Source organism: Paenibacillus sp. UNC451MF (assembly GCF_000686845.1).
GTDB lineage: Bacteria > Bacillota > Bacilli > Paenibacillales > NBRC-103111 > Paenibacillus_S.
The window spans coordinates 27261-257946 of record NZ_KK366024.1 but is presented as its reverse complement, the minus strand read 5'-3'; the positions used below and the strand labels follow the sequence as shown (position 1 = coordinate 257946).

Sequence of the window (230686 nt, the reverse complement as noted above, 5' to 3'; positions counted from 1 at the left end):
GCCTCGCGATGATACACTAAAATGTTCGGTGCTGTCTTTCTCAACCCATTTTCCTCCTCTGTCCATCTTCTCAAGCCTCATGTGCAATGGGCGCCCTTCAAAGTCTATCATACGAGCCATTTATTATAAACCGGTTCCATCCGACTCTGCATAATTCTTTACTTGCACATACCTGAACAACAACCCAATTAACAAATTATTCTAAGGAATGCTTCAAAATCCAGTAACAGGGTAATTATTCCCAGGCGGATATATAAAAGCCCCTTACTAGTACATACAACCAATGATAAGGAGTGGTAACGATGAAATTGCTCAAAACCAGATTATCTGTTCTCGTAGTAGGAACTTCTTTAATGCTTCCCGCGGTGGTAGGTGCAGCACCGGTTGAGGACGCAGCTAACTCATCATCTACAGCTCCTGAAACAATGATTATTTCTTCTACAGTTCAAACCAATGTGAACGGCACTTATGTCCCCGGCATATATGTAACCACTAATGATTCCATGGTAGCATTTATACCAGGCGGAGTCGGTTTGGTAGTCGTTAATAAAGGAACAGCCCTACCTAATGGCGCTTATTACGTCGATTAAGTATCGCTTTCACGGAACCCTTTGGCAGCTTAATAAAGACTAAAAATCCCGTTTGGCATATAGGCCATGCGGGATTTTTGGTTTATTATGTAAAGGAGGTACTTCCCCCCTTAGGATTTTGGAACTACTTTTATCATAGACAGGATACCAATCGTTATATATAATGGTTAATGTTGTTAAATTCTATGTTAAAGTGGTGTATTTCAATGAGAAAGAAAATGTTAATGGCCCTTATGTTCATCCTCACGATGATCTTGCTAAACGGCTGTATCAAAGGAGATTTCCATGTTACATTAAACAAAGATTCATCGGCAGATCTTGACTATAAATTGGGTATGAGCTCTCAATTAATTGCTCTAATGAGTATGGATACCAAAAACAAGACCGATTTGATCGGGGAAATGAAAAAGAACTTTGAATCAGAAGGGTTCACTGTCACTCAATATAAAGATGGGGATTATCAGGGTGTTCAAGCAAAAAAACACGTTGCCGATGCTAAAGATATTAAAAACGTAGGTGTTATTCAAAAAGATTTTGCAAACGAAAATAAAATGAATATTTCAACCGATAAAGGGTTGCTTTTCAATACAAACCATTTGGTAGGTAACTTTGATCTTAGCACTATGCAAGCGGACCCATCCGATCCTACTGGCTTCCAAAAAATGATGGTAAGTCAGATTGATCTAAAGTTTACACTGACACTGCCGGACAAAGCGGAAATGCAAAATGCATCAAGGGTATTAGATGACGGTAAAACCTATCAGTGGGACTTGTTCGCAGGTAAAAACAATGATATTAAAGTCGATATTAAAACACTCAACATTTTGAACTTGTCGTTGATGGTCGGATTCGTAATCCTAATACTTATCGTTATAATAGTGATTTGGATTTCAAAAAGTAAGAAACAACGTGCCCTCAATGAACCACAGGCAATCGAAATGCCGACCGATATGTAACAACGCGAAAAACATTAGCTGTTCAGGGCTAATGTTTTTTGGTCTTTTCTAGCATTTACTTGTGTACTTCAATTCATGCACCGTTTCAAAACTTAAATAAACAGATTTACCTTTGCTTCTGCAGCATCCCCTAAATAAGCGGCAACACCTGCATATTCAATGTCATCCATCAGCTCTTCCTTTTGCAGCCCTAACAAGTCCATTGTCATAGTACAAGCAACTAATTTAACGCCTTGCTCCTGGGCCAATTCAATTAATTGTGGAAGGGTTAACGCATTATGCTTTTTCATCACATGCTTGATCATTTGAGGACCCATGCCTCCAAAATTCATTCTGGATAGTCCCAGCTTGTCGGCACCTCGAGGCATCATCTTCGCAAACATCCCTTCGAGAAAACCTTTTTTCACTTTTAACGGCTCATCTTTACGAAGTGCGTTCAATCCCCAGAAAGTGAAGAATATCGTCACATCATGATCATAAGCGGCCGCCCCATTTGCAATGATGAAAGCAGCGATCGCTTTATCAAGATCCCCGCTGAACAGTACAATCGTAGTCTTCTCTTTATTTTCTCCCATAATGACGTCCTCTCTAACTTCTTAAATTCCTATCGGCTGTTTCGAACAGTAAGAAGGCTTTCCTTCGTTTAAAGCGCTCAAATGAGAAAATCCGGACTTTTTCAAAATTCTTGCTGCTTTCTTACTGCGGTATTTCGAGTCGGAAACTAAAATAATCTGCGCTTCCTTCTTCAGCTCTTTCTTCTTTACGTAAGGGAGCCGTCCTAATGAAATATGGACAGCACCTTCCAGATGACCTGCATAGTAATCAACAGAGTCTCTGGTATCCAGCAGAATGACTGGATCTTCCGAGTTCTTCATAAACTCACATAATGTATGGCTATCCATATATTTCAAACCTTTTACAGGTCTAAACCACATATAATAAATAAACAATAAAACAATAAGCACCAACCATTTCATCACTGATGACCTCCTTCAATATACCCCCAGTAGTATTATTGAATAATAGTATACCTTTGTAGGGTATAGGTTCAATGAATGATGTCTGGAAAAAAAGCTACCAGCTAAAATTGATTAACCTTCACCCTTTCTTCACTAGAAAAACAAATACTCCATTCTCTTCCTTCGCTTCAATCAGCTCATGCTTGGACAACCTAACCCATGCCTGAAAATCCTGCATTGACCCTTTGTCGGTCGTATGGAGTTCCATAATTTGACCAGACTCCAGAGAATCGATACCTTTTTTAGCTTTAACAATAGGCATAGGACATGCTAAGCCTTTCGCATCAATAACCAAGTTTGCCATTTTAATTCCTCCTTTTTTTATTTGCCGTATTCAACTTTCCCTGTCCAATCCGACATTCCGCCTTTCATATTAACCACGTTATATCCAAATGAAGATAAGTATTCGCAAGCCATCCGGCTTCTATTGCCACTGCGGCAGACAACAACCGTTTCTTGGCTTGATTTCAGTTCATTTAGTGCTCTGGCTATTTGCCCAAGCGGAATATGTGTTGCCCCTGGTATATGACCTGATTCCCATTCATCAGATTCACGTACATCCAGAACAAATACTGGCTCATTGTTTTGGATTTTAATCATTACTTCCTGCGGAAGTTGTTCTTTAAAAATCACTTATGACCCTCCTCGATTACCCTATAGGGTATGTTGATAATCAAAAAAAATGGACAATCCAAATGCATTTTAACAACTTGATTTACACATACCCGTATAGGTATGAAATAACTATACTTAATCTTTTTTATCACGTCAACACTATTTGTGAAAAACAAAACGACCGCTTCGGATTATACCGAGATACGGCCGTTTTTTGTATTACAGTTCTATAATAAGTTCTGCATGCTTATCAATCTGGAACAACAAAATAATTTTTGCCATAGAGATTGATGACATCTTCATTTTTAATTTTCTTTCCGTTACGGTGTGCAAGAAATTGAATGAATTCGATGGCTGCCCTCTGATCTCGTTCCGTCAAACCGTCTAACAAGTGAAACAATTTTTCTTTGCTGTCCATAACCAAATCCTCCTCTCAAATGTACGGTGCTGAGACGGAAAGACTTTTTTGCTTTTTGGTAGCACGAAAAACACAAGGCTAGACCTTGTGCTTTTATAAGCAAATCTATCCTTCCCACGGTCGCCTACGAGGTTAGCTGTCGGATTCGGGCGGTGAGAATACGCCCTACACAATGCAGCTCCCAGCTACATCATGATTCACCCCATGTTACTTGGTTCCCCCGTTTTTCTCAAAGAAAACTCAGCGCTATAAACATATTGAATTGTATCTTATATTATACCTTTTTTTGATGAATTTTGTAAAGTCTAATTTTGACTGTTGGTTAAAAAATATGCATTACAAGGGTCGAATTCAAAACCACGAACCTTAGCGAAAACTAGCGTATCTCTTAGGGATCCATCTGTTCCACGATCATCACAATGAAAGGTACCCTGCAGAGTAAAACCTGCCCTTTCGGCTACTACCGGGTTCGATAATGGCAGATCCCATTATTTGTCATTTGACTACCAATAGCAATTTTCGGCAACAAGTACTTCACTTAGAAATTTGCCTGTTAAAGATTCTTGTACTTTAGCCACTTCTTCGGGTGTTCCGCTAGCAACAACTGCTCCCCCATTTTTTCCGCCATCCGGTCCCATATCGATAATATGATCTGCTACTTTAATCATATCTAGATGATGCTCAATAACGACAACGGTATGTCCAGCATCAACCAACTGTTGAATGCAGTCGATCAATTTTTGAATATCCTGCAAATGCAAACCTGTTGTAGGTTCGTCCAAAATATACAAGTTGTGTGCACCGCGTTTTATTTTACTTAACTCTGTTGCAAGCTTGATCCTCTGAGCCTCTCCACCTGATAGAGTTGTAGCCGATTGACCAACCCGCAAATAACCGAGTCCCAACTGATTCAATACGCTTAACTTGTGAAGGATATAAGGCTGCTCGGAGAAAAAGTCCACCGCCTCCTCAATGCTCATCTCCAGCACTTGAGCAATGTTATGGTCTTTGATCCGCACATCCAGCACTTCCTCATTGAATCTAGCTCCTTTACATACCGGACAAACCGATTCAACATCGGGCATAAATTGCAATGGAGTCGTGACAATCCCCTCACCTTGACAATGCTCGCATCGCCCGCCATTTTTCTGATTGAAGCTAAAATCGTTCTTGCTGAGCTCCTTGCCTGCTATCCTTGCAGCTTCAGCAAACAATTCCCGAATTCGGTCGAAAAAACCTACATAAGTCGCTGCATTAGAACGAGAACTACGTCCAATTGGAGATTGATCGATATTAATAATGCCTGTCAAATGCTCATGACCTTCCACCGAGTCGTGTTCACCAGGAACAATGCGTGCATCATGGAATACAGAGTAGAGCTGCTTGTACATAACCTCATTAATAAGCGTACTTTTCCCTGATCCGGAAACTCCCGTAATGCACACCATAAGTCCTAGCGGGATATCTACATTCACACTACGCAAGTTATTAGCTCTTGCTCCTTTTATGGAAAGCGTTAGGCCTGACGCCTGACGTCGCTTGGAGGGTACTTCGATTTTTCTTGCCCCGGACAAGAACGAGCCTGTAATAGATTCCGAATGCATCCGCAGTTGCTCCGCCGTACCTTGTGCAATAATGCAGCCGCCATGAGTACCTGGACCGGGTCCGACCTCGATAATATGGTCAGCACTGCAAATCGTATCGATGTCATGCTCAACTACAATAATCGTATTGCCCGTGTCGCGCAGTTTTTTCAATGTATCGACTATCCGTATACTATCTCTAGCATGCAGCCCGATACTCGGCTCATCCAGAACGTAGAGCATTCCCATAAGTCCAGAGCTTATTTGAGTAGATAGACGAATTCTTTGAGCTTCACCGCCTGAAATGGTATCCGAACGGCGACCCAAGCTTAAATAGTCAAGGCCTATATCAAGAAGCAGTGTAAGCCTGGATTGAATTTCACCTGTAATTTGTTTCCCAACCTGAGCCTTCTCCACCGGAAACGATAGTCCAGCTAAAAATTGCTGAAGATCCTTTAGCGAGTGACTGCATAGTTCATGAATATCTCCAGTACCCACCTTAACGCAAAACCGCTGCGGCTTCAATTTTCTTCCTTCGCAGTCAGGACATATATGTTCAACCATAACACGCTTATAAAACTCTTCTTCGGACGTATTGGTCGCTTTACGTTTTAAGTACATTTTATACCAGCGATTTACCATATTGACGAGTCCGCCGTAACCCATTAATTTGCCTGCATGGCGAGCTTGGGTCTTGGATGCGTCCTCAGGCGCAATGAAAGGAAACTTTTGTCCCTTGGTTCCATAAAACAAAATATTAATGATTGATTCAGGCAGCTCTTTCAGAGGAGTATCCAAGCTGAAACCGTAGTGCTTTGCCAGGCTGTACAGGATGGACCATCGCCATGTATTGCCGTTCGTTCCAAGCAGCTTAGAGTCCAGCGCTCCCTTAGCTATACTTTTTTCCTCATTTTTGATTAGAAATCGCGCTTCCGTCCTCATAAACGTTCCAATACCGCCACATGTTCTGCATGCACTATCAGGATCGTTAAAAGAAAAGTAAGATGGATGCAGCTCCCCCAAAGTAAGATGATGCTCCGGACAAGCAAACCCTCTGTAAAATACATCTCGATCGATTTTCTCCCTCTCGGGCTGCTCTATGATTTCGAATCGAATAAACCCTTCACCTACCAGCTTTAAGCTGTTTTCAATCGTTTTAGTCAATACCTTGAACGTATCCTTCTTAACTACAAATTTATCAATGATGACTTCCATTTGATATTCCAACTCATCATCGAGCTCGAGCATATCCCCCAAGCTAAAAGTAGCGCCATCGATTTTAACTGAACGAAATCCTTTGGTCCGTATTTCATCAAACAACGTTTCAAAGTCTTCACCATATATTTTGTAAATCGGTGCAAGCACCTCAACCTCCGTACCCTCCGGGAGAGATTGAATATGATCCATCATTTGATTCGGTGTGCGTATCGGGACGGGATGATCGCAGAACGGACAGCTTGCTTCCCCGACAGATGCAAAAAGTAATCTTAAAAAGTCATAAATATCTGTCATCGTTCCAACTGTTGATCTTGGATTAACGATTCCTTTTTTCTGCTCAATCGCGATGACTGGAGATAAGCCAAATACAAAATCGACGTCCGGCTTCTTCAATTGATTCATTCGGCTCTTGGCGAAGGTGGATAAGGACTCAAGAAAGCGCCGCTGCCCCTCTCCGTAGATGACCTCAAACGCAAGCGAGGATTTACCCGAACCACTCACGCCGGTAATTACCGTTAGCTTATCCCGCGGTATATTTACATCGATATTTTGCAAGTTGTTTTGCCTTGCGCCTCTGACTTCTATGAATTGCCTCAACTGATCTCACATCTCCCATCCTAAATCATCTGGATTCTCATATAAGTAAGCAGGCTCAGACAGCTCTATTCGGCTCTTCGGAGTCGCTTTTGTCTCACTCTCCATTTTCACAAGAAGCTCCTGCTCCACCAACCAGTCACAAGCCGTTGTAATGGAACCGTTATCAATTTGCACAATAACTCCAAGCTTATCAACAATATCCGTTACGGTACGAACGTCGCCTTCTTCCTTTAAATACGCAAGGATCGGTTGAAACAATCGGTCTCCCCGTTCACTCAAATACGTATTGATCTGCTGAAGGACGGTATGGACCATCTGCTCATTAACTTCATTATGCACCATTTGAACGTAAACCAAATCAAAAAAATCGGTGTTGAACGTCATGGCCTGTTGAACTGATTCCCGCATAGGGACTTCACCGTTCAGAACTACTTCAATCTGTGCAAGTATATCCACTAGCTTCATAATCCATAGTGCGCTGTATGTGGTGTCCTGCTTAACATATTGCCATTTCTCAGCCTTAGCCAGTATACCTAGCCCGTGACACCCTAGTCTCATTAGCTGCATCTGGCGATCACGCTCACCGACCGTCCGTATTTGATCAAAATATGGCGTGATGGAACTATCCTTGGTAAACAAAAGCGTACTTCGTATGAGCATAGAATGGCTGATAGAGCTTTGCAAAGAACGTTCAATCCAACGCTTAAAATCATTGCGAGTTTGAATGCTTGTATTAATCGGCACATCATTTTCAACAAAACACATGTAACTTTTATTCAGCTTTTGCTCGTGAACGATCAGTTTTAAATCTATATCGGACTTCTCCCAGACTTGATCGTAGGATAAGCTACCCATGAGTATTGCCGCTATAACTTGATCGTCTTGCTTGATTTTGTCAACAAAGGTTTGCAGTGCCTCTCTGAATACAATTGTCAATAGTTCTCTTTGCTTTGCAAGCTCCATAACCATCCTCCGAAAATATAGATTACTAGCTATATATTAGTTCCATATTTATCCACATTTTCCTCATTATACAGCACATATGTTCGACATGTAAATAGCCATTGCTAAACAAAAAAGACAGCTATGCCGCGACACGTGCAGCTTATCTATCTTTTCTCACATACGATATTCAACTGTACGATATCAGTATTTCGTTTGGAGTAAATAAAGCATTAATGCCTTTTGAATGTGCATCCTATTTTCCGCTTGTTGATAAATAACCGACTTCTCGGATTCTATGAGATCTTTTGCTATCTCAAAACCAGGATGAATGGGCATATCGTGCATGATATAAGGAGAATATTCTCCCAGATTGCTCTTGTTCAGTTGATATGGAAGCATGACTTGCATTCTTTTCTGTTTCTCCTCTTGATAATCAGGGTCATGAAAAAATTCCATGTCGATCCAGGTATCGGTATATACGTAGTCCGTTATTGAAAGAGCTTTGGCAAGATCCTCTTTCCATTCAATATACTTGCTTAGTCGAGCTTCTGTCATAAGCTCTTCTTCCCACGATGCTTCATTAATGACAGGCGTAACCACCTGAAGCTTGATTCCCAGCGTCATGCACCCAATAATTAAAGAGTTCGCAACATTATTGTGTATGCCCACATAGGTGAGTGTTACTCCATCAAAAGAGCCCGAGATTTCATATATGGTCATTAAATCGGCTAATGCTTGGCAAGGATGATACTTTTCACAGCAGCCGTTAATGATAGGTACTTGTGAGTAGGTCGCCAACTCGACGATATCTTCATGCTTTTTCAGTCGTGCCATGAGGAGATCACAATTTCTTGATGCATAGCGAACTTCATATTGAATCGGTGATAAAACAAAATTACTCGACTCCCAATCCATTACAACGGCGTATCCACCCATTTGATTAATCCCCGATTGGAAGGACAGATTGGTTCTCGTAGATGTTTTCTGAAATAGCATCAGCAAACCATTTCGTTTACAAGCTTCATAATAGCGTTCTGGATTTCGCTTTATGTCCACTCCCTTTTGAATTAAGGCTACAAGCTCATTCCTGTCCAGTTCTTTTAAAGATAGCAAATGCTTCAATTAAACCACCTCTTGAATGTATATTTATAATATTTATTGCATAATTATTCATTTTATAACTATACATCACAGCTGTCAATTCGTTAAAAAACAAAAAAAGAGCGTGTGTCTCACACCGCCCTTCAAGCTGTCATGCCACTATAGTTCAATATTCCAATATACAATCCGTTCCCGACGCCATGTATAGGTTAGATGAAGCGACTGATGATCCGTTACAATAGCAGGATACGAATATTCCCCGGGCTCATCCTCCAAGACTTTTAGCAGCTTCCAAGTTTGTCCCCCATCAATGGAATGTTGAATCACTAAAGGTGTTCGGGCCGCCCAGTTGCCTTCGATAGGATTCATAACCAAATATAGCGTTCCCTGTGACTTGACAAGGTCGATCCCGCTATTATTATTCGGAAGAGAGGTTGAATAGGCCTCCGACCATGTTAAACCGCGATCGTTAGAATCGCTTCGATATACGGCACCTTCAGTGCTTCGAAGCAGCATGTGAACGATTCCATCCTGGCCTTCCCATAAGGTAGGCTGAATAATCCCTTTCCCCTTAATACGGCTGCGATCCAAGGGAACCATGCTGCTTTTAATCCATGTCCGTCCTTGATCATCTGAAAAGTCGACGAATGCGTCCCATGCCGTTCGCGTCTCGATAGAAGCAGGAGCAATCCACCTTCCATCACTAAGTATAATCGGTTTGCTTCGAACTGGTCCTCGGCCTCCAATGTCACCAGGTATAAGCTCTACCGGTGTGCTCCAGGTGTAACCACCGTCATCCGAATGAATCACACGCGTGTACCAATCAGGAATTTCATGACCTACTTTATAGTATAAATAAATACGTCCACTGGCCGGATCTTGAAAAAGCACGGGATTCCAATGAGCCAATTCCTCTTCATCAGCCACCTTTATTGGAGCACACCACTCTCCAATGTCCTCCCGGCGTGAGAGCCAAATGGCCACATCCGGATTTTTCTCTTTGGTACCTCCAAACCAAGAAGCTAATACATTTCCATTGGGCAGTACGATTAGGGTTGATGCATGGCATTCCTTAAAAGGACGTGAATCCGTAAACACAAATTGTTTTATCGTCTTCATTTCAGCAAGATCACCTCTTGTTCTTTATTATAGAACATCGTTCACCGTATATCTTATATTGTATCTTACTCCTTTTACCTGTACAATCATTTTTCATTTTCCTTATGATTTCTTCCTATTTTTTTCTAACTATTTGAAGTGTGGTAAGAAATGACAATTGCAAGGAGATGGTGATACACAGAACTATAATGAGTCCTTGATCACCAACCGGATTCAACAATGCAGATATAACATACATACATAGTACAGTGATTAATACGATGAATAGAAAAAAACCGGCTAATCGAACTTTATTTTCGTTTGCCGCCCTCTGCCTTGACATCCTTATTCTCCTTTCAATTTAAGGTGCGGGAAGATTTGAAATCCAAATCGAGTCCCGCATTTAACCGGTTATTCAAATTAAAAATAAGTCCCCGTTAAAGGTTCATTGTCAGAAAATAAGTCCGGGTTCACCTTCAGCATATGAGATAGTATCTTATTCAACTTCACCGTATCGCAAATTCGAACCACAGCGTCACCAAAGGTTCCTAACTTCACCGCTCCCTGCTCCTTCAATACCTCTTCCACCTTCCAAAAGTGCAGAGACCAAGACAAACCGCAGTGTCTTCTGGAAGGAACGCGCAGCTCTGTCCCATCAACAAGTACAGTATATAATTCTTCGTGTCCATCCGTTAGCCTTCCAGGTATATCCACCCATTCTTCTATTCCATGAATGAAGGTATTTCTGCGTAAATCTACGCCCACTAGAATAATGGTCGCTTGTCGGTCCAGCAGCTTTCCCCAGGCAGATTCCCTGTGGCAGGGTGTATCCCATCGTTCATCCCCTTGTACTAAGGACTTCGCATCACTTCCATAAGCGGCAACGGAATGAGTGGGATGATAAGAGCGATGAACACCTTGGCGTTTGCGAAACAATTCCGGTAAAATACCTACACATGAAGGCGATGATTCCACGTAAAATTTCGGATTACTAGAGTTAATGTATGACCAAGTGTGTGTCGGCAGTACCAACAATCCCTCCTCCATGTAATTGGTAAGAGCATCCAGCACAGTGTCCGCACCGTTTTCAACATGCCCTATACTTTTCATAGATGAGTGCATAAGCAAGGTCCCTTTGGGATCAATGCCCATCCGTTTAAGATCGTTCGTTAGGCTGTCAATTGTATGCATTTCTTCAAGTCTCCTCCCCACTCTGAGAAAAAAGCCAACAGCTTTTACTGCTGTCAGCTCTTTATATTAGAATTCATCATTTTCTTTTAAAACTTTTTCGTAGTAGCTCCAGGGGCTCCTTGGTTTCGGAATCTCCCCGATGATAATGCTCCAACAGCTTATCCAATCTGGCTACCTGATGGCCATAATCGTACATTGCCGCAGCCACGACCGAGAGGCGCAAGATTCCAGTTGGCTGGTCTTGATAGCGTTCTATAAGCAAGCTCATAAACTTTTCATTCTCCGCTTCCATATCGTAGCCTTCCGAGCTGTCAGCTTTAAGCTTGTCGTCAAACTTCAGCAGCACATGCTCGTGAAACTTAATTAATTTCTCCAAATGCCCATCGAACAGAGCATCGGTCTCAGGCCCCCGATTCGCTTGAAAAAAATGTTCATCAACCGTATCCAGCACCTCAAGCCCTTTGGATAACGCACGCAGCATCTGCTTATAAATAACCAAATGACGAATCATGCTAAATTTACCGCGTTTGAGCTTCTTCACTTCTTCTTCCATGAGCTTATACTTGCCCGCAAGAAGCTGTAAGGAGTTCGATAGCTCCCCTTTTTCTTCCCGGAACACTGTCTCTTTGATTTCGTCGGAAATGACCGTACGAAGAAGAAGCGACATTTTGCTAAAAACAGTGTGGATTTGAGCTTCAAATTGCTCCTTGGGCTTAGGTGGAAAAAAGAGGACGTTAATAATAAATGCACATCCAATTCCAATTAAGCTCAGTAAAAAACGATTGACTGCAAAGGCCCACTCACCTGATGCCTCCATAACCGCCACAACGGTCACTAGCGTAAGCCCAATCGTTTCTTCCATTCCCATCCTTAAACAAACAATGATTACAAGAATACACACAATCCCAATCGCAATTACATTATTGGAAAAGAACGTTCCTGCAAGCAAAGCCAGTGCTGCCCCCAGCACATTCGTTTGAAGCTGATCCAAAAAATACCGCCAGGACCGATAGATCGAAGGCTGCATTGCGAAAATAGCAGCTACTGCCGCAATAACGGGAGGAGTAAAGTTTAACAAAGCACTAATATATAATGCCAATGTCACTGCAATTCCTGTCTTCCATACGCGTGCTCCGAAAACCACATAGCCTCTCCTTCCTTATTGTAGTATCCATATTATCTTACACGCCCGCGGCATAGGATGCAAAGGCATTAAGACATAAAATATTTTTTCGAGAAAAATCTATACATTAAAGCATTTTGTGTTACTATTTGTTATTGTAGTGGCACGAATTATAACGATCAAAAATATAAATATAAAATTACAGGAGGAGCCAAGGTGTTAAATCATATCTTGAGCAATAAAAAGGATTGGGGCGGCTATTTCTTCGTAGTCATAGCGCTTCATGTGTTAGGTATTATCGGATTAATCACAGCAGCCCGCGGCGATGCAAGCTTTTGGAGTCTTGGGTTGTTAGCTTATACGTTTGGATTGAGACATGCATTTGACGTCGATCATATAGCTGCCATCGACAACACAGTCCGTAAATTGATCCAGCAAAAAAGAAATCCTTTGGGTGTAGGCTTCTATTTTTCCCTCGGTCACTCGTCCGTTGTATTCCTGATGGTGCTGACCATAGCGTTGTCAATGAAATGGATTCAAGAGGCAATGCCGCAAATGCAGGAGATTGGCGGATTGATAGGTACTACGGTGTCTGGAGCTTTTCTCGTATTGATTGGTATTATTAATCTTGTTATTTTAATCCAGTTATTTCAAGTTTTTCGAAAAATACGCCAAGGTCGGTTCTTGGACGAGCAGCTTGAGGAAATACTTGATTCCCGAGGATTCTTTTCCCGGTTATTGAAGCCTATGTTCCGTTTCATCAGTCGCGGCTGGCATGTGTATCCGTTAGGTTTTTTGTTCGGACTTGGCTTCGATACGGCAACAGAGATAGGTTTATTAGCCATTTCGGCTACCGCGGCCAAAACATCCGTCCCCGTCTTCGGAATTATTTCTCTACCTCTGCTCTTCGCTGCAGGCATGAGCTTAATGGATACAGCTGACGGAATGTTCATGACCAAAGCTTACCGTTGGGCATTCACGACACCACTTAGAAAACTGTACTATAATGTGACGGTCACTACGGTCTCTGTCATAGCAGCATTAATCATCGGAATGGTTGAGCTAGTCCAGGTGTTGACGGATAAACTGAACCTGCAAGCTCCTATTTTCGTATGGATTAATGAACTGGACTTTGGGGATCTCGGTTATTTACTTGTTGCCTTGTTCATCCTGGCCTGGCTCATTTCGGTAACGGTATGGAAAGTTATGAAGGTCGAGCATCGGTATAAAGCTACATAAGCTTATCTGAGAACTAATATTATGCAGCACTGCTAAAATAAAAGGACGATCTCCTCGACTATCCGGGAAAGATCGTCTTTCTTCTTATTAGATGGTCGGTTTGAAATTCTGCTGCTAAATAAAATGAAGCAGGATCGAATTATCCCGCTTCTCGTGCTTTATTTGATCAAAAAAAGAAGAGATATAATTTCAGTAGGCATATCGACAATGATAAATCCGGTACCATTTTGGATGAACATCTACTTGTAAACAGCAGAATCATTCCGAAATCGGATCCCCGCCGCCACGATAATACCTCCTAAGACAGCTATGGGGACCCACACAATAGCAAGCGGGTACGAAACTTCAGCCAGCGTTCCGATAATAGCACCCAAGCAGTAAATAACCACGGCTAATAACCTGAGCAATGAATCACGACTAAGCGTGTTCTTCGTCTCTCTTCTGATCAGCAGCCTTAGCTGATGAATACCGTCTTCAATAACATTGGCCAAATTATTCGTTAAAACCGTAGTAGAGATCCCCGCAATACCTAATCGTCTAGCTGCTGTTGTTTGCATGCCCATAGCCAAACTTAAAAGGGCAATAAGAAAGTAGACCATAGTCTCTGATCCTTTAAACCAGCTGGAGCTGACCGCAAAAATAATGAGAATAACCGCTTCAATGGTAAGAGCTATCGTTACGGAGGCTGGCCAAACCGAAGGCAGTTTATCTCTGTTAACAATAAGGGCAGCTATTGCTGTACCCGCTACAAAGCCTAATAAAGCCGTAATCGAACGCAGCACAGCAAGTCCTTCCACATGACCTATGGCTAAGCCCATCAGAACAATATTACCCGTCATATTCGCTGTAAAAACATGTCCTAGACTAATATAGCCCACGACGTCTACGATTCCGGATGACATACAAAGCAATAATATGATGATATGACGATACGTTGGGATGGACACATCAATACAACTCCTTATAACCATGATGTTTATTGATTACCTAAAGAATAACACATAACCCTAATACTTTAAAAAATCAAACGTCCACAAGCGGTACTTTCAATTTATGATGATTATACTCAAAGAGGTATTGACCGCTTATTGTGTCCCTTTTAACACAAATTCCTCTCAGCATCATCTCCAATGCCACTTGATGATCTGAGAGATCCAGCAACACTTCATATTGGGTATCAGGCTGTGGCTGTTCATCCCGTTTATCAAGTATATTTCCAATAACCTCAGCACCTTCAGTACACAGTTCCAAATTAAAATCACGACCCCGAACTGAAAAATAGACGGCGTAAAACTCTAACGGATAATACAATTTATAATAAGCATATCTTATTGCGGAGATGACATAGGTTACAGCATGCGCTTTCGGAAACAAATACTTCATTTTTTGACAAGACTCAATGAACCAGGAAGGGACATTGACTTCTAACTCCTTCACCCATTCCCCACTGATCCCAAGGCCTTTTCGTACATTGTCCGAAACAAGAAAAGCCATGTCGTGTCCAACGCCCCAATTGATTAGGTTGAACATAACATCGTCCCTGCAAGCTATAACCGATTGAAGGGAATGCTCTCCAGATTTCAGCAGATCTTGTGCATTAGCCTCCCAAGTACCATTCCCATGTGAAAGTCCTGATATCTGTAATAAATCAGAATATGATTTCGGCTGAGTCTCTTCTAGCATAGCTCTCACAAAAGGAACCTGCATCTCTGGAATACCATAAGTCCCAACACAGGTTCGTAATTGCTCCGGACTTACACCTAGTGCCTGAGTAGAGCGAAACAAACTAAGTACATTAGCATCTTGCATTGGGATTGTAGTGGGTTCCACTCCCGTAAGTTGACCAAGCAAGCGGAGAAAAGTTGGATCTATATGTTCGAATACATCAAGTTTAAAAACATACTTTTCCAGCTCCTTGTAATTGGAAAGGGACTTTCCAAAACCATCCATGTTATCGTCAAAAGGTGCAAATGTAATTTGTTCAAGCTTTATACCCTTTGGCAGGATAAAGAATCCTCCCCTATGTTGATTACCGACACGAACTACCTGATCGTAGCCATAATGCTCACTCAAATAGTCATATACCTTGGATGAACATTCTGTCGCTACACACAAATCTATATTTGGAGTGATATCATATTGAAGCCCCATAAACATCTCACAAGGAATATGATGACCGTCCCCTTGCATAATCTCACTACAGTTAGGACATACCTTATCTGGCAGATCAATACCACAGCCCTTACTCTCTTGTATCCATTCACTATATTTGCAATGATTGCATCGATAATGAGGGAATAAGGGATTCATTTCTGTTATACCAAGACAATAAGCGATGAAAGTTGAACCAACAGACCCCCGTGTTGAGACTAAGTAACCCTCTAACTTCAATTGTTTAACCACTTGATGAGTAATCAGGTATGGAGAAACCATGCCATGGTTAATAATACCCTCCAATTCAAGCTCCAACCGTTTCTTAACGATATCAGGCAGTGTTTCCCCGTATAAATTTTGAGCAGCGGTGTAACACAGTGAACGAATTAGATATTCCTCGTTCTCTAGTTTTGGATATAGTCGATGTTTTGATAGCACTTCATGGTTTATATTATCCTTCACCTTAATCCCTCCATAGGTATGATTCATATTCACACAATCATATTGTGTTGAATATCAACTCAACATTTATGCAATAAAAATTATAAATCCATCGTCATCTGCTCGTAATGGTTCCCCTCTTTGGATCCTATGCATCGAATGCGTCCATCCTGATCAATACTTAACAGATTTGTTTGTGTCAGACGGACAGTAAGAGCAGTGATCGAAACACGCAGACAATCTGCTAATTTATAAAGGTGAGACAGCTGGATGAGGCCTATTCTTCTTAACTGCATAATGGCCCGCTCCAGAATGGGACGCGGCATCAACAGGCATCCTGCGAAAAGATCCGCCTGCACTTCTACCTTGGGTTTATGCGCAAAGCTGCGGCAATAGAAAGGTCGCATCACCTCTGCCGATGGACTCTTTTCCTTGACACATTGTAAGCGCAGCCAATATGGCGATTGCAAGGAATGGAGTACCCAATGACCTAACTCGTGAGCTAGAGTGAAATGATAGGTTCCGAGCTTTTCCTCAAATAAATTGCGCTGTGTTTCATTTAGTATTATTTGTTTCTCTGTTGGAAAAATGGCCGCCATGACCATGCCTTGATCATCCAAATGATCAATCGGTTCCCAGCTAATATTTAAATCAAAGTGAAATTCAATGATCTCTTCAATTGGGACGGGACGAATTATTTTATCATGAGGATTGAATCCATAATCCAATAAGATTTGCTCCGTCAAGCCTTCCATTTGCTCTAATGAAATAAACCTTGTGGAATTCAGCTTTCCTCTCCTCCTTCCTCTTCTCCAATAATGCCTTTAATTTTCCTCCATTGTTCTGGAGAAAGCTCGGATGCTTTTCTAAGAAACACAGGTACATCCTTATTTTCTGTAATCACCTTTTGAAAGCTTGTAGGTACTTTTTTTGCCGATAATATAAGCTCCTCTGATTCAACATGCAAGATCTGTGCCATCTTGATGATTTTGTCTTCTGCAGGCGGGTCCATCGTTCCGCTCTCAATCTTGCTGATATAAGTAAAATCGATGCCGACCCTCTCGGCAAGCTGCCTTTGAGTTATTTTATTTTGTTTACGGAGCTGTCTTAAACGTTCGCCGAATTCACTCATGCTGATGTAACCCCTTTTTTATTACCAGTATTACCCATGTTGAGTTAATTGTCAACAAAATCGTTTCATAACACCACAGCCGTAATTATCCATACAAATGACGAAGAGCATCTCTTTGAAAGCAGATGCTCTAGTCTCTCACCTTAATGCGCTTGGCCATATAACAAGAGACTCGCGGTCTTTTTCGGCTCCCAGCGTGTACAGTACTTCTGCGACCTCCGTTTGTAAAACAGGAAGCCCGTTCCACTTTTCTATAATTAATTTTCGAGTTTTAGGCAGCCTCAAATAACCTTCGGCAGCTGACCGGATTAAATGATACAGCTCATCGTCTGATACCTTTTCCATGGGGCACATGCGTTTACCGTTGTTTTCAATCCACAGCAGCCAACGGCCTCCTTGTATGACGAGATCATTCCCTTTTTTTCGGGTGAAGCTCATCCCTTCCTTCTCAGGCCAATGGACAGTAAGTCCAAAAGGATTAGCTGGATCCGTTGAAGGTAGTACGATAGGACTAGTATCTCCTGCCCATTCACGGCTGCGAAGACTCTCAATCTGATCCTTGCCTGCAAATTGCAATGTATGAATATTTTCAACCCATAGTCCGCGAGTCAGCATCCCCCAGGTTTCAAGCTGTTTCAGAGCAGCATAGACATCGCTCCACTCCCATGGGAGATGAAGATCTGCAATGTCCTTGGTCAACAATCCGTACCCATTCAACAAATGCTTAATCCATGCCAGAACACATATCTGTTGGTCACAGCCTTCTTCGTCTTTTAGCGAACTTACGGGATACCATCTGCCTAGACCTGATTGAAAGCCTTTGCCTTTGGCCGTCTTGGAGGTCGTGCCACCATTTAATCGTAAGGGAGCAAACTGATCGTTTGAAACCAATCCTTTCCAGGATAAATTTAGCAATTCAACCGTCAATTCGGATGGGATATGCCCGGTTTCACGGCTAAGAGCCGTGAGGAAGCTTGCTCCTTTGCGCTGCAGAAGTTGGAGAAGTTCTTTTTCAAAGTTCAAGTCAATCTTCTCTTCCTTTTCAAGCATCGGATAATAAAGTTCTTTGGATTCAGCTAGGAAAAACGCAATGCGCCCTTCCTTTTCACCGTCTTGCTTTTGTCCTAACCATATGACTTCACCGGAAGAGCAGAGCCGGTCGAGCATTTCTTTCTTATAATCATTTAGCCGAAGCGGTAAGATAGACGACTCCCATTGAGATAATGGAAAATACAATCCTTGGAGCTTTTCTATGACCTGCCTCAAGCCCACTTCCCCGTTCAGCCGAGTGTGAGGGAGTACGTGTTGAAGAGACATCATCTTGATGCAATAGTTTATAGCATGGATAGATTCTGTGGCCTTCCTAAGTTCAACAGCTTGTTGACGGTTATGCCGTGCATCTAATTGGCGGTTCAGCAAAACTCGGTCAGTAGCTGCCTGATCTGTTTGCGACAACTCAATACGATTTTCTGATTCCCATGAGTGAACAAGTTCATTAATTCGCTGCTCTTTCAACCCGTATCGCGCCTGTATTTCTTGAGATGTTATCCTTATTCTTTGATTCACATAACGAGTTGCAATAAACCTGTCAGCAAGCCAATCCTTTCCCAATTGAGAATAAGTATCTGCTTCATCAGCGCAAATCCAATATAACTGTGAAGATGTACTGTCCAATTGTATTTGTACTATCTTTTTTTCCTGGTATAACCTATGTAGCAGGTCTTCCAGCCTATCCTTATCCAGCCAATCCAATAGTTCAGTTTCCGTCATTTCCCCACGATGCTTTAACAGGCTAAGCAGTTCACCCGACTCATACAATCTAGGTTTTTCTTCATCCTTATTATTCTCGGTGTGCCTCTTATCATCATGTTCCGACATATTCATAGACTCTGCCATGTGACTCGAAGCATTGGAGAACCATTGCCCTGCCAGTGCACGGTCCATACCAGCCAAGTTTGCCTGTAAATCTCTACTTATCGCATCGGATTCGTAAATTTGTGTATTGAGAGCATCCGATAAGAATAATGCTGTAAACGGGGATGGGAATGCCGACTGTCTCTCAATGACTTCCACCTGTCCCGACTCGATTTGCTCTAACACTTCGCGAACATGACCCACATCCAAATCCTCATGCAAACATATTCGAATCGCTTCTTCTATGAAAGGAAACGTCTCTGCATAGGGCAGCGATTCCCGAAGAAGCTCCTCACTACGCAGTCTTTTTTGCCATGAGGGCATCCGGTTAAAGCTTCGTGACAACAGTAAGGAAGTCTCAGCAAGCCTGCGGAAAGCTATGCCAAATTGCGGCGAGGCTGGTATCGCCTGCTGCAGCAGAGTTTCCAAACGATTCGAGGTGACCTCACGGATTAACGGAAGCAGTCTAAGCGCTTCTCCGCTGCCCCCATCCGATATAACGAACTCGATACCATTATCTTTTGCACTCGCATATATCCTATAAGGAATGCTGCGCTCAGCATGGGCTTGAATTGCCAATTGCCAGGTGCGATTAAATTTGCGCCCAAACCAGCTATGAATGATAAGCCGATGCTGCTTGTACTCATCCTGAAATTGTTCGATCACAATTCTACGATGCGTCGGAAGTACGGATACTGCTTTTTGCGAATGCAGCAGCATAAGAAGCTCTTCAGCGGCCGATGCGTCCAAATAATAACTGTCCATCAGCCAATCTAACGTCTGAAGCTTATTTTCTCTGTCTATACGAATGTCAAGCTGCTCCAGAAAATGTCCGATTTCTGCAGAAAAAGCAATGGATCTTCCTTGCCCTTCACCACGCCAGAAAGGAATCTCACTTAGTTTGTTTCCCGTCTCTTCAACCACATAGACTCGGTCGTTCCGAATAGATTGTATTCTCCATGAGCTTGTTCCTAGCTGAAATACATCTCCGACTCGGCTTTCAAAAATATACTGCTCGTCTAACTCTCCCAAATGAATGCGACTCTCGGCATGATGGACGGGGTAATCGCTACCTTGTGGTATGGTACCGGCCCCCATGATCGCTGACATTGCGGTGGAGCTTCGGCGGGTCAATCGATTGCTCTCCCGATCCCAATCGATAAGAGGACGAACAAAAGGATAAAATCCGGACAGAACTTGAAGTATGGACCGGAACCGTTCCTTAGTAAACCCGTGATAGCCATAGCTGCGTTGGAATATATGATATAGTCGTTCGAGTTCCCATTCATCTGCTGCTACCATGGCTGCGATCTGCTGGCATAGTACATCCAGCGCATAGCGTGGAATATGGATATCTTCAATCTGCCGATTCACAATACTTTGGGCAAGCACCGCGCACTCAGGGAGCTGTCCACGAGTACGTGCAAGGATAATACCTCGACTTTCGTCACCGACGGAGTGGCCAGCACGACCTATCCGCTGGATTCCTGCAGCGGCGCTCTTGGGTGAATCAATCTGCAGAACCAGATCTATATGACCTACATCAATCCCTAGCTCCAATGAGGAGGTTGCAACAAGACAGCGAAGCTCCCCCTCCTTCAATGCTCGTTCCACTTCGAGCCGTTGTTCTTTGGAGATGCTGCCATGGTGCGAGCGCGCCATTTCGTAGCCCATATGATCATTTAATCTTAGGGTAAGCCTTTCACATAATCTTCGATTATTGACAAAAATAAGCGCTGATCGGCTATCTTCGATGAGTTTGACAATGTGCTCTATCAAAGGCTTCCATATGGTCTCCTGCTTATCTTTAGTGATCATTGTTTTGTGAGGCAGGGTAACGCGAAGCGTGAATTTCTTATCCATTCGGCTTTCGATAATTTCTACCGGCCTTAGGTTGTAGGATTCTCCTGTTTCAGCACTGACCATGGAAGCATCCTCTTGGGCCGTTTCCATGATCTTCTTTTCCCCTGTCGGTGTAGACAATTCCCAGCCGCCTAGAAATCTCGCAACAAGCTCAATCGGCTTCTGTGTAGCAGAGACACCTATTCGCTGTGGCGATTGACCGATCCACTCTGTTAATCTTTCAAGTGTAACGGATAAGTGCAGTCCTCTTCTATCTCCTGCCAAATCATGAATTTCATCCACAATGCACCACTGAACGCCCTTGAGCATCATCCTCCCCTTGGGAGAAGTGAGCAGCAAGTACAACGATTCCGGTGTAGTCACAAGTACATCCGGCGGGTTACGAACCATTGCGGCTCTCGAGCTTTGTGTAGTATCTCCCGTTCGGACACCAACAGACAGACCTTTCCAGCTCCAGTTCTGCTCTTCTGCTTTTTCCTTAAGCTGTGCGATATAGCCTATAACATGGTGGTGGATATCATTGTTGAGCGCCTTCAACGGCGTGATATATAGAAGCCTCACCTGCCGAATAGAAGCAGCATCGGTGTTCCCCTCTTTTTCTTGAAGAATATGGCTTACGCAGGGTAGCAGTGCTGCCAATGTCTTGCCTGAACCGGTCGGTGCCGCAATTAAGGTGTGCATCCCCGATTGGATCGCCTTCCATGAACGAATCTGCACATCGGTAGGACTTCCGTATTGCTCATCAAACCATTGTGTAACAAGCGGATGAAAGCCCCCCTCTTGCATTTGGCTTTCCATAGCAAAAAACTCCTTTTCTACAAATCCATTAATTATCGATTATTATACCAAAAAAAGGAATGTATGCCTAAACGCAAACTGCAAAACAAAAAGGATACAGGAGTTACTCCCGCATCCCTTATTTATTTACATTATTGGCTCGGGACAAGCTTTCCCTGCTGAAGCTCATACATTTGCCTGTATTTGCCCCCAAGATTCATTAAAGCATGGTGATCTCCCCGTTCTACGATTTCGCCACGATCAAGTACTAGGATCAAATCCGCATTCTTCACTGTAGATAACCGGTGGGCGATAACAAAAGTGGTTCTTCCTTGCTTCACCACATCGAGCGCTTGCTGAATTACTGTTTCCGTTTCCGTATCGATATTGGATGTTGCCTCATCAAGAATTAGAATAGCCGGATCAAAGGCCAATGCCCGTGCAAAGGAGATCAGCTGCCTCTGTCCCGCAGAAAGCGTGCTGCCTTTTTCAATTACCGGTTCATCTATCCCTTGAGGCAGCTGCTCCAGAAGAGATTCTGCTCCGACATCAGTTAAAACCTTATGAATCCGCTCTCGTGTAATGGAGGGATCATTTAAGGATACGTTCGTAGCGATGGTCCCTGAAAAGAGGAACGGATCCTGAAGCACAATGCCCATATGCTGTCGCATCGTTTGCCGCGGCATCTGCCGGGTCTCTTTACCATCAATCGTAATACTTCCCGCTTCAGGATCGTAAAATCGGAACAGCAGATTCAATATCGAGCTTTTTCCCGATCCGGTGTGGCCAACAAGCGCAACAGTCTGGCCTGGCTTTGCTTCAAAGGTAATTCCTTTCAGTACCGGTTCCCCGTTCTTATAGGAAAACCATACTTGATCGAATCGAACATGACCCTGATAACGCTTCTCCTTCTGTTCGGAGACATCTTCCCCTTCCTCATCGACCAGTGCAAAGACTCGTTCGGCTGACACGAGCGCTCGCTCCAAATTCGGCAGTTGATTCACGATGTTTACCATTGGCTGAAACAGCCGATTTAAATAATCGACGAAGGCGTAAAGTACACCCAATGTTACAGCTCCTGATGCCCCATTTAATGAAGCACCACCAAAATACCAAATCAGAGCAACAAGCGCCACATTTCGGATAACAGCCACTAGATTGTACCCCGTCCAGGAGTTTAGGCTCAGCAGCTTGTTCTGCACATGAAACAGCTTATTATTGACTTCCTCAAAATTAGCTTCGACCCGCTTCTCCTTACGAAAAGCTTTAATAATTGTCATTCCTTGAATAGATTCATTAATAATACCGTTGATTTCGCTGACAGTAGAACGAATAATCCGATTAAACTTTTTTGCCATTCTTCCGTACACTATAATCCAAACTATGAGTGCGGGAACGACGAACAGACAGATCGCTGCTAACCGTACATCCAGAATAAACAGCGCGATATAGATGCCGAGCATATGAATAAAGCCTGTCGTAAAATTCGCCAGCACATTCACGTACAAATCTCGTATCGATTCAGTATCATTCGTAACTCTGGATACGACCTTGCCAGCTGGTAAATTATCAAAATAACGGATTGGCAGTCGATTTAGTTGCGCAAACACATCCGTTCTCATCCGACGAATAATCCGGTTAGCCGAACTCTGAAGAAAATAACGCTGCCCATAAGTAAAAATAGCCGATATGAGTGTCAAGCCCATATAGTACCAGCAAAGCTTCAGCATGCCTGCCATCTCTGGACGAAAGAAACTGTAGAGCTGCTGCCGATCGAGCTGCTCCCCTGAGTAACTCTTGCTCTCAGATCCTTTGGTAATTTGAATCGTGTTATCCGTTACTTTACGTTCGCCATCGAAGGCTATCGGCTCCGCAATGAAATAATATTCACGATCAATTTGGAGCACTCTCACTTCATTACCGCGCGTTTCGCCTTGTTCAAAGTGATCGTCTCGTTTATACTGCTTCCCTTCAAAGGAGACAGCATAATCATTTTTGTTTTGAGTCTCAAACCAAGGCTTTTCGATGCCTGAAATGTGAAGATCGATGATCCTTTTGGCGATCAATGGTCCAGCCAAATCCGTTCCTACGGCAACACTAAGCATGAGCAAAGCAAGCACCAGCTGCAGCTTAAATTGGACTGCGTAATGGATCAGTCGCTTGACGGTTTTGGTCTTGGTTCCCGAGCCTAGTTCTCGGTCAATATCATAATCTAACGTTTCGTTCGCATCGCTCATCCGATTTCCTCATCTCCTTCCACACGCTGCGCTTCCATCTGTTGGCGGTCATATTGTTCTTTATACCATCCGCCCTTACTGAGCAGCTCCTCATGCCTTCCCTGTTCGACTATACGTCCGTTATCCATAACAAGAATCAGATTGGCATGCTGCACAGCTGATAGACGATGAGTGGCTATAATAGTTGTTTTGCCCGATCTTTCTTTATGAATATTGCCAATAATCTCTGCTTCGGTACGGGCATCGACAGCAGACATTGCATCATCGAGGATCAAAATTTGCGGATCTGCAATGAGCGCCCGGGCCATTGATACACGCTGCTTTTGCCCGCCAGAGAGCGCAACACCCTTCTCACCGACGAGAGTGTCCATTCCCTCAGGAAGAAAATTCAAATCCTTGGAAAAAGCCGAGACAGCCATCGCGGACTTAAGCTCTTGTTCTGTAGCATGCTCATTACCAAAGTACATATTGGCGCGAATAGTTTGAGAGAACAGGAAAGATTCCTGGGGCACATAGCCTAACCATGATTTCAAGCGATCCATCCCAATACGTTCGAGAGGAACACCGGCAACAAACACATTGCCATCCCCCGTCGGATATTCTCTCAGCAGCTGTCTTATTAAAGTGGATTTACCGCTTCCCGTACGTCCTACAATACCTAAGGTTTCTCCTGACTTAAGCGTAAACGATACGTCACTTAAATTATCGAACGAAGAAGATGGATAACGGAATGTCACGTTACGAAACTCGATGCTTCCAGGATGCTCTGGCATGACAGGATTAGTCGGTTCAGGCACATCCTCAGCATAATTCAAAGTCTCAGTAACCCGATCCAATGATGCATTCCCTCGCTGCATGATGTTTATTAATTCCCCTATGGCAAACATCGGCCAAATCATCATACCCAAGTAAACATTGAAGGCGACAAGAGACCCTATCGTCAGTTCATTGTGAAATACAAGATAGGCTCCATAGCCGATGCCGATCATATAGCTGATACCTACCAGGATTTTAATAGTAGGCTCGAACAGGGAGTCAACACGAACCACAGCCAGGTTTTTCTCCAGTACATCCTGCGTAACATCAGCAAACTGCTTTTCAACCGCACGTTCCTGTGTGTAAGCCCGGATGACACGAATGCCAGATATCGTCTCCAGAACCCCTTCATTCATATCCCCGAACGCGTCCTGTGCAGCCATATATCTTTTATGAATCCAACCGCCGTAGAAGCTGACCAGAATTGCCATTATCGGCAGCGGGATCACCGCAGCAAGCGTCAGTTTCCAGGAAACAAACACCGTCATCGTAACAAGCAGAGTAGCCATCCACAGAGTAGAATCCAGTAAAGTCAAAATCCCAAACCCAGCTGTTTGAGCTAATGCTTGAAGGTCATTTGTGGCTCGGGCCATTAAATCACCCGTACGATTGTTCTCGTAAAAAGACGGAGTCATTTTGAGAAAATGCCGCATTAACCGGCCCCTCATGAGCTTCTCAACTACAAATGCTCCTCCGAATAGCTTATAGCCCCAGATATACGAAATAATATACGCCGCAACTGTGATAACTGCGAGCCAAAGCAGCGTAGTAACAATATATTCCCAAGTCATATGCCCAAGGCCAATGGCATCGATGGAACGCCCTACCAGCATCGGAGGGAATATTTCCAAGATTCCTGCAACAATCAGCAGTACGACGGCAATGGAATACCTTCTCCATTCTTGTCGAAAAAACCATCCCAATTTAGTCATTATCGATAACATGGGTTCTTTCTCTCCTCTCCATACCAACACCCCATTTTTATGCCCCAAACCAAATAAATAAGCACACTACCCGTGGGCAATGTGCTTTTTGAAGCCGAAGCAAGCGCACGCACCAAGGAAGAATGGCCTGCGCTAAATATAGCTAGAGCAAACGCGGTATTACCCGCACTCTTCTTTATTTTCCAGAATCTAGAGAGGCCTCATGGTTCAATATGCAATTATTAACCGTAGCCATTGGGAACGGGTTTCGAAATGCAATGATCAACATCTTCATGCCTCTCCTTTTAAATATGGGATTATTAGGGTACATAAGAACGTTAGCACGCCACCATATTAGCTGTCAACGCAAGCTTAGTTGATAAATTGGTTATAATCAATTTTTCTTTTCCGTATCGTTACTGATTCCATATTACTTAGCAAGCAGGCAGCAGCTTTTTTATAGACTTCTTGAAGTAATTGTCATCATAGCCTCACTTGAAAGATTAATCTTCATTAAAACATCAAGTATAGAAAAATGAAAAAGCTGCCGATAAACTCGACAGCCCCAATCATGCTTATTCTAACTCCGTCTCACTCGTTATTCCTTCATGAATAGCTTGTTCTCGAAGTACCAGGTAAAGCTCAGCTTGCGTTGCATTCACATAAGGCATAACGAACAATACACCAATGAACAGAGCGATCGTACCTAATAAATACCAGCCAAGAAAAGAAAGATCCAAGACGAATATTCTCCACTTATGTCCTTGCGTCATCCGATTGCTAAGCTCTACAGCCCGTTTAGTCCCGAGGTGAGGATTATCTGCCAATAAGTAAGGAACCATGCTGTATGCATACGACTTCACGATACCCGGAATGATGAGGAGTAAATACCACAAGAAATTAAGAAACCAGCGCCATAGCATCGCCTTTACGATAACTACGTAATTACCTTTTGAAAATCCAAATCCCATGTAATTCAAATTCACTTCATTCCGAGCCGATTGAGCAAAGTACTTTCTAATTCCCACCTCTAAAGGATTGCTTACGAAGATTCGAAAAGCTAGGGTAGCCAAAAATACAATAACAGCAATAATAATGGCACCAATTAGAACAGCAAGGAAGATGCCATTTAATTCCCCATCGAAATTATAGTTAAATCCTTTATTGATTCCAGGGAATGATGTCGAAAATTCCTGATGGTTTCCTCCTCCACGTCCGCCAAAATCAGAGTTAAAAGAGCAGCTCGGTATCCCGCCAGTTACAATGCCAAGCAGCAGGCTGGCGAGAAACGCTTTCCAATAGGAGGTTCTTAACACATCCTTCGCTCTATCTTTCAGTTGTTTGCGAGTCCACATCTCTGCAGTCTCCTCCCTTTTCTATATATTTACTATATATCGGAATGTATCGTGCTGATCTTTATGTTCAATCCGGTTAACAGTCGATCTTTTCCAAACATTCCCGGTTTCAGCTAGCCGATAACCATCTTATGATCGGGCAGGAAGGAGTAGAACATCAAGCAAACAACCCGCATTCATAGGAGGAACTATTTTCTTAAATCCATTCGTAATAGCGATCCTCCTGATTTCCGCGAATTAATAGTGAATTTTCACATGAATCAATGAACCTACAAACGATAGGATAAATTTGCGGTTTTTTGGTCATGGAATACTCAAATCGTTGACCTGAGGCTCCATGATGCTTAATCAACAGCTCGCATAAAGTACGGGCGCTCGAAACTCCCTCTTGTAGTAACGATAAAATAGCCATTTGCTGCTCCGATGATAATTGATCGTTCAGGATTGTACTTGAAGTAACGCCTGATTGAGAAATGTTCACGGGGCTCTCCATTGCAAACAAATCTAACTGAATAAGATCGTTGCCATCGGTAACCGTGTCTGAAGTTGTAGAATCCGCTAAGCTCGGAGGCTGCACAAACCTGGATTTGGATACGATTCGTTCATTTGCCAGCCTACGAATACGAACGACTTGACGATCAAGTAACGGCAGCCCCAATTCAAGATGCTTTTGAATATCGTTAGGCAGTGTAAGCTCCCTCAAATCAGGCAGCCGCTGCATCTCCATAGACCAGCCCTTCTCTATCTTGGATAAGATTTCATCCAGTTCAAAATCAATAGCATCAAAGCCCTTTAATATTTCTGCAACAATTTTGGCATCAATACCAGTGTGAAGCTGTAAATGATCGATCCCGAACTTTTTAATGACACCGTCTTCCTTATTTTGAACAATGTGTTGATATCTCAAGGCTCTTCCGCATTCGCACTTCAGCTCCGAGGATACGTGGCCAGCATCAATATAATTTATGTAAACCCAGGAGGTTAGAAGGTGTTCTATATCTTCAAAGGTGGCTCCTTCTGGAATAAAATAACCTTTCCCTCGAGACATCACATTGGCAAATACCGTTCGCCGGCCTCTGATCATATCTTCATTCAAATATTGTCGTTGTTGATCATTAAGACGAGCCAACAGCGCATCTCTTTCTTCACTTGTATATATTTTCACAAAGTCACATCCCTACTTTTAGCAATTCGATCGCGGATTCTCAAGCAGTCTCTTCTTATTTAACTATAATAACCTCAATAACCGTTCCTTGTGAATGTGCAGTTTTCTACTTAGGGAGCTTACTTCAAAATAATTTAATAACTTTGCCGCACAATTCAAAAATCTGATGTATAATCAGGCTTAAGACGCAACTTAGACCAACTCTGTGACCAAATGCATTTCTCGTAGGGTGGTGGGATTTAGTGAAGAAAAGAGCCATGTTTTTGGGAAGCGAAATAAGAATTAAAGATGTTTACAACGATTCTATTCAACAGGAGCTTAGCACACTGGCTGATCTGTACCCGATAGTCGTCAATAAGGATAATGTGGAAGAACATGCTGCGTCTTTGAGAACCATCGAAGTCGCTTTTTCTAGTTGGGGGATGCCGACATTCAATCGAGAAGAAATTCAGAAGTATTTCCCTAATTTGAAAGCGCTATTTTATGCAGCGGGAAGCGTTCAGAACTTTGCAAGACCCTTTCTCCATCAGGACATCACAATAGTAAGCGCGTGGGCTGCCAATGCTGTTCCGGTAGCGGAGTACACAGCTGCTCAAATCGTGCTTGCGAACAAAGGCTTTTTCCAAAGCGCTCTTCGCTGTAAAACGCACAGACGGGATGCATCGAGATATGCGAAATCCTTTCCTGGAAATTTTAATGCCAGGGTCGGTATTCTAGGTGCTGGTATGATCGGCAGAAAGGTTATTGAGCTCCTTAAGCCCTATCAGTTGGAGATTGACGTCTTTGATCCTTTCTTATCGGATGCTGCTGCTCAAAAGCTTAACGTACACAAGAAAGAGTTAAAAGAAATTTTCACCCATTGTCATACGATATCTAATCATTTGGCTAATCTCCCTGCTACCGTGGGCATTTTGAATAAAGAGCATTTTGAACTCATGCTTCCTTACGCAACCTTCATTAATACCGCAAGAGGGCTGCAAGTTGTCGAGGAGGACTTGATCCGCGCTCTTCGTACAGTACCCACTAGAACGGCAGTACTGGACGTTACATATCCTGAGCCTGCACAGCCTGAGAGTGAGCTGTTAACGCTTGACAATGTTATATTGACGCCACATATTGCTGGAAGCAACCCTTCCGAGGTCACTCGTATGGCCGAATATGTTCTAGACGAATTCAGACGCTATTTACAACAAGAAGAGCTTCATTATCAAGTTTCACTGAAAATGCTCGAGACGATGGCATAAATAAATATTAACTTATCCAAACAAAGAGAAAGGCCCTAACATGCCACAAAAAATATGGCAAGCAGGGCCTTTCTTAGTTCCCTTACTTCACGCGCTGTTTTACGATTTTCTCAATAATCAATTTGTGACCGACCACGGCGCCGATCCGAATAAGGCCGGTTGTTCTTCCGGAAATGATGTGGCGATGTCCATCGGCAACATTCGTGAATATTCTAAATCGGTGAAAATGGTTCGGGCCGATACCGATGTTAAGACCCGTTTGCCCCGAATAGGAATGACGATGCCCATCCGCTGTAGTAGTAATACCACGGAAATTATGACGGTGTCTTCCGTCCTCAGGAATGAATAAATCGGTCAAATTACCAAAAGCATGTCTGTGTCCTTCCACCAGCGAAGTCAAGCCTTCCATTCGATGCCTAAATTGCACAGGACCGCCGTTTCCTTGTGTGGTTCTCGCCATACTTATCATCAACCTTTCGATTAGAGATGATTTAAGGTATGAGCGTTATTTCTAAGTGGCTTGGACAAGAGCCAATTTCACCGTTTTTTCAGTTCAACACATCATGCCAATGTCTCCCAACGAGCCCACATCTCTCGAGGATTAACTTCATATATTTCGTTTTCTCTGTACAAAAATTGATGCATAATAAATTCCCTGCGTATGGTAGCAAAATCATCATGATAGGCTTTAATGAACTCATTAATTTCTTTTTCTGAATAGTGACGTCCCTGCTCCAACTGCTGCACCATATGCTCCAAAACAATAAGTTTTTTCTTTAATTGTGCTGGAACATGCTTCAGTTTTCCATCTGAAGTCATAAAATTTTTGATTACCGATTCAGCCATACGTTTGTTTGTATCATCCAAACGTTCCGTTCCCCCCGATCCATTTTTCTGCTTATAAATAAAATCATATGTTGCCATGGCATTACTCTTAATAAAATAATGATTCAGTGAAAAGAAAATCATATTCTTCTCTCTTCGTTCATTAATTAAGCTTGCTTCACGGAGCTTTGCGGCATGGTGAGTAATCGTTGCCGTTGACAAAAAGCATTTTTCAGCGAGGACCTGCCCGTTTAACTCGCCCTCGGCAAGCATGAGCAGCATTTTCAAGCGTGTCGGATCTGCTAAAGCTTTGTGGTAATTCACCAGCTTATCTAATTGCATGGCACTTCTTCACACCTTTATAATTTGATATTATTCTAATTAGATGTTTGTTTAATTACAAATTAAACCATTTTACACATTTTGTCAATTGGATTTCAGCAATATAGGTTCATCATTCAAATATAACAGCTACAAAAAAAAGCTCATTCCTACTTCTACTACAAGTTGGAATAAACTTTTTAAATCGTGCGAGTTTATATCATATCCATCCAATATTCATTATTTTTTAGTATATTCCACTTTTCTTCGCCCCCCCCTAAACCCGATGCAAACTCCGATAAATAGAAGGTGCCATGCCTGTTTTCTTGGTAAAGACTCGACTTAAATAAAAACCGTTCTCGTACCCGCACTGTGCGGCGATTTCATCCAATTTCAGAGTCGAGCCCTCGAGTAAATGCCTTGCCCTTGTAAGGCGAATTTCGTTCAAAGCCTCGGAAGGCGTCTCACCAAATGCTTTACGGAATCTACGGGTCAGCTGCACGGGGGTGAGATCTAGCTGCTCAGCCAGTTCTTGCATAGAAAAGCTTTCGTAGGCCCGCTCGCTTAATCTTTTTTTTGCTTCATCCATAAGGGCATCTCTATGTCCAATATTTGTTACCTGCTCACCCTGTTCAAGCATAACCAACCTCAACATGTCATTTAACATATGCTGCTTATGCAGCGTACTGCCTTCATCCCATCCAGTGAATCGTCTTAGATACTGGTAGTCGGACAATAACCTGTCCTTATCGTTCACTGAGAGCTTACCACTCCAAGGTGGTTCATCCGATGCAAACGGCTCTTTTAGCCACACGAATTGAAGAAAATGAAACGTCAGTGGCTCCAGCGTTTGCCTTTGAAAGGCTATATGAGGGGGACATAGAACCAAATCGCCAAACTCTGCTGAACCCCTCTCTTCTCCAATGTTGTAGCTAAACTGGCCTGCCTCGACGGCAAATAGGGTCCAGCAGGGATAAGTGTCGGACAAGAGCATAAATTGTTTCTTACGAAGCCAGTAAACATGTGAAAGAAGCTTCAATTCCATAGTGCTGTACACACCCCTGATATTACTGAAATAAAGTATATGTCTATTGTAACTATATGTATGTTAAAAGGGAATGGAGTATTTTAAAATGAAATTATAGATATTCACTATTACACAAAGGTGAGGTGTCAACGGTTCTATGAGATATGAATCTATCGTTTCAGACGTCACAGTCATCGGCGGCGGATTGGCAGGTGTTTGTGCAGCGGTTGCTGCCGCTCGCTTGGGGCAAACGGTTTCCCTGGTCCAAAACCGTCCCGTTCTGGGCGGAAATTCAAGCAGTGAGGTACGGGTCTGGGTATGTGGAGCAACCTCTCACGGCGTTCACCGCTATGCCCGTGAAACGGGTATTATGGGAGAGCTATTTGTTGAGAACCAATACCGGAACATCGATGGGAATCCCTATATTTGGGATTTAATCATTCTTGAAAAGGTAAAAGCCGAAAGCAATATTACACTGTTCCTCAATACCGATGTACACGAAGTGGAAGCCGTCGGCGACGAGGATAATCGCTCGATCACCTCGGTTACCGGGTGGATGATGGGATCGGAACGGCGTATTCACTTTGAGAGCAAAGTGTACCTCGACTGTACTGGAGACGGCCTCGTAGGATTCCTTGCAGGCGCCAAGTTCCGTATTGGGCGTGAAGCTCAAGAAGAGTTTAATGAAGAATGGGCACCTCTTGTACCCGACGATATTACACTTGGCAGTACGCTGCTGTTCTATACAAAGGATGCTGGACGCCCTGTGAAATATATAGCACCCAGCTTTGCCAAAGACATTACACAGACCTCAATCCCTATGAAGCGTGTCATTCGCAGCGGGGATAACGGCTGTGCCTATTGGTGGATTGAATGGGGCGGAGAGCTTGACACCGTACATGATAACGAGCGTATCCGTGATGAACTGTCTTCGGTTATCTATGGCATCTGGGACTATATCAAAAATTCAGGCAAGTTCGACGCTGACAATTTAACCCTGGAATGGATTGGCTCCCTGCCTGGTAAAAGGGAATATCGCCGTTTTGTCGGCGATTATGTACTGAATCAGAACGATGTTATCGCACAGGAAGCATTCGAGGACCGCGTCGCATTCGGTGGCTGGTCGATAGATCTGCATCCACCCCAAGGTATGTATGCGACGGCCAAAGGATCCAAGCATATGCATATAGACGGAAGCTATCACATTCCGTTTCGCTCCCTTTACTCCGCTAATGTGAGCAATATGCTCATGGCGGGTCGCAATATCAGTGCCTCGCATGTCGCATTTGGCACGACGCGTGTGATGGCAACTTGCGCTGTCATCGGTGAAGCTGCTGGTACCGGAGCAGCATTGTGCGTAATGAACAACGTAACTCCTCGCGTCTTGCATGCTAATTACTTGGGCGAGCTGCAGCAAACCTTGCTGCGCCAGGATGCCGCAGTCCTTGGACTGAAGAACAACGATACTAAGGACGCTGCGCTGCGGGCTGAAGTAAGCGCCTCCAGCACTCTTACTCAGCTTGAGTTAAAGCAATCCGTTGGGACGTTGCCCTTAGAAACCGATCTAGGTTTCATCGTGCCAGTCGATCCAATTATTGACGGCGTTGAGCTGCTTATCGATACGGAACATCCTACCGAATTAATCGTTGAGCTATGGAGCACGGGCAAACCCCAAAATTATGTTCCTCATTCTCTTGTGGCGACTGCTAAAGCTGCTGTTGCCCCAGGCGAGAAACAGTGGGTCCGTGCCGATCTGTTCTGGAAGCCGGAGAGCGCACAGAATGCGTTCATCGTAGTCAAACGGAATGCTAATGCTTCCGTTCATTTATCGGATCGTCCAATAACAGGTGTGCTTGCCTTTCGGCATGCAATGGACGAACAAAGCTCCAAAGACTACGGAGAGATGCATCACCATCAGCCAGTCGTCGAATGGAGCGGCCATACTTTCGTCAGGAAACCGCTGTGCTTTACGCTCTGCGCATCTTCCGAAGCCTTTTCTGCTAGCCGAGCAATTGACGGCTATACCCGTCCATACGGTGGACCCCATATGTGGTCGTCACAGCCGATGGAGCAAGGAAGACCCGAATGGCTGGAGCTTAGCTGGCAGGAGCCTGTTGAGATCGGCACTGTTCATATCACTTTTAACGATGATATCAATGAAGATTTAATTAACCTGCACCATCACCGCACACCGTTTGAAGTCATTCCTGAGCTGGTCAAGGACTATGAAATACAAGCATGGGTGCGTGGTGAATGGACCACGTTAGCCGAAGAGCATAACAACCATACGCGAAAAAGAATTCATAAGCTCTCCTCCCCTATTGTAACAGGTAAGCTGCGGATTGTTATGACAGCCACTAACGGCAGCACAAGGGCTGAAATAGTAGAGGTCCGTTGCTACGAGTAAAAGCATGATAATTACAAAAAGCGTCCGCGTTTAAAATAGAACATTTTCTAGTTCTTTTCTTGCATCGAACAAGGATCAATTAGGATAGAAGGACGCCCGGCAAATTCCGGGTAACTTAGCAACAACGCAAAGAAGGCCCTGCTTAAGGACCTTCTTTTTTAATTGAATTCAGTTATCTTATGCCAATCTTTCATTTTATCTAATTTAACATATTTTGTTATTTTTAGTTAAATTCCCTTTTGTATATCCATGCAAAAAAAAGCAGACCGCAATCGGTCTGCCGTTACCGAGTTCAACTTTTACTTACAGCTTGTTAGTTTTTTGAGCTTCGTGTTCGTTTTCTATATAGGATACTTTGGAAGACTCACCCATCCGCCAGTACACGATTAAGCTCACGAGTATGCAAGCCGCGACATAATAGTAATAAAGCGATTCAGTTCCGATGGACTTAAACCATAGGGCGATGAACTCTGCTGTTCCACCGAATATTGCGACGGTGAGTCCATACGGGAAGCCTACTCCCAAAGCACGGATTTCCGTTGGGAACAGCTCCGCTTTTACAATGGCATTGATGGATGTGTAGCCCGTGACTATGATGAGTCCGATCAACATCAGGACGAATGCTCCGATGGGGTTCTGTGTATGCTCCATGATCATAAACAGCGGTATGGTTAACAGCGTTCCAAAAATTCCGAAGCATAGCAGTAAAGGACGTCGCCCGATTCGGTCAGACAAAGAACCTGCAAGCGGTTGGAGTATAACAAATACTAGCAGTGCAATAAAGTTAATCCAGCTAACTACCTCTTTATTAATCCCTACCGTATTAACCATAAATTTTTGCAAATAGGTGGTGTACGTATAGAAAGCAACCGTTCCCCCGAGCGTCAGTCCGACAACGGTCATTACAGCTTTGGGATGCTTCATCAGAGCACGTATCGTACCGGCTTTCTTGCGGCTCTCAGAATCCATTTTGGAGAATTGCTCCGATTCGTCCATCGTGCGGCGCAGCCATAGTACGGCTAATGCTCCAAATGCTCCGATTACGAAGGGAATTCTCCAGCCCCAAGCTTTCATCTCGGGCTCGTCAAGCATTTGTTGTAGAATAATTTGCACACCCAACGCTATCAGTTGTCCTGCAATTAGTGTGACATACTGAAAGCTCGAATAAAATCCGCGTTTGCCACTGCTCGCCATCTCGGATAAGTACGTTGCCGAGGTACCATACTCCCCTCCGAGAGAAAGTCCTTGGAGTAGACGTGCCAGAACAAGGATTATGGGCGCCATAATACCAATTGTGCTGTAACTAGGAGTGAATGCAATAATCAAGGAACCACCTGCCATGATAGAGATGGATAGCGTCAACGCTGCGCGCCGGCCATAACGATCCGCATAGCGACCCAACACGAGGCTGCCAATAGGGCGCATCAAAAACCCGACAGCAAATATTGCAGCTGTATTCAACAGTTGGCTTGTCGCATTTCCCTTCGGGAAGAACTCTGCTGAGAAATAAACAGCGAACGCAGCATAGACGTACCAATCATACCATTCGATGAGATTTCCTACCGAGCCTTTGAAGATGTTAGCCGTAATTTTACGTGTCATTGCACGCTCATCAGATTGATTCATTCATGCATCCTCCCGAATTCGATCATACAGGAATTCCTTCCCTTGCCTCTTATTACCCTGTTATATTTTGTATTAACACGTTAAATTATCCTTCTTATTACCAACGGATAAATAAGAAGATTACAAAAAAGAGCATACGGAGCCTGTATGCCTTTATAGAGTTGTTCCTTATTAACTCACCAAATATCGTTAAATCACAATCCCTCTAATGAAATAGTGCTCAAATGACGTTCTAATTGATCTTTATCCCAAGTTTCAAAGTCAAGTAGTTGTTCGTAGTAATTACCCTCCAGCCCTAATAATCGTCCAAATGCTGGTTCCGTTTTGAAGCCTTGCTTCTTTAGTGTTTTTATCCATTCTTTAGCCTTGTCCCCCAAAATAGTTAAAACCTCATTTTCAATTAACATGTGTCGGTAACCATATTGCTGGATCGTCGGAAAAGGTATCAACCGATAGCCGGCAGTCTCTTGCGCAACCATCTCATTTGTCCTCGATGATTGATTTCATCCTCAAACACATGGAACCACATAAAATAATGATTGGCGGGTTTGCCTCCCCAAAATGGGCTTTCTTCGTACAACCAATCATCATCACGCTGTTTAAACTCTTCCAGTGTCGTTTGCCTCATTTGGTTCAATTCGTCAATATAATAGTCTAACGGATGCCCATGAATTTCTTTACGTCCTAAATCCCCAAGCTCGTAGGCAGGTTTCCATTTTTTCGTTTCCTCTGCATTAGGCTTCCTTTTATGGAATGTGTCTAGCTGATATCCTAGTTCGACAGCCGCTAGATGCAACAACAGCGCTCCAATCGTGTTGCTATTTGAATCATGTACATAATCTAATTGTTCCATACTTAGGCCTTTGACGGTGTTCAAGGTGGTGAGCCTAGCATAATTCATCATCGATACTATTCTAGCAATTTGTGGAGTAAACCCATCTATATCGGTTATCAAATATATTTTTTCATAATCCATGCTGTAACCTCCTTTTAGAATAAAGTCTTAATCTAGCTATATCTGAACCAGTCAAACCATACCATAATATACCATATTTTATCAACGAGAAAAGACTACTCCTCTGCTCCTATACGATCAGATTATATGACCCGCTCCCTAACTATCTAACAAAAAAAGAACTGTGCTAATGAGCACAGTTCTGTGAGAAACCCGAGTCTACCGGAGTTTTCACTCCAAATCCTCTACATACTTTTAATCAATAAATCAATCACCTGCATATTCCGGTGCGTTTCCTCCAGCCCAATCAACGGTTGACGATTATTCAGAATTGCATCGGCAAAATCAGATACCTCTAATGTGTAACGGTCCGATTCTTGAGTCTGTACTTGACGGATACCCTCCGTTGTTATAACTCGAATAGAGCCCTCTGTTCCAAGGAACGTATCCGGTACTTCAATTCGTCCTTTTGTACCGACAATCTCAGAGTTCATTTGATTGAATGCATTAAATCCACAGCTAATGCTGGCAATAGCTCCGTTAGAATACTTTAATAGTGCTGAGAACATCACATCGACTCCATTTTCCTTAACACACTCTGAAACGCACGATTCAGGAACCTGGTTCATAATCATCCCTACAAAATTTACCGGGTAGGAACCGACATCATATAAGGAACCGCCGCCGAGCTCTGGCTGAACTTTGATAGTATTAGGCCGGTCCAGTAGGAAACGGAAGGTGGATTGAATATAGCGAACCTCTCCGATTTCTCCGCTCTCCACAATAGCTTTGACTTTCTTCGTTCTATCCGTGTATCTATACATGAAAGCTTCCATAAGTAAAACGCCGTTCTTTTCTGCAATACGGATCATCTCTTCACACTCAGATGCATTTAGAGCGATAGGCTTCTCACACAATACGTGCTTGCCTTTCTCCATAGCTTTTATTGCCCATTCCTTATGCAGTGAATTTGGTAGCGGAACGTACACCGCTTGGATTTCAGGATCATCCAACAACTCATCATATTGCGAGTACAAATGAGGACATTGGAAAAGCTCCCTGCATTCCTGTTGTTTTTCTTGGCTCCCGGTAGCTACGGCATATAGTGTACTATTGTCCGATTTTATAATAGCTGGTATAACGGAGTTTTTGGCAATACGGGCATAACCTAGCACACCCCATTTGATTGTTTGCATGGTTCAGTAACCTCCTGTTTATAGGGTCGAGCTCAAAGGTATCGAAATGAGGAACTCAGTAAAACTCTCCTCGCTTTTTAATTGAATCGAACCTTTATATCGGATCAACAGCTGTTTCACGATATGAAGACCTAAGCCGGAATTTTTACCGGTTACTTTCGAGGAGTAGCCCGATTCAAAGATTTGACCGCGAATTTCAAGCGGAATGACATGACCTGTATTGCGTACTAAAAAATGAAGCTGGTTGTTAACGATTGTCCCTCTCACGGTAACAGTACGGTTCCCAGCTTCCAAATCCAATGTAGCGTCAAAAGCATTATCAATTAAATTGCTTAGCATCTTCACAACATCGGTTGACTTGATCGGACTCGTCTTTAACAGCTCCATATGTTCAAAATCGTATTCAAACTGGATGTGCAAGGATTCAGCTTGAGCGTACTTGGCCTGGATTAGCGCGATAAGCGCAGGATCCTTAAGATTGACCAGCTCGTTAACTACCCTAATTTCACCGACCAAGGTATTCGTGTACTTTTTCAATTCATCATAGTTCTTGAGTGCCAGAAATCCATGAATGGTTTGTATATGATTGATAAAATCATGCCGCTGCTCCCGCACCGATTGAAATAAAGTTTCAATGTTCCCTACATATGCTTCTTGAACATCTTGAAGGGCACGCTCCTTATTTCTTTTGAAAATCCATAGGATAGTACCCATAATGGCCAATACCAGTAAAGTACAAACACTCATAAACCATATTATTTGCATTAGGTGTCGATGAAGAATGTTATTAATTTCCGTATAGTCGGAAGTAATAGCTATCAAAGGTGGCGAGCTGAAAGCATTGTACTTTAAATAAGAATTATGTATTGGGGTGAAGCTTTTCATCACGGATTTCCCGTTAGATTCGGTAACATAATAAATGGTTGTATCCTTAGTCAAAGCCAATTGTGCGTACTGCTTCTCATGAGGATCCCGATAATCATAAGACCCAAAATATATTTCCCTCGCGGAGAACCAGTTACTTGGTGTTGGAAAATTTTCAGGCAGCGTATGTTCAAGGAGCTTATCCGTATTCAAAACCGATACTTCCAATGCTGTGTGAGGATTATCCTTCATTAATCGACGAATCGTATCTTCGATCCCTATGGCCTGCTGATATTTACGAAAGTTAGTATCATGGACAAACGGATTAATAATATAGTTCGTAGTACCGTCGTAGTAATATCCCCACTTATTAATATCGGTTTGACTTGTCGTAGCGGTATCTCTCGGGCCGCTCCAATAGTTAGCAAGCGATTGTCCTATACCCACATCAACAGGCTGTCGAGCAAACAGTTGCTTGAACGCTGTAAAATAATGATCCCAACCTTTAGAGCTTACATTGAGATCTTTGGGATCTGATGATTTTGTCCCGACGATATCATCTTCGGTTTGAGTAAAAAGAGTAATCTCATCGACACCAATACTCTTTTTCAACTCGACTAAGTCCTGATTATCGATATTATTAATATCCGGGTTAATGCTCTTCTTGATAGCTATAGCAGCCATCCGAAGATTTTCACCGATCATGTCCTCCACAAACTGCTCACCTGCAGCGGTTTGTTCCATATTGGTTTTAATACTGTTATATAAGATTGCCATTTTTTCTTTTTGATTATCTTCTAGCAACGTTTTATAGTGCTGATAATAGGAAGTGTTAAGTAATATCAAGATGATAATGAACACTAAGGATGTTTTTAAAGGAATATTTTTATAAAATCTCATTTTCGTTGGACCACCCCGCTCAAACTCAACCTTTATTATAGCAAGAAAACAATACAAATGTAAGATTTTGTCGAATTAAATCTTTTTTGAGGCTGAACAGCCGAATCCCCCTGCTTTTGACTGACCGGACATCCATTATGATTATAAATCTGACCTTGAACTAACCTACATAGAGGTAAATGACACAAGCACTTTCTCCAAAGCGATAATACACTATCGTATTCTAGGAGAAATAGGTGATGAATTTGGCTACATTTGCTGAAGCTTACGCCATGAAGGAGCGAATGGCACCGTCCATCTTGAAGCACTCCAAAGTTCAAGGTATTGGTGTAGGCTATCACGATCCCCAGCGTCCAAAAAAGGGAGCCGCCGTCATTATTTATGCCGATGCGTTATCTGCAGTGGCTCTTGGGATCGCTTCAACCGTTTCCATAAGTGTTAAAGGCAAGTCGGTAAACGTTCCGATACGTGTGGTAAAGACAGGGAAAATTCGTTCCCACGCTAACTATCGGGGGCGTATTCGTCCGGTGCCTGCTGGCTATAGTATCGGTACGTCAGCAGGATCAGGCACAGTAGGCTTGATCGCCACCAATTTCCCAGGTGCAAATCAACGCTACATCTTCAGTAATACTCACGTTCTAACCAACCCGCTGAATACTAATGTGCGTGCTGAAACATTGCAACCGGGAGGAGCTGATAATGGACGTCCTCGTGTGGACCGGGTCGGATTTCTATCACGTTACGCTTTATTAAGGCGCAATGCTACTAATTTTATTGATGCCGCTTTATCGTTACCTGTCCGTAACAGTATATTAAATCCTCGTTATGCTACCGTCGGCGTTGTTCCAGGTCATGTAACATCCTATAGAGTTGGGGATCGATTCAAGAAGGTGGGTCGCACCACAGGATTGCGATTCGGAAGAGTAGATTCGGTTAATACTGACGTTCAAGTCGATTATGGTGGTAATCTGGGAGTGATCACGTTCCGCAATCAATCCGTTATCATCGGCACCAGTCCAGTATCTTTACCTGGGGATTCAGGCTCAGTATGGCTTAGACGAGACAATAATTTTGCTTCCGCCGTGAATTATGCAGGTACTGCAGATGGGTTAACCTCCATAGCCTTTCCAGTGGATTGGTTTATGAGAAGATTCAGGACACGCGTAGCTCGTCCAAGCGGAGCAGGAATAGTAAGAAACGTAAATACCAACGGGAATCCAGCTTTTGCCCGTCGATTGACGGCAAGAGAGCTTGCTTCTATCAGAGTCATTCAGGTAAGGAGCAGCAGTACCATAACCAAACGATAGTTTTACTAAGTAAAAAACCCGGTACTTTTCAAGTACCGGGTTACATTTACGTTTTTATATCGTGTTTGAGTGAAACTTAGCGAGTTTTGGTGATCAGGTACGGAGTAACGAATCTATTAACGTTCGTAGGGTTCTCAATGATCAAAATCCAAACCGTATCTGTGGAAGGAAAGCTGTCTGTTGGCCAAGCAGAAGCGAAGCCAGTAATGGTCCAGCCGGCATTAATGACTACTCTTCCAGTACCTGCAGTGAAACGAATTGTCAGAAAGCTGTTTGCAGGAATGAGTCGAGCGCCAAATACCGTACGGCGGAAACCATTGCCAAGGTTTTGAGTAGCACGGGCATTATTAGGATTAAGAACGATTTTTCTACCAACTGCTTTCTTACTAATCGTTGCTTTCACTTGTTTCTTCATTTTGTTACCTCCTTTATATTGATACCTCATTCTATGCGGTCGCTAGTTTCAGAGATTGGACGAACTTGCTAGTCTCTTTCATCAAATGAGATTCTGATATATTTAGGTGAATTCATTGTTATAAAAACTAAAAAGATCTGCACCCCTCCTCAGTTTAGGGGCAGATCTTCATAGGTAAGCTTGTTTAGGTAGTTTGTTTTCGGGAATAGCAATGAGTAATTTAGAAAAGTATGCTCGTAAAAAGGCTGCCGCCTAAGCAGCAACCTCTTATTAATTGCATTATTTCCTATCCACTAAAATAATCCCTTAACCCATTCACTATCGCTTCTGCTGCTTTAATTTGATAGCTATCGCTTCTTACTAGCGCTTCATCCTTGGCATTGGATAAAAAACCGAGCTCAACGAGAACGGAAGGTCTCGCATTTTCTCTAAGCACATGATAATTGCCATACGAAATTCCATTGCTCTTCAGTCCCAACGAGCGATTCAGCTGGGATTCGATTTTTCTGGCTAACGGCATGTCCTTGGAATTCGAATAAAAAAAAGTTAATGTCCCGCTATTCGCTTTCGGTGACGAATTGTAGTGGATGCTGACAAAGGCGTCTGCCCGCTTCTGTTCACTTATCGCAACCCTCGCTGACAGATTCGGATTCTCTTTATCACTAGATCTCGTTAGTGTTACTTGTGCGCCTGCCTGCCGAAGTTGATTCACTAAATATTGGGACGTCGATAAATTCAGAGTTTTTTCATTAGAGCCGTACTTCTTCCCTTGAGTTCCGGTATCACTACCGCCATGCCCAGGGTCTACGACAATTACTTTTCCTTTTAATCCTTTAGATGTTGAGGATGTGCTCACAGAGTCGTTGTTTTGTGCCCCTACATATTTCCCAAGCACCCAGCCTGTTTCTCCTTTAGTCGTTCGAACCTGGACCCAGTCTTCCTTACTATCCAGTACTGCAAGCGATGCACCTGAGGACAGGATGCTTACGATGTCATGTTGAGTTCCCGGGCCTTTGCGCATATGCAGCGAATCTGCTAAAACCGTAGAACTTCGAGTAACCGTCGTTTCTTTATTATTCGAGCTTGTTAGTACTGGCTTGTCCGACTTTTCCGCAGTGAGCATTTGCAAATATTGACCTGCTACCCAACCCGTCGTGCTTCCGGCTTTGATTTTGATCCATCCGTATTTCTGCTCCGAAGTGACCACAACCGTATTCTGCTTCAAAGATCCGACAATGGATGATTGAACCTCCGGCTTACTGCGAACGTTGAGAGAAGAAGCCACTACGATAGCGTTTGGACTTATTGCGGCTTCGACGTTCATAGATGGAAAGCTTGTGATTCCAATAATAAGAATAGAAACGATGGCTTTCTTGAATGGCTGTAGTTTCATTGGAAATACCTCATTCATTAGATTGCTTGTCGCTTTATGTACTAATATATCAGGTAAATATGCCCATTAATAGAGTACTTTTTCTTAATTTGTCGAGTGTCCGCAAAAAAAATTTGAAATAGAACCGTTCAGACAGTATTGTAGTACATACAGATTAACTCGAGATGATCAGGCAGAAAGGAGCATAACAAAATAATGGCATGGATTTATGTAGTATTAGGGGGATTAATGGATGTAGGTTGGGCAACGGGACTAAAATATACACATAGTTTTACAGAACTGATTCCATCAGTGTTAACCATACTATGTATTGTAGTTAGCTTCTATTTGTTCACCAAATCAGTTTCCCAGCTTCCTATTGGGACAGCGTATGCGGTTTTCACCGGAATTGGAGCGGCTGGTACGGTTATCGTGGGAATGCTGTTTTTGGGTGAGCCGCGAGACGGGTTGAGAATATTTTTTATCATTGTGCTTCTAGCGGGGCTTTTGGGACTCAAGATGAGTGTATCGGAGACGGATAAACCTAAGAGCGAACATGAAAGGAATTGATTGAATGTCTTGGATATACTTGCTCTTAGCTGGCGTCATGGAAATTATCGGCGTCATATTGATAAAAAAATCAGAAGGCTTCCGCAGATTGTACTGGACTTTAGCCTGTATCCCTTCTATGGGGTTAAGCTTATATTTCTTGTCCAAGGCATTAGTACATATCCCTATTGGAACTGCATACAGCATCTGGACAGGAATCGGGGCAGCCGGAGCAGCACTAGTCGGTATATGGCTTTATCAAGAATCAAGAGCGCCTAAACGTCTCTTTTTTATCGGATTAGTCATTGTCGGAGTGATCGGATTAAAGCTTACAGGGGCTTAATTGGAGTCGTAATTTTAGGAAAAGAGCAGCTTAGGCTGTTTCTTTTCATTACCTTTTTTAAAATAAGGCTATATGTATAGCATTCATATTGTTCTTTTCTCTATGAAATCTCAATTTCATTCATCCATATATTCACTGAGGCATTTCTCAATGAAATCTTTGTATATAGGTAATTCTTGCAGCAGCCAAAATTTCCCCAAGTTAGACGATTTATAGTGAGCATTTGGATTATTGGCAAGTTGAATCGCCCAACTAAGAACTCCCTCTGCATTATCGTAACCTAAAAAGTAAACTGGCTCTATTGCTTTCTTTAACAATGGCTCAATTAGGTTGGGTTTGTATTTAGCAATTGACGAAAGAAAAGAAAAGTATCCTTCTGCGGCAGTAATGCAATTATAACTAGGAAGCCAACCAATAAAATTATCCACAATAGCATCATCAACCAAAGAAGAATCACCTTCTTCAATTCCTCGTTGAATAAGTTCCATTTCTCTATATGTTGTCATGGAATACTCTCCTAATAAAACTTCGATTTCATCTAGTCTCTTTTCTTATTCTCTTTAAAGACCATGAGCTTGCTATCAGAATCTCAATCCATTGAATCAAACATTGAATGAAGCTCATCAGTTGTCATATCTGGAAGTGATTTCTCAAGTTCTTGGCGATAGAAGTCTTCATAATTTCTAATAGTATGAAATCCAAAACTGCCTTAATGAGAATTTAATAGTTATAAACGGGACTATCATAGCTATCATTAATGTAGGAAGACCTGCTACAATCATCTTAATAAGATTATCACTTGAGAGAATTCCGAATATAAACACTATTATTAATCTCCCAACAAAAGTACATTTTATTTGTAATAATCAATCCATTTCCCTGAGTATATTGAAAAATGATCAATTACTAAATCTTCCTTATCTTTGAAATCTAATTCTGTAAAACCTCTAATCTCTTTCATTGTTTCACTATGATCTATTTTTCTTTTCAGAAGGCCGTTTTCAAACCGTAACTCGATAACATATTGAAAATGATGTGTCCAATCATAACCATTAAATAAATAGCCCTGACCTACTAACTCATCACATAGAATAATTCCTCCTGAATACTCTATAGGTAAGTCCACCTCATTATACTCCCAGAAAACTCCATTATTATTCTTTCCAGAAACACCGTTCAAGTTAGGAGGATTGTTAACCGAGCAGCCCAAATTAACAAAGAAAGACTTGAGAAGTAGTTGTTGGTCATCAACTTCATACAAACAATAGAAACCTCTGTGACTAGCTGTAAAACTATCAATTGGATGAAAACCAAATCTTTCAGGAATAAACGGCCACTCATTCTCAATTGCTGCGAGTTCATAGTGATTTTTCTTGATATATTTATTATCATTATTCTCGAAGTTATATCTAAAATAATCGGGTATCTGGTCAGTCATAAATTACCTCATTCTTTAAATGTATCTTTGACCTACCTCTTCAGGATGGCATATGAAGTCTCCCAGTAAATGAAATATATGTTCTAATGAAATGGTTGTTTCATTACTTTATTTCCTTAAGGTTCTTTCATAATCTTCAAAACGTATTTTTCTAATCTGCTTCCTGTCAGAAGTGCGAACAATAATTCCTTCAGACTTCCCACTCGCATCGATTCCTACTTTTGTACTCTCAAACTGCTTTAAAAAGGAAAATGTATTCTCTAGAGAAGTTGGAAAATCCGAAGCTTTGATCGTCTCTAAGAGTGGAGCAAATTCTAATTCCATTTTGTCAATAAATTTCTTTTTCTCAGTTTCATCATAAAAAGGTTGATTACCATGGTCTCGCCACTCGGCAATTTTCTCTTGTGGTAACTCAAGGAGCCTGACCAACTCATCCTGATCTAAAGAGAACACATCAAATACACGATAACCTTGAGTCTTACTATCCGTATAGTTCTTAGCAGCTTTTGTCTTCCCCCCATAAGATTCTTGATAAATTACTGTTAACGCCCAATCTTCTTTGGAAATGATGTCAGCAATTATTCTTTCAGCTAGTGGCTTAAGGAACTCTGCAATGTTACCGTAAGGATTTCCAATCCTATCCCCCTTTGCATACAGTAATTCTTCTCTGGAACCAATTAGATAATCGATTTCATTGTGATTATTTTTAAAGAATATAATTCTTGAATTTTCACCATCTACTTTTTCGTAAACAAAAACTTCGGAATCAGAAAATCCTTTTGACTCGGATAATTCATTAGTTAAGCGACCTTTTTCACCTAATTCATGATAAGTAAGGATACTTGGATATTTCGTTAGTGAATTAATTTTCTTCAAGTCCATCAGTTTTTCATCTCCCATTAAAATTATCTTTTTTATGCATTTATAAAATTTTTATTCATGAATACTAAAATCATAATTTTCAATTTTGAGTAACTTTTTCGAATCTGTATCTCTCTCATAGGCACATGGTATGGTATCACTAAGAAACTCTAAAATTGAATCATCTATATTTAGCATCTTTCCTACTGAAATGAATTGAAAATTATTAGAATCAGAATTAAAATCATCTTGTTCATGTCCACTGAAGAAGACCCATCCTAAGTCGCTCTCATTATCTGGTTCAAATCTCAACATGAAGTTGAACTCATTCCTTAATAATACGTCATTACTCACTGTTACCTTATTATCAAAGTAATAGGCCATCTCTTTTGAATATGGTTCATCTAATTGGGTGTTGCAAATATGTATGGATTTAAAAGTAATGCTGTCTCCATGCTGTAAAGATTTAAGATAAAAAGGCTGATTCGCTAACTTGCCGCGGAAGTCTAATTCAGTTCGTTCAATAATTTCTACCCACATTCTTTCTCCTTCATAACCATTTTCTAAGGGCACATCAGACAGAAAAATTAACTTAACCAAATCCCCTGCTTTAAGTTGTTCTATAATGTGCTCACTTGGAAGATAAAAAGTGTAGGGTGCTTCTCTATGAAGTTCAATCACATTATCAAGTTTCCATGTCATAATAGATCATTCTCTCCTCTATATATAAACTTCAGCAACATATTTATCTGGTAGTCTCTTTCTCATATAATCCCAGAACGATTCTTCATCAAAGTCCTCTGATCTGTTGACTAGTAACTCTGGCAGATTGTGAAATACATCAGCGATATTGTTTATCTCAGCCATGTTCCTATTCCTCATGAGTTTGACATTGGCTTTATTTCTTTCGTTTAAATACACAGATGACTTCCTTTGAAGAGCCTTGGTGCTGGCTAGTATCGAAACAAGAAATTAATTCCCATCCTTGTGCACCCATTGTGTTAAGTTCTCCATCAAATTCATTTAAATCCAATTTGCCGCCTGTGAAGAAACCTTTTGTAAAGAACTTAATAGTTTTATATTCCCACTGTTCCATTTAGTCATCATCCCTTCTTCCATATCACAAAACTGATTTTTTATTATCTCTTGAATATCTTATTAGTAAATAATTTTGAACAATAAAAAATAGCTGATGCTACTAAACCAAGTTTTAGCACAAATTCTTGAGAGAGAATCCTTAAACATCTCTCTCGATTGTTTATCAATCTTTACAAAATAATGATACGATATGATTCAAGTTCTCCTCCTTCACTTACATCAATTCTATATTTTACCACACACCAAAAGAGTTGGCATTTGATCGAAACTAATAGTATCATTTAAACTAGTAGATAATCTTTTTACTATTCTTATTGGAGGAATCACCTTATATGAAAAAGAGCTTAACCTTGATTACCACTGCTGCTGTGGCTCTCACTATGCTATCTTCGACGGCAATGGCAAATACAACGAAAACCACTTCCGATTATAAAGATCTAACTAACGTGGAAGCAGGACTCAAAACAAAATTAGATACACTACTGGCCAAAGGTATTTTTGAAGGCGTCTCGGAGGACAGCTTCGGCATTTCCCAAAACATGACCAGAGCTCAATTCGCAAAAGTAGCCTCTCTTGTGTTCGGATTAAAAGTAGATGCAACCATTCAAACCTCCAGCTTCACAGATGTTCATTCAGATGATCCCGCTAATGGCTGGGCTATCCCTTATATCGAAGCCGCTAAGAAGGCAGGACTCATCGATGGAATGACAGATACAACCTTCGCTCCTGGTGAGAATGTGACGGTTGGGCAATTGGATACCGTTTTCCTCAAAGGCTTGGGCAAAACCGTCAATACAACAGGTACTCCATGGTTCGCAGATGCAGTAAATCAAGCCAAAGATGCTAATATCCATCCGGCAGATAAAGCCGGGGATGCTGTTGCAACTCGTGCAGACCTTGTTGTAGGTGCCTATGGCTCACTCCCTACTTCACCATCAGTAGAGAATAAGCAAGTTTCCATAGCTTCTGTTCAAGCATCAGGAGATCAAGTGGTTAAAGTCACACTCGACAAAGCAGTAGATACCTCGAAAGCGACTTTAACTCTTAGTAAAGAGGGATCTGTTATTTCAACAAACACCACATGGTCAACAGATAACAATTCTGCTACATTGACATTAACGGGTGATGTAAAAATGACGAACGGTAGTTATACCGTCACGCTGGGCGGTCTGGACAGCTCCTCCGTTAAGACAGCAACGGGTACCTTTACCGCAGGTACTTCTTCGACAACAAGTAATTACACTTACTTTACTCCCGAATCCTATGAATTAACTAGTGTCATAGATAGTGGATTGACGAATTCAGCAACAGGAACTAACGGTTCTGCTACGAAGGCCGATGCAGAAGACCCTACTTTGAGCAAGTTCGCTAAAGAAGTGGAAATTACCGTGACCAATTCCTCTGGTGAGGAAGTATCAACACCTGGGCTTATTCAAACTATAACTTCATCCAATCCGAACGTTGTCAAAGTTGCGGTGTCATCCGATCACAAGGGATATATTCTTGGAGACAAAGTCGGAACAGCTACGATATCTGTAACTTATACGACGATTAGCGGAGATGTTAAGCAAATATCCATTCCTGTGAACGTCAAGAATGAAGCTTTTACTGCACAATCAGTAGAAGCTCGAGATACTTCAATTACTGCCTACGCAACTGTTACGAACGGAGTTTATAGCAGTCAATTCAACGCATTTGAGGAAATGGATTTGAAGGTTACCGATAACTATGGAACGGAATATGAACAGAACGAAATTGCTAAATACAATTTTGCATTGAATACTTACTTCATCACTGAAGATATTTCCGGAGATCCAGCGAACGGACCTGTAGGCACTGTAGCAATCGATAAGTCCGGTAACGTACAAATCACAGGCAACGTAACCAAATTCACATTAATATTCTCCTCATTCAACGACAAACGCGCTTATGCAGATGTAACCGTACGGAAGCAATAACGAATTGTTAACAACACTAAAGCCCTTGGCTATAAGCCAGGGCTTTTTTTCACATTATTCAAGATGTGCTTGTGTACTTGCTTAATCAGGCACCTTGCTTTACTGTCATTGGATGATCATCAGGAATTTCAAAGCTATTTTGATTTTTAATTAGATCAGAAGAGCAATCGATATAGAGGGGATAGACGGGCACTTTATCCTGATTTACTGCCGCTATAGGCGGCTTGCTCTCTTTTTTCGTGAACAACTCGAGAATTTCCTTATTTTTTCTCACGATATCGATACATAGAATCAACATAATGCCTATTAATCCAGCAGCTACAGCATACACTCCATACAGCTCCGGCATCCCCATCAGTCCTCCTATGAATCTATTTGCTCTTATTCTATCAGCAATCTATTAAAAATACGCTCGAATCCCGTTGTCACTAAATGACTATTATTGTTGCGGTATGGAATGATCCATATGAAAAAGCGACAGCAGTTCCAAATGTTCATTTTCCAGATTGATCCTACCTCGCGGATCTCTCTCGATTACACAAAGAACTGTCTTTAATATTGCCCCATAGCGCGCAAGCTCCCTTGCGCTTTGAATGATTTGCCCTCCCGTCGTGACGATGTCTTCAATAATACAGACCTGTTTCCCTGATATGTCTGCACCCTCGGCTAGTTTGCAGGTTCCATAAGCCTTCGCTTGTTTTCTTACGAATACAGCCGGAATACCTGTTGCTAGTGATAAAGCCGTCGCTATGGGAATAGCGCCCATTTCTATCCCTGCAATGATCTCGGTGTTGCTCGGCACCAGATGCTTAAGATTTTGAGCGATTTCAGACAATAGCCGCGGATCAGATTCGAATTGAAACTTGTCGAAATAATGGTTGGATACTTGACCTGATCTTAACTTGAAACTGCCAGTTAATTGCGCTGCATGGTAAATCGCTTTTTCCAATTCCAGCTTGTTCATTTGATATGAGCCTCCTCATCATTTGTCTTACACTATCAGCCATCATATCGAGAACAAGATCATATGAATATATACAAAAAGACAAAATAAAAAACCGACTTTCGTCGGTTTGGCTATTGCCTCTCAGCCTCCAGCATGAAGTGTATTTTCAGTCCGAGATGGAGCAGCAAACGCTGTTCGGCATTATGAACGCTGTATCCTGTTACTTGTTCGATTTTGTTAAGCCGGTATTTTATTGTATTAATGTGCACGAAGAGATTTTTCGCCGTATCAGTTGTAGATGCATCATTTTCAAAAAAATGCTTCAGTGTGGTCAATAATTCCGCTTCATGAACGGTATCATAAGTTTTAAGCTTGCCTATCGTTTCTGAATGAAAGGCTGCAAGCTCCGCTTGATCCTGTACTGAATTCAACACCCGATAAACACCCAGGTCTTCAAAATGTACAGAGCTGAGGTTCGTCCAAGGTGTTCCCAACTTCAAAGCCTTAACCGCTTCTGAATAGCCTTTATGTATACCTTCAAGCCCTTTATAAAAACGTCCAATCCCTACTTGGATCAAGTCATCGTCAACTTCTTTACTTAACTCATGGCGGATTTTATCCATTTTATTTCTTATTGCCTCTTTATCGGGGTCCGTCGCGTAAGGGAACTCGAAATTATTTACATCGGTCCTGGGTAGAAGCACAACCACCAGCTCTTTGACGTAAGTCACAATCGCATCCGAAGTATCGAAGCAGAACAAGGAATTCAGCTTTAGCAATAATCTGCCTTTACGTTCGGAAGCCCCTTCTTCAGTCGGTATATGAAAGCAGACCACCTGATAGCTTTTTGAAAAATCCCAACCGAACATTTTACCTTTCTCCAGCACTTCAGAGAGATCCAATCGTTTGCTTAAAAGCAGTTCCGTCAAAAAATGATTTTTGTATGTTTGCTCTAGATCCAACTTGGTTTTCTCTTTAAGAAATTCCATTGCAATTAACATCATGGTCCGATCCATGACTTGAAAATCCTGCTCCCTGAACTCCCTTGACGTCTGCCAGCAAGTGACATCTCCCCATAGCTCATCATTTAAAAGCAAAGGAGAAATGATGCAAGGTGTCCACGTATCATTCAGCATACGCATCATTCTAATAGGCCGCTTGGCGACTTTTAATTCATTGTGTTGCACGCGTGAAAGAGGTGTGACTGACATTCCTTTGAACCACTCAAACGCAGATATCTCGGACCCCACTGTAATGAGATTACCCGTCATTTGTTCTACTGCCTCAATTAGGGCTGCAATCCCTTTACCTCCCAGAGCTAGTTCTTTTATCCATTGGAAGAAAGCTTCCAGCTGCTCGCTTCCAGTGTCAGATCTCTTTAGGATAAGCGTCATCAGTGGTGTCATAATATCCAAATAAGCAGTTTCACTTGGTATCTCAATAATCGGAAAACCCAGTCGATTGCCTGCCTCGATAATAGTTAGAGGGATTTCGGACATGTAGGTTTGAGTTTTAATAGCCAGAGCCGTACTCCCTGCCGCAGCTAATTGTGGAACCAGCATGCGAATTGCTTCTTCATCGTCCTTAATAGAATACAGACTGGTCAGAAGCAGTACTTTCCCATTCAGCCATTGAATGACGTCAGGCACTTCCATGACCGTAATGGACTCGATCGTACGGACAAGTCCGCTCTCTCCAGCGACTACTTTACAAGAAGCAAGGCCGCCGAATTGTAATGCTTCGCTTACCGTAACTCCCACTCCAATTCCCCTCATTTTCCCATAGGTTCTCGTTCATTTACTCCCTGTGCAGGAAAAAACACAAGACAAAGCCGCCACGGCAGCTTCATCCTGTGTTTATATGGAATCTCCGTCACATGATCATTGCCTTAGAGCAGCGTATCGTCTATACCGTTAAGCCAAGCTCGGATATCACCAATGATTGGAGCAATGCAGCCCTCCTCGAACGGTGAGCGTAGCCCGGCAAGTTTCACCAGTTGAGTGAACGACTCACTGCCGCCGGCGCGGCACAGCTTCAAGTAGCTGGCCCATGCGGATTCACGGTCATCATTTGCATGCTTCCAATACTGCAAGGAGCAGATCTGTGCAAGCGTATAGTCAATATAGTAGAATGGGCTTTTGAAAATATGCTGCTGCTGATGCCAGAATCCTCCCCGCTCCAAAAACGGCATGTCATCGTATACTCGGCTTGGCACATACTTGCGTTCAATCTCACGCCAAGCTTGCTTTCTTTCTGCTGGGGTCATTCCCGGATTCTCGTAAATGACATGTTGAAACTCATCTACTGCAACTCCATACGGAATGAACGTTATCGCACTTCCCAAGTGGGAGAACTTGTATTTGTCCGTATCCTCCTTGAAGAAGGAATCTACCCAAGGCCAAGCCAGGAACTCCATACTCATCGAGTGAATCTCGCAGGCGTCAAGTGTCGGATGCAAATATTCGGGAACCGCTAAATCTCGGCTCATGTAAGCTTGGAAAGCATGCCCCGCTTCATGTGTCAGTACATCGACATCATGCGAGGTTCCATTAAAGTTGGAAAATATGAAAGGCGCTTTATGCGTCCCGATGTATGTACAGTACCCGCCGACACGCTTACCCGGCTTGCTCTCCAAATCCATCAATCCATTATCCAGCATGAATCTGAAAAATTCATCCGTTTCAGGAGACATTTCAGAGTACATGACTTTTGCTTGCTGTACGATCCATTCTGGATCACCTTTCGGCTTCGGGTTTCCGGTCAAGTACGATAATCCATCATAGTAGCGAAGAGAATCAAGACCAAGACGGATACGCCTGCGCTCGCTCAGCTCCGAAGCTGCCGGAACGATATGCTCCAGTACTTGCTTGCGGAACTCGGCTACTTGCTCAGGACCGTAATCTGTCCGATTCATGCGAGCATAGCCTAATTCGATAAAATTTCGGTAACCCAGCTTCTGTGCTATTTTTGTACGAAGACGCACCAGATGATCATATATATTATCGATTTCCGTTTCATTCGCCTCGAAGAACGAATACCGCGCATCTGTAGCTCTTTTTCGAGTATCTCGATCCGTTGACTGCATGAACGGTGCTAGCTGAGACAGCGTACGCTCCTGTCCGTCAAACTCTATCTTGGCGGAAGCAACCAATTTAACGTATTCACTTGACTTTTTGTTCTCTTCCTTCAGATCTTCTACGATGCTCGGGTTGAACGTTTTTTGAGACAGCTCCGCTGTAGAGAACAGCTGTCTTCCCCATTTAGCTTCCAGCTGAGGGCGGAACTTTGAAGCAGCTAACGATTTGTAGTAATCCGTAATTAAGCCTTGATAGACAGGCGACTGCTCATCTATGTAATCCTGCTCCCCTTTATAAAAAGGGTCCATCGTATTGATGGAATGCCTTATTCTGGCAATTGTAAGCATGGAAGAAACCTCTCTGCGAGCCGCATTGATAGCATCCATAGTCGCATCCTGCTCTTCAAACGATGCAGCAGCATTAAATTCTGCAATCAAATCGGTGAATTGACGGCGAAATTGCTCCATATCCGGGCGTTCGTAGATATAATCTTGAAATTTCATCCTTCGACCTTCCTTCTATTGGTATCGTTATTCCCATCTGGCTTCGAGCTTCATTGGCTCTTCAGGACCATTCGGAAGCCGCAAAAGCTCAACTTGAACGAGATTCTCATCGAATCTGCACGTCACCCTATCTATAAAAGGAGTCGTAACATATCTCCATTCCATTTCAAAGGTATCCGTAGAAAGCCACCTTCCGCTTGCAGCAACATGGGCAGCCGGTCGAGTAATGTTCGTCCTGCCTTCAATCCAATAGTTGATTCCGCAGCGGACTTGATCCTCTCCCTTTTGATTCCAATACGTTGCAACACATTCATTTTCTGCAAACTCAAACATGGCTGTCTTAAAATTCAATTCGTTAGGTTCAAATACAAATCGTTTGCCCGATACTTCGGCCGTCAACGTGACTGGGACTGCCGAGCTCAAAGGCTTGTAAGCAAGAGACCTGCTCATTTGCTGCAGTGATTCGTATGCTTCATCATTAAGAGATGTCGGCTGATTCGAAAAGCCAGGCAGCAAGTGAGTCCATACCAGATCAAGAACAGGCTGAAGCTTCTTCACACCAGAGGTCATCGCAATAACGACATCCTGTTCCGGTATCACGATGCAAAATTGCCCAAAGGCGCCATCTCCCCTATAAGCCCCATGACGACACATCCAAAATTGAAAACCGTACCCTTGCTTCCAATCGCTTTCTTCGTCCACTCCATTTTGTACTTGTAAGGATGTAGCCTCCTCAACCCACACTTCCGACAGCAGCCTAGTCCCGTTCCACACTCCTTTTTGCAAATACAATTGGCCGAAGAGTGCTATGTGCTCCACTGTAATGCTTAGCCCCCAGCCTCCGGTATTGATGCCTTTAGGGCAAGCTTCCCATGTTGCACCTTCAATTCCCAACGGCTGCAACAGCCTTGGCTGCAAGTAATCCAAGAGTCTTTGTCCTGTTACTTTCTGTACTATAGCAGACAGCATGTAGCTCGCACCGCTGTTATATACAAAGTGCGTACCCGGCTCATATACGATCGGGATGTTCAAGAAGGCTTGAACCCAGTCCTTATCGGGAGAATCCCATAGGAGCTTCATCGTATCATGCTCGTGTCCTGTGGACATAGACAATAAATGCCTTACTCGCAGTTTGTTTAAATGCCCGCTCACTTGAAGCTTTTTATCCGGGAAAAAGCTGATAACCGTATCATCTAACGTTAAATACCCTTCCGCAACAGCTAAGCCGATTGCCGTTGATGTAAAGCTCTTACTCAGTGAGAACATCATATGCTTATGCTCAGCTTTATATGGAGCCCAGCTTGCTTCAGCAGCCACTTGACCATGACGCAGCAGCATGAAGCTATGAAGCCCCATTTGAGTGGAATCAGCAGCTTCCAAGAAATCCATCACCGCAGATGGAGAGACTCCAACGGATTCCGGCCTGCTTCTAGGTAAAACATACGCTTGAGACATAGAAATGATTCACTCCTTTGAATCGGATAATGTACTAATTCGAAGCCTATAAGGGAATTCCTTCCTCCTAATCGAAAGGAAAGTTCTTAGATCATAAGGAGATTTTTCAGAGACTTGTCTAGTCAGGAGTTTTGAATTTGTCAGAAAAAGCATGATGTGTATTAAATTTTTCTACATTTGCTAACATGTTCCCACCCTTCCACTGGCACCACAATCTGTCCTTTCAGCACATCGCTTGGATTCTCTGATAAAAGGGTAAGATTTGAGTAATATTACCGGAACTCTTGTCATAAAGTATTTTAGAAGAAAGTCAACATACGACAAAACTTCCTTTTTTACATCGTATAATTAATGTTTCACTTATTGTAAAATATTCCAGAACACTTACTTACGAACTGAAGGGATGATTTGCTATTATTATTTTTGAAAAAATTAATTTTATCGAGTCTCAATGTATCAATCCACAAGATGCGGTCATTATTCGTTTGCTAATGGAAGGCATAGGCACCCACGAAATCGTGTACTTAAAGAAAGACTCTTTGGATGCGGCTAACCGACTGCTGGTCGTTAAGGATTCATATGGATTGAAGAGACAAGTCCCTGTCACTAAAAGATGTGTCGAGCTTTTCCAAAATGCGCTGCAGCAAACCAAATACATTCTTAATAACGGCTACAACCCCAACAAGCAGCTTTCTGTGAATTTACGGGACAGTGATTTTCTTATTAAAGTAAGCATGCAGGATTTTATCGCCAATCAAAGTATGATTACGGATATGGATTCTGTCGTACTACGTACGATTTACATGAGACTGCGCCGTCTGGCTGAATTCTTCTCTACACCGGAGCTTACTCACTTAACAGCTGTGAAACTTGAACATAAGGAAAGAGCATATGCATAATGAGAAAGAGGCTGCTTAAGCCTCTTTTTTCATGCTTTTAACTGTTCAAATTTCTATGAAATTGTATTAAACTAGAAGGGCTCCTGCTGTGTATTAGAGAGGGTGACTGCCGAAATGGAGAACAGAAAAGACTTAATCTATCATTACATCTCGGATTTGCAAATCCATTTATTAAACGGTGGATTTACCCACTGCAAGCCTTCTTGGGGATACGAGAATTTAAAACCGGAATACAACAAAATGTACTACATATGTGATGGCGAGGGCTGGATTCGTATCCAGGATCAAGATGTGTTCCCCGTACCGGGGCAATTCGTATTTATCCCAGCCGGGATTCAACACTCCTTCTCCACGGTTAGCTCCAACACCTATACGAAATATTGGTGTCATTTTACTTCTAACGTCATGTTCTCTCCTTTGTTTCATTATTATGGGCTGCCATATGTTGTTGACACTTCTGAATCAGATGGGATAGTGCAAGCCTTCCAACGAATGGACCAGACCCTACACTGGACAGCACCCGCTTTGTCACTGAGAGTGAAGTCCGCTATTTACGAGATCATATCCTGCTTTATTGATCGCAGTGTTCGTAACGAAATGGAAACGGTTGCACCTGCCTCCGTCTTGAAGCTTCAACGGGTAACGGAATATATCGATCTCCACTTGGACAAGGATATCAAGATTGAGCAGCTGGCGGAAATCATGCATTTCAATACGAATTATTTGTATCATTTTATAAAAACGCATTTAGGAATTACCCCGATGCAGTATATTTATAAAAGAAGGCTTGATAAAGCCAAAGACTTGCTTACAAGCACAGACGACACACTAGCCGATATTGCCGCAATGACAGGCTTCAGCGATGTGTATCACTTCTCCAAATCGTTCAAAAAAAATATGGGCATCTCTCCGAGAGCTTACCGCAATGCCCGATGGAACTAAAAAAAGCCGGGTCATCCGAACCCGGCTTTTGCTCATCCATTAGGCCACAGCTCTTGTCGGTAAGCTGTATCCCAAAATAAATATTCAAAACGCGTGGTGGTAGCAAAGATCTCCTCCAGCCGTGCCAATTCCCTATCCGGTTTACCTTCAGCCAGTTGATCGAATAAATCAATGCACCACTTGGCAAGTGCGCCGAACTCCTCCGAGCTATACATACGAATCCATTCTCCATAATACTCATGATCTGTAGCTCCCGGAATTTGGGCTAACTCCTTACCAATGTCCCAATAGCTCCACATGCAAGGAAGCAGTGCAGCCACGAGCTCAGCCAAAGATCCGTTTTGTGCGGCATGCAGCATGTAATGTGTGTAAGCTAGCGTAATCGGGGACGGTTCCGCTTGCTCCAGCTCCTCCTCGGATATGCCAAATCGGGCAGCGTAGGCCCGGTGTAAAGACATTTCTTCTTGCATCGTTGAATTCAAAAGTGTCGCAAATGTACCCATCGTTTGCAAATCTGTCGCTTTCACAGCACCTAATGCGAACAGCTTCGCATAATCAATTAAGTAAATGTAATCTTGGACCATATAGAACCGGAATTTGTCCAGCTCCAATGTCCCATTGCCCATTTCTTTAACAAATGGATGAGTATGATTGCTTCTCCAAATGGGCTGCAGCTTTTCTAATAAATACTCCGAAAATTTCATCGATAATCCTCCACTTATCTTATTTATGTGTGTGAGTCCACTCATATATAAATGTGAGCATAACTTTCGTAAAATGAACCAATTGCTCAATAGATACCTGCTCATTCACCGCATGAGCATTTCTTAAATCCCCAGGACCATAGATAGCAGCCGGTATACCTGCATCCCCGAACCAACCTCCGTCTGTTACCGTAGGTGACACATCTACGATAGCATGCTGTCGGACAATACTCTCGTGCGCAGAGCTTAATAACCGAACGGCCTCATGAGTCGGATCAACCTCAAGTGAAGGAAATATTTCTCCTCGATCCTCAATCATGGAGGAGCCTCCCCATTCAAACTGAGGGGGATTTTCCCTCAGCCAGGGATCCGCCTGAGCTACCCGATTGAGATGCTCCTCGATTTCCTGGGCTACTCCTTCATAGGTTTCATCCGGATAAAAGTGTACTGTAATCCACAATCGGCACTCATCGGCAATAAAGGCCGCATGTCGACCTCCTTCGATGACGGCAGGGTTGATTGTATTGGTCCCTGGGGCATAGCCTGGGTAGCTTTTCGTTACTGCCCAATGCCTTTCCAGCTCCTGAAGCCCTTGAATGAGCTTCATCATTTTCTCAATCGCACTGGCTCCGAGGAGCCCACCACCCGCATGGATCATGTTCTTTCTGGTAGCATCATGGAACGTTTGCTTGCTCTTGACGGTAATCCAACCGGTTATTACTCCGCCTTGTCCTTGAATATGCAAATCGCTTGTATCAACAACTACAGCAAAGTCAGCGCTATAGCCTCTATTACAGCATTGCAGGGTGCCTGCTTCCCCTACCTCTTCTCCTATGACCGATTGAAACAGCAAATCACCCGGCAGAAGAATGCCTGCTTCGTCAAGCAGCTGAATGGCAAAGAGCGCCCCCGCTAATCCGCCTTTCATATCTGAAGCTCCCCGCCCTACGAGAACTCCGTCTTTAACGAATGGCTCAAACGGATCATTCTCCCAGGCTTCTCCAGCATTTACTTCTGCCACATCTATATGACCGTTAATAATCAGACTTTTGTATTCTCCGGAGGCTTGTCCTTTCCTGACTCCAACTACGTTAGGATCACCCGGGTATACGTCCCACTGATCTATTGCAAAGCCGCGGCTCTCAAGGAAGGAAGCTATGTACTGCTGGGCTTCCGCCGTATTTCTAGCAGGTGGTGCCGGGGTTTTGAAACGTATCAATCGCTCTGCCAATTGAATTAATTCGTCTTGTCTTTCCTCTACCTGTCTAATCAATGTTTCTAACGGCTGACTCATCCGATCCCTCCTACTCGTCATTTACGCAAAAAAACCACTCTGTTGGACAAAGTGGGTTAACGTGCGAGCATAATAAATGCGCTGCAGTACGGCCACTTCCCTTCGCTAGCATTACCTAGATCAGGTATAAGGGTTAAGGCTTCCCGCCTTTCTCAGCAACTTTTTGCACCCCTAGTGAATCCATATTCAATTCTTATTCATAGTAACATAGTCACGGAAGGTTTCTCAATGGCTCAGGATTGCCATATGCAATCCTCCGGTTTTTTATCGAATAGCCATTGCTTAAATAGCGTCGTACGCAGCTGGTGCGTATCCGTTCGTTCCAAATATTGAATTCGACAGCACAGCTTTGGTTGGATCCATTGAGTTCGCTTATCACTTTCGGTATACAGGTCTTTGGCCAACACCTTAAACAACGCTTTATCTTCCGGGCTAAATCCAAATTCCACTACGCCTACCGGCTTGTTTTTCACTGTTCGAAATTGCAAACCAATAACAAGCGCGAACGGATTTGTCCTAAAACCAAGAATAACGGTATCGATAATCTTGAAATGCTTGATCTTGAACCAATCACGGCTCTGCGTATTCGGTATATAGATCGAGTCCTTATGCTTGGCGACGATACCTTCCATATTTCTGTCACGAGTCAGCTGAAATAGTGCATTACCTCGCTCAGGTACATACATAGTAGACATAATCATTTGCGAAGGTATGATCAGCTGTTCCAGAAGCTTCTTGCGTTCCATTAATGGTTCTCGGATATGCTCTCGGTCCGTTAGTAATACATCGAACACAACGAAGGTTACAGGATGTGTGACTCTTGCTTGGCTTATTCTCATCGAACTGCTCAATCGGCCTCGGTAGCTAAAATCGTCAAACACAGGTCTTCCATCTCGCATGACGATGCCTTCACAATCCAAAATTGCTGTATGAGCTTTAATGCAGGAAACAACTTGCTCGAGCTCAGGAAACTTATTCGTTATCTTATTTCCCTGCCTCGTATAGGCCTCGATACGTTCTCCTTGTTTATGAATAAGAATACGCCAACCGTCCCATTTGGGCTCAAATAGAAACCGTTCGTCGTCAAACGGCTCATTCCTTATACTGACTATCATGGGTTGAACCGTTGTAAATACTTGCAACTTCGATCACCTCATACACTCATTCTAACCAAAGCAGCACAAATCGTAACTTTCATGCAGTTTAATGATTTCTTGGCTTATTCCTTTTGTAGCTTTACAATAGGAGTAGCTCTGGGTTTGGAATGAGGTGGGAATGGTATGAACACGATGAACTTCGGTAAACATCTTAAACAAAGATGGAGTAAACTAATTTATTCCGGTCTGCGCTTATGGGATGACCTATCGTTTCGACAGGGCACTGTTATCGCATCACGCTACCAAATACAATCCAAGCTCGGCATGGGCAGCTATGGCGTCGCTTATTTATGCTTGGATATTGCCGCAAACCGTCTTTGTGTTTTGAAGAGGATGAGTCCGCTGCGTGGCGGGCATCCACGTGCCCAACGAATATTTGATCAAGAGACCACTGCACTGGAACAACTGGATCATCCAGGCATACCCGCACTGTATGAGCGATTTCGTATTGGAAGACATCTCTGCTTTACAATGGAGTATTTTGAAGGAATAAGCTTGGATGAACTGTTGTTTCATGAGAACCGCGCCTATACAGAAAAACAGTCACTGCTTATCATTAGGAAACTGCTCCATGTGATTGAACATCTGCATTCCCAAGGAATCATTCACCGGGATATCCGAACGGCTAATGTGATCGTTGACCAAGAGCACATACGTCTTATTGATTTGGGTTTGGCAAGGAAACTGAATGAAGAAGTCTACGATTCGTCTGATCCGTATGATGTGGAAGAGGATGATCCAATGGAGAAAAAGCTGCGCAGACGGGTTCATGTAACGAGTGACTTTTATGCTATCGGACACCTGCTTCTTTTTTTGTTATACAGTACTTATAGCTCAAAGGATGAAAAGCAGGATAGTCAGGAACTTGGCTGGGAACAGGAATTATTCATTCATCCACACACCAAAAAGCTGCTCCGCCAATTGCTGATGGCAGAACAGCCCATAGAACATATTCCGGATATTATTGAACTGATCGACCAAATTACTCCACACCTTGAGTAACTTTATTAGCTGCTGTAGGAGCTAGAAGATCGTTTTTTCTTATAGTGGGTGTGACCGTACTGGTTATGGTTGTCATGTGAACGTCTCTTCTGATAATTATTGTAATCATCACTGCTATGACGCGGGCGGTACTGTGAACCACTGTGTTTATTAAGAAGCTTGCTTAATAGTTTACGCAACATGGCCATTACCTCCTTTGGCAATTAATACGAACTTTCTCTTATTTCGTTCCATAAAATTTAGCTATTCATGCAAAAAACGCCCCCCTCTCGCCGTCTTTCTTTTGAAAGATGGCATTTGAAGTACGTTCAGTTTTCTTCCATTATACAAGGTTTGCAAATTTCTTCTCTCAATAACAAACCTCCCTGTCTAATGAGGCAAGGAGGTTGTTAAACAGTTATTTATTTTTTCTCTAACGCTTCGATTTCCTTATTAGCCTCTTCTTCCGCCTTTCGCAAAGCTGAATTTATATCTAGACCGTTCAAATGCTCGGCAAAGGCATTTTTTATTTTACCGCGAACAAGATCATCATATTTATTGGTTTTATGCGGCGTTTTTGTCGTGCTTTTGAAAATACTTTGCACATTTTTTGATTTCAGCACCGGGTACTCTTCCCCGAATTGTTTGAGAAGTTTTTCATCCTTCAAAGAAGGCAGCGCCCTTCCGAGCTTTACAAAATTGCTTTGTATTTCTTCGGAAGCGGTTAAATATTGGATTACCTTAAATGCCTCATCCTGATATTTACTTGTTTTCGATAATGCGAACACTTGGGCATCCACCTCTGCTGTTTTCCCAGGCGTTTCTTTAAAGCTCGGGAACGCAACTACGTCCCAATTGAAGCCCAGTTCAGCATCCGATTTGGCGGCCACCTGTAATCTCGTGCCAAAGTAAGGCATCATTGCAATGTTTTTATCTTTGAAAAATTGATCCACGGCTTTATACATATTTTTGGCATCTTTTGGCTCATTACCTGGAATCGTATTAAATTCTTTGGCTACTTCAAATACTTTCTTCCATTCGTCCGTCACCACTTTAGCTTTTCCTGTCTGCTCATCAATAAAAGGGACTGACAATCCGAGCCCGAACGTATCTATCGTATCCGCGGGCTGCATGCCATTGTATGTCACGCCATCCTGTACCCTGCTAAGCTTTGCCGCCAGCACCTTAGCCTCGTCCCAAGTCATTTGATCGGACGGATAAGGAACGGAGAACCGGTCAAATAAATCTTTATTGTACAGCATTGCATAAAAATTTACATAAAATGGTACAGCATATAGTTCACCTTTTGTTCCATAGCTTGTAATGGCGCTGATGGCATCTTGACGGTACTGAGAAATATCCAGCTTATGTTTTTTGGCTAGCTCACGCAAATCGACCGGCACATCCAGCTCTTGAAAATTAATCAGCTGCCTTAAACCGGTCATGATGATATCGGGCATCGCCCCTGCGGTAACAAGCTCCTTTGGACTTGTCCCTTTACCGTTCGGGACATATTCTAACGTTATGTAAGGAAATTTCGCTTTGAGAGGAGCTGCAACATATTTTTCAAAATCATCCTGAGTCAATGCCCCTGCATAGGCGTAGGCCTGCAGCATAATGGGTTCATGGTTTGTGCTTTCGTTGGCACCTTGTGCTTCCTCTTGAACTTTGGCGCCGCCGCATCCGCTAATTAATAATAGAACAGCTGTAAGTGTTGTCACAATCGATTTTCTAAACATGTATTTACCCCCAATAGAAAATGATAAAGACTTTGACATGCTATGAGCCACGGATTATGCGACGAGCTCTTTTGACGAAATTTCCTTGGTCCACAAGCTTTTTTCACATTGAATCCTGGTATAATCTGTCGCCCCGTCGATCAATGCTCTCTCAGGATATGCTACATTTCTGTATGACCAAATGCCTTGAACCGCAGCGTGGCCGCGCTATCCCCAGGGATTTCGTAAACGAAGCGTTCAGTATCGATTTGGATCTCGAGCGATTTGTAATCTGATGTACGATTCGAGGCAATCAGTATAATGGTTCCATCCGGATTACGGAAGGCTGCCGTTTCCAATTGATCCTCGTACGTATTCGAATCGATGCGTACCGCACCCGGTTCAACAAACTTGCTGATGTGACCAAGCGTATAATAATCCAGGTTGTATTCAACTTCTCCAGTCTCACGGTTTATACGGAGTAAGCCTCTACAAGTGCTTTTCCTTAATACAGTAGGACCATTCTTCTCGTCCAATGCAATATTCCACCATACTATGGATTTGGAGCCGTTTCTGGAGCACCGAATGACGTGCTTCATCTGATCCGAGAACGCTGCCCGCGTAGGAGGTATCCATTCGCCTCCTGAAGCTTCCGTGAACCAAATACCTTTATCCGGAAATTGCTGTTGTATGACTGACATAGTCTCATGCTTACCGCCATAACAGTGCCATGCCGAACCTGCAATATATTTATTGATCTCTGTGTTTCCAAGCACCTTTTGAGAATAATCAATAACATCCCAATTGTGGTCATAGCACATGATAAGCGCGAAAATATGATTGTGTCTAAATGCTGGACCCAAATGCTTGATAAATTCGATTTGCTCTTCTGCCGTCATGAGCATTCCAGGGTATTGCGCTGGCTCGTATCCAGGTTCATTCTGTGGTGTAACTGCATATATCGTGATACCTTCGCGTTCGTAGGCATGAATAAAACGGACAAAATACTCAGCATAAACACCATAGCATTCAGGCTTCAATCGACCGCCGATCATTTGACCAGAGGTTTTCATCCAACCAGGTGGACTCCATGGAGAGGCCATAATTTTGATATCGCTCGATATATGCAATGCCTCTTGAAGCAGGGGAATAATATGCCGTTGATCATGCTCTATCGAAAATTGTTCCAGTGCGAAATCTGTCTCATTGTCAGGCAGATCATTATAGCTGTAGATCTCATCGTTAAAATCACAAGCCCCCATTGGCTGGCGTATAAAAGTCATGCCAATACCCTCGTTGCGGTCGAACAGCTTCTTCATTACCTCGGATCGTGTCGACTCGTTCAATCGTTCATGTATAAGCCAAGCGGATGCATCAGTAAAAGAGGCACCGAAGCCGTCCATTTCTTGATACACTTTCGCTGCGTTTACACTTATTTGATACCTATCGTCCCGCGCATCTTCAGCATGTTTCCAATGAAGCACTTGATCATTCTCTAGCCTTTTGGTTAAATCGTGCGTTGTTACCCAAGCTTCCGCTTTAAGCATTTAGCCTAACCTTCTTTCGTCAGAGTTTGAAATCGATTTCATTAAATCTAAAAAATGACGACTCACTTCATCCTAATCCTCATCAACCCGCAAATACCTCTGGTAAATAAATAGCAATGGCTTTAACAACTCAAACTAGATTAAGAGATCAATAACAATAATGAAATCGATTTCATTATTTCGTAAAAAATATATCTAATCTTACCCCCTGCCTTTCTATTTATTTTTAATAAAATCCAACATACAGTAAGTGATTTTCTTCTTTTATATGATAATCAAGATGCTGAATTGAGTATAATATGCAATGAAATCGTTTGCAATAAATTTTTTTATAAATTTTATTTCGTTTTTCCATTCATTTTCCCCTACAGATTATTCTTTTTTGCTTAATCAATATGTTTCAATCTAGTTCTTCAAATAATTCTCTAATAACTGAGGTGAATACTGCTTGGCCCCTGGTGAATCACGTACTATTTTCCACAGTTCAGCAGCCACTTTCATTCGATCTTCTTTAATTAGATTCGATTGAGGGTCTTTATTGAAATCTTTGACAAAACGATTCCACTGATACGTCTTTTCTTCAGGATCCTCACTAGCTCTACCTTTCTTCCCCTCATGAATCAAGATTAGATCCGCAACGGTCATCTCCATATCTCCTTGACGCTCAGCCTCTCTTAGAGCCGCAGCCATATCTTTGGTAAAAGAGAACTTCGGCAGCTTATAATATTGTGCGAAGAATTCTCGAGCTTTGGCATTAAATTTAAACCCATCCGGGATCAGTTTGGTTTGTAAAGAAATTTCGGTTCCTTGTTGTTTCTTTCTAATGGTTGTGCTTGTTTTCCGCTCGTCCTCGATGGTTTCTCCATTCAAAAGCTTCTTAATCCGGCGTTCTAATTCAGCCTTCGTTCCGGAGGATGAAATAAGGTTCATTCGGCAAATATCAACTAAATCCGTTTTGTACCAATAATGATTTTCAAATTCCTGTACAGAAAGTTTCAATGAAAACTCCGGTCGTTTTATACTCATTTGCGTTCCTCACTTTTTCCATATTTGACTTCAAGACGTAACAATTATTTCTCTAACATGACCGAAGCGATAGTTCTGCTTCTTAAGCTTTTGACACTATCGAACGTAATGTCAACCAGTCCGATTTCTACTATTTGAGTTTGTAAAGGGCTAACGCGACTTAAGCTGTGCTGCAGAGCCTCGATGACCTTCTCTTGCGGGAACTGCATACAACTTTGTTTCCTCCAGTTCATATTTTAGTTATCAAAAAAACCGCCACGGAGGCGGTCTTTAGACCTCTACCTTGTTCCATACCAAGGAACATCCGGTGGGTCTTGAATAAATCCAAGCATATTATCCCAAGGATCATAAAATTTTAGAAAATACCCATTGGGATCTTCTTTAGGTAACGAGAACTTAAAGATTCTAGCTCCAGCTTCCTCGTTATACATTACCATTTTTATACAGGTGTGTCGATAGAATCAATGCTATTTTCCGTTGATGTTACTTTTTGCTTAACGTATTAAGGTCAATGAAAGGAGTTGCCCCGCCCGTTACACTCGGCAGATGACCATCCCATTTCTCAAGTGCCTTCTCCTGTACTTCAATCTGCTTAAACTGTACTAAGTCCGGCGTGATCTCCTGCTTTTTCAATTTCAAGGATTCGGCTTCGGCTTGAGCCTGAGCTATCTTTTGCTTGGCTTCAATTTCGATCCGTTTCAGGTCGTTTTCTGCTTTTAACGCTTGCTGCTGAGCAACCTGCTTGGCTTCAATTGATTGGTTGAAAGCATCGGAGAATTTGAAGTTAACAATGTTGATATCATTTACGATTAAATCGTACTTGGCTAATCTCTTCGTGAGATGGTCACTTATTTCTCCAGCTACAACATCACGTTTGGCAATTAAATCCTCAGCAGGATATTTGGCCGTTACCTCTTTGACGATCTCTTGGATCGCCGGGGAGATAATCACTGTATCGAAGGCTCCTCCGATATTGTTCATCAAATTAAAAGCAGCCGATTTGTTTACCGAATAATTCACTGCAACATGCGTTGAAACCGGCTGCAGGTCCTTGGACGATGCTGAAGTATCCGTTTCCGCCTTGGTTACCTGGGTGTTCACTTGAATGATCGTTTGTACAAAAGGCAGCTTTAAATGAATACCCGGCCCCAATATTTCATCATTTAGCTTGCCGAAAGTTTTATACAATCCAACATGACCGTACTGTACGGAAGCAAAGCTGTTTAGCCCGGCAATAATGATGAGCAGCGCAATGAACAGCGACGAAACGATGAAACCTGCGTTATTTTTCTTCGGGCTCTTGGACAATTCTGCATTCATTCCATCAACCTCCAGTTTTGGTATGTCATACTATTCAATACGTACTTACACAGGTTATGTTTCATCTGTTTAAGCCGAGAACTGAATTTCGATTAATCACTCCGCCATCGTACCCCACTGCTGATACAGCAGTTCCCGCTCCGATTCTAAAATCATTTTTTCACTATGCAACACGAACAGCCTGCTCGAATCCTGTTCTACCAGCATGGCTTCATCCAGCAACGCGATTTTCCGCTCCATCACTGCAATGTCAGCTTCAAGCTTAGCCAGCTTCTTTTCACGACTTGATATGTCATTGGATACGAGTGTCTTCCTTTCTGACTCAATGGTCTTATCTCTTGCCGGATTTTTGTGAATGTTCTCTGCCTGCTTACTTCTAAGCGTTTGGTTTAACTCCTCACGCTTTATCCTTGCCTCATCATAACGTCCTGCATACTGAGTCAGCTTCCCATGCTCTAGCCAATAAGTCACGTCAAACAATTTATTCAAAAAGTACCTATCGTGCGACACACAAACGATCGTTCCCGAGAATTCCTTCAAGGTATCCTCTAGTGCTTCCCGTGAATCAATATCCAAATGATTCGTCGGCTCATCGAGTAAAAGAACATTAATATCCTGCATCATTAGCTGCGCTAATCGAAGCCTCATTCGTTCACCGCCGCTCAAGCTTTTCAACTTACGAAACACGGACGCTCCATAAAATAAAAACTTGGCGAGCTGGTGCCTCGCTTCTCCTTCTTCCACCATCGCGGTTTGACGATAAGCATCCAAAACCGTTATTTCTTCGTCATCAAACCCGTCCTGCTGTGCCAAATAGCCGACTTTTAAGCTGCTGCCTATTTTTACACTCCCGCTATCCGGCTTAAGACTTGATGTTATTATTTTTAGCAAAGTCGACTTACCGCTTCCGTTCTCTCCAACTATAGCCGCACAGTCCTTAAAACGCACCAGCATATTCACATTATCGAACAGTATCCTCGACTCGCCATTTCTATGAAATGACTTCCCTACATGCTCCAGCTGCACCACATCATTGCCGCTTCGCTCTCCCGCCTCAAATGTCAGCCCCATTTTCTTACGCTCAAGAATCGGCCGGTTCAACTTATCCATACGATCCAATGCTTTCTGCATAGCAGCAGCACGCTTGAACATCTTGGGATTGTCGGCTTGCGCCGCCCAGACCCGCAAACGTTTGATAGCTTCTTCCATCTTCTTGATTTTTTTCTGCTGTTCCTGATACGTTGCGAACTCCAACAGCAGATTCCGTTCTTTCTCTTCAACAAAAGTGGAGTAGTTCCCATGATACACATCGATCACTCCGCCTTCCATATCAAACACCTTAGTTACAACACGATCCAAAAAATAACGATCATGCGAAACAACCAAGACGCCGCCCTTGTAATCCTGCAGATACGATTCTAACCATTCGACCGCATTCAAATCCAAATGATTCGTCGGTTCGTCCAAGAGCAGCAAATCCGGCTTTAGCAGCAAAATATGAGCTAAGCAGACTTTGGTCCGCTCGCCGCCGCTCAAATGGCCGAACTTATTATCCAGCAACTGAGAAATACCCAACCCGTTTACCACCTTGAACATATTCGAATCCATTTCATATCCGCCGAGAGCTGCAAAAGCATCCTGCAGAACGCCATATTCTTGTAGAATCTTTTCTAAGATAAGGGAATCTGTCATTAATGCTTCAAGCTCCGACATTCGTTTCTGTATCTTACGTAGGGATTCGAATGCTTCCTGGAGAACTTCCCTTACGGAAATCTCCTGCTCATAATGTGGAATTTGATCCAGTAACGCCGTTTGACTCCCCTTTTTATAATGAACGGCTCCAGAATCCGGTGTCTCTATTCCTGCCAACAGCTTCAGCAGCGTCGTTTTGCCGCAGCCGTTCGGGCCAACCATACCAATTCGGTCTCCCTCTTGAATTTCCAGTGACATATTTTTAAAGATGGGTGCACCACCCCAAGCTTTACTCATTTTATCCATCGCACATAACAACATGTTCATCACACTCTCATTCGGTTTATTGGGGTAAGACAGCACGAAAAAGCCACAGATAAAAGGCAACCTTTTACCCGTGGCTTCCAATGCGCCATATGAGTCCAACCGTAAAGGCAATTCTGCCGAAATACGACTAGAGCTTCAGGGTCAAAACGTTGCAGTTACCATAAAAGGACAGACCTCTCCCGTTCACAACTGAACGAAATACGATCGTAGTCAGATGCACCCAATATAAGGACCATTTGCTACGCGCGGTAACTTGCAACATTTTGACACCCCCTTTACCGAATCGAATAATTAACTTTATTTACTATATCATATGGTATAAATTGTTGCAATGTTATAGGCTTTACTAGTTACTCCATTATTGTTATAAAATATGATTTTCTGTGTGATATCAAACAGAATCATTTGGTTTTTTTTGTTATTATGGAGTTTAGGCAAGCAATGATATCGAGTCTGTATGTGGGCACTTGGATTCGATGGAGCGAGTAGTGCAACCCGGCCACCTTTCTGCGGAAAGGTGGTCTTTCTTTTTTTGAAATGACAATTATAAATCTGGTCAGGAGGTACTACAGATGAAGCAACCTGTGGATTGCAATCGTATTATTCTTCAATTGAGTATCCCAAAAATTCGTTATGAGATGTGGAAAGCCAACAATACGATCTTCCATATATACTCAATTCCCGAGAAAAGCGCCCCGCTTGCCAAACCAGTGGGATGATATTCGATCAAATGCCCCATTAGTACCTGAATGACGTTCGTCCAAGCATTCCAAGTTGGATTCACATATCTTGATTTTGGAATTAAGTATTACCCGTTCTAAAACGAATTACTGAGAGGAGAATTCGACAATGGGTGGATTTGTAGGCGGAGTTGGCTTCGGCTGCGGTGTTGGTGGAGGCCTTTTTACAAGTACAGGCGTTATCTTGGTTCTGTTCATCCTTCTTGTTATTGTTGGCCGTTCTTTTATCTAACGTAAAGTAAGCATAGTAAAGCCAATTCCTGATATGGCGGGGGTTGGTTTTATTATTTTAATGACCATAACTTCTTGTTAACGAACCGTCCACCCTTCAATAAAAAGGGACGCCATATGACGTCCCTCCTAGATTACTGAGCTATTTTCTTATAAAGACAGCTTATAAATGGCCACGGTATCAGCTCGGTTTAACTTTTTGAAATAGCCGTAATCTCCATAGATCATCGCTTTATCCGCCATCTCTTCTATAGACGAAGCGTCAATGTCATAGTCCTTCAACCGGCTAGGCGCTCCGATGGAGTTCCAGAAAGCTCGCAGTGCCTCAATGCCTTCCTCAGCCACTTGCCGATCTGATTTGCCCTCTGAGCTTACACCGAACACATTAACCGCAAACTGTTTAAAACGTTCAACACCCGCATCCAGATTATATTTCATCCAATTCGGGAACAGGATAGCCAAACCGCCGCCATGTGGAATATCATGAACCGCAGAAACGGCATGCTCCAGATTATGCGTTGCCCAGTCGCCGCGTATTCCCATACTGAGCACCCCGTTCAGAGCCATCGTACCGGAGTAAAGTATAGTCGAGCGGTGTTCAAAGCTTTGCAAATCTTGCAGTAGTTTTGGAGCAGTGTCGATCACCGTTCTCAGAATCGTTTCGCAGAAGCCATCCTGAACCGGTGTATTCGGAACATGGTGAAAGTAGGATTCCAGTACATGTGACATGATATCAACCATACCATATACCGTCTGATCGGCTGGCAAGGACAAAGTGTGCTCCGGATCGAGAATAGAAAACTTAGGGAAAGAGAATGGACTTCCCCATCCCAGCTTTTCTTTCGTCTCCCAATTTGTGATGACCGAGCCTGCATTCATCTCGGAACCGGTCGCCGCAATAGTCAATACGGTACCAAGAGGAAGAGCTCCCGTCGCCGCTGCTTTACGGGTAATAATATCCCATACGTCGCCTTCATATTTAGCCCCTACCGCTATGGCTTTGGAGCAATCAATAACACTTCCACCGCCAACAGCCAATATCAGATCGATATTTTCATTGCGGCAGATCTCCACGCCTCTATGCACTGTAGTAAGCCGCGGGTTAGGCTCAACACCGCTTAACTCTGTAACTTGAGCGCCGATGCCATTCAATATGCCTATAACCTTGTCATATAAACCGTTGCGCTTGATACTGCCACCGCCGTAAACAAGCAAAACGCGTTTGCCGTAGGTTTGTACCTCAGCTGCTAATTGCTCTAATTGCCCTTTTCCAAAAATAAGCTTAGTCGGATTTTGAAATGTAAATGAATTCATGCTGCATTAAACCTCCTGTACAATGACTAGTATTCTTTTAAACAACAGGGAACCATCCTGGAGTATTTATAATAGCATTCCACAACGGATCAGGGATCATGAGACGCTCCTGCGCATCCTTTTCAACAGTTACATTTATTTCGGATTCATTCCCTTCTTCTACTTTCTTCACCCAATCCGGATCCATGATAAGCTCTCTTCCCAGTGCAATTAGCGGAATACCTGTTTCAAAAGCTTTTAGAGCTTCCTCTGGACTATGAATGGCTCCAACCCCAATTACCGGGACCCTATCCGCTGCTTTCTCTTTGATCAATTCAATCCGAGGGCGATCAAGCTCATCTCCGGTCCTTGGTTTGGACCAGAAATCCATTAAGGAAACATGGATATAATCCAGCTCTTTTGTTGAAAGAGCTTCTACCAGCTCAAGTGTGTCCGCCATAGTAATCCCAGGCGTCTCTGCTTCCTCCGGTGAGAATCTGTAACCGATTAGGAAAGCATCTCTGGCATGCTCAGCTACTACTCGTTTCACTTCATCGACAATAGCAAGGGGAAACGTCATACGTTTTACCAGATTGCCTCCCCACTGATCGTCTCGAGTGTTGGAATGCGGAGAAAAGAACTGCTGAATCAGGTAGCCATTGGCTCCGTGGATTTCAACCCCATCGTAGCCTGCTTCAATAGCTCTTCTTGTGGCATCACCAAAATCTTTGATAATGGAAGTAATCTCTTCATTGGACAATGCGCGCGGCGTTAAGGAAGGATTATTAGGACTTGGAACGCTCCCTGCGCTTACGACTTCTCCTCCCGGCACTAATTCAGGAGGACATTCGCGTCCGCCATGAAAGATTTGCAGAACAGCCTTAGAGCCTTTTGCCTTTATTGCTGCAGCCAGTCTTTGCAAGCTCGGAATCATTTCATCACGATCCGCGCCGAATTCACCATGGAATCCTTTGCCGTTCGGTGTTACATAGGCACATGCCGTGACAACCAAGCCTACTTGGCCGGAGCGGCGCCCATAGTATTGGACCTCTTCGTCCGAAACTGAACCGTCAGGTTTAGAGGACCAGTTCGTCATTGGAGCCATCACAATACGGTTGCTCAGATGCACCCCACTGCGGAATGAATAAGACTGTAATAATGGTTTATAGTTTGGATTCATCATGTGAGCCTCCTGAAATTTCATCATACTTATAACTGTAATAGTTTTTATAACAGTAATAAATATGATAACAGATCTACATTCACAATACAATGTTTCCCTTGATCGGCGTAAATAAATCTGAAATAAAAAAAAGCCCTTGCATGTCAAGAGCTTTAAACTTTCCTGCTTCACTTGTTTGTCAAATAAGTAAATTTTGTCTGCCATTCTTCGCCGTCCATTTGACGTATGTAATTGGACTATTCTAAATAAGACGATACCTCTATTAAGTTGCCGTCAGGATCGCGAAAATAGACGGACTCTATTGCTCCTATAGCCCCAGTACGTCTTACTGGGCCTTCCTCTATAGGTACGTTACAGTGATCAAGATGCAGAATCACTTCGTTGAGCGACATCCCCGTAATAAAGCACAAATCAGCAGACCCCGGCACTGGATATGAAGCTTTAGGCTCAAATTCCAGTCCCTGCTGATGCAGATTTATTTTTTGACGTCCGAATTGCAGTGCCTTCCTACCGCTTCCGAAGGTGACGACCTCCATCCCCATAACCTGTTGATAGAAATCACATGCTGCATCGATACTTCGAACCGTTAGCACCAAATGATCCAAACGATCGATTTGCATTCATTTCACTCCCACTATATACTCTTAAATCTTCAGACTCATCATTTCCATTTAGTTAATGCCTTTGCTTTTCCTTCTTCTTTCCAATTCTAACCGAAGAGCAGACTCGACCGACTCAGCTAAAATATCAAATTTCTGAGCAACTGTATACTTAAGAGTCTCGCCGCAATATGAGCATTTTTGCTTTTGAAGCTCAGTGTTTCTTTTGCAATTAGGGCATTGCGTCATTAATGTGGACCCCCTTTACATTGATCTTAAGCGTGATACTTACCTACCGGTGCATCAAGAACCCATTCTAATATATCAATTTTGGCACGTATCTCATTCAGCTCTTCAAGGTTCTTTTCTGGATCCAGCCTCTGTACCATTTGTTCTAATTGAATAACCATGCGTTTGATTTGATCTTCTGATCTCACTTAAGCCACCCCATAGCTGATATTTTTTATTTATGGCTCTTATTTTAAGATACCAAATATCTCATTTATTTAATATTGTAACCACATGCTCATCCCAAATCCATTCTATTTCGTAACTAAATCTAATATAGCAACCTTATATCCTCAAGCCAAACTTTAAAAAGAAAAAATGTAAGCCATTTCATCAATCTTCCCAATGATTCGTCCAATTCTATTTTCTGGTACTTTTTTCATGTTTGACTCAAGATTCCAAGTATGGTATCTTCGTCTAATAAGGCATTCCCTCTTGATAAGAGAGCGGAATGCCTTGCTGCTTCCAGAGGTTTTTTACATTAAATGTATAAATCGCCTCTGCTGCATAATAACGATGATAAAGGGTGATAAGCGATGATTCAAGTTAAAGAATTTATTGATTCGGACAGCAGCTACGCTGAAAGAAAAGCAAATGAGTTTCTCTCAACCCTCAAAGAAGAACAGTTCGTCAGCATTAGCTACGGAACGATGATTAAGAGCAAACCTGACAAAAGCGCAGTTCAAAGAAGCACGATCTTAGTAGTTTACAGAACGAGCAGTACGGGAGATTAGTTAAAATGGTTTCCGACACCCAAAAGCGTGGTACAGAAAAGGATTCAGACCGTTACTTCAGGCTTTTTCTCTTATGGCTATCCTTATTATCTGCAACCGCATTAGTCATCATTATCCTTTTATACTTGTTCTTATAAAAAAAGGAGGCGGCCCCAAGCCGCCCCAACCTCATATTAACCCGTGGTCAACAGATGTTCCTTGTATAAATGAATTCATTAGAGCGCATAGCTATAGAGTACTTCGATCTATATCTTATTGCTTCTATAGGAGGGCTCTATGCACGGACATCTTACTTTGTTTCTTTCACGCTTCGGTTACGTTGGAATCTTTCTAGCACTAGCTTTTGGCGTCATTGGGTTACCCATTCCTGATGAATTACTATTAACCTATGTTGGCTATAACGTAGCACAAGGAACGATGAAGCTTTCATGGGCTATCCTTAGTGCTTTATCCGGCTCGATAACCGGGATTTCAATTAGTTATATCATTGGCTCCAAGTTAGGTTACCCCGTGATTAAGCGATTTGCGATGAAGCTGCGCATCAATATTGATCATATTGAAAAAACAAGAAAAATGTTTGTGAAATATGGAAGCATTTTGCTCATCGTAGGCTATTTTATACCTGGTGTCAGACACTTTATTGCTATCGCAGCAGGACTTTCCCATATGAGCTATAAAAAGTTCGCCTTGTTTTCCTATACTGGCGCTCTGCTCTGGACATCAGTATTTATTATGACAGGCAACGGTTTGGGAGCCAAATGGTATATTGTTATTCGCTATTTTCATTTGTATAAAGCTTTTCTGCCCCCGATTATTAGCTTGCTGCTTATCCTAACTCTGCTTTTTCTTTACTTTCGGAAGTCGAACGACTGAACAGCGGGATTAATAAGCTCGCTCCGACAAGAAACAGAATACCTGATGCAATAAATACTGTTAATAAGGAAAGCGCATCCTTCAAAAGTCCTGAGAATGACATCCCGACAACCATCATTCCCATAAACAATGGCATAAGTACTCCCCCTACTCTCCCAACATATCCCTCTTCCGAATTTTTTAATATCATGGTATTGATTCCGATATGGATGGCCGGATAGAAGAAGCCGGTCAATACCTGAATAATTACCGTCAATACCGTATTCGTTGAGAGGCCGATTCCGATGGTTCCAATTGAACTAATCAGTAAACCCGTTACAAGTATAGCGTGAGGCTTCAGCTTTTTCGATAACCCCATAACCATACCTCCGCCTACAAGCATAGCCGCCCCGTTCGCCATCAGCAGCCACTGCAGAAATGTTTTATCCTGACCCAGATTTTCTATCGTTATGAACAGCGTTAACGGTTGAATCATTCCGCTCGCAAGACCCATAACTGTAAAAGTCGTTCCAAGCGTTCTCAATACCCGATTTCCCCCTACATAGCGAAGACCGTCCTTCATGTCCTCAATAAAGCTCGCAGTCTCTGACTTTTCAGATTTAGCGGGATCACGAGGAAGCAGCATTAGAATAAGTGCAGATCCAAGAAACATAACCCCCATAACAGAGATAGAGACCTCAATACCGTACCGCTGATAAACGAATGTGCCAATGATCGGACCAATCACCATAAAAACGGCCATCAACGACTGAAACATAGCCATAACACCTTGAAGTTGCTCTGCTGGGACATGCTGCTTAAACAGCTTCATCGCTGATGGTTGTGAGAATTGCGACAAGATCGCGGAAACCAGCGTCGCAAAAAATAGTGCGTGCCATGATCCGTAAATCAGAACCAGCAGCACAGCTAAAATGGAAACCGCAGACAGCAGATCACAGGCAATCATCGTTCGCTTGGGCTGCCAACGATCCGCGAACGTCCCTCCGATTACTGCAAAAATAAATATGGGTGCAAACTCCGCTACAGAAATAAGTGAAACATACAACGGATCGTTGTTTGTCATATCCGTTACATACAACAATATCGCGAAATTCCGTATCCAGATGCCTAATTGCAAAAACACTCTGGATAATATGATCGTTCTAACATATCGATTGTTTAACAATAGAAAAACACCCTTCCTCACGCTTTCAGTTAACTAAACATTATTTTATTTCGTTTGGATATCCATAGACATTATATGTTTAAGTTTGATTATTTTCAACTGTTTTTTTAAATTACAAACCATATTGTTTAGTTTTAAGCAAACATAAACATTAAACGTTTGTTTTTCTACACGAATCATTCGTTATCCCTCTCAACCCTTTTTCTGATTTTTACATAATGGACCACTACGTAAAGCAAACTATAGAGAATCAAAACTTTGTGTTCATATTACCGTTCAGGAGGGAAATCATTGTGAGAGAGGTTTTTGAGAAAGCGGTATCGTTAGGTCTTGGATTTGCTGCAGCCAGCAAAGAGCAAGCAGAGAAATTCGTAGATGAAATGGTCAAAAAAGGAGAAGTGACGAAAGCGGAGTCCCAACAGTATGTGGACGAGCTGGTCCGTAAAGGACAGGAAACACAAAGCACACTTGAAGAAAAAATGCGTGGCAGCTTGCACCAAATGCTGCATGAGATGAAATTAACAACCAAAGACGATTACGTCCGACTTACACAGCGTATCGGCGAGCTTGAACGACGGGTGACAGAGCTCGAAGCTCAAGCGGCTGGAACATCCCAGCCCCTTCCTCCATCGAATCCATGAGCTTTGGAAGAAAGATCAGACATTTACAGCGCTACCGAGACATTGCCAAAGCCTTTACCCGTAACGGCTTCGGATTTCTCATCAAAGAATTGGGATTGCCCGATCTGCTTACCGGTACTCACATCAGTCGGAAGGAACGCCAGGAAGCTCGTTCGCGAACAATCGGTGAACGAATTCGACGTTTCCTCGAGGAGCTGGGACCTACTTTTGTCAAAATAGGACAAATCGCCAGTACCAGACCGGACCTGTTACCGGCCGACATCATCAATGAGCTTATCAAAATGCAGGACCAAGTCCCTCCTATCCCTATGGAACAAGTCCTTCAAGTGATCGAAAATGAGCTGGGCGAGCCGTTCGATAAACTTTTTGCTCGGTTCCAAGAAGCACCCATGGCTGCCGCGTCTATCGGACAAGTTCATCTCGCCCGTCTGCATAGCGGTGAACAAGTTGCAATTAAAATACAACGCCCCTATATTCGTAAAGTGATAGAAACGGATTTGGAGATTCTGGAGAACCTAGCTAGACTTGCTGAGCATCGCCTTTCCTGGGCTGCTAAATATCAAGTGAGTGATATGGTTTATGAATTAGCGCAGTCACTCCGTGCTGAGCTTGATTATACGAACGAAGGAAGAAACGCAGAGCGGATGGCGAAGCCATTTCTACGCGACCCTAATGTTCGGTTTCCTGTGATTTATTGGAATTACACTAGCGAAAATGTGCTTACGATGGATTATCTCGAGGGGGTAAAAACAACAGATACCGATCGGCTGGAAGAGCTTGGTCATGACCGCCGACTGATCGCTGAGCGTATTGCACGTTTGGTATTCCACCAAATTTTCGTCGAGGGATTGTTCCATGCAGACCCGCATCCCGGGAATATTATTGTTTTACCTGGCACTGTCATTGGTCTTATCGATTTTGGAATGGTCGGTCGCCTGACGCCAATGCTCAAATATCATTTTGGATCTCTTGTTATCGCACTGCGACGCAATAGTACAGAAGGAGTTATCAAAGCCATTAAAGGCATTGGGATCTTGCCGGACGACATCGATATGGAGTCTCTACGATACGATGTCGATGAACTGCGGGAGAAATATTACGATGTTCCTCTTAGCAGCCTTCGTCTGGGAGAAACTGTTGCAGATTTGCTTGGCGTCGCCTACGAGCATCGTATTCGTATCCCCTCAGACTTAACGTTGTTGGGCAAAACCCTTTTAACGCTTGAGGGGGTAGTGACTTCACTCGACCCTTCATTTAGCATTGTCAGCGTGGCCGAGCCGTTTGGCCGCAAGCTCTTCGCTGAACGCTTAAGCCCCCGCAATCTTGCCGGAAATGCTTGGAACCAATTCAGCGAATATTCCGAGCTGCTGATGGAAATGCCATCCAAGCTGCGCGAATTGTTCGGTATGATGAAGAAAGGCAAACTGCACTTGGATATATCCATCTCCGAGCTCGATTCACTGATGAAAAAAATGGATCAGATCAGCAATCGGCTATCCTTCAGCATCGTTCTGCTCTCGTTTAGCATTATTATGGTTGGTCTAATTATTGGCTCTTCCCTGGGCCGGGAATCGACACTGCTGTGGGATTTTCCTGTAATTGAGATTGGTTTCTGTGTCGCCACTCTGATGTTCGTATTCCTGCTCTTTTCAATCTTCAGGTCAGGACGTTTCTAGCCCATAGGAAAAAGACCCTCCTCGCAATGAGAAAGGCCCTTCCTGCATGAATTGTTTTTTTACCATTGCATGAACATCTCTTCTGTCAAATCCCCATTCAAGCCGATGGCGGCCCGACTGCCTTCTGCCGCTGCAATAATTAGCTGTGATGGAGCGACAACAGAAGCATCCCCGGCAGCATATACATCCTTAACATTCGTCCGGCCGAAGCCGTCTGTTACAATGCCGCCCATATCATTCGTGAAGCAGCCTAACCTTTCTCCAAAGGGAGCTGCATGAACCCACTTGGGCGTTACAAAACCGCCCTCTCTTCGTACTCGCGTGCCGTCTGCAAAGACTACATGTTCCAATTGACCGTCCTTGCCTTCAAAGGAAGTAATCGGCTGCTGCATCACCCTCATACCTTTATGCTCAAGGAGTCCTATCTGCTCTGGCGTCAAGCTGCGATGCCCGTTCGTGCATATGATCAGATCACGACTCCAATTGCTGATAAGTTTGCTGCCGTGGAACAAATGTGGCCCTTCCGCTACTATAATCAATGGCTTATCCCGGAGCTCCCAACCATCACAATAAGGACAATTGAACAAGCTTTTACCGTAAAAGTGACTCAGGCCTCTGATCTCAGGGAAAACCTCTTTTAAACCTGTCGCCAGGATTATTTTGCGGGCTTCGACCCGTTCTCCCTGAGCTGTGATAACCTCAAATCCTGTATAGGTTCTATTGATCACATTTACCTCAGCCTGTTGCATATGTACGGATGGATAGCGCACGATTTCCGATTGAGCGATGCGACGAAACTCAGCTGGCTTCACCCCATCTCTAGTCAGAAACCCATGCGACTCATGAGTAACAGCGTTCCGCGGTTTATTGCTATCGTAGACGATGACATTTCTTCTCGCCCTTCCAAGCACTAGAGCTGCATTCAAGCCAGCCGGTCCTCCCCCAATGATGGCACAATCGTAGAGCATGTTCACCTCTCCTTTGACTTAGCATAATCTATTATTCATTTTAATTTGCGGAACAGCTTGACGAGAAGAACAATAAAAAGAATTATCATTAATGCCGTAATCACTTGAATAACAGCCGTAGTTACCTCAAAGTGCAATAGGTTCACCTTCTTTCGATGAAGCTTGAGTCGTTAACTAGTTTTAACTTCGATTCCCATTTCTTTTTTTCCTTTATTTTAATCGAATTCCAGTTACAGGTATATATGCATTACTCAAGACAAAAACAACGCAGATCAACATCATCTGCGCTGCTTCAAGGCTGAATTTTTCTCGAATCAAGGATGAAATGAATTCCAAAAGCTTCCATTAACATCTATCAAATTCATGATTTGAGCAAAAGGAATGGTGAAGGTCGGAAAACCGGCTGCATAAGGAGCTATCTCGTAAGGTTCAAAGTAAAGATGAAGCGCATGCTCCGTTACAAAAAACGGTTGGTCCGGCTTGATTCCCTTGTAAGTATCAGGGAATACATAGGAATATTGTGGATCTTCCTTGATCTGTCTGGCAACAATGTCGCTAAGGACCTTAACATAAGGGCTGCCCGGTTTAAACAGATCCTTCAACTCATAAAATTGACCGTCCGTTACATTTAAATGAGCATATACTCTAGAGGGCATACCGTGAGCTGCCCCGAAAGGATAATTGTATCCATTGATCTCAATGACAAGCAGATCTTTTTTGAAAAAAGTTATATCAAAATCACCATCATAGCTGTAGCTCAGCTGCTCTTCACTGGGAATCGGCTTGACTTGAGAGAGCACCTTTAATCTTTCATTCACACGCTGTTGGCTTGCCCTATCCCGCATCCCTTCTAGCTGAGGATAATAGACCAAATAGTCTTTGTTCGGCTTGTATTTCTCTTCTTTTACCTTGTACGTCAATCTTAACGGAATCGTCGTATTCTGATGCCATATCACTCTTCCAGAACGGTCCAAATAGGAAAGTCGGCGATCTACATTCGCTTGAATTATTGAGTCTTCCAGCTTAAGCATCCCACTGCCATTTACACGCGGATATCCCGCTGCCGCATTCCCGCTTCGGTCGATGAAGAAAGTCTGCTTGCGGTCATTTACGGAAGCCAATCCTTTGTGGAAGTTACCCACTTCATAATAACGGAAGTCTGTCCTTATGTTACCGTTCAAATCCGCAATAGCATAGACAGAGCCGATAAAAGGCTGACTTGCGTCAATAGCTCTGCCCAGCGCAACCCGCTGTTCGCCAAGCTGCTGAATCTGATTGTACTCCGGCTTGACGATAATGCTTCCTTGCTTGTCTATAAGACCATACTGCGACGTATAGTTTTCTCCTGCGTTAACAACAGCTCTACCTTCCTCAAAAGGCTGCGCTCCCGTATAGGTAGGCTCAATTACAACTGTGCCTCTTTCGTCTATGTAGCCGTACTTGCCGTTCTGAACTTGCTGAAATGGCAGCAGACCATCTCCAAGCGCTCCGACAAATGCATATGGATATTTTGCAAGAATTTCACCGTTCAGCCCTATAAGTGCGTATTCATTTTCTTTAATTTGAACTACAGCTTTATTATTGCTGAAATCTCCGGCAGATTCGTATTGTGCCGGAATCACTTCATTCCCGTTCTTATCTAAATATCCGTATTGACTGCTGCCCGAGGATGTCGTGTTCGTAAACATCGCTCTGCCGTTGCTTAACGAAGCAATATAAGAATAGGCTCGTTTCGTTACGATACGACCCGATTCATCCATCAGCTTGAAGCCTTGGCTGTCGATCACAGCAGCTCTGCCTTCGTTAAACTCGCCGATGGAGTCATAGATTGGCTTCACGACATAGTTTCCTGATGTATTGATGACACCATTACGTCCACGCGCTTGTACTCGCGCCAAACCATTACTCTGAAAATCATACGCATAATCATACTGAGGTTGTAGCTTCATATTGCCTTTATTGTCGATATAGCCCCATCTAGTTCCATTCGTCGTTTTAATAGATGCAGGAAATAACTTGATCCGCCGCAAAAAGTGCCTTATCGGATCCTGTCTTAGCTCAATTTCTTGCAGCAGTGTCCGTACCTTCTGCTCTAATGGATAGGGTATATCGGGACGATTCAAATACCTCAGGGTATGAATTGCCTTATCGGGCATATCAGCTTTAACTTGAGCATCCGCCAAGTAATACCAGTAAAGCTGAACATCTGGCCGCTGTTGGGTCAGCCCCTCGTAGTAACGGACCATCTTCTGATAATACAAAGGGTGCTCATCGATGACTGTAACAAAAGCTCCATCATCCCATTTTAAAATATCTACACGAAATGCCTCCGCTGCATCGTGTATCCATAAAGCAATTTCCGTTGTGCCGTCCCAGCCCGAGCGCCCCGGTATATCTGCAGCCTCGATGTAAGAAAAATGGATGACTCCCTGCACCACATCCCGTAACCCATTGTGGGTCCAATCATAAACAGACAGCCGATAAGAAGCCGCCTCCTCATCCCGCCAACCGATAATTAAGCTATTTCGGCTATTATCGATCACAGGTACTGCCATCATCACTCCTACCGGAAGCGCCGGAACTCTTCCCACATCGGCTGTTCCCCAACCATTATCTAAGTATTTTAAAATCAACAAATGCTGCTCGTCTCCCAAACGATAGACCGCGGCTATTTCTTGTACCTTATCCCCATCCAGATCTGCTGCTGCAATAGCTGCAGCTCCATTGGAATGAGCAACAGTAACCAATTCGGCTCCAGGCGGCAAAAAAGCCCTCACGTCCATTCCCTGCTTTTCATTGTCGTTCATTTCATGCCTCCCCTCTGCTTGCTCCCACACATTTTTTCATGCCTAATAGTATGCAGGGAAAAGCCAGATATGCCCTTGATACAGCGAAATCCCGAACTATCTGCTCGATAGTCGGGATATTCACTCAGAAGCTTCTTGAAACTACAGGAGGATGCCACTGCCCATGCAGCACACTAGATTGAGGCCAATAAATTCTCAGCATCAGATTAAATGGACCTTCAGGCGCAGGAAGCCAATTAGACTCAATTTCCTTCCCTGGGGATGTGTGCTGAACATAAATATCAAGAGAGCCGTCCCGATTGTACTGAAGTTTACCTAAATGCGGGCTAACGGCATACCGATTGATGGAGTTTTTAACTAGAAATCCATCGCTATTATACAGCGTTATGGACCAAAATGCTTGGGCAGGAGGAATCTGACCCGGGAGAAAGCGGATAATGTAATTGTTGTGCCCATCCAACGGATTTGCCTTACTATCGGTAAAGTTATATGCATAAACGGCATCCTGAGGTAGGTTTGCCCCGAATAACGTGTTGGCTACAACTGCTCTTTGCATATAGTTCGTTCCATAATTGCCGATATCGCGGAGCAGCATAGTCCATCCATTCGTTTCGTTAGCGGCAAATATTTTTTTACCGGCCGCTTCTATGGTTTGGGGAGCTGTCGTTAACGCTTTGGTTAACGCCTGTTGTGCCGGGGCATTCAGATCGCTGAATTGGAAGCTGCTGCTTGGGATTAATCCCAATGCTTGAAGCTTCATTGACATTTCAGGGCTTTGAATAGCAGCGTAAGGTGGATTCTTATACATTAACGACATCATTAAATTAAAAAATGCAGGTGCATCCATCGACGCAACCAGCTCCCTTGGGGAATGCTGGCTAATAATGATATGATCATGAAACAATTCTGGTGATGTTAATGGCTTAAGTCTGGAGAGATTATATTCACGCTGAATCGCATGAACGGCCGGATAATCCTCTGGACCGTTAGTTTGAGTTCGTCCTGTGATCCATACAGTATTAGTAGGAGCGCGGACGACTGGAATATTAGATGGGAGCGCTCCCTGCCAGCCTGGTCCTACTATGACAAAGATTTGCTCCCCGGTTCCGGTCGTTCGCGCTCCAATCGAAGTAAACACATTGGACCATGCATCCAGCATAGGCAGAACGTAGTAACGCTGGTTCGTATCCGGAACATGAAGAAGCAGCGGACCAGCGGATAGATCCAGCCATGCGGAAGAATAGAGCGTATCTACATTAGGTCTGACGACCTGTGTAAATTTAGGAGTAGACAGTGCCTTTTGGTTATAGAAACGATTTTTTTGGGTTATGCTCACAGCTCCTGTTCTTCTTGTAATATCCATGAGAACAAGCGGAAAGGCATAAATATAGGCATCAACTGCCGCACGATCCAGATCTTGCAGAGATTCGTAATCAGGTTGGTCCCATGCCAACCGAGCGTATAACAGCATGCTGTCGATAAGAGGGTAAATCATGCTATTCCTCCCACATCATTAAGGCCTTCACCGTATTCCATTCCACGCCGGCCCACGGAGTATATTATTCTTCACATAGTATGCAAATATGGGCCCTTGGTGCAGCTATGCTTTGGCTGACAGGTCAACAGACAAATAACAAAACAGACCCCTTGCTCTATGGAATAGAGCAGAGGTCTGCCAATGATGTTAGTCAATGAATTGAACAAACTGTAAAAACTTCTTCAAGGCAACGGCTGCTTGCGCCCTTGAAGCGTTCGATTGCGGAGCAAGAGAACTCCCCTTAGCGCTAACTATGATGCCTGCACCCGATGTTTCATCTACAGCCGTTTTTGCCCAGGAGCTAACTTGTTGAATATCATCAAATTTCGCCTGTTTCGATGCATTACCGCTTTTTCCTGCGATGGTCAGTGCTCTCGAAATCATCACGACCAACTCCTCATTCGTAATGAATGCATCCGGTCTGAAGCTTCCGTCTTCGTAGCCATTAACCAAGCCATATTGGGAAGCAAGCAGAATGGCGCTCGAGAATAAAGTCGTTGTAGTAACATCCGAGAACTTAGTTGGCCCCGCCTGAGGATTACCTGAATTTCTACCACTAAATTCACTCAAGCCCAGCGCCCGAATTAATAAGGAAGCCATCTCGCTCCGTTTGATGAGGTTATCAGGAGCAAAATTGTTATTGCCCACACCGTCCATGAGCAGCTTGGATGCTAACAGCTCAATATCGGCCTTGGACGGATGATTCTTCAAATCATCGAACGTTCTTCCAGCATCTACCGCAGCATACAAGCTGTTGCCCTGCCGTTTCAGTGTCGCTATCGATTGGTTACCGCTTTGGGTAAAGGTCGAAGGTACGAAGAATATCTCCCCTGTTGTCAGATCGATAACAACGACAGTCGAGGTATTAGCATTTACTGTGCTGCTGGTCAGCGGCAATGTTCTTACAAGATATTTTCCGTGGAAATTTTTCACCTCTACGGTATTACCTTTGGAGCTCGCCGTAATGAAGAAATGATAACCGGCAGACAACAGCTTTACTCCGTTATTCGAGGCTGCCCTTGTCAAAGTATCACTTTCAATCGCGGATATCTTCGAAAGCACGATTGTGATATTCATCTCTTCCACTTTGGAACCCAGCTCTTTTGCCAAGGCATCAAGATCGAGTGCGTTAAGCGGTAGCTCATAGGTTAGATCTTTGATTTTGGCAATAATCGATGCGTGTGCTATGGACCTGTCTTCAATAAGGGAGGATGCAGGAAGCACAAGACTCACATTTGACTCCGTCCCATTGTATGGGACAATCACTTTCGCGTTTTTGTCATTTAACGCTTTTAACGCAGCCTTCAATTTCTCCGCATCCACACTTAAAATTACGGAGCCGTCCTCCTTATTCTTGTTAACCTGGACATCCTTCTCATCAAGCGTTCCAGAGAAAGCTTTCGTAGTATCCGTTGTTGATGTTCCACCACTACCGCTGCTGCGGCCGCTGGAGGTGTGTACGACTCTTAGTACCGTTGTCTCTGTCGTTACCCCGCCAAATTGCGCCTTAATTTCTGTTATCCCCGGTGTTTTGGCGATCAACGTTGCTGATCCGCTAGCTGTCCCCACTCCTGTTATGGTAATATCAGCCACTGCTTTATCGCTGGAGCTGTAAATAATATTTGGATCGGCAGTTACATTGCTTGTTGTGCCATCTGAATACTGAGCTGTTACGGCAAGCGCAGCCGTGCGGTACGCCAGCAACGTATCACTCACTCCAGTGAGAGTCAATGACTTAACAGTCGGCGGATCAGGTTTAACAGGAGAAACATCATCCGTCACATGGATAACGACACTATTCGTCTTGCCGCCGTAAGTTGCGGTAATGACGGTTTGCCCAGACGACAATGCAAGGACAACCCCGCTGCTATTATCGATAGTAGCAATTGATTCAATAGAGCTTTGCAGTGAGGCGTAAGACGTTATATCCACCTGAACAGAGTCGTTATAAGTGGCAATTACAGCCGCCTTAGCAGAATCCCCCTTCTTCATAGTGACTGGAAGCCCTATAACGGCAATCCCATTAAAGACATGCGGTGTTACTGAGATAGCTTCTGAGGCGGGAGCCTCGGTACCATCTTTTAATACCGCTCTCAAATAGAAAGAGTAGGACACTCCGTTGGTTAAACCGTTCACTACATAATGATAGGTGCTGCCGGTTACCGTATACACATTCCCTGTAACCGATGGAAGCAAACTGTTGTTCATATAGATGTTGTATCCTTGAACAGGTTTCGGATAGGGGTCCCACTTTAAATAGACGGCCCCTTCACTAGGTGTTCCCGTCAAACCGTAGGATCCACTTTTAAACACAGCTGTCGCTTCATTGGATTCAACGGATGCTCTTCGGCTGGCAGATACAGCCTTGATAGTAAATTGATAGGCGTGCCCGTTCATGAGGCGTTCCAATCTATAGGAAGTTGCCGGAGTATAAATATCTTGTGTCACCGTAGCGCTTGGATTCGCCTTATCATAATAAGAAAGGCTATATTTAGTCACTTCTTTGTAAAGAGGAGAATTCCAAGATAATGCAATTATGCCGTTACCGGCGGAAGCAGTTAATCCCCTTGGCGCATCCGGTACAACACCGTCATCCGGATATACAGCGGCAGTGGTAACCCCTGTACTCTCCCCTCTTGCAGCAGATTCCGTTTTAAACGTAAAGACATATTCTTTTCCATTTTCAAGTCCATCTATTGTTGTCGTTGTCGTGTTTTGATCTACAGTCTTAAGCCTGAACTCACCATTGTAAATATTAACCTTTTCATAGTTTGCATTTAACGGCTTCTGCCAGCTCAAAACCACAGCTCCGCCGCTCGGTGCCGAAACAGCCAAAGGGTTCAACACATTATCAGGAGTAACATGGTATACTTCAATCTCCCATATCGATGCCTCGGTAAGTGTATTACCTGATGCATCCGGCGCTTTGCTGCTGTCCTTGCGGGACTCCTCTATCTTCAACCGAAGATAGCGTGAAGTGGCCGGTGATTTAAGCTGTATGGCTTTGGTACCACCGTTAGCTGCTGTCCCGATAGTTGTTCCACGGGTATCAGGAATCGCCTTGTAATTGATACCATCATCGGAAGCCTCCAGCCAATACGATGTAACTCGATAAATGGAGCTTTTGCCATATTCCGTGATGACCACTTGATTGTAAGTTGTCGGAGCATCGAAATCCACGCCAAGAAACTGATTCGTCGCTTGACCTGAGGCTCCTGACCAGCGTGTCCCCGCCGTACTACCGTCAAATGCTGCATTTGCGCCATATTTAGAGGCTGGATCTGTTGTACCTACAGGAATACTGTAATCCGTAGAGGAGAAATAAGTGCATGCAGCACAATTACTTTTCATGGCAAGGTTAGCTCCGTAACCGCCTGTTGGCACATCAGACGGCTTCACTGATACAGTTACTCCCACGCTTTCTACATCACCCAGCACACTTTTCAGAGTGAAAGTATAGGAGATTCCATTGGTTAAACCAGTAATCACCGCATTTTTGGTGCCTCTAGGAATCTTTATTTTCGGTGTGGATTCCGACTCCTGATAAATATTCAGTCCAACATAATCTTCTCGGGTAGGAGATATGCTGTTAAAGACCGTCTCAGCGATCGCTTTAGCTCCTTCGTCGTTCGGATGCACCATGTCCGGAAAGTTTTGAGCCATGCCGCTCGTTGCTGTGTATACATCATTTACTTTAACGGAGGCTTCTTTGGCAATTTCCTTCACAAGAGGCATCATTTCTTTGCCCACAACCTCATCTGTTATCCCGAAATTCCCCGCTCCATATACTCTTGGAGGTAAATTTACGTAAACTTCCGGATGGGATGGCAGGTTCTTGTATTCATCGATCATTTTCTTATAGTCTATGATGAATTGTTCTTTATACTTCCAGTTAGCTGGTTTGGAATCATTCGTGCCCAACATGATAACAACAATATCGGGGTTCCATGCTTTACTATCAGCAAACTGGGGTTTAATCCAATAAGAGGCTCCGCCTATACTGAGCATCGTCGTACCGGATACACCGAAGTTTTTCACTTCATATTGAGAACCCAGCATTGCAGCAACCTGTTCTGGATAGCTTATTGCAGCTCCTACTCCTTGCGTAATGCTGTCCCCTATAAAAGCCACTTTTTTAAATGACGTATTAACAGAAGGCTCTGTCCATGTGAGGGTGGCTTGTCCATCTCCCGCTGCTACCGCTACATTACCTACATTTCCTTGCTGAACCCAGCTTGGACCTACATCCCTTGAAGTTAATGCGTTTGGTTTCTTAGCTTGAATAGCGGCCACGTTCGCATCCTTCAATTCCTTGAGCTGAATCCCGTTAAGTATACTCGGTTTATTCACAATTGCACTCGCGCCATACAGCACGTTACCTTCTAATGAATTCGGTTGGAACGTAAACTTATCCAGTGGTGCTGTGGTATCCTGTATAGGCGTATCGATCCCGGTTCCCGCAATGGTTTTATAGACGGTATTGTTCTTTAGCTTGTTATTCTCCGGTATGAGGACCAGCTGCTGCTTGGGTGCGTTTCGTTTATAAGTCACTTTGCCAAGGTCAATATCAACCCCGCCGTTGTTATAAAACGTGTTGCCCTCGAACACACTATCCTTTACTTGCCCATAGTTTACTACATAGCCATGAGGTGCCTCCGGTCTAACGATGGGCTGAAAACCATCCCATAAATATTCCACATTATAATTTTTATCAAATAAGTGTTCTCCCGAGTAAATAATCATCGCATCTTTCTCAACGCTTTCCACATAGTTGTTGGAGACGGTCAGATTTTTACCCGATAACCTAAAGCCTTTTGTTCCCGATACGTTATTCCCGATAATCAGATTGCCTTCGAATGTGTTCGTATTACCGCTGCGACCGACAAACGCTCCCTTCGTCTCGATAACCGTATTGTTTCGCACGACGTTGTTGTTCGACTTGAGGGAAACGATTTCCGTGCCTTCTCCATCCGCATGCTCGAACAGATTGTTTTCTATCGTAAAAAAAGCTCCGTCTGTGCCTTCTTCATCATTACGTCCGTAACCCCAGATCCGGAAAATCTCTCTTCCATTGGAATCCGCAATATAAGGGATGTCTTTAATGTACATGGTATCGACTTTATTGAACTTTGCTCCCGTAAAATCGTTGCCGACTACAGGTGTATCATTGCTTTTGCCTTGCAGGAGCCCATGATCGAGACGGTTGTTGCTGCCTCTGAAATAAACCCAATAATATGCTGTTTTTGCGCTTGGGGGATTGTAATTGATGATAGCCGTATTCGTAACTCTGCCATTGTCGGAGTTGAAGGTTATAACTGATTCTGCATTGATCGGCGCACCGTTCGTAAAATATAATCCGTCAACAATCAAATTAGGACTGTCGAGCGTTAACTTAGAACTGCCTGTGATGATAACCTTACCCGGTGTTTCCGAACGTAAGGTTACTGGCTTAGCCAGTGTAGCCTCGGCATGAAATACAATATTAACGTCCTTCCAGATTCCATTCGCCATAGTGATAGTATCGCCAGGTACGGCTTTTTCCATGGCTGCGTTTAATTCCGCTGCATTATGAACCAATGCCGCAGCACTTCCTTCTGCCAAAGCCTGAGGAATAGTCCATCCTGTGGGGATCAGCATTGAAATCATAAGAATAAAGGCAAGTATTCTACTGAGGTTGCTCCTGATTCGAATCATCTAAAAAAGATCACTCCTTCGAGTTTGTAGATTTTTCATAATCCTCGTATTGTTAGGTATCCACATTGCTTTGACCGGGATATAACCTCCTCCCATATTTGAATCGAGCAGAATCACAATGAAGCCACTCCCACCTTGTAGATCAGGCTTTGATGCATCCCATTTATTATAGTTGTATGCGCTTCCAAAATCATATGGACAATCCTTACCTTTCATTTGGAAAAAAGTCACTTTCTTTATCAACACTTCAAACCAAGCACCCAATTATAAAAAAGTGATTAGAATCACATGTAAAGCATATAAATTGTCTATAATTAGTAACAGATGTCGAAAGGAGAAGGAATATGTATTATTGCCTAAGTTGTAATAAACTCCATCCTCCCGCTCTGTCAAAAGAGGAGATCTTATTTACTAGCGGGTTTAGGTATTTGAATAATACTTTGTACCCAGCCGGAATATGTAAACCTGTGCCGAAACCGTATGAACCGCTTCACCCTAGGCTATCCATGTATGCTTGTGAAGCGATCTAAAAAAACAAGTCACTTCATTTCACCTTGATCAGGTGACGAAGTGACTTGATTGTCTGCTTTTCGGTTGAATAAGTTAAGAAGCTCCGCTCCATTTCATGCGACGCTGCAATTTGCCGAGGACAAAATCAGCGAGCAAGGCAAGCAGCGCGGCTGGGATCGCACCAGCATATAATCGTGCTGGATTGTCCATATTGATCCCCGCGTAGATTTCTCTACCCAATCCCTCCCCACCGATAAGAGGAGCAATCGTAGCAACGCCGATAGCGATAACGGCGGCGATTTGAATACCTGTAAAGATAAATGGCAGAGCAAGCGGGAGCTGTACCCGAAAAAGCAGCTGCATCCCGCTCATCCCGACTCCCCTTCCCGCTTCAATCAATGCAGGGTCCACCTGTGTAAGACCAACATACGTATTACGGATAATCGGCAGCAGCGAATACAAGAACAGCCCTATCACAACAGATGTGAAGCCAAGCCCAAATACGATCATGAGCAAGACAAGCAAGGCCATGCTCGGAAACACTTGGATTACGTTCGCGATGATTAGAATCGGGTTAGCTAATCGGGGTACGCGAGCGGCTGCAATACCGAGTGGCACCCCAACGATTAACGCTAGCAGTAACCCGAACAGCACCATTAAGATGTGCTCGTATGCCAATTCCAGCAAATATGATCCATTCTCCCCCACATACCGGAAAAACAAATCCATATGACCACCTCTTTTTTGTTCTATTTCAACAGACCAACCTTATGCAAATATTCTTCAGCCACTTTTCTCTCATTTCGTTTATTAACATCGACCTCATAGTTAAGCTCGATCATCGTTTGGACATCAATCTTGCCAGCGAGCATATTGATGATATCACCCACTTCAGGATGTTTCGCTATCACGTCATTCCGGACCACCGGTGCAGCATCGTAAGGAGGGAAGAACTGCTTATCATCTTGAAGCGACTTCAAGTTGTATTCCTTAATCCTCGGGTCTGTTGAATACGCCAGAACGATATCTACGTTTTTACTTGCTACTGCTTTATAGACCAATGCTACTTCCATAGGCAGTGTTTTGCCGAAGTTAATTCCATAATGCTTACGGAAAGCAGGATAGCCATCGTTTTGCCGTTCCAGCCAAGTCGTGTCCACTCCAAGTGTCATACTCCCAGCCTTAGAGGCAACATCAGATATCTTCTCCCAATGATTCTCCGCAGCCAAATCCTCCCTAACCGTAAAGGCATAAGTATTCTCAAAGCCATACGGGTCATACCAATGAATCCCGAAATTTTTATCAAAGCCTTCTCTTGCCTGCTGCAGCACGCTTGCGCGGTCTTTAGTAGGTTGTATTGGGAAATAGTTATCAAAGATCATCCCCGTATATAGGACTGCCATTTGAACATCATTGTTTCTCATAGCCTGCAGCACGACCGTACTAGAAGCCAAATCCGGCAATACATCGACTTTAAGGTCCGTTCTATCTTCAATTAACAGCTTGTGCATCTGCGCCAAAATTTTCGGCTCTGAGTAGGTTTGGGTTGCGATAATGATTTTGTTTTGATCGCCACAGCCGGACAATACAGCAGATAATGCCGCAACCAGCAATAGCAGTAGCGCTGTACGTTTCATCCTTTTCATCGGCTTCCCCCCCGAGCAGCTTTGACACGATTAGCTGCGGGATTAGCGCTCGAGGTGACCCATTTTTCGGCAAGGCTCAAGAGAAAGTCAATGATAAGAGCCAATATGACGGCCAAAATGGCACCAGTAAAAATAAGCTCCTTCTTATTGGTTCCCATCCCTGCGAATATCAATTGTCCAAGGCCGCCTGCACCAATTAAGGTGGCGAGCGTAGCCCAGCTTATTATATAAACGGTCGTCACCCGAATTCCTGACATAATGTACGGAAAGGCCAGGGGAAGCTGAATATGGAGCAGCCTCTGCGTCTTGTTATACCCCATTCCTCTTGCAGCCTCTAGCAAATTCGGATCGACCGATTGAAATCCGGCAAACGTATTTCGAAGTATCGGCATCAACGAATACAGAAATAATGCAAAGATAGCCGGTGTTCGACCTACGCCTAGTAGAGGAATCAGAACTGCAAGGAGAGCTAGACTGGGTATCGTCTGCAAGATGTTCGCAATGACGAACACAACACTATTCAACCAAGCAATTCGATTGCCCGCTAATATAATGCCTATAGGAATAGCAATAATGGCTCCAAGCAGCACCGACACAAACGAAATCATCAAATGCTCCTTCAGTGCCTGGAAAATGTCAGCCTGCCGGGTAGCCAAAAATTCAAAGTAGGAGCTCATCATACTGGTTCCTCCTCCTTCTTATTAGCCTCCAATTCAACCTCTGCGGCAGGCAGCTCCGTTACCTGCTCCTCGTTCTCGGAAGGGGTGTATAATTCAGCAAGATGACGAACAATACTTCCTTTCGTAATCAAGCCCAAAAATTTGCCGCCACGAATAACTGGAACGTAGGGCAGACCCAGCTCATTCATGAGCGTGATCGCTGTCATAAGAGGCGTGCCGGATTCGACGACATGCTCAAAAGGCTTCATCACGTCAGCTAAGGTTGCATTCTCTTCCCGATACCGGTCCATTACCCGGAAAATCGTTGCATAGCCGAGCAATACACGATTCCGATCCACGATAATCAAAGAATCAACCCTGCGTTTCTCCATCAACTTGGTCGCTTCCGCCATCCCTCTAGTCGGATAGGCAATGACTGCATTCTCCGTCATCACTTCATCTACAAGGATTGTTTCACCAGGCGTTTCGGTTTGGAGCCTTTTCTCTCCGATAAAGTTTTTGACGAAATCATTGGCAGGGTGACGCAGAATATGCTCCGGACGTCCTTGCTGAACAACTTCCCCATCCTTCATCAATACTATCGTGTCCGCTATCTTCAAAGCTTCATCCATATCGTGTGTAACAAACACAATCGTTTGTTTCAATTCCTGCTGCAGGCGGACCAGCTCTTCTTGCAGCTGCTCACGGCTGATCGGGTCCAATGCACTGAAGGGCTCGTCCAGCAAAATAATATCCGGGTTCGCCGCAAGCGCCCTAATGATCCCGATTCTCTGCTGCTGTCCACCGCTAAGCTCAGCCGGGTACCGGTTACGGTAGGTCTCCGGTTCCAGATTAACCAATTGAAGCAGCTCATCCACTCTGCTATCTATACGAGCCTTATCCCAATGCAGCAAACGAGGCACCACAGCTACATTAGCCGCTATGGTCATATGAGGGAACAGACCTATGTTCTGAATGACATAGCCGATACTGCGACGCAGTTCAACTGGATCAATGGTCGATATATCTTTTCCTCTGATGAGCACTTTGCCCTCACTTGGATTGTTCAATCGATTAATCAGCTTCATGAGCGTTGTCTTCCCACACCCACTTGGTCCGATTAAGACGGTTAATTCCCCTTCTTTAAATTCAAGATTAATGTTTTTAAGTGCAACATAACCGTCATCGTATCTTTTTTTCACATTTTCAAAATGAATCATCCGCGTTTCACTCCTTCACATTGTATAGGTTTACCCTATTTTCCCTGAATTGAAACGTGAAGAGCTTCAGTCAGACTCGTAGAAAATACAAAAAAAAGACCTCACTCCCGGAGGCCTTTCAATCGCTTGGTCCAAAATCCGCCGCGGAACGTCCGCGGCTCATATGAAATAACGAATGCTTTGGGTGCGAGGTCCTGAATCAGCTGCATTAATCGCTTCTCCTGATTACGTTTCGTTAGTACCTGCATGACAAGTCGAGGACCATCTCTACCTTCTGCTGTCCAGCTGGTCACCCCGAACCCTTTTTCCCTAAGGGTCAATGGCAGTTGAGTCGACTCGTAGTTGACCACGATTTGAAGAATAGAGTAACCTAGAGCAATCCATTCGTCAATTTTAATGCCCAGCCAGACCCCTGCCCCCCAACCGATACAGTATGCGGCAAGATTTAAGGGTTCATCAATATTTTGCAGCACGATGTTAAGCGCCATTAAATACACAAATACCTCAAACATGCTAATAAAAGAAGCAAGCAGCCTCCTAGCCTTCATAACGAGAATGATTCGAATCGTAAATAGAGACACATAGACAACGTTCATAACCACAATCGTAATAATGGTTTCCAGGGCGTTCATGGCTGCCTCTCTCCTAACGTGGTGTAGTATATGGTTAGTCCTGACTGCCTCTATTCTAACCTATTCCTTCTTCTGTTCCAAATTTATGGAATAAACAACTCCGATTCTCAGTCTTGCCCTTTCTTCTCAATCGTAAGTCCTTGAACATATTTTCGATTCATGAGCTTGCGTTTCTTCCGGTCTTCTTTAGTTTCCAACACGATATCCAAATCATAATCCTCCGGATACAAATCCTTACTCTCGATATGAAGAGTGAGACGCTTCTTATTAATCTTAAACCTTTGCTTTTGAACCATGACGCCGACAATCCCTTTGGCATCCTCTGTTTCAAAGACAATACCCGTTCGGCCCAAATAGGAAACGTACACACTATCTCCTAACTGGAAGCTCTTGGATACCATTTCTTTTTTGATGCTAGAAGCACTCGGTTCTTTTGTGTCCTTCGATTTGTTCTCTGTGGTCAAGCTGCGTTGGATCTCATGCTGTGAAAAATCGAACGTAAAGCCACTATCGGCAATACTTCTAGAACGCTCAACGATACTTGCAGGAATACCTAATTTCAATGCGATCAAGAAGGCATAGCTCTGACCTGCTTCTCCTATTCGAAGACGATACAAAGGCTGCAGGGTGTCGGCATCAAACTCCATACGGGCATTTTCAAAGCCTGGTGCAGCTTCTGCGAATTTTTTAATTTCGCTGAAATGGGTTGTTGCCACAACCGTCGAACCTCTTCTGTGCAGCTCTTCCAATATGGCCACTGACAATCCGACTCCTTCTCCCGGATCCGTACCAGAAGCCATCTCATCAATCAGCACCAGCGTCGAACGATCTGCCAATTGAAGAATGTCAATAATGTTGCCGATATGAGCCGAAAACGTACTTAACGCGTGCTCGATGCTCTGACCATCACCGATATCTACCGCAATGTTAGAGAATATAGACATTACACTACCTTCCTTAACCGGCACCAGCAAGCCAGATTGAACCATTACCGTTAGCAGGCCGATCGTTTTTAAAGCGAGCGTCTTTCCTCCTGTATTGGGACCTGTAATGATTAAGGACTGAAATGTTCTCCCGATGACAAAATCCAAAGGAATCATCTTATCTCCAAGCAGCGGATGTCTCGCCTCTCGTAAATCCATGATCCCGCTATTATTCAGCTCCACGTTAGCTCCTTTTATCGTTAACGCATACTTCGCTTTTGCAATTATAAAATCATAAATTCCTACGGTTTCCACATTGATTTCAAGCTCTTGCGCATACCGTTCTGCCAAAGCGGTCAAATCACTTAACACCTTCAACTCTTCTCGCGCCTCTTCTGCTCTCAAACCAGAGAGCTCAAATTGAAGCTGCATAACCTCAGCCGGCTCGATATAAACCGTTTGACCGCTTGCCGACTCATCCAATACAGTACCTTTGACGAGTTTGCGATGCTCCTTTTTGATAGGAAGCACATATCTCCCGTTTCTTGTACTTAGAAGGTTTTCCTGCAAAATGCTTCTATGCTTGCTCATTAAGGAATCCAACTTGCCTTTGAGTCGCTCTTCGAAGACTGCTAGCCGTTTGCGCACCCTCATTAGTTCCTTGCTTGCCGAATCAACGACCCTTCCACTTCGAATGCTTCTGTCAATAGCTGCCTTCAAAGAATCCAGCTCATGAATTGATGATGCATAAGTGCTCACATTAGGAGCAGCAAGGTGCTTGGTTGCCATGTACTTGATGAGCTGGGAGCAGCTGACTTGAAATTGATACACATGGGTAAAGTCTTTTTCACTCAGCACATATCCCGTCCCTAACAAGCTGATAACAGGCTCAATACCTTCCAATGAAGGAATCGGAATGCTTGCTCCTAGCTGAAGTAAAGCCTTTGCTTCTGCAGTTTCGTCCAGCTTGCTGCGTATCAGCTTCACATTAGTCATGGGTATCATTTGTTCAATATGCTTCTTACCCATGTAAGAAACAGCATATTGACTGATGGTTTCTTTCATCTTGTTGAATTCCAAGCGTTGCAAAGTTTGTTCTTTCACGATCAATCGCTCCTTAAATCAAATTGAAATGCAAAAAGAGCGCAGAATGAACATCGTCATTCTCCGCTCTTGGTTCGAACCATCTATTACTGCGTCCCTAAACACAAAAAATCCGCGCCAAAAAACAGCACGGATTAGGACTCATTAATAGGAGATCCCTTAAGGCATCGTATGATATCCGTTGTTCTTAACTAATTCCGAGGTCTTGAAAATCCCATAACAAATAGAAATGCATTAATCTGCATTTTTTCGCTGGTCTTTTGATCAAAAACCTCAATATGGAATTGATTAGTTAAGAACGCTCACCGACATCAAAATCTCTCCTTAAATAGGGAATACATTTACTATAGCTCATATTAACAAATAAAGTCAATCCTCGTGTGCCACTTGTTATTTCGGCATATTAAAAATCTTTCCATGTAAAGTCGACCGACAAAACACCGACGGCTCTCTCTTTCGCCTTCCAATTTGCTTCAGACGCTGCTTCGGGCTTCCGGAAACAGATCAGATTCTCATAATGTCCGAAGGCTCCGCATATGGCCGGCCTCACGGAGTGAATACCACAGCGGTCACCATCCAGGTCGTAAAATATACAAGTCCCAAAATAGCGATGCTGATTTTCCAACTCCTCGCGGGTCCTTCGAGGCATGGATTTAATCTTCTTCTTTATTTGTACTAATTCGTTTTCAGTTATTGGAACAGGACCACAGCATAAACCCCTACATCCTTGACACGGAAGATTTTCCATCAAAAACCTCCTTGGTATGCTTTCATTTGGCGTGATGCCATACGACATCTATTGACATTTTGCATGATGTATGATATAATAATTAACTATTTTATTAGCACTTGATATTCTATCATATTTATTTAATAGATTCAACACAAATGAATTCATAGATGAACTTAAAGAGGCGAACATTGTCCGAGATTCGGATGACATGTTCGCCTTTTTTGCTATAACTAGGACATTAATATCTAAACACAACAAATTTCTAATGAGTTCAGCTTGCTACCGTTATTAATGACTTTTTTTGTCAATACTCTTAAGATAAATCATGATAACGGAAAGGAATCTGTATGCGAAATTCTGGGGCTTGGTCGGAACGTTTTAAGCTTCTGGTGATTCACAATAAGTTTATTTTTTTCCTATTGTTCTTACTGCTCATTGGTCTGAACATCTTGGTTCTGACCAAGATCAAGTTTGTTTTTACACCCTTTACGGTGCTGCTCAAAACCGTACTTCTGCCTCTGATATTGAGCGGCGTTTTCTACTACCTTCTGAACCCTGTCGTATACTACCTGGAAACAAAAAAAATAAAACGAGTATACTCCATCATTCTACTGTATTTGATTATTATCGGGGTCATTGCATTGCTTTTGACTATTGTCATTCCTTTAATACGCGAACAAATCTTGGGTCTGATTCAGAATATACCCACCTATGTGCGTACCATTAATCAACAGTTCGAACATCTTATGGGCAGCCAATTGATGAATCAGCTTGCCAACAGTATCAACTTTAATGCGGACGAACTGATGAATTCGATCTCACAAAAGGCGACAACGATACTGAATCATACGTTGTCCAGCTTAAGCGGCTTCTTAGGAGCATTAACGGAAACCGTTCTGGCTATTGTCACTGTGCCTTTCATTCTCTTTTACTTGCTGCTTGAAGGCAAGCGGCTTCCATCGTACATACTGTCTTTTGCGCCTGTAGCTATCCGTGATTCAGCCTATAGTGTCATGAAAGAAATGAGCCACCAGATCAGCTCATACATCCGCGGTCAAATAATTGTCAGCTTCTGCATCGGATTCCTGCTCTTTATCGGCTATCAGGTGATCGGTCTTGATTTCTCGCTCGTTCTTGCGGTCATAGCGGCTTGTACAAGCATTGTTCCTTATTTAGGTCCTGCCATCGCCATAACGCCCGCCTTAGTCGTAGCCAGTGTCACTTCCCCTGTCATGCTGTTAAAAATGATTGTTATTTGGACAATCGTGCAGCTGATCGAGGGAAAGTTCATCTCACCGCAAATAATGGGTAAAACCTTACATATCCATCCTGTAACCATCATTTTTGTCATTTTGACGGCAGGAAATTTGTTTGGCGTGCTGGGGATCATTCTTGCTGTTCCAGGGTACGCAGTGCTGAAAGTTTTCATCTCCCATATGTTTCTATGGTTCAAGACCAAGTCCGGTCTGTATGAAGTGCAGGATTAACATCGGGCTGCCGATAACAACAAATAAAGCTTAAACCACACCCTAACGGATGTGATTTAAGCTTATTTATGACATTTCCTTAAGATACCCGAGAGCATTTTATAAGGTTTCGTGTTCCTTGATATAGGCTAAAAGACGATCGCAGCCTTCGCTCACCATATCGAATACCTCATCGAAGTTGCCCGTGTAATAAGGATCAGGTACGTCTTGTACTGGATGTTCAGGAATGAAATCCAGCAGCTTTTTCAATACAGCATTAGAACCGGACGGAGTCATAGCCTTGAGATTGGACATGTTGCTGGAGTCCATAGCGATAATGTAATCGAATTGACCAAAATCGCCAGCCGCGGTTTGCCGCGCTTGAATCCCGCTGTAATCAATGCCCTTTTGCTCTAATATGCCTCGAGTGCCTTCATGAGGAGGGTGGCCGATATGCCAGTCCCCTGTACCTGCTGAGTCTACCTCAATCACATGTTCCAAGCCGGCAGCCTTAACTTTATCACGAAATACAGCTTCCGCCATCGGCGAGCGGCAGATGTTACCTAAACATACGAATAGCACTCGAATCATTGTATAGTCCTCTTTCTTAGGATTGAAGAGCCTGTTGTTTCACTTCAACCATCCATCCGAATGGATCTTGTGCTTTACCTTGCTGAATCGAAGTCAATGTGTCATACAGCTTTTGGGAGAGCTCTCCGGTTTGACCGTTGTTAATGATCATTTGGTGATCGTTGTAGTACAAATCGCCGACAGGAGAAATAACAGCTGCCGTTCCAGTACCGAATGCTTCTTCCAAAGTTCCGTTTTTGTGCGCTTCTACAATCTCATCAATGCTGAGCTGACGTTCTACAACAGGAACATTCCAATGCTTCAACAGCTGAATCATGGAGTTTCTTGTAATCCCGTCCAAGATGCTGCCGTTCAATTCAGGAGTAACGACCGTACCGTTAATTTTAAAGAATACGTTCATGCTTCCTACTTCTTCAATGTACTTTTTATGAACACCGTCAAGCCACAGCACTTGAGAATAGCCTTTGCTTGTAGCTTCCTCTTGTGCTCTCAAGCCGCTTGCGTAGTTACCTGCTGTTTTGGCATTACCTGTGCCGCCTTTTACCGCACGAACATAATCGGATTCCACGTAAATTTTAACCGGGTGAATACCTTCTGCATAGTAAGCACCCACCGGCGACATGATGATCATAAATTTATAATTAAGCGATGGGGATACACCCAATGTTGCTTGGTCAGCAATGATGAAAGGACGAATATACAAAGAGTTTCCTTCTACGGAAGGAATCCAGTCTTGGTCCACATTGATAAGCTGTTTCAATGCTTCGAGGCAAACCTCACCATCAATCGCAGGGATACTCATACGTTCATTCGAACGGTTTAATCTCAAGAAATTTTGTTGCGGACGGAACAAAAGAATTTTGCCGTCGGAGCCTTTGTAAGCTTTAAGTCCTTCAAATACGGTTTGGCCGTAATGAAATACTTTGGCAGCAGGGTCCATCATAATAGGTTGGTACGGAATGATGCGAGGGTCATACCAGCCGCGTCCTTCTTCATAATCCATAATGAACATATGGTCCGTAAAATATTTGCCGAACGGCAGTTTAGCTTCATCCGGTTTTTGCTTAGGCGTTGTTGTACGTTCGATTTTAATAGAAAGATTCGACATTGAATACATCCCCTTACCATAATTATCATACTTATTAGTTGAATCGTATCACTTGATTAGGTATATTAAAAATATCTGTTTTATGGGGTTCCCATACCTATTAGGTATTGAGAAGAAAGGAAGAGCTTGATGGATATTCGACAATTACGCTATTTTTTGGCCATAGCGCGAGAAGGTCAAATTACCCGTGCCGCCAAGGCTTTAAATATGGAACAGCCTCCATTGAGCCGGCAGTTAAAACTAATGGAGCAGGAACTGAATGTCACCCTGTTTGACCGGAATGGGAATAAGCTAAGCTTGACTCACGCCGGAGAGCTGCTCCAGCGCAAGGCAGAGAGCCTGCTGCAGAAATTCAACGAAACGATACAGGAAGTAAAGGAGCTTGAAGAAGGAATGAATGGAATGCTAGCCATCGGTTCCGTTGTTTCCTGCATCTCATTGCTTCCACCGCGGATCGAAAGGTTTCGCCAAATATATCCCCAGGTCACTTTTAAAATATTAGAGGGAGACCATTATTTGCTCGGCTACCATTTGGAAAAACGTCAAATCGAGCTGGTTGTAGCTCGCCTACCGTTCGAATCCGCTTCCGAAACTCACCCTTATTCGATCCTCCCTCTGCCCTCGGATCCTTTTGTTACAGTTCTTCCGAGCCATTGGTGTCCTGACCCCGATAAACATTCCATGGACATGCTCGAACTGGCGAATTACCCGTTCCTAACACTCAAAACGGATAAAACAACCGGTCTGCATGAAAAGGTTATGAATGAGTGTCGACGTCACGGGTTCGAACCGAGTGTGATTTGCGAATGCTCCAGTGTGGCCATCATTATGGCGCTCGTCGAGGCTGGAATCGGAGCAACGGTATTTCCGAAATCCGTCATGGCATCGTTTCCGCTTCCCAATATTAAGGTACTCACTATCCGGGACGCAGCTTTTCAATCTGATGTCGGCTTGTTATGGCTGAAGGACCGTTATCTTTCCAAAAGTGCAAGGCATTTCATCGATATTTTCTCCGAAAACCAGCAATATGATAACTAACCTCTAGGTGCCCATAGCATTATAGACACCCCGATAATACAAACGACCGTTCCAATCCAGTCGTACATATCGGGGATTTTCCGATCGACAAGCCAGCCCCATAGGACGGCCATCACGATAAAGACGCCTCCGTAAGCGGCATATACACGTCCGAAGCTTGGAAAGCTTTGCAAAGTGGGCAGAATGCCATACAAAACTAAAATCAGGCTGCCTGCGATGCCATACCCCATCGACTTGGACTCTCTAAGCCAGAGCCAGACCAAATACCCTCCTCCAATTTCGGCTAACCCGGCCAATAAAAATAAAATAATGGTTGAAATCATGACTCTACTCCTTATATGTATTCTACCGCACTTTGGTCATCTATCGTACTCTACCGTAGGCAGGCTCCATTTTTGTATAAAACTTGCTGAATTGCCCACCATAGGATACAGAAAGGATGATGCCAAATGGATAACGAACAACAGGAACAGCTCGAGCATGAATTCGACCGAAAACTAACCGAAGGCGAGGCTGAAGAAATCATGCATACCCCTGTCGCACACCAAGACATTGAAAACTTGGATGCGACACCCATCGAGAATATAAGCAATAGCATTGCGCTTGGCTTAATGCCTCAGGAGCACAAATACTAAGCTTAAGTTCATTCGTATAATATGATTTTACACCATTTTTCGACATCTTGCCTACATAAAAAAGCTGCCCGATACCAAATATCGGGTCAGCTTGATTTCTTGCGTCGTATATTACGATAATTTCCAGGAATCTTTATTTTCCCAGGAAAGAATTCAACATCCACACATGCTTCTCTAAACCAGCGTGGATACCAAGAAGCAAATCCCCAGTTGTCTCATCTTGCTGTTCCGCAGCAGCCTTCATCCCGGCCTTCAGTTCCTCGATTAGGGTGCGGAAATCATTAACGAGCTTCTCAACCATTTGTTCAGCATTCTCTCCTCCGTCCGCATCATGGACAGAAGCTAATTGCAATGAGCCCTTCAGTGTTGCTACAGGGTTTCCTCCGAGGGATAATAGCCGTTCAGCCAATACATCGATATGAAGAGCAGCTTCCGTATACAGCTCTTCGAACTTCGTATGAAGCGTAAAGAACTGATGACCTTTTACATACCAATGGAAATTATGCAGCTTGATGTGCAGTACAGTCCAGTTTGCGATTTGACGGTTTAGTATTTCATTCAGATTTGCGCTCATTGTAGAAGCCCTCCTTGTAGTTGGATTGAAGATGAAAGAGATTAATGATTCGATACTAAAGCCTCTGACTCGGCATTCTCCAAAAATCTTTCACAATCCAGAGCAGCCATACAGCCTGTTCCAGCGGCGCTTATCGCTTGGCGATAACGGCTGTCTTGAACGTCCCCGCAGGCGAATACACCTGGAATGTTAGTTTCGGTAGTGCCTGGCAATACTTGCAAATAACCGTGATCATCCGTCGTTAGTTGACCATCAAGGAACTTGGTGTTTGGTGTATGACCGATGGCAATGAAAATACCATCCGTCTCGATAATTTCCTCTAAACCTGTATCGTTATTTCTGACTTTCAAACCGGTTACGCCTTTCTCACCGCTAACGACTTCCAAAGGTGTCCGGTTCAAGCTCCAGCTGATTTTAGCATTTTGTTTGGCGCGGTCCTGCATAATTTTGGAAGCTCGAAGCTCGTTCCTGCGATTTACCAGTACGACTTCAGAAGCAAAACGAGTCAAAAAGTTAGCCTCTTCCATTGCGGAATCTCCGCCGCCAACGACGATAATTTTTTTGTTGCGGAAGAAGAATCCGTCACAGGTAGCACATGTGCTCACACCGCGGCCGACATTATCTCTTTCCCCAGGAATACCCAAGTACTTGGCTGAAGCTCCAGTGGAGACGATAATGGACTCCGCTTGAATTTCCCCCATTCCTTCCACCCATAAAGTAAATGGGCGCTTGGATAAATCGACTTTGTTAACCCAACCGGTTTTAAACTCGGCTCCAAATCGCTCTGCTTGCTTGCGCATATTGGCCATCAATTCCGGCCCCATGATCCCTTCAGGAAATCCTGGGAAATTCTCGACCTCTGTTGTCGTCGTTAATTGACCACCTGGCTCCGGACCTTCAATAACCAACGGATTGAGATTGGCTCTTGCCAAATAGATTGCAGATGTTAACCCCCCAGGGCCTGTTCCGATAATGACTGTTTTGTACATAGATGATTCCTCCTTGAGCAGCTCTTTTTATATTTAAACTATGTCTAAATTGATTTGGTAAAAGTATCTTATCACTCTGGCTGATAAGTTTCATGAAGATCTGATGAAGACACTATGAATATTTAATGAAGATTTTCCCATCCTTTTCAAAATCAATTTGGCCCATAAGTACGTAACAAAAAAACCGTACCTATTAAAATACGGTTTAGATTAATCTCATTTATGAACGTTCTCTTGCCAGCTTCGGCTGTACCGCCAAATTAGACTCGAGTCCGTCCTGCTGTCTCGATAACTGAAAGAGCATGAACCAGATCAATACGAAGCCTGCGATCTGCGCCATCGTAATAGATTGATGAAATACGAGCCAGTTCACGAAGACGCCGATTGCCGGGAAGAATAATTCCGCTAACGTTGCAAAGGAAGCTTTCGTGTTAGACAATCCTCGATAATACAAGAGCAAACTGAACAATCCCGGTAAAAAAGCTTGGAGCACCAAGTTGATCGAAATCGCGGCCCAGTCATTTGTCTGTATCGGGAAGTGCCAAGCCTCTCCCCCCATCCATGTCGTAAAGAAGAGTAGCGGCAGCGCCAAAATAAAGCGAAGTGCCGTGACAGATTCAAACGGCAGCTTATCCAACAGCAAACGTCCCATAACAGTAGAACCGCCCCACAATGCAGCCGCTCCAATAGATAACAAACCTCCTGCTAAGCCGAATTCAGATAGCCCGTTAAAAGGGAACGATAGACCAAAGGTTAATAGGTAGGTTCCCACAAGCGCCATGACGATAAATATGGAAAACTTAGCAGGTAAGCGTTCCTTCAATATCCATCTTGCCATCAAGATAGCAAATAATGGCTGAAGCTTCTGCAGCAGCAGAACCCCGTTCAAATTGCCGTGTGCAAAAGCCGAAGTAAACATGATGGTAGCAATCGCCGAACCGCCCCAGGATATAAATAAGAGAGCAACGATATGCTTCAGCGTCAATCCATGTATTTTGCTTCTATAGATCCATAATACCGGTACTGAGTACAAGAGCAACAGTAAATGCTCCATTAATACGATTTGTGAGGACGTAAAGTATTTCAGAAGTAATATTCTGAACAAAGGGTCTACACCCCATAAGGCTGCGCCAAGCGCGACCAGCCATACTCCGCCTCTACTTCCGAGCTTAGATCCGCCCGTTTTTTCTGATGATGCTGCAAATGTGTTCTCCATCTCCATAACCTCCTGTAAATATGAAAAGGAAGCTTCGAAAGAAAGATAGCCCCGTTATCAACAAATGTGACAACGGGGCATACATAAACAGGCGTGGATCTGGAAAGTTTTTCACGAAAAAGAAACCGTACCAGAAGTACATGCTTGTTTTGACCTTCTCCCATCCGGACTGTACCGTCGGCTTTGGAATTCCACCAAATCAGTCGTCAATGCTATAAAGCAAATGACGAGTCGCGGGCTATGGGCCAATACTTGCACCCTTCACCGCCGGTCGGGAATTTCACCCTACCCCGAAGATCGACCATATTCTGTTTTATTATCCTCTATGTCATTGTTCTCAATAGTTGCTTGGACAAGCCTAATATTCCTGATCAATGAAAATAACTGCAATCTCCAAGTTCTTCAAATGATCTGTTGTTGAACTGGCTCCCTACCAAAATCCTACCGATCAGGCAAAAGAGGGTGTTATACCTCAAAGGGTCGATACGAACTTCCTTACACGAATTATATAGCAACTATATAAATAAAAGCAATACCACCGCTTAAAAAAATACATTTAATAATTAATGCTGCTCATTTTTGAATTCTTCTACGCATTTGCGGCAAATGCATACTTGTCCTCGCAACTCGGCTGGTATTCGATCACGTAGTTCTTGAGGTACCTTGGTATGGAAGCACCAACAATCACCGCTTTCAACACTGCATTTATTTTCACCACCACAAAAAGGGCAGCTTCGCTCACGCTTAATCTCACTATTCAATTGAATCATCACCTCAGATTGGCGCCTATAAAAAAACACTTTTGCCCATTCCATAATTTTACACTTTTTGATATATTAGAACCTAATTCAAAAGTCATAATATATCGAGGTGCAACCAAATGGCAAAAATAATTTTCGGTGTAGCTGGAGGCATCATACTTGCTGTTATCGTCTTATCGTTATGTTAAAACTAATACAGACTAATTATAAATACACCTTAAAAGATATAGCAATTTTAGGAATCTGCTTTTCCATGTATGGTTTGAATGAATTATTATTTAAATCTATCGATTCTTCCTTACATTGGTTTTTTACTGGGTATTACAATGATTTACTAGCATCCATTATTCTGCTGTCCTACTCAAATATATTATTAACTCACTTTTTGCGTATATTATATTTGAATTTTTACGGTTTGAGCATATTTATCTTACTAGTTGGTTTGTATTGGGAGTATATAACCCCTTTCTATAAACAATCAACACCTGATCCATACGATATTCTCATGTATTATATAGGACTGGTCATTTATTGGATAGTTAGAAAAAGATTATGCTGACGTCGAAGGAATATCGACGCCAGCGTATTTTTTGGTGTTATTCTCATTTACTTGAGTTGAGTATCCTTTTGAATCGCTCCATTGAATGATCTGATCTGGATCAAAATCTCTCACATCTTCTTATCTGAATTATAAAATCGTCAAATAGTTCCATCTATTTCGTGACAACTTGGCTCCCAACTCGATACTTTCTCTGGACCCGGAGCAAACGGACATAGAACCCTGCGGCTGCAAATGTCAGGCCAATTGTAATACCGAGCCAAAATCCGTAAGGCCCCCATTCGGTATAAGCAGCTAGCGCATAGCCCGTCGGCATGCCGACAAGCCAATAGGATACCAGTGCAATGATAAACGGAAACGTAACATCCTTATATCCTCGGAGCACCCCTTGTAAGGAAGCTTGTGCTGCATCCGACAACTGGTAGACGATAGCGAATATAAGAAATTGCATCGTTAGCTCTACGACTTCCCGACTATCAGTATAGAAATAAGCGATCTGCTCCCGGAAAACATATAAGAAAACGGAGCATACCGCCAAGATTCCAATGGCCATTAACACTCCAAAGCGGCTGTACTGACGAGCGTCCTTATATCGTCCGCTCCCCACTTCATAAGCAATGATAATCGTCAAGGACATAGATATACTCAAAGGAATCATGAAGATCATAGTAGTGAAGCTAATGGCCGCTTGATGAGCTGCGATAGTTACCGTATTAAACATCATACCCATCAGCAGGGTCACAACAGAAAATATACTGGCCTCGAAAAAGACTGACAACCCCATAGGAACGCCGATCTTGAGCTGCTCCTTCCATGTTTTCCATGATGGAGCAAACCACTCCACGAACAGCTTGTAGCGGCTCATCGCTTCTACTTTAAAAGTCATCACAATACTGAAAACTAGAATCAACCAGTAGGTAATGGCTGTAGCATAACCCGCACCGATTCCCCCTAGTTTAGGAAATCCCCAATTGCCGAATATAAGCAAGTAATTGATAAGCACATTGATCGGCACAGCCACCAGCATGATGGTCATAGATATCCTCGTGTATCCGTGCGCATCGAAAAAATATCTAAGTACACTAGATATGAACAATGGAATAATGCCGAAGGATAGAGCGATTAAATATTGCTTGGCAATATGATGAACTGCAGCCTCCAGATTCATCCCCGTCAAAATCGGGTTCAATGCAAATCCGCCTGCGATGACAATGACGATCGCTAACAATAAAGATAAATAAAGCGCTTGAGTTACGGTCTTTGAAATTTGCTTCACATCGCCTTTGCCATAGAGCTGAGCGACAAGCGGTGTAACGGCAAGTAAAATACCATTCAATCCGATCGAAACCGGCATCCATAAGCTCGCTCCGATAGCGACTCCCGCCAAGTCGTTCGTGCCCGCTCTGCCCGACATCATCGTATCGAATAACGTCATCGCGTTAAGGCTGATTTGAGTCATCAGAATAGGACCCAGAATCGTAAAGAACTGAATCATTTTCCCCTTGTAAGTTTTCTCTTGTTGCATATGTCCTTTCTCCCTTCAAACACAAAAAAAGAAGAGCGTCCGGCGTGCGCCCTTCTTCAGCTTCCCATTGTACATAATCTTAGAATGTCCGTCAAACCTCGAACAGATGCATTCTAATTCTTATATTTGTGCCAGTCCATGCCGCTATTCTCCAGCAAGTAACCAAAATCGCTCTCAAGCCGCTTTTTTTCCGCTTTGCGGGCATCTTCCGCCTCTTGTCGGTTCTTTTCTCTTTGCTCCGCCTCTTTGGCTTTCATCTCATCGGCTTGTGATTTCAACTTGCTGACCACTTCCGGATTCAACAAGTCTTTCAATGTAGTCGGCTTATCATTAGACTCCTGCTTCGGCGCTGCTGGTTGTCTTTTTTTCACCATGTTTAATCACCTCATACTTGTAATACGTTATCAGTAAATCATACGATATCATTAAACGTATGGTACTCCCAAGTATTGTGAATGTCAAACCCTAAACCGGTACCCTGCTCCCCAAACCGTTTCAATATATTGGGCATTATCCGTATCCATCTCTATTTTCTCACGCAGCTTGCGGACATGCACAGTTACAGTCTGAGTATCCCCTAAAGCATCAATTCCCCAGAGCCGCTCGAACAAATGGTCCTTACTAAACACTCTATTCGGATTTTTGGCGAGAAAATAGAGCAGATCGAACTCTTTTATGGTCAACATGATTTCTTGGTCGTTCAGAAACACTCTGCGGGAATCGTGGTCAATCGTTAGTCCCCGGATCACAATCAAATCTTGGGTGTCTTTACTGCCAATAAGACGTTCATATCGGGCCATATGTGCCTTTACTCTAGCAACCAGCTCCAAGGGCTTGAATGGTTTTGTGATGTAATCATCAGCACCAAGACCGAGTCCTCGGATGATATCGACGTCGTCCGTTTTTGCCGTGACCATAAGAATAGGCAGGTCCCGCTTTTCCCGGATCTGCTTGCATAAATCGAAGCCATTGACTCCTGGCAGCATCAAATCAAGAATAATTAAGTCATACTCTCCATTCAGTCCAAGCTCCAAGCCTTGTTCCCCATCACTTGCAATATCAACCTTAAAGCCGCTAATCTCCAAATAATCTCTTTCCAGCTCAGCAATCGACTGTTCATCTTCAATGATTAAGATCCGTTTCATCATATCACCGTTTCTATTTTATACTTGGCAGGAAGAGTGATAGAAACCCGTGTACCCTCCCCTTTCACGCTGTGGGCTTGAATATGCCCCCCATGACCCTCGATAATTTGCTTGGCTATAGCTAGCCCCAGTCCGCTTCCTCCAGTAAGTTGATTTCTGGATGGCTCCGCACGATAAAATCGATCAAAAATGTGAGGTAAAGCCTCGGCATCGATACCTCGGCCGTTATCCGATATTTCAATGACTATCGATGAGGCCGTTTGAAATGCTCGGAGTCCTATCTTCTTCTCTGTTTTATCCATATATTTCACACAGTTATCCATAATATTCGAGATGACTCTCTTGAGTTTATCTCGGTCTATAGAGGCCTGTGTTGTTGGCTTAACTTGTATGTCCATTTCGAAAAGAATGCCCTTTTTCTCCAATTCAAACTGTAGTTCATCCGTCCAATCTCGCAAAAAAGCCAACACACGCACGAGTTCAAATTGAAACGGAACCCGCTTCAAATCCAGCTTAGAGTAAAGGAACAGCTCATCGATGAGACGATCCATCTCCCCAGCTTTAGAGGAAATGGTTCTAATATATTTGTTCATTTTGTCCGGCGTATCCGCTACCCCGTCTTGAATTCCAGCGACATATCCCTGTATCGCGGTTAATGGTGTTTTGAGATCATGAGAAATGTTCGAGATAAGTTCCTTACGGTTCTCTTCGTATTGTAGTTGAGTTTGAATCGATTCCTGAAGCTTGTAGCGCATTTCTTCAAATGCTTGCCCTAATTGAGCTATTTCGTCCCTTCCGTTCAGACGAACGTGAAAATCCAGATCTCCTGCCTTAATCCGTTTGGCCGCTTTCTCCAGATGACGCAGAGGGACGATGATACTTTTGGAGACGAAGTAAGTAAGCGCTGCATTCGTAAGAACTAGAATAATCAGTATGGACAAAAACAGCACCGGGAAAAATTTACGTGCAAAATTCGCAAATGGGCTTACTTTATTAAGAACGAACACAGTACCTGGATGCTGATCGGGATACCAAAAATCGAATTGCGCAATCGAGTACAATTGCTTCCCCAGTTTGGCAGATTCAAGCTCTCTATGTCCGGGTCTATCGAAGATTGGCAGCTGTGGAAGCAGCTCGGAATCCTTTAATGCCTCCGGTACATAGGTCAGTTGATTGTCTCTTCTTACAACCAGCTCTGACCCGAATGCTGCCAGTTCTTGTTCTATTTCATCCAAATAGGCTCTATCTCTAAAGACCGTAGTATTACTCTCTGTATTACGCTTAATCTCCTTCATCAAACGTTCTGTCTGATGATCGTTGAACGATATCTCCGGCGTCTTATATTCTTCCCGTATATTTTGCAAATCGCCTCGATAAGCAACGACCAACAGAGCGGCTGTCATTATAATCAGAATTAGCGGAATGATCAGCATAGCAGCATAAGACAAAAGCAGTTTGAAACGTATGGACATGAATGATCCTCTCCGGCAATTAAACTTCTTTACGATTAAAAATAAAGTATCCGAGTGAGAAAAACAAGATGCAGCTCGAAAGCAGGAATACAGAAGTGGTCATTAGCTTTAATGGCGATACGGTACTGTTGAGCCACATCAAGTGCCAATCTGTATAGGACACCGGAGAAAAGGAAGACACTGCGCTTGTGAAAAACGGCGCAATTTTGGCCGCGATGTACAATAAGATTGAAAACGCAAAGCAGCCGCTGGCACTGTTAAAAAATTGTGCAACAAAGATGAACAATGCTGATACAGCAGCCATGGACAGCCACGCAGCCGAATAGGCTTTAACCACCTCGACTCCATTGAAGGTGCCTGCCGAACCGATAGCCAAACTGCAAATAACCGTAACGATTCCTAACAGGAATAAAATGGCCGCTATGGCAATCAACAAGGCAGAAGCTTTGGCTGCAAACACGCGAAACCGGGTGATAGGACGAAGAAGCGATAGCTTCAAGGTTCTTGAAGATACCTCATTCGGAAAAAGATCCGCTGCTGTCAAGAAGATAAAGATAGGTATCCACAATGCTGTATAAAAGCCCAGCATGTCAATTGGGAACGATTTACTGACGGCAACCAATCCCATCAGCGGCTGCAGCTTGTGAAGAGAAAGCGCAAGAACAATGGGTAATAATGCGGAAAAACAGAGCAGCACTATGGTTTTTTTTCTATATAGAAGCATATAAAGCTCATTCACAATCCCAACCTTCAAGCTATGCAAGCCCTTTCGCCTCCTTTGCGCTTTCCAACTGATGTATATAAAATTGCTCCAGAGATTGCTTGTGTGCAAGCAAATCAGATACTCTGCCTTCCGTCCTTAGCTTGCCGTCGAACAGGATGCCAACTCTGTTACACAGCTGCTCCAGCTCATGTATCATGTGACTGGAAATAATAAACGTCGTTCCGAGCTCCTGCGAGCACTTAGTAACCAAATTGCGAAACATGACGGTTCCCTCGATATCGAGTCCATTCGTAGGCTCATCCAGTATGACAAACTCCGGTTTTGCCATAACCGCTGCTGCCAGCGCCAATTTCTGCTTCATTCCGGTAGAATAATGTTTAATTTTATATGTCCGAACATGCTGCAGTCCTACGATCTTGAGCATCTCATCTATTCGCTTCTCATTGATTTCCGGATAAAAACGGGCTACCGAACGCAAATATTGGTCTGCACTCAAAAAATCGTGAAAATCTGCAGATTCAATCATACAACCCACTCTTTTCATGGCTAGCTCATATTGATCCGAAATATTTGAACCGAACAGACTCACCGTTCCCTTATCGGCGCGAATTAATCCCGTGACCAGCTTTAAAAGAGTCGTTTTACCGGCTCCATTCGGTCCTAGGAGACCATATATATCTCCAGGGAACAGATCGAGCTCAATATCCGATATGCCTCTCTCTTTTCCATAGGCTTTGCTTAATTGCCGAATGGATACAATCGCATTCATTCGATTCCCACCCTCCTCTAAATAAAGATTGCAGCTGGATAAAACCTTCATGAAGCTTTATCCGCTGCAACAGGAATACACTTATTTATTTTCTCTATTTTGACGATTGTCTTGTTTCAATGACTGTACTTGCTTTCCTGTCAAATCTACCGTATCCGGCGTTGTATTGTTGTAATTGGAAAGATCCGCGTTCAAGTGCAGTGTAAGTACATGGGCTGTGCCACTGGCATCTTTCCCGGAAACCGTAACATCCGCTTGCTGATGCTCGATATAATTATCCGCATTAATGTCTGCTTTGATTGCGACCTTGTCAATTTTAATATCTTGTGTCAGTTGAGGAACATTAGCGTTCAAAGTATGTTCGTCGAATGGAATCGGCTTGGTTGGTGTATCGGATTTGTTCTCCTTACCCCATTTATGTCCACTTGTCGCTTGCTTGATTGCAATTGGAGCAATAGCATTAACCACTGCCGGGATTTGAGAATTGGTCAGCTCCACCGCAACCTGCTTGGTACCGTCTGCTTTGTTGTCAACCGTGACATAGTCCTTCAAGTTCCCTACAAGGGCATCAATGACAGTTTCAACCTGCTGGGACATGACCTCATGATCTTGAATTTTATTTGTATTCCAATTCTTCTCCTTGCCCTCTTGTCTGACATAATACACATCTGTGCCGCTTGGTTTCACAACGGTTCCATCTGCTTGCTTGTAAAAGAGCAGCGATTGCTCAGCACCGCTGCCTTTTACGGTTACCGACCCGCTCGCCAAGTGATTTTGCGGGCTAAGCTTGAACGTTCCGTTCGCGCTGGTAAGCTCGTTCCCGTTGTCTTGCAATACAGATTGTGCCTGCACGCTTACATTTTGGATCGTTTTCGTATTCTTGAAAGCGGCTTTGTATGTGTCATACCCGGATGTGCTGGCCATCGCCGACAGGCCGGTCGTGATCATAACGACCCCGCTTATTCCTACCGCGCTTCCAAGCATTAACCATTTCTTCTTCATGCTCTAGCCTCCTATGAACTTTGTTAATCGACTTACAAAATTCATTGTACATTTCAAAAATAAACCGCCTGTGAACCATTTATTAAAAATCTATTAACTGATTTGAAATTCATTATGAATTCAAGTTCTATGTAAACATAAAAAACCCGATAAATATTATTTATCGGGCGGAATTATAAATTGTTATTAGATTGGAAGCCGTTTGCCCCCAGCTGAATCGGCTTACGGCATCCTTTCTTGCTTGCCTCGCTAGACGAACATACATTTCTTTGTTTTGTGCGACCTTCAAAATAAATTTGGCGTGAGCTTCAGGATTACGGTAGCGGTGAACAAGGAAGCCGTTGGAGCCATGCTTTACAATCTCATTGATGCCTCCGATGTTCGAAGCAATAACGGGAAGACCTGTTGCCATCGCTTCCACATTAACCAAGCCAAACGCCTCATGCTCTTGAGAAGGACAGACCAGGCAATGAGCCTTCTTGTACATGGTATGGATTTTGCTATGCGATATTTTGCCGGTAAACCGTGCTGGAACCGCATATCTTTCAGCAAGCAACTTCAGTGTCCCAACATAGTGAGGTTTTCCACCTCCTACGATGGTCAAGCTTATATCGGGTCTCCGCTTACGCGCAATACTTATCGCTTTGATCAAAACCGGAACTCCTTTGCGAGGTATCACCCTACCTGCAAACAATACGTGAAAGGATCCAGATTCCCCATGACGATTAACAGGCTTGAACCGATCCACATCGACACCCAGATGAACCATTCGTACTTTATGGGCTTGTGATGGAAACAAACGGGATAGATTGCTTTTCAAGGAATGACTATTGGCAATAATCAGATTGGCTCTGGCCATGCTTGCTTCCACACTCTTCGTTTGCGGAACAAAGGTTAGCGAATGAAGGAACAGTGACACTGGAGTTTTTGGAAAAGCCTTCTTCACTTGAGCCATATAGTGGGGGCGATTGTCCACCTGGATCATGTCGTATTGTTTTCCACGGATGTAATGCAAAACAGATGAAATATATTTTCGCGGGGACCCCGTTGACACTCTAACAATAGTCATATTCCCAAGACGGCTTACTCTGGGAAGTCCTGAGCTTTGGCGGCTCACTATGGTAACATGATGATTGGACGCAAACTGCTTGGCAATGGAAAGCATGCAAATTTCTACGGACCCGTTCCCTGGTACCGGAAGTTGTTCCGGCGCTACCATGAGGATTTTCAACAATGATCCCTCCACAATTAGTCATCGTACTTTTACGATATGTATAAGCGATGATTGTGTACTAGTTATCTGTAGGGCATTGTTTAAAAACTGACGACAGCCTATGGATGTCATTTGAAGATAGGGGAACTTCCTGTCCGGCTACTTGCCACCCTTTTGCGAAACCAATTGTTGTATGGCTATGTTAGACTCTTCCTCCACGGAACGTATGGCACTGTTCACATCCATATTGTTTTTATAGATATTATCGAAGATTTTGCTTGTGTTAACGCTGTAGTACACGAGTCCCGAGGCTCTAGGCGCTGGAGGCTGCGCATTTTTGCTATAATACACCGCTCCTGTGTTTTTACCTTTTAATTGAGGAAGGCTTTGACCGTATAAATCGTGTACAGCTTTGCTTTTCAGCGGTGTGACAATGCCTTGCTTGGACAATTCAGATTGCACTTCATCGGACAATAAGTATTGGATAATTTGGAAGGCTTGGTCTTTGTACTTGGAGTTTTTCGTAATGAATAAAGAATACGTATTCGGCAGCATCCCAGTATTCGGCAAATCTTTGAATGAAGGTGGAGAAGCTAGATCGAAGTTTAGATCTTTGTTTGCGTTGTACCAGCTGGTGACTTTCTCAGCGACATGGATTCCTATTGCCATTTGCCCTTTTGGAAAGTCATCTATATTGGTAAATTCATTGCCTGGAATATCGTAGAACCGCTTATAATTTTCAATCAGGGTTTTCCATTTCTCAGTATTAATTGCGGCTTTATTTTCTTTCAAATCCAAGGGAGTTAACGATAGTTGATTGTAGCTCGTCATGACACCCGGATGCATGGAAAGCCCTTTATATGCCACCCCATCAATGGAGCGGGTCATCTTCTTCGCTACATCATAAAGTTCATCCCAGGTCATTCCATCTTTAGGATACGGCACCCCGAACTTATCGAACAAATCCTTGTTATAGAACATGACAATATTACTAAGTGTAAAAGGCAAGCCCCATAATTGCCCGTCAGGATTGGCGTTTCTAACTTGAGCAATCGCAGCCTCATCCATTCTTGAGAGATCAAAGTTATGCTTTTTAATGAGATCAGCCATATCGTTAGCTAAATCAAACTCTTTTATTTTGGAAATGATATTGCCGCTTGATTCCAACACGATATCCGGTATAGTTCCTGCTGCCACAAGATCGGCATAATCTTGTCCCGTTGCCTTGTGGATGTGGTTAATGGTTACGTTGGGGAATTTCTTTTTAATGTACTGACCAATCTCATTATCGAAACCGCTTTCATTTGCATACACAGAATTTTGAGCCGTAAAAAATGTGAGGGTAATGGGATCATTGTTTACTTTGCTTCCGGGTTCCTCCGCAGTGTTGCTAGTCTCTTTTGCTGCATTACACCCGCTTATTACCATAACTAAACCTAAGGATAACGATACCATTTTGAAAGTTAATTTTCTTTCCATTCATTGTTCCCCTCTTCTCCAGATAATGAATTGAAATGGTTCACTTTAGTTATGGTTAGTCTTGGTAGTATTTCTATCATATCTCGATACGTACTGCATGTTGGATGTTCAATACTAATACATTCTTGTACAAAACTAATATTTTGCGTTCATTGGATCTAGAAACAACAAAAACAACCAGCCGTCCACGCAAAAATCGCGCAGCAGTTGGTTGCCAAAGATGCTTCCTCCATTTTCTACTACTTACCTGATGTGCCAGATAGACTAACAGGAGCAGAGAGATCAAATTTGCGATTTTCGTTGACGATAACCTTCTCATTAACTCCTGCCGTATTTACCCAACCTGTTGCCAGCAAGGAAACTTGTCCGGAATTAACCGCAATTTCTCCTAAATAAACTCGTTCGCTGCACTGTTTGTGATTCCCAAAATTAATATGATATAACCCCGTTGCATGGGCTTGTAATTTCATTGGCTTACCCGGTGTGATATCGGACTCAATTTCCCGGTAGGAGGATCCCTCTTCTTTGAACTCTGTACCATCCTGCTCGAAGAAGCGCACCGTTATATCCGCCGCCGAATTGGACGCATTGGATAATTGAAATGAAAAGTCCAGCGAATTCTCCGGACTGCAGTAATTATTCATAGGAATTTGAAACGATATGCTACTTGGCTCAACCAGCTGTTGGCGTTCGGACACCGAAGGTTCCACGGCAGCTGCAGGCAGTAAAAACATAACGCTGAGAGCAGCGACAGGAATCATTATTCTTTGTAATCTCAAGTGAAGTTCTCCTCTCCCCATCCGCGTTGGAATGCTTACGGAATTCTTTCGATTGTCTAGTTTACCTCTGAATGAAGGAGAAGATCAATAGGCTATTAGACCTTATTCGAATATTATCCCTTATAACGCAGCTCCCTTACTCACCGCACGGATACGATGCTTGAATAACGACCTCCAACGATACAATACCAGCATGCCTCTTACTAATTCATCTGCAATCATAGCTATATAAATACCGGTTAGCCCCCATCCGAGCTTGATACCCATGTAGTAAGACATACCGGCAGCGATAATCCATAGAGAGGCTGTGCCGCAAATCATAATAAATCGCGTGTCCCCTATTGCGGTTAACGCATTTCCTACTGCCATATTGAGCATTTTGGAAGGCTGCAAAAGAAGATTCAGCCCAAGAAGTGAAACGCCAAAAGCAATAATCTCCTGGTCTGAGGTGAAAAGCTGAATCGCCTCCTGTCCAAATCCATAAAGCAGGAAAGCGTTAGCCTGAACAAATGCCAACCCAATCCATAAAGTACGAAAGGCACATTTGTAAGCCAAGGAGTGTTCTCCTGCCCCGTGCAGGTTTGCGATACGAATCTGTCCAGCTAACGCAACCGAAAATCCAATCATGAAGCAAAAAGACTCCATCGTGTTCATATACGTTCTGGCACTCAACTCCTTGGCCCCGAGCGTTGCAATGATCGAGAAAATAATCAGCTGCGTGAAGCACCAAGATGAACTGTTCACTCCCAGAGGCCAGCTCAATCTGAACGTTTCTTTCATTAATGTCCTATCCATAAGCCGGAAGTCCTTCCATCCTATCGACTTCGCAAAGGTATGTCGGAATACGACTAGAAGCATGATTACACCGATAAGCCGGCTGATCGTTGTAGAGAAAGCAACTCCCTGTAAACCTAGAACGGGTAATCCAAAGGCTCCATAGATCACGATATAATTCATTATGACATGAATCACATTCATTCCTATTGCGATAATCATGGGACTTCTCGTATTCCCTGTATTACGAATGACTGCACTTAGTACCGTCATTGCAGCAAGCAGCACCATGCCTCCGCCAACGATAGAAATATACGTTTCACCCATCGGGCGTAGTGATTCCGGCAGTTGAAGCATCCTAGTGATTGGACCGGCACCAAAATGGAGAAGGACGCTGAGACCTATCCCGACACCTACACATATATTGGTTCCTACAATCCCTAAAGATCTTGCTGTACCAGCCTGATTAGCGCCCAGCTTCTGTGCTACCAGAATCCCGGTGCCGCTTGCAAGAGCAGTAAATAAGATGTTCACTGCTGCGAAAAGCTGATTAGAGATGCCAATAACCGCAACCGCTCCATCCGATATATGGCTAACCATCAAAGTATCAACCGTTCCAAGTAAAAATTGCAGCAGCATTTCCAAAAATATCGGCCATGCCAGCATCCATAAGGTCATTTGTTTTTTCTGTTGTCGCAACACGGCAGTTACCCTCCGACTTCATTCTCTAAGATGTATGTGCTTTAAGCAGCGCAAAACAGGCTGCTACATTGCAGCCTGTTGTATACTCATATAATTAAGGCTGCTTAGGCAGCGAATCAAAATCCGGCACATCTACCAGGTACAGATTCCCGTAACCGGTCATATCGCTAGTAAATAATACTTTGCTTCCATCCGGGCTAAATCTCGGATGAACATGGAGCTTTTGGGCTTGGAAGCTCCCGCGATGCCGACACAAAATACGGGGTCCTTCCAGGACGCCATCGCTATTTTTCCAAAGACATATCGTATCCTGGAATTGATCACCATGATAAGCGCTGGTTTGCTGTCCGTCACCAACGATCAAACTGGAATTATTTGAATGAATGTGCATATTTTGGAACGGAAATGCACTTTCTTGGCTGTTCGTATTATCGTATTTGACTGAACCGATAAATTTGCCATCTTTGTTGGATAATGACTCCGTATAACCATGATAACCAATCGTTATTCCATCGGCGTGCCAGTATTCATGTCCGACAAATACGTTGTCTTCTGAAGGACGAATTTTCCATACATCGCCCGTTTCCATATTCAGACACCAGATGCGGTGATCGACGAGATCCCAAGGCCCCTCATGGCAAAAGCTAAGTAAATGCGGCTGAGTTGGAGAGGTGTTCACATGCCCTATCCACACTTTCTCTTCATGAATAACAGTCGATTCTCCACCGGTAACAGGAATCTTAACAATTTTACAGTGAGGCTTTGCTCTTGCTGTTTCTTCAAAACCAATGTACCCTGCTCCTAATGAAGTCTGAATGCGATCAGATAAGTCTTCTTTAACGCATGTGCACAGCCATTCACCATCCGAGGTGCAGCTCATATTGCCTAAAGTATACTTCTTCGGAGCTTCATAAATGACCTTCTCTTCGAAAGTTTGCAGGTTAATGGAGATAATTTGATTATTTTTGCTAAAGTAAGCTTCATACCCTTTCGGATTGATGTATGTTTGTTGAAGATTCGCAGGAGGTCCTTCCTGATAGTCTGTCAGCTGTGTGATTTCTCCTGAACGTAAATCCATACTGTATAAATTCGTGGCGTTGAACCTATCAGAACCAAATAACAGTTTATTGCCGTTATCGTACCAACCGTCGTTAGTAAAATAGAGGTGAAAGCTATGCGATAAATGATTCGTTAATTGCCGCATCGGAATTCCTGTGATCAAATCCTTTGTTACTTTCCACTCTGCCGGCCAAACTTTACCTTTTCCTTGTTCATTAGAACTCATTCCATCCACCCCATTATCATAAAGTCTGCTGCTACTTGTAAAAGACTAAACGATACGCGGGTTTCAAACAACGGCACTTTTTTGATTTCGTCCAGATTTGGATAGTACTTTCTTTCTCGATTTGCACTTTTTTGTATTCAAGGGGTACATAAACTTATTTAAACCAAAATGCCGCTTGAATTGAACAAGTAAAAGAAAAAAGTCCAGATGTTACTCTGGACTTAACTCGATTTACATACGCTACTTTAATTTCTCTTGGGCGATCACCTTATTAGCTTCTTCTTCAGCAGACCGCAATGCTGTATTAGTATCGATTTTGCCAAGCGAAAGATCAACCTGCGGTTTGGTATATGCTTTTTCCACTGCACTGTCATATTTGCTTTTTGGAGAAATAGGAGCCATTTTATTGTAAAATATGGCTTTTAAATTTTTGTCTTTAAATTCTGTGCTTTGTCCTAGAGCATTTTGTACCGCTGGATTTTTTAACACAGGTATGGTTGCTTTTTTTGCGGCAAGAGTCTGATATTCTTCAGATATTAAGTATTTTAACACTTCCATCGCCGCATCTTTATTGACGGTTTGATTGGTGATACTCATAAAGGTTGGATATGCTTGAGAGCCCGTTGCAGGAAGCTCCTTGAAGGTCGGCATGGAGACAATATCCCAATCCAATCCTGACATTTCCTTGGATAAAATCGATTGCAGGTCCGATAAGTAAACAAACATAGCCAGATTCTGATCCTTAAGGAAATCATCCTTGTACGGCAGCTTATTGCTCAGAGCAGTAATCCTGTCTTTGTAGCCTTGATCTTGGGCGGGAATGGTGTAGTAAGTCTCATACATCCTCTTCCATATATCGCTGTTGATCGTAGACATCTCTGTCTTCGAATCTACATAAGGCTGTGAAAACTGATTCATTCTAAGCACATGTGTAGGCGAAACAACCAAGCCGATATATTGCTTTCCCTCGTCATTGCGAGTCATTTTTCGGGCAAGGTCATGCATCTCCTCCCATGTCATGCCATCTTTCGGTGAAGGAATCCCGAATTTTTGAAATAAAGCCTTGTTGTAGTACGTTACCATTATGTTATTGAAGACGGGTAAACCATATAATTTACCATCCGATACCACTTTTGCTGCGTCGACAAGGGTCGGTTCTATGCTGCTCAAGTCCACTTGATGCTTTTTAGCTAATTCCGTCATATCCAATTGGAGTCCAGCCTGTATAAACTCGGGGAAAACGCCTATAGATCCATAATAAAAGTCAATTCTTTTTCCCCCTGTTATCAACTCCAGCAGCCTGTTTTTAGGATCTACAGGAATATAGGTAATATCGTAATTAGGAAATTTTTTGCGAAGCGCCTCGCCGAACCGTGCATCAAAAGCCTCTGTAGTGTCACCGCCTCCGGAGTAAAAAAACAATTCTGTTCTTTCATTCATTGTACTTCCAGTTCCTTTTAGCTCCTGAGACTGTTGATTCCCCTCTTTATGGGTACATGCATTTAGAACAACTCCCGCAGAAAGACAGATGGTCAGTAGAGATATCAATTGACGTCGCATGGAATCCCTCCTTCAATAGCTAACTTGAGCTTGTTTTCACTTCTTTTTAATGCTCTCGATTCCTTTATTAGCCTCTTCTTCCACAGTCCGAAAGAGGGTATTAAGATCCATTTTTCCAAGCGACAGATCTACAATAGATTTGGTGTAAGCTTTTTCCGCGATAGCATCATATTGAGTCTTGCTCATAATGTTTGGAAACCGGTCGTAAAACACCGCTTTATAGTTTTTTCCCTGAAACTTACTATCTTTACCGTAGATATCCTTGAATTCTTGCCCGTTCAAAACCGACATAACACCTTTTCTCGCATTCTCTTTCTGCACTTCATCAGAAGTCAAATATTGAATGATCTGAAATGCTTCTTCCTTATGCTTACTAAAGTTCGGAATAGCAAAATAAGTAGGGTAGCTTTGGGTACCTACTCCTGGCAATTCTTTAAAAGTCGGAGTGGAGACCATATCCCAATTGATGTTTGAAAACTCAGGTATTAACGTGGGCAAATTCGATAACATTTCAAACATAGCTACGGAACCATCCTTAACGAACTCGCCTGTGTACGGTAATCTGTTGCCCATAGCTTGAATCGCCTCTTGATAGCCTGTATCTGATGCAGGTTCGACAAAGTAGGTTTGAAACAACTGTCTCCACCGTTCATCCTTATTTATTGTCACCGTCCCTGAAACTTTATCTACCATTGGGATAGAGAATGGATTCATTTTGAGAATATGGGCCGGTGATACGGCAAGACCCATATACTGCTTACCACCATCTGATTTATTCAGTTTCCTCGCAATCGTCAAGACTTCATCCCAGCTCATTCCATCCAACGGATAAGGGACGGCAAACTTATCGAAAATATCCTTGTTATAATAGAGCACCATACTGTTCGTATAAACAGGTAATCCCCATAATTGACCACCCGCATTTTGTTTCATCGCTTCTAGCGTAGTTGGCTCAAATCGGTTCACATCAAGCTTATATTTCTTAACTAGATCGCTCATGTCAAACTGAATGCCGTAATCAGGTACATTCGAGAAAAAAGCTCCGATGGATTCATAATAAATATCAATGTTTTGTCCTGCTACCATCTGATTTTGAATTTTTAAAGCGTCATTGCCCCTGGGGTTGATGAAATGGATCTTATAGTTAGGGAATTTCTTTTTGATAGCGTTTCCAAAATTTTCATTCCAAGACTCTTCAGAATCTCCCGGTGCCGAGTAAACCGTAATTTCCACGGGCTCGTTCAGAATTGGAGCGGATGTTTTTACTTCGTCCACAACAGATTGAGACGCCTGCTGCTGACTGCAGCCGGAGACCAATGAGATGACTACAGCTGCACCGATGAATGACTTCACTTTAGCTTTCATTAACCTATACACTCCTCTTCTAGGCAAGCCCTTATTATTCGAACACTGCATTAGTTCTTGAAAAGAATAACCGTGAATACCGAATTGAACTAGATATGTTTAGTTCGTTTAGCAGAAAAATATGCAACATTACAAAATCATATTTCTCGAGAAAAACGCAATAAACATCTCATGAAATTCTGCTATCTTAACCCAGATAATACCATCATTAACTAAACTGGTCAATTTATATTTCCTATATTTATTTACTTAATTTAACTAAAATAACTAAACAAATATATGTGTTCTCCCAAGGTGAGCAGGCCAATCCCCATCGGATCATTGACTCCTTTTTCACCTAATCAAAATAAAAAAACAAGAGTATCAATCTGTTGTAAGATTGATACTCTTGTTTTCACTTCCCTCATTTTCACTTCATTCCTTAAATGAATATAACTCAGTCCTAAAAGTAACGATATCTGACTTGCAATATGATATTTTTTATAAAATTTTCCATTTTACCCAACAAGGTAGTTTCTTTTTTCATTTTATCGACGAGTCCCTCTCCTGTTAAAGTAGGTACTCCCGCTGTTACTCTTTTGATTAATGTATCACCCGTTGAGTTTAATCCGTAATCGCCTGTATAGATGTAATGAATGCCTGCTTGTCTACTTAAATCGATGAGGGATTGATTGTATCTTCCATGAGGTAGGCACAAGATGGATAAGGTGTTCCCTAATTGATCGTGAAGTATTTTCTCCGCTTGACTCAAATCCTTGACGACTCTATTTTTATACTCATCCTCCGTTTCCATCCGGTTCTCTGACTCTAGAAATATCCGATGTGTCAGCGGGGAAACCTGCTTCCCTTTCTCATCCGTATTAAAGCCGTGTGAATCAAATGTATGAGAGAAGAAATCAAAGCCGTCATCATTCATCTTCTTGATTTCGTCCCAAGTCATAAACGGTGTTTCCGGCGTGCGGTCTCCAACAGAATTAACAATAAGGAAATTGGTTGAAGTCATGCCCTGTTTTTTCAGCTCGGGATAAGCATATTTGTAATACGATTCATAGCCGTCATCGAATGTAATGACTACCGCATTCGGCGGGATCGGTTTATTGTCCTTCAGAAAGGCCACAAACTCTGATGTGGAGATTACCTTGTAATGATTGGCTGTTAAAGCCATCAGATGCTCCCGGAACCGCTCAGGGGATATAGTATACTCAGATTCGACAGGATCGATATGGTGATACGTGAGTACTGCTACTTTGTTCTGATAATGATTAGCTCCCCATTGTACTTGACCCAATACCAAAACGATACCAATAACAACAATAAAACCGATGAAAAATAAGATCTTTTTGTTCATAATGGCTCCTTTTCACGCTGCATTCCATTAAATAATAGCAGATAAGGTCGCCTTAGGAAACTTTGCCACCTGAGGCATCCGTATGATCTAACATTGCAAGCCTCCGGCTGTTCAAATTATGACCAATTAATGGTATGATTAGGGATAACTTAACGTTTGGCGGGTGCGTCCTTGAAAAAAACGATTTGCTTTTCACTCCTCTTTCCTCTACCGTTTGCCATCATCTTCTTCATGAACTCCAAGAACTGGCTGGAATGCTGCATTTATTATGGCATCTTTGCTGCGATACTGCTCATTTCGCTATTCATTCGGAGAAAAAAGCCCAAAAGAAGCGATTACTACGACGATTATATGATCTAGCTCCATTCTTTGGTGAAAGGAGCAGAAAAAAGGTCCGATCTGTCTCCCAGACCGGACCTTCTTCTTATTATTTCTTTTTGCTCTCAGCGTAAGCGTCGTTCATTTCTTTAATGTACTCGCTGCCGCCATTTTTCTTCCACAGCTCCATTTCCACTTTAAAGCCCGCTTCATCCAATTTACCTACAATAAACTTGACTCTTGCGTCTTCGACCTGTTGGTCCAGTTGAGCTCCTTTTTGCGTATACGTAGCGGAGATCAGAGGCTCGCCCGGGTTTGCCAAAGCAATCTTTTCATTTGCTGCCTTCACATCATTAGCTTTGGATCTCAGAGGCGTACCCGCTTTGAACGCGGTATCCAATACGTTTGGTACTCCAATTAGCATTTGGTTGAAGCTTTTAATGTTGATGTCTGGAGCTTGAGGCATATCCGATGAAAGAATCGTTACGAGCTTGCCATCCTCGACTTTGTAATGAGTGCCTTCAATACCATAAGAAAGGAGAATTTGGTATTCCTTATCATCGATTTTGTCAAAGAAATTAAGCACTTTGCGCAGCTCAGCTTCCGTTTTAACTGCAGATTTGGAAATTAAGAAAATACCGCCGTATCCTGTCGTTGCTGGAGTTACAGGACCATTCTTCCCGCTGATAGCTCCGATAATATCCATTTCGCCCTTCACATTGCCAGCTTTCATTTTCTCATCAATCTGGTAGGAACGATCCACTACGTCGACCGCTACGCCTGCCTGCCCATTAATGATAGGATCATTCCATTTCGCGGAATCATACACAGCGAAGTCTTGATTGACGAGCTTCTCATCATATAGCTTTTTGAAATATTTGAGAGCATCCATATATTCGTTCGTTAGATGAGCCGGAACCAGCTTACCGTCTTTGTCCACACCCCACTTGTTCGGAGCTCCGAACCAAGTCTGCATAATATCCCATGGGCCGGAGTACTTGGTCACGACCATACCATACGTATCATCCTTGCCGTTCTTGTCCGGGTCCTTCTCCTTGAACGCTTTTAACATGTTATAAAAATCATCAGCGGTCTTAGGCTCGCTTAGTCCGACGCTTTGAAGCCAATCTTTGCGATAAGATACAGCAAAGCGGCCTAGAGGTCTTGCTGTGTACAGACCATACGTTTTACCATTAACCGAAGTGTTGTTCAATATCGTCGCATTCATTTGCCTTAAGTTCGGATAATCTTTAAGATAAGGTCCAACTTCCCAGAAAGCTCCCCCTTTGATAGCGTTGACAATAGAAGGCGTTTTCGCATTTGCTGTAAAAATAACCGAAGGCATTGAGCCTGAGGCAAGGGTGATATTCAGCTTGTCGTTATACGCCGCATCCGGGGTAAACAATACCTCCAAACTCGTATTGGTGTACTCTTCAACCTTTTTCCATATTTTGCTCTCCGAAGTAATGGCATCGTTCTGAAAGCTCTTCATCATAATCGAAAATTTATAAGGCGCTTCTTTGCCTGGTGCTGCCGTTGTGCTTCCTTTGCCCGCTTCGGGCTTAGGGTCTGAACTACAACCTGCGAAAACGCTTGCAATCAATGCAATACTCATGGCGGCTGCAGCCGTTCTCTTCTGTTTTACGATTCTCATCTTTCTTATTCCTCCCTTTTTTGACTGCAAATGGTATAGCTTTTTTATGATAGTCCTGCACCTTATTTCAGCATCAAGCGAATCGCCAGCGCCGATATCGGTACCGGGTTATCAGCGTCTTAGCCCTTAACAGCTCCTAACATAACTCCCTTGGCGAAATGCTTTTGCAAGAATGGATAAACCAGCAAAATAGGTAATGTGCCTACTACGATAACCGCCATTTTGATCGATTGGTCAGGCGGCTTGACGTATTGTGGATCCATCGTTGACATATCCATTGAACCGGTAGCCAATAGAATAATTTGGCGCAGCAGCACCTGCATAGGCCACTTCTTCGTATCATTTAAATACAGTAGGGCGTTGAAGAAATCATTCCAATGGCCCACTGCATAGAAAAGCGCGAACGTAGCAATAACCGGCTTGGACAAAGGTAGAACGATACGCCACAACACACCCAGATCCGTGCATCCGTCTATTCGGGCGGATTCCATCAATTCATTTGGAATTTCCTGAAAGAACGACTTGATAACAATCAAGTTAAAAGCGCTGATAGCTGTAGGAATCATGACGGCCAGGTATGAATTCAATAGTCCCAAACTTTTAACAACCAAGAAGGTAGGAATGATTCCACCGCTGAACAACATGGAGAACACAACCATGTTCATAACAATGTTCCGACCTACCATATTGCGACGCGACAATGCATAAGCCATCGTAAAGGTGAAAAACAGATTCACTATTGTACCTGCAACAGTCACAAATACTGAGACAAGTAGACTTCGCGGCAAAGCGTTGTCCTTGAACACATATTCGTAGGCATTCAGAGTCACTGTCTTCGGAATAATGAAGAAGGCTCTATTGCTCAGTTCAATCTCAGTAGCGAATGATCCTGCGACTATATACATGATCGGTAGGATCATCGATAACGCTACGATAGCTAGAAAAACATAGTTGGCAGCATCGAATATTTTTCCGCTTAAGGTCGTATGTCTCAAGGCTGATGCCTCCTTTGCTTATTAGTGAGAGAAGATTAGAATATCCCGGAATGTCCGGCACGTTTGGCTAAATAGTTGGACCCCAGCACAAGAACGATGCCAATAACCGATTTAAACAATCCCACCGCTGTACTATAACTAAATGCCCCTTGTGTGATACCGATCGTATACACGTACGTATCGAACACTTCCGCCACATTACGATTAAGCGCATTGCTCATCAACAATACCTGTTCGAATCCGCGGTCCAGGAAGTTACCCATACGCAAGATGAGCAGAACAATGATGGTACCACGAATGGCCGGTAAGGTGATGTGCCACAGCTGACGGAATCGGCTTGCACCGTCTACGATAGCAGCTTCGTATTGCTCCTGATCGACCCCAGCCAGAGCGGCAAGGAAAATGATCGTCCCCCATCCCATCTCTTTCCACAGACTTTGTGTAATAATGAGTGGACGGAACCAATCCTCGCTCGTCAAAAATTCGATCTTCAAACCAATAAACTTGAACAGAAGCTCATTAATGACACCGCCTTCTGTGGTCAGCATGAGGTAAGTTATACTGGCGACGATAACCATGGAAATAAAATGCGGAATATAAATCAATGTTTGAATAAACCGTTTGTAAAAGGATTTGCGGACTTCATTAAGCAGTAATGCAAGAATAATCGGTGCGGGGAAGAAAAATACCATGTCATACAAACCAAGCAAAAGCGTATTCTTCATTAAGCGGAAAAAGATCGGATCGTTAAAAAACTGTCTGAAATTATCCATCCCTATCCATTCGCTTTTGAAAAAGCCAACGAACGGCTGATAATTTTTAAAAGCCAGCAGTACTCCCCACATGGGAACGTACTTAAAAATAATGAAGTAAGCCAGTCCGGGTAATAAAAGCATCAACAAGTATTTATCATGAAGGATTCTACTCATTAATGAGCCTCTTTTGCGCGCTCTTGCCGACGGAACCGTTGCCGGGAGCTGCTCGGCTTGCGAAGTTTTGACCATCTTCTCACTCCTCGTAATCATCTTCAGTTTGTAGTAGCCTCTTGGCTAATTTCACCTTATATGGCGGTATGTTTTCCAGCAACAACACTTTTTTGGAAGCGCTTTTTATGGAATTTGCACTTTTTCTTACCGATTAATACTTTCTTGAAAAGCCTGATGTAATAGGCATTTGACTGATACGGCTTGTACTTTTTTGTAAAACTAAAACAAGCTGACGCCTGTTATACAGACATCAGCTTGCGCAATCGTTTAAGTATGAATTTCCCTGCTCATTTCCCGATAATGGCTTGGAGTGACTCCGACATGCTTTTTGAAAATTCGATTGAAATAACTGTGCTGGTAGCCTACCTTCACTGCCACATCGTTAATTTTTTGCTCAGTCTCGCGGAGCAGTTCCTTGGCCTTCTCCATCCGAAGCTCCGTCAAATAATCGATGAAATTAGTGCCAGTAACCTGTTTGAACGATTTGCTGAGCGCAACTGCATTCACACCGGTATGGTCTGCGCAGCTATCTAACGAAATTTCTTTCATATAATGATTTTGCAAGTAGACCATAGCCGTTTCAACCACCTTCTTCAGATGGACATCTGAACGTGATTCCAGTTCTTGAATGAAAGGATGAATGATTTTTTGGTCAAACCAGTTCAACATTTTCCGCGGCTCTCGAATTTGCGCGAGCTGCTCATATAAATTGGCGGAGCGAAACACTCGGTTCGGATCCATACCCAAATGTCGAATCGCATGCAGAATGCTACCAAGGAGCTGCAGCATCCCCTGCTGAACATCAATTTCTTTGGCTCCTCTCCCCAATAACGCCTCTAAAAATGAAGTAATTAGGGACATCGCTTCCTGCTTTTGACCGGTCCGAATCATTTGAATAACTTCCCTTTCCAGCACGAACGGATAGTAAAGCTCCGTCGTTTCTTCCTCCACCTTCAAGGAGTCCAGATTTATAATCTGATTCTCGTTCTCGAAGTTACGGTAGCTTAATGCTTGCTTTGCTTCTTCATAGAACGAAGGGATTTGAACAATGGTCGCCGACGGCTTCCCAATGCTAATCGATACTTGCAGCTTCAAAACGCGATTAATCGCTTGAATAAGTTCGTCACTCAGCTCATGCAGTTCCGTCTCAAAGGACGGTTTGGAAGGCAGCATGATAAGCAATCCCATTGATAAATCGTGAAAATTGATGACATCCACCTGCTCCAAACGGTTCTTTGACAGCTCCTCAATGATATTGGCAGCCGCAAAGGTAATTAATCCCTCATCTCCTTGTGCAAACCTTCCCTCCAGATTCGCAAACCCGGTCAAATGGATATGCATCACGACAAATTGTCGGTCATCGACCACCCAACCGTAGTTACGCATCCGTTCACGCAAATCTTCTTCCGAATACGCATAGAGAAAGCCTTGTACCAGCTGTAATAAAAAGCCTTCCTTTACATGAGAAAGCTGCTGTTCGAGTTTATTTTGCAGCGTTGTGCTTTCTCTCCACAGGTGCAACCACTCTTTTTCAATGAGCTTAAACTCATCGTGATGCTCTCCAATGCTTCCGGTTAACGGTCTGCTTCCTGTTAAAATTGTTACTAAACGATCAATAGGAGAATAAATTCTGCGTGATGCAAACCATGACAGGACAATTGCGAGTAAAAGTGCAGCGAAGCTTACCGATAAGATGAGCTTGGAAATAAAATCAACGGGCTTCGTAATAACACTGATAGGGGAAGCCGAGACGTAGGACCATTCCGTACCAACCCGCTGGAATGTTCCGTACGATACGGTATACATACTTTTATTGCTCTCATATAGAAAGGATCCTGATTTGCCCCCTCTGTGGAGTACCTCGCTTTTTAAGGCCTCGTCAAAGGCAATCGATTTGGGTTCCTTGGAGCTCGACAACAGCACATTGCCTCCGCCGCCCTGCATGACGAATGTTTCCCCCACATTGTAAGGGGTTAGTGTCTTTAATAAATTGGTGGCCTTCTCCTCGTTGATACGGACAAACAGTGCTCCGAAAGGATGCATGTCCACACCCGGTATTTTGTGTACTAAAGTCAGGTCTTTCTTATCGGGGAAATTCGGATCAGGAGCAAGTGTTGTCCAAAACACGAGATTGTCTTGAGCTAAAAATTGATTGTAGGCTGCAATCGTTTGTTCATTCGTTATCACATCATATTCCGGATAAAACCGAATCGTCTGCGTCCCATTCAAAAATAACTCTACCTGTTTGGCGATAGGTGTAGAGCCTAGCATAATGTTCAACGTCTTCGTAATATCGCGGGCAATTTCAAAGTCCCGATAAAAATTCGTTTCATATAAATTGCTGTTGAATTTGGGGTCGAAAGCCCAATGGGCAAGAGAGGTTTCCATATAGGAGAATTGATCGTCAATATTGGCCGCCCTCTGCAATATCTGGTTCTTGTGCAGCTGCAGCAGCGCATTTTCCAACCAATCTCCGGTCATTCCATAAATAATGCCCCCGACGATGATACCCGGGATACTTGAGATGACTAGAATTAAGATAAGACTATTCCGGAAAAATCGCCCTTTTACCATCATTTCACCCACCATCAGCTGATTGTCATTTAGCCTTCCGCCAAGCTCTATATAGTAAGTTCGATAAAAGGATATTAAAGCCCTTCCAATCCATAAAAAAACAGTTATCCCAAAGATAACTGTTTTTCATTCTACCAAAATAAGGGCCCAGTAATCTTTGAGATAAGATTTGGGCCCTAGAATTACTTATTTATTGTCTACTGCCCCGAAAGTTATCCTTGAACAAGCTTGCCTGGAGTGGCTAGCTGATGATTTCCCTGTTTTTGCATAATACTGATGAACGGGCTAGGGGCTATATAGGTGATGGATTCATTGGATTGAACATCCAAAATCCCTTGATTATACTGAATTCCTGCTTGCTGCGCACCATCCGGAGACATGATCGCTAAGGATCGACCTGTTGTAGCAGTACCGTTAAGACCTTGGTTCTCTCCAGGCGTAAACACAGCTATTAGCTGCTCCTCTTTTAAGTCATCCCCTGTCAATCCAAAATTTTGCCTGAAGCTGTCTATTCCGAGGCTATAGCAGCAGGGCTGCTTTTTAATCCAAATGACTTTCGTTTCCCCTGGCTTTACTACAGTACTAGTGCTGTATGTATCCTTTGTAATAACCCATTTGTTGGATTTTGCTTTATCAAAAGGAAGAGCCGGATCATAAAAATAATAGAGCTTATAACCATCCAAATCGATATTATGGTCACTGTTATTGAGCACTTCGACATAGTTGTAGTTTCCCTTGGTCGAGTTAGGGACAACCTCAGTGATGATTAATGCTGGTTTTCCCGGTTGCTTGACCACCGTTTCCTCAGTCAATTTACTCGCGTTCTGAAGGACCAATTCCACCATTACAGGGTAATGATCGCTAGGATACTGGCCGTCCTGTTTATAAGTAACCGTCTCTCCTCGTATTACATTGACTTTGCCGCGGGTTAAGATCCAGTCAATTCGTTTCGTGCTCCCGCCGCCTGTAGGATCCTTATAATTATGGAAAGTGCCTATCTCATCATTGACTTTATTATGAGCATTCAGAAAGGCATCCTTCATTAGTCCTGCATCGATAAAAGTTTGGTACACTGGCCCGTTAGGCGTTGTATTGAAATCTCCTGTAAGTACGATCGGCACTTCAGGGTCAAATGATTTCATCGTATCTACAATCAACTGTGCGCTTTTTTGACGGGCGGCCTCCGACTCATGGTCCAGATGCGTATTGACCATATAAAAGGTTTTGTGGTTCAGAAGATCCTGGAACCTCACCCAAGTCACCATCCGCGGAATCCGATTTCCCCACCCCGCCGAACTAATCAATTTGGGACTGTCGGATAACCAGAAATGATCCTGTTCCAGAGGCTTCAAACGCTGTTTATTATAGAAGATAGCCATATACTCACCCAGGTTGCCCCCTTCCCTGCCAACTCCAATCCACCCGTAGCCAGGCAAATCAGCCTCCAAATCTTTAATCTGTCTGTCAACTCCCTCCTGCGTTCCGATGATATCCGGTTGTTTCTCTTCTATGAGCTGCTTCATGACGGGACGCCGTTTGTCCCATGGCTGATCATCTGCTGCGTTGGCTGTTCTCAGATTTGATGTCATTATTCTCAGTGGACCTGAGGATAGTTCTTCCTCCGCCGATACCGACGTTTGGTTGCCTGTAAGTACCAAACCAACTGCAGTGAGTAATACCGCAAATGCAGTTACTCGAACACGTGATATGTCCATATTTCCGCCTCCCAGCTTCTTTTAAGAATCCATTTGATCATACAGCAACTGTTAAATTGATCCAATTTACATTTTTATAGATTATTGTCCATTATTTATGAAGATGTCTAAAATTGGCTTGCATCTAGTCATTGAGATGAAAAAAAGACGTAACACAATTTCACATCAGTCTGGTTGAACCTTCCTGACGATCCGCTGTGTACGTCTTCACTTAAGATACTACTTTGTTTGCTCCTACTTTGATTTGCTCCGAAGGTTGGACGGCCACTCTCGGTTTTTTATTGCCAATGTTCAGTTGAAGCACCAGCATAATCACAATTAAAACAGCCAATCCTCCAAATGCTAGCTCGAATCCTCCCCATGCGTCATGTACCCATCCTACGAACAGCGGCCCAAGAGAGCCAACAATATAACCGCCGGATTGATTCATCGCCGACCAAGCGCTCGCTGCTTCCGCGCTGTCGGTTTCTTCAATAGGAAGCATAAGAGCCATCGGAAACAGGCCTCCCGCTCCAAGTCCTAGAAAGATCACTATAAACCAAGGACTTGCATGGACCATAAACAGGATCATTCCGATAAGTTCCAACATCGCACATCCAAGCAGCCAATACATTCTTTTGGGAAAGCGTGCAATCAGCATCGGCAGGAAAAAACTGACGGGAATTTGTATAACCGTAAATAATGTAAGCATTCCTCCGGCAAAACCTTTATCATACCCCATACTGACTATCGCCGGTGCCAGCCATGCCGTCATGGAATAAAACATTACGGCCATCAGCCCGAAAAATACTGTTAACAGCCACGCTCTTTTATTACGCAAGGGAAGCTGTGATTCACTCGAAACAGTAGTCTTACCTCCACTCTTTTGCGCTCTTTCCCTACTGGCTAGCTGCCACCAGATCGGCAGTGCAATTAAGGCGAACAACGCCCACACCGCAAGAGAAGCGCGCCATGATCCATGCATCATCGATTGAAAAGGAACGGATAGTCCGGCGCTCAACGCCGCTCCAAGCACCAAGGCCATAGAGTACATCCCGACTATCGAAGCGGCGCGGCTGGCAAAATATTTTTTGATAAAGCCAGATAACAGTGGTCCACAAATGGCGATGCCGAGTCCGCTCAGGAATGCCGTAATTAGTAGTAATACGGAAGAATTGGCGTATAACCTCAGGACCGTCCCGAATCCGATTACGATAAGCGAGTATGTTAATACTCTCTCAAGCCCCCAGCGCGTACTTAATTTAACGGCAAAGGGAGAAAATACCCCCATGCATAATACGGGAATAGAGGTTAACAAGCTTGCTGTTGAACCGCTCATACCCAGTTCGTTACGTACTGTCTCCAACAACGGAGAAATTGAGGAAATAGCCGGTCGTAAATTAATCGAAGCCAAGAAAAGCGCACATAGTAAATATCCGAATCGGTATTTCATTTCTTTATCCACTCCTACTCCTGCTTGCTGTCTGTGTTTTAGTTACTCCACTTCTGCTGTAGTAAGTGTAAGAGCAATAGGATAATTGATCAATATAATTATTTCTATTATTATTATTGGTAAAACCAATGATTGAAGAAGGTGCCACCTAATGGAGCTTCGACAGCTTGAATACTTCATAGCGGTTTGCGAGGAAATGCACTTTACCAGAGCCGCTGAGAAAATAGGAATTTCACAGCCAACCTTAAGCCAGCAGGTTCGCGCGTTAGAGGATGAATTAAACACACCTCTATTTGACCGCATAGGGAAAAAAATCGCCATCACCGAGGCGGGGCTTATATTATTGGATCAAAGTAAACAAATCATTCGCAGTCTGCAGAACGTAAAAGATTCGATACATGAGCTCCATCATGTCCAAAGAGGATCGCTAACCGTTGGAACCTTGCCATCTGATCTGGACTACAGGATTTCCAGATTGTTGGTTGACTACTATCACGAATATCCCAACATCCATTTAAGCATCTTCTCTTCGGTTGAAATTGAAGAACAGGTGCTAACGAACGAGGTCGATCTCGGTATTTGTATCATGCCATTAGCTGATGACCGATTGGTTCGGATTCCGTTATGCCAAGAAGAATATGTTCTTGTCGTTTCAGAGCATCACCCGTTAGCAACCCGCGATTTTATTAATCTCGATGAACTGCGTCATATTGAAACGGTCATGTATCCATCAGGTCTAGTCGGACGGGAGCTTGTTGAAAGATGCTGCCGAAGCCGCGGGTTTCAACTTCATACAATTATGGAGACAGCCTCCATCCTCTCACTAATCAATATTGTAAAAGCCAATATCGGCGCGACCATCCAACCACTTCAGCTTATTCAGTCCATGAAGGAGCCTACACTGCGTTGTATCCGTTTTAAAGACGAGGCTCCTACTCGCAATCTTGCTTTAATATACCGTAAGGATCGGTTTTTGGGCCAAGCAGCCCAAGCCTTTATTCGTAAATTGACCGATCATTTCAACACCAAATGAGCAGCATTTGCTTTGTACCGTATATTTCGTATATGCTTTCATCATGAACCTATTTTATAAAGCAAGGCAAGGGAAAGGGGAATTACAGTGAACACACTTCCAGTAGAACAATTCCGCAAATTTAAAAACGATATTACACGGTTTTTGATGGCCTATAAATTTGCTTTGGATGCGTTTGAGACCAAAATAGATATTTTGACGGAAGAATTCCAGCTATTTCACGACTACAATCCGATTGAGCATACCAAATCCAGGTTAAAATCTCCTGAAAGTATTTTAAAAAAGCTGTATAAGAAAGGTCACGATATCTCGCTGCCGAGTATTAAAACTCATATAACCGATATTGCTGGTATACGCATTACCTGCTCCTTTATTGCCGATATTTATCGCATCAGCGAAATGCTGCAAAGTCAGAGCGATTTAAAAATTATCGAAATTGAGGACTACATACAGCATCCAAAACCTAACGGTTACCGCAGTCTTCATATGCTGATCGAAATTCCTATTTATATGTCTGACAGGCAGGAAAATGTATGCGTCGAAGTGCAGATACGGACAATCGCAATGGACTTCTGGGCAAGCCTTGAGCACAAAATATACTACAAATATAATCGGACGGTACCGCCTAAGCTTCTTCATGAACTGAAAGAAGCCTCCGACTCCGCGGCAGCACTCGATCAAAAGATGGAACGTCTTCACAATGAAATTGCCGAAGTAAAGGAAGCTCAATCCGAGGAATGGGGAGAAGAGCTCAAACGTATCAGCATTAGCAACCAGCAGTTTCAGCTACCTGAAGCTCTGCTAAGATTGATCGGTGACGACCCCGGCAAATAATAGCACAAAGCCTGGTGCAGTTAATGCATCAGGCTTTTTAGTGCATTTTTTTCATTTCCAAACCTGCCTATAATCATCATAAACGATATGCCTCTGGACTCAGTCTTGTACCAAGGTTTACCACCGTTCCATTCCGTCAACACTTAGAAAGAAGGACGAGAGAATGGTTATATCTAGCAAAGGAGATCAAACCGAATGATCGATAAAGGGAAGATTTCCGCAAGGCAATTGGTAATGCTCATGTACTTAATGATTGGGGCAACTTCGACCCTTATCGTTCCTGCAATAACGGCAAGACAAGCTGCGCAGGATATGTGGCTGTCACCTATATGGGGGTCTTTGAGCGGGTTTGTTATCGTTGGTATCACATGGGCTTTATACAAACTATATCCTAATGAATCCATAATCCAGTATGCTGTGAGCATTGTCGGACGATATATCGGTAAAATGTCCGGTTTATTTATATTATTTTTTCTGCTGCATGGAACAGGAATGATACTAAGAGAATACGGCGAATTTGTAGCCAGCGCCTTTCTTACACGAACGCCCCTCATTACGATAACGTTAAGCTTGATCGTTGTATGTGCCTTTGCCGTACGTTCAGGAATCGAAGTTTTGGCCCGTTGTACGCAAATCTTTTTGCCGTTCATCGCACTAGTTTTTGTCTGCATCTTCTCTATGCTTATTCCAGATATGGATGCACGTAAAATGCTGCCTATGCTGGAGGGAGGACTTTTTCCATCAATAAAAGGCTCCATCGTGCCACATACCTGGTTTATCGAATTTTTCTTCATTACATTTCTATTTCCTGCGGTAAGTGACAACGCCAAAGGTTTTAAAGCCGGAATGCTAGCTGTATTTTTTATGACGCTGGTCATGGTGGCTACTAATTTTGCAAGCTTGTTCGTTTTCGGTGGAATTACTGGTTTTCTTAGCTTCCCTGTTTATTACGCTGCATCCTACATCAGCTTCGGAAGCTTCCTGGAGCATCTGGATGCCATCGTTATGGTTACGTGGATATTGGGCGGATTTGTTCAAATTTCCTTATGGTACTACTCCCTAGTTATCGGTTCTGCACAATGGTTGGGTTTATCAAATTACCGTTTTCTTGTATTTCCGATGGGACTGCTCTGTGGAATATTTAGTGTTTGGGTTACTCCGAGCCTTCAGGAATTAATACATTTTTTCTACACCTCAGCCCCCTTCTACTCCTTCACTCTTCTGTTCTTATATCCGTTAGCTCTACTCTGCATTGCATGGGTGCGCAGGACAACTAAAAACAAAAACAGCTCACTCTGATCAGAATGAGCTGTTTTTGTTTTTAGTTGTTATTCGGCAATGTTGGTGGAACCCGTGCTTTGTGCAATTTTGGCTTTAGGGTTAGTAAATAAAGTATAATACCGTGATACTGCATAAAAGAGAACGGTTGAAGCTGTAGCAATGACCGCTAATAACACAAAGGAATTATGAAAACCGAATTTCGCTGCGTATAAACCACCTAGCATACCACCGATAATTTTACCCACGCTTAACTGGATAACTGAATTCAGCATTTGCCCGGTTGCCTTCAATTCTTTGACTACATGCCTGTTCACATACTCAGCGAGGCACATATAGAACATAATGTATGTACCTCCGTGCAAAACCCAACTAAGCAAATAAGTGAAAGGTGTCAATGCAAAGGAATACAAGCACCAACGTAAAATATGAATTAGACCAGAGAACAGCAAAATGTTTCGAATTCCAAACCGGTCATACACCTTTTGAAAAAATATCATAAACGGAAATTGCGTAAACGAGCCGATCGCAAGCCCGATACCGATGACCTCCATGCTAATTCCCTGCTCCTTGCTGTAAATCGCCTGAAAGGCCCATAGAAACCCCATTGTAGTGGACAAGATTAGCGTATAGCCGTACAAAACCATCAACGGTTTGCTTTTAAAGATCTCGGAAAGCTTTACTTTATTTTTGCCGCTTTGGTGACCGGCGACCTGTGGAATCCCCAATGATAAGACGAAACAAGCCAGCATGATAAACGAAGTTACCATAAAGATCGTGTCGATGTGGCGGGCGAATAGCCAGCCAGCAGCTATTGAGATGACGGCGTAGCCTACCGAGCCGAACGTGCGAATCGTGGAAAACCGAACAACCCCTTTGGATGATAGCTCCAACGTGATCGCGTCACTTAGTGGATTGATGGCAATTTGGAATAGGCTGAAGAGCGCCATCGCGAACAATAATGGGAAGAACATCGTACCCGCCCAAGGAACCAGCCATACGGTTAACCCGGACAGCAAGGTACACAGAATTAATATTCTGTTCTTCGTTTTCGATCTGTCTCCTGCCAATCCCCATAAAGGCTGCGCAAACAATCCAACTACCGCACCGATAGAGGTAAGAACCCCAATCTCCGTATGCCCAATGCCTTTTTCGGTAAAATAGACGCCGATGTAAGAGGAAAACGATCCTGTGCTCATATAAATAAAAGCATAGAATACCGCAAGAATTACAATGTTTTTATTTCGTATCATAGAGTTAGCTTCTTTCTTAGTTTCATTCTATCGCTCTTCATTATAAACTACTTCTATTCAATAGAATACCTACAAAACGTAAAAACCGCAGCAGACATAAATGTTTCCATGTCACTGCGGCTTAAGCAGAAGGTGTTGTACACATTATCCATGTATTTACCGATTTGAGCTATTTTATACATGCTCCAATAAATCCACTATTCTTCCTTCTTATGGTCTACAAATTCTTCCTCAATTTCGTCCATCATCTCTTCCACCGTATCACTAATCATATCCGTTGCGGCAATGTCTGGTTGATATAGTGGAGCATTAATACCAGCGGGCATGGTATTGATTTTTTGGTGAGATTCCTCATTTTTACTCATATTTATTGAACCTCCTTTAGCTGATAGGTGTTCATATTTTGTGTAAAAAATGGGATTACTATGCATTGGAGACGATGCAGATGAACAAATGCGCAAATTCAGATCGTTCATCGTAACCCTTCTTACCCCGATTTCATTCGAACGAATCGATCTTGATCAGCTATTGTTGATTCGGTTCCACTCCAGCAAGCTTGGCATCCGATGGCAATACAATCGCCAAAAGGCCTAACAATGGCAAGAACGCGCTGATTTTAATAACAATATCGAGTCCTGCAGAGTCAGCCAAATACCCTAATAGCGCGGAGCCAATTCCGCCTAATCCAAATGCCAAGCCAAAGAAAAGACCCGCAATCGTGCCTACTTTCCCTGGCAGCAGCTCCTGGGCATATACGACGATAACCGAGAAGCCAGACAGCAGAATAAGTCCGATGCATACACACAATACCATGGACCACACCGGATTCGCAAAAGGCAGAAGGATAGAGAACGGTGCCGTTCCCAGTATGGAGAACCATATTGTATTGCGTCTTCCAAAACGATCCGCCAGGGGTCCGCCAATGAGTGTCCCAAGCATTCCCGCTATAAGAAGCGCGAACAAATAATATTGGGCATTTTGAACGGTCATATGGAAGCGATCCATTAAGAAAAATGCATAATAGCCTGTCATGCTAGCCATATAGACGAATTTGGAGAACAATAAGGAAATTAACACCGTTAGAGCTATCGCCACGGTTCCGCGTGATAATGTCACACTGCGCTCCACACGGGCAGCAGTCGACTTATTCCTTTGAGTGCTCTGTAGATGACTGCCGTACCAACGAGATACATACAATTGGACGATTATGGCCGCTCCAGCAGCCAAGGTAAACCATAGAATACTTCTTTGGCCTAGCGGGATAAAAATAAGAGCTGCCATTACAGGAGCCAGCGCTTGCCCCGTATTCCCTCCAACTTGAAAAATCGATTGTGCAAGTCCTTTGCGGTTGCCACCTGCAAGATGAGCCACACGGGAAGATTCAGGGTGCAGAACGGCCGAGCCAATGCCTATAAGCACAACAAAGACCAGCAGCAGAGCAAACGACGGTGCATAAGCCAGCCCGATGACCCCAGACAACGAGAATAGCATCCCAATAGGCAGCAAGTAAGGCTTCGGCCGCGAATCCGTATATAGCCCTATTGCGGGCTGAATAACAGAGGCTGTCATATTCAATGTGAAGCCGATCCATCCGATCTGTGCGAAGCTTAGATTCAGTGAATCCCGCAATATAGGGAACATGGCCGGAATGACAGATTGAATCGCATCATTCAAAAAATGCACGAAGCTAATGGCAAATAATACAGAAAAAATCGTCGTTGAAGGCTGACGCAATACGGCTTGTTGATTCATAAATTCACTCACTCCGATCCGATTATACTTTTTGTCAATACAACACATCATCTGATGTTTATAGCTACAAAATAATTATTCATCCTATCATCTGATGTTTAATAATAAAAAAATTTAACTTTTTATGTGTTCTTGCAGCTCGATCTTCGTTCCATCCAAATGCTGCATACTATAAAGCTCCGCTGCCTGGACATCTTTGTCTCTAATGGCCTCGTATATTTTTTCATGCTGCTCTGTGAAATATTGATTATACTCGGGATGAGCAATAAGATTTTCCAAGGAATACCGTATAACCTCTGAAAATGTACGGTATAGATCCGCGAGAACGGCATTTTTGGTTGCCGCAGCAACGGCAATATGGTAGGCAATATCCGCATCTAAGTAATCTTTTTGATTGCCTGACTCTATTGCAGCTTGACGACGGTCCAGCAATTCCCTCATGAGACGTAAATCATCTTCATCGCGGCGTAAAGCGGCTAAACGGGCAGCCTCTAATTCCATCATGCGGCGTACCTCGTAAACCTCCAATATTTCGGCTCTACGAAGTCTGTAGTCCAATGGCTCTTGAATAGGCTTTTGGTTGCATACAAAGGTGCCATGTCCCTGCCTTTTGTCCAACAGTCCTGCAGATACGAGAACCCTGACCGCTTCGCGAATTGTGGATCTCCCTACACCAAATTGTTCCATCAATTCTGGTTCCGTTGGAATTTGCATGCCGGCGGATAGCTCCCCGAGAGATATTTTCCGCTGCAACTGTTCCACAACATCATCGACGATCTGTTTGCGTTTTACTGTCTGAAAATTTAACGAACCCTTATTCATCTGATCATCTCCTGTTGCTATCTTATTATGATTTGAGAGATGAATCAATCAGAATATGTGTTCTACCCCATTTATAGGTATGCTCCAGCATCAGAATACAATGCTGTACACTCCTACGACTAACACGACCAAGGAGATTGAACAGCATACATACGTATGCAAGCCTCCCTTTCTTTGTTTCCAAGCCAATAGCAATTGACGTACGGCAAAATACATTCCCGCACCATTAATGATTAGCAGCGCCAATGTAAACAGAATCGTTTGGAGTGTTAGTCCACCGCCCATATCATGCTGATGTCCTTGCATTTCCATAGCTCCCATCATAATGGGAGCGGAAAGCCAATGAATGAGATGTAAAATAAGAACAAGAAATACGGATAAACCGGATATTATCGCATATTTCATCTCCGTTCCAACAGCTCGTAATTTTTGCAGCACATCGCTTCACTCCTTTAGATCTGGAAATCTTCGTACTGCCTCTCCTCATCTGTATGACGCTGCCCTTGTACTTTATGATTTACCAGTCTGTTAGAGTTAGAGGGGATCTATCTGAATAACCGCCTGTTTACCGCTAAGCTGAATCCCCGTCTTTTTGCTGCCAAATGGCTTCAGATCCTTGATCAATGCTTCCAGCAGTTCCTTTGCTTGAGGACCTTCTTTACTTTGAATACGGACCGTGAATAGAACAGCGTCACCGGATTTTAGCATTTTTTCCGCCTGCTGCTTCTTCGTATCATAGTCGTGATCTTCAATGTGAGGAGTAAGACGGATTTCCTTCAGCTTAGGGACTCTTCCTTCTTTCTTCTTAGCCTGCTGCGCTTCCTGCTTCGCGGCTCCTGCTCCTACTAGCTTGCAAGGCGGAGGGCTGCTCATAAGGGATGTGCAAACCAGATCCACTTTGAGCTTTTTGGCCATAGCCAGCGCTTCGGATGTGGGAACGACACCGAGGTCTTCGCCGTTTATTCCTGTTAATTGAACTTCAGATGCTTTAATTTTTTCATTCATAATCATTGTGATTCCACCTAAACTTTCGCTATAATGAAACCTATATTACCGACTATAAGGAGATTTTTCAATGAGCCGCAAAGAATTAGAAGAGCAAATCATTCGGAATTATCAAGAAGATGAGCAAATGATGATTCTCGTTTTCGCCCAGTGGTGCGTTAACCATGATCTGGATCCTGCCGCCCTCTACCTCCGCGCCTATCCGGATCAGGCCGCCAATCCTTCTCTGCAGCAAGCGATAGAGCTAACCGTGTCCAAGGATGAAGCAGGGGAGTTGCCGGATGAAACCGTTCTTAATGTTTTGTCGTTGTATGGCAATGAGGAGCTGGCTTTTGTCGTCACGGAAGAAATTGCGAAGCGAGCTTGAATAAGATTTCATACATAAAAAGGGTGAAAGTTCATTTACGAACTTCCACCCTTTTTCATCGATTGACTTAATCCTTTATAAATCACTTTACATAGAAGAAATAAAACGATGCCGCTCACCAACAACAATCCAACTTCAGCTGAACCGCTCCAAGAGCTGGGGGCTGCTCCGAATGAAACGCTGCTCTGCAGCACAGTTGACGATGAGTAGGATTCAACTATGGCTGGCACATACTTAATTGTGTGGTACATACCTAACCCGATTTGAACTGCATAGTAAGCTACCGTGAACAAAATAGAGAACATAGCAGCTTGTATTAGCGATCTCTTCATCTCGGTTTCCCCTCCATACAAACTTATAACTGCCTGGTAATATTCTCCATCTATAGGATATCTCCTTTTACACGACCTAAAATTTCATCTCCGGCGATGCACCGCCCTGATGCTCCAGCTTTTCTATCGCCTGACATATCTCGTGCTGCCATGCCGTATCTTTAACCATGGATGCTGCTAGGGACAGATTATATAGTCCTGCCAGTTTTCTCGCATATATTGCATTATAATGAAGGCAAGCATTTACTTCGGATTCTTCATCCTCTGTAAGCCCCCTCTTTTTTTGCAGTGTCCAAAGCTCTGCTAATCTCCAATGTACAGATAGCAAATACAATCCCCCTGACTGTGTCTGTTTAGTCATCGTTATTATTATTATTATTATGGGCAATGAACCTGACCTTTAGACTCCGCATGGCAGCAGGTAGATGAAGCTTTTTGCAACTTGTTCGTGATTCGCATCGTCTATTACTGTGTAATACAGAGAGATAAAGATATAGAACAGGAGAAAAGCTATGCCTAGATCCAATAAAAATATAATCGTCTTGAGTTTATCCGCTGCCGTATTGGCGGCTGCTCTAACAGCCTGCAGTTCTACCGAGAGGCCGTCTGCGCCCCAGAAAGAGCCGGCAGTTCAGTCCCCGGCACCAACTCCAATTCCAACGAAAGCTCCTAGTCCATCACCTGCAACTGGTTCTGATACTAAAGGAACGTCGCCTGCACCATCAAACTCACCGAGTGATACAACGCAGAGCGATGATACGAAAAAATTCGTGCTTCAGATTATGGAGCAAGCCAAAAAAGGAAAAGTACCCGGCAACGAGTACGCGGCACACACAAGTCTGATCGATCAAGTAGAGAAGGATTGGGGAAAGGCCGACAAGACAGAGTCAGCTGGAAATGGTATATACTCAACCTACGACAAGCATAAAGCAGCGTTCGGTTTTAATAAAGGTAGTCTTATATTCGATGTGCGCTCATATGATACAAAGCTTCAAACCTTGAGCTTTTCTCAGATCAAATCTGCGCTCGGTCAACCTAACGATACCATCGAGAATAAGACCGAAACCATATACGTTTATACGGCAAACGATCAATATCAACTAAAATTCATCATTCCTTCTTCCAGCGGAAAAGTGGATCATATTTCGGTTTATAGCCCACAGGACGCGAAAAACAATATGGCTGGTTAAAATGAAAAAAAGGCGGCTCATCTTCTTATTGAAGTGAGCCGCCTTGCTTGTTTTATTTTTTAGCTTCGAGCCACGCCGCTACAGCCGCGATTTCTTCTTCCTTCAGCTTGCCCTTAAAGCCAGGCATTCCGCCCCCGCCATTCGTGATCTGATTCACGATTTGTTCCTTGTTCATTTTTGCACCGATTTTTTGTAGATTTTTCTTTTCGCTGCCCTTGCCATCCAACGTATCGCCATGACAGGAAATGCAAGTTTGCTTCACGATCGCTTCCGCGTTAATCGTAGTTGCAGCAGGCGTTGTTTTGCTGTCGCTTCCAGCTGGAGTGCCTTGTGTCTGACTTGGGGTTGAGGTTGGTGTTGGTGTTGGTGTTGGTGTCGCCTGGGCTGTAGAGCCTTGTGCTGGCGTCCCGGTATTAGAGCTTGGAACAGCTGCAGGCTGCTGGCCTTCATTGCCGGGTTTGGTGCTGCACGCTGATAAAACAAGTGCGGTAGAAATGATAGCTGTCATCGCTGCAAAATGTAGTTTCATCAAGCCAACCTCCATAAATGTAAGATTACTTATAACAACAATGTGTTATAAAGTATCACACTACAGATTGTAGTTTATGGAAAATATGATGTCAAGTAGTAACCCTGGAACATTTCACTTGAACCTTTTTGATATGAATTGAATTTACTTATATGAATAACGCTGACCTCAGGATCAGTGCTCAGTATTGTCTAGTATTTAACGATTTCCGAATATTTTCAATATCTCCTCGGTAACATCATATATCGGTAGCATTCCATCAACAACTCTTAAGGTATTCTCGGCTTGGTAAAAATCACATAAGAGCATAGTCAACTCTTTATTCACTCTTAATCTTTCTTTCACAGTCATCTCCTTATCATCTTCCCTTTGGACTAATGAAGAGAAGCAGTTATCGCACACTCCAACTTTTACAGGAGGATTATTCACTATATGATAGGTTTTCCCACAATCGCTACATACCCTTCTCCCTGTTAATCGTTGGAGCAGCACCACTTCATCGACATTCACATAAATAACGTGATCTATGTTTGAAGACTTCCTGTTCAAATACTCTCTCAATGCAATGGCTTGCTCCAAATTTCTAGGAAAACCGTCCAGTAGGAAGCCTTTCTCGCAATCAGATTTTCCCAGCCTGCTAAGAGCTATTCCGATTGTGACTTCATCAGGAACAAGCTCACCCTTGATCATGTACTTTTTTGCCAATATGCCCAACTTAGTTTGATCTTGATCGGCTTGCCTGAACAGGTCACCCGTTGAAATATGTGGTATGTTTTGACTGTCTACTATGATCTTCGCTTGCGTTCCTTTGCTCCAGGCAGCCCTAATAATATAATATTCATGTTCTTCCTCCCACTGATAAATGATTAAATAAATCTTCATAGTTGGACACGTAAATATCTGCACCTGGCGTATCATTTTGAAACAAACAGGTTCTGATGCCGATGATTTTCGCAGGAATAATATCTATCTCTCGGTCACCAATGGCCAGATCCAGTTTATATTTTTCATGTAAATAAATATATGACTCAGGATTGGGCTTGCTGGGATATCCGTCGCCACCAGCCACTATTTCTTTAAAATAAGGCATCCATCCGTAATACTCCAATAGTGGGATTACTTCTTTACGCGGTTTATGGGTCATAATCACATTAACATCAGCAAGCTTCAGTATATTTTCCACGAAAGGAAATGGCCCAGTCTTACTTGGGTGCAGCTTCTGCTCATTAACGATGATTTGCTTCACTTGATGCTCTTCAAGACCATAGTGCCTGACCGTATGGGTGAAAGATATTTTTAAGTGAGCGAAGATCTCCTCTCTAGACACCTTCTCTTCCAGAACTTCATGCAATATATCAGAGTAGGCCGGATAGGTATCAAGTAAAGTTCCATCAAAGTCCCACAGTATATTCAAATCGGTTCCCCCCTTTTTTACTCCACTATATCATACTATTGGGTATTTATTGGTAAGAATAAAAGCAGCCGAAACCTTATAGGCATCCGCTGCTTGTTGTATCACTTTCTTCTTTAGTTTGGATTCTCTCAAAGTATTAACTATATTCCCATACATGTAAAGCAGCGCCGATCATTCCACTCAGATTGCCCCGATAGGCAGGCTGTATAGCAACGCCATCGGAAAAGGAGGCCATAGCACGCCTAGAGGTTTCATCCCGAATTCGGGAAAATATCGGCTCCCCTACCTCTTTTCGTCATCACTGATCCTTCCGGAGGTACTATCTATACTTCCGACGATAATTTAAGCAATCTCGGCGCGCTCTTCAGCATGGATAACCCATCCCTGCAAAAAGTATTGAATACGGAAAGCGGCAGCTTTTACACGGTATATAACAATCAGCCCTCCTACATTCACTTTGTCACGTCTCCTTACTCCGGCTGGAAAGTGATTCAATATATCGATGAAAAGGAAATGACAAAAGATGACGCGTTTCTCTGCAAGAGTATATCGAAAAAGCGTCCATGGCAAAAGCCAATCAGAAGGTGGCCCAGCTGGGCGCGCTCAAGAGCCAAATCAACCCTCATTTTCTAGCAAATGCGCTTGAGACGATCCAAATGAAAGCTATACTAAATGGGGACCGGGATACCGGTGAAATGGTCGGATTGCTAGGTAAATTGCTTTATGTTAAAGTACAGCAGATGAGGTTCGGGGACAAAATTCAATATGTGGAAAATTTGACGCCTGGAAGCGAAACGATGCATGTCATTCACTTTTGCCTCCAGCCTATCATCGAAAATGCAATCATCCATGGTTTAGAAACTCAGGTTGAGTCAGGACTCCTTGAAGTCAGCACCGTCATTATAGAGCATGAGCTTCTAATCAAGGTTCGTGATAATGGCGCAGGCATGAACGAACAAGATCTGGTTCAATTGCAGGATCGACTGAAGCAGCATACGGATTCCTTATCCGAGTAGCATATTGGCTTAAAAAATGTAAATGATCAGATTCGCCTTTATTTCGGTGAAAACTATGGAATTGATATTGATAGTCAACTAGGAGTAGGAACTGTGGTGACGCTTCGTTTCCCCACTATCCATGGGGATTTTCTTCAGAAATACGCTTAGCCTCTCTCTCCGGCAATACAGAAGAAGCGGCTTCCCACATAGGAGCTGCTTCTTCTGTTCCCCTTGCCTACCAGCTGTCAGAGGATACAGCGTACCGGTACCTCTTAGAATATGGGATATAGCCGAACGGACTGTTTCATTAATGCTGGTTTATTTGCGCTGCAGCTTCATCTCCTGTATATACTTGCTTGCTTTCTCATCAGCAGTTCTAAGCGCCGTATTGACATCCATATTACTTACAGCCATATCTTTAACCGATTCCTGCAGGATTGAAAATATTTTCACATCATAATCGGTGCTTACGGCAGTCGGTCCGGGCTTGGCCTTAAATGCTCCCTCCAAATTTTTACCTTCATACACCTTCAGATCAACCGCATATTGCTTTTTTAATTGTTGATCCTTCAGCACCGTCATCCGTCCTGCTTTGTTCATGGCAGATTGTGCCTCATCCGTCATCAGCGTCTGCATGATTTCGTAGGCTGCTTCTTTATTATGGGAAGCCTCGGGAACCATCATTAAATGAAAATCAATCTGCTTTCCAAAATTAGGGCGATCATCTGCAGAAGGATATGAAACAAGATCCCAGTTAAAGGCCTTGCCTTCCTTTTCCATCTGCACTAAACTATCTGTCACCCCTGCAATCCATGTGGGATGCATCCCCAAGGTTTGCGTCTTGAAAAATTCATTGCTACCATAATTAAACTCTTTATTCGGACCAACATAACCATTCATATCGAACAATTGACGCAGCATAGTAAATATTTTCTTGAATCCGTCTTCGGAGGCAATGACTGGGTTCTCCTGCTTCTCATCTACGACGGACATCGCTCTTTGAAGCACCAACCCTTGAGCAGCCCCTGTAGCAACGCCTATGTAGCGGATCCCTTCCTCCGTCCGGGTCAATTTCTTGGACAGCTCAATCGTCTGACTCCAAGTCATCTCATCTTTCGGATAAGGTACTGCGAATTTATCAAAAATATCTTTGTTATACAGCATGACGCCATAGTTCATAGAGATCGGTAAGGCGTAGATCTCCCCTTTGGGGCCGAATCTTTTCAGCACATTAACCGCCTCAGGCTCGAACCGGTCCAGGTTTATATTTTTGTTTTTGACCAGCTTTTGCAGGTCTTCTCCCAGCTTCAGGTCAAGCATGTATTTCACATACACATTGCTCGTAAACACCAGATCAGGCACTACGCCTGAGGCAACCAGCTCTTCCGGCGACTTGGCTTTCAACAATTCAAAAGAAATATTCGGGAACTTGGCTTGAATAGGATTGATGATGTAGGTTTGAAGCTCCCGATCGTTAAAGCCAGCCTGATAATCATAAACGCTGATCTTTATCGGTTCCTTACTTACATTGATAGAGTCCATTGGCTGGCTGTTCTTCATCTCTCCGTTACTGCACCCTATCAGCGCAGCAAGAAGTACGATAGCAGAACTCTTTGAACTAACTTTTGTTTTCAGCAAAACAACCAACCTCCCTATTTCATCCATTATGATGCTGCAATAGCGATGATGGAGAGCTGGCCGGCATTTTGCCAACAGATTGACCAAATGCACAGCCTTTTCGACCGCTTCAGCTTATGGATTCAACATCTTGTACTCTTTGGCGTGGAACGGTCCGCCTTCCTTCATCACCGTCCATAACGGATCGTTGTCATAAGGCATGGTTGACATCATTTCATCATGCCATTCATTGAGTATATACACAGCTTCCTGACAAATATCGCGTCGTTGTTCTGCCAAATTATACTGTTCATAAGGGTCATCTTTCACATGAAATAGCATTTCTTTGGGGAAGCCGTGGTAGCCGTCATGGTAAGTCCTCATGTAGAGCCATTCACCGAACCGCACGCTTCGCTGACATACGTGCGCGCATTGGGACACAACCAGGTATTCTCTACCTGTGCACTGCCCCTTTGTAATACTATCTTCATAACTAACCCCATCCCATGAATCCGATGCAGGAGCATTCAACAGACCTGCCAAGGTAGGGGCCAGATCCAGCTGGTAGTGCAGCCCGTCATTGACAGTTCCATGTAAACCGCCATCCGGCCAGCGAAAAATCATCGGAATGCGGCAAGTTCCCTGATCGGCTGTGCCATGCTCCGAGTAAATGCCGAGTTCTCCCATGTTTTCACCGTGATCTGCGCTGACCAATATCGCCGTATCCTCCCAGATACCCAGCTGATCCAGCTTTTGAATGACCTGCCCGATATGGTCATCCATATAACGAATCGCCGTATCATAGTTGTCTATAATCGTTCTTAGCTCATCAAGCTTTTCAATTGGTTGGCTATGCCTTGAGTGTCTGAAATAATGAGACTTGGCGAGCTTGTTCATGTCTTCAATACTGTGTTGTCCTTGCTTCTGAAGGTGACGCTGGAATACTTCCTCCGTGATCCATTCTGGCATTGGATCCTTCTCGAACGGATTCCCCAATTCACTCGGCGTACGGTAGGGGGTATGGGGATCCCAGAAGTTCAGATGCAGAAACCAGTTGTCTTGCTGAGCATGTTCTTCAAGCCACTTGATCGCAATAGGCAGCACTTCTTCAGCTGTTTCATGACCTCTTTGACCATTGTTAAATATTTCATTGAAGCCCGCGTTAAAAGTCCAAACCGCATGTCTTTCAGCGAATGAGCTGATCGATGCCGTCTTGTATCCGATTTTACGAAGCATGCCGGGAAGGCTTTCCGTCCGCAGGCGATCACTGAACCCTCGTGTTACCCCCTCATGACGCATATCACCAGCCGTACCCCCATGCCCGACAACTCCATTGTGTATACCGAACTTCCCTGACATTAATGCCGTTCTCGAAGGCATACACGGGGCATCCGAGCAGTAATAATTCGTAAACCGAACACTTTCTTCAGCAATACGGTCAATATGAGGAGATGTATTGCGGTGATAGCCATAGCAGCCCAAGTGATCAGGACGTAAGGAGTCCAGATCCAGATAAAGTATTCTCATTGTCACTTACCATCCTTTAGTAGATAATTACAAGAATGAAAATCAGCCTTTGACCGCCCCTGCAATTCCATCAACGAAATAGCGCTGCAGGAACAAAAACACAATAATAATCGGAAGAAGTGCGATCGTTCCTCCTGCGGCAATCCCTGTCCAGTCTACGACATTCTCACCTCTCAGGGCGTATAAACCAACAGCAAGCGGTCGCAGCTCCGGCTTACTCAACGTTAAAATAAGCGGAACCATAAAGGAGTTCCAAGACCATATAAATTGCATGATCGTCACACTCCCGACAATCGGTTTGGACAGCGGAACCATAATAGTCACAAACGTTTTAAGAAAGCCGCAGCCGTCTACTATCGAAGCCTCCTCCAGCTCCTTAGGAATTTGACGGAAAAAGGTGGCGAACAGCAGTATAAAAATTATATGCGCCCCGCCCGCTTCAGCCAGAATAACTCCGAACAGGCTGTTCATAAGCCCCAGACCTTTAATCAAATCGTAGATAGGAATGATCGCAAATTCCATCGGAACGAACATACTTGCAATTAATAGCCCCATAATTATCTTCTTGCCTCTGAATGAATATCGTCCAAGCACATAACCACAAGTTGCTGTTGCCGCAAGCACAATCAGGATCGTGCTGATGGAGAGAATGACGCTGTTCACAAAATAATGCTCGAAATTCGCTTCCTTCCAAGCACGTATGAAATTGTCCATTTGCAGGCTTTCGGGGAGCAAACTAAGGCCATTTGAAAAAAATTCACTCTGTGTCTTGAAGGATGCGGATACCATCCAAAGGAACGGATAAATCCAAATGAAGCTGAATACCGCCATGACGACATGAAACAATGATTTTCTCCACATTCTCATCTTGTACCACTACCTTTAATTCGCTTATTCACTACAGCCTGGATTACGGCTAGTAAACTGATCGTCACCGCAAAGAACAGGCCAGCGGCTGATGCGTATCCAAGTTGAGGAAGTCCCATTTCACTGGAGAACGCATAACGGTAAATATACGTGGAGACCACATCCGTTGCGAAGAACGGTCCTCCGTTTGTCATCGTTTTAATCAAATCAAACACCTTCAAAGAATTGACGACATTCAACAGCAAAATGACAGCTCCTATTGGTAACAGCAGTGGAACCGTAATATACACAAACAGCTTAACGCCCCTGGCGCCATCCACTTCGGCAGCTTCATACAAATCCTTGGAGATGCCTTGAAGACCTGCTAACCAGTACACCATATTGATCCCGAAGTTTTTCCATACAGAGATGATGATAATCGTAAACATCGACCATTCGGCATCGCCCAGCCAGTTGATAGGTGCATCCAGTAAACCCAGCCGTAGTAAAGCATCATTTACCGCTCCATCACTGCCCCAGATGAACACCATAATAATACCGACTATCGAAGTCGTCGTAACGACCGGAAGAAACATCAGCGTCCGATATATCGTAGCTCCTTTTAGCCGAGGCCGATTTAATATAACGGCAAAGATTAATGGAACGATTAAATGAAGTGGAACAACACCAACCATAAACTTAAAGCTATTTTTATAAGCATTCCAGAAATAGGGATCCTTCGCTACATCAACAAAATTGCGTATTCCTACAAAAGAAGAATCATCCGTCATGCCAGACCAATCGAGAGTGGCATAGTACCAGCTGGCTATAATCGGCCACCCTTGGAACATGATAAACAAAGCTAACGTAGGAAATAAAAATAGCCAGCACCAAGCTTCCAATTTCCATTTCTTCATCATTTTAATGCCTTATAATCTTCTGCTTTATAGTTTTTGTCCGGGGTCCAATTGGGGAACACAAAATCGTTCTTGTCCACCTTCGCGCCTTCTGATTTGGCTTTGGCAATGGCCGCATCCAGTGATTTATTGATGAGGTCCGACATTTGCTTTAGAGGAGCCGAAGGATCCTTGACTGCACCGGATACTATCCCTTGTAAAATGTCGCCGATGCCCGGTTGAACATCCTTATAATTCGCATAAACCGCAGCAAGCTCAGGATTTCTCAGCTGTGGGCTTGGAACTAAACGCGCGCTCTTTTGAACAATGTCATAGTATTGCTTAAACTGCGGAATATCCGAGGAGCTTTCATTAATGCCTTTCAGAATGGAAAATCGGTCTCCTGCCTTAACCAAAGTCGCTTGGTAATCCTTGCTGAAATATTCCTTTAAATATAAAGCAGCTTCCTTTGGGTGCTTCGATGTTTTGGATATCCCGATCCATGGACTAAAATTCGATTGTGGTAAAAAGCCCTTTTGCCCGTCATCTGGAACAGGAGGTGCCATAACACCGAAGTCCAGATTAGGATTTTCCCGCTTCCACACACCGATACACCATTCTCCCTGGAGCATAAATCCGGCTTGCCCTTCGCCGAACAAAGCACGTGCTTCCGGTGCGGAAATACTCATCGTCTTGGGATGGTAGCTTCCATCCTCCTTCATGCCTTTGAACAGCTGAAATACGTCCAGCATCGATTTGGCATCATAATTCGCATTATTGGTCACCAAGCTGATCGGAGACTGCTGGTTCAAGCCGCTTCCGCCAAGCGCAGACCAATCCATAGCCGCAAGCTTCCAACGGCCGATTTGCTTGCCTCCTTCAATAATACCGTAAGCTTTACCTTTACCAGCTTCCGTAATCTTCTTAGCTGCCGAACGGAATTCACTGTACGTTTTTGGAGGATTCTCCGGGTCGAGCCCCGCTTCTCTGAACAGCTGCTTGTTGTAATAAACTAGCGTGCTGGGAACGCTTGCAAGAGCTGGTATGGAGTAAATTTCCCCATCCAGCATGGTCAAGCCTTCGAGGAAAATTCCGTCGACGAAGCGATTTTTGAACTCATCGTCAATGTATGGATCTAGAGCCTGATACCAGCCTCCCTTGACGGCCATACTAAGTGACATATTACCCGGCAGCGGAAATAAATCCGGTGCATCTCCCGATTTAATCGCCGTCGTAATGGTATTCTGGAATTGATCGACAGTTAATAAAGTGTACTCGATTTTGATATTCGGGTATTTGGCCTCAAAATCTTTAATAAACTTCTCCCGATATGGCTTTTCGCTGTCCGCCCAGTCCATAACGCGCAGAGTCACTTTATCTCCTTGTGGAGCTTCGTTCGCCTTGTTATCTGCAATCCCGGCAGCAGCTGGTGGTTTTGAATTAGACCCGGCGCAGGCGCTAACCCCCAATACACTTAATGCCGTCAAGCTAACGATTCCAACCCTTCTCAGTTTACGATTCATAGCGATCCCCCCAAAGTGAGCTTCTTAAATGCCTACATCCATGTTCCTCAATTTAGCTAAGAGGTCCGATGCAGGACCGCTCTTCTGCTAAGTTGATTCTTATGTTAATTTAGGCTTCCTCACTCGACAATGTAGAGAAGATTCTACTTTTGGTACTTTTGATACTTTTCCGATAATTGTTTGGCGAGATATTGAACGCTTTCCGAAACATCCTGTTAAAGTGAGAAGCATCGTAAAAACCGCTTTGCTGCGCGATCATTTCGATCGTGTTTTCCGGATTCTCCAGCATTCTTTTGGCATGTAAAAGGCGTAATTTATGAAGCATTTTCATCGGGGTAATTCCGTAAATATTTTTAAAAGCTCTGCTAAAATAAACTGGATTCATGTGGTATAAGCTGGCCAGCTCTTCTCTGGATACACCTGTTTCCAGACGCTGCTCCATATATTGCAGAGCCCGATTAAAGCGGTCGGTCTCAAAAGGCTCTCTTCCGCACTGTCTTACTCCGCCCTTTGAGCTCTCAATAATTTCATGCAGCAAGAAAAAAGCCAGAAAGCCTGACTGCATCGTACGTATTTCACCGACCTCCTGCAGCCAAATGCTGTTAAGCTCGTCGAACTTGTTCTCGTATGCTTTGGAATCACGGACCTGAACGACTCTATCCAATGGATAAAGGTGAAAGAAGTCTTCTCTACCTTTTACATTCAGCTCAATGTTGAATAGGTAGTGGATACCATCAGTCTTTGAAATAACGTTAAAGGGAATATGGGGACGATGAAGCATGACATCCCCTGTTCTGGCTTCATACTCCTTTCCCTCGCATGTGATAGTCACTTTGCCTTGCTTGATATACGAGATGGTATAGCACGACTGAATGTAATCAAAGATAACTCTTGATTGATACTGTACTTTCTTTACATCGAATAAGGTAAATCCAATAGCATCCTGAACCATCATCGACATGGAACCAACCTCCTTGTGTAAATAAGATATACAAGATAAAAAAATGCCTCCGATTCTGTAGGGGTTACAAACCGGGAGCATCTATGCTTCGTTACTTATTTTCGTTTAACTGCAATCCATTCAAGACAGCACGTTTGTTTTTCTATATTGGTCAGGCGTCATGCCGGTAGCTTTGCGAAACATGCGAATGAAATAGTTGGTTTCCATCCCCACGTAGCTCGCTATGTCTTTAACAGTAATGTTGTCTTTCGTGCTCATGAGACCGATAGCTCTATCCAAACGAAGCTTTTGCACATACTGCAGCATACTCACGCCATACTCTCTGTGAAACAATCGGTTCAAATACTGGTGGGTATACCCGAGAGAGGAAGCCACATTGGATAACGATATATTCTCGTTATAATGCTCATTCAAGTAATGAGCCGCATGCTGGACGACTTCTTGTGCCATATCCTCGCTTAAGTAAGTCGCTGGCTCTGGATTCATCGGATCTTCGTTATACTGCATCCCATTTAAATCGAGCAAAAAGCCATACATAATACGTGCCGCTTCCCATTCAGCACCTTCCTTGTTAGCATCCGCTAGCTCCCACAGTTCATCAAGAACATTCCATATGGCTTCTACATCGAGAATCTTGCGCAGCTTGCATGGCTCAAGACTAAAGTGCTCTACGAGTGGCTCTACCTTAGAGCCGTGGAACGATATGTATCCAACCTCCCACGGTTCGGCGGATACAGAATAATATTCATGAGGAAGCTCAGCAGGCAGCAGCATGTACTCCATAGGGCCGAAATGGAACCCCTCCTGTCCAGGTAATCGAACATAGCCTTGACCGCTTCTTGCAAACAACAGCTGATGCGTTGAAAAACCCTCAGGCCGTGCCATTGGATTTTGTTTATTGTAGCCTACCGTATGTACATAGAGAGGCATTGGAACAACAGGCGGACGAAATAACCGAATGATACGAACGTCCATCCTCAATCACAACTCCATTCAGATTCAATTTGTTATATACAGTTTCAAAAAATACGATATTTAATTTCCTGCTATTATTATAATATTTACAGTGTTATTTGACAACCACATAGGAGGATACATTCAAAATGTTATATGGTTCTTGTTACTATCCCGAGCACAGAGAGCCAAACCGTTGGGAAGAAGATTTAAGCTTGATGCAGCAAGCAGGTCTTAATGCACTACGAATCGGAGAGTTCGCCTGGAAACGATTTGAACCCGTTGAGGGGGATTATGAATTCCATTGGCTTGACCGTTTCATTGAGCTTGCTGGCCAATATGGCATTCGAAGTGTACTTTGTCCTCCTATGCGCACCGTTCCGGCATGGCTTGTTGAGAGGGCTCCTGACCTGCTGATCGTCACGAATGAAGGACACCGTCTGGAATATGCCAGCCGCTATACCTTTTGCATTAATCATGCTCTGCTCCGCGAAAAATCAGCATCACTTGCAGCCGCTCTTGCATCCAGGTATGGATCAAACCCTCATGTGATCGGATGGCATCTGGATAATGAGATTGGCGATGAGCCCGATTGCCATTGCTTAGTGTGCAAGGTTAAGTGGCAGCAATGGCTGTCCTCAAAATACAATCAGATTGATGTGCTGAATGAAGCTTGGGGAACCGTATTCTGGTCAATGGAGTATGACCATTTCGGACAAATACCGACACCGCGCATCACCAAGGCGGATTACAATCCTGGTTTCCTTCAAGCATGGCGCGAATTCCGCAGCGATTGCAGTATTGATACTGTTACATTGCTGTCCGATGCAATTCGTCCCCACCTCCCTGAGCATGGACCTTATATAACGACGAATAACCAAATGTATTGGAGCAAACGAACCGACTACTACAAAATGGCCCGATATCTGGATATTACTGGAACTAATTACTACCCTCCTTATGGGGAAAATTGCGATACACTCGCCTTCGGCTTGGCTGCCAACCGCAGCTTTAAGAAGGCTCCGTTTCACGTTTACGAACTTCGTAACGAAGGACATTCCATCATTGGGGCTGCGAATAACACACCTGCTCCAGGTGAATTGGAACGGTTAACGCTGCATACGATTGCCAACGGTGCGGACGGTGTTTTCTACTTTCCTTGGAAACGCTTCCCGTTCGGCAGCGAACAAAACCACGGAGCAATCACCGATTTTGATGGCAAACCAACCCGTATGTACGATGAGTGTGGCAGAATCGGCAAACAGCTACGTAGAGTCGCTCTACAAATTGAGGGCTCCTTGATTATTAGCGACATAGCCGTATTGTATGATTTCCAGAGCCGCTGGCACATCGAATGCGATTCCCCTTGGACCGGCGATAAACGGTTGTATGAGAAACAAATTAATATGCTCTATCGTACGGTGAGAGCGCTCGGGTATAACTGTGATGCCGTAGGAATAAATGGGGATTTTTCCAGCTATAAGCTGCTCCTTGTCCCAATGCTTCCTATCGTGGATGATGAGCTGGTAATGAAGTTGAAGCTTTATGCAGAAGCCGGGGGTATTATCCTGTTCCATCCTATGAGCGGAATTAAGAACGCTGATGCATGCTATTACCCCAATCGGCTTCATCCAGAAATGATTAAGCTGCTTGGATCAAGGACATTGGAGACGGTTACTTCCAATCCACTTAGTCCCGTCACCTTTCAATGGAACGGAGAACAATATCAAGGAAGCTTATTTTTAGAGATCATTCAAATGGACAGCGCGCAAGTATTAGGTACTTTTATAGATCATTGGTTTGAAGGCTCTCCCACCATAACCAAGCAATCTATAGGAGAAGGTCATGTATGGTTTGTCGCTACCTTTGCCGAGGAACGCTTTTATAGGGACTTCATTTCGTTGCTTTGTCAACAAATTGGAATGTCCCCCCTACTTAACGCAGTGCCTCCAACAGGAGTTGAGGTCTCTATGAGACAGAGTGCCTGTGGAGCAAGCTATACGTTTGTTATTAATAACCGCCACGAGTCTGCCGAGATAACCCTTCCATCTGACCTGACCGATATATGGAACGGGGAACACCTGTCACAAAACTTCACCCTACAACCTTATCAAGTAAGGATACTAACTGATGCTGGTAAGATGCAGGTTTTAGATGAATCCATCAGGGTCAGCTTGTAGCAGTAATTTCGTTAATAACAAAAAGGCTCTTCGCTAAGAAAAGCGATCAGAGCCTCTTCACTTCTTATTGAAGCTTATAAATAGAATAACCGCCTTTAATGTCAATTAATGTATACCGTTCGTTTAAATAATTCTGCAAGCTTCCATCGTCCCCATCGATATGTCCTTGTAACGGTACGAAGTACTTAGCCCCCATTTTCACAAAATATTGGAGCTCTGCAATCGTATCCTTTGGTATCGTATTCCCCACTCTCCAACCTTTTCGATGGCTGGCATTTAGTAAGGACGGGTCGTCCGTTCCAACAACAATCAAGTCGTTATTTAACGTATAAGCCTGAACAACCTCGGCTTGTCTAAGCAGAACAGTATGCTGTTCTCTCAGCAGTGGGGAGGCCAGTTGATAGCTCTGTATGCTGATTAAGACGATAACAATAACCGCAGCCAACTTACCGGGAAGCTTGCTCCAAAAGGACCCTAACGTTACAGCACCAAGCAATGCGACCAACGGTCCGATCAATATTAAATAATAATCAAACTTAATCGTAGCCACGATCGTGATCAATTCCACTACCATCGCTATAGCCCATACTCCGATCGGATACTCCTTTTTCCAATGGATGGTAACCAACCCTATTATAAATAAAACGATTCCGTACCATGTAAACGCTTTGGGAAGTTGTACCACAAAAAATTGCAGTGCCTCTGTGGAAGCAATGCTAGTAAATAAGCTGGGAATGATGTGCTTGGTCGCAATGCCCGTAACGAACGGAAACTCGGCAATCGTACTTAGCCATTGGAAATATAAATAAGGAGGCAGCAGCGAAATGAGGGCAAACAGCCACAGCTCCCACTTTACAATGCAACGGAGCCCATATTCCTTCACAGCCATCCAAATCATAGGAATACCCACGAATACAGCTGGGATTTTTTGCGAAATGGCAAGAGCCGTGAAACAACCTGCTGCAAAAAGTATCCAAAACCGCTGTTGATCCATCCATCGAACAAACAAGTAGAAAGCTCCGACCATGAAGAATAAAGCTGTCGATTCAGGCATAATGGCTCTCGAATACAGAATATGAAGGGGTAAAATTCCGTACATTAGAGTCGCTATCCAAGCGGTCGGCATTTGATAAAACCGTTTGGCAATAAGATACAGAAAGTAAGCCGAGCCAATAAAGAAGCTTAAAGGTACCATTCTCGCTAGTTCATAATGGTAGCCGAACAGGTTGTACATTACTGCAATGATCCAAGTCGTAATTTGAAACTCCAACTGCACATAATTCGGCATAGGACCATCGTAGTTCAACTGCGGATACATCAGGTTAAAGCGGTTTTCCAGAAAATTAATCGCTATAGATTCTGTGTCAGATTGCCTCCAGGAATCGTATTCATAAGGGGAATTCGCTAAAGACGGCACTCGTAGGGCAGCAATCAATATAAGAATGAGAAGAATAACATACCCTTTATGATAAGTCTTCATGATCAAAATATGCTCAGTCACCCCCACCCTACTTATTAATAATCCATACACCTGCAACGATTATAGCTATACCTATTAATTTGTTCCAATTGAAGGATTCATTCAAAAAGAAGTAAGAAAGAATCACAACATTGATGTAGCCAATACTGACCATTGGATAGGCGTAGCTTAATTCCGATCTGGTTAGGACTTTGATCCACAGTAAAAAACTCGATCCAAATAATATCAATCCGATTATTATTTCCGGAGTTTTAAGTAACCGTAACATACTAGAAGCAACCGTGGTCAATTCAAGAGGGATTGTCCCTAATTTGTTGGAGCCAAGCTTTAAAATAACCTGGCCCAGCGACCCCAAGACGACAGAAATAAGAATAAGCCAAATTGTCTTCATAAAGCGTGTTCCTTGCTCCATTTTTTATCAAACTTCACTTTTTTCAGCAGCCTAAAGTAACCGATTACGGTTCTCCAAATTTTCATTTTGCTTTTGCTTTCTTTAAGGTGGTATTCGAGAATAAGCGGGAATTCACCTGCCCGTACCCCCATTTGGCTAAACCTAGCCATAATCTCAGCCATACACTCGAACCCGCTGCTCGTAATCATTCTACCGTTATAATAGGTCATCGCTTTAAGGAGGAAGCCTACCTGGTAACATCTGAAACCGCTTGAATAATCGTTCACATTGGCAATAGGAAAAAACAGCTTAAAAAACCATCGTGCCCCGCGGCTAAACAGTTTTCTATACCAAGCCAATCCCAGTTCTTTTCCACCGTCTGCATATCGGGAGGCAACGACCATGTCGAGCTCATCCTGCCTCAGCTTTGCAATTAAATATGGAATAATGGAGGGATTATGGGTATTGTCGGCGTCTAAAGTGACGAGAATATCATCATAGTCATAATGGGTAGCTATATGGTCAAACAAGGTATTCATGGCCTCTCCCAATCCCCGATTATTGGAATGGGTAAGGACCCTCATATCCGGGATAATAGCTGCGTATTCCCTCAAAATAGCAGCCGTGTCGTCCGTGCTTCCATCATCTACGACTATGATATGTAAGGGGTCATTTAACCTAGCCCGCAACGATTCCAGCTTCAAAAGCAGAATTGGCAGCACGCTGCCTTCGTTAAATGCAGGAAGACCAACAATCAGTTTAGCTTTCATCCGACACCTCTCTTTCCAACACCTGCCTATTCATTAATTTATTCGGTTTGTCTCCATTCAAGTACTTTGCTTTCTTATATAGCAAAAAGACCGGTCCTATTGGACCGGCCTAAAATGATAGATCAACTCGAATGATATGATACCTCTGTAACCAAATATTCGAACTAAGGAGACCTTGACATGAGATTTGTAACCAAAACCAGAATCGAATATTTGCAAACCTTACTACGCTCCATTCAGGACGAAGATAAACAAAAAGAGGCACTGCATATTCTGGATTCCATAACGAGAGACATTAACGAAAATTATGCCGAAATCGAAAAACCGATACGTCTGTACGATAAATAAGTCTCTAATGCCTTGCTTCCAAAAGTGACGAGACAACACATAGCCAATCTCAGCACGAGAGCGAACCACATTCCAGTTAACAAAGCCTACAGTTCCAATCAATCTTTTCGACTGCTTGTCCTCAATTCCCGAAGGCGCTATCTTGTGCTCTTCATAAGCATGCAGCACTAGAAATCAGGACACTCCTATGAAAATGTCCTATGTTCCGCGATTAAGCGAGTCGAGATCCATCTTTTCAGATAAACAAGGTTCTCAAAGTTAACGTTGAACGAAAAAAGCCAAGAGAAGAAAATCTTCCCTTGGCTTTCTTATTTATTCTCACAGCTTATTGAGTCAATTCGGTAACAAGACGCTTCGCATCTCCAGTGGCAGTAGTATATACTTCAAACACCTTCAATGTCAGAGGAGAATCAAATTGCTGCGAAGTGCCCTTGAACGCAATGTTGTTTTCTCCTGTTACCAATCGGCTAGGGCCGATAAACGAATTCAAGCTGGTTCCAACCAGACGTCCTGCTGCATCATACAGCTCGAATTGCAGCTTCGAGAAATTCGCGTCTACCTGAACATTCGGCTCACGTTCAATATCCATTAAGAATTTACCTTTGTACGTGTATTCAAAAGTTTGAGAATTGAACTGGAATGAAACATCCCAATGTGAAATATCGAATTTGAATGGATACACGTTAAATTTCGTATCGTTGTCTTTATTGGTTTGCAACGCTATGCTGTACGTACCAATAGTTGTTTTGTACGGTGCTGCCGTTTTGGCATCCTCCACTTTCAGTGCCAAACCTTGTCCTGATTCAGATACAGGCAGCGAGTACGAATAGTTCACCGTAATTCCAGCATTTGGAAGAATTGGCGAGTCAGTGATTGTTTGGCGTTTGCCGCTGTACTCGTAGCCTTCAGAGCTGACGAGCTCCGTATCGAATGCAGGAACTGCAATCGGACGGTCACTCTTATTAAACAGCTTGAATTTGGCGGTCACCTTTTTATTACCTTCTTCTTCATCGTCATACATCTGGAACTCAACTACCGAAACCTGAATATCCGGATGAATGAACTCGCTGCGCGAATCGAACTTCATCGCATCGCCTAAAGCATAAGCCTCATATTGATTACCCAACGTCTGAGTAGGCAACAAGATATTGAGACGGCCTACGCTATATTGAACCTGCGAAGGTGCTGCACCAGCAGCTGCCGGAGTTTGCGTAAAATTCTCACTTGTCAAGAGATTCAAGCTGGACAGCACTGTGTCTTGATCCGTAGGAATGGCATAGTGAATATATTTCTCTTCTTTGCCCTCAAGGACAACCGAGCCTTCCTCAACTTTTTTACCTGAGAACACTTTGGCGCCAGTTTTCCCATCGATGGAAAACTCCGGTACGGTTTCACGTTTGTCAGTAGGATTATAAGCTAACAGCTGGACGACATAGACCGTGCCTTTGTCTGTCGTCTGCTTATTAATGTTAACTGGCGTGTATTGGATTGGGGAAATCAATGACGGAATCTTAAAGGAGTCCGACCATTTTTTTACGGCAGCTGTATCCGTAATCTGCATGTCGCTTCCCTGCCAAGGCTGCACCGTAATCGGAACCGCTAATACCAAAGTTTGTTTCTTAGGATATACGTAGTAGTCCACATCGGTCCAATTAACTTCGGACAATGACACATCGTCCGTACGGTCGATAACGGCCATATAGCTTAATTCCGTGTTTGCCTTAGACTGAATAGCTTTGGCATTAGAAGCACTTGGCTGTAGTGTATATTCAATGCCTTCACTAGTTTTGACACGCAGCTCATAATCAGGCACTCTTACAAAATCCGTGTAATTGTTTTTCATACGGACCACAACACCGATGCGCGTTCCTTCAGAAACGTGCTCGTTCAATATGCTTTTCACTTCAACTTCAAGCTGATCGGTTAATGGATATACGATGGCCGCTTGATTTTGAACGGCTGTCGGAGTCGTCTCTTCTGCAAAAGCCGAATATCCCGTACTCATAAGCGATGCTGAAATGATCATGACGGCCGCGGTTTTCTTCAACTTGTTGTTCAATTGCTTCTCCTCCTCTGGGAACTCTTTTATTGGGCCAACTGAACCTTTTCTTTGTCCTTCAACTGGTGCTGACCTGAAGTAATAAGCTGCTCGCCTTCCTTCAACCCGGAGAGCACCTCTTGATACGTTTCGTTCAGTCGGCCCATTTCTACCTTCCGCTTCTCGGCTTGATCTCCTGTAAGCACGAAGACGAATGTGTCGCCACCTTCACGTACGACACTTAGTGTAGGAATCGCTACGACAACCTGATCCTGATTCTCCGTCAAAAGCACTTGTGCTTTCATGCCAGGCTTCAGCTTACGGTCTGCGTTAGGCACTTCCAATTCAAGCGAATAGGATTTGGACTGAGCACTCATTACATCTGCCAAGTAAGCTACTTTGGCAGTGATTTTATCTGTTGTCCCCGGTACGTAGAGCGTTAACTCTTGCTTACCACGGATCAGATTTGCGGAGCTTTCTGTTAGTTCCGCTTTCACCTTAATAGGATCAAGCTGCTGGAGCTGGGCCGCCTTGAAGCCTGCGGACAGCGTCATTCCGATCTCGATCGGAAGGTCTGTAATAACACCGCTAGCCGGGGCTGTTACTTCCATATGCTGCAAGGTGCGGTCAGCCTCTCTGATGGAAACATCCGCAGTTTGGAGAGCCTGATCTAACTGAGCTAAAGAGTTGGTGTTCTCTAAGGTTTTCAGCTTATTGCGGCTGTTCTCCAGATCAAGACGCTGGTTATTCAGCTGACTTTCTGTTTGTTCGAGCTGGAACTTGGTCACGAGCCCTTGATCATAGTCATTACGCATTTTGCTATAATTTTTCTCCGCGTCCTTCAATGCCGTTTCTTGTTTCGTTATTGCATTTTTCAGCTCCAGCTTGGAATCTTCCAGATCCTGCTTTGCTTTAGTCAGCTGCTGCTGGGTTCCGGATAAGGCGATTTGCGCCTTTTCCTTGCTGATGTTCACATCCGTTGGATCAAGACGGAACAGCACTTCTCCCTTTTCCACGGTATCGCCGCGTTTTTTCAGCATCTCCCGAACATCGCCACCCGTCTTCGTGACAACATCCATTTGCAGAGAGGAAACGATGTCAGCAACCTGCTCTAAGGGTTCGGCGATCTTTTGCTTTTGTACCTTTTCTACTTTGACTGTCTTGATTTGTGCTTCCGTACTTGCGGGAGCAGCTTCCGGTTTCGCTGTGCAGCCGGTAAAGAGTGCCGTGCTAATTACGAGAGCTCCTACGATACTCAAGTTTTTATTGACTGTGTTTGCCTTTGTCCGTTTCATGGAACGATTCTCCTTTTCCCCTGTCGATCTAATTGAGTCCAGCTTTTATCGGATTAATGGGTTATGTTCGCAGCCTTGGAATTGTTATTAACTTTACTTTTCTTCTTAAACAGTCGACTTACGCGAACCTTCATCGCATCAATAACTTCATAAACTACCGGAACGACGACCAACGTCAGAACGGTGGATGTTGTCAAACCGCCAATAACTACTACGGCCAAGCCTTTGGATATCAGCGATCCTTCCGACAACCCGATCCCAAGAGGCAGCAAAGAAATAACCGTTGCTCCCGCCGTCATAATGATTGGACGCAGTCTTGTCAAGCCCGCTTTAACCAATGCCTCGCGGACTGAAGTGCCTTCCTCACGAAGCTGCTGCACACGGTCGATCAACACGATCGCATTCGTAACAACGACACCGATGAGCATAAGGAACCCGATCAAAGAAGTAATATTAATCGATTCTCCGGCTATCAACAAGCCCAGGAACCCTCCAATTGCCGCTAGAGGCAAGGAGAACAAGATAACGAACGGCGCACTTGCATTGCCGAAGGCAATAACCATTACGAGGTACACGATAAGGATTGCCGCAACCATCGCTACAGCCATTTGCCCGAAGCTTTCTTGAATATCATCGTTGACACCCTGTACTTGGGCTCTAATTCCGTTAGGAAGCTCGATTTTCTTAAGCTCTTCGGCTATTTTCGTACTGACGCCGCCTTTGTCTTTACTATCGATTTTAGCCGTAATTTTCACGTACTGCTCTTGCATTTCACGAGAAATGGCGGCAGGAGCGTCCACTTGCTTGATTTTGGCAACTTCGTTCAAGTTCACTACAGCACCTGTAGGTGTCGTGATCTGGAACAGACCGATTTTATCAACCGAGTTTTTAAAATCATCCTGGATCATCATCTGTGTTTTGAAAGTTACATTATCGAATTTCAATTCACCGATGTCCACTTTTCCTAACCAAACCCTTACGCTATCCAGAATTTGAGCGGAGGACAAGCCGTACGTTCTCGCCTTGTTCTGATCTACAGTGACTTCCACCTGCATTTTTTTCTCGCTCAAATTATCCTTGATCTCTTCAAGCTCAGGGAATTCTTTCAATTTTTCTTTGACTAGCTCTGCACCAGTCATTAATTGATTCAAGTCATCCCCTTTTAGCAAGTAAGCGAAATCGTCACCGGTACCGGACATAGCCGCCGTCATCAGATTCCCTTCCACTTCAGACCCTTTTGGAACCATAGTTAAAATCTTATTCGCGTAATCTTTGGACATCTTCTTGGCATCTGAAGCTTTGGACATCGACCCGATAATCATCGCTTTGTACGAAACTCGCTCACCGCTTGTATTATTCTGATCGTAACCGACCATCGATTCAAAGTATTCGAAAGCAGGCTCTCCAATTGGGTCCTTCTCTGCCTTTAACATTTCCTCGATTTCCTTCACTTTTAGATCCATGGATTCGATGGAAGTTTCACGAGGCAGCTTTAATGTAAACGATACTTGTTTATCCGTCGCACTGTCAGGCATGAACGCTGCTGGAAGAAACGGTACTGTTCCACCAAGCGACACGACGAACACCAGAAAAGCAACCAATATCGTTTTCTTCGGATTGTCGAGCGACCACTCCAAAAACTTTTTATATTTGCTTGAAAATTTCCCAAGCTTTTCTTCATCGTGATGCTTGATGTTATCACTATTCAGCACCATCAGCTTAGCCAGCATCGGTATGACGGTAAGTGCAACAATTAGCGATGTCATTAGAGCTACGACCAAGGTAATAGCAAACGGACGGAAAATATCGCCCAAAATACCGCCGACAAACGAAATCGGTAAAAATACACCTGCTGTTGTTATCGTTGAAGAAGTAATCGCTGAGGAGACCCTGGCGGTCGCCATCTTGATAACCGATTCATTCCGTTCTTGAGCCTTCTGAAGTTCGCTAAATATGTTCTCAATAACAACGATACTGTCATCCACGACACGCCCGACGGCTATCGTAAGACCGCCTAAAGTCATGATGTTCAGTGTAATGCCGAGCGGTGCCATAATAGAAAGCGTCGTAAGAATAGATAAAGGTATTGAGACCAAAACGATCAGTGTCATCCGAACGTTTCTTAAGAAGAGCAAAATCATAACTGAAGCAAGAATGGCTCCCGAGATCCCTTCCTTCAGCATCCCGTGAATGGATTTCTCAACATCGTTCGCGGAGTTATACACGGTTGTAAAATGGATGTTCGGAAATTCCGTTTCCCAACCGGAAATCAGTTTCTTTACATCATTGGAAAATTCAACCGTGTTGGCATCTTTACTTTTATATAACGTAATCCCAATGGCTGGGTTGCCGTTCAATCTATCGATATATTCAGAATCCGATATTGCTTCTACTTTGGATATTTGCTTAAGCAGCACGGTTTGTCCAGAAGCAGCCGTCAGCTTCATATTCTCCAAATTGTAGATGGTGTTCAAATCGCTTTGAATACGAACCATCTGCTCATTGCCGTTGAAATCCGCCGTACCTGCGGGGCTCGTTAGTAGTGCCGCCTGTATGCTTTGCTGCACTTGTGAAGGCGTCATACCGTAATTGCTTAGCGCATTAATATCGAGCTTCAGCTTGAGGGTTGCTTCCTGCTGCCCTACCGAGTCGACATGGTCGATTCCTTTCATTGCGCTTAGCGTTGGCTCAATCGTATCTTTGTAAATCCGATTAAGCTCCTCTTGATTCATCCCGTTATCGCCATTGACCGCTGCGAAAAATACTGGGAAATCGCTGCTGCCGAATTTGGATACTTTTGGCTTGGATGCGGTGGCAGGCAGCTTTACGTCTGCAATGGCGCTCTCAATATCTCTCTTGGCGTCATCTGGTTTGCGGCCGTTAACAAGCTCTACCGTAATGGCCGAGAACCCGTCATTCGAGGTTGAAGTCACTTTCTTCAAGCCCTCAATACCGACAATCCGCTTCTCCAGCTTCTTCGTGACATCCTCCATCACATCTTTTGGCGGGGCCGGATATACCGAGCTTACAAACACAACCGGCAATGAAATATCCGGCATGCTTTCCTGCTTCAGCTGAGTGGCTGAAAAACTCCCCGCAATGAACAAGAGTATGCTGATAATGATGATGGCCGCAGCGTTTTTCAAGGAAAAATTAGTTAACTTGTTCATCTCTCTACTCCTCCATTCCTACTGCTGACGTCTCTTATCTTGTCTACGTATTTCCTAATTGCTGCTTAATAACCTTCCACTTTTCTTCTAATTCCTCCAACTGAGACATGATTAAATCACCCAGCGCCGAGAAAGCGGTGAACCTTTCCTTTAATAGCGCATAGGTCTCTTGTTCATTAGGTTCAACATCCTTAATAACTTCATAAGCGCTCAAAGCGGTAATTACCATCTGCTGGGTATTTGACATTCTCTCTTTAAAGGAACGGATGGAAGACAGGTCGATATCATCGGATATGTAGTAATAATTTTTGCGGTCATTGCTTGTTGCTACTTTATGACATAGTCCAATTCGTTCCATGGAACGGATATGTACGCTGACCGCTGCTCTCGTTACTTTAAGCTGTTCAGCAATCTCTTGAAGGCTTATCGGCTCCGTTGCGAACAGCAGTAAAGCTAGAATTCTTCCGACTAACGGACTATGCCCGTCGTACTCAAGCTGCAGTGACATCTGATTGCTGACGAATTGCTTTAATTCCAAGAAGCTTCGCGGGGCATGCTGCATGGTCATCTCCTCTTCGTTTTCTCTCTTTAAGACCCTTGTAGTAAGCATAACATCGTTAACAACTACGTTAACACACAATACTGACTGGTCATCCATAAAGTACTATATACAAAAAAACCAATATTTACAACACTTTTTTCCATTATTAACTTAGTTAAAACAAAAAACTGACCAGCTGGTCACAATCTTGACTAAAGATTCCCTTGCGTTTACAATCTTTACAGAAAGACTATGAAAAATCAGGAAGTGATCCTTGTTGAAAGATAAAAAACTGCAGATCATCCAGTCTGCTATTAAACTGTTTGGGGAAAGAGACTACCATACGACATCCATACAAGATATAGTCAGCTTGGCCGGCGTGTCCAAGGGGGCCTTTTATCTGCACTTTCATTCCAAGGAAGAGCTGCTTATTTCTATCTACACTTATTTTTTCGAGTTTCTCTTTAAAGGCTTGGATCAAGTGGCTTCTGACACGTCCTCTTCTCCCGAGACAATACTGCGTCAAGTCATTTTACAACAATTGAAAATTATTATAGAGAACAAAGAATTCTTGACCATGATGCAAAATAACGGAGCAGCGTTCATTCAGAACGACTCAATTAAACAAATGCTATTTGAAACAAACCTGAAATTCATGGTCTGGTTTCAAAAACGGATCGAAGATGTATACGGAAGCTCCATTGAGAGACATTCCCTTGACTGCGCAGTCATGCTGAACAGCTTGCTCAAGGATTACTTATTTTACTGCTTAAGCTATAACATTTCCATCAAGATCGAGGAACTAGCCTCTTTCTTATACGAACGACTGGACGATTTGGTTCAGGGAATTATTTGTAAGAAAAATGCCCCTATTCTGTCCTCGATCGACATGCTTCAGCAAAACGGTCTATGTGGTGAGGGCAGCACCTGGCTGTTGAAAGTAGAGCAGTGCAAGCAGTGGATTGAAACGACCGTCTCCGATCCACGGACATCGGATACGTTGATTCAGTCGATTCATGCCGTGATTAATGAGCTGAAGAAAGAGGAACCGAATGAGATCATCATTCAGGGGATGTACAATTATTTATTAACCTTGAGCAAGGACAATCCGTCATTGCATGTACAATTGGAACAGTTATTCGCCTGGAGACTTGGAAAATAAACATCAGGCATTGTGAAAAAGCCGCAGTTCAGGGATTTCCCTGCTCTGCGGCTTTCGTATTATATCAATTAGGCTGAATGACCTTGAACAGTCTCATCCTTAGGCAGTAAGACAGCCAAAATGCCTAACAACGGCAAGTAAGCGCATAGCTTCATAATAAAGGCAATGCTTGTTGCGTCTGCGATCCAGCCGAGCACTGCGGAACCAAGTCCTCCAAGTCCGAAGGCAAGACCGAAGAACAACCCGGATACAAGCCCCACTTTCCCCGGCAGCAGCTCCTGTGCGTACACCACTATAATAGAAAAGGCGGAAGACAGCACAAAGCCTGCGCATACGCACATAACTCCTGACCAGAACAAATTGGAGTATGGCAGTAAGATGGAGAACGGTGCGGTTCCCAGTATGGACAACCAAATAATATTTCGTCTGCCATAGCGATCTGCCAAAGGGCCTCCAAAGAAGGTGCCCGCAGCCGACGCTACCAAGAAGGCAAACAAGAACATTTGTGCGTGTTCTACTGTTAAACCATAATCTTGTATGAGATAGAAGGAATAGAAGCTAGTAATACTCGACATATACACATGCTTGGAAAATACAAGAAATACTAGAATCACTATCGCTGCGATAACCTGGTTCCGAGACAATAGGGTGGTCCGCCCCTCAGAGCTTTTGGCCTTGGCGGAACGACGCGGTTGTATGTTCTGCCGGCTGTACCAGCCCGCTACGTAATATTGAATAGCAATAGCAGCAACGGCAGCAATGGTGAACCACATGACGCCGAATTGACCCAAAGGTACAAAGATCAGAGCTGTCATGATGGGACCAAGCGAGCTTCCGATATTACCTCCTACTTGAAAAATCGACTGTGCCAGTCCCCTCTGCCCGCCTGCGGCCAGATAGGCGACGCGGGACGATTCCGGGTGAAACACGGCAGAGCCAACCCCCATCGCAATAACCGAGAGCAAAATAACTAAGAAGTTAGGCGCTAAGGCTAAGGTGACGACTCCTACCAACGTAAAACAAACACCGATTGGCAGGATATAGGGTCGCGGACGTATATCTGCATACAAACCTACGACAGGCTGAAGGAGTGATGCCGTCATGTTCATGGCAAAGGCTATTAGTCCTATCTGCGTATAGGACAGCTGCAAAGTATCCTTCAATATCGGGAATAACGCCGATATCGTTGATTGCATGGAATCGTTCAATAAGTGAACGATACTGATTGCAAAAATAATTGGAAATACGGTTGAGGTCATAGGCGCTGCGGTTGCAGCTGATTTCTCCACGGTTCATCTCTCTCCATTCTGTTTCTAATTGGGGACTAGCTCTCCTCCACTATTTCGCTATTCAGCGATTATAGCATGGCTTCTGAGCAAGTCAACCACTATTTTGAAACATAGAGCGAAATTTCCTGCCCTCCCTCTAGCTTGCTTCTATTTTAATTCTTGGGCTGAAGCAGCTTCATCATCATGCTTGAAAAATCGGAGGCTTCAAAGGACTTCGCATCCGATGAGACAAAACCTCGCATGCGGAACCCGAATGACAGTAAGACAAATAAGTCCGCTGTCTTGTCCGCATCCACTGTCAATGGTATGACTCCATGCTCCTGTCCGGCAAGAATCCATTTCTTCGACATTTCCAGCATAAGCTCATAAAAGCGCTGAATCTCCAAGGTGGCCGACTCATCGCTCTTTCCTAGTAAATACATGAACACCTGATTCGTAATATCCTGCGAATTCTCCAGCGCGGGAAGTACGTTTATAATCTGGCTAAGCGGCCCTGTTATTTCATAATTCGAATGGACAACCTCCTCGAAGAAACGGCTATTCGTCTCCTCGAGTCCCTGCTGCAGCACCATAGCCAACAACTCATCCTTGCTTTTCACATAATGAAAAATGGCTCCCTTGGATAGTCCGGAGCGTTCCATAATGTCGCTAAAGGTTGTTTTTGTACACCCTTTTTCCAGAATAAGTTCCTTGGTTGTATCCAACAGAAGCTGCTGTGTCTGCTGCCGTTTTAATTCACGTTTCATAAGCTCCTCCGAATAGGATTCATATAGCGGTCATATGAACTTTTCTTCCCATTATACAAACCGACTAACGGTTTGTAAAGTTGACCGCCATATTGATCCATCCTCATCAAGGAATCAGTCAGATTTTTTAAGGAAGCTATTGAGAAATTGCAAAATAATAGGTCTCAAATCTACAATATTCTTCCCCATATCATTACCTACGCTGCTTCCCGCTGCTACGAATTGTCTCGCCAAGCTCGACTCTTTAAGCTGTTCAATAAAGTTAAAGGATAATTCAATATCCGTTTCACTCTCCTGGGCTCCATGAACAATAAGCATAGGAGGCACATCGTCGCTTTGTCTTCCAGCAGCTTCCCACAGCAATGTTTGCTCGGATGAAGCAGAAGCAAGAGGTACTCCTTCAAAGCCTTGCCCCGTCCAAGAAAGCAGATCCGCAACACCATACAGATCAACGACACATTGTACTTCGGAGGAATATTCTTGGTATAATCCTCCCTGGTTCATGACTGGATGCTTAGCTGTAAATGCTGCCAACAGCGCCAGATGTCCTCCAATGATACCGATTCTTTCCGGATCGATACGATACGTTCTCGCCAATTTCTTGGCATATCGTACTGCCGTCTTGCAATCATATAAATTGTTCGGCCATCCGGGTACGACCAAACTTTCATTCCAATTAGCGACGCTGTGAAGAGCGACTGCCGTTTCAGCAAGAATAGCAATGTACCCGTTTGCTACTAAATTCATAGCAATGTCAGCCTTATTATTCCTGCATCGCCTGCCGCCCCTCCCGTCAGTATGAAAAATGATAATACAGGGCAAGAGCTCTTCATCAGTCAAAGCAGGGGAATATACATCCAGCTGCTCCTTCCTGTCCGGTCCAAGATACAGTATCCCTTTCTCAACGGTATAGGGATTGTTTTCCGCTAGTGTCATCCTATTTCCTCCATCTCATCTTACGGATAACGCTTACAAAACCAAGGAAACAAGAAAGACCGCCCATACATTCAGCGGTCCGTCATCTCAGATGATATTGAATTGAAGATACACAAATAGCAGGCTGAAGTCATTTTCAATGTTTATCCAATAAATAGCTCATGGCTTCAATGGCTTCTTCTTCATCACTGCCTTTGGTTTGGATAGTAATTCGGGTACCTTGCCGAATCGGAAGAAGCATCATACCGAGAATACTTTTGGCATCCAGTTGTATGTTTTCCTTCTCAAACTTGATTTTGATGTCCGAGCTGAAGTAGCTGGCCTTTTGCGCGATCATTTGCAAATACTGCGGCTGGAAATCGGTGGCAATGATCATTTCATGTACCCTCATTACGTTTCCTCCGATCCTGATGTTAAGTTCTTCCTGTGCTTCCAACACAAGTTGATGTCATTATACTATAAAACTTGCCATTAGGTAAGCGTTATCAACACAAATATTTATATTTTGCAGCCAATGAAAAAAAACCTGAAATCCCAAGAACCATGCGGGTTCCTGGCAGTTCAGGCAATAAATCAGCTTACGATTTGTAACGGTGGATCAAATCCATTTTTAACCGGTACGCCTTAGGGCTCAAATTGACGGGAAACTCGGCAGGATTCAGCTTTCGCAAGTTTTCAGGCCAGAACATCGTTAATTGTTTTTGATGATGCTTACGTATTTGATCCAGATCGGGCAGCTTATACACCTGCTTACCGTCTACAAATATTGGAGTTAACAGCGGCTGTGTATCGTAGTGCTCCACATATTTATATATATATGGATGTACTTTGTCGAACAGCTTAAGCTTTTGCCCCTGCACCACATCTGTCTCACCCTCAAGTGCGACATAATCGGCAATAGCTTTGCCGGTTTCCTTATTAATAATCCGGTATACATCCTTCTTCCCCGGAGTCGATACTTTCTCGGGATTCCCCGAAATTTTAATAACAGGCTCAAGCTCCCCGTCCTTTTCACGGGCAACCAGCTTGTAGACGCCGCCCAGTGCCGGCTGATCTGCCGCAGTTATCAACTGCGTCCCTACGCCCCAGCTGTCGATCTTGGCTCCCTGTGCCTTAAGGTTGAACATAATGTTCTCATCCAGATCATTCGATGCCACAATGATGACATAAGGCAGTCCCGCTTCATCCAGCATCGTCCGAGCTGCTTTCGATAAGTAAGCCAAATCGCCGCTATCCAGACGAATACCGCCCATTCTTTTTCCTTGCCGCTCCATTTGCTTAGCAATTTTTATCGCATTCGGAACGCCACTCTGCAATGTATCGTAAGTATCCACAAGTAAAGTGACTTGATTAGGCAAAGCGGCCGCATAGCGTTCGAATGCAACCTCCTCCGAGTCATTTGCCTGCACCCAGGCGTGCGCATGAGTTCCTTTGCTCGGAATTCCGAAGAGCATCCCCGCTCTCATATTCGAGGTTGCATCGAAGCCCGCGATATACGCAGCACGAGCCCCCCAGATGGCAGCATCCGCCTCCTGTGCTCTTCGAGTTCCAAATTCCATCAATGTATCCGTCGGTGCAACCTGCCGAATACGCGATGCTTTAGTGGCAATGAGCGTTTGAAAGTTCATGAAATTCAACAGTGCCGTTTCCAATAGCTGCGCTTCGAAAATGGTCGCCTCAACACGAATGAGAGGCTCGTTAGGAAATACGATCGTTCCTTCAGTAGCACTGCTTATATTTCCGCTAAAACGGAACTGCCGCAGCATCTCCAAAAACGCCGGATCGTACTGTTCTTCCTGCTCCTTCAAATATCGAATGACTTCATCGTCGAAATTCAAGCTTTTCACGTATTCAACGATACGCTCCAATCCTGCGAATACAGCATATCCGTTGCCAAAGGGAAGCTTGCGAAAAAACACTTCAAATACTGCTTTTTGATTTAAGGTTCCATGTATCCAATGAGCATACATCATATTAATTTGGTATTTATCCGTATGCAAAGTTAAATTATCGTAATTCATGTTGATCCTCTCCATCCAACCGTCAAATTTGCTCTAACTCCTATTGTTTCCATGCTGCTGCAGTTAAAACTTTACAATATCGTTGCACCAAGTGTATTTTCAAAATGACTTAGCGCCCACGCATGACCTGCTTCATTGAAGCTGGCTACCGCATCTTGATGCACATAGATGGCAAAACCTTTATTATAAGCGTCTACGGCCGTATGCAGTACACATATGTCCGTGCACACCCCAACGAGATGAATCTCCTCAATATGGCGCGACCGGAGCTGAAGCTCCAAATCCGTCCCGCAAAACGCACTGTACCTCGTTTTATCCATCCAATATATCCGCTCCCGATCGGCTTCATACTCATCACGAAGCTTTCCGTAAAGCTCTCGCCCTTCCGTGCCTCGAATATTATGCGGTGGGAACAGCTTATGTTCGGGATGATAGGTATCTGTCTCATCGTGCAGATCCACAGCCATGACTACAAAGTCTCCATTTTGAACGAAATTCTTCGTCAATTCCGTGATTCTATCTTGAATGTCAATCGCAGGCTGGCCACAAGGCAGCTTTCCTATAACAAAATCAACCGTATAATCGATAACCACAAGAGCTTTCATATCGCACCATCCTTTTCTCAATTCGTTGTTAACTGTATATGGACAATTGCGGTACATAATCAGTAAAGGAGTAGAGCTGTGCGGAGCGTTGAGAATACTTATTCGATAGAACCGCGTTTCCGTCGGTATCCTTGACTTCTTCAATAATGCCTTTCCTGCTTTGCGTTGAAGTAATTTTACGGATGAAGTTTCTTTCCTCAAAATCTGGACATACCGTCTGGATCACTTGATACAGCTCGCTAATGGTGAATTCCACCGGTAAAAATTCCTTCGCAATCGTCGTCGTCAGCATTCTCTCACGTATTTTGTTCAGTGCGTCCTGTAAGATAACCACATGATCGAATGCCAGATCCATCTTCAGCGCTTCCTCAACGTTAAATAATCGGACATCAGAAGCATCGTCAGCCGCGCGACGCTTCTTTAATAATTCCTCATTAACAAGAGCAAAGAAAGCGTGAGAGATGATCCAACCTCTAGGATCTCGCTTTGGCGTACTATACACATTGAAATATTCAATATGAACACCATCCACTCCCGTTTCTTCCTTCAATTCACGCCTCGCGCTTTCTACGATCGTTTCTGTTTCTTGAGAAAAGCCTCCCGGCAGCGCCCACTGACCTGCGAATGGCCATGATTTGCGTTGGATGAGCAATACTTGAAGGTCACGCAGCGGAAGCGCCTTTTTAACCCCTTCTCTTTCAGTTGAGGTAATGGTGAAAATGACGATGTCCGCAGGAGCACCGTCTGGGGTACGATACTTACTGGCACTATAGTTGGATTCACTGTCAAGGGAATTCATGGTATCACCTGTCTCAATCAATATTATCGATTTGATATTATCATTATGACATAATTAAATTATTTGTCAACCCTTTTTTTACCTTTCATCAGCGTTAACAAAACCTGGGGAAATGATACAAATACAGGCTGTCCACCATGAGCTAATCAATGATAGAATGGATGTATACTTTGCCAAAGGAGGAACCTCGATTGCCGGACATTTTCGGACCCAAATATTATATCGAGAATGACTCTTTTTCTATCCAGTACATGTATCGAAAAGGGTTTTCGACGATGTCGACGCCACATTTCCATCCTTTCTACGAAATTTATTATTTACTGCAGGGCGAACGTACGTATTTCATAAACGGCAACATTTACACGGCTCGTAGAGGCGACATGATTCTGGTTAATCCTTATGATGTACACAGGACAACCAGCTCGGATGTACAGGAATTCGAACGCATATTGATCAATTTTTCCGAACAGTTCATCCCTGCTAACAGTACACCTTCCGGTCCGCAGTTCCTCCCCTTTGTTCAAGGGTCACGTTTAATTCGTTTCTCTATGAAGGAACAGCCAGGAATTGAGCATATGATCAGAGAATTGCTGACGGAATGCGAGAATCAAGCCGATGGCTATGTTGATTATGTGAAGTCACTGCTGCACCAACTGCTTATTAAAGTGTATCGGCACAGTACGGATGGGAAGCAAGAGCCGCTTCAGTTCGCTCATCCAATGCACCAGAAAATTTCGGAGATTGCCACCCATTTGAATGATCATTTTCAAGAAAACGTAACACTCGAGCAAATTGCCAAGCAATTTTACATAAGCACCTCCTACCTAAGCAGAGTGTTCAAGAAAATTACCGGGTTTCACTTTCGCGAATATCTTCAATTGATACGAATAAAGGAAGCACAGCGATTGTTAAGAGAAACGCATGAGAAGGTGCTGACGATTGCTGAAAAAACAGGATTCGAGCATGTCGCACACTTTAACACAACATTTAAGAAGGTGACCGGTGTCACCCCGCTTCGCTATCGTAAGCAAAACAAGACATCTGCCATAGAAGTCGTGGAGCACGAGCGGGATCATTCTATGTAAGGCCCATGACACTAAAAAGCCGGAAGATTAAGGGATTCCCTTTCCTCCGGCTTTTTTTCATTCATAGCATCCACAAGCGTCCCTGCAGCCTCAAAATTTTGTCTGTTCAAAGAAACATTGCCTCCTTTTGGGAAATCATTATTTCCCAGGCAACCGCAAAATTCGCGTTCCATCATGTAATTTGACGAACGATGCAGGATAAAGTGAAGAAAATAAACTAAATCTCCTTATCAACGGGAGCTGCTCTCCAAGAACCACTTAGGCGGTCCACATCCAGCAAAATCATGAGAATCAATAGTCTGCGAGATTTTAAGTAATGTATCTTTAAAGCGATGATTTTGAAATCCACCGATAAGTGTTGCATGTTGGTTTAAGGCAACGAACAAATGATACTTCAGCCAAAAATGGTCTGGAATCCGTTCATTAAAATATCCCATTAATTGTCCCCAAGCAAAGTGGTTACTTATCTCACATGTATATTTAGACAGCTTAAAAAACTCCTCCCAAGGATCGCCCCAATCGAATCGGCTGAAATCGATGACCCCAATGAGACGATTATCCTTAAATATCAAATTGGAGGGATGAAAGTCATCATGCTGAAAGCTTACCCGACTCTCCTTCAACAAATCAAAATGAGCTTCTATGAACATTTCAATCTCTTTTTGTTTATCAAAGCAGACCCCAAGCTCAGCCACCTTATTTTTCTTGTTCATATATTTGGTATATCGCTTTTCAGCCCAGTTGAATGGCGTTTCCGGAGTAATCTCATGAATCTTTCTTAATTCATGACCTGCTGCATAACCTTGCTCTACTTGTTGTTCCACAGTAAGCTTCGGCAGTACCTCTTCGCCGCTTTCTCCATCCATATAATTTAGGACCAAGAAACATAGCCCCAGCTCTGGAACATAGCCCTCATGGACGGGTTTCTGACACATCACTCCGTTATCGTAGTGCTGCTGTAGATATTTCTGTTCTTCTACGCGGCGGGAATAGGATGCACCATCATAGACTCTCAGTAAATATGCAGCCTCCCCTGACTTATACAATATATACTTTTGCGCACTTGAGAAGCCCTTATCGATAAATTCAGCGTGATCAAAGTCACAATGATTTCTAATATCTTCAAACAGCAGCTCCACTAGTTCATACATCCCCCCTTCACCATCCGTTGCTTTCAAACCACATCTGCTCATGATCTCTTTCGATCGCTTTACGAATATAGGGAATGATGTTATCCGGAAGTTCCCGCAAGCTAAACCATTTCAATTCCTCACATTTATGCGGTTCTGCATTCGTAATCATTCCTTGCCAAGAGTTCACCAGCAAATAAAAGTCAATCCATTCGGAGCTCGTATTCTTCCGATGCATTACACCAACTACCTTAATCTCGGATGGATCGATGATGACCCCCGCTTCCTCCCTTGCTTCTCTAATCGCCGCTGAAACAACTTCCTCGTTACCATCAATTCTCCCAGCAACAACGCTCCATTTACCATCCGCAAAGCCTGTGTTTTGCCTCTTCAGAAGCAGTACTTCCTCATCACGATAAAACAACAAATGAACAGAACCATAGAATATAGGTGCCCCCATAGTAACCTCCCAAGTTTAGGTGTTTAACCTTCTTTATCTTTTATGGTATTAAATGATCTCAATTCTATTATTATTCTCGAGCTGCCTACGAAATCCTTTTTATGGAAAAAGGACTCTTCACTGTCTATGTACGTAAAAAAAGGCACGATTTCTCGTGACCTTTATTATTTCAATCAAGTGTTGTATGCCTGAAGCTTCACAGCAGCAGTCCAAGCCATTCTTCCTTCGTTACCGCGCCAAAATAATGAGTAAGATCAACTTCCTCCAACAATTGGCTTAACGCTTCAGTATCGTATTTTACCCCGGTCAGCTTAGCGGCAAATTCCTCGGCGTCTCCTACACCAAAGAAATCACCATAGATCACAGCGCCACGAATATATCCTTCCACTACATCCAATCTCACGTCGAACGTACCCGCTGGAAGACGTTTCATCGAATGAACATTGAATGCTGGAGATTGACCATAGTTCCAATCCCAGCTGCGATACCTTTCATCCGCTAGCTTACGAACCGCAGACCAATCCTCTTCCGTCAGTATGTACTCAGTCGGCTCAGCTCCCCCGAAGATGGAGTTCAGCAAATATTGTCTAAACTCAGTAATCGTCATTGGCTTGCTGAGAAACTCCGAGATGTTAGCGACTCGACTACGAACCGATTTGAAGCCTTTGGACTGGATTTTCAATGGATTCACATTCAAGGCTGATACTACATTCTCGATCTGTGAATCTAACATCAAGGTACCGTGAGTAAACATCCGCCCTTTGGTAGAAAACTGAGCGTTACCCGATACCTTTCGTTCCCCTACTTGAATGTCATTACGCCCTGACAACTCCGCTTGAACGCCCAGTTGGTGCAGAGCTTGAACAACGGGCTCGGTAAATTTGCGATAATTGCTGAACGATTTACCATCATCTCGTGTAATAAAGCTGAAGTTCAGATTCCCAAGATCGTGATATACAGCTCCACCTCCGGACAACCGCCTAACGACATGAACCCCATTGGCTTCAACATAATCACGGTTTACTTCTTCCGCAGTATTTTGATTTTTGCCAATGATGATCGAAGGCTTGTTAATGTAGAACAGCAAATAGTCGTTCTCTATAGGAAGGTTCCTTAGGGCGTATTCCTCCAGTGCCAGATTGAGCGCCGGGTCTGTGATATTCTGATTGTTAATAAACAGCATGGTCCTTATCCTCTCTTTGACTCCCGTAGGAGCCTATATTTATACTATAAGAATATCACAGCGCGGCGACATTTGCTTCATATGACATTCGGTTCAAAAACATTCATATTGGAATAGCGTGAGTTAGTTTTTATTTTTCAATATGGACTGATTCGCGAGCTCCTCAGCTTTTCGTATCATTGTATTGAGATCTGTCTTGTTGTTAATCAGCTCCCTTAGTGCAACATTATCGATTCCGTCTTCTATCACGTACTCGTCATACTTTGTGATAGAGCCTGAAGGGGCTGCTTTGTTATAATAAATCGCTTTCAGGTTTTTATCCTTATCTTTGGTATCTTGACCAATCGCTTGTTGAATCTCCGGTTTGTTCAAAGCAGTCAGAAACCCTTGCTTTGACAAACTCAACTGGTACTCATCCGAAGTTAAATATTGAATGATTTTCATCGACTCATCTTTATGATTGCTAAATGAGGGAATGCCTAAGTAGGTGTACATGATCTGCGTTCCTATTCCTGGGGCATCGCTAAAGGATGGGACCGATACCATATCCCATTTCATTTGATCCAGTTCTTTTACACCCTGATGCATATCAGAGTCCGTTAAATACATCGCAACATCCTTGTTTTTATAGAACACATCGGATCCAGGCCATCCAGCTTCGAATTTCCCCTCCATCCCTTGTATCCTAGCGAATCTTTCATATACGGTTTCGATCGTCTTTTTCCATTTCTCATTATTTATCAGGGACTTTTCCGTCTTCAAATCAACGAAAGGTAACGAATACTGGGTTTTCCTCAGATAACTTTTTGTCTTCAACCAATATCCGTAATAAGGCTTGTCGTCAATACGAGTCAACTTCTTGGCTATCTCGTAAATTTCATCCCAAGTCATGCCATCCTTCGGATACGGCACGCCGAACCGGTCGAAAATTTCCTTGTTGTAATATATAACCATAGAGCTACCAAATATAGGAAGTCCATACAATCCTCCTGCTGACCTCATCACGTCTAGTCCGTTCTTATCGAATCGATTTAAATCGAGTTTTTCTTTTTTTGTTAAGTCCGTCAAATCCATCTCCAGCTTAGCCCCCACCAAATCACGGGCATAAGTTCTGGCGCTTTCAACGTAGATATCAAATGTTTGATTGCCTGCGATCATCTCCGGAAAAGTAAAGCCGGTCCCTTTTTGAATATACTTGATGGTGTACTCGGGGAATTTTTTTCTCACATCTTCAACGAATAAAGGCTCTTTACTTGAGCTGTAGAACGTTATTTCCACAGGGGCTGTTGACACGGCAGGTTTGGGAGTGGTTTCTTGCTCCGCTATCTCACCCTCTTGAATATTCCCGCTGCAAGCCGAGCTGGACAGCAGAGCAACAGCAGCCATCACACTTAACCCTCTTTTCAAAGACATGGCACATCCTCCTCAATAAGTTCAGATTGGCATGCTTGATCTCAGGACCCTGTATTCTACTATTCATGCTCCGATGTGTTCACATAAGATAAATAATAGTTTGCTTCCGTTATCTGCTCATCAGCTCCGGGAATATCATCCGTATCCAGACGGGAATCGAGATTCGGTTCCTTTCGGATTGCCCCCGTTCTAAAGACGAGACGCTCGATGCTCAGAACAGGAGCAAAAAAACTAATGCTTTTGCGAAAATCTCCAATAATCAATTCGAAGCTTTGCTTTATGCAGTCGATCGTTAAGGACACTACATACCAAGTATTCTGCTGGTAAGGAATCATAGGATGCTGTCCTCCCAGTTGATATTTAATCCATCCATCCGAATCAAAGATCAGCCGCAGTGGAAATGTTCCTTTAAAATCGCAAACCTCGAGATATAACTGCCCTGTGTCATTTTGTGCAGCGAGCAGTTTGCATTCAATATGTACTTTGCGGCTTTCTGGAAACACGCGAACAGCTTTAGCGTACTCGTAAGGGTCTTTATCCTGCAGCCTTAAACTACGAATCGATGTAGAGGGCTCTGGCTCAATGGACACCCGAGCCCATTGACAGCTGTAAATATTCCAACCCTTGACATAAGAACCAAGCGGCATATCACTAAACGTGTCCTGTACTGTCTGATCTACTGCTACATTCAACGGTGAGGGTACACGACTTACCCAAATATCTTCTTTATTCACACTGTAGGTTAACCACATTTCGTTACCCGTAGGTACTTGGTTACCTGCTTCTATTCCGCGAATATATTGTGGGCCGTAATCCTTGTATTCACCAGAATAACGCATGGGAGAAACATCGCCATGAATCACTGCCATCCTATCAAAATTCAGGCCATCTTCACTTACTACAACAGCTAGAGGCCACCGGAATTTGCCAGTTGGCGATGGGTTATAAACAAGAGCATAGCGGCCATCCGCCGTTTGTTGCCCCCAGATCTTAGCTCCGGCCATAATCAACGTCGGAACCTCATAAAGCTTTGACCATGTCTTCCCGTCGTCAGATGTGATAGAAGCTCTGGAGGACTTAAACACTGCTACTAACCTACCATCGGGGAGACGATATGTGGATGGAGCTTTTCCGCCAGATGTAGTATAAAACCCATCCTTACTTCTGTCCTCCTCCCACCACTGCATCGTTACTAGCTTATCCGCCAGCAGTGCCTCACAAGCTTCGATGAACCCTGAATCAGATGAAGTCTGATAGGAAGGAAAGTGTGTATTGCTCTCATTCCATCCGGCATGCCGATTGTATCGGATAAAATAGATGGGTCCCCAGCTGCCGTCACGGTAAATTTCCCGGACAACACGCCCAATTCCTTTACCATCATTCGGATGCACTTTATAATGCGGACATATTCCATAGAATCCGATCACCAGCAATCGATCCTCCGGTGATACATAAAAGCCCATCCGCTGGTGCATTACGGCGAAGCTATTTTCAGGCAGCTCAGGAGCTTCCAGATTAACATATACCCCGCTAGGGATTAAATAAGCCGGGAATACTACCTTTGGTTTCTCCCAATTCACCCCATCCTCGGATACAGTCAGAAATGTGAGCCCAGGCGCCACATGCTCAGATACTGGATTGCTCAAATACTCGAGAAAAAATTGGCCGTTCCAATGAGCCAACATGGGAGCATGGTTGTATGTCCAACCATAATGATCCGCCTGTTCAGGGTGAGAGCGATTGGCGCGTAATATCTGATAATTGTGAACACCTACGACAGGTCTCAGTTGACCGTCATGGTAGTCGATATTGGCGTTCTGAGCACCGTTATATTGAATCAAGTTTTCACTTATAGTCATAGCTGCAGCCCTCATCTCTACTAAGGTACGAACTACTGAATATTGAGTGTTTTATGTTGTATGTATGATTAACGTATAAACTATATTGTCTTGCTGTTTTCATCAAAGACTTCGAGTACAAATACTGTCTAAAAACTTCAAGGTGTGAGCAGATGATCGGTTATTTTATTGTAATACCTACTAAACCATAGTAAAATTAACATATTTGCTGATCTGGCTTTTACACTGGATTAAAGGAGAGCCTTCTTAAATGAAAATGGAAGATATCGCAAAACTCGCAAATGTTTCCAAATCAGCGGTTTCAATTGCGCTTAACGGCAAACCTGGCATCAGCTCGGAAACGAGAGACAAGATCTTGAAGATCGTTAAAGATTCCGGCTATATCCCTCGGACGATGGTTAAAGCTGGAGATGTAAATAGCAGCATCACCCATACACTTCGCTTCGTCGCTTGCACCAATTCAGGTATAGTTCTGGAACACTATTACAATCAGCCTTTTTTTATGGAGCTTATTCATGATATTGAGGAGCAGTGCCGCTCACGAGGATATTCATTGTTTTTCTCATCCATTCAAATCGATGCATTCGAGTCCACTGTTCAAGAGCTGGAGAACGAACATGAGGCAGGCGGCATGATTCTTCTCGGGACCAACCTGACACAGGAGCAAATTCGGTTGATCGCCAAAAAGCAGCCCAATTTGGTTGTTCTCGATACATGCTACGAAACGCTCAATGTTCATTTCATCGTCATGAATAATAAGATGGGTGCTTATCAAGCCGGACGCCATCTTCTTGATCTAGGCCACCGACGTATCGGTTACGTGCAATCGACCTCCAGGATGTATAATTTTGATTCCCGAAAATCCGGGTTCATGACAGCTCTAAGGGAGGAAGGGCTGGAACTCGAACAAACACTGCTCTTCTCAGCATCACCCACAACGTTCATCTCTCAGGAAGAGTTGAAGGGAAAGTTCACAGAGCTTGGCGATGCTATGCCCACCGCTTTATTTTGCGAATGCGATTACATAGCTATCAGCGTTATCAAATCATTAACAGAGCTCGGAATCCGTGTACCAGAGGATATCTCCGTCGTCGGTTTCGATAATATCCGTGAAACGATGATTGTTTCGCCGGAATTAACCACCGTTCATGTCGAAAAGGCCAAGATAGCTGAACTAGCCGTTTCCAACCTGCTGAATATGATCGAAGGAGTCAATACCGTTAGGACCAAATCATTTATTGATACGAAGCTTATAATCCGTAAATCAAGCCAAGCCGTAGAGTAAAGGAGCCGAATCGTATCGACTCCTTTTATATACCGCAAACAGTAGATATTTTCCGCAATCCAATGTTGAAAAGTAAATGAATGGAGCGTTTATTTGTTCTTCAAGCTGGCGATTCCTTTGTTGGTTTCTTCTTCCGCGTTACGAAATAACGTGTTCAAATCGATTTTCCCCAGGGAGAGATCGACCAGCGATTTCGTATAAGCTTTTTCTGCAATCGAATCGTACTTCGTTTTAGGCATGATGGGTGCGAAGGAGTGGAAAAAAGCTGCATTATAGTTCTTGTCCTTAAACTTACTTTCTTTACCATAGGCTTCCTTGAATTCGCTGCCCTTTAAGATGGACATGATCCCTTTCTTTGCATTGTCTCTCTGCACTTCGTCAGAAGACAGGAACTGAATGACTTGGAAAGCCTCTTCTTTGTGCTTACTGAAGTTAGGGATTGAGAAATAAGTCGGGTAGCTTTGGGTACCTACACCTGGAAGATCATTAAAGGCAGGTGCCGAGACCATATCCCAGTTCACTTGAGCAAAATCCTGAGGAAGCAGAGTTGGCAAGTTAGAAAGCACAACGAACATAGCCAACGTCTGGTCTTTCGTAAACTGATCGGTGTAAGGAAGCTTATTCCCCAAAGCCTGGATGGCTTCACGATAATCTGCTCCGGTCGACGGATCAATAAAGAACGTCTGAAACATTTTCTTCCATTTCTCTTCATTGTTAATCGTAGCTTGACCCGAAGCCGCGTCGATGAAGGGTAACGAATAAGGGTTCATCTTAAGAATATGTGCGGGAGATACTGCAAGTCCTGCATATTGTTTACCGTTCTCACGTTTAGTGAGCTTGCGGGAAAGCGTCAATACCTCCTCCCAGCTCATTCCGTCTTTAGGATATGGGACAGCAAATGTATCAAAAATGTCTTTGTTGTAGTACATAATCATATTATTGGTATAAACTGGAATGCCCCACAATTGTCCTCCAGTGTTTTTCTTCATGGCTTCTATAGTACTCGGTTCAAATCGATTCAAATCAAGGTTGTACTTTTTGACCAGGTCTGACATATCGTATTGTAAATTATTGTCGGGTACACTTGAGAAAAAGCCGCCGATCGATTCATAATAGATATCGATATTTTGGCCAGCCACAATTTGATTTTGGAGCTTTAAAGCGTCATTGCCTCTTGGATTAATGAATTTGATTGTATAGTTGGGAAACTTCTTCTTGATAGCGTTTCCATAGTTTTCATTCCACGAATCCTCCGAATCACCCGGAGCTGAATAGACAGTGATTTCAACCGGATCCTTAGTCGTTTGAACTGCTGGTAAAGGTGATGGGGAGCCCGTTGGCTCAACATGATTTTGTGTTTGCGTACACCCAGTTGCAAGAGATAATGATGCACAGAGCCAAATCGTAGAAGCTAGAACTTGTTTAGCCAACTGAAATCACCCCTAATGATATCTTTTTCAAATAACCTTGGATTTGCTCCTGCAAAGAGTAACACCGCACTGTAAATCGATCTTGTCCTCGGCCCCCCCTAATGATCTAAGCTAATCGAGCTCTAATTGCAATATAGGGTTTCCCGGGCATTTCAATACGGCAAAGACCCGAGTATTCACCATCCAGCTTAGTCACTGTCATGTTCCAGGTGTCGATCATTTCTATCGTGAACTTCTGCTCTTCTGGAAGTGGTAGCTCCCGATAGGCAGGACGATGAATACCGAAGTATTGTAGGTAATATTCCCCTTCGGTCCCGATGGCTGGAGCATCACGGAACCGTTCGATAGGAACAGCAGTTGCTGGCGCCTCGTCCAAGACTCCCCGTAGAAAAGCGATTCGTGATGGGCTTTCCCCATACAGTTGTCCGCCTTTAGACCACCAGACCACTTCATCAGGATGCAGGAAGGTCTCCCCATGTCCAACATAACCGCCTCTGGTAAATCCATCCCAGAACCGTGATGTCATCTCTTCTCCAGTAATATTTCCCCATCGCTGCGGCAGGTTGCCTTCGTAGCAGCATTCATCAACGACGATAGGCTTCTGGTAACATTTGCGCCAAGCATACATACTTTGCAGCTCCCAATACTGCATGCTCACGTGCGTCACCCAAGGCTTGCGGTGGTCGTATATGATAAGGTTGGTTGGATCATACATCTTAGTGCCATTATGGATGGATCGGAGATGCTGATAAGGATCTGACTCCTGAACGATGCGGAAGAGCCGGTCCCAATCCTCCATGGTTTTAGCTTTCATAAAATCGAATTCATTCGCAAGCGACCACCACACATTGCGATAAGCCCCCAGCCGTGCAATGGTGTAGCGTAAATAATACTCATCCGCATCGGCATCCATCCTGTCAAAGCCCCAATGTCCCTTGTCATAAGGGTGAAACAAGATCAAGTCAGCCTCAATGCCAAGTTGCTGCAGCTGGAATATCTTTTGTTCAAGTCTCTCCCAATACATTGGATTAAACTGATTCAAATCAAACCCTTCCTCCCTAGAACCTGAGAAAGGAAAGCAGTCTGGCTCGTTCGTGTTGAAGCTATACCTTTTAGGAAAGATGCACATCCTAATTTTGTTAAAAGGAGCGTCAGCAAGCGTGCGAAGAGTCTGCTCTGACAGCTCCAGATCTTGATGTGTCCATGCATAACATGTGGTACCGAACGGACGATAGAGCGTTCCGTCCTCGTATGCGAATCGGTCGTTATCCTTTATTCGAACCGGCCCCCGGTTGCCAGCCATGGCTGGAGTACAGCAAAAGCTTCCTGATGCACCATTTAGTTCAGGGCTGCTGCTGGTTACGGAGAAGGTCCATTCTCCTGTCGAGTCCGGCATAAAACGAATTTTGTATTCTCCGGCCCCGTTATAGAATCCATCCACTTTAACTACGCGGTGTTTATGCTGAAATTGTGCCTCCAACTGAACTTCCTTATAAGGATTTCCTGACTGTGGCCCCTGTAAGGAAAGCTCGAAAAGACTCCACCGTTCAACATCACAGTTATATGCCTCGGTTATCATGCTTCATCCTCCATATCTATTAATTTCCACTAAAATGTAAACGCTATCATTTGTTGAATTTCCCCCAATTTACACGAGCATAGCTTCATTACCTTCACGAACTTGAGCAATCATCGATTTTATTCAAACATCCATGTTCATCCAAATCATAGCACCATTCAACTAAAACGGTCAACTTGTTTATGTAAACATTTTATATAAAATTAATGAATTCCATATAAACTATTCAGTTTTTATACTAATAAGCCCAAAAATATATAATATTAAAGAAAAATAATGACATTCTCACCCGAAAACTAAACTTGTTTAGTTTAGTGGAGGATGCTATTGAATGGAACCTTAATAGTGAATAAGTGAATATAGAGCAAGTTCTGTCTTTAACAATGGATAGAAACTCATTCTTTTAAATAAAAAACCGCGCTATGCGCGGTTTGCTACAGGACTACGTTTTCTGTTCTTTTACAACTCATGTACTTGGCAATAAAACTAATTTTATACGCTTCATTATTGCTGAAATTCGTATCTAAACCAGTCCACGTCTGCCGTGATCCGTCTCCCCGAACCGCCGCTGCTGGTATAAAAGCCTACCATCGTTCCTGTAAAAGCTTTTTTCTCCATGGTTCCTTCATCGCTTAGGAATGTAGCGTCCGGGATCGTCCCAAGTAGCTCCCACGTCCTTCCATCCCTGCTGTAATAGAAGGATCTGGTTTCCCGTTGTACGCCAACCTTCAAATAAAGATTTTGTCCGTCAGTAAGGTCCATCTCTTTCAGAACTTGGGTTGTAGAAGCCCGGCGCTCAATCAGTTTGATCTTCAATCCTTCGTCATACATGGTACAGAGCTTCACAAAGCATCGAGTATCATAGTAACACACAAGCCCTGCCTGCTCACCATTAACTTCCGGATGAAACTCCATTTTCAAGCTGGCTTCATACACGTGATGCTGTTCTCTTCGTACAAGAACGTTTGTAGCTTCAATTGAATCTATATCGGATGCACTAGTCCATAACCTTAAGTGCCCAGGTCTGTCACTCAACGACCAACCGCTCGGATCTGGATTTCTTGCAAACTGCCAATGCAACGGCATTCTATCCTCATTAAAATCATCAAATCCTGCAAACGGAAATGGATGCTCCTCTAATGCAGGCGCCGTTTGTACATTGCTAGGGCCTTTTCCCTCATTCACAAGGAACCAGCCATTCTCCATCCACTGCACTGGTTCCAGACAGGTTTCTCTACCGAGCACGCTATAATTCCCATTGACAGGTCTGCCGGCCAGATGTACGATCCACCATTCTCCATGCTGGGTTTGTACCAGCTTGCCGTGTCCGGCTCTTTGGATCGGTGCCGTCGGATCAGATTGAGTATGCACTGGATTATAAGGGCACGATTCATAGGGACCTGTGAGGTTTACAGAACGCGCTACTGTAACGCAATGTCCGTACTCCGTCCCTCCTTCCGCCAATATGATGTAATAATACCCATCCTTTTTCAAAATATGTGGACCTTCTGGAGATGCCTTCCCCGTCCCTGGCCAGAGAAAGACAGGCTCTCCCACAGCTGCGGTCATTTCCTTGTTCAACTTCAGCAGCTTCGCACCGCCGCCTCCATAGACCATATAGCGGCTGCCGTCATCGTCAATGAACAAAGAAGGATCCAGCCCTTCCTCATTAATAATAATAGGCTTTGAGTAAGGACCTTCCGGCTTGTCCGAGGTCATCAAGATGTTGTGTCGCCCGGCACCGTGCAATCGCAGTGTAGCCATGATGGTAAAAGTTCCTGCATGGTAGGAGATGTCTGGTGCCCAAATTCCATAAGAATCAGGCAAATCCGATAAAGGAATATCTTCACTTTTTGTTATCGCATGCCCAATATATTCCCAATTCACAAGGTCACGGGAATGAGAAATAACAATCGCAGGGAAATATTGAAAGGTCGAATTGACCATGTAGTAGTCCTCACCCACACGAACAATGGATGGATCTGGATGAAATCCGGGCAGTATAGGATTCATATACGTTCTAGCTGTCACTTTTACCGAACTCCTTTTCTAATAATGAGCTTGTATCGCCTGCATGAAAGTCTCGGTTAACGGATTCAGAGGTTGGTGGTCTACTCCTGCCAGCCTATGGCAAAACTCACGTATTAATAAAGCCTGAGTCCCCGCATTCATATCGCCTTCTATCCTTCCCTTTCCTATAGGAACCGGAATAGGCATATAGGGATAAAACTCCCCTTCCTTTACTTGTGCCACATTCGGAGCAGGAGGTGATTGATGAATTTCCCTCGAAAATCCTCCGTCGGCACGCAGCAGCTTGCGCATATTGCCAATGGTGATTTGAATGATCTCTGCCAATTCCTCCTGTGGAATAGTCAGTACGTGGCCGAACGTTCCGAGCAAATCAATCGGATTGCGAATCCAGCACATATCTCTCGCCTCATCCTCACGCAGACATTGCAATATCGTATGATATATACGGTCCACATTCGGTAGGGGTAATCCGAAACGCGTATAGAACGCGCTTAGCTTAAAGGTGCCCGAGATGCGGATATAGCGGTTTCCTTCACCCCATAGGCCCGTTTCTGCATCTTGGATAGAGGCGAAGTAGGCTTCGCCCGCTGCAATGAACAACTTACGCTCCGCCTCTTCCATCCTTGCTATATGGTGGTTAGGAGTCCCCATAAAGTCGCAGCCTCTCCAGCTATTGCGCAGATCAACATTCTTAAGCCATGACACATAGGTGTCAGGCGTTCTTAAATAATCTGGACGCGCTTGCGCTTCATGAGGCAGTGGATATAGCGGAGCTGAGCCAAGTCTACGTAAGGCGCCGGTGCTATAGCCTAGCCCCCTCATAACCATTACCTCATCTTTACGCATATTCTCATCCGTATCCAAAAAGTATCCGGTGACAGGATCCTGTTTCTTTTGGAAAAAAGCTGAGAGATCCTGCTTCATTGGCTCAGGCAGTCGGTCCGAAAGTCCTGAGCGAGCTAATATATTGAATGCCTGCGCCGTTGATTCGATATCAGGGATAAAGTTATCTATTTCAAATGAGCTTTGTGCATAATAAAAACCGCCGGAAACCGGGTCATATTGCCCGGCCAACCAACGATAAAAATCGGTGAATAACGCATCCATTTCGGTTAACAGCTCTTGAATCTGTTGTTGGGACGAAGTCATCGCCATTTCCCCTTCATTAATCGTTTATTGGACTGTACTCAAACCAATCAAAATCCGCATAATTAGTGCTCGTTTCCCCTTCACTGCTCGCATACAAGCCCATATAGGCGCCGATGAAGCCACCAGCAACATCAGAGCTTAATAAGGTACCATCTACACCCTCTGCCAAAGCAATCCATTGCTCATATCCGGTTCCATAATAGAAATGATAGGCTTGTCCTATCGCCTCAACCTTTAAGTACAGCTTGGATGCATCCACAGCATGTGCTGCCAATACCATTTCTTCGCCTGCCTTGCGAGTAATTAATCTAATAATCCGACTTGATTGACCCATAGCGTATTCCATTCTAAATTGGTAGTCTTGGTTTTGCAGCAAAACCAGTCCAGCTACTTCATTATTCGTTTGAGGAGCAAATTCCATCACCGTTCGCGCGGTAAAGCTCATATGCTGCTGACGCCGACCAATAAAGCTTGGATTGGCACCCTCCGACAGACGTTCCGTCTTTAGCTTCAAGCGCAAATGCCCAGGCCGTTCCGTGAGCGACGCATAATCGCCGCGCGGTGTACGAATGAAATTCCACTGCATCCCAAGCGTCGGTGCGTCAAAATGATCACACGCTGATGCGGACGGCCATCTCGTTACTGGCAAGCTAGGCCGGAACATTTCCATTTCGACAATGCCTTTACCTGGATTAATAACAGGCCAGCCCTTTTCCCAGATAAATGGAACCAGAAAGGTTTCCCTCCCTAGGTTTCTGTAATCGCCACCATAAGGACGTGAACCTAGACAAACCATCCACCACTCCCCATCTTGAGTCTCTACGATATCTGCATGCCCCACATTAACAACAGGATAGCTTCTTCCTAGATGACGATGGGTTAAGATAGGATTTGATTTGCAGCTTTCATAGGGACCAGCAATCGTCTCACTTCTTGCTATCGTGACTGAATGAGTAAAACCGGTTCCCCCTTCTGCTATGATCAAATAATAATAGCCATTGATTTTATATAAATGAGGACCTTCCTGCGCATGGATTTGTTTCAGTGCACCGTCCCATAGACTAAACTTTGGACCAATCAGCTGTTTGGTTTCCAGATCCAACTCCTGAAGCCAAATTTCCATATGCTTAGGATACTGTTGACCTGCAGGCGGCTGTCGGTTTGCCATCACATAGGCTTTACCGTCCTCATCGAAGAATAGCGAAGGATCAATCCCCGGAGCATCAGGAAGCCAGTATGGATCAGACCAAGGCCCTGCCGGGTCCTCTGCCGTGACGAAGAAATTTCTGCGTGCCCCTGTAGCACTAACTACAAAGGTAGTAATCATATAGAAGATTCCTTGATGATAGCGTATCGTCGCTGCATAAATACCTTTGGATGTAGGAGTCCCGTCCAAATCAAGCTGAGAAGGACGGTCAAGAACATGACCGATTTGCCTCCAATTCACTAGATCTTTACTATGAAAAATAGGAACACCAGGAAAATACTCAAAAGAAGAAGTTACTAAATAATAATCTTCCCCTGCTCTGCAAATGGATGGATCCGGATAAAATCCTGGTAAAATGGGGTTACGAAATGTCGTCGGGTTCATCTAGCACGGTCTCCTTTTGAACTTGGTCCTTTAATAGGCGCGTTTTGTCATTAGAATAGCAATTCTAGCTTCATTCTAGTACAGAAAAACAATAGATTCTATACAATTTAATGTTTAAACACCATTAAAGTTTATTATTTTTGTCATCCATTAATTCCCTTCTTTTTTCAACAAAAAAACAAGCCCAGGCATCTACACACCTAGGCTCGTTTATTTAACTTTATTTATCTCGTGATAGGTACCGCTCTTAGTTTCATAGAACAATCCTTTTTCCCGTTGGTACACCCGGATCAGCAAATGAACGGCGAACATGATATCCATCCCAACCAAAGCCAGCAAAAGTGGAATCAGGAGCAACGGTTCAAGCTGGTGAATTACGGCAAATGCAATCAAGCCATGAGCACCGCCAATAACAAAATAGAGCAACCCATACCGTATCAGCAGCTCGTTGAACTTGATGTCGTCTCCGCGACCGCGCAGACGAATACGAACGAAATATTTACCTGCAGTAAAGCCATTGGTAAGGTAAGGCAGTACAATAAAGTAAGAGAATACAAGCGCGGCGAAATATATCGGTTCTCCAATGAACAATAAAAACAAGGCAAAAGGAACAAGAAGGACCCAGTCCATCTGGAAAGCAATAAACCGGCGCACAAAGCTGACCCGCATGGCTTTTAAATCTACATTGTCATCCAGTTGATCAAGACTTGGCAATATTCTGGACAGCAGTACAGCAATAGCGCCCCCTAGTGCTCCCCCTATTGTATTCAGCATCAAATCATCCACATCAAACAATCGGTAAGGACAATCATAGATACCGTACAACCCAGTCCATTGTGTTATTTCAAAAAACATTGACAACCCGAACGCCGCGGCGCTGGTAAGCAACCACCTGAAGCGGAAATAGTAACGGAGCACAAAGCCGAAAGGCACAAGCAGCAATACATTGAATAGGACTTGAAGAAAAGCTCTTTCCCTAATGATACCCAAATAGGTCGTCGGGTCACCATACCGGACATTCGTTTCCTTCAAAAAATCTTCAACAAATCGAAAAGGCATCCACTGCGTGTACGTATCGCCAGACGCTGTACACGTATGGATCGTATCGGGAAGTGGGAGAATGACCAAATAATACGCAGTCAATAAGTATAATAAGAAGGAATATAACACAAAACCCCGATATCCATTGACGTAACCGTACACCCTATATTGGATGATCAGGAATGGCAGCGTGAAGAAAAATGCGACAACGGGGAATGTCAGCAGCGCATATCGGATAGGAAATAAGTAAGATTCAATCATAGAAATAAGCACCCGCAGTAAATGGATTTGCTTTGAAGTAAGCTTCCCCTAGTTTACGTTGTTGCGCCAATTCTATGAACCGTCTGCAGACTGGCTTCATCCCCGACTTAAGTCCTGCCACTGATGCAAATCACAAACTCCGGCATCCAAACAGCGGATACCGGAGCTATATAATAAACTAAAAGGTTGGACCGATGCGCCAAATACCGAAATCATGCTGCTTCAATATTTCCGATTTGGTCAGCTTGCCTGAGCAAACCTCGATAATTTCTTCAAAAATACGATCACCTACCGATTCAATCGTTTCTGTTCCTTCGATAATCGTACCCGCATTCAAGTCGATGTTATCGTTCATTTTTTCAAAAATAGACGTATTGGTTGCAATTTTAATGACCGGAGCAATCGGGGAGCCTGTCGGCGTGCCTCTCCCTGTCGTGAACAATACGATTTGCGAGCCACCTGCAACCATGCCAGTCAGCTGCTCAATGTCGTGACCCGGTGTGTCCATCCACACCAACCCCCGCTGGCTTGGCCTCTCAGCATAATCAATAAGCTCCTGTAATGGTCTCGTTCCCGACTTGTTAGAAGCTCCTAACGACTTCTCTTCCAGGGAGCTTAGACCCCCTTTAATGTTGCCTGGGCTTGGATTCCCTGTACGGATATCCACATTCATCGAGAAAGCTCTCTTCTCCATCGCTTCAATGACTTGGTACACCCGTTTGGCGACGTGATCATTCACCGCTCTTCGGGCTAATAAATGCTCTGCTCCGATCAACTCTGTCGTTTCCGCGAGAATCGAAGTGCCCCCATGATCCACGATCTTATCGCTGCATACGCCTACTGCCGGATTAGCTGACAATCCAGAACAAGCATCTGATCCTCCACACTCGGTCCCGACAATCAATTCTGCAAAGTCACATTCCACCCTGCGTTCTCTGGAAGCCTCCTGCACCATCTTAGCAGCTGCCCTCGCTGCTTCTGCAACTGTAAATAGTGTACCTCCATGGTCTTGAATGGAGATGACCTCCACAGGCTTTCCAGTCTTGCGAACTTCTGAAGCAACGCTGCGTGCCTGATGTGTCTCACAGCCGAGACCCAGAACTATAACGCCATAAACATTAGGGTTGGCTGCCATCCCGACGTAGGTCCTGAAGGTTTGCTCATAGTCAACTCCGACTTGAGCGCACCCATGCTGGTGAATAAAAGTGACTGTCCCTTGGACTAACTCCGTCACCCTTTGTGCGGTCTGTGTAGCACATACGATAGTGGGCAATATTAGCACATGGTTGCGCACACCCACCCTTCCATCCGTTCTGCGGTATCCCCAAATCGTTCTTGAGTGTACACTAGATTGCGACATGCTGATCCCCTCTTCCCCGTTTTCCTTCCAGATTATGAACATGTACATGCTCACCGGCTTGAATAGCCCTAGTAGCAGCGCCGATCACTTCTCCATATTTGAGAATGTCTCCTCCGGCTTCAATCGGTTTTACCGCAAACTTGTGACCAAACTCAATGGCTTCAAGCAGCTGGACCTTTAACGTCTGGTCCTGGCAGCTTACGTTTAACTCTGTCCCCTCAGGAATATTAGATAGGGCGATAGCAACATTATCGTGCGGCTTCATCATGACTGTATGGTACGACATTAGGTGTCCCTCCTCATACACATTAAATCTCAATGTTCACGCTTTCATATATTAAATTCGAGTCAGCACATCCTATTCCTACTAGCTTTCAAAAATTACTTTAATATTTGCATGCAAAAAAAAAAGCAGTCGGACTCTTACGTCCAACTGCTTTCGTATACATCTTTTAGTCCCCAATAGGGATGCACATATTCCACGTTTTCGTCGCTTGTTGAAAACCTCCAGGTCCGTTGGCCACAGCCGCGAACAAGTGAGTAGGCTTGCCATCCTGGAAAAGTAAGAACGGTCTTTCCAAGCTGCCCATCGTTTGTACGGTACCGTCCTCCCAAGTGATTGTTCTTGAGTACGCCTTTGGTTTTTCACAAAAAGCCCACTCTTTACCGTCTTTGGAGAATGCATGAACACCCCCATGCTTCTCTCCACCAATATTTCCGTCCATGTCTTTGGCAATCAATTCATAGCCGGAATCTGTCTTCCATATAAATGGATCTTCAATATGGAATTTCTCAGGAGAGAATAGAGGCTCATCCAGGCTGCGCTTGTAAGGCCCACTGAAATGATCGGCATAAGCAACGCCAATCGTCATTTTCCCGTGAACATTTCCTTCGTAACGTCTCGCTTTATAAACCAGCAGTACAGAACCGTCTTTATGGACGCATGGTGCAGGATTCGAGGTCAAGAAGCTGTCGAACCTGCCTGGACGAGTCGGAAGAAGCGGCTCATCCGGACGTTCCCATGGACCAAAGACGCTTTTCGATACAGCCATCCCTACCCGTTTATTTGCGCGGCCCACGATGCAGCGAGGATCGTCGAGACCGATTTGTTCACCTGGAACCGGCTCAGGCAGCGGATGCGTCGAACCCATATAGTACAACAAATACGTATCTCCGCATTTCGTAATATGAGGGTTATGCGTGCTGCGTCCATCCCAATATTGGGCACCTCTTGCAGGCAATACAACCTCTTGGAATTCATAAGGTCCTTCCGGCGTATCGGAAACTGCACGTACAATTTCGGATCCCATAATCCAGCCTGGATGCATAGGCAGCGTTTGCGGCCAGCGGGAAGCAAACATGTGGAATCGTCCGTCTTCTCCTTTTACCACGGAACCACACCATACCCAATAGCCCTCCATACGGAAACCGCCGTTTAATGGTGCTGGTTGAAGCTTTTCGTTTAAATTATCAAATGTTAAAGACATATGACTCTCTCCCTTTACTATCTATTTTATATTCTTCAGCTGTGTCTCAATATGTTTGTTTAACAGTTCATCGGCTTCCCGCAATGCAGTATTAATATCTTTTTCTTTATTGATAACGGATTGAAAAGCATTGTTCGTAATTTTGTCGACTTCGCCTTCATTCAAGTACTTAATCTGCGAAATGATCGCCATTTTCGGTTTAGTCAGCGCAATCAAATTCTTTCCATTAAATTCAGGAATGCCTTTGCCAAATTCGTCCTTCACCTTCTGGGAGTTCAGAACAGTCATTCTTCCATTGCGTACCATATCGGTCTGAACCTCATCGCTCAGAATCGTTTCGAGCACCTGGAATGCAGCGTCCTTATTAGGGCTTTGCGACGTAATGGCAAGTACGGGACTATCCACACGGTGTGCTACACCAGGAGCTTTTTTATTCGAAGGATAGGTAACAACATCCCATTTGACATCGGGAGCCTTCTTTAGCGCATTCAGCGTATTGCTGTAGCCTGCAAGCATGGCCAATTCGCCTTTAATGAAGGCTTGCTCATTTTTGCCGTAATTGAGCATTTTGTAATCTCCCGCCGTCATACCCGAAATCTCGTACATACTGGACCAGAGCTGAAACAAGTCTTTCCACGGATCGGTATTCAAGAGGGACTTGTTGGTTTGAAAATCAGCATACGGCAAAGCCAACTGACGGGCTCCTCTGTATAAAAAATCAGGATAAAGCCCACGATATTGGATACCATTGTCAACCCGAGTGATCTTCACGGACAATTCCTTCAAATCATCCCAAGTCATGTTATCTTTCGGATAAGGTATGCCCATTCGGTCAAACACATCTTTATTGTAAAAGAGTCCGAACGGATTATGGTATGCGGCAAACCCAACGATATAGCTTTGGTTGCTCGCGATTTTGACCGTCTCCATTACTTCTGGAGCAATACGGCTTGTATCGAAACGATGCTTTTTAATCAGATCCTCTATATTGAATGTAAGGTTCAAATCATTAATATTGGATAAATTGCCCGGGTAGTAGCCTACAATATCCGGTACTGTCCCTGCCGCGATAAGATCAGTCATACTGCTTCCTTTTTCCGATGTGTTGATCCGTTCCACAGTAATATGAGGATACTTCTTCTTCACCGGTTCCGAAACATATTTCGCAAAATCTTCCTCGGTGAACATATTATTGCTGACGGCCATTTTTATCGTTGCGGGATCGGTCTTGATCGCCTCCTCTCCCTTACCCTTATCAACCGGCGCTGTGTTAGTGGAGCTGCATCCGGATGCGAAAGATAAGATTAGTAACGATGTCAGCCACAACTTTGAAAATTTCGTCAATAACTCCACCCACCTATTCATCGATATGAAAGCAATGATCCAATAAAGACAATGATCATTTTCATTTAATCACATGAACCTTTTACACGCCTATAGAAAATCCCGATCTATATAAGCACAAAATCAGTGTTTTCTTTTTACGACGATGACGTTATACATATTGATTTTATTGGTCCTATAGGGGTAGAATTAAATAGCATACGCAATATTATACGCTTTCATTTTATACTACTAAGGTGATGACTAATGGACTGTCTGGAGCTGCAATTTCCGCCGATGCCCCACTTAATGACCGTCGGCTTCTCTAAACCGGCCAAAGGATCTCTTCATTATGAGAGAAGCTTTCCGTTGTACGATATCATTATAGTGAAAAAAGGCGCTTTTTATATGACGGAAGAAAATGTGTCCTATGAAATTAACGAGAACGAGCTGCTGGTGCTAGAACCGTTCCGAAAGCATTGGGGGCACCTTCCTTCCCCGGAAGGAACCGAGGTCTATTACTTGCATTTGATGCATGCTCCACCGCTTCGCACCGTCTCAGCAGATGACGTACAATGGACTGCTGTATCCCCCACTCCTACTTATCGGGACTTGGAGCCGAGCAAACAGATGATGTATCTACCCAAATTCGGACACATCGAGATGGCGAAGCTGTTTCCAATTTTGGATCAAATGCTTATCTTGAAAAATCGCTTTTCATTAGAAAACCAACTGCCGCTGCAAGCCCTGCTGAGTCAATTTTTCGTTGTCCTGCAAAAAAACCTAAGAGCCCAAACCAATTCACGCAGCCAAAAGCTTAGTGAGCAGATCATCAACTACTTGTATATGACCAGCGATACACCTTTCCGGCTGGATGATCTGTCAAAGCGATTTAATTTTCATATCGACTATTTGTCCAAATGCTTGAAGAAGCATACCGGTATGACGCCGTTGCAATATGCGAACCGAATCAAAATTGAGCGTGCCAAAGCTCTCTTATACAATTCGGATAAGCCTCTTAAAGAAATCGTCTCTCAGGTTGGGTTTACCGACTACAACTATTTTTTGAGAGTATTTAGGCAGCATACCGGCATTTCTCCTGCTAAATATCGCTCGGGCTATCTGAACAGCTAGTCTTGAGCACAAAAAAAGCGTACAAACTGATCCAGCAAGATCAGTTTGTACGCTTTTTACTTTAGTATAACACCTTATCCTAAGACGACACGGTCGTCAACGAATTTTTCGCCGCGGATACGTTCGAATTCTCTAAGCAGACGTTCGACCGTCAATCCTTTTTTCTCTTCTTCCGGCACGTCCAGAATGATTTTCCCTTTGTCCATCATAATCAAACGGTTGCCAAGACGAATCGCTTGTTCCATGTTATGGGTGACCATAAGAGTGGTTAAATGCATCTCCTGCACTATTTGCTGCGTCAATTTTGTGATCAACTCTGCCCGGGATGGATCCAACGCAGCCGTATGCTCATCTAACAGCAAAATGCGCGGCTCCGTGAAGGTAGCCATCAGCAAACTGAGCGCTTGGCGTTCACCACCGGATAACAGACCGACTTTAGCATTCATCCGGTTCTCTAGATTAAGCCCCAAACGACTCAACTCTTCTGCGAACATTGCCTTTTTCTTGGAGGTGACACCAAAGCCAAGACCTCTTGTTTTATTTCTGGCATAAGCAATCGCCATATTTTCTTGAATGGTCATCTTGGGAGCAGTCCCGGCCATTGGGTCCTGGAAAACCCGGCCGATCCACTTGGCACGCTTGTGCTCAGGTACATTTTCCACAGATTGACCTGCAATTTTGACTTTACCTCTATCCGGTATCATGACACCGGATATGATGTTCATCAACGTCGATTTACCTGCACCGTTACTTCCAATGACCGTTACGAAGTCGCCTTCCTTCATACTCAGCTGAATGCCGGATAGAGCGACCTTTTCATCCGGGGTGCCTGGATTAAACAGCTTCGATACTTGTTCCAGATTTAGCATGATCGTCACTCTCCCTCCAGCTGGCTGGTCCGTTTCCGAATCAGTGCCTTTTCCTTAAATTTCTTACGAATCATAGGCAGAGATAGCGCTACTATTACGATCAGTGCCGTCATTAATTTCATGTCCGTCGCTTCCAAACCTACGCGAAGTGCAAACGCAACAATCAGACGATACAACACGGCGCCAAGAACAACCGACAATGTCGCCCAAATAACTGTACGGGCACCGAACAAAGCTTCCCCGATAATAACGGACGCCAGTCCGATAACGATCATCCCTACGCCCATTGTTATTTCAGCAAAGGCCGAGTATTGAGCTACCAGAGCGCCGGCTAAAGCCACGAGTCCATTCGACAAGCTGACACCGACGATAATGGTTGAATCCGTATTGACGCCAAAGCTTCGAATCATCCGTTGATTATCGCCTGTCGCCCGCAATGACAAACCAAGGTCAGTATGAAGGAACCAGTCGAGGGCAAGCTTTACAATGATTACAACGAAAGGCATGACATAAAGCACATTGATATTGGTAAGCAGTGTATCCTCACCTAGGAGCGGAATGTTGGACTTGCCCATGATGCGAAGATTGATCGAGTACAAAGCGATCATCATCAATATCCCTGCAAGCAAAGAGTTTATTTTGGCTTTGGTATGCAGCAAACCGGTGCAAGCACCAGCAAGGATGCCTCCGATAATAGCTAGGATTGTCGCCAATAGCGGCGATGATCCACTCGCAATCATGACTGAAGCTATTGCACCACCCGTAGTAAAGCTTCCATCCACCGTCAAATCGGGAAAGTCCAATATCCGGAACGTAATATATACTCCCAGAGCCATGATAGCATAAATTAAACCGAGTTCAACCGAACTCCAGAAAGCATCCATATTTCCAGCCTCCATAAAAGAATGAAGAGCGACCTTGCAAATAAAACAGCGAAGGTCACTCTAAATGCGTAATTATTTCGCAGTACCGTTCAACAAGTTGTTTTTATCTTGCATTTTACTCTTGATAGCATCTGTAATTTCTACACCTTGCTGCTTAGCTGCTGCTTGGTTAATGATCAAATCCAGCTTGTCCGGGAAGGTAACTTTCATATCGCCCGGTTTCGCGCCGTTTTTCAAAATTTCTACAGCCATTTTACCTGCTTGATATCCATGGTCGTAGTATTTGAAGCCGTAAGTAGCCACTGCGCCTTTTTCAACCGTATCACGGTCAGCAGAGAACAATGGAATCTTTTTCTCATTGGCAATTTTAATAATGGACTCAACCGCACTGATAACGGTGTTATCCAAAGTGGTATAGAACGCGTCAACGCGACCAACCAAAGACTCGGCAGCTTGCTTGACTTCAGAGCTGTTTGCTACAGCCGCTTTAACAACCTTGATGTTGTGCTTTGCAAGCTGAGCTTCTGCTGTTTTCAGCATAACAACCGCGTTCGGCTCACCTTCGTTAATGACAACGCCGACCGTTTTTACTTTAGGGAAATCAGAAGCGATTAAATCCATCAGCTTTGTAATCGATTCAGGATTTGTATCCGCCGCACCGGTTACGTTACCGCCCGGCTTGTCCAATGCTTTAACCAGCTTTGCGCCTACCGGATCAGTAATCGCTGCGAATAATACGGGAGCGTCCTTCACATTTTGAACTACGGCTTGAGCCGATGGAGTAGCGATTGCTAGGACAAGATCCTTTTTGTCCGCTGCGAATTTTTGAGCAATGGTTAAATTTGTCGTTGAATCGCCTTGTGCGTTTTGATAATCAATCTGCATAGTATCTTTGTCGACATAGCCTGCATCCTTCAACGCGGCAACGAAACCTTCGCGAGTAGCATTCAAAGACGGATGCTCGACGATTTGGCTAATCCCGATTTTAACCACCTTTTTACTAGGTGTTGATGCTCCTCCAGCGTTGTCATTAGCTGGTGCAGGAGCTTTGGAACCACAGCCTGCCGCAAAAATTAAAGGCACGGCAACGAGCAGGGAAAGAAGCTTTGCTGATTTCATAATTTGACCCTCCTATGTATAGTGAGAAAGCTTTAAAGCGTTAATGTTATCTTATTACGGTAGGACGGGTCCGTCAATGACTTCTCTTTCATTTACATTTATTTACTAGTGCTCCCCACCCTAAACTATTAGGAATAGTGGATACCGATAAATTTCATTTCCGTCATTTCTTCCACTGCATATCGAACACCTTCCTTGCCTGTACCACTTAATTTGACGCCGCCATACGGCTGATTATCCTGCCGGTAGGTTGATATTTCGTTAATCCACACGCCACCTGTCTCCAATTGATCCGCTATACGCAGTGCGCGGTTAATATTATCTGTGAACACTCCCGCCTGCAAACCATAGTCTGACGCGTTAGCTAACCGGACCACTTCCTCTTCCGTATCAAATGGAATAATACTAACGACTGGAGCGAATATTTCTTTACAGACCACCTTCATTTCAGGTGTTACATCGATTAAAACCGTCGGCTCCAGCATCGTACCGCTTCTCTTACCTCCAGTAATAACGATTGCTCCCTGAGACTGCGCTTCCTTGATCCACTGCTCCGCGCGAATGGCTGCTTCCTCTGTAATCATGGGTCCGAGGTCCGTTTCTTCATGCAGCGGATCTCCCAGCACAAGCTGATTCACTTGAGGAATGTAACTATCCAAAAATGACTGGTAAACGGAACGATGAATATAAATGCGTTGAGCGGATATGCACACTTGACCGGAGAAAGCGAACGCTCCCTTGACCAGGCTTTGTGCCGCCTTATTCAAATTGCCGTCTTCAAATATAAGATTGGGAGTATTAGAGCCGAGCTCCAGTGTCACCCTCTTAAGTCCTGCCATCTGCTTAATGCTTAATCCTACAGATGCACTGCCAGTAAACGTCACTTTACGTATGAACGAATTTGTAACTAATGTAGGCACAAGCTCCTCGCCTCTGCCCTGAATAACATTTAGAGCACCGGCTGGCAATCCCGCCTCGTGGAACAATTTGGCTAGCATAATAGCAGAGAATGGCGTTTTCTCCTTCAACACGACAGTATTGCTTGCCGCAATAGCAGGAGCTAGCTTGTGAAGAACCAGATTCAGCGGAAAATTGAAAGGAGTAATTGCGGCCACAACGCCGATCGGGTAACGGCGGACCATCCCTAATCGATTCTCGCCCCCTATGGCCGCATCCATTGGCACTAGCTCTCCATGCATCGTCTTTGCTTCATCCGAGGCGAATCGGAGCAATTGAACCGCGCGGCCCACTTCCGCACGTCCGTCACGGATAGGCTTACCAGCTTCACGAGCAAGCATGAGAGCATAGTCTTCTACTCGTTCCTCTAACAAATCCGAAGCTTTGCTTAAAATCTCAGCTCGACGATAAGCCGGCAATATTTTCATCGTTGAGTGAAATACCCGCTCTGCCGCTGCAATGGCATTCACGACATCCTCAAGTGATGCATATTCCATCGTCCCGATGATTGCACCGTCATATGGACTCCGAACATCGTGGACCGCTCTGCCATTTCCAAACATCTCTTTCCCGTTAATGAATGATCCAGCTTGTAACTTCGAATTCATAGTTAATCTCGCTCCCTTATCCAGCTATAGTTAAAAGCCCTTCCTCCGATGCACTAATTCTCGGACGAAGAGCTTTTGTTGTAATTATTAAGGCTTGATGAATGGTGATTTGATCCCCGCTGCAAGCTTCTCCAAGGATTTTTCAATCCGGCTGGAACGGGTTTCCTCCCGCTTCGCTTCCGTAATCCAGCGAACATATTCCTTACGGTGCGTATAAGATAATCCGTCAAAGAACGATTTTACTTCCGGTTTGCCGTCCAAGAGGATTTGAAAATACTCTGGCACTTCAACAATCCGTTCTCTGGGCTCTGAGGACTCCGTCTTAATGCTCCGGTGCTCTCTGCGTGAACTCGTGCTGCGCACTAAATCCGCCGGACGGAATCGCATCGCAGACCAAGTAGCATCAATAGAAATCAGAGCTATTCCCTCGAATCCGGCTTCATTTATGATATCCCAACCCGAATCTCTATTCAGATCGGTTTTAATTTTTGAGCTTTTTTTCGGGTATGAGATCCATAAAAGCCCATCCTGCTTAACCGCCTTGATCGCATCAGGCCCTAGAGCATTAAGCTCGTCCACGCTAGTAATGAACAGTTGAACAAAATCATACTCCCCCGACGGTTGCTGATCCAACTTAGCTTGATCGGGTAGTGGGGTCACCCGTTCGATAAAGCCATCTGGAGCATTCATAATAAGAACGCGCTGTCCACTTTGCATCCTCAACTTTTTGACAAGATCGTTATCCATTGCTATAACTGCTCCTTCTAGGTTAGATGAATGGGCTGTTCCCAGTATATCACAGGACAAGTACGAGGTCCTTTCTCACTCATACCTGATGCTGTTTCAACAGCTGAACTGTTAATTCACCCCAAAGTCCAGCTCTCTCCTTCTTGTTCGAAATTGCTTGATCTGCTCTGCATATTCAGGGGAATTCATGTAATTGATGGTCTCCTCGGGATTCCGTTCGAGATCGAATAAAACCTCTGGCATATTCTCCCCATAATATTGGTATTTCAAATGTCCGTGCTTAATCATTAGGTTAGTTCCATTGAATTGGGAAACAGATTCATTCTCCCATTCCCGATCATTTCCCTCCATCAACGGCACCACACTACGGCTATCCAGCCCATCTGCTGCCGGGGTTCCAGTCAAATCGCACAACGTTGCAAATAAATCGCATAAATTGACGTTCGCCTCTACTCTGCGTCCTTCCTTGAACCTTTTCGGATATCGAATAATTAACGGAACACGCGCACTGGCTTCAAAAAACTTTTGCTTCTCCCATATACCATGCTGACCGAGCATCTCGCCGTGGTCGCTTGTATAGACGATAATCCATTCGTCCAAGTCTTGGCCTGCATGTTCCAAGGCATCCATTACTCGTCCATACATGCTGTCTATCGTTTCTATCATGCCATAATACGCGGCGGTAGCCCTTCGAATCTCACGCTCCGATGCATCTGTCCCTGTCCGAACCTGACGTTGACTTAGGAATGGATGATCGAAGACCGGTTCATTGACATAGGGCTGTACCCGGTTCAAATAGTAAGTAAACTTGTCCTCGCTCGTAAAATACGGATAGTGCGGCTGAAGCAGGCTCACCTTAAGAAGAAGCGGATGTGTCTGTTCCCGGTCATAGTAAGGATTCATAAAGTAATTTTCTATAAAACGAATCGCCCCTTCTACCGCATATTCATCATGCAAGATAACAGGTCCACGACCTACTCCTGCACGCGCGATTTCTTTGGCTTCGGACCACTTCACATTCCCAAGTGTTCTTCTTGACTTCCGGGCTCCTTCGCTTAAAAAGCGTGCGTCAATTTGCATATCACCACTGATTCTTGCCGTCCAGCCTTGCATTTGATCTGTCCCCATATGATGCAGCTTTCCGCTTACGACCGTTTCGTATCCATGCTCTGCAAGCTTTCTGGCGAAAGTCATATAGCCCGGTGCCAAATCCTGTCCGTACTTTTCGCATTGGCATGTTCGTGGAAATTGTCCTGCCATCATGCTTTGTCTCGCCGGGACACATACAGGTGACGGGGTATACGCGTTGTCGAACACAACCCCATCTTCCGCCAAACGATCCAAGTGAGGTGTTCGAATGACAGGGTTCCCGGCAAAGCCGGACACATCCCATCTATGTTCATCACTCATTAAAAACAATATATTAGGCTGCTTATTTTGTGACATATTCTCCACTCCATTATCAAATTGAATAAAAGGACACTTCATTTTCCTGCCACCTTATTTCCATGATAGCACTGTCGTCTATATTTTTACATCCTTTAAAGTCGTGCTTTCCATAACGGTACTTCTACAAAAAGAAGTTACTTCGTTCGGCAAAAAGGCAGTTCCGTCATATTTCAACAACGATTTGATCCCATTCATTTCACTGCCGAAATGAAGACGAATTAAAGAAGCCAACTGACCCGTTGCATTGTGTTCGATTATAACAATCGTAGTAGCAGTTAAAAGTAAAGGGCGAAGAGATTCCACTGGGAAAGGATGCAGCTGCCTCACCGTTATTCGGTTCGAACGGATCCCCTCCGCTTCCATTCTTATTCTGGCTTCATCCATGACTCCCCTTGTAGAGCCCATTCCGATTAAAAGCAAATCAGGATCAGAATGAGGGGTGTCCACTGCTAGAGGATTGTCGGTGGTCATGTGAAGTAGCTTGCGCATCCGTTTTTCCATCATCTGCTTTCTATTAGTCGCACTCTCTGAGGCACGTCCGTGTTCATCATGCTCAACCCCAGTGACATGATGAATGCTGTGCTTCATCCCAGGCATAGCCCTCGGAGAGATTCCATCCGTAGTCATTTCATAACGTCGAAACTCTTTATGTTCATCCTCTGGCAAAAAGACCGAGCTCTCCTTGGTATCGGCAAACCAGCTCCCTCTATCGACGACTATCCGCGAATAATCAAATCTCTCGGAAGTTTGCTTTCCCATGGATAGCTGGAGATCTGTCAGCACGATCACCGGACACTGATACCTCTCAGCCAGATTAAAAGCTTCAACCGTATCATAGAAGCACTCCTCTACTGTACTCGGAGCAAGGACAATTTTGGGAATTTCCCCGTGCGTTCCGTGGATCATCGCCAACACATCACTTTGCTCCTGCTTGGTGGGTAGCCCTGTACTGGGTCCTCCACGCTGCGTATCCACAATGACTACAGGGGTTTCCGTCATGCCGGCAAGGCCAATCCCCTCCATCATAAGAGATAATCCTGGTCCGGCAGAAGCTGTAAAAGCCCGGACTCCTCCATAGTTTGCCCCTATAGCCATCGTGATGGCAGCGATTTCATCTTCAGTTTGAATGACAGTACCGCCGTAGGCTGGCAAATGCTTCATCATGTATTCCATGATCTCCGTTGCAGGTGTGATCGGATAAGCTGGCATGAAGCGGCAGCCTGCAGCAATCGCACCCATCCCTATAGCATCATTACCAATAAGGAACAGCTTTTCTCTCCCGTCTGGTGATGCAATCTGGAAGTCAGATAATGGTCCTCCTGTGAGCGCCAGCGCACACTCTGCTCCTTTGGCAGCAGCCTCCATGTTTTTTTGTATTACCATCTCCCCTTTCACAGCGAATTGACGCGCGATTGCATCGAAAAACAACGTCATCGGCAGTCCTAAAAGAGCCCATGAAGCGCCAGATGCTGCCATATTTTTAAAGAGAGTGGAGCCTGCTTCTTGGGCAATAGCGGTAATTGGTATCGGCAATAGACAGGCATCCACACCGTTTGGAAGGACGGGCTTCCATATCTCGTCAGCAATAACGATCCCTCCGCTCTTTAACTCCATAGCATTTACATCAATGCTCTCTTGGTCGAGTGCTACTAGGACATCCAAATGATCGGCTACGGATCTGATTGGCCTGGTGCTGATGCGAATGTTATTGTTCGCATGCCCTCCTAATATGCGAGAGGAAAAATGACGATAGCTATACAAATAATACCCTAATCGCGCCAAAGCGCTGGAAAACACTTTGTCCGTACTCTCCATCCCTTGTCCCTGTTGTCCTCCGACCTTCCACGACAATTGCTCCCTCATTCGCCTGCACTCCTTTAAGGTTGTATTGAATACATTTCCATTTTATGGAGGAAGGTGCAAAAGAAACAGAATCGGTTTTCGATGATTTCAATCTAAAATTGATATCAGTTTAATTAAATTCGTTCTATTATCGTGATAGTTTAATAATTATTCTTTACCACTATCGCGACACTGTCTCTTCGTGGCTTGTATATCGCAGACCGTATATTGAGCTATGCTTAGGTAGTAATATGGGTGAGTGTCAATGCTAAACAGCTCCATGGGTTTCACCTCCCATCCGACCTTCTCAAAACAGCCCCTAAATACAGAAAGAAACCCAACATTTTAAAAAAACGTGGGTTTCTATACAGTCTGAGGAGCCAATGCTCCTCTTCTTTTTTGAGCAAATATATGACATTCCTGGCTTCCAAATCATATCGGCACAGCTTACTCTATACCGTTCTTCAAATAATACAAAATACCGGCACGGTCAACATTAGAAAATTGTAACGGATCCTCAGCAAATGATTGCCTCAGCTCCTCCACACTAATCCACCGTATGCTGAGTGTATCATCTCCTTGGTCAAGCAGCTCTCCTTCGGCCTTGCAACGGAAATAATATCCTACTGAATCTATGGACCCTACCACAGTCTGATAGGCGGCAAATGGGCGAATACACTCCACAACAAAATCCGGATTCATATTACTAGTATCCACATAGGTACTTTCTCCTTCTATTTCAACGACGGTCAGCCCTGTTTCTTCTTTAACCTCTCTCCGCAAAGCCCTGATTAAAGATTCATAGGGCTCTATCCGCCCTCCCGGAAGCTCCCAACGCTGCGGTTCGCCGGGTTTGTTTCGAATTTGAATGACGATCTCCGTCCCAGTACCTTGATTTCTCTCAATAATAGCTCTCGAATTAACAAAAAACATAACTACACCTTCCTTTCAGATTAAGCTTTCCACCCTGTCTGATGACAAAGGACGTTGACACTTTCCTCATAGAATCGTCTGTTCTTCTCCAATCCTCTTTTTCTGCACCAAACGACCGTGCTGAAGGAATCGTAAAACGAATAAAAAGGCAGTACCAAGTCGATATCGATCATAGGACGAATACCGGAGTATCCTTCGATATATGCTTGTTTCATAGGATGTCTATTTTTCCATAAATACCGGTCGATTTTCGTAAAATCGCATTCGGATGACCCGCCCCTAGAGCTCTCGAAGTCAATAATTCCTACCAAGCGTGATTGATCCACCAGCAGATTCCCAGGCCTGAAATCCATATGGATGGCACAAGGACCATCCGGTTCAGGCAGCTTGGAGAACACGGAATCAAAATGATTCAAGCACGCCTCGAACAATCCCGCAGGGAGGAGCTCACTACACGGCTCTTTGCATTTCTCAAACTGACTGCGGATGTATTCTCTCCAATTCTCATGGTCCAAATAATGATACCCATCCCGACTATCCTCGCCATACCCCGGCATTGGGACGGAATGCAGCTGCGCGTGCAGTGTACCTATCTCGTAGGCTAGCTTCACATCATCAGTCTCTGTAAGAGGACTTCCTTTCAATGCCTCCAGTAATAATGCCCCGCTACATTGTTCATCCCCCTCCCATAGATCAAGAACATGAGGCACTGGAAGGTGATGCTTCATAAGTCTGTTCAGCATTGCATATTCGCGGTACAGCTTGCTCTGGTTGTACGGAATTTTTATGTAAACCGATCCACCGTTATGCAGAATGACTTGTGCTACTTCTGAGCTGAATGAATCGGGAACAGGTTTTATATCCTGAATATTAAGACCGAATGCCTCTACGGCGTTTTGGATGTGACTAAACATAAGTTGCCTCCCTAACTTCCAAGTAAATCACTGTTTTGATACCACTGTGCTTGTTCCTTGTAAAAAGCCGCATATTTGCCGTCAAGCGACATAAGCTGATCGTGCGTGCCATCCTCTATTAATCTCCCTTGATCTATTACAAGTATGCGATCTGCATAACGAGCCCAACCAAGTCGATGAGAAACGAATAGAGCTGTTTTCCCTTGACGCAAACGGCGGAACTGCTCGAACAACTCCACTTCGCTTGCCGGATCAATGGCAGCTGTCGGCTCGTCGAGCACGATCAGCTCTCCATGCCTGTACATGGCTCTTGCTATGGCAAGCCTCTGCCATTGCCCCCCAGACAGCTCGAGCCCGCCCTCACTCAATTGGCCGAGAGGTACATCCAATCCTTCTCCAGACTGCTCTGCGAGCTTTTGGATACCACTTGCTTCTAAGGCACTTCGAATCCCGTGCTCCTCAGGCTCACGAGATAGGTTTCCCATGGCTACATTTTCCCGAAGAGTGAATGAATAAGGTTCATGATCTTGAAACACTGCGCTGACACGACTCCATAGTGCTTTATGATGCTCGCCCATTGCTGATAAATTTTTACCATTCCAGCTAATTTGCCCTTCAGTCGGTTCATATAACCCAAGCAGCAGCTTGATAAAAGTAGATTTCCCCGATCCGTTGTCCCCAACAAGAGCGATCGTTTCTCCCGCCCTAATCGTCACATTCATATCTTGAAGGACGGGCTTACTAGAATTCGGATAAGAGTAGCCTACTTTTTCGAAAGTAATATCCTTGATCGATCCTAAATCTTCAGCCTTCAGTTTCGTGTTGGGTTCGTCAATATGTTCTTTCAAGAAAGTGAGAAGATCCTCCGCTTTACCTGCCTGAAGTACCAGCTTGCTTAAAGGCCAGGAAAGCTTTAGCGAAGTTCCTTGCGATTGGAGCACAGTCTGGAATACTACAGCAACGATGCCTGGTGTCAGCCCTCCCTGCCCCCTAAACAGCACCAACACAGCAATAGATCCGAAAGCACCTGCAATATGAAGGAGGGAAATCCAGAAGCCCAGCTTGTTCTCCTTACGGCTCATAGCAAATCTGCGGGAACGCTGTCCTAACGTATTGGTACTCCACTGACGAATCAAATACCCTGTCGAGTCAAACAGCTTCGTTTCTTTTAAAGTCCTGGAGTCCGTGAGTTGATTCATCAAGTACTGTGACATACGGCCATCCGTCGTTAATTGCTTATCTAATTTTCGCTTAGAAAGTTCTATTTTCATTCGAAAGTATAGTGACGTTCCGTTCATTACAAGCAGGATCCAGCCTAATAACCAGTAGCCTTGTGCTACGACAATAGCCATAGCCATTAATGTTGCAAGCCTTTGAATCGTATCGACCCCATTTCGCAGTATGCCGATCAAATCTTGGCCTGCAGCCGATTGAGCCCGATGAAGCCGGTCATAGAACTCAGTATGCTCGAATCGCTCTAGGGAAACGGTCGTCGAAATTTTAAAGATTTCAGACTGCACATAAGCATAAGCGCGCTGGTTCATCGCTTCGTCCAGGATTTTCCTTAAGGATTCGGCCATCACTTGCAATACCATGGTACCAACAAACAGAAGAAGTGCCGGCATCATCTGAGAGATGGAGGAAGAACCATTTACGATTCCATGAACCGCCGAATCAATCATATGCTTTTGTGACAGCATTAATGGGATAACGAGCATCCCGATTCCCATAGGAACGGTGAGCCATACGCTAGTCAGCACAGGCATTTGCTTCCATATGTAATAAAGTAGTCGCAGCAAATCCGTTCTTGTATGTTTCCATTCTCTATCCAACAGAACACCACCTCTCGGCTAAGCTATACATACCAGGATGCTTGCAGCCGGTACAGTCGCTCGTATTCTCCTCGTGCCGCCATAAGTTGGCGGTGGGTTCCTTGTTCAACCAATCGGCCATTTTGAAGCACCAATATGCGGTCTGCCATACGCGCCGCCCCCAAACGATGGGTAACAAGGAAGGACGTGCGATCTCCTGCTATGCGTAAAAAATCCATAATTGCCGTTTTTTCGGCCTGCGGATCTAGAGCTGACGTCGGCTCATCAAAAAACAGCACACTTCCCTTTCTGACATACCCCCTTGCGGCAGCTAATGACTGCCACTGTCCTCCTGACAGCTCTAGACCTCCAAATTCCGGACCTATTCGGTCGTCTAGATTTAACCCCCAAGGATGAGCATTAGCGTGCTTTTGCGCGGTTAACAGCGCTTGATCATCATACAGCCGATCTATGCTTCCTAAGGCAATTTGTTCTCGTACAAGCAAGTTCATCTTAGTGAAGTCCTGCAACACGGCTGTGAAGGAGCATGCTGCTTCGGTCGCAGTTAACGGAGCTCCATCCTTGGAATACCACTCCACACTTCCATAACCGGGACTATACAAACCCATGAGCAGCTTAACAAGAGTAGATTTTCCGGAGCCATTTTCTCCTACAATCGCGATTTTCTCCCCAGCTTCAATATAGAAGGATACCTCCTGAAGTGACGGGTTTGCTCTACCCTCGTAGGTGAATGTCAGCTGCCTCACCAACACTGCTTCGGCAGTCATATGACTCGTTGTTGGTATAGAACCCTTTGACTTATCGTCCACTAGTGTAGGGATGTACGTAGCATCCTCCTCAAGCTGCAAAAACCTGCGCATCTCATCCCATCGTGCCCCTTGCTGCTTCAAGCTCGTATGTAAATCCAGCAGACCAGGCCACAACCCTCCTAGCATGATGGCGATTTGCAGCAGCAAGGTAATCTCTCCTGGTGAATTTCCGTGGGTAGCGGCCACGAGTAGTACGATAGCAGTCATCAAAGCACTGAGTAAGGTGACCAACAGGTCCGACGGGACTAGAAGCTGTTGTTCTTTTATTTTACGCTTTACCATTTCTTCAGCATTTTGGTTATGCAAACGCATCCAATACATTTGAAAATAACTTCCCAAATCAAGAAGCCGTATTTCTTTCGCTGGATTTCTGGAGGTCATCAATTGGGCAATATAATGCGCACGCCTGCGTTGTGGAGTTTGCTCCTGCTCGAGCAGTTCTGCTCTACGTGCTGCATAAGAACGCAAAGGAAGCTGTATCGGCAAAGTAAAAAGAAATAATAGAGCGAAGATCCACTGTCCGAACCATACAAGGATAAGGAGCAGCAGAACCGTTTGCACTGCTTGGAAAAAGTAACTGTAGCTATTCAGAAACAGAATTTCAGGTGAGGCGCGAAATGCGCGGGTACGGAGATCTTTTATCGATGGTGTTTCGAGAAGGGTTAAGCTTAGCTTGGCATTTTTTTCAAGGACAGCCCTTTCAACTTCATAGGTGCCGATTTCATTCAATCGATTATGTGCCAAGAGAGAGGTACGACCAATTATAGCCTGGAGTATCATAACGATAGCGAGACCTATGCCGGCGATTATCAAGTCTTGCTGTATCAATCCGTCATTCCAGCCAGTTAGTAGATCTACTACCCATTTGAGCAATAATAGCTGTGCAGGCATAAGTAAAAAGTTAACGAAGTCTGCGGTTGGCTTTACCTTAACCGGTCGAGCATCGGCCACTGACAAAAATAAGCTCGCTTCGCGTAATCGCTGCCATGATTCACGAAAAATACAATCCACCTCACAATAGGGTTATTTTTCCAGAGAATATCTATAATACCATGCTTTTGTAAAAGATCAACCTTTTTTTGAAATTAAGTGATTTTAAACAGCTCTACAGACAACAAAAGCCGCCTCGAGCTCGAGACGACCCTACAGGGTTACTTCATATAGGATAAACATCTTTCGGACATATACCGGATAAAGGCTTGTGTCTCTACGATTAACTCACGGGGCGAGTACATGAGCGATTCTCCCTTGCACTCCCTAACTCGCATTGCTTCATTCACTATAGGATGCCACTGCATCGGCAGCTTTGCAAGCATCGCTTTAGCGGCCGCTTCCTTCGTCACCATGTCCCCCGTCTCCAACGTCACGCATATGCGACATAGAGATAAAACTCCGAATTCTACCATCACATCTGCTTTTGAGCCATCGAATGCTTCAGGATCTCGCTGAGCCTGCTTTGCCCAATAACCGTTGATATTCCGTTTGGTAATGTCTACGATATCGTTCCTGTCAACTTCAATCGGTAACGTGGAAACATCATGTCCATATATCGTTAAGCCATGATGCTTCAGCTGGTACCAGGTTATGTGGTTACTCATTTCCTCCCATTGATACTTTCCCTCCGAAGTATAACGGTACCACAAAGACCGTTGTGCTTTGGGAATGTGATGTAGCTGCGCATATTCCCCCTCCAGCTTATGACCACAACGATTCAGTTTAAGCAACCGTTCATGAACCGTTTGAATTCGTATTAATGATTCATCATCCAACCTGTGCAGCACAGTAAAAAAGTCGATATCGCTGCGTTGGCGATTGTGATGTCCTAGTGCGGTCGATCCGTATAAGTAAACCCCATATACCCGATCGGGCAGCTCTTCGTGCAAAAGATTGCAATAGTCTTCCATAACCGAGTGTACAGATTCGTGCAGCTGACTTGACATCTCTATCCCTCCCAGCTTCCAAATGAGCTATTAGTCAGTTGAATTATACTCTAATATGGAAAGGATTAGGACACCAGATAACTGATAAAAAGCTGATAAATAGGCTTAACGGTTTATTCGATACTTTCCCTTTCTACCCCAAGCAAGCTGCATATCAGCTCAACAGCCGCGTGAGCAGTACGGTTACGCAAATCCAGTGCAGGGTTAACTTCAACAAAATCTGTGCTTAGTAGAGCTCCGGACTCAGCAATTTGTCTCATTGCCATCTGCGCTTCCCGAAGCCGGATTCCTCCGGAGACGGGTGTGCCAACTCCCGGGGCATCGGACGGATCTAATCCATCCACATCCAAGCTTAAATGGACGCCCTCCGTCTGTTCAGAAACCAAGGTTAGAGCTCGTTTAACCACCTCCTGTATTCCGAGCTGATTAATATCACGCGCAGAAAACAGCTGAATCCCGGTACGACGGATGAGTTCCTCCTCTCCAGGATCAAGTGAGCGAGTTCCTATAAGAACGACATCTTCAGGAAGCACTTTTGAATGATTGCCTCCTATTCTAGTTAATGCTGGATGACCGTAGCCTAGAGCTGCTGCCAGTGACATGCCGTGCACATTACCCGACGGACTAGTATGAACCGTGTTCAGGTCTCCATGGGCATCAAACCAAATGACTCCGATCCGTTTATGCTTTGCTGCTCCGGCAATACTACCGATAGCAATACAGTGGTCACCACCAACAACAAGCGGAATTCGTCCATTTTCTACCGATGCAGCAACCTTGCGGTACAAGCGACGGTTCATCCTTACGATATCTTTTAAATATTTAGCTTTATGACTTCCCATCTCTGGTTCAATCGTTCGAGTCTTCGATAAGATGATATCCCCCGTATCTTCAACGTTTCGACCACTTTGACGAAGATGCTGTACCAGCTCTGCGCATCGCAAGGCATCCGGGCCCATGCGGCATCCTCTGCAGCCCGCTCCGAGATCAAACGGGACGCCAATCACGTCGATTGGTTTATACTCCATTGACATGCAACTTCCTCCTTCCGTCACCTGCGCAGCAGCCCCTTCAGGACGAACACCAAATTAGCCGGTCTTTCCGCTATGCGGCGGGTGAAATAGGGGTACCATTGTTTGCCAAAAGGGGTGTAAATACGTACTCGGTAACCGCGTTTAACCAATTGCAGCTGAAGCTGTGTCGCTATGCCAAAAAGCATTTGAAATTCAAATTGATTGCGCGGAATCCGATGCTCCTCAACATAAGCTGTGACCTTCTCTATAATTCTCTGATCATGAGTAGCAATGGCTGTATAATGTCCCCCATCCAAATGGGCTTTCACTAATGCCACATACTGGCTGTCGACATCGATTTTACTAGGAAAAGCAACGGCTGCCGCTTCCTTATAGGCTCCCTTTACTATTCTTACATTAGCTGCATATTGCTCCAGCCGGATCAAATCGTCCGGCGACCGGTACAAATAAGCTTGTAACACTGTCCCGACGTGCTTCGCTCCAAATCGTTTAACCAGCTTTTCGAATAGCTCCAAAGTCGATTCAGTTAAAGTGGAATCCTCCATATCAATCCGAATGAAATTACGATAATACTTGGCTGCTGCAACAATCCGCTCCATATGCTTCGTGCTGACAGCCGGATCGATGCCGCACCCCAATTGACTGAGCTTTACCGAAACATGTGCATCCAGCTGTTGGTCATGAATCTCTCGCAGCATCTCCATTATTTGGTTAGCAGCCTCATCAGCCAAAGCAGGGTCCTCAACGCTTTCACCCAAATAATCCAACGTCACGGCGAGCCCTTGACCGTTAAGCTCCTTCACTTTCTTTAAAACACCTTCTAACGACTCGGCAGCAACAAATCGTTGGACCCCCATACGCATTCCGTACTTTCGGAACATCGATTTTACCCGCTCCTGCTCCGCCAGATGTAACACTGCAAGACGAAACCAGGAATCCATCGGCATTTTACCCGACCCCCTTCTTCAAAGAAGCTCAGAGCTTACTTTTGACTGGGTAAACAACAATAAATAGTCAGGTCCTCCCGCTTTGGAATCCGTACCCGACATATTGAACCCTCCGAAAGGATGCACACCTACCACAGCACCTGTACATTTCCGGTTAATATACAGATTTCCGACATGAAACTCAGCTTTTGCTTTAGCAATATGCTCCCGATTGAGAGTATAAACCGAGCCCGTTAGTCCATATTCGGTATTGTTCGCAATTTCCAATCCGTGATCGAAGTTAGAACAAGCTGTAAATGCAACGACAGGACCGAATATTTCCTCCTGCATAATTCGAGAGTCCGGAGCTGCGTCCGCAACAATCGTAGGTTCGATGTAGTATCCTGGAAGCTTCAGCGAATGCCCCCCGGCAACGATTCGACCTTCTTGCTTGGCAATATCGATGTATTGCATTATTTTATGAAAGGAAGCCTCATCGATCACTGGACCCGTATCATTGGAGTCATCCGTCACATCGCCTACTTTTAGCGCTTTGGTTAATTCGATACATCGATTCAATACTTGATCGTAAACATCCTGATGCACTATCGCTCGGGAGCATGCAGAGCATTTTTGCCCGGAATAGCCGAAGGCTGATACTACAATTCCTTTGGCAGCTGCTTCCAAGTCAGCATCTCGGTCTACGAGAATGGAATCCTTGCCTCCTAGCTCGCCAATAAACCGTTTCAGCCATATTTGTTTTGGATTCACTCTAGCGGCAAGTTCCTGTATGTGAACCCCAACTTCACGAGAGCCAGTGAACGACACAAATCGGGTAAGCGGATGCTTTACCAAAGCATCGCCTATTTCACTTCCTCCACCCGGCACAAAGTTGACCACGCCCGCCGGTAATCCGCAAGCCAGCAGCAGCTCCACGAATTTGGCGGCAACGACAGGGGTCTGACTGGATGGCTTTAATACGACCGTATTGCCTGTCACGATTGCTGCCGTTGTCATTCCCGCCATAATCGCCAATGGGAAGTTCCATGGAGGAATTATGACTCCGACCCCTAGCGGAATATAGTACAGCTCATTTCGTTCCTGAGCGATGGATACGAGCTCTTTACGTCCACGCAGTGTTAACTCTATCATTTGACGTCCATAATATTCCATAAAGTCAATAGCTTCCGCCGTATCAGCGTCGGCCTCCACTCTGCTTTTGCCTGCTTCCAACATTAACCACGCATTAAATTCATGCTTGCGTCTGCGCAATGCCGCGGCGGCTTTGAACAAGTACTCCGCTCGTTCTTCAGCTGCTACTTGAGACCATGCCTTGAACGTGCTTGCAGCACATTGTATAGCCTTCTCAGCTAAAGTTCGGTCAGCCTTGCATACTTTTCCGACCAATTCACTTGTATTGGATGGGTTGATAGACTCAATGACTGCCTCCGAAGTCAGCTCTTCTGACCCGATTCGGATTGGGTATATAAGACCAAGCTGCAATTGCACTTGTTGCAATGCCTCTGTTAATTTCCGGCTTTCCGCCGGATTGGTAAAATCCGTTAATGGCTCTGGACGGTACGGGACCATAACGTTCTCTCCTTCCTATTAGGTCAAATTAATACAGCTCTTACTTTATCAACAGCCCAATCGACCTGCTCTTTGGAAATTATTAAAGGAGGTGCCAAACGTAGGGTGAAATGATGCGTTTCCTTGGTCAGCAGCCCCAAGTTCATTAGTCGTTCACAATAAGGACGCGCAGCAACCGACAGCTCAATACCGATGAATAACCCTTTCCCCCGAATATCGGTTACTATAGGAGAGTGAATCTCCGTGCGCAGCCTTTCTAGAAAATATTCACCTACCTCGCGAGAGCGAACGATCAAATCTTCCTCCTGCAGGACCTTAATCGAGGCGATCGCAACAGCACACGCCAGCGGATTTCCACCAAAAGTTGAGCCATGCGAGCCAGTATCAAAAACGTCCATAAGCTCCCGATTTGCTGCGATGCCCGATATAGGCAGTACTCCGCCTCCCAAGGCTTTACCCAATATATATACATCGGGAACGACAGCTTCCCAGTCCGCTGCGAACCATTGACCTGTACGTCCTAATCCCGATTGAATCTCATCGGTCATTAGCAAAACACGCTGCTTGCTGCAAATGGCAGCCGCTTCTCTTAAATACCCTTCACGAGGAATACGAATTCCCGCTTCCCCTTGAATTGGCTCCACTAGGAAAGCTGCCGTCTTAGGGCTTATCGCTTGCTCTAAAGCATCGGTATCGTCGAATGGAATCACTTTGAATCCAGGTGTATAAGGCCCGAACTCATGACGATATTCTGGTGTACTTGAGCAAGAGGTTGTTGTTACCGTTCTGCCATGAAAATTATTGTCGCACACAATAATCTCCGCTTCATTTTCAGCAATGTGCTTAAACCGGTAGCCCCATCTTCGTGCTAGCTTAATCGCTGTTTCCACAGCTTCGGCTCCCGTATTCATCGGAAGGAATGCTTCTTTACCGGTAATACTGGACAGTAGCTCCAATAAATCTCCCATCCGCTCATTATGAAAAGCTCTCGACGTCAACGTCACTTTATCAGCCTGGTCCTTCAACGATTGAATGATTCTTGGATGACGGTGTCCTTGATTTAAAGCCGAGTAGCCGCTAAGCATATCCATATAACGTTTGCCTGCCACATCGCGAACCCAAACTCCTTCTGCATGAGCAATAACAATTGGAAGAGGATGATAATTATGAGCTCCGAATTTCTCCGTTTTTCTTATCATTTCCTGAGTTCTTCTCATTGGACAAGTTCCCACCTCATTCCCCGGATTCTCTTGTTCGTTTCAGCCTGCCAGCAATCCGTAATTCCAGCTTCGCTTGCACAGAGATCTGCATTTAAAATTTTGAATTTTCAGAAAATAATAGGTAGACAACATTCATATACCTATCTTATGTTTAGCCTATGCAGTTGGGTTGGGCACATGCCCAGTTTTGTATAAATCGAATGCCCCAACGCTGCATACTCTGATCAATCAGGTCCGTCACCTAATCTACAGTCTTGACTTGCTTGATAGCATCATAACGTAGTATCATAACTAGCATCAGATCACTATGAATTTCTAACCTTGTTATAAAGGAGCCTTTAAACCATGAGCGTTCATGAAGCGATTAGTACACATACTCGCAAAATGCATTCCCATTTGGAACAATTTCAAATTTTGGACGAACAGCGTGAAGCCGCAATTGAACGGGCATTGACTCTATGTGCTGCAGAACAGCCGTTTTCTATCGATGAGATCAACGCATGCACCGCACGAATTAACGAACATGCCAAGCACGGGATTTCTCCTACACGACCTTATGTTACCGAAGATATGGTAAGAGACTTTGTCAAACGTTCGGCTTGCTAAATTCCAGCCACCTATCTAACACAAGAAAAGCTTTGAACAGGCTTAAGGAGCATCTCCTTGTCCAGTTCAAAGCTTTTTTGCTGTCTTTATTGTAGGTTTCCGATAGTATCCAAAACCAATCTAAAATACGCTTTCGAATGAGGGACGAAATCACGTGCTGCAAACCTTCTATCCACCGGCAACAGCACACCGTTCATATCAGGCTCGACTCCTTGAGCGGTAACCAATGAATCCATATCTCCTGCTGTCAGTCGTCTTACATCTTCCAGAGCAATACGGTATAAGCCTGTAACCTCGTCCTCTTGAAGCTGGTAAGTGTGTAACGGCCTATCGGCTCTGAGCACGAATACGTGACAAAATTCACGGTCGATCTTCCCACCATCAAGAAATTGTTCCTCACGATACACTCCGCATGAGTGCAGCTCCTCGAAAGCCGCATTCACTCCAAGCTCCTCCGCTAACTCCCTTAAACCGTCCTCTACCGTCTCTCCTGCTAGCAAATGCCCGGCACATGAGATATCCAAGAGACTCGGGAACGTATCCTTGTCCGAATGCCTCATTTGAAATAACAAATACCATTCCTCATCTTGCTTGGACAATATCCAGCATTGAAACGTTTGATGCCATAATCCTTGCTGATGAACCTCTCGCCGTGTAGCGGTCCCTATTCTATTCATGTCCCCATCAAAAATATCGAATATCTCCACATTCTGCTTCACGCTGTCGTTCTCCTCGTGCCTTCGTTATTTGTTTCTTATTGTACCAAAAATTTTGGGTGCGGAGAACGATCGTACGGCTAGACCTCTACAAAATCAGAAAATTCCATATTCAATTCTTTCATGCCGACAGCCACCAGCCTGGCAATAGCTCGTGCTCCTTTATCGTTAAAATGAGTACAATCTGTGCCGTTATGAGATATCATGAACAGTTCCCTGGCACTGTCATAACCGATTTTGGTGAAGTATTCCAGACTCATACTCATTAAATCCAACAGGCGAACATGCTCCTCCTCCGCCACCAGTTTCATCGCAGTGCAATAATCCTGAAAATCATTCAAGAATTCGCCTTTCTCATAATGTAATCGCCCTACTGGAGTGATCAAAACTGGAATGGCGCTGCGCTCTCTCGCTCCATCTATGTACATTTTTAAATAATGCTTGTATTCAGTGAATGGCTCGGTATACCGCTCAGGCTTGCTGACTGTAGAGTCGTTATGCCCCATTTGGATCAATAAATAATCATTGGGTTGTATCGCCTCTAAAATCACAGATAAACGGCCTTCCACCACGAACGACTTGGAGCTTCTGCCGCCTATCGCTTTATTGATGAACTGGACTTCATCGTTAAAAAAATCACCTATATATTGCCCCCAACCAGCTTGCGGAGCCGCACTCTCATTATAAGTCTGAACGGTAGAATCCCCCGCTAGATAGATTGTAATAGGGTTCTTCTGGCTTTCTGATGTCATTTCATTGTTCCTCCTAATGTTTGTTCAGGCTTCACTGACCCTATGCACTTAAAGGTCTGATGGTTACTGAGATTGAAGCCGGTTTATTGTTTTGGTACATAACTTGCGTTTTTAGATGAATCAAGCGCAAAAGCTCCTGTTCCATTGGCTTACAGAATAAATAGGTTTCATACTGCTCTCGGTGCCATGCGGATATTTCCGTATTGGTCAGCAGCTCTCTCACGAACCGATTCGCCTGTCGGTTATCCGTATAATCAACCCGTGCTCTTGCAAAGTGCTTCTCCGTATATCGTATGGCACGAATTAGTGCTTCCAGTCGGAAAAACTCCTCTGTCAACTCAACAACTCGTTTTGCTTGAACTTGCAAGGGGCTTCCGCTAATCATACCAAGCTGGATGCCTCGCTTTAGTTGCTTAGAGGAGTGAGTCGATACTGGACATCCGTCCACAACAAGCTCGTAAAGCCCTTCAGGAAGACCTAGAATATGAATCATGTCATCATGATGAGTTGGTTCATGAATGCTATTCTGCTCATGGAAAAGGTTGATCCAAGCCGGTAATGCAGCTGGACAGTAAAGAAACGTCAGCTCAGCGTTATCAGAGTACTGAATCGATTCAGCTGTGCTTCCCATCATTCGGGTTTCATGGTCTCCGTGGACGTCTATAACCAAGGCTGTAGACGTTGGCGAACTGATCTGCTTGATCACTGAATGTGCTATCCATTGGCAACCGAGATCTCCCGGATGGACACGATCCGGACCAATCAGCGTACCCTCAGGCTCCACGAGCTGAAACGCTTTATTCAGCTCGTCCATAGGGTGAAAAATGTCAATCCGTTTACATCCGTATTGCTCCGCAGTTTATGAAGGATAATGGTTTGTAAGGATGCCGAAGTGCAAAATGCTCCATTATCCACCTGCTATAGAGACCAGATTGGGTAATGCTGTCTCCCAAAAAGCATATCCGGTCTCCTTCTTGAAACCAATCGCTGCTAGTCAAAGGGCCTCAACCTTTCTTCTAAAACTCTCGCATGATCTAAAAGATAAGCAGTAGACTCGACCTGCCTCTAGATCAAAGTAAAACCGATTCTCATCCCTCTTTTTGTAACTGATAAGCACTTCATTTCATTCAATTGAACGAACTTGATTTTTGCTTTTATTATCATTATATGTATGCTTAATGTCAATTTATATATTGACATTAAGCATACATATTGGAAACGAAAACATATGTGCTTTCTCGAGGTTGTTGAACTAATTGGGGTGTAAATATTAGAGTATAGGGCCTAAAGCTTGGCACAATCCGATTTTGCTGGTAGGTATTAAATTATTTAATCATTGTCATTCGTAAACTCAATTATCAGCCCGTTCTCGATTAAATACTCTCTTATGTCCTTTGTACTAATTGGGATAGGTCCTCTGTCTTCATGTAATCTTTGTTCGGACCACAATATAACTATGCTATTGATATCGGAAAGAAGTTCATCTTCTGGAACCATTATAAGGCAATCCTCTAATATAGCCTTCAGATTTACTTCAAGCTCGGTTCGGAACTTGATTCGCAACGTAAACACATCCTTTGTTAAATAATATGTTGAGCCCCTTTAAAAACCAGGATGCTTATTAGGCTTCCAGTATAATAATTTCATCATTTCGTCAATCTTTTGTTGTTGTACTATCATTTGTTCTGATGTATCGTCATATCGCCTTTTCAATAGTTCTAGTGAGGGATTGATTTCCGCTCTGACATCTTGCCGCAAGACCTGATTAATTAATTGCGTAAGAATCTGGACATCTTTGCGCAGTTCTGCCACTTCTTTAAATAACTGAGCGTTTGTTTTATAAATGTAAAGGAATAAAGGAGGCGTTTCATCTATATCATCAGCGTCTAGCTGAATGTCTGGTTCCTCTTTCGTAAGCGTTGAAGGCTCTTCTTCTTTTATCGTCGCACTTAGCTGAACGTCTGGTTCCTTTATCGTAAGCGTTGAAGGCTCTTCTTCTTTTATCGCCACACTTTGCTGAACGTCCGGTTCCTCTATTGTAAGCATTGAAGGCTCTTCTTCTTTTATCGCCGCACTTAGCTGAACGTCTGGTTCCTCTTTCGTAAGCGTTGAAGGCTCTTCTTCTTTTTTCGTCGCACTTAGCTGAACGTCTGGTTCCTCTTTCGTAAGCGTTGAAGGCTCTTCTTCTTTTTTCGTCGCACTTAGCTGAACGTCTGGTTCCTCTTTCGTGAGTGTTGAAGGCTCTTCTTCTTTTATCGTCGCACTTTGCTGAATGTCTGGTTCCTCTACCGTGAGTGTTAAAGGCTCTTCTTCTTTTATCGTCGCACTTTGCTGAATGTCCAGTTCCTCTACCGTAAGCGTTGAAGGCTCTTCTTCTATTTTCGTCGCACTTAACTGAACGTCCGGTTCCCCAATAAAATGCTTTATATATTTTGTTGTTGGTTTATGTTTATAAATCCTATTCTTCTTTCTCATCCTTCCTCGTCCTTTCGTTGTTGATTCGATGCTTGCTGGTTTACTAGTCTAAAGCCTACATCAATTTATTCAAAAGGTCCTAAAAATGTACCTTGTTTAAGCCTAGCTATGGCTGCAGCCAAGACCGTGGTGGATGTTTGCCTGCTTATTCCGGATGGTTGCAGAACTAGTATTGTATTCAAGACCTCCGCATTCACCCATATCATTCGAGGGTTCTTTACATTAGCCGCACTCTGCCAACAAATCATTTTAGATACATAAAAAAGGCCCTGTATGACACTTTTTTCTTAATCGAATTTTCGAAAGAAGAGCGAAAGTGTAAAATCAGGACCTTTTTATTTGTTTAACAATGTCTGGTAGAAGATGCCGGTTTGTTATACTCTAAAACGTGTGATGGTTTAGTATTCATAATCGGTTACATCCTCCCTCACGGTTCACAGTATACAGGGGTGTATTCTCACTTTTCTTTTATAGATTAAGGTTTTATAATGAACATAACAATCTTAATTTTTTGAACTTATATAAACATTTGAAACTAATGGAGGACAAGCATGAAAAAATACGTGCTCCCTATTCTTACCTCCGAAGCTCAGCTCCCTTTTTACGTTTATTCTGTTGGTGGTATGGAAAGTCAAAATCCGGTTAGACGTCTCAGAGGTTATCCTCATTATGTGTGGCTTCACACCATCAGGGGAACAGGTAAACTTATTTTGGATGGAGTTGAGCATATCTTAACGGAACAGTCTGGTTTGTTACTGTATCCTCAAAGCTCCTACGCGTATTTCGCTTTGGAGGAACCATGGGAGACACATTGGGTAGCCTTCTCAGGGCATGCGGTCGATAGCTTTCTCCAGTATATGGAATTCAGGCATTCTCAAGTGTTCGAAGAGCTCAATGTGCAATTGCTAGATCGGTTTATTAACGAAATCTATGTCTCTGCTTTATCAAACCATCCTGAAAGCGGTCTCATTTCTTCCGGGAAACTGTATAGCTTTTTAATCGAAATGTGCCGCAGTGTAAATCAGGAACAGTCTCGCTTGAACAGTACTACTTATAATCGGCTCCAACCCGTTCTGTCTCATATCGAAAACAATTTATCTGATGACATCTCTCTTGACCATTTGGCTTCTATCATTCATGTATCTCCCCAATATTTATGTCGCTTGTTCAAGCAATCATTACAAATGAGCCCTGTTGTATATTTAATTCGTTTACGTCTTCAAAAAGCTAAAGAATTGCTGCTGGAGCAGGACGATCTTCCCGTAGCCGAAATCGGTGTGAGAGTTGGCTTCCAGGCAGCAAGCTATTTTTGCTCCGTATTCAAGCAGCATGAGGGCATGACGCCGCTTGAATTTAGAAAATCTTACAGATAGCATCATGGAAAAAACAGGCTGCTATTCAACGTAATGTTGGGTAGCAGCCTGTTCATTATGCTTGTGAATCCATTCTCAAGCTTTCGGAGTTACCATTTGTTCCGGGCGAACATATTCATCGAACTGCTCAGCAGTTAAAAATCCGCTGCGGACAGCAGCTTCTTTCAAGGTCAACTTCTCATGATGAGCAGTCTTCGCGATAAGTGCGGCCTTTTCATAGCCGATATGGGGATTTAACGCAGTTACGAGCATGAGAGACTCTCGCAAATATTTATCGATGACTTCACGGTTCGGTTCAATTCCGACAGCGCAGTGATCATTGAAAGAGACCATCGTATCGGCTAACAGTTGTACGGATTGCAGGAAATTATGAATAATTACCGGCTTGAACACATTCAGCTCGAAATTTCCCTGGCTTGCAGCGAATCCGATGACCACATCATTACCCATTACTTGACATACCACCATGGTCATCGCTTCACTTTGCGTAGGGTTCACCTTGCCAGGCATTATGGAGCTGCCGGGTTCATTCTCAGGTATAGTGATTTCTCCAATTCCACAGCGGGGACCGCTAGCTAGCCAACGCACATCATTAGCTATTTTCATCAAGTCAGCTGCCAATGCTTTCATGGCACCATGAACGAATACTACCTGATCGTGGCTAGTCAAAGCATGAAATTTATTTACAGCTGTTATGAACGATTTGCCGGTTTCCCTGCTTATTTCCTCAGCCACTTTCTCTCCAAACTGAGGATGTGCGTTTAAGCCCGTCCCTACCGCTGTTCCTCCAATAGCCAGCTCCTTCATCGTATGGACGCTCTCTAATATCATTCGTTCTGTTTTCTCAAGCATAGCCCACCAGCCGCTAACTTCTTGCCCTAATGTCAATGGGGTTGCATCCTGTAAATGAGTGCGGCCAATTTTTATAATGTCAGCAAATGCCTCCATTTTTCCATGCAGTGTTTCTTTTAGCTTCTTGAGAGCAGGAATTAATTGCTCCTCTACAGCCAATACACCTGCTATATGCAATGCAGTTGGGAATGTATCGTTCGAGCTTTGCGACTTATTCACATCATCATTTGGATGCACCGTTTTCGCATTTCCTGCCGCTTCCAGCAATTGATTGGCTCGATGAGCGATAACTTCATTAACATTCATGTTGGATTGTGTTCCGCTACCGGTTTGCCATACCACAAGTGGGAAATGGTCATCCCATTTGCCCTCCAATATTTCATCCGCCGCAGCGACAATCGCATCCGCTTTTTCTTTATCCAGCTTGCCCAGTTGAAGGTTCACACGAGCTGCCGCTTTCTTCAATATGGCAAAAGCTTGTATGACCTTGAGAGGCATCCTCTCCGAACCAATCTTGAAATTCTCACTGCTTCGTTGAGTTTGCGCTCCCCATAGCTTGTCGATCGGGACTTGAATTTCCCCCATCGTATCTCGTTCCACTCTATATTTCATAATGAAGTGCACCTCCTATATCCACCATGGTATTTTACCCATTTATAGAGATATTCTAATCATTAGGATAAGTATACTTCGTTAATTTCTGAGATTCCAGAATCCTCTTGATTTCATCCTTCAACTGATCGGATTGCGTACCGAATATAATTTGAACCGCACCTTGACCTAGTCGCATGATACCCGACGCTCCAAGCCCTTTCAACTCTTTGTCATCTACGAGCTTATCGTCCATAACTACAAGCCTTAGACGAGTAATGCAGGCATCGACTCCATCAACGTTGGCTGCCCCTCCAATTGCGGACAACACCCGCTGTGCTTTATCGCGTGTACGTTGAATAGGTGATACATAGCCTGTCAAGACAGAGGCTTGTTCTTCCTCTTCACGACCCGGGGTTTTCAAATTAAACTTCAGTATCAGCACTCGAAATAACACGTAATAAACTATACTAAAACATAATCCTATCGGGATGATCAAAAGCGGATGAGTTGCTAAAGGATAGTTTAGAACATAGTCAATTAACCCTGCAGAAAATCCAAAACCGAGCTTAATACCTAGCATGGCAACAATAGCTCCGGATATCCCCGTTAGTACGGCATGAATAAGATAAAGGCCAGGTGCTACGAACATGAAAGCGAATTCAAGTGGCTCCGTAATCCCAGTCAAAAAAGAAGCTAGCGCCGTTCCGATAAATACAGAAGAAATCAACTTTCTTTTTTCAGGCTTCGCACAGTGAATGATCGCCAATGCACCAGCCGGCAGCGCAAACATCATAATGGGAAAAAATCCAGTCATAAACTGTCCTGCCGATGGATCCCCATTGAAAAATCGGTATAGATCCCCGTGAACAACCTGACCAGAAACACTCGTGTAGTCTCCAATCTGAAACCAAGCAATGGAATTAATCACATGATGCAGCCCGAATGGAATCAACAGTCGATTGGCCGTTCCAAAAATAAAAGCACCTACGCCCCCTAGATCCGTAAGCCATCTCCCGAACGTATCCAAACCATGCTGTACAGGTCCCCAAATCAACCCAAGAGCAATACCTATAAGAACCATGGCAAATGAAGTAATAATAGGTACAAACCGTTTTCCCCCAAAAAAACCAAGCCATTCAGGAAGCTTAATGGTATGATATTTTTTAAACAAATAAGATGAAATCACCCCGGCGATAATACCACCGATGACCCCCATATCCAATTTCACATCTTTTCCGATGTACTCAGGAAAAGCCACCGGCATTTTGGAGAGCACGGTAATTAATACTTGGTAAGCAATAACAGCGGCTAATGTAGCTGCGGCATCTCCAATCAGTCCGATTGATATTCCTACTGCAAACAGCAGCGGCAAATAATCAAAGATGGCTAAGCCACCAGCTTGCAAAAAAGGGGCAACATACTGATTGAGAAATCCACCGATGTTTTCCCCTAAATGAAAGTCGTTGACGTAATCAATGGCCCCGAATCGACGCAGTAAAGCAGCCGCAGGAAGTGTTGCAACAGGCAGCATGAGCGCTTTTCCGATTTTTTGCAAAGAAGCGAGCATCCGAGTCACCCCCTTTTCCCTCAACACATAAGCAAGCAGCCTGTCTCATAAAGAGGTCTGCCATATTACCCTCATAATGGCGTGCTCTCCCGCCTGCACGGATTTATAAGAACACGTAATGTCAGGAGCCAATTCTCCATTAGCTATGACAATGGGGGTAATAGGCTCATATCCCGCTTCTCTGATGAAATCCACATCGAACGTAATTAACTTCTGCCCCGCAGAGACCATTTCACCGCTCACGATATGCGAATGGAAGCCTTCTCCTTTTAAAGCAACCGTATTAATCCCGATGTGAATCAGCAGCTGAATCCCTGATTCGTGTTCCAAAATAAGGGCATGCTTCGATTGGATCAAGTATACCACCACACCATCAAACGGCGCTATAAGTACCCCATCGGTCGGCTTAATCGCTACCCCCTCTCCCATCTGTTTACTTGCAAATGCCTTATCAGGTACTTGATCTAGAGGAACCGATTGACCGGTTAATGGTGAGTTGATGTCTAGAGATTGATACTTCGTCTTGTTGGTAAGCCAGTGAGTAAACATGCGGATCCCCCTTGTTGATTAGAACCTACCTCATGATGTGAAAACTTGAAATAACCGATACAAGTGCATGACCAGAAAGCCTACCTCATCTTCAGGAATTTCAGTCTGCAGATGATGCTTCATTACATCGGCCAGCTCTAGCGCCAGCCTGTACTCCTCTTTGTACTGCTTCTTCATTTGTTTAAGAAACGGGTTGCTGACAACCTTCTTTTGTGTCACGCGTTCTAGGGAAAACCTTAGATGAGTAACCAGCCTGACATAATCCATACTTTCCTTTGGAATTCGTATCGACTTATACATCTCTATCGTTTCTACCATTTCATTAATTAAGTTGGAGAACTTGACCAGCTGCCCCACTGGAACATTAGTCACAGCTGAATGTACATGGTAAGTTAGAAAGCCTACTTCATCCTCGGGAACATCCACCTGAAATTTGTTGCGGATAAGGTCCGCCGCTCTTTTAGCAATGTCGTACTCTACTGGAAAAAACATTTTCGTTTCATATAAGAACGGATTAACGATATCCATACCGTTTCGAAGACGGTGTATCGCAAACTGAATATGACTAGGTAAAGCAAAATAAACCTTATTGTCAATAGGTGTTGGAAATTGGGTCTGAATTTGCTCGATAATTTGCTCGGAAATTACAATCACTTCGGGATCGATATCTTCTAGGAACGAATGATATTGGGTCAATTGGTCCCTATCGTCTAGACGAAACCGTTTTTCAATCCGAGGATCTTTAGCGTCAATGAAACCGGAAGCTTTGGTACCGAAGCCGATTCCTTTCCCTAACAGCACATACTCTCTTTCTGTGCCGAGCTCCTTGACCAAAATAACATTATTGCCGATCACTCTTTCAATGCGATGGTTGTTCTCTGGTCTCACTGACGAATCACCGCCTATTTTGTCCATATGGATAATATATACAATAAAACAAAAAAGAGCCAAGAAAAGATTTCTAAATAATAGAAATCTCTTCTCGGCTCATGCCCTTATAACAAGGTAACACGCCAAGCGATTCACTTACGTTCATCTTATAATAAAGGAACTGTTATCGTCAATCTTTATTCACATTAATTTATCTTGCATTAGGAGAGGAAATGTGTTAAGATTTCCTAATGTATCATTTCAAAGCAACCTCAAAACGTAATTCCCCAGTTCGTTTTTCGTTGTACACCCACCGATTAAACATCTCAAATTCCAACTAACCCTAAGAATTTGTAGTCGTGTTACTGATTCACACTGGCGCGGTCTTCGGAGCCGCAAGGATGAAAGAGAGGTAGGGCTTTCATTGTTTTAGGGCACCACTGTTTATGCTTTGGCAGAAAAACAGGTTGCAAGTTAATGATACATTTAGGAAGAGCTCCGCATCTAATGCTATGCGTCAATGCTAGCAATGACCTTTTTGCTGACGGAATCAAGCTTGTACAACTCATCTGAGTTTAATACGATGTCCGCTGCTTCGATATTTTCTTTCATATGCTTAATGCTTTGTGATCCGACAATGGCTGTCGTTAATGCTTCCTGGTGCAGTAGCCAGCTTATAGCGATTTGCGATATGGCTTTCCCTTTCGAGTCAGCAATATTTTTGAGCACCATGATGAGCTCTTCCTCTTTTTCCAAATGATCAGGCAAGAATAACCGCCGTGTACTGCGGAAATCGTTCTCGTCCAATTTCTTTCCACCCAAATGAAAGGCTCCTGTTAAAATACCTTTAGCTATCGAGCTGTAGCTCATAATAGCAATGTTGTTTTGCTTACAGAAAGGCGCAACCTCTTGTTCTATCGATCTGTGCAATAAGCTGTACTCAGGCTGCAGTACATCGATTTGTGCATATTGAGAAGCTTCTTGCAGCTGTTCCAGCGAAAAATTGGATACTCCAATGGCTCGGATCAAGCCCTCATCCTTCAATTTGTTAAACTCGGCTAATGTATCGGAAACCGGAATTTCAAAGCTCGGCCAATGGATATAGTAAATATCGATGTAGTCGGTCTTCAGTCTCTTCAGACTAGCTTCAGCTGAACGCCTAACATCAGAGGGTGCAAGATTAGCACGGCCTACTTTAGTAGATAGGATACATTGTTCTCTTCTACCTAGCAGCGCATTGCCAACGATTTCCTCAGAATGACCGGAGCCATATCCTTCTGCCGTATCAAACGTCGTTATTCCCATATCAAAAGCAGCTTGGACTGCCTTCATATTGTTCTCATCACTTGTAAATTCCCAAGGGCCGCCTCCTAATTCCCAGCAACCGAATGTAACACGTGACACTTGAATAGGGCTTTGTCCTAGTACAGCAAATTTCATTCTTATTCCTCCTTCTACATAGTAACTCTTAATAGGTATAACACGAACTGAAATTCTTATCTAGTAATACTTTGATCCGCCATCGCCAACATGCTGTATTCATTCGAGCTCTCCAACGATTTGGGTAACGTCATATAAACCTCTGTACCCGCGTTAATCTGGCTTTGGATATGGATCTTCCCTTGATGTGTTTCAATAATTTTGTAGCACATCATGAGACCAAGTCCAGTGCCTTTTTCTTTAGTCGTATAGAAAGGTTCTCCGAGAAATGCAAGACGTTCCTGAGGAATTCCATTGCCGTTATCCGCAATTCGGATATTGACCTCCTGCTGATCCTGATATACTTCAACTTTGATTTCCCCACCGTTGGGCATTGCTTCAATAGCATTTTTTAACAAATTGATAAATACTTGCTTGATTTGAAATTCGGAGCAGCATATCATGATCGGATCCTTCTTTGGCATTTGCAGTGAAATTTGCACATTATTCATTGTAGCCTCAGGCTCGATTAACTGAATCACCGTTTGAATGATTTGCTTTAACGATTTCACATTGAATTCAATGACTTGAGGTTTGGCGATTATTAAAAATTCACTTACGATAAAATTGATCCGATTCAGCTCGCTGCTCATAATATCGTAATATCGCTGCTGATTTGGTCCTCTCTCATACATCAATTGCAGAAATCCTTTTAAAGAAGTGAGGGGATTTCTAATTTCATGGGCAAGACCGGCAGCCAACTGCCCAACGACAGCAAGCCTGTCCGATTTTCTTAACAATTCTTCTGTTTTTTTGCGCTCCGTGATATCTCTGGAAATTCCAGCAATCGCAATCGTCTCTCCATCCGCATTTTTGATCGGTGATATCGTCAAACTAACCTGCAATACGCTTCCGTCTTTATGCAAACGAATCGTTTCGTAATCTGTAATTTCTCCCCCTGATAATAATTGATTTACAATTTGTTTAAGCTCATCTTTTTGTTCATCGGGAATAAGCGGCAGCTGCTTACCAATAATTTCTTCACCGCTCCAACCATAAATTCTTTCAAAAGCATCATTAATTTGCAATACATGACCTTGTAGATCAATAACGTCTATAGCGTCTGACGTATTCGTAATAAGGGATTCCAGCATTTCCTTGGTTGCCCGCAAATCCTCCTCGGCACGTTTACGTTCCGTAATATCAATGCAGGAAGCAATGACTTCTACCACTTGTCCATCGCGCTTAATTGGCCTTAGAGACGCCAAATACGTGATCTGGTTCAGCAATCCTTCATATAAAACATCTTCTTCTCCTTGCCAAGCCCTTTTATAATATTCTTCTTTCTTCTCAGCAATCTCCAATGAAATGAAGTCTTTCAATTCACTGCCCACGATTTGCTCCGGTGTGTGGCCAAGACGATAGATGAGCTCACCGTCACATAAGGTATGGATAAACTTCCCATCCACCTTTTTGAACTTAAAAGTCATTCCTTGCTGCTTTCTTATAACATCCTGCATGTCCTGTTGAAGCAAGACAAGTGACTCCTTCGTTTTCTTATGCTCCGTTATATCCCTTGCAATGATGTAGAAACCGACAATTCGTCCATCTACGATGATTGGTACATCCTTGGCGCCTAAAAACACCTGATGTCCAAGCTTGTGCGTCAGCGTGATTTCATGATTGTATTGATCATTTTCCAAACCGTTTTGCAAAATAAGAAGATGCTCTTCTTCCTCTGCAATCAATGATTTGAACGATGTTTGTAATATTTCATGAGCTTCGTAACCGATTATTTTTTCCATAGCCGGATTAACTCCGTCGATCTTACCATCAAGATTCAATGAAAAAATGCCTGCTGGGTTATATTCAATTAGAGAACGATATTTTTGTTCCAACTGTTTTTGTGAACTAATGTCCTGTATTTGTGCAATCGTATACATAGGCTCACCCTCAGGGCTGCGGACCAACGATACATGAAGTAGAACCCATATTACATTTCTAGCCTTATGCATAAATCGCATTTCTATTTGAAAGCTCTCCCACTCACCAGAGAGCAGACGCTTCGTATACTCCAAGTGTAATTCCAAATCTTCCGGGTGTGTTAAGCTTTGATAGTCTGTCGAAAGAAGCTCATGCTCTGAATAGCCTGTAATTCCACATAACGCTCTGTTTACCTTATGCCATTTTCCATTCAGATCATTTAAAGCCATTCCCGTCGCAGCATAATCAAAAGCAATACGGAATAATGCGTCATTCATATGCAAGGACGTCTCTAACCAATTACTGTTCTCAGCTATATATTCAACTTCCTGCTGTTCGCACATGTCAATGTACCTCATATCCGAATTATTTTTTCGACAGTAATACTTATGTTCTTCAAATAATGAGCTTTTCCTTCTTAATTATCATTTTTAATTGCCTTATCTCTCGACAATCATCTTTTAATTTTTTACTTGATCAAAAATTGAGTATATATAAGCGTTTATAAGAGATATTAATATAAACATGCTTCAATTCCTATAAGAAGGGTTGGTTATGAAACTATGGCTTCAAAGTCCACCTACCGGCAAAATAAGCAGCAACTAGATCAAATCTCATCTGCTGTAACTGGTCAAGAAGAAACACGGGAGCAGCTAAGTGATGTTTACGCCGCAGGAACAAGCGATGGTATTGTTCGATTGGAAGAGGGTACGATAGACATTAGTGACAGTAAAAAGAAGTAATTATTAACATCAGATATACTTATATCATGCATGTACAAGCGTAAATGGGGGATACTATTTTTGTTAATAATGAGGAGGTGATCTCGATGGCTGAAAACAATAAAAATGCAGTTCAACACGCTATCAATGCCGCACAATCTAATGCGGAAAATGAAGAACAACAGCAGCAAGTTGAACAGCTTTCTTCTCTGCTGCAAAGCAATACGGGGAGTGAAGGCGCAACCTCTTCTGCTGCAAATGAAGAAGAGTCTGCTGATTCCAGTGAATACTAATTATAATAAAGAAACCTGTGATCTTTAATAAGATTCACAGGTTTCTTTATTATTTATATATGTAACGACAACTGATTTGCAAAAGAATGGCGCGCCCTGAGAGATTCGAACTCCCGGCCTTTTGATTCGTAGTCAAACGCTCTATCCAGCTGAGCTAAGGGCGCAA

At 43.8% G+C, this 230686-nt stretch carries 205 protein-coding genes, 1 tRNA gene, 2 pseudogenes and 4 riboswitches (1 of these 212 running past the window's edge); of the genes and pseudogenes, 39 read left to right on the top strand and 169 right to left on the bottom strand.

What is annotated here, in order from left to right; all coding sequences use genetic code 11:
• Window positions 1-44, bottom strand: the start of a protein-coding gene (locus BP97_RS0132175; protein WP_028552751.1) for a D-2-hydroxyacid dehydrogenase. Its footprint begins 907 nt before the window's first position; only the first 44 of its 951 coding nucleotides appear in the window; its start codon is at window positions 42-44; the stop codon falls past the left edge of the window.
• Window positions 45-302: 258 nt separating this feature from the next.
• On the opposite strand from BP97_RS0132175, the gene BP97_RS0132170 reads away from it, so the two are divergent.
• On the top strand, window positions 303-590 hold the full coding sequence (locus BP97_RS0132170) for a hypothetical protein (RefSeq protein ID WP_028552750.1): 288 nt from the start codon (window positions 303-305) through the stop codon (window positions 588-590).
• Window positions 591-796: 206 nt separating this feature from the next.
• Complete coding sequence (locus BP97_RS0132165; RefSeq protein ID WP_028552749.1) at window positions 797-1546, top strand: DUF3153 domain-containing protein; 750 nt, start codon at window positions 797-799, stop codon at window positions 1544-1546.
• Window positions 1547-1638: 92 nt separating this feature from the next.
• Here the strand turns inward: BP97_RS0132165 and BP97_RS0132160 are convergent, their stop codons facing one another.
• From BP97_RS0132160 to BP97_RS0132105, 11 genes are all read right to left on the bottom strand, one after another.
• A complete protein-coding gene (locus tag BP97_RS0132160) occupies window positions 1639-2121 on the bottom strand; it encodes a DsrE/DsrF/DrsH-like family protein (protein ID WP_028552748.1) in 483 nt (160 codons plus the stop codon).
• Window positions 2122-2142: 21 nt separating this feature from the next.
• Entirely contained in the window at window positions 2143-2523 is a 381-nt protein-coding gene (locus BP97_RS38230; protein WP_051621103.1) for a rhodanese-like domain-containing protein, read from the bottom strand.
• 121 nt (window positions 2524-2644) lie between these two features.
• Window positions 2645-2869, bottom strand: a complete 225-nt coding sequence (locus BP97_RS0132150) for a sulfurtransferase TusA family protein (RefSeq protein WP_028552747.1) — start codon at window positions 2867-2869, stop codon at window positions 2645-2647.
• A gap of 17 nt (window positions 2870-2886) precedes the next feature.
• The gene (locus tag BP97_RS0132145; protein ID WP_028552746.1) at window positions 2887-3198 is read right to left on the bottom strand and encodes a rhodanese-like domain-containing protein; all 312 of its coding nucleotides are present in this window, start codon (window positions 3196-3198) and stop codon (window positions 2887-2889) included.
• A 232-nt stretch (window positions 3199-3430) separates the two neighbouring features.
• Window positions 3431-3598, bottom strand: coding sequence for a hypothetical protein (locus BP97_RS40850; RefSeq protein WP_197035578.1), 168 nt, complete (start codon window positions 3596-3598; stop codon window positions 3431-3433).
• Window positions 3599-3704: 106 nt separating this feature from the next.
• Window positions 3705-3854: riboswitch (cyclic di-AMP (ydaO/yuaA leader) on the bottom strand.
• Between the two features lie 247 nt (window positions 3855-4101).
• A complete protein-coding gene (uvrA, locus tag BP97_RS0132135; RefSeq protein WP_028552745.1) occupies window positions 4102-6996 on the bottom strand; it encodes an excinuclease ABC subunit UvrA in 2895 nt (964 codons plus the stop codon).
• A gap of 6 nt (window positions 6997-7002) precedes the next feature.
• The gene (locus BP97_RS0132130) at window positions 7003-7959 is read right to left on the bottom strand and encodes a hypothetical protein (RefSeq protein WP_028552744.1); all 957 of its coding nucleotides are present in this window, start codon (window positions 7957-7959) and stop codon (window positions 7003-7005) included.
• A 183-nt stretch (window positions 7960-8142) separates the two neighbouring features.
• Window positions 8143-9063: a Rossmann-fold NAD(P)-binding domain-containing protein gene (locus BP97_RS0132125; RefSeq protein WP_028552743.1), complete on the bottom strand. Its 921-nt coding sequence runs from the start codon at window positions 9061-9063 to the stop codon at window positions 8143-8145.
• A gap of 138 nt (window positions 9064-9201) precedes the next feature.
• Window positions 9202-10161 carry a sialidase family protein gene (locus BP97_RS0132120; protein ID WP_028552742.1) on the bottom strand — a complete coding sequence of 320 codons (960 nt, stop codon included), beginning with the start codon at window positions 10159-10161 and terminating at the stop codon, window positions 9202-9204.
• A 399-nt stretch (window positions 10162-10560) separates the two neighbouring features.
• Complete coding sequence (locus BP97_RS0132110) at window positions 10561-11331, bottom strand: AAC(3) family N-acetyltransferase (protein WP_028552740.1); 771 nt, start codon at window positions 11329-11331, stop codon at window positions 10561-10563.
• A 76-nt stretch (window positions 11332-11407) separates the two neighbouring features.
• Window positions 11408-12475 (bottom strand): FUSC family protein, encoded by a 1068-nt coding sequence (locus tag BP97_RS0132105; protein ID WP_028552739.1) that lies wholly within the window; start codon window positions 12473-12475, stop codon window positions 11408-11410.
• Window positions 12476-12670: 195 nt separating this feature from the next.
• Here BP97_RS0132105 and BP97_RS0132100 point away from each other — a divergent pair, with 195 nt between their 5' ends.
• Window positions 12671-13693 (top strand): HoxN/HupN/NixA family nickel/cobalt transporter, encoded by a 1023-nt coding sequence (locus BP97_RS0132100; protein WP_028552738.1) that lies wholly within the window; start codon window positions 12671-12673, stop codon window positions 13691-13693.
• 239 nt (window positions 13694-13932) lie between these two features.
• Here the strand turns inward: BP97_RS0132100 and BP97_RS38225 are convergent, their stop codons facing one another.
• The 9 genes from BP97_RS38225 to BP97_RS0132055 all read right to left on the bottom strand — a co-directional run bounded on the left by BP97_RS38225 (window position 13933) and on the right by BP97_RS0132055 (window position 28470).
• Complete coding sequence (locus tag BP97_RS38225; RefSeq protein ID WP_036746921.1) at window positions 13933-14640, bottom strand: YoaK family protein; 708 nt, start codon at window positions 14638-14640, stop codon at window positions 13933-13935.
• Window positions 14641-14716: 76 nt separating this feature from the next.
• On the bottom strand, window positions 14717-16309 hold the full coding sequence (locus BP97_RS0132090; RefSeq protein ID WP_028552737.1) for a PolC-type DNA polymerase III family protein: 1593 nt from the start codon (window positions 16307-16309) through the stop codon (window positions 14717-14719).
• Between the two features lie 80 nt (window positions 16310-16389).
• The gene (locus tag BP97_RS38220; RefSeq protein WP_197035577.1) at window positions 16390-17016 is read right to left on the bottom strand and encodes a M78 family metallopeptidase domain-containing protein; all 627 of its coding nucleotides are present in this window, start codon (window positions 17014-17016) and stop codon (window positions 16390-16392) included.
• 56 nt (window positions 17017-17072) lie between these two features.
• The gene (locus tag BP97_RS0132080) at window positions 17073-17420 is read right to left on the bottom strand and encodes a helix-turn-helix domain-containing protein (protein ID WP_028552736.1); all 348 of its coding nucleotides are present in this window, start codon (window positions 17418-17420) and stop codon (window positions 17073-17075) included.
• A gap of 138 nt (window positions 17421-17558) precedes the next feature.
• Window positions 17559-21995 carry a DEAD/DEAH box helicase gene (locus BP97_RS0132075; protein WP_028552735.1) on the bottom strand — a complete coding sequence of 1479 codons (4437 nt, stop codon included), beginning with the start codon at window positions 21993-21995 and terminating at the stop codon, window positions 17559-17561.
• Between the two features lie 131 nt (window positions 21996-22126).
• Complete coding sequence (locus BP97_RS0132070; protein WP_081824463.1) at window positions 22127-24211, bottom strand: ABC transporter ATP-binding protein; 2085 nt, start codon at window positions 24209-24211, stop codon at window positions 22127-22129.
• A complete protein-coding gene (locus BP97_RS0132065; protein ID WP_028552733.1) occupies window positions 24208-25971 on the bottom strand; it encodes an ABC transporter ATP-binding protein in 1764 nt (587 codons plus the stop codon). The genes BP97_RS0132070 and BP97_RS0132065 overlap by 4 nt, the downstream gene beginning before the upstream one ends.
• A 554-nt stretch (window positions 25972-26525) precedes the next feature.
• Entirely contained in the window at window positions 26526-27305 is a 780-nt protein-coding gene (locus BP97_RS0132060; RefSeq protein WP_028552732.1) for a DUF975 family protein, read from the bottom strand.
• A 196-nt stretch (window positions 27306-27501) separates the two neighbouring features.
• Entirely contained in the window at window positions 27502-28470 is a 969-nt protein-coding gene (locus BP97_RS0132055; protein ID WP_028552731.1) for a DUF3895 domain-containing protein, read from the bottom strand.
• A 242-nt stretch (window positions 28471-28712) separates the two neighbouring features.
• Between BP97_RS0132055 and BP97_RS0132050 the strand changes: the two genes are divergently transcribed.
• Window positions 28713-29714 (top strand): hydroxyacid dehydrogenase, encoded by a 1002-nt coding sequence (locus BP97_RS0132050; protein ID WP_028552730.1) that lies wholly within the window; start codon window positions 28713-28715, stop codon window positions 29712-29714.
• Window positions 29715-29796: 82 nt separating this feature from the next.
• Here BP97_RS0132050 and BP97_RS38215 read toward each other — a convergent pair whose 3' ends face one another.
• From BP97_RS38215 to BP97_RS0132035, 3 genes are all read right to left on the bottom strand, one after another.
• Window positions 29797-30174 carry a YmaF family protein gene (locus BP97_RS38215; protein ID WP_036746920.1) on the bottom strand — a complete coding sequence of 126 codons (378 nt, stop codon included), beginning with the start codon at window positions 30172-30174 and terminating at the stop codon, window positions 29797-29799.
• A gap of 101 nt (window positions 30175-30275) precedes the next feature.
• Window positions 30276-30881, bottom strand: a complete 606-nt coding sequence (locus tag BP97_RS0132040) for a metalloregulator ArsR/SmtB family transcription factor (protein ID WP_028552729.1) — start codon at window positions 30879-30881, stop codon at window positions 30276-30278.
• Between the two features lie 256 nt (window positions 30882-31137).
• A complete protein-coding gene (locus tag BP97_RS0132035; protein WP_036746919.1) occupies window positions 31138-31905 on the bottom strand; it encodes a helix-turn-helix domain-containing protein in 768 nt (255 codons plus the stop codon).
• 139 nt (window positions 31906-32044) lie between these two features.
• On the opposite strand from BP97_RS0132035, the gene BP97_RS0132030 reads away from it, so the two are divergent.
• A complete protein-coding gene (locus BP97_RS0132030) occupies window positions 32045-34294 on the top strand; it encodes an FAD-dependent oxidoreductase (protein ID WP_028552727.1) in 2250 nt (749 codons plus the stop codon).
• Between the two features lie 303 nt (window positions 34295-34597).
• Here the strand turns inward: BP97_RS0132030 and BP97_RS0132025 are convergent, their stop codons facing one another.
• The 5 genes from BP97_RS0132025 to BP97_RS0132005 form a co-directional block, all read right to left on the bottom strand.
• Window positions 34598-35920 (bottom strand): MFS transporter, encoded by a 1323-nt coding sequence (locus BP97_RS0132025; RefSeq protein ID WP_028552726.1) that lies wholly within the window; start codon window positions 35918-35920, stop codon window positions 34598-34600.
• Between the two features lie 194 nt (window positions 35921-36114).
• Window positions 36115-36399, bottom strand: a complete 285-nt coding sequence (locus BP97_RS0132020) for a DUF4269 domain-containing protein (RefSeq protein WP_081824461.1) — start codon at window positions 36397-36399, stop codon at window positions 36115-36117.
• Window positions 36366-36896 carry a DinB family protein gene (locus BP97_RS0132015; protein WP_036746918.1) on the bottom strand — a complete coding sequence of 177 codons (531 nt, stop codon included), beginning with the start codon at window positions 36894-36896 and terminating at the stop codon, window positions 36366-36368. Before BP97_RS0132015 ends, BP97_RS0132020 begins: the two co-directional genes overlap by 34 nt.
• 224 nt (window positions 36897-37120) lie before the next feature.
• Window positions 37121-38071: a Gfo/Idh/MocA family protein gene (locus tag BP97_RS0132010; protein WP_028552723.1), complete on the bottom strand. Its 951-nt coding sequence runs from the start codon at window positions 38069-38071 to the stop codon at window positions 37121-37123.
• Between the two features lie 18 nt (window positions 38072-38089).
• Window positions 38090-39835, bottom strand: coding sequence for a sensor histidine kinase (locus BP97_RS0132005; RefSeq protein ID WP_028552722.1), 1746 nt, complete (start codon window positions 39833-39835; stop codon window positions 38090-38092).
• A 239-nt stretch (window positions 39836-40074) separates the two neighbouring features.
• On the opposite strand from BP97_RS0132005, the gene BP97_RS0132000 reads away from it, so the two are divergent.
• Complete coding sequence (locus BP97_RS0132000; protein ID WP_036746917.1) at window positions 40075-41142, top strand: chymotrypsin family serine protease; 1068 nt, start codon at window positions 40075-40077, stop codon at window positions 41140-41142.
• A 76-nt stretch (window positions 41143-41218) separates the two neighbouring features.
• Here BP97_RS0132000 and BP97_RS0131995 read toward each other — a convergent pair whose 3' ends face one another.
• Both BP97_RS0131995 and BP97_RS0131990 read right to left on the bottom strand, forming a co-directional pair.
• Entirely contained in the window at window positions 41219-41557 is a 339-nt protein-coding gene (locus tag BP97_RS0131995) for a hypothetical protein (protein ID WP_028552720.1), read from the bottom strand.
• A gap of 286 nt (window positions 41558-41843) precedes the next feature.
• Window positions 41844-42950, bottom strand: coding sequence for an N-acetylmuramoyl-L-alanine amidase family protein (locus BP97_RS0131990; protein WP_028552719.1), 1107 nt, complete (start codon window positions 42948-42950; stop codon window positions 41844-41846).
• Between the two features lie 195 nt (window positions 42951-43145).
• Here BP97_RS0131990 and BP97_RS0131985 point away from each other — a divergent pair, with 195 nt between their 5' ends.
• Together BP97_RS0131985 and BP97_RS0131980 are read left to right on the top strand one after the other, a co-directional pair.
• Entirely contained in the window at window positions 43146-43499 is a 354-nt protein-coding gene (locus BP97_RS0131985) for a DMT family transporter (RefSeq protein WP_028552718.1), read from the top strand.
• Window positions 43500-43503: 4 nt separating this feature from the next.
• A complete protein-coding gene (locus BP97_RS0131980; RefSeq protein WP_028552717.1) occupies window positions 43504-43821 on the top strand; it encodes a DMT family transporter in 318 nt (105 codons plus the stop codon).
• 116 nt (window positions 43822-43937) lie between these two features.
• On the opposite strand, the gene BP97_RS0131975 is transcribed toward BP97_RS0131980, so the two are convergent.
• The 5 genes from BP97_RS0131975 to BP97_RS0131950 all read right to left on the bottom strand — a co-directional run bounded on the left by BP97_RS0131975 (window position 43938) and on the right by BP97_RS0131950 (window position 47216).
• Window positions 43938-44327 carry a hypothetical protein gene (locus tag BP97_RS0131975; RefSeq protein WP_028552716.1) on the bottom strand — a complete coding sequence of 130 codons (390 nt, stop codon included), beginning with the start codon at window positions 44325-44327 and terminating at the stop codon, window positions 43938-43940.
• 347 nt (window positions 44328-44674) lie between these two features.
• Window positions 44675-45259: a hypothetical protein gene (locus tag BP97_RS0131970; RefSeq protein ID WP_028552715.1), complete on the bottom strand. Its 585-nt coding sequence runs from the start codon at window positions 45257-45259 to the stop codon at window positions 44675-44677.
• 108 nt (window positions 45260-45367) lie between these two features.
• Window positions 45368-46141 carry an RNA ligase family protein gene (locus BP97_RS0131965; protein WP_028552714.1) on the bottom strand — a complete coding sequence of 258 codons (774 nt, stop codon included), beginning with the start codon at window positions 46139-46141 and terminating at the stop codon, window positions 45368-45370.
• Window positions 46142-46192: 51 nt separating this feature from the next.
• Window positions 46193-46822 carry an immunity protein Imm33 domain-containing protein gene (locus BP97_RS0131960; protein WP_028552713.1) on the bottom strand — a complete coding sequence of 210 codons (630 nt, stop codon included), beginning with the start codon at window positions 46820-46822 and terminating at the stop codon, window positions 46193-46195.
• A gap of 196 nt (window positions 46823-47018) precedes the next feature.
• The gene (locus tag BP97_RS0131950) at window positions 47019-47216 is read right to left on the bottom strand and encodes a DUF4177 domain-containing protein (RefSeq protein WP_028552711.1); all 198 of its coding nucleotides are present in this window, start codon (window positions 47214-47216) and stop codon (window positions 47019-47021) included.
• 334 nt (window positions 47217-47550) lie between these two features.
• Between BP97_RS0131950 and BP97_RS39280 the strand changes: the two genes are divergently transcribed.
• Window positions 47551-49176: an S-layer homology domain-containing protein gene (locus BP97_RS39280; RefSeq protein WP_028552710.1), complete on the top strand. Its 1626-nt coding sequence runs from the start codon at window positions 47551-47553 to the stop codon at window positions 49174-49176.
• 85 nt (window positions 49177-49261) lie between these two features.
• On the opposite strand, the gene BP97_RS0131940 is transcribed toward BP97_RS39280, so the two are convergent.
• The 5 genes from BP97_RS0131940 to BP97_RS38205 form a co-directional block, all read right to left on the bottom strand.
• Window positions 49262-49525, bottom strand: coding sequence for a hypothetical protein (locus BP97_RS0131940; RefSeq protein WP_028552709.1), 264 nt, complete (start codon window positions 49523-49525; stop codon window positions 49262-49264).
• A 90-nt stretch (window positions 49526-49615) separates the two neighbouring features.
• Entirely contained in the window at window positions 49616-50140 is a 525-nt protein-coding gene (gene pyrE, locus BP97_RS0131935; protein ID WP_028552708.1) for an orotate phosphoribosyltransferase, read from the bottom strand.
• Window positions 50141-50253: 113 nt separating this feature from the next.
• Window positions 50254-51882 (bottom strand): PucR family transcriptional regulator, encoded by a 1629-nt coding sequence (locus tag BP97_RS0131930; protein ID WP_028552707.1) that lies wholly within the window; start codon window positions 51880-51882, stop codon window positions 50254-50256.
• Window positions 51883-52010: 128 nt separating this feature from the next.
• A complete protein-coding gene (locus BP97_RS0131925) occupies window positions 52011-53702 on the bottom strand; it encodes a M3 family oligoendopeptidase (protein WP_028552706.1) in 1692 nt (563 codons plus the stop codon).
• A 27-nt stretch (window positions 53703-53729) separates the two neighbouring features.
• Complete coding sequence (locus tag BP97_RS38205; RefSeq protein WP_036746915.1) at window positions 53730-55157, bottom strand: serine hydrolase domain-containing protein; 1428 nt, start codon at window positions 55155-55157, stop codon at window positions 53730-53732.
• 413 nt (window positions 55158-55570) lie between these two features.
• On the opposite strand from BP97_RS38205, the gene BP97_RS0131915 reads away from it, so the two are divergent.
• Both BP97_RS0131915 and BP97_RS0131910 read left to right on the top strand, forming a co-directional pair.
• Window positions 55571-56056: a phage lytic cycle repressor MrpR family protein gene (locus BP97_RS0131915; protein ID WP_442952405.1), complete on the top strand. Its 486-nt coding sequence runs from the start codon at window positions 55571-55573 to the stop codon at window positions 56054-56056.
• Window positions 56057-56170: 114 nt separating this feature from the next.
• Complete coding sequence (locus BP97_RS0131910) at window positions 56171-56998, top strand: helix-turn-helix domain-containing protein (RefSeq protein ID WP_028552704.1); 828 nt, start codon at window positions 56171-56173, stop codon at window positions 56996-56998.
• Between the two features lie 32 nt (window positions 56999-57030).
• Here the strand turns inward: BP97_RS0131910 and tenA are convergent, their stop codons facing one another.
• The 3 genes from tenA to BP97_RS0131895 all read right to left on the bottom strand — a co-directional run bounded on the left by tenA (window position 57031) and on the right by BP97_RS0131895 (window position 60138).
• Complete coding sequence (tenA, locus tag BP97_RS0131905) at window positions 57031-57702, bottom strand: thiaminase II (protein WP_028552703.1); 672 nt, start codon at window positions 57700-57702, stop codon at window positions 57031-57033.
• Between the two features lie 19 nt (window positions 57703-57721).
• Window positions 57722-58996 (bottom strand): acetylornithine deacetylase, encoded by a 1275-nt coding sequence (locus tag BP97_RS0131900; protein ID WP_028552702.1) that lies wholly within the window; start codon window positions 58994-58996, stop codon window positions 57722-57724.
• 80 nt (window positions 58997-59076) lie between these two features.
• Window positions 59077-59179: riboswitch (TPP riboswitch) on the bottom strand.
• Between the two features lie 50 nt (window positions 59180-59229).
• Window positions 59230-60138 carry an ATP-dependent DNA ligase gene (locus tag BP97_RS0131895; RefSeq protein WP_231506528.1) on the bottom strand — a complete coding sequence of 303 codons (909 nt, stop codon included), beginning with the start codon at window positions 60136-60138 and terminating at the stop codon, window positions 59230-59232.
• 138 nt (window positions 60139-60276) lie between these two features.
• Here BP97_RS0131895 and BP97_RS38200 point away from each other — a divergent pair, with 138 nt between their 5' ends.
• Window positions 60277-61155, top strand: a complete 879-nt coding sequence (locus tag BP97_RS38200; protein ID WP_051621094.1) for a serine/threonine protein kinase — start codon at window positions 60277-60279, stop codon at window positions 61153-61155.
• Window positions 61156-61556: 401 nt separating this feature from the next.
• Here the strand turns inward: BP97_RS38200 and BP97_RS0131885 are convergent, their stop codons facing one another.
• From BP97_RS0131885 to abc-f, 6 genes are all read right to left on the bottom strand, one after another.
• Window positions 61557-62873: an ABC transporter substrate-binding protein gene (locus BP97_RS0131885; RefSeq protein WP_028552700.1), complete on the bottom strand. Its 1317-nt coding sequence runs from the start codon at window positions 62871-62873 to the stop codon at window positions 61557-61559.
• Window positions 62874-63034: 161 nt separating this feature from the next.
• Window positions 63035-64399 carry a glycoside hydrolase family 30 protein gene (locus tag BP97_RS38195; protein ID WP_051621093.1) on the bottom strand — a complete coding sequence of 455 codons (1365 nt, stop codon included), beginning with the start codon at window positions 64397-64399 and terminating at the stop codon, window positions 63035-63037.
• Between the two features lie 405 nt (window positions 64400-64804).
• Window positions 64805-65425 carry an SAP domain-containing protein gene (locus tag BP97_RS0131875; protein ID WP_036746912.1) on the bottom strand — a complete coding sequence of 207 codons (621 nt, stop codon included), beginning with the start codon at window positions 65423-65425 and terminating at the stop codon, window positions 64805-64807.
• Window positions 65426-65469: 44 nt separating this feature from the next.
• Window positions 65470-65634 carry a hypothetical protein gene (locus BP97_RS40495; protein ID WP_156043460.1) on the bottom strand — a complete coding sequence of 55 codons (165 nt, stop codon included), beginning with the start codon at window positions 65632-65634 and terminating at the stop codon, window positions 65470-65472.
• Between the two features lie 274 nt (window positions 65635-65908).
• The gene (locus BP97_RS0131865; RefSeq protein WP_028552698.1) at window positions 65909-66745 is read right to left on the bottom strand and encodes a prohibitin family protein; all 837 of its coding nucleotides are present in this window, start codon (window positions 66743-66745) and stop codon (window positions 65909-65911) included.
• 96 nt (window positions 66746-66841) lie between these two features.
• Complete coding sequence (abc-f, locus tag BP97_RS0131860) at window positions 66842-68764, bottom strand: ribosomal protection-like ABC-F family protein (RefSeq protein ID WP_081824459.1); 1923 nt, start codon at window positions 68762-68764, stop codon at window positions 66842-66844.
• Between the two features lie 425 nt (window positions 68765-69189).
• A riboswitch (cyclic di-GMP riboswitch) is annotated at window positions 69190-69273 on the top strand.
• A gap of 63 nt (window positions 69274-69336) precedes the next feature.
• Here abc-f and BP97_RS40490 point away from each other — a divergent pair.
• Together BP97_RS40490 and yjcZ are read left to right on the top strand one after the other, a co-directional pair.
• The gene (locus tag BP97_RS40490; protein ID WP_156043459.1) at window positions 69337-69483 is read left to right on the top strand and encodes a hypothetical protein; all 147 of its coding nucleotides are present in this window, start codon (window positions 69337-69339) and stop codon (window positions 69481-69483) included.
• A gap of 130 nt (window positions 69484-69613) precedes the next feature.
• A complete protein-coding gene (gene yjcZ, locus BP97_RS40485) occupies window positions 69614-69736 on the top strand; it encodes a sporulation protein YjcZ (protein WP_156043457.1) in 123 nt (40 codons plus the stop codon).
• Between the two features lie 149 nt (window positions 69737-69885).
• Here yjcZ and BP97_RS0131840 read toward each other — a convergent pair whose 3' ends face one another.
• The 4 genes from BP97_RS0131840 to BP97_RS40480 form a co-directional block, all read right to left on the bottom strand.
• Complete coding sequence (locus BP97_RS0131840) at window positions 69886-71049, bottom strand: iron-containing alcohol dehydrogenase (RefSeq protein WP_028552696.1); 1164 nt, start codon at window positions 71047-71049, stop codon at window positions 69886-69888.
• 37 nt (window positions 71050-71086) lie between these two features.
• On the bottom strand, window positions 71087-72208 hold the full coding sequence (locus BP97_RS0131835) for an NADH-dependent flavin oxidoreductase (RefSeq protein WP_028552695.1): 1122 nt from the start codon (window positions 72206-72208) through the stop codon (window positions 71087-71089).
• 239 nt (window positions 72209-72447) lie between these two features.
• Entirely contained in the window at window positions 72448-72831 is a 384-nt protein-coding gene (locus BP97_RS0131830) for a VOC family protein (RefSeq protein WP_028552694.1), read from the bottom strand.
• Between the two features lie 254 nt (window positions 72832-73085).
• Window positions 73086-73247 carry a hypothetical protein gene (locus BP97_RS40480; RefSeq protein WP_156043456.1) on the bottom strand — a complete coding sequence of 54 codons (162 nt, stop codon included), beginning with the start codon at window positions 73245-73247 and terminating at the stop codon, window positions 73086-73088.
• Window positions 73248-73634: 387 nt separating this feature from the next.
• On the opposite strand from BP97_RS40480, the gene BP97_RS0131815 reads away from it, so the two are divergent.
• On the top strand, window positions 73635-73832 hold the full coding sequence (locus BP97_RS0131815) for a sporulation protein Cse60 (protein ID WP_028552693.1): 198 nt from the start codon (window positions 73635-73637) through the stop codon (window positions 73830-73832).
• A 276-nt stretch (window positions 73833-74108) separates the two neighbouring features.
• A complete protein-coding gene (locus BP97_RS0131810) occupies window positions 74109-74705 on the top strand; it encodes a DedA family protein (RefSeq protein ID WP_028552692.1) in 597 nt (198 codons plus the stop codon).
• On the opposite strand, the gene BP97_RS38190 is transcribed toward BP97_RS0131810, so the two are convergent.
• Window positions 74659-75870 (bottom strand): MFS transporter, encoded by a 1212-nt coding sequence (locus BP97_RS38190; protein WP_036746910.1) that lies wholly within the window; start codon window positions 75868-75870, stop codon window positions 74659-74661. The genes BP97_RS0131810 and BP97_RS38190 overlap by 47 nt on opposite strands.
• 293 nt (window positions 75871-76163) lie before the next feature.
• Here BP97_RS38190 and BP97_RS38185 point away from each other — a divergent pair, with 293 nt between their 5' ends.
• Together BP97_RS38185 and BP97_RS0131790 are read left to right on the top strand one after the other, a co-directional pair.
• Window positions 76164-76511 carry a phasin family protein gene (locus BP97_RS38185; RefSeq protein WP_064745761.1) on the top strand — a complete coding sequence of 116 codons (348 nt, stop codon included), beginning with the start codon at window positions 76164-76166 and terminating at the stop codon, window positions 76509-76511.
• Window positions 76508-78187, top strand: coding sequence for an ABC1 kinase family protein (locus BP97_RS0131790; RefSeq protein ID WP_028552690.1), 1680 nt, complete (start codon window positions 76508-76510; stop codon window positions 78185-78187). The genes BP97_RS38185 and BP97_RS0131790 overlap by 4 nt, the downstream gene beginning before the upstream one ends.
• Window positions 78188-78246: 59 nt before the next feature.
• Here BP97_RS0131790 and BP97_RS0131785 read toward each other — a convergent pair whose 3' ends face one another.
• The 4 genes from BP97_RS0131785 to BP97_RS0131765 all read right to left on the bottom strand — a co-directional run bounded on the left by BP97_RS0131785 (window position 78247) and on the right by BP97_RS0131765 (window position 89193).
• Window positions 78247-79155: an NAD(P)/FAD-dependent oxidoreductase gene (locus BP97_RS0131785; RefSeq protein WP_028552689.1), complete on the bottom strand. Its 909-nt coding sequence runs from the start codon at window positions 79153-79155 to the stop codon at window positions 78247-78249.
• A 314-nt stretch (window positions 79156-79469) separates the two neighbouring features.
• Window positions 79470-81962, bottom strand: a complete 2493-nt coding sequence (locus tag BP97_RS0131775) for a WG repeat-containing protein (RefSeq protein ID WP_028552688.1) — start codon at window positions 81960-81962, stop codon at window positions 79470-79472.
• A gap of 124 nt (window positions 81963-82086) precedes the next feature.
• The gene (locus tag BP97_RS0131770) at window positions 82087-83457 is read right to left on the bottom strand and encodes a DUF1254 domain-containing protein (RefSeq protein ID WP_051621092.1); all 1371 of its coding nucleotides are present in this window, start codon (window positions 83455-83457) and stop codon (window positions 82087-82089) included.
• Window positions 83458-83646: 189 nt separating this feature from the next.
• Window positions 83647-89193, bottom strand: coding sequence for a chondroitinase-B domain-containing protein (locus BP97_RS0131765; protein WP_028552686.1), 5547 nt, complete (start codon window positions 89191-89193; stop codon window positions 83647-83649).
• Between the two features lie 344 nt (window positions 89194-89537).
• On the opposite strand from BP97_RS0131765, the gene BP97_RS41810 reads away from it, so the two are divergent.
• Window positions 89538-89723, top strand: a complete 186-nt coding sequence (locus BP97_RS41810; RefSeq protein WP_197035576.1) for a DUF3973 domain-containing protein — start codon at window positions 89538-89540, stop codon at window positions 89721-89723.
• Window positions 89724-89796: 73 nt separating this feature from the next.
• On the opposite strand, the gene BP97_RS0131755 is transcribed toward BP97_RS41810, so the two are convergent.
• From BP97_RS0131755 to BP97_RS0131725, 7 genes are all read right to left on the bottom strand, one after another.
• Window positions 89797-90432: an ABC transporter permease gene (locus tag BP97_RS0131755; RefSeq protein ID WP_028552684.1), complete on the bottom strand. Its 636-nt coding sequence runs from the start codon at window positions 90430-90432 to the stop codon at window positions 89797-89799.
• 20 nt (window positions 90433-90452) lie between these two features.
• Complete coding sequence (locus BP97_RS0131750; RefSeq protein WP_028552683.1) at window positions 90453-91349, bottom strand: glycine betaine ABC transporter substrate-binding protein; 897 nt, start codon at window positions 91347-91349, stop codon at window positions 90453-90455.
• On the bottom strand, window positions 91346-92026 hold the full coding sequence (locus BP97_RS0131745) for an ABC transporter permease (RefSeq protein WP_028552682.1): 681 nt from the start codon (window positions 92024-92026) through the stop codon (window positions 91346-91348). Before BP97_RS0131745 ends, BP97_RS0131750 begins: the two co-directional genes overlap by 4 nt.
• Window positions 92026-93228 (bottom strand): ABC transporter ATP-binding protein, encoded by a 1203-nt coding sequence (locus BP97_RS38180; protein WP_081824458.1) that lies wholly within the window; start codon window positions 93226-93228, stop codon window positions 92026-92028. Before BP97_RS38180 ends, BP97_RS0131745 begins: the two co-directional genes overlap by 1 nt.
• A gap of 101 nt (window positions 93229-93329) precedes the next feature.
• Window positions 93330-93860, bottom strand: a complete 531-nt coding sequence (locus BP97_RS0131735) for a DUF2179 domain-containing protein (protein ID WP_028552681.1) — start codon at window positions 93858-93860, stop codon at window positions 93330-93332.
• Between the two features lie 107 nt (window positions 93861-93967).
• Window positions 93968-95887: an endonuclease MutS2 gene (locus BP97_RS0131730; protein ID WP_028552680.1), complete on the bottom strand. Its 1920-nt coding sequence runs from the start codon at window positions 95885-95887 to the stop codon at window positions 93968-93970.
• 403 nt (window positions 95888-96290) lie between these two features.
• Window positions 96291-96635, bottom strand: coding sequence for a YkgJ family cysteine cluster protein (locus BP97_RS0131725; RefSeq protein ID WP_028552679.1), 345 nt, complete (start codon window positions 96633-96635; stop codon window positions 96291-96293).
• 332 nt (window positions 96636-96967) lie between these two features.
• Here BP97_RS0131725 and BP97_RS0131720 point away from each other — a divergent pair, with 332 nt between their 5' ends.
• Entirely contained in the window at window positions 96968-98107 is a 1140-nt protein-coding gene (locus tag BP97_RS0131720; protein ID WP_028552678.1) for an AI-2E family transporter, read from the top strand.
• A 99-nt stretch (window positions 98108-98206) separates the two neighbouring features.
• Here BP97_RS0131720 and BP97_RS0131715 read toward each other — a convergent pair whose 3' ends face one another.
• Window positions 98207-98677 carry a low molecular weight protein-tyrosine-phosphatase gene (locus BP97_RS0131715; protein ID WP_028552677.1) on the bottom strand — a complete coding sequence of 157 codons (471 nt, stop codon included), beginning with the start codon at window positions 98675-98677 and terminating at the stop codon, window positions 98207-98209.
• 16 nt (window positions 98678-98693) lie between these two features.
• Window positions 98694-99785: a branched-chain amino acid aminotransferase gene (locus BP97_RS0131710; protein ID WP_028552676.1), complete on the bottom strand. Its 1092-nt coding sequence runs from the start codon at window positions 99783-99785 to the stop codon at window positions 98694-98696.
• 129 nt (window positions 99786-99914) lie between these two features.
• On the opposite strand from BP97_RS0131710, the gene BP97_RS0131705 reads away from it, so the two are divergent.
• Window positions 99915-100823: a LysR family transcriptional regulator gene (locus tag BP97_RS0131705; RefSeq protein ID WP_028552675.1), complete on the top strand. Its 909-nt coding sequence runs from the start codon at window positions 99915-99917 to the stop codon at window positions 100821-100823.
• Here BP97_RS0131705 and BP97_RS0131700 read toward each other — a convergent pair.
• A complete protein-coding gene (locus tag BP97_RS0131700; RefSeq protein ID WP_028552674.1) occupies window positions 100820-101146 on the bottom strand; it encodes a YnfA family protein in 327 nt (108 codons plus the stop codon). The genes BP97_RS0131705 and BP97_RS0131700 overlap by 4 nt on opposite strands.
• Window positions 101147-101272: 126 nt before the next feature.
• On the opposite strand from BP97_RS0131700, the gene BP97_RS0131695 reads away from it, so the two are divergent.
• Complete coding sequence (locus BP97_RS0131695; protein WP_028552673.1) at window positions 101273-101458, top strand: hypothetical protein; 186 nt, start codon at window positions 101273-101275, stop codon at window positions 101456-101458.
• Between the two features lie 133 nt (window positions 101459-101591).
• Here the strand turns inward: BP97_RS0131695 and BP97_RS0131690 are convergent, their stop codons facing one another.
• The 19 genes from BP97_RS0131690 to BP97_RS38155 form a co-directional block, all read right to left on the bottom strand.
• Window positions 101592-102032: a Dps family protein gene (locus tag BP97_RS0131690; RefSeq protein ID WP_028552672.1), complete on the bottom strand. Its 441-nt coding sequence runs from the start codon at window positions 102030-102032 to the stop codon at window positions 101592-101594.
• 41 nt (window positions 102033-102073) lie between these two features.
• A complete protein-coding gene (gene trxB / locus BP97_RS0131685; protein ID WP_028552671.1) occupies window positions 102074-103021 on the bottom strand; it encodes a thioredoxin-disulfide reductase in 948 nt (315 codons plus the stop codon).
• 220 nt (window positions 103022-103241) lie between these two features.
• Window positions 103242-104237 carry a DMT family transporter gene (locus BP97_RS38175; RefSeq protein ID WP_051621091.1) on the bottom strand — a complete coding sequence of 332 codons (996 nt, stop codon included), beginning with the start codon at window positions 104235-104237 and terminating at the stop codon, window positions 103242-103244.
• A gap of 148 nt (window positions 104238-104385) precedes the next feature.
• Window positions 104386-104539, bottom strand: a riboswitch (FMN riboswitch).
• 261 nt (window positions 104540-104800) lie between these two features.
• On the bottom strand, window positions 104801-105007 hold the full coding sequence (locus BP97_RS39995) for a cysteine-rich CWC family protein (RefSeq protein ID WP_081824473.1): 207 nt from the start codon (window positions 105005-105007) through the stop codon (window positions 104801-104803).
• Window positions 105008-105711: 704 nt separating this feature from the next.
• The gene (locus BP97_RS0131675) at window positions 105712-107082 is read right to left on the bottom strand and encodes an MATE family efflux transporter (RefSeq protein ID WP_028552670.1); all 1371 of its coding nucleotides are present in this window, start codon (window positions 107080-107082) and stop codon (window positions 105712-105714) included.
• Between the two features lie 113 nt (window positions 107083-107195).
• On the bottom strand, window positions 107196-107456 hold the full coding sequence (locus BP97_RS0131670) for a YqkE family protein (RefSeq protein ID WP_028552669.1): 261 nt from the start codon (window positions 107454-107456) through the stop codon (window positions 107196-107198).
• Window positions 107457-107540: 84 nt separating this feature from the next.
• Window positions 107541-108227, bottom strand: coding sequence for a response regulator transcription factor (locus BP97_RS0131665; RefSeq protein WP_028552668.1), 687 nt, complete (start codon window positions 108225-108227; stop codon window positions 107541-107543).
• Entirely contained in the window at window positions 108227-109699 is a 1473-nt protein-coding gene (locus tag BP97_RS0131660; RefSeq protein ID WP_028552667.1) for a sensor histidine kinase, read from the bottom strand. The genes BP97_RS0131665 and BP97_RS0131660 overlap by 1 nt, the downstream gene beginning before the upstream one ends.
• Window positions 109700-109718: 19 nt before the next feature.
• On the bottom strand, window positions 109719-110462 hold the full coding sequence (locus tag BP97_RS0131655; RefSeq protein ID WP_028552666.1) for an ABC transporter permease subunit: 744 nt from the start codon (window positions 110460-110462) through the stop codon (window positions 109719-109721).
• On the bottom strand, window positions 110455-111192 hold the full coding sequence (locus BP97_RS0131650; protein ID WP_028552665.1) for an ABC transporter ATP-binding protein: 738 nt from the start codon (window positions 111190-111192) through the stop codon (window positions 110455-110457). Before BP97_RS0131650 ends, BP97_RS0131655 begins: the two co-directional genes overlap by 8 nt.
• A gap of 81 nt (window positions 111193-111273) precedes the next feature.
• Window positions 111274-112194 (bottom strand): hypothetical protein, encoded by a 921-nt coding sequence (locus tag BP97_RS0131645; RefSeq protein ID WP_028552664.1) that lies wholly within the window; start codon window positions 112192-112194, stop codon window positions 111274-111276.
• Window positions 112195-112354: 160 nt separating this feature from the next.
• Window positions 112355-113425: a glycosyltransferase family 4 protein gene (locus BP97_RS38165; RefSeq protein ID WP_036746905.1), complete on the bottom strand. Its 1071-nt coding sequence runs from the start codon at window positions 113423-113425 to the stop codon at window positions 112355-112357.
• 141 nt (window positions 113426-113566) lie between these two features.
• Entirely contained in the window at window positions 113567-114886 is a 1320-nt protein-coding gene (locus tag BP97_RS0131635) for an ABC transporter substrate-binding protein (RefSeq protein ID WP_028552663.1), read from the bottom strand.
• A 239-nt stretch (window positions 114887-115125) separates the two neighbouring features.
• Window positions 115126-115665, bottom strand: coding sequence for a hypothetical protein (locus BP97_RS0131630; protein ID WP_156043454.1), 540 nt, complete (start codon window positions 115663-115665; stop codon window positions 115126-115128).
• A 120-nt stretch (window positions 115666-115785) separates the two neighbouring features.
• Entirely contained in the window at window positions 115786-117141 is a 1356-nt protein-coding gene (locus BP97_RS38160; protein ID WP_231506527.1) for an MATE family efflux transporter, read from the bottom strand.
• Between the two features lie 94 nt (window positions 117142-117235).
• Window positions 117236-118426 (bottom strand): oligogalacturonate lyase family protein, encoded by a 1191-nt coding sequence (locus BP97_RS0131620; protein WP_028552661.1) that lies wholly within the window; start codon window positions 118424-118426, stop codon window positions 117236-117238.
• Window positions 118427-118666: 240 nt separating this feature from the next.
• Window positions 118667-119986 carry an ABC transporter substrate-binding protein gene (locus tag BP97_RS0131615; RefSeq protein WP_028552660.1) on the bottom strand — a complete coding sequence of 440 codons (1320 nt, stop codon included), beginning with the start codon at window positions 119984-119986 and terminating at the stop codon, window positions 118667-118669.
• Window positions 119987-120022: 36 nt separating this feature from the next.
• Complete coding sequence (locus BP97_RS0131610) at window positions 120023-121351, bottom strand: ABC transporter substrate-binding protein (RefSeq protein WP_028552659.1); 1329 nt, start codon at window positions 121349-121351, stop codon at window positions 120023-120025.
• Between the two features lie 442 nt (window positions 121352-121793).
• Window positions 121794-122699: a polysaccharide deacetylase family protein gene (locus BP97_RS38155; protein WP_051621090.1), complete on the bottom strand. Its 906-nt coding sequence runs from the start codon at window positions 122697-122699 to the stop codon at window positions 121794-121796.
• A 171-nt stretch (window positions 122700-122870) separates the two neighbouring features.
• On the opposite strand from BP97_RS38155, the gene BP97_RS40475 reads away from it, so the two are divergent.
• Window positions 122871-123059: a hypothetical protein gene (locus BP97_RS40475; RefSeq protein WP_156043452.1), complete on the top strand. Its 189-nt coding sequence runs from the start codon at window positions 122871-122873 to the stop codon at window positions 123057-123059.
• Window positions 123060-123126: 67 nt separating this feature from the next.
• Here BP97_RS40475 and BP97_RS0131595 read toward each other — a convergent pair whose 3' ends face one another.
• The 6 genes from BP97_RS0131595 to BP97_RS38150 all read right to left on the bottom strand — a co-directional run bounded on the left by BP97_RS0131595 (window position 123127) and on the right by BP97_RS38150 (window position 132385).
• Entirely contained in the window at window positions 123127-124671 is a 1545-nt protein-coding gene (locus tag BP97_RS0131595) for an extracellular solute-binding protein (protein ID WP_028552658.1), read from the bottom strand.
• A 119-nt stretch (window positions 124672-124790) separates the two neighbouring features.
• Complete coding sequence (locus tag BP97_RS0131590) at window positions 124791-125666, bottom strand: carbohydrate ABC transporter permease (RefSeq protein WP_028552657.1); 876 nt, start codon at window positions 125664-125666, stop codon at window positions 124791-124793.
• 35 nt (window positions 125667-125701) lie between these two features.
• Window positions 125702-126670, bottom strand: coding sequence for an ABC transporter permease (locus BP97_RS0131585; RefSeq protein WP_028552656.1), 969 nt, complete (start codon window positions 126668-126670; stop codon window positions 125702-125704).
• A 249-nt stretch (window positions 126671-126919) separates the two neighbouring features.
• Window positions 126920-129229, bottom strand: a complete 2310-nt coding sequence (locus BP97_RS0131580) for a helix-turn-helix domain-containing protein (RefSeq protein ID WP_036746903.1) — start codon at window positions 129227-129229, stop codon at window positions 126920-126922.
• 209 nt (window positions 129230-129438) lie between these two features.
• Window positions 129439-130941 (bottom strand): endonuclease/exonuclease/phosphatase family protein, encoded by a 1503-nt coding sequence (locus tag BP97_RS0131575; protein WP_028552654.1) that lies wholly within the window; start codon window positions 130939-130941, stop codon window positions 129439-129441.
• A gap of 211 nt (window positions 130942-131152) precedes the next feature.
• Window positions 131153-132385, bottom strand: a complete 1233-nt coding sequence (locus tag BP97_RS38150; RefSeq protein WP_231506524.1) for an MFS transporter — start codon at window positions 132383-132385, stop codon at window positions 131153-131155.
• 139 nt (window positions 132386-132524) lie between these two features.
• On the opposite strand from BP97_RS38150, the gene BP97_RS0131565 reads away from it, so the two are divergent.
• The 3 genes from BP97_RS0131565 (at window position 132525) to BP97_RS0131555 (ending at window position 135539) form a co-directional block, all read left to right on the top strand.
• Window positions 132525-133406, top strand: coding sequence for a LysR family transcriptional regulator (locus tag BP97_RS0131565; RefSeq protein WP_028552653.1), 882 nt, complete (start codon window positions 132525-132527; stop codon window positions 133404-133406).
• 87 nt (window positions 133407-133493) lie between these two features.
• Window positions 133494-134240: a GTP pyrophosphokinase gene (locus BP97_RS0131560; protein WP_028552652.1), complete on the top strand. Its 747-nt coding sequence runs from the start codon at window positions 133494-133496 to the stop codon at window positions 134238-134240.
• Between the two features lie 195 nt (window positions 134241-134435).
• Complete coding sequence (locus BP97_RS0131555) at window positions 134436-135539, top strand: GerAB/ArcD/ProY family transporter (protein WP_028552651.1); 1104 nt, start codon at window positions 134436-134438, stop codon at window positions 135537-135539.
• A 29-nt stretch (window positions 135540-135568) separates the two neighbouring features.
• On the opposite strand, the gene BP97_RS0131550 is transcribed toward BP97_RS0131555, so the two are convergent.
• From BP97_RS0131550 to infC, 6 genes are all read right to left on the bottom strand, one after another.
• Entirely contained in the window at window positions 135569-136771 is a 1203-nt protein-coding gene (locus tag BP97_RS0131550) for an MFS transporter (protein WP_028552650.1), read from the bottom strand.
• Between the two features lie 197 nt (window positions 136772-136968).
• Window positions 136969-137136 carry a hypothetical protein gene (locus BP97_RS40470; protein WP_156043450.1) on the bottom strand — a complete coding sequence of 56 codons (168 nt, stop codon included), beginning with the start codon at window positions 137134-137136 and terminating at the stop codon, window positions 136969-136971.
• A gap of 160 nt (window positions 137137-137296) precedes the next feature.
• Window positions 137297-138523: an MFS transporter gene (locus BP97_RS0131540; RefSeq protein ID WP_028552649.1), complete on the bottom strand. Its 1227-nt coding sequence runs from the start codon at window positions 138521-138523 to the stop codon at window positions 137297-137299.
• A gap of 114 nt (window positions 138524-138637) precedes the next feature.
• Complete coding sequence (locus BP97_RS0131535; protein ID WP_028552648.1) at window positions 138638-139345, bottom strand: FadR/GntR family transcriptional regulator; 708 nt, start codon at window positions 139343-139345, stop codon at window positions 138638-138640.
• Window positions 139346-139435: 90 nt separating this feature from the next.
• A complete protein-coding gene (locus BP97_RS0131530) occupies window positions 139436-139783 on the bottom strand; it encodes a hypothetical protein (RefSeq protein ID WP_028552647.1) in 348 nt (115 codons plus the stop codon).
• Between the two features lie 96 nt (window positions 139784-139879).
• Window positions 139880-140356: a translation initiation factor IF-3 gene (gene infC, locus BP97_RS0131525; protein ID WP_028552646.1), complete on the bottom strand. Its 477-nt coding sequence runs from the start codon at window positions 140354-140356 to the stop codon at window positions 139880-139882.
• A 64-nt stretch (window positions 140357-140420) separates the two neighbouring features.
• Between infC and BP97_RS0131520 the strand changes: the two genes are divergently transcribed.
• Entirely contained in the window at window positions 140421-140717 is a 297-nt protein-coding gene (locus BP97_RS0131520; RefSeq protein ID WP_028552645.1) for a hypothetical protein, read from the top strand.
• Between the two features lie 35 nt (window positions 140718-140752).
• Here the strand turns inward: BP97_RS0131520 and BP97_RS0131515 are convergent, their stop codons facing one another.
• Together BP97_RS0131515 and BP97_RS0131510 are read right to left on the bottom strand one after the other, a co-directional pair.
• The gene (locus tag BP97_RS0131515; protein WP_028552644.1) at window positions 140753-141049 is read right to left on the bottom strand and encodes a hypothetical protein; all 297 of its coding nucleotides are present in this window, start codon (window positions 141047-141049) and stop codon (window positions 140753-140755) included.
• Window positions 141050-141125: 76 nt separating this feature from the next.
• On the bottom strand, window positions 141126-141377 hold the full coding sequence (locus BP97_RS0131510) for a DUF7667 family protein (protein WP_028552643.1): 252 nt from the start codon (window positions 141375-141377) through the stop codon (window positions 141126-141128).
• A 184-nt stretch (window positions 141378-141561) separates the two neighbouring features.
• Between BP97_RS0131510 and BP97_RS0131505 the strand changes: the two genes are divergently transcribed.
• Window positions 141562-142239, top strand: a complete 678-nt coding sequence (locus BP97_RS0131505) for a DUF4309 domain-containing protein (RefSeq protein ID WP_028552642.1) — start codon at window positions 141562-141564, stop codon at window positions 142237-142239.
• A 52-nt stretch (window positions 142240-142291) separates the two neighbouring features.
• Here the strand turns inward: BP97_RS0131505 and BP97_RS39275 are convergent, their stop codons facing one another.
• The 3 genes and pseudogenes from BP97_RS39275 to BP97_RS0131490 all read right to left on the bottom strand — a co-directional run bounded on the left by BP97_RS39275 (window position 142292) and on the right by BP97_RS0131490 (window position 144182).
• Window positions 142292-142768, bottom strand: a complete 477-nt coding sequence (locus BP97_RS39275; protein ID WP_051621088.1) for a c-type cytochrome — start codon at window positions 142766-142768, stop codon at window positions 142292-142294.
• A 198-nt stretch (window positions 142769-142966) separates the two neighbouring features.
• A pseudogene (locus BP97_RS38140) lies at window positions 142967-143610 on the bottom strand (adenylate kinase).
• Window positions 143607-144182 carry an HAD-IA family hydrolase gene (locus BP97_RS0131490; RefSeq protein WP_028552641.1) on the bottom strand — a complete coding sequence of 192 codons (576 nt, stop codon included), beginning with the start codon at window positions 144180-144182 and terminating at the stop codon, window positions 143607-143609. The pseudogene BP97_RS38140 and the gene BP97_RS0131490 overlap by 4 nt, the downstream one beginning before the upstream one ends.
• A gap of 563 nt (window positions 144183-144745) precedes the next feature.
• On the opposite strand from BP97_RS0131490, the gene BP97_RS0131480 reads away from it, so the two are divergent.
• Entirely contained in the window at window positions 144746-145198 is a 453-nt protein-coding gene (locus tag BP97_RS0131480) for a sensor histidine kinase (RefSeq protein ID WP_028552640.1), read from the top strand.
• Window positions 145199-145498: 300 nt separating this feature from the next.
• Here BP97_RS0131480 and BP97_RS0131475 read toward each other — a convergent pair whose 3' ends face one another.
• The 7 genes from BP97_RS0131475 to BP97_RS0131445 all read right to left on the bottom strand — a co-directional run bounded on the left by BP97_RS0131475 (window position 145499) and on the right by BP97_RS0131445 (window position 153525).
• Complete coding sequence (locus BP97_RS0131475) at window positions 145499-146818, bottom strand: ABC transporter substrate-binding protein (protein ID WP_028552639.1); 1320 nt, start codon at window positions 146816-146818, stop codon at window positions 145499-145501.
• A gap of 114 nt (window positions 146819-146932) precedes the next feature.
• Window positions 146933-148324, bottom strand: coding sequence for a sulfatase family protein (locus BP97_RS0131470; RefSeq protein WP_028552638.1), 1392 nt, complete (start codon window positions 148322-148324; stop codon window positions 146933-146935).
• A gap of 42 nt (window positions 148325-148366) precedes the next feature.
• Entirely contained in the window at window positions 148367-149191 is an 825-nt protein-coding gene (locus BP97_RS0131465; protein ID WP_028552637.1) for a carbohydrate ABC transporter permease, read from the bottom strand.
• Window positions 149188-150090 carry a carbohydrate ABC transporter permease gene (locus BP97_RS0131460; protein WP_036746899.1) on the bottom strand — a complete coding sequence of 301 codons (903 nt, stop codon included), beginning with the start codon at window positions 150088-150090 and terminating at the stop codon, window positions 149188-149190. The genes BP97_RS0131465 and BP97_RS0131460 overlap by 4 nt, the downstream gene beginning before the upstream one ends.
• Window positions 150087-151589: an ABC transporter substrate-binding protein gene (locus tag BP97_RS0131455; protein WP_028552635.1), complete on the bottom strand. Its 1503-nt coding sequence runs from the start codon at window positions 151587-151589 to the stop codon at window positions 150087-150089. The genes BP97_RS0131460 and BP97_RS0131455 overlap by 4 nt, the downstream gene beginning before the upstream one ends.
• A gap of 109 nt (window positions 151590-151698) precedes the next feature.
• Window positions 151699-152550 carry a helix-turn-helix domain-containing protein gene (locus BP97_RS39270; protein WP_028552634.1) on the bottom strand — a complete coding sequence of 284 codons (852 nt, stop codon included), beginning with the start codon at window positions 152548-152550 and terminating at the stop codon, window positions 151699-151701.
• Window positions 152551-152670: 120 nt separating this feature from the next.
• Window positions 152671-153525: a helix-turn-helix transcriptional regulator gene (locus BP97_RS0131445; RefSeq protein ID WP_028552633.1), complete on the bottom strand. Its 855-nt coding sequence runs from the start codon at window positions 153523-153525 to the stop codon at window positions 152671-152673.
• Window positions 153526-153653: 128 nt separating this feature from the next.
• On the opposite strand from BP97_RS0131445, the gene BP97_RS0131440 reads away from it, so the two are divergent.
• A complete protein-coding gene (locus BP97_RS0131440) occupies window positions 153654-155684 on the top strand; it encodes a beta-galactosidase (protein ID WP_028552632.1) in 2031 nt (676 codons plus the stop codon).
• 64 nt (window positions 155685-155748) lie between these two features.
• On the opposite strand, the gene BP97_RS0131435 is transcribed toward BP97_RS0131440, so the two are convergent.
• The 3 genes from BP97_RS0131435 to BP97_RS0131425 are packed head-to-tail and all read right to left on the bottom strand — an operon-like array spanning window position 155749 to window position 158325.
• On the bottom strand, window positions 155749-157185 hold the full coding sequence (locus tag BP97_RS0131435; RefSeq protein WP_231506520.1) for an ArnT family glycosyltransferase: 1437 nt from the start codon (window positions 157183-157185) through the stop codon (window positions 155749-155751).
• A gap of 7 nt (window positions 157186-157192) precedes the next feature.
• Entirely contained in the window at window positions 157193-157555 is a 363-nt protein-coding gene (locus tag BP97_RS0131430) for an SMR family transporter (RefSeq protein WP_028552630.1), read from the bottom strand.
• A complete protein-coding gene (locus tag BP97_RS0131425; protein WP_028552629.1) occupies window positions 157552-158325 on the bottom strand; it encodes a glycosyltransferase family 2 protein in 774 nt (257 codons plus the stop codon). Before BP97_RS0131425 ends, BP97_RS0131430 begins: the two co-directional genes overlap by 4 nt.
• Before the next feature lie 180 nt (window positions 158326-158505).
• Between BP97_RS0131425 and BP97_RS40840 the strand changes: the two genes are divergently transcribed.
• Window positions 158506-158673 (top strand): hypothetical protein, encoded by a 168-nt coding sequence (locus BP97_RS40840; protein ID WP_197035575.1) that lies wholly within the window; start codon window positions 158506-158508, stop codon window positions 158671-158673.
• A gap of 18 nt (window positions 158674-158691) precedes the next feature.
• On the opposite strand, the pseudogene BP97_RS41640 reads toward BP97_RS40840, so the two are convergent.
• The 5 genes and pseudogenes from BP97_RS41640 to BP97_RS0131400 all read right to left on the bottom strand — a co-directional run.
• Window positions 158692-158841 (bottom strand): annotated as a pseudogene (locus BP97_RS41640) (GNAT family N-acetyltransferase); the annotation flags it as partial.
• Window positions 158842-158998: 157 nt separating this feature from the next.
• Entirely contained in the window at window positions 158999-160732 is a 1734-nt protein-coding gene (locus BP97_RS0131415) for a hypothetical protein (RefSeq protein WP_028552628.1), read from the bottom strand.
• A 26-nt stretch (window positions 160733-160758) separates the two neighbouring features.
• Entirely contained in the window at window positions 160759-162006 is a 1248-nt protein-coding gene (locus BP97_RS0131410) for an efflux RND transporter periplasmic adaptor subunit (RefSeq protein ID WP_028552627.1), read from the bottom strand.
• Window positions 162007-162059: 53 nt separating this feature from the next.
• Complete coding sequence (locus BP97_RS0131405) at window positions 162060-165176, bottom strand: efflux RND transporter permease subunit (protein WP_028552626.1); 3117 nt, start codon at window positions 165174-165176, stop codon at window positions 162060-162062.
• A 43-nt stretch (window positions 165177-165219) separates the two neighbouring features.
• The gene (locus BP97_RS0131400) at window positions 165220-165738 is read right to left on the bottom strand and encodes a GbsR/MarR family transcriptional regulator (protein ID WP_028552625.1); all 519 of its coding nucleotides are present in this window, start codon (window positions 165736-165738) and stop codon (window positions 165220-165222) included.
• 256 nt (window positions 165739-165994) lie between these two features.
• Here BP97_RS0131400 and BP97_RS0131395 point away from each other — a divergent pair, with 256 nt between their 5' ends.
• Entirely contained in the window at window positions 165995-166879 is an 885-nt protein-coding gene (locus tag BP97_RS0131395; protein ID WP_197035574.1) for a TetR/AcrR family transcriptional regulator, read from the top strand.
• Between the two features lie 68 nt (window positions 166880-166947).
• Here the strand turns inward: BP97_RS0131395 and BP97_RS0131390 are convergent, their stop codons facing one another.
• The 7 genes from BP97_RS0131390 to BP97_RS0131360 form a co-directional block, all read right to left on the bottom strand.
• On the bottom strand, window positions 166948-168168 hold the full coding sequence (locus BP97_RS0131390) for an MFS transporter (RefSeq protein ID WP_028552623.1): 1221 nt from the start codon (window positions 168166-168168) through the stop codon (window positions 166948-166950).
• A gap of 152 nt (window positions 168169-168320) precedes the next feature.
• The gene (locus BP97_RS0131385; RefSeq protein WP_028552622.1) at window positions 168321-168914 is read right to left on the bottom strand and encodes a TetR/AcrR family transcriptional regulator; all 594 of its coding nucleotides are present in this window, start codon (window positions 168912-168914) and stop codon (window positions 168321-168323) included.
• A gap of 114 nt (window positions 168915-169028) precedes the next feature.
• Window positions 169029-169850 carry an alpha/beta hydrolase gene (locus BP97_RS0131380; RefSeq protein ID WP_028552621.1) on the bottom strand — a complete coding sequence of 274 codons (822 nt, stop codon included), beginning with the start codon at window positions 169848-169850 and terminating at the stop codon, window positions 169029-169031.
• A 136-nt stretch (window positions 169851-169986) separates the two neighbouring features.
• Entirely contained in the window at window positions 169987-170241 is a 255-nt protein-coding gene (locus BP97_RS0131375; RefSeq protein ID WP_028552620.1) for an HPr family phosphocarrier protein, read from the bottom strand.
• 187 nt (window positions 170242-170428) lie between these two features.
• Window positions 170429-171871, bottom strand: coding sequence for a nicotinate phosphoribosyltransferase (locus BP97_RS0131370; protein ID WP_028552619.1), 1443 nt, complete (start codon window positions 171869-171871; stop codon window positions 170429-170431).
• Window positions 171872-171942: 71 nt separating this feature from the next.
• Window positions 171943-172476: a cysteine hydrolase family protein gene (locus BP97_RS0131365; RefSeq protein ID WP_028552618.1), complete on the bottom strand. Its 534-nt coding sequence runs from the start codon at window positions 172474-172476 to the stop codon at window positions 171943-171945.
• 28 nt (window positions 172477-172504) lie between these two features.
• Window positions 172505-173275, bottom strand: coding sequence for an NUDIX domain-containing protein (locus BP97_RS0131360; RefSeq protein WP_028552617.1), 771 nt, complete (start codon window positions 173273-173275; stop codon window positions 172505-172507).
• A gap of 191 nt (window positions 173276-173466) precedes the next feature.
• On the opposite strand from BP97_RS0131360, the gene BP97_RS38130 reads away from it, so the two are divergent.
• Window positions 173467-174360 carry a helix-turn-helix transcriptional regulator gene (locus BP97_RS38130; RefSeq protein ID WP_442952403.1) on the top strand — a complete coding sequence of 298 codons (894 nt, stop codon included), beginning with the start codon at window positions 173467-173469 and terminating at the stop codon, window positions 174358-174360.
• A gap of 230 nt (window positions 174361-174590) precedes the next feature.
• Here BP97_RS38130 and BP97_RS0131345 read toward each other — a convergent pair whose 3' ends face one another.
• From BP97_RS0131345 to BP97_RS38125, 5 genes are all read right to left on the bottom strand, one after another.
• Window positions 174591-175538 (bottom strand): aminoglycoside phosphotransferase family protein, encoded by a 948-nt coding sequence (locus BP97_RS0131345; RefSeq protein ID WP_051621087.1) that lies wholly within the window; start codon window positions 175536-175538, stop codon window positions 174591-174593.
• Window positions 175519-175950, bottom strand: a complete 432-nt coding sequence (locus BP97_RS0131340) for an NUDIX hydrolase (RefSeq protein ID WP_028552615.1) — start codon at window positions 175948-175950, stop codon at window positions 175519-175521. The genes BP97_RS0131345 and BP97_RS0131340 overlap by 20 nt, the downstream gene beginning before the upstream one ends.
• Before the next feature lie 196 nt (window positions 175951-176146).
• Window positions 176147-177133: a lipoate--protein ligase gene (locus tag BP97_RS0131335; protein WP_028552614.1), complete on the bottom strand. Its 987-nt coding sequence runs from the start codon at window positions 177131-177133 to the stop codon at window positions 176147-176149.
• A 123-nt stretch (window positions 177134-177256) separates the two neighbouring features.
• Window positions 177257-178546 (bottom strand): ABC transporter substrate-binding protein, encoded by a 1290-nt coding sequence (locus tag BP97_RS0131330; protein WP_028552613.1) that lies wholly within the window; start codon window positions 178544-178546, stop codon window positions 177257-177259.
• A 59-nt stretch (window positions 178547-178605) separates the two neighbouring features.
• Complete coding sequence (locus tag BP97_RS38125) at window positions 178606-180405, bottom strand: exo-alpha-sialidase (RefSeq protein WP_051621086.1); 1800 nt, start codon at window positions 180403-180405, stop codon at window positions 178606-178608.
• A 250-nt stretch (window positions 180406-180655) separates the two neighbouring features.
• Between BP97_RS38125 and BP97_RS0131320 the strand changes: the two genes are divergently transcribed.
• Entirely contained in the window at window positions 180656-181690 is a 1035-nt protein-coding gene (locus BP97_RS0131320; protein WP_028552612.1) for a LacI family DNA-binding transcriptional regulator, read from the top strand.
• A gap of 89 nt (window positions 181691-181779) precedes the next feature.
• Here BP97_RS0131320 and BP97_RS0131315 read toward each other — a convergent pair whose 3' ends face one another.
• From BP97_RS0131315 to BP97_RS0131270, 10 genes are all read right to left on the bottom strand, one after another.
• Complete coding sequence (locus BP97_RS0131315) at window positions 181780-183120, bottom strand: ABC transporter substrate-binding protein (protein ID WP_028552611.1); 1341 nt, start codon at window positions 183118-183120, stop codon at window positions 181780-181782.
• Between the two features lie 106 nt (window positions 183121-183226).
• Entirely contained in the window at window positions 183227-184699 is a 1473-nt protein-coding gene (locus BP97_RS0131310; protein WP_028552610.1) for a DUF5605 domain-containing protein, read from the bottom strand.
• A gap of 504 nt (window positions 184700-185203) precedes the next feature.
• On the bottom strand, window positions 185204-186730 hold the full coding sequence (locus BP97_RS0131305) for a glycoside hydrolase family 43 protein (RefSeq protein ID WP_028552609.1): 1527 nt from the start codon (window positions 186728-186730) through the stop codon (window positions 185204-185206).
• An 18-nt stretch (window positions 186731-186748) separates the two neighbouring features.
• Window positions 186749-187879, bottom strand: coding sequence for a hypothetical protein (locus BP97_RS38120; protein WP_051621085.1), 1131 nt, complete (start codon window positions 187877-187879; stop codon window positions 186749-186751).
• Between the two features lie 16 nt (window positions 187880-187895).
• Window positions 187896-189470: a glycoside hydrolase family 43 protein gene (locus BP97_RS0131295; RefSeq protein ID WP_028552608.1), complete on the bottom strand. Its 1575-nt coding sequence runs from the start codon at window positions 189468-189470 to the stop codon at window positions 187896-187898.
• 210 nt (window positions 189471-189680) lie between these two features.
• The gene (locus tag BP97_RS0131290) at window positions 189681-190772 is read right to left on the bottom strand and encodes a VanZ family protein (protein WP_028552607.1); all 1092 of its coding nucleotides are present in this window, start codon (window positions 190770-190772) and stop codon (window positions 189681-189683) included.
• Window positions 190773-190950: 178 nt separating this feature from the next.
• The gene (locus BP97_RS0131285; protein WP_036746896.1) at window positions 190951-192132 is read right to left on the bottom strand and encodes a UxaA family hydrolase; all 1182 of its coding nucleotides are present in this window, start codon (window positions 192130-192132) and stop codon (window positions 190951-190953) included.
• On the bottom strand, window positions 192119-192418 hold the full coding sequence (locus BP97_RS0131280) for a UxaA family hydrolase (protein ID WP_028552605.1): 300 nt from the start codon (window positions 192416-192418) through the stop codon (window positions 192119-192121). Before BP97_RS0131280 ends, BP97_RS0131285 begins: the two co-directional genes overlap by 14 nt.
• Before the next feature lie 166 nt (window positions 192419-192584).
• On the bottom strand, window positions 192585-193619 hold the full coding sequence (locus BP97_RS0131275) for a glycoside hydrolase family protein (protein ID WP_028552604.1): 1035 nt from the start codon (window positions 193617-193619) through the stop codon (window positions 192585-192587).
• 21 nt (window positions 193620-193640) lie between these two features.
• A complete protein-coding gene (locus tag BP97_RS0131270; RefSeq protein ID WP_036746894.1) occupies window positions 193641-194963 on the bottom strand; it encodes an ABC transporter substrate-binding protein in 1323 nt (440 codons plus the stop codon).
• A 246-nt stretch (window positions 194964-195209) separates the two neighbouring features.
• On the opposite strand from BP97_RS0131270, the gene BP97_RS0131260 reads away from it, so the two are divergent.
• On the top strand, window positions 195210-196076 hold the full coding sequence (locus BP97_RS0131260; protein WP_028552601.1) for a helix-turn-helix domain-containing protein: 867 nt from the start codon (window positions 195210-195212) through the stop codon (window positions 196074-196076).
• Between the two features lie 74 nt (window positions 196077-196150).
• On the opposite strand, the gene BP97_RS0131255 is transcribed toward BP97_RS0131260, so the two are convergent.
• From BP97_RS0131255 to rocD, 16 genes are all read right to left on the bottom strand, one after another.
• Window positions 196151-196945: an ABC transporter ATP-binding protein gene (locus BP97_RS0131255; protein WP_028552600.1), complete on the bottom strand. Its 795-nt coding sequence runs from the start codon at window positions 196943-196945 to the stop codon at window positions 196151-196153.
• 5 nt (window positions 196946-196950) lie between these two features.
• A complete protein-coding gene (locus BP97_RS0131250) occupies window positions 196951-197829 on the bottom strand; it encodes an ABC transporter permease (protein ID WP_028552599.1) in 879 nt (292 codons plus the stop codon).
• 72 nt (window positions 197830-197901) lie between these two features.
• On the bottom strand, window positions 197902-198948 hold the full coding sequence (locus BP97_RS0131245; RefSeq protein WP_028552598.1) for an ABC transporter substrate-binding protein: 1047 nt from the start codon (window positions 198946-198948) through the stop codon (window positions 197902-197904).
• Between the two features lie 128 nt (window positions 198949-199076).
• Window positions 199077-200513 carry an aldehyde dehydrogenase family protein gene (locus BP97_RS0131240; protein WP_028552597.1) on the bottom strand — a complete coding sequence of 479 codons (1437 nt, stop codon included), beginning with the start codon at window positions 200511-200513 and terminating at the stop codon, window positions 199077-199079.
• An 87-nt stretch (window positions 200514-200600) separates the two neighbouring features.
• Entirely contained in the window at window positions 200601-201260 is a 660-nt protein-coding gene (locus BP97_RS38115; protein WP_036746893.1) for a YdeI/OmpD-associated family protein, read from the bottom strand.
• 111 nt (window positions 201261-201371) lie between these two features.
• The gene (locus tag BP97_RS0131230; protein WP_028552596.1) at window positions 201372-202748 is read right to left on the bottom strand and encodes a sulfatase-like hydrolase/transferase; all 1377 of its coding nucleotides are present in this window, start codon (window positions 202746-202748) and stop codon (window positions 201372-201374) included.
• Window positions 202749-202784: 36 nt separating this feature from the next.
• Window positions 202785-204572 (bottom strand): 2-oxoacid:acceptor oxidoreductase subunit alpha, encoded by a 1788-nt coding sequence (locus BP97_RS0131225; RefSeq protein ID WP_036746892.1) that lies wholly within the window; start codon window positions 204570-204572, stop codon window positions 202785-202787.
• A gap of 426 nt (window positions 204573-204998) precedes the next feature.
• The gene (locus BP97_RS0131215; protein WP_028552594.1) at window positions 204999-205484 is read right to left on the bottom strand and encodes an NUDIX domain-containing protein; all 486 of its coding nucleotides are present in this window, start codon (window positions 205482-205484) and stop codon (window positions 204999-205001) included.
• A gap of 20 nt (window positions 205485-205504) precedes the next feature.
• Window positions 205505-206398, bottom strand: a complete 894-nt coding sequence (locus BP97_RS0131210; RefSeq protein ID WP_028552593.1) for a phosphotransferase family protein — start codon at window positions 206396-206398, stop codon at window positions 205505-205507.
• Window positions 206399-206409: 11 nt separating this feature from the next.
• Window positions 206410-208230: an ABC transporter ATP-binding protein gene (locus tag BP97_RS38110; protein WP_051621084.1), complete on the bottom strand. Its 1821-nt coding sequence runs from the start codon at window positions 208228-208230 to the stop codon at window positions 206410-206412.
• Window positions 208231-208253: 23 nt separating this feature from the next.
• Window positions 208254-209990 (bottom strand): ATP-binding cassette domain-containing protein, encoded by a 1737-nt coding sequence (locus BP97_RS0131200; protein WP_231506529.1) that lies wholly within the window; start codon window positions 209988-209990, stop codon window positions 208254-208256.
• Between the two features lie 200 nt (window positions 209991-210190).
• On the bottom strand, window positions 210191-210979 hold the full coding sequence (locus BP97_RS0131195; protein ID WP_028552591.1) for an aminoglycoside adenylyltransferase domain-containing protein: 789 nt from the start codon (window positions 210977-210979) through the stop codon (window positions 210191-210193).
• 113 nt (window positions 210980-211092) lie between these two features.
• Entirely contained in the window at window positions 211093-212013 is a 921-nt protein-coding gene (rocF, locus tag BP97_RS0131190; protein WP_231506519.1) for an arginase, read from the bottom strand.
• A gap of 17 nt (window positions 212014-212030) precedes the next feature.
• Window positions 212031-212960, bottom strand: a complete 930-nt coding sequence (locus BP97_RS0131185; RefSeq protein WP_231506517.1) for a proline dehydrogenase family protein — start codon at window positions 212958-212960, stop codon at window positions 212031-212033.
• An 18-nt stretch (window positions 212961-212978) separates the two neighbouring features.
• Window positions 212979-214529, bottom strand: coding sequence for an L-glutamate gamma-semialdehyde dehydrogenase (pruA, locus tag BP97_RS0131180; protein WP_028552588.1), 1551 nt, complete (start codon window positions 214527-214529; stop codon window positions 212979-212981).
• Window positions 214530-214552: 23 nt separating this feature from the next.
• Entirely contained in the window at window positions 214553-215746 is a 1194-nt protein-coding gene (rocD, locus tag BP97_RS0131175; protein WP_028552587.1) for an ornithine--oxo-acid transaminase, read from the bottom strand.
• 348 nt (window positions 215747-216094) lie between these two features.
• On the opposite strand from rocD, the gene BP97_RS0131170 reads away from it, so the two are divergent.
• Entirely contained in the window at window positions 216095-216355 is a 261-nt protein-coding gene (locus BP97_RS0131170) for a YpbS family protein (protein WP_028552586.1), read from the top strand.
• 86 nt (window positions 216356-216441) lie between these two features.
• On the opposite strand, the gene BP97_RS0131165 is transcribed toward BP97_RS0131170, so the two are convergent.
• From BP97_RS0131165 to BP97_RS0131140, 4 genes are all read right to left on the bottom strand, one after another.
• Complete coding sequence (locus tag BP97_RS0131165) at window positions 216442-217074, bottom strand: NUDIX hydrolase (protein WP_028552585.1); 633 nt, start codon at window positions 217072-217074, stop codon at window positions 216442-216444.
• Between the two features lie 77 nt (window positions 217075-217151).
• Window positions 217152-217823, bottom strand: a complete 672-nt coding sequence (locus BP97_RS0131160; protein ID WP_028552584.1) for a rhamnogalacturonan acetylesterase — start codon at window positions 217821-217823, stop codon at window positions 217152-217154.
• A gap of 40 nt (window positions 217824-217863) precedes the next feature.
• Window positions 217864-218637: a hypothetical protein gene (locus BP97_RS0131155; RefSeq protein WP_028552583.1), complete on the bottom strand. Its 774-nt coding sequence runs from the start codon at window positions 218635-218637 to the stop codon at window positions 217864-217866.
• 788 nt (window positions 218638-219425) lie between these two features.
• Window positions 219426-220298 (bottom strand): prolipoprotein diacylglyceryl transferase, encoded by an 873-nt coding sequence (locus BP97_RS0131140; RefSeq protein ID WP_028552581.1) that lies wholly within the window; start codon window positions 220296-220298, stop codon window positions 219426-219428.
• A gap of 551 nt (window positions 220299-220849) precedes the next feature.
• Here BP97_RS0131140 and BP97_RS0131135 point away from each other — a divergent pair.
• On the top strand, window positions 220850-221671 hold the full coding sequence (locus tag BP97_RS0131135; RefSeq protein ID WP_028552580.1) for an AraC family transcriptional regulator: 822 nt from the start codon (window positions 220850-220852) through the stop codon (window positions 221669-221671).
• Between the two features lie 75 nt (window positions 221672-221746).
• Here the strand turns inward: BP97_RS0131135 and fumC are convergent, their stop codons facing one another.
• The 6 genes from fumC to BP97_RS38100 all read right to left on the bottom strand — a co-directional run bounded on the left by fumC (window position 221747) and on the right by BP97_RS38100 (window position 229849).
• On the bottom strand, window positions 221747-223135 hold the full coding sequence (gene fumC / locus BP97_RS0131130) for a class II fumarate hydratase (protein ID WP_028552579.1): 1389 nt from the start codon (window positions 223133-223135) through the stop codon (window positions 221747-221749).
• A gap of 55 nt (window positions 223136-223190) precedes the next feature.
• Entirely contained in the window at window positions 223191-224684 is a 1494-nt protein-coding gene (locus BP97_RS38105) for a PTS transporter subunit EIIC (protein WP_051621083.1), read from the bottom strand.
• 45 nt (window positions 224685-224729) lie between these two features.
• Window positions 224730-225233 (bottom strand): PTS sugar transporter subunit IIA, encoded by a 504-nt coding sequence (locus BP97_RS0131120; RefSeq protein WP_028552578.1) that lies wholly within the window; start codon window positions 225231-225233, stop codon window positions 224730-224732.
• 30 nt (window positions 225234-225263) lie between these two features.
• On the bottom strand, window positions 225264-226121 hold the full coding sequence (locus BP97_RS0131115) for a BglG family transcription antiterminator (protein ID WP_028552577.1): 858 nt from the start codon (window positions 226119-226121) through the stop codon (window positions 225264-225266).
• A gap of 492 nt (window positions 226122-226613) precedes the next feature.
• The gene (locus BP97_RS0131110) at window positions 226614-227543 is read right to left on the bottom strand and encodes an aldo/keto reductase (RefSeq protein WP_028552576.1); all 930 of its coding nucleotides are present in this window, start codon (window positions 227541-227543) and stop codon (window positions 226614-226616) included.
• Between the two features lie 56 nt (window positions 227544-227599).
• Entirely contained in the window at window positions 227600-229849 is a 2250-nt protein-coding gene (locus BP97_RS38100) for a PAS domain S-box protein (RefSeq protein ID WP_051621082.1), read from the bottom strand.
• A 219-nt stretch (window positions 229850-230068) separates the two neighbouring features.
• Between BP97_RS38100 and BP97_RS0131100 the strand changes: the two genes are divergently transcribed.
• The gene (locus tag BP97_RS0131100; protein ID WP_028552575.1) at window positions 230069-230248 is read left to right on the top strand and encodes a hypothetical protein; all 180 of its coding nucleotides are present in this window, start codon (window positions 230069-230071) and stop codon (window positions 230246-230248) included.
• 86 nt (window positions 230249-230334) lie between these two features.
• Window positions 230335-230520 carry a hypothetical protein gene (locus tag BP97_RS0131095; protein ID WP_028552574.1) on the top strand — a complete coding sequence of 62 codons (186 nt, stop codon included), beginning with the start codon at window positions 230335-230337 and terminating at the stop codon, window positions 230518-230520.
• Between the two features lie 87 nt (window positions 230521-230607).
• Here the strand turns inward: BP97_RS0131095 and BP97_RS0131090 are convergent.
• Window positions 230608-230684: transfer RNA gene (locus BP97_RS0131090), tRNA-Arg, on the bottom strand.
• Window positions 230685-230686 lie beyond the last annotated feature (2 nt).

Bases quoted from the DNA above. Each gene is read 5' to 3' on its own strand.
- BP97_RS0132170 (WP_028552750.1), top strand. From the start codon at position 303: ATGAAATTGCTCAAAACCAGATTATCTGTTCTCGTAGTAGGAACTTCT.
- BP97_RS0132165 (WP_028552749.1), top strand. From the start codon at position 797: ATGAGAAAGAAAATGTTAATGGCCCTTATGTTCATCCTCACGATGATC.
- BP97_RS0132160 (WP_028552748.1), bottom strand. From the start codon at position 2,121: ATGGGAGAAAATAAAGAGAAGACTACGATTGTACTGTTCAGCGGGGAT.
- BP97_RS38230 (WP_051621103.1), bottom strand. From the start codon at position 2,523: ATGAAATGGTTGGTGCTTATTGTTTTATTGTTTATTTATTATATGTGG.
- BP97_RS0132150 (WP_028552747.1), bottom strand. From the start codon at position 2,869: ATGGCAAACTTGGTTATTGATGCGAAAGGCTTAGCATGTCCTATGCCT.
- BP97_RS40850 (WP_197035578.1), bottom strand. From the start codon at position 3,598: ATGGACAGCAAAGAAAAATTGTTTCACTTGTTAGACGGTTTGACGGAA.
- BP97_RS0132130 (WP_028552744.1), bottom strand. From the start codon at position 7,959: ATGGAGCTTGCAAAGCAAAGAGAACTATTGACAATTGTATTCAGAGAG.
- BP97_RS0132120 (WP_028552742.1), bottom strand. From the start codon at position 10,161: ATGAAGACGATAAAACAATTTGTGTTTACGGATTCACGTCCTTTTAAG.
- BP97_RS0132110 (WP_028552740.1), bottom strand. From the start codon at position 11,331: ATGCATACAATTGACAGCCTAACGAACGATCTTAAACGGATGGGCATT.
- BP97_RS0132080 (WP_028552736.1), bottom strand. From the start codon at position 17,420: ATGAGTGAATTCGGCGAACGTTTAAGACAGCTCCGTAAACAAAATAAA.
- BP97_RS0132075 (WP_028552735.1), bottom strand. From the start codon at position 21,995: ATGGAAAGCCAAATGCAAGAGGGGGGCTTTCATCCGCTTGTTACACAA.
- BP97_RS0132070 (WP_081824463.1), bottom strand. From the start codon at position 24,211: ATGAGCGATGCGAACGAAACGTTAGATTATGATATTGACCGAGAACTA.
- BP97_RS0132065 (WP_028552733.1), bottom strand. From the start codon at position 25,971: ATGTTATCGATAATGACTAAATTGGGATGGTTTTTTCGACAAGAATGG.
- BP97_RS0132060 (WP_028552732.1), bottom strand. From the start codon at position 27,305: ATGTGGACTCGCAAACAACTGAAAGATAGAGCGAAGGATGTGTTAAGA.
- BP97_RS38215 (WP_036746920.1), bottom strand. From the start codon at position 30,174: ATGGCGAGAACCACACAAGGAAACGGCGGTCCTGTGCAATTTAGGCAT.
- BP97_RS0132040 (WP_028552729.1), bottom strand. From the start codon at position 30,881: ATGCAATTAGATAAGCTGGTGAATTACCACAAAGCTTTAGCAGATCCG.
- BP97_RS0132035 (WP_036746919.1), bottom strand. From the start codon at position 31,905: ATGGAATTGAAGCTTCTTTCACATGTTTACTGGCTTCGTAAGAAACAA.
- BP97_RS0132030 (WP_028552727.1), top strand. From the start codon at position 32,045: ATGAGATATGAATCTATCGTTTCAGACGTCACAGTCATCGGCGGCGGA.
- BP97_RS0132025 (WP_028552726.1), bottom strand. From the start codon at position 35,920: ATGAATCAATCTGATGAGCGTGCAATGACACGTAAAATTACGGCTAAC.
- BP97_RS0132020 (WP_081824461.1), bottom strand. From the start codon at position 36,399: ATGGTTGCGCAAGAGACTGCCGGCTATCGGTTGATACCTTTTCCGACG.
- BP97_RS0132015 (WP_036746918.1), bottom strand. From the start codon at position 36,896: ATGGATTATGAAAAAATATATTTGATAACCGATATAGATGGGTTTACT.
- BP97_RS0132010 (WP_028552723.1), bottom strand. From the start codon at position 38,071: ATGCAAACAATCAAATGGGGTGTGCTAGGTTATGCCCGTATTGCCAAA.
- BP97_RS0132005 (WP_028552722.1), bottom strand. From the start codon at position 39,835: ATGAGATTTTATAAAAATATTCCTTTAAAAACATCCTTAGTGTTCATT.
- BP97_RS0132000 (WP_036746917.1), top strand. From the start codon at position 40,075: ATGAATTTGGCTACATTTGCTGAAGCTTACGCCATGAAGGAGCGAATG.
- BP97_RS0131995 (WP_028552720.1), bottom strand. From the start codon at position 41,557: ATGAAGAAACAAGTGAAAGCAACGATTAGTAAGAAAGCAGTTGGTAGA.
- BP97_RS0131990 (WP_028552719.1), bottom strand. From the start codon at position 42,950: ATGAAACTACAGCCATTCAAGAAAGCCATCGTTTCTATTCTTATTATT.
- BP97_RS0131985 (WP_028552718.1), top strand. From the start codon at position 43,146: ATGGCATGGATTTATGTAGTATTAGGGGGATTAATGGATGTAGGTTGG.
- BP97_RS0131980 (WP_028552717.1), top strand. From the start codon at position 43,504: ATGTCTTGGATATACTTGCTCTTAGCTGGCGTCATGGAAATTATCGGC.
- BP97_RS0131975 (WP_028552716.1), bottom strand. From the start codon at position 44,327: ATGACAACATATAGAGAAATGGAACTTATTCAACGAGGAATTGAAGAA.
- BP97_RS0131970 (WP_028552715.1), bottom strand. From the start codon at position 45,259: ATGACTGACCAGATACCCGATTATTTTAGATATAACTTCGAGAATAAT.
- BP97_RS0131965 (WP_028552714.1), bottom strand. From the start codon at position 46,141: ATGGACTTGAAGAAAATTAATTCACTAACGAAATATCCAAGTATCCTT.
- BP97_RS0131960 (WP_028552713.1), bottom strand. From the start codon at position 46,822: ATGACATGGAAACTTGATAATGTGATTGAACTTCATAGAGAAGCACCC.
- BP97_RS0131950 (WP_028552711.1), bottom strand. From the start codon at position 47,216: ATGGAACAGTGGGAATATAAAACTATTAAGTTCTTTACAAAAGGTTTC.
- BP97_RS39280 (WP_028552710.1), top strand. From the start codon at position 47,551: ATGAAAAAGAGCTTAACCTTGATTACCACTGCTGCTGTGGCTCTCACT.
- BP97_RS0131940 (WP_028552709.1), bottom strand. From the start codon at position 49,525: ATGCCGGAGCTGTATGGAGTGTATGCTGTAGCTGCTGGATTAATAGGC.
- pyrE (WP_028552708.1), bottom strand. From the start codon at position 50,140: ATGAACAAGCTGGAATTGGAAAAAGCGATTTACCATGCAGCGCAATTA.
- BP97_RS0131925 (WP_028552706.1), bottom strand. From the start codon at position 53,702: ATGAAATTTCAAGATTATATCTACGAACGCCCGGATATGGAGCAATTT.
- BP97_RS38205 (WP_036746915.1), bottom strand. From the start codon at position 55,157: ATGTCTCAAGCGTATGTTTTACCTAGAAGCAGGCCGGAATCCGTTGGA.
- BP97_RS0131910 (WP_028552704.1), top strand. From the start codon at position 56,171: ATGGAGAACAGAAAAGACTTAATCTATCATTACATCTCGGATTTGCAA.
- tenA (WP_028552703.1), bottom strand. From the start codon at position 57,702: ATGAAATTTTCGGAGTATTTATTAGAAAAGCTGCAGCCCATTTGGAGA.
- BP97_RS0131900 (WP_028552702.1), bottom strand. From the start codon at position 58,996: ATGAGTCAGCCGTTAGAAACATTGATTAGACAGGTAGAGGAAAGACAA.
- BP97_RS38200 (WP_051621094.1), top strand. From the start codon at position 60,277: ATGAACACGATGAACTTCGGTAAACATCTTAAACAAAGATGGAGTAAA.
- BP97_RS0131885 (WP_028552700.1), bottom strand. From the start codon at position 62,873: ATGTTTAGAAAATCGATTGTGACAACACTTACAGCTGTTCTATTATTA.
- BP97_RS38195 (WP_051621093.1), bottom strand. From the start codon at position 64,399: ATGCTTAAAGCGGAAGCTTGGGTAACAACGCACGATTTAACCAAAAGG.
- BP97_RS0131875 (WP_036746912.1), bottom strand. From the start codon at position 65,425: ATGAGTATAAAACGACCGGAGTTTTCATTGAAACTTTCTGTACAGGAA.
- BP97_RS40495 (WP_156043460.1), bottom strand. From the start codon at position 65,634: ATGCAGTTCCCGCAAGAGAAGGTCATCGAGGCTCTGCAGCACAGCTTA.
- BP97_RS0131865 (WP_028552698.1), bottom strand. From the start codon at position 66,745: ATGAATGCAGAATTGTCCAAGAGCCCGAAGAAAAATAACGCAGGTTTC.
- abc-f (WP_081824459.1), bottom strand. From the start codon at position 68,764: ATGAACATGTTGTTATGTGCGATGGATAAAATGAGTAAAGCTTGGGGT.
- BP97_RS40490 (WP_156043459.1), top strand. From the start codon at position 69,337: ATGAAGCAACCTGTGGATTGCAATCGTATTATTCTTCAATTGAGTATC.
- yjcZ (WP_156043457.1), top strand. From the start codon at position 69,614: ATGGGTGGATTTGTAGGCGGAGTTGGCTTCGGCTGCGGTGTTGGTGGA.
- BP97_RS0131840 (WP_028552696.1), bottom strand. From the start codon at position 71,049: ATGAATTCATTTACATTTCAAAATCCGACTAAGCTTATTTTTGGAAAA.
- BP97_RS0131835 (WP_028552695.1), bottom strand. From the start codon at position 72,208: ATGAATCCAAACTATAAACCATTATTACAGTCTTATTCATTCCGCAGT.
- BP97_RS0131830 (WP_028552694.1), bottom strand. From the start codon at position 72,831: ATGCAAATCGATCGTTTGGATCATTTGGTGCTAACGGTTCGAAGTATC.
- BP97_RS0131815 (WP_028552693.1), top strand. From the start codon at position 73,635: ATGATTCAAGTTAAAGAATTTATTGATTCGGACAGCAGCTACGCTGAA.
- BP97_RS0131810 (WP_028552692.1), top strand. From the start codon at position 74,109: ATGCACGGACATCTTACTTTGTTTCTTTCACGCTTCGGTTACGTTGGA.
- BP97_RS0131790 (WP_028552690.1), top strand. From the start codon at position 76,508: ATGAGCTTTGGAAGAAAGATCAGACATTTACAGCGCTACCGAGACATT.
- BP97_RS0131785 (WP_028552689.1), bottom strand. From the start codon at position 79,155: ATGCTCTACGATTGTGCCATCATTGGGGGAGGACCGGCTGGCTTGAAT.
- BP97_RS0131775 (WP_028552688.1), bottom strand. From the start codon at position 81,962: ATGAACGACAATGAAAAGCAGGGAATGGACGTGAGGGCTTTTTTGCCG.
- BP97_RS0131770 (WP_051621092.1), bottom strand. From the start codon at position 83,457: ATGATTTACCCTCTTATCGACAGCATGCTGTTATACGCTCGGTTGGCA.
- BP97_RS0131765 (WP_028552686.1), bottom strand. From the start codon at position 89,193: ATGATTCGAATCAGGAGCAACCTCAGTAGAATACTTGCCTTTATTCTT.
- BP97_RS41810 (WP_197035576.1), top strand. From the start codon at position 89,538: ATGTATTATTGCCTAAGTTGTAATAAACTCCATCCTCCCGCTCTGTCA.
- BP97_RS0131755 (WP_028552684.1), bottom strand. From the start codon at position 90,432: ATGGATTTGTTTTTCCGGTATGTGGGGGAGAATGGATCATATTTGCTG.
- BP97_RS0131750 (WP_028552683.1), bottom strand. From the start codon at position 91,349: ATGAAAAGGATGAAACGTACAGCGCTACTGCTATTGCTGGTTGCGGCA.
- BP97_RS0131745 (WP_028552682.1), bottom strand. From the start codon at position 92,026: ATGAGCTCCTACTTTGAATTTTTGGCTACCCGGCAGGCTGACATTTTC.
- BP97_RS38180 (WP_081824458.1), bottom strand. From the start codon at position 93,228: ATGATTCATTTTGAAAATGTGAAAAAAAGATACGATGACGGTTATGTT.
- BP97_RS0131735 (WP_028552681.1), bottom strand. From the start codon at position 93,860: ATGAACGCCCTGGAAACCATTATTACGATTGTGGTTATGAACGTTGTC.
- BP97_RS0131725 (WP_028552679.1), bottom strand. From the start codon at position 96,635: ATGGAAAATCTTCCGTGTCAAGGATGTAGGGGTTTATGCTGTGGTCCT.
- BP97_RS0131720 (WP_028552678.1), top strand. From the start codon at position 96,968: ATGCGAAATTCTGGGGCTTGGTCGGAACGTTTTAAGCTTCTGGTGATT.
- BP97_RS0131715 (WP_028552677.1), bottom strand. From the start codon at position 98,677: ATGATTCGAGTGCTATTCGTATGTTTAGGTAACATCTGCCGCTCGCCG.
- BP97_RS0131710 (WP_028552676.1), bottom strand. From the start codon at position 99,785: ATGTCGAATCTTTCTATTAAAATCGAACGTACAACAACGCCTAAGCAA.
- BP97_RS0131705 (WP_028552675.1), top strand. From the start codon at position 99,915: ATGGATATTCGACAATTACGCTATTTTTTGGCCATAGCGCGAGAAGGT.
- BP97_RS0131700 (WP_028552674.1), bottom strand. From the start codon at position 101,146: ATGATTTCAACCATTATTTTATTTTTATTGGCCGGGTTAGCCGAAATT.
- BP97_RS0131695 (WP_028552673.1), top strand. From the start codon at position 101,273: ATGGATAACGAACAACAGGAACAGCTCGAGCATGAATTCGACCGAAAA.
- BP97_RS0131690 (WP_028552672.1), bottom strand. From the start codon at position 102,032: ATGAGCGCAAATCTGAATGAAATACTAAACCGTCAAATCGCAAACTGG.
- trxB (WP_028552671.1), bottom strand. From the start codon at position 103,021: ATGTACAAAACAGTCATTATCGGAACAGGCCCTGGGGGGTTAACATCT.
- BP97_RS38175 (WP_051621091.1), bottom strand. From the start codon at position 104,237: ATGGAGAACACATTTGCAGCATCATCAGAAAAAACGGGCGGATCTAAG.
- BP97_RS39995 (WP_081824473.1), bottom strand. From the start codon at position 105,007: ATGATTCAATTGAATAGTGAGATTAAGCGTGAGCGAAGCTGCCCTTTT.
- BP97_RS0131675 (WP_028552670.1), bottom strand. From the start codon at position 107,082: ATGCAACAAGAGAAAACTTACAAGGGGAAAATGATTCAGTTCTTTACG.
- BP97_RS0131670 (WP_028552669.1), bottom strand. From the start codon at position 107,456: ATGGTGAAAAAAAGACAACCAGCAGCGCCGAAGCAGGAGTCTAATGAT.
- BP97_RS0131665 (WP_028552668.1), bottom strand. From the start codon at position 108,227: ATGAAACGGATCTTAATCATTGAAGATGAACAGTCGATTGCTGAGCTG.
- BP97_RS0131660 (WP_028552667.1), bottom strand. From the start codon at position 109,699: ATGTCCATACGTTTCAAACTGCTTTTGTCTTATGCTGCTATGCTGATC.
- BP97_RS0131650 (WP_028552665.1), bottom strand. From the start codon at position 111,192: ATGAATGCGATTGTATCCATTCGGCAATTAAGCAAAGCCTATGGAAAA.
- BP97_RS0131645 (WP_028552664.1), bottom strand. From the start codon at position 112,194: ATGAAGAAGAAATGGTTAATGCTTGGAAGCGCGGTAGGAATAAGCGGG.
- BP97_RS0131635 (WP_028552663.1), bottom strand. From the start codon at position 114,886: ATGGAAAGAAAATTAACTTTCAAAATGGTATCGTTATCCTTAGGTTTA.
- BP97_RS0131620 (WP_028552661.1), bottom strand. From the start codon at position 118,426: ATGAGTTCTAATGAACAAGGAAAAGGTAAAGTTTGGCCGGCAGAGTGG.
- BP97_RS0131615 (WP_028552660.1), bottom strand. From the start codon at position 119,986: ATGCGACGTCAATTGATATCTCTACTGACCATCTGTCTTTCTGCGGGA.
- BP97_RS0131610 (WP_028552659.1), bottom strand. From the start codon at position 121,351: ATGAAAGCTAAAGTGAAGTCATTCATCGGTGCAGCTGTAGTCATCTCA.
- BP97_RS38155 (WP_051621090.1), bottom strand. From the start codon at position 122,699: ATGAACAAAAAGATCTTATTTTTCATCGGTTTTATTGTTGTTATTGGT.
- BP97_RS0131595 (WP_028552658.1), bottom strand. From the start codon at position 124,671: ATGAGAATCGTAAAACAGAAGAGAACGGCTGCAGCCGCCATGAGTATT.
- BP97_RS0131585 (WP_028552656.1), bottom strand. From the start codon at position 126,670: ATGGTCAAAACTTCGCAAGCCGAGCAGCTCCCGGCAACGGTTCCGTCG.
- BP97_RS0131580 (WP_036746903.1), bottom strand. From the start codon at position 129,229: ATGATGGTAAAAGGGCGATTTTTCCGGAATAGTCTTATCTTAATTCTA.
- BP97_RS0131575 (WP_028552654.1), bottom strand. From the start codon at position 130,941: ATGGACATATCACGTGTTCGAGTAACTGCATTTGCGGTATTACTCACT.
- BP97_RS0131565 (WP_028552653.1), top strand. From the start codon at position 132,525: ATGGAGCTTCGACAGCTTGAATACTTCATAGCGGTTTGCGAGGAAATG.
- BP97_RS0131555 (WP_028552651.1), top strand. From the start codon at position 134,436: ATGATCGATAAAGGGAAGATTTCCGCAAGGCAATTGGTAATGCTCATG.
- BP97_RS0131550 (WP_028552650.1), bottom strand. From the start codon at position 136,771: ATGATACGAAATAAAAACATTGTAATTCTTGCGGTATTCTATGCTTTT.
- BP97_RS40470 (WP_156043450.1), bottom strand. From the start codon at position 137,136: ATGAGTAAAAATGAGGAATCTCACCAAAAAATCAATACCATGCCCGCT.
- BP97_RS0131540 (WP_028552649.1), bottom strand. From the start codon at position 138,523: ATGAATCAACAAGCCGTATTGCGTCAGCCTTCAACGACGATTTTTTCT.
- BP97_RS0131535 (WP_028552648.1), bottom strand. From the start codon at position 139,345: ATGAATAAGGGTTCGTTAAATTTTCAGACAGTAAAACGCAAACAGATC.
- infC (WP_028552646.1), bottom strand. From the start codon at position 140,356: ATGATTATGAATGAAAAAATTAAAGCATCTGAAGTTCAATTAACAGGA.
- BP97_RS0131520 (WP_028552645.1), top strand. From the start codon at position 140,421: ATGAGCCGCAAAGAATTAGAAGAGCAAATCATTCGGAATTATCAAGAA.
- BP97_RS0131515 (WP_028552644.1), bottom strand. From the start codon at position 141,049: ATGAAGAGATCGCTAATACAAGCTGCTATGTTCTCTATTTTGTTCACG.
- BP97_RS0131505 (WP_028552642.1), top strand. From the start codon at position 141,562: ATGCCTAGATCCAATAAAAATATAATCGTCTTGAGTTTATCCGCTGCC.
- BP97_RS39275 (WP_051621088.1), bottom strand. From the start codon at position 142,768: ATGAAACTACATTTTGCAGCGATGACAGCTATCATTTCTACCGCACTT.
- BP97_RS0131480 (WP_028552640.1), top strand. From the start codon at position 144,746: ATGGCAAAAGCCAATCAGAAGGTGGCCCAGCTGGGCGCGCTCAAGAGC.
- BP97_RS0131470 (WP_028552638.1), bottom strand. From the start codon at position 148,324: ATGAGAATACTTTATCTGGATCTGGACTCCTTACGTCCTGATCACTTG.
- BP97_RS0131465 (WP_028552637.1), bottom strand. From the start codon at position 149,191: ATGAGAATGTGGAGAAAATCATTGTTTCATGTCGTCATGGCGGTATTC.
- BP97_RS0131460 (WP_036746899.1), bottom strand. From the start codon at position 150,090: ATGATGAAGAAATGGAAATTGGAAGCTTGGTGCTGGCTATTTTTATTT.
- BP97_RS0131455 (WP_028552635.1), bottom strand. From the start codon at position 151,589: ATGAATCGTAAACTGAGAAGGGTTGGAATCGTTAGCTTGACGGCATTA.
- BP97_RS39270 (WP_028552634.1), bottom strand. From the start codon at position 152,550: ATGTCGATGATGGTTCAGGATGCTATTGGATTTACCTTATTCGATGTA.
- BP97_RS0131445 (WP_028552633.1), bottom strand. From the start codon at position 153,525: ATGGACGTTCGTATCATTCGGTTATTTCGTCCGCCTGTTGTTCCAATG.
- BP97_RS0131440 (WP_028552632.1), top strand. From the start codon at position 153,654: ATGTTATATGGTTCTTGTTACTATCCCGAGCACAGAGAGCCAAACCGT.
- BP97_RS0131430 (WP_028552630.1), bottom strand. From the start codon at position 157,555: ATGAAGACAATTTGGCTTATTCTTATTTCTGTCGTCTTGGGGTCGCTG.
- BP97_RS0131425 (WP_028552629.1), bottom strand. From the start codon at position 158,325: ATGAAAGCTAAACTGATTGTTGGTCTTCCTGCATTTAACGAAGGCAGC.
- BP97_RS40840 (WP_197035575.1), top strand. From the start codon at position 158,506: ATGAGATTTGTAACCAAAACCAGAATCGAATATTTGCAAACCTTACTA.
- BP97_RS0131410 (WP_028552627.1), bottom strand. From the start codon at position 162,006: ATGAAACGGACAAAGGCAAACACAGTCAATAAAAACTTGAGTATCGTA.
- BP97_RS0131405 (WP_028552626.1), bottom strand. From the start codon at position 165,176: ATGAACAAGTTAACTAATTTTTCCTTGAAAAACGCTGCGGCCATCATC.
- BP97_RS0131400 (WP_028552625.1), bottom strand. From the start codon at position 165,738: ATGCAGCATGCCCCGCGAAGCTTCTTGGAATTAAAGCAATTCGTCAGC.
- BP97_RS0131385 (WP_028552622.1), bottom strand. From the start codon at position 168,914: ATGAAACGTGAATTAAAACGGCAGCAGACACAGCAGCTTCTGTTGGAT.
- BP97_RS0131380 (WP_028552621.1), bottom strand. From the start codon at position 169,850: ATGACACTAGCGGAAAACAATCCCTATACCGTTGAGAAAGGGATACTG.
- BP97_RS0131375 (WP_028552620.1), bottom strand. From the start codon at position 170,241: ATGAGGGTACATGAAATGATCATTGCCACCGATTTCCAGCCGCAGTAT.
- BP97_RS0131370 (WP_028552619.1), bottom strand. From the start codon at position 171,871: ATGAATTACGATAATTTAACTTTGCATACGGATAAATACCAAATTAAT.
- BP97_RS0131365 (WP_028552618.1), bottom strand. From the start codon at position 172,476: ATGAAAGCTCTTGTGGTTATCGATTATACGGTTGATTTTGTTATAGGA.
- BP97_RS0131360 (WP_028552617.1), bottom strand. From the start codon at position 173,275: ATGAATTCCCTTGACAGTGAATCCAACTATAGTGCCAGTAAGTATCGT.
- BP97_RS0131340 (WP_028552615.1), bottom strand. From the start codon at position 175,950: ATGGGGGCACCTATATTCTATGGTTCTGTTCATTTGTTGTTTTATCGT.
- BP97_RS0131335 (WP_028552614.1), bottom strand. From the start codon at position 177,133: ATGCTGTTTATTAACAATCAGAATATCACAGACCCGGCGCTCAATCTG.
- BP97_RS0131330 (WP_028552613.1), bottom strand. From the start codon at position 178,546: ATGTCTTTGAAAAGAGGGTTAAGTGTGATGGCTGCTGTTGCTCTGCTG.
- BP97_RS38125 (WP_051621086.1), bottom strand. From the start codon at position 180,405: ATGACTATAAGTGAAAACTTGATTCAATATAACGGTGCTCAGAACGCC.
- BP97_RS0131320 (WP_028552612.1), top strand. From the start codon at position 180,656: ATGAAAATGGAAGATATCGCAAAACTCGCAAATGTTTCCAAATCAGCG.
- BP97_RS0131310 (WP_028552610.1), bottom strand. From the start codon at position 184,699: ATGATAACCGAGGCATATAACTGTGATGTTGAACGGTGGAGTCTTTTC.
- BP97_RS38120 (WP_051621085.1), bottom strand. From the start codon at position 187,879: ATGACTTCGTCCCAACAACAGATTCAAGAGCTGTTAACCGAAATGGAT.
- BP97_RS0131295 (WP_028552608.1), bottom strand. From the start codon at position 189,470: ATGAACCCGACGACATTTCGTAACCCCATTTTACCAGGATTTTATCCG.
- BP97_RS0131290 (WP_028552607.1), bottom strand. From the start codon at position 190,772: ATGATTGAATCTTACTTATTTCCTATCCGATATGCGCTGCTGACATTC.
- BP97_RS0131285 (WP_036746896.1), bottom strand. From the start codon at position 192,132: ATGTCGCAATCTAGTGTACACTCAAGAACGATTTGGGGATACCGCAGA.
- BP97_RS0131280 (WP_028552605.1), bottom strand. From the start codon at position 192,418: ATGTCGTACCATACAGTCATGATGAAGCCGCACGATAATGTTGCTATC.
- BP97_RS0131275 (WP_028552604.1), bottom strand. From the start codon at position 193,619: ATGTCTTTAACATTTGATAATTTAAACGAAAAGCTTCAACCAGCACCA.
- BP97_RS0131260 (WP_028552601.1), top strand. From the start codon at position 195,210: ATGGACTGTCTGGAGCTGCAATTTCCGCCGATGCCCCACTTAATGACC.
- BP97_RS0131255 (WP_028552600.1), bottom strand. From the start codon at position 196,945: ATGCTAAATCTGGAACAAGTATCGAAGCTGTTTAATCCAGGCACCCCG.
- BP97_RS0131250 (WP_028552599.1), bottom strand. From the start codon at position 197,829: ATGGATGCTTTCTGGAGTTCGGTTGAACTCGGTTTAATTTATGCTATC.
- BP97_RS0131245 (WP_028552598.1), bottom strand. From the start codon at position 198,948: ATGAAATCAGCAAAGCTTCTTTCCCTGCTCGTTGCCGTGCCTTTAATT.
- BP97_RS0131240 (WP_028552597.1), bottom strand. From the start codon at position 200,513: ATGAATTCGAAGTTACAAGCTGGATCATTCATTAACGGGAAAGAGATG.
- BP97_RS38115 (WP_036746893.1), bottom strand. From the start codon at position 201,260: ATGGATAACGATCTTGTCAAAAAGTTGAGGATGCAAAGTGGACAGCGC.
- BP97_RS0131230 (WP_028552596.1), bottom strand. From the start codon at position 202,748: ATGAAGTGTCCTTTTATTCAATTTGATAATGGAGTGGAGAATATGTCA.
- BP97_RS0131225 (WP_036746892.1), bottom strand. From the start codon at position 204,572: ATGAGGGAGCAATTGTCGTGGAAGGTCGGAGGACAACAGGGACAAGGG.
- BP97_RS0131215 (WP_028552594.1), bottom strand. From the start codon at position 205,484: ATGTTTTTTGTTAATTCGAGAGCTATTATTGAGAGAAATCAAGGTACT.
- BP97_RS0131210 (WP_028552593.1), bottom strand. From the start codon at position 206,398: ATGTTTAGTCACATCCAAAACGCCGTAGAGGCATTCGGTCTTAATATT.
- BP97_RS0131195 (WP_028552591.1), bottom strand. From the start codon at position 210,979: ATGTCAAGTCAGCTGCACGAATCTGTACACTCGGTTATGGAAGACTAT.
- rocF (WP_231506519.1), bottom strand. From the start codon at position 212,013: ATGTCAATGGAGTATAAACCAATCGACGTGATTGGCGTCCCGTTTGAT.
- BP97_RS0131185 (WP_231506517.1), bottom strand. From the start codon at position 212,960: ATGCCGATGGATTCCTGGTTTCGTCTTGCAGTGTTACATCTGGCGGAG.
- pruA (WP_028552588.1), bottom strand. From the start codon at position 214,529: ATGGTCCCGTACCGTCCAGAGCCATTAACGGATTTTACCAATCCGGCG.
- rocD (WP_028552587.1), bottom strand. From the start codon at position 215,746: ATGAGAAGAACTCAGGAAATGATAAGAAAAACGGAGAAATTCGGAGCT.
- BP97_RS0131170 (WP_028552586.1), top strand. From the start codon at position 216,095: ATGAGCGTTCATGAAGCGATTAGTACACATACTCGCAAAATGCATTCC.
- BP97_RS0131160 (WP_028552584.1), bottom strand. From the start codon at position 217,823: ATGACATCAGAAAGCCAGAAGAACCCTATTACAATCTATCTAGCGGGG.
- BP97_RS0131155 (WP_028552583.1), bottom strand. From the start codon at position 218,637: ATGGACGAGCTGAATAAAGCGTTTCAGCTCGTGGAGCCTGAGGGTACG.
- BP97_RS0131140 (WP_028552581.1), bottom strand. From the start codon at position 220,298: ATGAGAAAGAAGAATAGGATTTATAAACATAAACCAACAACAAAATAT.
- BP97_RS0131135 (WP_028552580.1), top strand. From the start codon at position 220,850: ATGAAAAAATACGTGCTCCCTATTCTTACCTCCGAAGCTCAGCTCCCT.
- fumC (WP_028552579.1), bottom strand. From the start codon at position 223,135: ATGAAATATAGAGTGGAACGAGATACGATGGGGGAAATTCAAGTCCCG.
- BP97_RS38105 (WP_051621083.1), bottom strand. From the start codon at position 224,684: ATGCTCGCTTCTTTGCAAAAAATCGGAAAAGCGCTCATGCTGCCTGTT.
- BP97_RS0131120 (WP_028552578.1), bottom strand. From the start codon at position 225,233: ATGTTTACTCACTGGCTTACCAACAAGACGAAGTATCAATCTCTAGAC.
- BP97_RS0131110 (WP_028552576.1), bottom strand. From the start codon at position 227,543: ATGAAATTTGCTGTACTAGGACAAAGCCCTATTCAAGTGTCACGTGTT.
- BP97_RS38100 (WP_051621082.1), bottom strand. From the start codon at position 229,849: ATGTGCGAACAGCAGGAAGTTGAATATATAGCTGAGAACAGTAATTGG.
- BP97_RS0131100 (WP_028552575.1), top strand. From the start codon at position 230,069: ATGGCTTCAAAGTCCACCTACCGGCAAAATAAGCAGCAACTAGATCAA.
- BP97_RS0131095 (WP_028552574.1), top strand. From the start codon at position 230,335: ATGGCTGAAAACAATAAAAATGCAGTTCAACACGCTATCAATGCCGCA.